The sequence below is a fragment of the Natronobeatus ordinarius genome (assembly GCF_024362485.1).
In the GTDB taxonomy this organism is placed as follows: Archaea; Halobacteriota; Halobacteria; order Halobacteriales; family Natrialbaceae; genus Natronobeatus; species Natronobeatus ordinarius.
The window spans coordinates 3,677,097-3,902,411 of sequence record NZ_CP101456.1 but is presented as its reverse complement, the minus strand read 5'-3'; the positions used below and the strand labels follow the sequence as shown (position 1 = coordinate 3,902,411).

The window sequence follows — 225,315 nt, the reverse complement described above, 5'->3', positions numbered from 1 at the left end:
ACGGTTTCGACTCGACGGGGAGACAGTTAACCGGTCCGTTACCGTCGGTATTCCTGTGACCGACAGCCGCTCTGTGAAAAATCGACACGCTGGGCAAGTCCTCGCGCGCCTCGAGCGACCGATCGCCGCGGAGCCGACGCGGCTGGCCGTCTTCTCCGACGTTCACCTGGCGACGGACGCGACGGGGACGTGGAAGGTATTCCACCGGACGGAGCGACACCTCAGGGGTGCCGTCGACGCCGTCAACGAACGCAACGTCGACGGCGTGGTCGTCGCGGGCGACCTGACGAGAAACGGCAACCCCGCGGAGTTCGACCTGTTCGACGAACTGGCCGCGTTCGACCCACCGATGGTCGCGGTGCCTGGCAACCACGACTTCCCGACGACGTTCGACGAGCTCGAGTCGCTCCCGATCCCCGAGTTCGAGGCGCGGTACACGCCCGACGGGGCGGGACTGCCGTTTCGCGTCCGCGTCGGCGGACTCGAGGTGATCGGCCTCGACAGCCACGAGGCGACCCCCGGTTCGCCCGCCGAGACGTGGGACGGCCGGGTCGACGCCGAGACGCTGATGTGGCTCGACGAGACGCTCTCTGCGGCGGCCGTCGACGCGACGATCGTGGTCGTCCACCACAACCTCCCGGCGACGGGGGCGCTCTACGAGCGCTGGAGCGGCGAGCTCCCGATGGAAGGCGAGGTGCCGGGGTTCTCGAACCCCGAGCCGCTGGTCTCCCTGCTCGCCCGCCACGACGTGCCGCTGGTCGTCACCGGCCACCTCCACTTCCCCGCGATCGAACGCTCTGGCGGCGTTCGGGAACTCACCGTCCCCGCCGTCTCGTCGTTCCCCCACGCGTTACTCTTGCTCGAGGTCGACGACCAGGGGACGATCGTTCGCTTTCTCCCGCTCGCCGACGCCGACGGCATGGTCGAGTCGATCGCCCACGGCTACGAGAAAGATCGGGTGTTGCTCTCGGCGGCCCAGCTGGCGACGTTCCCGCTCGAGGACGACTTCGCGTAGCAGTAGCTATAGTACTCGTTTCAACGGTTGCTACCGGAGTCGGCCGACAATATCAACCGCACCGGGGTACGACCAGACAGATCCAAACACTGCCTTTAGCGTACCAACGACAGCGTACACGAACGTGGCGAGCACCGTAATCGCCATTGTGAGCGCAAGGATGATCGCAATGAACGTAAACACTGTCTCGAGCGATGAGGGAACTGATAACGGGTCAATTGGTTCCTCGTTCACCGTGATCTCATCGCCAGCGAAGAGGGCTGTCAAAAACATCCATCCGTCTTTAGTTAGGCGCAAAACCGCACGATAGCGGCGGCTTATCGGAGTTACTTTTCGGAAGGAATGAGGAGGTGTTAGCTGTGCACACCAAACCCTCCTCACACGATATTGAACGTCGTCTCACTAACTTCCTTCCATCTGAAGCGCTCGAAGACCACGCCGATGCCGTCGGCGTGGTCGAGCGCGACCGGAAGCTGCAGATTCCACCGCTCGTCTGGTCATTTGCGTTCGGCTTCGCCGGCGGCGCAAGCCGAACGCTCGCCAGCTTCAGACGGAGCTACAACTCGACTGCAGACAGGACATTGTCCGCAGGAGGCTTCTATCAGCGGTTGACGCCGACTCTCGCAGAGTACCTCCGCGACCTCGTCGAGTACGGGCTCGACGAGGTCGCTGTCCCCCACACCGTCTCAGAAGAGTTCAACCGATTCAGAGACGTGATGATCGCAGATGGAACGGTTCTCCGGCTCCACGAGTTGCTTTCTGAGGAGTACGAAGGTCGCCGCGAGGAGCAGGCTGGAGCACGGCTCCACCTGCTCCACAACGTCACTGAGCAGACGATCGACCGGTTCAGCGTCACAGACGAGAAACGACACGACAGTACGCAGTTCGAGACAGGATCGTGGCTCGAAGGTCGGCTAGCGATCCTTGATCTGGCCTATTTCAAGTACCGGCGGTTCGCGTTGATCGACGAGAACGACGGCTACTTCGTGAGTCGGCTGAAACGCAGCTCTAACCCGGTTGTAACCGACGAATTTCGGGAATGGCGCGGCCGCGCCATTCCCTTGGTAGGGAAGAAAATCTTCGACGTCGTGGACGATCTCTGTCGCAAGTACATCGATGTCGAAGTTGAGATCGAGTTTGACCGGAGAGAGAGAGTACGCGGGCACGCAGTCACGTGATACGAAACGGTTCCGCGTCGTCGGCGTCCGCAACGAGGACGCCGACGACTACCACTTGTACATCACGAACCTCTCGCGCGAAGAGTTCCTGCCGGAGGATCTAGCGACGATCTACCGATGCCGGTGGGAAGTAGAACTGCTGTTTCGGGAGCTGAAGACGCAGTACAGACTGGATGAGTTCGATACGACGAAGAAGCACGTCGTAGAGATTCTGCTGTACGCGGCGCTGTTGTCCTTGGTCGTGAGCCGTGAGTTGCTCAGTCTGGTCATCGAACACGCAGATGATGACCTCGTGTTTCCGCCGGAACGCTGGGCGGCGACCTTCCGGTCGCACGCCCAGCTCATTCTCTACAGGTTGAGTGGTTATCTTGGGTATTCTCCACCGCCACTGCTCGATCGGCTGATCGCCGATGCACAGAAAATCCACAAATAACGGCCAGTTCTCCAGGAACAGCTCGCTACCGCCATCAAACCGACTGCTGAGGCCTAACTAAAGACCAATGGTGCCTACGACATCCTTGACTGGCACGACTTCCTGCTTCAAGCAGAAACCGTGCCGATCGCCCCGTACAATCCACGAAACACCACTGATCCGCTCGATATCGACTACCGAATCGAAGATCGAATCAGCGAATTTACCGAGGATGTGACGCTCAAGCGTTCGATCCTCGCTGAGACCTACAAGCGTCGAACGCAAGTTGAGCGAACGTTTGGAGCGTGTTCAGACTGCGGCCTCGGGACGCTTCGCGCCCGAGGCCGCGTCCATGCGCGGGTACAAGCGTATCTTGGACTGTGTCTTCGAGTCATCGTCGCCATCACGAACTACGAACAGGGTAAAAATCCGGGCCGAACCAAGCTCGCGCCATGAGATGAATTGTATGACACCCTCGAAGAAGAAGCAGGACCACAGTTCCTCGAGGATCGCGGCCTCGAGGTCGAATACCTCGACGAGCTCCCCGACGATCATCCCGAGTATTTCGGCGCACTGTGGCATGCCCTGACCGGGATCGTCGACCGCGACGAACAGGCGTTCGAGGACGGAATCGCGCAGTTCCTCGAGTGGCACGACGACAACGTCGACTTCGAGAACAAAACCAGTGCGGACGATCTCGTCTGTCTGCCAGTCCTAACGCTGGTGGTGCTCGCTCGCCGCGACGGGATGGACGTCAGCGTCGACAGCCCGTACGTTCCCGACTGCGTCGACGACCTCGTCTGAGCCGGTCGATGGGCACAGTTCGCCGATCGCCGAGGGGATGCAATCGTGGCTCGGCCGTCGCGACCCGTGAAACGACAGCGGTACCCGTCGTCGTCCGCCAGCAGGATTCAGAGGGCAGCTTCATGCCGCGTCCACGGCCTCAGGGACGTGCTCTTCGAGGAACGTCACCACGTCGTCCCCGCCCTGGAAGCCCTCGGCGAGGCGGGCGACTTCCTCGCCGTCGACGAAGAGCACGAGCGTGGGGACCGACTGGATGGCGAAGCGGTCGGCGAGCGCGAGATCGTCGCCGGGGTTGACCATTCCGATCGAGACGGCAGTCGCGCGGGCGACGTTGCCGAGCACCGGCTCCATGGCCTGACACTTCGCACAGCCTTTGGTGTAGAATTCGACGAGTGCCACGTCTTCGTCGGCGACGAAGGCGTCGAGGTCGTCGCCGTCTGCGAGCCGGACCGGTTTCGTTGCGTCGTCCATGCGATCCGTACTCGATGAGCCCTGAAAGCGGTGTCGGCGCTCGACCTCGGACTGCTCAAGTGGACGATCTCACTCGAGGCGCATCGGCTGTCGCTCGCCGTAGGTGAGCGTCCGCCAGAGCCACTCGACGGGGCCAAAGCGGTATCGCTCGAGCCAGGCGACCGATAGCGGGATCTGGATCGCCCAGATCAGGACGACGACGCCGAGGAGTTCGGCCCTGCTCAACTGTCCGAACAGGCCGAGGCCGTGGCCGTAGAAGATCGTCGTGGCGAGCACCGTCTGGAGCAGGTAGTTCGAGAAGGCGGTTCGGCCGACGGCCGAGAGTGCGGTGGTCACCCGTCCGCCAGCCGCGGCCCGACAGAGGAGCATAATCCCCGAGACGTACGCCAGCGCCAGCAACAGCGACCCCCAGTAGTTGAACTGGCTGGCCAGCAAGAGCACGTGGCCGGTCTGCCAGTCGACCAGTTCGCGGTACCAGACGCCGGCGAGGATCAGCGCGAGGCCTGCGGTCCCGGCGCCGAGGAACGCCCGTCGGTACCATCGCGTACTTCGCTCGTTGGAGAGGACCCCCCACTTGTAGAGCGCCATGCCGACGATCATCAGCCCGCCGAGCATCCAGAACGATTCGAAGACGAAGCCGACCGTCTGGATCATGAAGACGGCGGCGACCCGATACTCCAGCTGGTCGGCCCAGCTTCCCTGGTAGGCCGCGATCTCCTCGTCGATCGCCCCCTGCTCCGCACCGAAGCCGGCGAGGATGTCCGCCTCGATGTCGGCTTGCACGCCCGGCTCCGCCATCGCGTATCCGACACCTCCCAGCAGGTAGAGCAGCGACGGAAGCGAGAACAGGAGGAGGCCAAGGACGAGCAGTCGGCTCGGTCGCCAGTTGCGGACGAAGACGACGACGAACCCACAGAGCGCGTACGCGACGAGGATGTCGCCGTACCACAGCAGGTAGGCGTGACCGAGTCCGATCACGAGCAGCCAGAACCCGCGCCGAAAGTGCAGCCGACGTGCGGGCTGGTTCTTTCGTTCTTTCGACTCCACGAACAGGACGATTCCGGCCCCGAAGAGGAACGTAAACAGCGTGACGAACTTCTGCTCGAAGAAGACGTGACTGACGAACCAGGCCGCGTAGTCAATCCCCGAGAACCCGCCGTAGCGCGTCGGATCGAGCCACCCGGCCGTCGGCAGGGCGAACAGCCAGATGTTGATCACGAGGATGCCGAGCAAGGCGAATCCCCTGAGGACGTCGAGGCTCAGAATCCGGTCGCCGGGATCGGTCGGACCGGGGTCGCTATCCGAGCGCTCGTCGGTCGTCGCCGTCGCGGCCCCGTCGGTTGGGGCAGAGTCCGTCGCTGTCATACTGAACGAGAGAGTGGTGGCCCTTTCTCCGAGACGCACATATGAGTTAGGAATCGATCACGTCACCGAACAGACGACTCCGGGAACGATTCGACGTCCGTGTCGGCGAGTCGTCCGACCGCCGGCCCGTCTGAGCGACGAACCGCTCGGCCGCAATGCCAACGTTGACACTCCCTCGAGTGGGATACTCGAGTAATGACGGCTGTCGAGGTCGAGGTTTCACGGACGAAGGCGTGGCTGATGGCCGCCCGGCCCCAGACGCTGCCGGCGGCGGCCGCGCCCGTGATCGTGGGGACGGGACTCGCCGTCCACGAGGGCGTGTTCGCACCGCTTGCGGCCCTGTTCGCGTTCGTCGGAGCGGCGCTGATCCAGATCGGGACGAACTTCGCGAACGACTACTACGACGCGGTGAAAGGCGCCGACACGGACGACAGGGAAGGGTTCACCCGCGTCACGCAGTCGGGGCTGATCGCTCCCGAACAGGTGAAACTCGCGACGATCGTCACCTTCGGGCTCGCCATCCTCTCTGGCACCTACCTCGTCTACGTCGGCGGCCTCCCGATCCTCGTGATCGGCCTCGTGAGCGTCCTCTGTGGGTGGGCCTACACCGGCGGCCCCTATCCGCTCGGCTACCACGGCCTCGGCGACCTGTTCGTCTTCGTCTTCTTCGGGGTGGTCGCCGTGATGGGTACCTTCTACGTCCAGGCCGCGGCCGTTGCCCCCGTAGGCCCGTTCCCGACGTCGATCCCGCCGGGGAGCGTAACCTGGGAGGCCCTCGCCGCGAGCCTCCCCATCGCGGGAATCTCGACGGCCATCCTCGTCGTCAACAACGTCCGCGATACGGAAACCGACGCCGAGGCCGGGAAGAACACGCTGGCCGTTCGGTTCGGTTACCGGGTCAGCCGCCTCGAGTACGTCTCGCTCCTCGGGCTCGCCTACGTCGTTCCCCCGTGGTTCGTCCTCGTCTGGGGCTACTCACCGGCAGTCCTCGCGCCCCTGCTCTCGCTGCCGTACGCCGTTCTCGTCGCCCGGACGGTCTGCACCCGGACCGACGGCGAGGCGCTCAACCCGGCCCTAGAGCAGACCGGCAAACTGCTCGCGCTGTACGCCGTCCTGTTCGCGGCGGGGTTCGTGCTATGAAACTCGAGTACAGACGGTTCTCGCTCCCGCTTTCCCGCCCCCTCGAGACCGCTGGGGGAACGATCGAGTCTCGCAAAGGCTTTCTCGTCCGGGCGACCGAGGATGGCGTGGTCGGGCTGGGCGAGGCGACGCCGCTTCCGGGGTGGACCGAATCGCTCGAGGAGTGCGAACGGGCGCTCGGGCGGGCGGCCGAGGCCGTCGAGGTAGGAAACGTCGGGGATGCGGTACGCGCGCTCGACGAGACGTCGGCGGCCCGACACGGCGTCACGCTCGCGCTCGCGGACGCCCAGGGAGAGGAGATGGCTATGCCGCTCTACCAGTTTCTGTGTGCAGAGTCGCGGGTCGCCCGCGTGCCCGTGAACGCGACGATCGGCGACGGCGCTCCGGAGGCGTCCGCCGAGGCGGCGAGTGAGGCCGTCGACCGGGGCTTTTCGTGCTGTAAGCTGAAAGTTGGCCTCCGGAGCGTCGCCGAGGACGTCGAACGGCTGCGTCGAGTTCGCGAGGCGGTCGGCCCCGACGTCGAACTCCGCGCGGACGCCAACGGGGGGTGGACCTTCGAGGAGGCCCGGGAGGCGATCGAGGCGTTCGACGACCTCGACGTCTCCATCGTCGAGCAACCGCTCCCGGCGGGCGCGCTCGAGGGCCACGCGGAGCTGCGCGGCCGGGGTGTCGCCATCGCGCTCGACGAGGGGGTGCTCGAGCACGGAATCGACGCCGTGAGCGAGGCGAAGGCGGCCGACGCCATCGTCCTGAAGCCGATGGCGCTCGGGGGCGTCGGCGTCGCCCGCGAACTCGCGGCGTGGGCATCGGAGCTCGGGATCGGGGCCTACGTGACGACGACGGTCGACGGCGTCGTGGCCCGGACGGCGGCGGTCCACCTCGCGGCGTCGATCCCCGACGTCCCGGCCTGCGGGCTGGCGACGGGCGAACTGCTCGCAGAAGACCTCGGGCCCGACCCGGTTCTCATCGCCGATGGAGCCGCCGTCGTCCCGCAGGCGAAGGGACTCGGCGTCTCGGGGGTGTGGGACGAGTAATGTCGGCGCCAGTCGACTGGCCGACGAGAGACCTAGTGACTCACCGGGCGAAAACGACGCCCGGCGACGTGGCGCTGATCGACGCCGACGCGGCGACGGACGCGGACGATCGCTGGAGCTTCCGGGAGTACAGCCGCCACGTCGATCACACCGCAGCCGGGCTCGCCGACCACCACGGCGGGCGAATCGGCGTCCTGATCGACACCCGGCCCGCCTTCGCGAGTCTCTTTTTCGCCGCGATGCGAACCGGATCGACGCTCGTCCCCCTGAATCTCCGCGAGACGCCGTCAGAACTCGCCGCGAAGGTCGACCGAACGGCCCTCGAGGCGGTGGTCTGCGAGTCGAGCACCGAACGAGCGGCGCTCGAGCTCACCGATCGACCGGTGTACTCGGTCGACGAGCCCGAGTGCGACGGCGTGCGCGCGCTCTACCGATCGTCGTCGACCACAACCGTCGAGCCGGCGCTGCTCGAGCGAACCCGAACGCAACTGCTCATGTTCACCTCCGGCACCTCGGGGACGCCGAAGATCGTCCGGCTTTCGGTCGGGAACCTCGTCTCGAGCGCGACCGCCTCGGCGTTCCGCCTCGGCGTCTCCCCCGACGATCGGTGGCTGTGCTGTCTCCCGATGTACCACATGGGCGGGCTGGCCCCCGTCGTCCGCTCGGCGCTGTACGGCACGGCCGTCGTCGTCCAGCGGGCGTTCGACCCCGAGGAGACGGCTCGCGCGATGGACGAGCACGCGATCACGGGCGTCTCGCTCGTCCCGACGACCCTCGAGCGGCTGCTCGAGGCGGGCTGGAGCCCACCCGACACGCTTCGATTCGTCCTGCTCGGCGGGGCGCCGGCCACCGAGGCGTTACTCGAGCGCGCCCGCGAGCGCGGCGTCCCGGTCTGTCCGACCTACGGGATGACCGAGGCGGCCTCCCAGATCGCCACGGCGACGCCCGGGGAGGCGGCCGACCATCCGGGGACCGTGGGCCGGCCGCTCGCGTTCACTGACGTCACGATCGTCGACGAGACGGGTGAGCCGGTCGGTCCCGGCGAGACGGGCGAACTCGTCGTCTCGGGGCCGACGGTGACCCCGGGCTACCTCGACGACGAGCACACTACGGCCGCCTTCGGTGAGCACGGCCTCCACACGGGCGACGCGGGCTACCGCGACGAGGCGGGCCGGCTGTGGGTGGGAAGTCGGCTGAGCGACCGGATCGTCACCGGCGGGGAGAACGTCGACCCCGACGAGGTCGTCGAGGCGCTGTGCGCCCATCCCGGGATCGAGACGGCGGCCGTCGTCGGTCTCCCCGACCCGGAGTGGGGCGAACGCGTGTCGGCGCTCGTCGTTCCCACTGACAGGGTGCCGTCGCTCGAGGTCCTGCTCGCCCACTGTGACGACCGGCTCGCGGGGTTCAAACGGCCGAAGACGGTCGGGTTCGCCGACGAGCTTCCCCGGACGCCCTCGGGAACGGTCGATCGCGAGGCGGTGAAAGCGCGACTCGAGGCCGACGGGATCGACGCGACGAATCGGGCGTGATTGGCGGTCGCGGGCGTGATCGCGGATCGAAGGCGGGCTACGCCTCGTGAACGGTCACGTCGATCGCCCCGTCGTCTACGTCGACGGTCATCATGGTCGCGACGTCGACCGGGTCCGCTCCCGTCGCGGAGCCGGGGTTGAGCACGCGGACGCCCTCGTGAGTCGCGTCCTCGACCCGGTGGGTGTGACCGCCGATCCCGATGATCCCCTCGCCGTCCCACGCTCGAGTGCGTGCGCGGGCGACGTCGGCGATCGCGTTCAGCCAGTCCTCGCGGCGCATGACCATCCCGTCGTGACCGTAGACGGCCGCGTCCACCAGGTTGATCGTCCCGTGGGTGACGACGAAGGTGACGCCCTCGAGGGCGACGTCCGCGACGGCGGGAAGCCCGATGCGGGCGGGGTCGGCGTTGCCGTGGACGGCGGTCAGCTCCGACGACAGCTCTCGAAGCTCGGCGAGCACGTCCGGGGTCTCGAAGTCGCCGGCGTGGATCGTGTGGTCGGCGGCCGCGATTCGCTCCCGAAACGAGTCGGGGATCGCCTCCTCGCGCTCCGGGACGTGGGTGTCGGAAACGATTGCGAGTTGCACGGTCGTAGCTGGCGGGCGTGACAAAAGAACGTATCGGTGAAACTGAACGTACGGCGGCCCGACGGGCGGCCGGTCACTCCGCCCCCTCGCGGAGCTTGAACTTCTGGACCTTCCCGCTGGGGTTCTTCGGCAGCTCGTCGACGAAGGAGTACGCCCGGGGGCGCTTGAAGTCCGCGAGCTGGTCGCTCTCGCGGAGGAACGAATCGAGTTCCTCGTCGGTGGCGTCGCCGACGACGTAGGCGACCACGCGCTCGCCCCACTCCTCGTCCGGCTCGCCGACGACCGCCGCCTCGACCACGTCCGGGTGAGAGAACAGCGCGTCCTCGACCTCCGCCGGGTAGACGTTCTCCCCGCCGGAGACGATCATGTCGTCTTTCCGGTCGACGACGTAGAGGTAGCCGTCCTCGTCCAGGTAGCCCAGGTCGCCGGTGTAGTACCACTCCGCCCCGTCGGCCTCGCGCAGCGATCGAGCGGTCGCCTCCGGCCGGTTCCAGTACTCGCGCATCGTACACGGGCCGGCGATGAGGATCTCGCCAACTTCTCCCTGCTCGAGCGTCTCGTCGGGATCGGCGTCGGGCTCGACGATCCGCAGGTCGTGGTTGAGCGCCGGCAGGCCCGCACAGCCGAGCTTCGGGAGCTGATCTTCGGGCGGCTGGAACACCCCACAGGGACCGATCTCGGTCATGCCGTAGGCCTGGACGTACTCCTCACAGAGGTGGTCCATGCACTCCTCGAGCACTCGCTCGGGCATCGGCGCGGCGCCGTAGAGGCCGATGCGCAGCGAAGCGGTGTCGACGTCCAGTTCGGCGGCGGTCTTCGCGAGGGCGTTCCAGGCCGTCGGGGCGGCGAAGAGGATCGTCACGCCGTAGGCCTCGATCACCTCGAGGGCGGCGGCCGGGTCGAACTCGTGCTGGATCACGGTCGTCGCTCCGCGGTGGACGCGGGTGAACAGCATGGCGTGGAGTTCGGCGCAGTGGTACAGCGGGAGGATCGAGAGCCCGACGTCGTGGCGGGTGATGTCCATCTCGGCGATGCAGAGCAGGCTGTGCTCGATCATGTTCCGGTGCTCGTGGACGACGCCCTTCGGTCGGCCCGTCGTGCCGGAGGTGTAGATGAACGCGTAGGCGTCGCCCTCGCGTACGTCCACGTTGGGCCGAGAGGGATCGGCCGACTCGAGGGCGTCGTAGAAGTCCACCGCGTACTCGGGCACGTCGTCGTCGACGTAGAGGTAGGTCTCGACCGTCGACAGCTCGGGGCGGGCCCCCTCGACAGCCTCGCGGGTGTCGGCCTCGAAGACGAGCGCGGACGCCCCGGCGTCGTTGACGATGTACTCGATCTCGCCGGCGGGCAGCCGAAAGTTCAGCGGCGTGAAGACGGCGCCGAGTTTGGCGCAGGCGTAGACGGTCAGCGCCATCTCCGAGCCGTTGTAGAGCACCGTCGCCACGCGATCGCCCTTCTCGATTCCGGCCTCGCTGAGGGCGTTCGCCAGCCGATTGACCTTCTCGTCGAACTCGGCGTACGTCCAGTGCTGGTCGCGTCGCGGGTAGACGATCGCCTCTCGGTCCGGATACGTCTTGGCGGTCAACTCGAGCGTGTCCCCGATCGTGGGATGCATACTCGAATCAATGTCGATAATCAAGTATAATCGTACGGGCCCCGGAACCAGTGGGCATGATCGACGACGATCGATTCGACCAGCTCGAGTGCGAACGCGACGGCGACGTCGTTCGCGCGACGATCGAAAGCGAGAGCAAGCTCAACGCACTGAATCAGGGGCTCGCTGACGAGCTACACGCCTTCGCCATCGCCTGCACCGAGGACGAGACGCTTCGATGTGTCACCCTCGTCGGCTCAGGTGGGGCGTTCTGCGCCGGGGCCGACATCGCCCCGTGGGCGGGCGACGAACGCGACGGCGCCACCGTCCGACGGCTCGCGACGACGCTGCACGACGCCATCCTCGAGTTCCACACGATGGACGCGCCGCTCGTCGTCGGGGTCAACGGCGTGGCCGCCGGCGCGGGCTTCAGCCTCACCCTCTCCGGCGACGTGGTGTGCTGTCACGAGGACGCCCGCCTCGAGTACGCCTACTCCCGGCTCGGGCTCACCGGCGACGGCGGCTCGACCTTCTACCTCCCCCGGATCGTCGGCGTCCGCCGGGCCAGAGAGATCGCCCTGCTCGACGAGCCGATTGCGCCCGAACGCGCGGTGGAACTCGGACTGGCGACGGAGGTCGTCCCCGACGACTCGTTTGAGGATCGGCTCGAGGCAGTCTCGAGCCAGCTCGCGAGCGGGCCGACCCGGGCCTACGGAGCGACGAAGCGCCTCATCAACCGGAGCCTCGAGCGCGGGCTCGCCGACCAGCTGGCCGCCGAGACCGACGCCATCGCGACCGCGACCCACGGCGAGGACTACCGGCGAGGGTACGAGGCGTTCTTCACGGGTGAGAAACCAGAGTTCGTCGGCGAGTGACCCGACGACGGGGGCTCGACGGGGCGTCGTGAGCGACGCGCGACGATCAGCCGACAGCCGCCCGGAGCTCCTCGAGCGTCTCGAGCACGAGTTTCCGCATGACCGCCCCGCGTCGCTCCCGCTCCGCCGGGCCGACTGGCCGCTGGAGGTACAGCGACTCGAGGAAGGCGACCAGGTTCACGACGCGATAGATCGGCTTCCGGCGCCCGAGGCCGTCGGGAAGCGGACGGACGGCTTCGTATCCGTCGCGGAACGCCCGTGAAACGGTGTCGTCGACGTCGTCGGGCGCCTCGAGGTACGGCATCGCCGTCCGCCAGTAGTCGTACTCGGCCGGCGCGACGAGGGCGTGTTCGAAGTCGATCGCCGACGCGCGCCCGCCGTCGGACCCGGCGAGGTGTTCGGGGTGGACGTCCCCGTGACAGAGGACGGGCTCGCCGGCCCCGTCGAGGACACCCGGGTGGCACTCGAGGAAGCGATCGACGGCGTCGGCGACGTCGGCGTGCCCGACCCGCTCGAGGAACTCGCGATGGGATGCAATGCGCTCTCGGGCCGCGTCGATCCACTCGTCGTGGGCGTCGACTGCGAGGGCGTCGCCATCGTCTCGGGGCCGGCCGAATCCCCCGAACTCGCCGGCCGTGTCGGCGTGGAGCGTGGCGAGCCAGTCACCCGCGACTCGCGCCCACCTCGAGTCGGTCGTCGCCGGCGTCGTCGCGAGGGCGTCGTCCCACGCCGTCAGGTAGTGGTCGGCGCCGACGGCGAGCACGTCCGGGACAGGCGCCGACGTGTGGGTCGCAACGTACTCGTGGACGCGCCCCTCGTCGGCGGCGTGTCCTCGTGGGTGGTCGTCGACTTTCAGCACGGCTCGACGACCGTCGAGCCGAACCTCGTAAACGCGATACGGTGGGACGTCGTGGAGGTCGCGGACGAATCGGCGTCTCGCGCGAGTCTCCGTTCGATCTCGTCTCTCATGGGTAGTCGCCCGCTGACGGGGGGTGGCCGGCCGGCACAGCCGCTCCGGCCACAGAAGGACATCCGGTGTTCAGCGTCGGATCCAATAACGCTATCGGCTGCGGTCGTCGCACCTCGAGCGGCCACGCGCTGCGATCGAAAGACGGACTTAAGCGACCGGCGTCCCTCTCTCGAGTCGTGTGCACGCTCACCCTCGCGTGGCGGATGTTCGACGAGTATCCGGTCGTCGTCGCCGCCAACCGTGACGAAGCGCTCGAGCGTTCGTCCGAGCCGCCGGGCGTCTACCGCGACGAGCCGCTGGTGATCGCACCACGGGACGCCGAGGCCGGCGGGACGTGGATCGGCACCAACGAGCACGGCGTCTTCGCCGGGATCACGAACCGCTGGAACGACGCGGACCTGGCGGGGGAACGCTCCCGCGGGCTGCTCGTCGCCGACGTCCTCGCCTGCGAGACGGCGCGGGAGGCCGTCGATCTGATCGAACGGACGACGAGCGAGTACGAGTACGCCGGTTTCAACCTCGCGGTCGCCGACGCCGACGACGCCGTCTGGCTCGAGTGGGACGGCACACTCGAGCGCGTCGCCCTCGAGCCGGGCGTCCACGTCGCGGTCAACGTCGGGCTCGACGGCCGGTTCACGATCCCCGAGGGCCGGCAGGAGGCCGGCGAACGACAGGCGGAGAACGCCCAGGCGGTGCGCCGCGAACTCGAGGTCGAACCCGGCGAGGGGACCCGGGAGTGGCTCGACCGGGCGGGCTCGGTGCTCGGCGACCACGAGTACGGCGTCTGCATCCATGGCGACGGCTTCGGCACGCGCTCCTCGTCGCTGATCGCCCTCGGGAACGACTCGATGTATGAGTTCGCTGCCGGCCCGCCGTGTCGGACGAGCTACGAACCGATCGCCCTCGAGCAGGTGGACGAAATCGACGTCGAAAGGCAGTTTTAAGCGCCTCGCCCCCATTCTGGGGGACATGGACGCACTCCTTCAGGTAGCGACGCGCACCGACGAGAGGTGGTCGGCGTGAGCGTCACCGCAGCCGAAGAAGCACTCTCGGAGGACGAACGCGCCGGGCTCGAGCTGGTTCGTGAGACCGGCGGGATCCACCAGAGCGACTTCTGGAAAGAGCTCGACGTCTCCTCACGCAAGGGGAGCCGGATCGTCGAGTCGCTCGTCGAACAGGAGCTCGTCGACCGCGAGGAGACGGTCTACAAGGGCCACAACACCTACTTCATCACGCCCACCGCGCGGGACCTCGATTTCACGCTGCTGATGGCGGGGGACATGCTCTCGCCGTTTATCGGTGAGGAGGAGGTCGATCCCAACAGCGACGCCTTCTCGCAGTGGATCATGAACCTCGCCTACCAGTAGCGGTCGGAAATCCGATTTCTACGGACTTTCGCGAGTTGACTCTGTAGCGGCGAGTACCTGTCGTCTGACGGAACGAGGGTGGCCACCTGGATGAATTAGGGGGCAAATTATTTTCGTGTGACGGTCGTAGGGGGGGTATGTCGCGAGTCGAAGACGAAACGACGATCAACGAGAGCCATTCGGTGACGGTGCCGGCAGCCGTTCGGCGCGAGGCCGGCATCGAGGCTGGAGACAAGGTTCGCTGGCGCGTAGAGGACGATGGAACGCTGGCGGTCGAACTCGTCAAACAACGACACGGTGCGTTCTCCGAACTCGAACCGGTCGACATCGGCGAGGAGACGAACGCCGCCGACGATCACGATCTCGTCACCGGTGAGCAGTGATGGCTACCGCCCGGGTTCTCGTCGATTCGAACGTACTCATCGCGGCTCGACTGAAACGAGATCAGAACCACGACCGTGGAGTCTCCATTTCACGAGCGTTCGACCAGGGAGATCTCCCGCCCGCCCTCGTGATCGACGACGTTCTCGGCGAAGTCCTGAATTATCTCACGGCGAGAGCGTCCCACAACGTCGCCGTGGAGACGCTCGACGCACTCGTCGAGAGTAGCGGCTTCGAGACCGTTCACACGCCAAAAAGCGACTTCGACGCCGGCCGATCGGTGTTCAGAACGTACGAACGCCTCTCGCTGACGGACGCGATCATCGTCGCCTCGATGCAGCGACAGAACGTCAAATACCTCTACTCGTTCGACGACGGATTCGACGCCGTCGATGGGATCACCCGGCTCACGACGGCCGACGATCCGTTCGAGTGAACGGTTTACTCGAGCGCGCTCGCCGCGCGAACGATCGCCCGCTCGCCAAAAGCCGGCCCGACGAACTGGCAGCCAACGGGGAGGCCGTCGGTCTCGCCCGCGGGCACGGAGATCGCCGGCAGGTTCGCGAGGTTGACGGGGACGGTGTTGGCGTCGGCGAGGTACAGCTGCAGGGGGTCGTCGAGGCTCTCGCCGAGCTCGAACGGCGGGACGGGCATCGTCGGCGAGGCGAGGACGTCGGCGTCCTCGAGTGCGGAATCGAAGTCCTGTTTCACCCACGCCCGGGCGTCCTGAGCCTTCTTGTAGTACTTGTCGTGGTAGCCCGCCGAGAGGGCATAGGTGCCGAGCAAGATGCGGCGTTTGACCTCGTCGCCGAATCCTTCCTTGCGCGCTTTCGAGAAGGCCTCGTTCCAGTTGCCGTCGTACCCCCCCGAATGGCCGTAGCGGACGCCGTCGAACCGGGCGAGGTTCGAGGAGGCTTCCGACATCGCGATCACGTAGTAGGCCTCGACGGCGTGTTCGACCGACGGGAGACTGACCTCGTGGTACTCGGCTCCCTGGTCTTCGAGCGTCGCGATGGCGTCCCAGAACGTCTCGAGGACGCCCTCGTCGGCGCCCTCGAGCAACTCGGTGGGAACGCCGATTTGCAGCCCGTCGACGTCGCCGTCGGCCGCGTCGGCGTAACTCGCGTCGGCGCCTTCGTCTCTGGTGGTCGCGTCGCGCTCGTCCGGTCCGGCGATCACCTCGAGCAACTCGGCGGCCTCGGCGACGGTCGGGGCGAACGGGCCGATCTGCTCTAAACTGTTCCCGTAGGCGACCAGTCCGTAGCGGGAGACGAGCCCGTAGGTGGGTTTGATGCCGACGACGCCACAGAAGGCGGCCGGACAGCGGATCGAGCCGCCGGTGTCGGTGCCGAGTGCGAGGTCGGCCTCGCCGGCGGCGACGGCCGCGGCGGAGCCGCCGGAGGAGCCGCCGGGGACGTGGCCCGGGGCAGCAGGGTTGTCCGTCGGACCGAAGTAGGAGGTTTCGGTGGTCGACCCCATCCCGAACTCGTCCATGTTGGCCTTGCCGACGATCGTCGCCCCCGCTTCCTTCAGGCGCTCGATGACGGTGGCGTCGTACGGCGGGACGTACTCCTCGAGCATCCGCGATCCGCAGGTGGTCCGGACGTCTTTCGTCGAGATGTTGTCCTTGACGGCGACGGTTCGGCCGGCGAGCGGTCCCTCGTCGGCGCCCTCGATCTCGGCGTCCGTGATGAATGCGTTCGTGGACATGATCAGGAGACGTTGGGTCCTTTGAAGTAGCAGTCCTCGGACTCGGGGGCGTTTCGAAGCGCGCGCTCGCTGTCGAGCGGTTCGCGTTCCTCGTCGGGGCGCATCACGTTCGTCAGGTCGGCGTCGTGGTCGACCTCGGGCACCTGATCGAGCGTCTCGAAGTACGCGAGGATGTCCGCGAACTGGTCGGCGAAGCGGTCGACCTCCTCTTCCTCGAGGTCGACCCGTGCCAGCGCCGCCACGTGGCGGACGTCCTCGGGACTGACGGCGTCGTCGCTCATACGTTCGACCACCGGTCTGGGGGGAGTAAGGGTTTCGATACCGGTGGCCGACGACGATCGTTCCCGCCGGGAGAAACTCTTGTTTCCCCGTTCGGAATCTGAGTTAGCAATTCAACCAAAGTATTTAAGTAACGTTCGTCCGTAACTAGGTCTACTTCACTGACCCCCGAGCGTTTTCGGTCGATACCCGCCACGACAGGTACAATATACGACACAATGACAGAATCCCCCATACGGACTCGAACCGGTGAGCGAGAAGCGACAGAAGTTGACGAATCGACGAGTGTGTCCGACGAGCGCACGAACTGTCCGGAGTGTGGCGGTCGACTCGTTTCGGACAGCGAACACGGTGAGACGGTCTGCTCGGAGTGTGGGCTGGTCGTCGACGAAGGCGAGATCGATCGCGGGCCCGAGTGGCGGGCGTTCGATTCGGCCGAGAAAGACCAGAAGAGCCGCGTCGGCGCGCCGACGACGAAGATGATGCACGACCAGGGGCTCTCGACGAACATCGGCTGGCAGGACAAAGACGCCTACGGACGGGCGTTATCCTCGAGGCAGCGCCAGAAGATGCAGCGGCTGCGCACCTGGAACGAGCGCTTTCGCACCCGTGACAGCAAAGAGCGCAACCTCAAACAGGCCCTCGGCGAGATCGATCGGATGGCCTCCGCACTCGGCCTCCCCGAGAACGTCCGCGAGACCGCGAGCGTGATCTACCGCCGTGCACTCGACGAGAAGCTGCTTCCCGGTCGCTCGATCGAGGGCGTCGCCACGGCGTCGTTGTACGCCGCCGCTCGCCAGGCCGGCACCCCCCGCAGCCTCGATGAGATCGCCGCCGTGAGCCGTGTCGGAAAAGACGAGATCGCCCGCACCTACCGCTACGTGGCCCGCGAACTCGGCCTCGAGATCAAGCCCGCCGACCCCACGAGCTACGTCCCACGCTTCGCGAGCGAACTCGAACTCTCCGACGAGACCGAACGCCGCGCCCGTTCCTTGCTCAACACGGCGAAGGAAGCGGGCATCCACTCGGGCAAGTCGCCAGTCGGTCTCGCCGCCGCCGCGGTGTACGCCGCCGCCTTGCTCACCAACGAGAAGGTCACCCAGAACGAGGTCAGCGAGGTCGCCAACATCTCCGAAGTGACGATCCGCAACCGGTACCACGAGTTACTCGAGGCCGAAGAAGGCGCCCTCGCTTAACGATCGGGAGTCACGTCGGATCGGCACAGGTGACTGCCGAGACGCTCGAAACGAGAAACCGAGGTGCTCGAAACGAGAGACGAAGTCGGCCTCGAGTCGACGATGTCCTCCGATTAGAGAGGATGTTCGACCGACTCGAAGAGCGTCGCAAGGTCGTCGGCCTCGTCCTCGAGCACGGCGGGATGGCCACCGAGGAGGACGAGGAGATCGTCCTCGTGCGTGAACGAGGTGATCGACAGGTCGAGCTCGACGGCTTCGCCCTCGACCTCAGTGGTCGCCTCGAAGCGGTCGACGTCCCGGTCCGCACCCAGGATCGGTAGCGAGATACTCCCGGCAGGCTCGACCTGCCCTACGTCATCTTCGTCCCCAGACTGAGAGAGGAGTTCATCGATGAGTTCCTCGCTGCCCAGCTCCTCGAGTGGATTGAACGACCGTCCCAGAACCTCGATTCCTGGCATCGAGACCGCCACGAAGAACGCCGCCTCCTGTGACTCGAACGCCTCGAGGTCGACGTCGTCGAGTTCCGCTTCGCCGAGGTCGACATCGTCAGCTTCCTCGAGATCGACGTCGTCAGTTTCCTCGAGGTCGACGTCGTCGGCTTCCTCGAGTCCCGTCTCGTCGAGTTCTGCTTCGTCGAGGCGCTCTTCGACCGCGTCCTGGAGATCGACCTCCTTCGAGTGCGTGACGAGCCAGTACGACGCGCGGATTTCCCGGCTGACGCCGACGTCGACCGTCTCCTCGAGGAGTTCCTCGTTCGACTGCGTTTCGGTGTAGCCAGTCGACTCGAGGGAGGCGGTCGACGGTGCGGCCCGGCTCGCGGTGAACTCGATCGGCTCAGTTCCGAGGACGACCCCGAGACAGCCCGCCGAGAGTGCGAGCGTGCCGGTTGCGCCGGCTGCGAGAAACGATCGCCGTGATTGCATACGGACCTCAAAGCGCGGGAGTCGATAAATTCGTTCCGGTCGAACAATCGTGAGCAGAATACTGTCACTTTGGCAGACAGTACGGCCGCAGTCGGTGTCCGGTGGCGAGAGACATCAAGAGTTATCCGGGTTGCCCTCCCCGAGTCAGACATGACGGAGTTCTCCGACCGAATCGAGCAGGTGTCGATCAGCGGCATTCGTGAAGTGTTCGAGGCCGCAGGCGAGGACGCGATCAACCTCGGGATCGGCCAGCCCGACTTCCCGACGCCCGAGCACGCCCGACGAGCGGCGATCGAGGCAATCGAGGCGGAGAAGACCGACGCCTACACCTCGAACAAGGGGATCCTCGAACTTCGCGAGGCGATCTCGACGCGGTACGACCGCGACTACGGGCTCGCGATCGACCCGGCAGACGTCATCGCCACCGCGGGCGGGAGCGAGGCGCTGCACCTCGTCCTCGAGGCGCACGTCGATCCGGGCGAAGAGGTGATCTTCCCGGATCCAGGCTTCGTCGCCTACGACGCCCTGACGCGCATCGCCGGGGGGACGCCCAGACCCGTCCCGCTGCGCGAAGACCTCACCCTCGATCCGGCGACCGTGGAGGAGGCGATCACCGACGAGACGGCCGTCTTCGTGGTCAACAGCCCGGGGAACCCGACCGGCGCCGTCCAGGACGAAGCCGACATGCGCGAGTTCGCCCGCATCGCCGACGAGCACGACGTGCTCTGTCTCTCCGACGAGGTGTACGAACGGATCGTCTTCGAGGGCACCCACCGCTCGCCGATGGCGTTCGCCGAGACGGACAACGTCGTCGTCGTTAGCGCCTGTTCGAAGACGTACTCGATGACCGGCTGGCGGCTGGGCTGGGTCACCGGCTCGAACCGCCGGATCGAACGGATGCTGCGGGTGCACCAGTACGCCCAGGCCTGTGCGTCCGCGCCCGCACAGTACGCTGCCGAGGCGGCTCTCTCTGGCCCACAGGACTGCGTCGAGGAGATGGTCGAGGCGTTCGAGCACCGCCGGGACGTCGTCCTCGACGGCCTCGAGGACGCCGGCCTCGAGGTGCCGACCCCACAGGGGGCGTTCTACGTGATGCCGAAGGTGCCCGAGGGCTGGTGTGAGGAGGTCCTCTCCCGGGACGTCGTCGTCGTCCCCGGCGAGGCGTTCGGGGAACACGGTGCGGGCTACGCCCGCCTCTCGTATGCGACCGGGACCGAGGAGTTGAAGGAGGCGCTCGAGATCATCCACGACGCGACGCGGGCGGTCCAGTAGGACGGACTCGAGGGCAAAATAGCCGTTTCGGTGGTGTCAATTCTTTCGCCGGAAAGTATCGATTTCAGCCGCGAGAGGGCGATTCGGCTGGGGGTGTGACGTGATGTCGCTCGCCGCGTTTCGACAGTACTAACTCGGCCTTCGCCAAATATCAGCCCGAGTCTACGATGAAGCTACACGAGTATCAGGCGAAGGGAGTCTTCGCCGACGCCGGGATTCCGACGCCGGAGTCGACACTCGCCTCCGACGTCGACGGCGTCCTGGAGGCGGCCGAGGAGATCGGCTACCCGGTCGCGATCAAAGCGCAGGTACAGGTCGGCGGCCGTGGCAAGGCCGGCGGGATCAAACTCGCCGACGACGAGGAAGAGGCCCGCGAGGCGGCCGACGCCATCCTCGGGATGGACCTCAAGGGCTACCACGTCGAACAGGTGCTAGTCGAGCAGGCTGTCGACTTCACCGACGAACTCTACGTCGGGGTCACGATGGACCGTGGCGAGGGCAAGCCCGTTGCGATGGTCTCGACCAAAGGTGGCGTCGACATCGAGGCCGTCGCCGAGGAGACGCCCGAGGCGATCGCCTCCGAGCACGTCGACCCTGCCTTCGGCATGCACCCCTACCAGGCGCGCAAGGCCGTCTACGACGCGGGCGTCGACCCCGAACTCGCTCGCGACGTCGCTTCCGTCCTGACGACGCTCTACCAGCTCTGGGACGACAAAGACGGCGCCGACGCCGAGATCAACCCGCTGATGGTCACCGCAGACGACGAGATCATCGCCGCGGACGCCGTGATGAACGTCGACGAAGACGCCCTCTTCCGCCAGCCCGAGCTAGCGGAAATGGAAGCGGAGGCCGCAAGCGGCGACGAACTCGAGCGCAAAGCTGACGAGTACGACTTCGACTACGTCCGCCTCGAGGGTAACACGGGGATCATCGGCAACGGTGCCGGCCTCGTGATGACGACGCTCGACCTCGTCGACTACTACGGCGGCGAGCCAGCGAACTTCCTCGACGTCGGCGGTGGCGCGAAGGCCTCGCGCATCGCCAACGCCCTGGACATGGTGTTCTCCGACGACAACGTCGACAGCGTCGTGTTCAACATCTTCGGCGGCATCACCCGCGGCGACGAAGTGGCGAAAGGGATCAACGAGGCGCTCGAGCAGTTCGACGAGATCCCGAAGCCGGTCGTCGTCCGCCTGGCAGGAACGAACTGGGAGGAAGGCATGGAAATTCTCAACGAGGAGCTCGTGACGGTCGAAGAAACCCTCGAAGAGGCGGTTCAGCGTGCCGTTGCCTACGCTGAGGAGGTGAACCAATGAGCGTACTCGTCGACGAGGACACCCGCGTCGTGGTACAGGGCATCACCGGTGGCGAGGGGAAGTTCCACGCCCGACAGATGATGAAGTACGGCACCAACGTGGTCGCTGGCGCGGTGCCAGGCAAGGGCGGCCAGGACGTCGACGGCATCCCCGTCTACGACACCGTTGCCCAGGCCGTCGAGGAGGAAAACGCCGACACCTCCGTGATCTTCGTTCCGCCCGCCTTCGCCGGTGACGCGATCTTCGAGGCGCTCGACACCGACCTCGATCTCGCCGTCGCCATCACCGAAGGCGTCCCGACCCAGGACATGTCCCGCGTGAAAAAGCGCCTTTCGGAGACGGACACCCGTCTCATCGGCCCGAACTGTCCCGGCCTGATCACCCCCGGCGAGGCCAAACTCGGCATCCTCCCCGGAAACATCTTCTCCGAGGGTGACGTCGGTCTCGTCTCCCGTTCTGGCACCCTGACCTACCAGGTCGTCGACAACCTCACCAACCGCGGCATCGGTCAGACCACCGCCATCGGTATCGGCGGCGACCCGATCATCGGCACGAGCTTCATCGACGCCTTAGAGCTGTTCGAGAACGACCCCGACACGAAGGCCATCGCCATGTGCGGTGAGATCGGTGGCGAGGACGAAGAGGAGGCCGCAGCGTACATCGACGAGCACGTCGACACACCCGTCGCCGGCTTCATCGCCGGCCGCACCGCGCCGCCGGGCAAACGCATGGGCCACGCCGGTGCGATCGTCTCCGGCTCCGGTACGGGGACGGCAGAGAGCAAGATCAACGCGCTGAACGACGCGGGCGTCCCCGTCGGTGACACCCCCGAGGAAGTCGCCGACCACATCGAGAGCTTCCTCTAGCGGGAGCCAGTAGTCTCATTTCTTTCGTTCAGGGAGTGCAGAACGCACACTGAGTCCAGGATCCACCAACCGCACCACGATCACCAACCGCAGCAGTACGCCGAGTGGGTGTCGACAGAGCGGTCGAGCCGGATCCACGGTCGGTTCGGCGACCGCCTCGAGGCCAAAAGCGCCGCTAGAGGATCACGACGATCGAGGCGATCGCCCCACCGACGAGCAAGAGCCCACTCGAGACGGCCACGCGGCGACGGAATTGGGCGTTCGTCGACGTCGAGGCCAACAGCGCCTTGACGACGATGCTCGAGACCGTCGCCAGCAGGATGGCGATCGTCGCCTCGGGGCCGTCGAGCTGGCCCCCACGGTAGAGGACGACGGCCGAAGTGGTCGCGCCGGCGCTCGAGACCAGGCCGCTGGCGGCGGCGGTCGCGTAGAAGCCGAGGGTGCCGAACCAGGTCTCGGCGAGCGAGCCGAAGACGAGGACGACGAGAAAGATCGCGCCGAAGCCCAAGGCGTTTTTCATCGAGAACGGGCTCTCGAGATCCATCGGCATCGATTCGCCCCACTCGGCGGTGAGCCCGGCGATGACGAACGCGAGGACGATCACTGCGCCGAGGGGGACGATCGCCTCGAGCAGCGTCGGGACGCCGGTGCCGACGGTGAACGCGACGGCGATGGCGAGGTTGCGCGTGGCCATCGCCGCGTCGGCGAGCAGGATCGCGGCGACGGCGTAGGAGGCGGCTTCGGGCCGCTGGCGGACGTGATCGAGCATCGTCCCGACGACGGCCGTCGAGGAAGCGAGCCCACCGAAAAAGCCCGTGATGGCGATGCCCCGGCCGCCGTAGCTCGAGACGATCGCGTAGTTGACGATGCCGATACCCGCGACGGCGACGACCATCAGCCAGATGATCTGGGGCTCGATCGGAATCGACAGCTCGCCGACCTCGAGCGTCCATTCCGCCGGCAGCAGCGGATAGATGACGAACGCGAGGATGGCAAACTCCGTGCTCGCGCGCATCTCCTCGCGGGAGAGCCCCCACGCGAACGCGTGCAGTTCCCGCTTGAGGACGAGCAACAGCGACGAGAGCACGGCGACGGTGACGCCCTCGAGGATGAAGCCAGCGGCGACCAGCGCGCCGACGCCGTAGGCGACGAGCATCGAAACCGACGTCGTCAGCGAGAGGCCGGCGTCCTCGTCCTCGTCGGTCAGCCCCTGGACGGCGAGCAGGACGCCCTGGACGATGACGAGCAGGCCACCGAGAACGAGCAGCGCCTCGCCCAGCGCTGTCTCGAGCGCCATAATCGTAAAGACCGCGCCGATGAGGCTGATCAGCGAGAACGTCCGGATGCCGGCGGACTTCTGTGACCACTCGCGCTCTAAGCCGAGGAACATTCCCAGCGCGCCGGCCAGCGCGATTCGGACGACCGTCTGGTCGAGCGGGGCGTCCGCGAGCTGCAGGACGAGCTCGTTCACCTCCGACGGTATTTCGCTCGAGTATATAAGCGACGCGCCGGGGACAGCCCGGATTCGCCGCGACGTGCCCCGAACCGACGAAAAGACATTACTACTCCGAGGCTGTCGGTCCGAGTATGCCGCTTCAGACGCCGCCGTTGCGCGGGATACACGACGAGCGTGGTGCGAAGTTCACGGAGTTTGGCGGCTGGGACATGCCCGTCGAGTTCGACTCGATCCGGGAGGAGCACGCGGCCGTCCGCGAGGACGCCGGCATCTTCGACGTCTCGCACATGGGCGAGATCCACGTCACGGGGCCGGACGCGACGACGCTGATGAACCGGCTCACGACGAACGACGTGAGCGCGCTCGAGGTCGGCGACTCCCAGTACGCCGCGATCACCGACGAGGAGGGCGTGATCATCGACGACACCGTGATCTACCGCCTGCCGGACGAAGACGGCGAGGCCACGTACCTGTTCGTGCCGAACGCGGGCACCGACGAGGCGACGCACGAACGCTGGGTCGAGCACCGCAACGAGTGGGGCCTCGAGGCCACCGTCGACAACCGGACCGACGAGTACGCGATGTTCGCGGTGCAGGGTCCCGATTCCGGGAACCTGGTCACCGAGGCCGTTGAGGAGTCGATCGCCGACGTCGGCCGGTTCGAGGCGACGGACGTCACCGTCGAGGGCGTCGAGTGCTGGATGGGTCGGACCGGCTACACCGGCGAGGACGGCTACGAGTTCGTCCTCCCGTGGAGCGAGGCCGAGACCGTCTGGTCGGCGTTCGACTGCCAGCCCTGCGGCCTCGGCGCCCGGGACACGCTCCGGCTCGAGGCCGGCTTCGTGCTGGCCGGGCAGGACTTCGACTACGAGTCCGATCCGCGGACGCCCTACGAGGCCGGCATCGGCTTCACGGTCAAACTCGACACCGAGTTCGTCGGTCGCGACGCCCTCGAACGCGTCGAGGCGGAAGGCGTCGAGGAGAAACTCGTCGGCTTCCGACTGATCGACCGCGGCATCCCCCGTCACGGCTACGACATCACGAACACCGAGAGCCGGGTCATCGGCACCGTCACGAGCGGCACGATGAGCCCGACCCTCGAGGCACCGATCGGCCTGGGGTACGTCCCCGTCGAGTACGCCGAACCCGGCACGACGTTCCGGGTCGTCGTCCGCGGCCGATCCAAAAAGGCAAGAGTTGAAACCACCCCCTTCATCGACACGAAATAATGAGCTTCGAAACTCCCGAGGAACGACGGTACTTAGAATCGCACGAGTGGGCACTCGAGACGGACGGCACGGTTCGCGTCGGCATCACCGACTTCGCACAGGACGAACTGGGAGACGTCGTCTTCGTCGAACTACCCGACGAGGGCGACGACCTCACCCAGGAAGACGCCTTCGGCGTCGTCGAGTCGATCAAAGCGGTCTCTGACCTTTACGCGCCCGTCAGTGGCGAAGTCACGGCCATCAACGAAGACCTGTTCGACGCCCCGGAACTCGTCAACGACGACCCCTACGGCGACGGCTGGATGCTCGAGATCGAGGCGAGCGATACGGACGAACTCGACGAACTACTCACCGCCGAGGAGTACGAAGACCAGATCGCCTAGTGCGGCGCTGACTCCTTCTCGACGCGAACCGGCCGGAGCCGATGTGAACGAGATGAGTTAGCACGGCTCAACACGAGAACTTCCACTCCACCGTGCCGCCCTCGGGTTCGTGCTCGACGTCGTCGTTCATGTGGCTCGACGGCTCGAGTTCGAGGCTGCCCGACGTCCGGCTGTCGAGTTCGAACTCGATCTCATCGATCGTCGTCTGACCCGTGTAGGCCTCGATCTCATCGATCGTCGTCTGACCCGTGTAGGCCTCGATCTCGCCGATCTGCTGTGAGCTCTCGCTCGGAAAGCCGAGGTGGACCTTGACGACGTCCGACTCGTCGGGGTCGTACCGTTCGACCCAGAACTCGAACTCCGAACCGTAGTCTCGGTAGTGGATCATTTCGTTCTCCGGTGGAAACGTCCGAGATCCCTCACACGACGCATCGTCGAAGGTGTAAGTCTCGCCCAGAAAGCTGATCTCGGCGGTTCCTAGACGTTCGCCGCCGCTTTCGCCACTGGCGTCGTCATCGTCGTCGGCACCATCGGTGCCGGTGCCGTCGTCACCGCCGAGACAGCCGGCGACGCCGACGAACCCCGCGACGCCCAGTGCTCGAAGGGCCTGCCGCCGTCTGACCCGGTGACGCTGGGGCACGGCGCCTCCCATCCGGCGAGTCGTGGTCGGCCGTCCGCCCAACTTCGGTCGCTTCGTTCTGTCATCAGTTCCGCAACGACGGGTATGTCTCTGGGATTCCATTGATGTCCTCTTGCGAGTGGCGTTCGCGACTCGCGCCGCATCCGGGATGGAGGGAGTGGCAGGTCCGTTCGTCCACGACCTCTGTCCACTGTCGGGGATTTCGACACTTAACGTTTGAGTGAGTTTACCGTAACCGTGTACGTTACCTGGGCGTAACTGGATCGGTTGCAAGAGCCGGTCTTCGGATACTGCCGGCTCGAAGCTTCGGGCGAACACGTTATCGAACCCCCGCCCCTAGCTCCCCGCATGCACGCCACGCCGTCGACCATCCTCTTCGACCTCGACGGGACGCTCTGTACCTACGAGCGGCCGGGGTCGGTGATCCTCGAGGCGGCGTTCGACCGCCTCGGCCTCGAGCCCCGTTTCGAGATGGCGGACTTCCACGGTCGATACCTCGAGTTCCTCCCCGAGAGCGCGGACGGATACGAGCTTTACGAGCGGACGTTCACCGCCCTCTGTGCAGAACACGTCGACGATCCGTCGCTGGGCGAACGCCTCAACCGGGCGTTCCACGACGAACGCGATCCGGACGACCTGGTGGCGCTCGAGGGTGCACGCGAGGTCGTGATCACGCTCGAGGAGGAGTATCGCCTCGGGCTGATCACGAACGGCCACCCCGAGTTACAGCGCCGAAAGCTCCGCGCGATCGACCTCCCCGACGTCTTCGAGACGATGGTGTTCGCCGGCTACGAGACCCCGGCGAAGCCCGATCCCGAACCGTTTCGTCGGGCGCTGTCGGCCGTCGACGCGGCTCCCGAGGAAGCGGTGTACGTCGGGAACGTCCCCGCAGTCGACGTCGCCGGGGCACAGGCGGCGGGGCTCCGGGCCGCGTGGCTGGCCGACGCAGATCGCCGTCCCGACCCCCGGCCGGAGTACGTCCTCGAGTCACTCCACGAGCTCCGGGGCCAGCTCTGGTGAGAACGGTCGCCCGGGACGCCCTCACTCGAGTTCGACGAGCTCCTCGAGCATCTCCTCGAGCGCCATCGTCGTGACGGCCAGCGAGTAGCCGTCGATCCGGGCGAGGTCGGCCGCGTGGTCCCAGAGGGCGTCTTCGTCGATGCCGTGGAGGACGACGGCGTTGGGCGTGGGGTTGACGACCCGAAGGGCCACCAGCGGTGACTCACCGCGGGTGACGCCGGTGAACACCAGCGCGCGGTTCGTGCTCTGGCCGTAGAGGCGGAAGAACTCCTCGCTCGAGAGGCGCGTGATCGCCTGAATGCTGTCGATGACGGTGTGACCGCTGATCCGATCGGTTCCGCCCGGTGCGACCTCTGTGGCGTCGATGGTGTCGTAAAAGCGAACGAGGGGCATCGTCGTGGCGTACTCGCGCAGGTCGTAGACGACGTCGCTCTCGAAACCCGCCGAGAGGACGCGGCCGTACTGGCGGATACGGCCGCCACCCCGGCGTTCGTCGATCGCGAGCAGACCGTCGACGAGCCGCTTGACGACGCCGATGCCGGGGCTCTGCCGGCGGCCGCTCTCGTAGTCCGAGATCACCGACGAGGAGACCTCGAGCTCGGCCGCCAGGTCGGTCTGGGAGACGTCGAAGTCGGTCCGCCACTTGCGTAACGTCGCCCCCGGATCGTCGCTCAGCGTAATCTCCCCGGCGATTTTCTCTGCGAGTTCGCGTTTCGGCCCACGTCCGCCCATGCACGTTGGCTCGAACGGTCGGGACAAGTAGCTACCGGAGCGGACGCCTGCCGACTGGCGACGGCTGCGAACCGACACACACAGGCCCGCTCGAGCGAATCGAGCGACATGGACGCGAACGCCGACGTTCGACCGTACGATCCGGACGCAGACCGTGAGGCGATGTGGGAACTCAAGCGCTCGTTCGAGCTCACCCTCGCGAGCGGCACCGGCGGCGAGGAGAAAGAACGAACCTACGAGGAAAAACTCACCGACGCCTACCGCGAGCGCTACCTCGAGTGGGTCGACCGCTGTGTCGACGAGCAGCCCCGATCGGTGACGGTCGCCGCCGTCGACGGCGAGCTCGTCGGCTACGTCTTCGTGCTCCCCGAGTCGCTGTCGATGATCTGGGACGCCGCCGTCCTCAACGAACTGTTTCTCGACGAGGGCTACCGCGGGACCGGGATCGCCGACGAGCTGATGGCCGCCGCGCTCGCCTTCGCCGACGACCAGGACCTCCCGCTCGAGCGGATCGTCCTCGACGTCGACCGGGACAACGAGCGGGCGCGGGCGTTCTACGCCCGCCACGGCTACGAACACTGGGGCGAGCTGGTGGCCCGGCCGGTCGAGGGCGGGACCGAGGTCGAAGACGAGGACTGATCGAACTCGATCACCGGCGGCCGGCGGCCAGCCGGACGAGGAGGCCGCCGAGCGCGCCGAACAGCGCTGGATAGAAGATCCCCGCGAGGAAGACGGCGGTGACGGGATCCGGGCGGAGCTGCTCGCCGCCGACGGTGACGGTGACCGCGGCGACCCCGGCGATCGCGAGCGGGAGGTAGCCGACGAGGACCGTTGCGCCGCTCACGAGCGCGTCGGCGCCGCTCCGGAGCTCGGTGCGCCGCTGCCAGGTGACGAGCGCGCCGGCGGCGAGCAACAGCAGGGGCGGCACGGCGAAGAGGACCGAGAGGTGGCCGTCGTTGGCGTCGACGACGTTCACGCTGAAGGGAGTGAACGGACCGCGCGGAATCCGGACGGCGACCCCGTGGGCGTTGTAGAACAGCCACCCAACCAGTCGCCACTCGGCGGCGTCGTCGGTGAGTAACTGGAGTCCCTGGGCGGCGAAGCTCGCCTCGAGTTCCTCGAGCGAGAGGACGTAAGTGACGAGGTAGCCGACGACCCACGCGAGGGCGCCGGCGAGTGCGCCGGCGGTGACGGGGATCCGGAACCGATCGGGCTCGGTCATAGCCTGTAGAGGGGCGCCGGGCGGATAAGCCGTTCTGGCTCGACGGCTCATACTGACCGGCGAGGGTCTGCGTCCTCGAGCCATCGGCCGTTCGTGAATGCAGAGACAAACTCCGACAAGCGAACACAGAATGGGTATCTTCCATATATCGGGGAACGTTTTTACTCTTGCCCACCATACACCGAGGTATGTCAGACGTGGCGCTTGACGACCGCGGTCGCCTCACGCTCCCGAAGGAGGTCCGAGAGCGATACGGGGACCGATATCACGTCGTTCAGCTTCCCGACGGGGTCAAACTGGTTCCGGTCGCCGACGACCCGCTCGAGGCACTCAGGGACGAGTTCGCGGATGTCGAGAAGTCGGCTGACGTACTTCGTGACGAAGCACGTAACGCAGCGCTCGACGAGGCCGGACGATAGATGTATGCAGAAACCGATTTTCTCCTCGCACTAATTAAGGACGATGACTGGCTCGGCGAGGCCGCCGAGTTTGTGTACCGGGAACACCGTGACGAGTTGTGGACGTCACAGTTCACCCTCATCGAACTCCTGATGGTCGCCTACCGGGAAGAACGTGATACCGAACGTGTCGTTTCGAACGCCGCCAACCTCGTCGAGGTACGCGGTGACGTGGAGACGGTCGTGACGGCGGCGACGTACGTTGAAGACCACGGGTTCACACCGTTCGATGCGCTTCACCTCGTCGAATCGAACGGCGATACCATCGTCTCGAGCGACGAGACGTATGCGGACGTCACGTCCCGTCTGGACCTGAAGGGAATCGACGACGAGGGACTCCGCAACCACTAAACGCGCCTTTCACCTACCACCGACAATGAGTGACTGGACCGAGAAGTACCGGCCGTCGACGCTGTCGGAGGTCCGGGGGAACAACAAGGCCCGCGATCAGCTGAAAGCGTGGGCCGAGAGCTGGGACGACCACCGGAAGGCGGCGATCGTCCACGGCAGCCCCGGCGTCGGCAAGACCTCGGCCGCCCACGCGCTCGCGAACGACCTGGGCTGGCCCGTGATGGAGCTCAACGCGAGCGACGACCGCCAGGCCGACGTCATCAAGCGCGTCGCAGGCGAGGCCGCAAAGAGCGGCACGCTGACCGGCGGCGAGGCGGGGCGGCGGCTCGTCGTTCTGGACGAGGCGGACAACTTCCACGGCTCGGCGGACTACGGCGGCTCGAGGGAGGTCACGACGCTCGTCAAGAGCGCGAGCCAGCCGATGGTGCTCGTCGCTAACGAGTTCTACGACATGAGCCAGTCGCTCCGGAAGGCGTGTGAGACGATCGAGTTCCGCGACGTCTCCGCGCGTTCGATCGTCCCCGTCCTGCGGGACATCTGCCGACGCGAGGGAATCGAGTTCGACGAGGAGGCCTTACGGAAGATCGCCGAGTCGACCTCGGGCGACCTCCGATCGGCCGTCAACGACCTGCAGGCGATCGCCGAGCAGGCGGAGAAACTGACCGTCGAAGACGTCGTCACGGGCGAGCGCGACCGGACGGCGGGGATCTTCGACTTCCTCGACGCGCTGATCAAGGAAGAGGACGCCGAAGGGGCGCTGCGAGCCTCCTACGACGTCGACGAGACGCCCGACGAGTTGCTCAACTGGATCGAGGACAACGTCCCCAAAGATTACGAGGGCGGCGAACTGGCCGACGCCTACGAGTTCCTCGCGAACGCCGACCGCTGGCTCGGCCGCGTTCGCGCCACGCAAAACTACTCCTACTGGCGCTACGCCTCCGACAACATGACCGCCGGCGTCGCCGCCTCTCGCCGCGAGCCGAAAGGCGGCTGGACGCGCTACGGCCCGCCGAGTTACTGGTCGAAGCTCGGTCGTACGCGAGGGACCCGCGACACCCGCGACTCGATCGCCGAACGGATCGCCGAACGCGAAGGGACGAGCGTCGCGACCGCCCGGCAGGAACTCATGCCGTTTCTCGCGGAGATGAGCCACCACTGCCGGAACCGCGACCTCACGGTTCGGATGGCCGCCGCCTACGACCTCGACGCGAAGGAGGTCTCGTTCGTCACTGGCAGCGGCGCGGACACGAAGAAGGTCCAGTCGATCGTCGAGGACGCCGAAGAACGGACGGCCGAACAGGTCGTCGAGCACGCCGGAGACGCCTTCCTCGAGGGTTCGAGCTCGAGGGCGGACGACGCGGACGACGGTGACGTCGGCGATGCGGCGGACGGTCAGGTGACGCTCGCGTCCTCGAGCGACGCAGAAACTGATGCAAGCGCCGAAACCGGTGGACGGGGCGACGGCGAGGGCGAAGAACACTCCGACGACGGGGGCGACGACTCCGAGGACGGACAGGCAGGGCTGTCCGACTTCTTCTGAGTTCGACGAACGACGTTTCACGTCAACTATTCGATTGATCGACACCGTTAGGTCGATGCGTGGTGACACTACTCGTGGTGGTCGCCGATGACTGGCTCTCACAGCTGTCCGCTCTGCACCGACACGTACGAGGAGATGGGCGATCTGCGCGTGCACCTCGAGGTCGAGCACCGAAAGTCCGAACTCACGCGATACATCCTCGAGGGGCTCGACGCCAGAACGGATCCGACGGTCGAACGACACGAGCCCCCGTCGACAGTGTGAACGGTCGACTTCGAAGCGGCGGTTAGATAGGCGAGCGGAGAGCGCGCCGAACGTCCTGTTCGAACGATAGCTCACAGATGGGTTTAGGTAGGTACGTGATGACTGTACACACGATGATCAACCGTGGCATCGAGTAACAACTGTCCCCTCTGTGAACACGTGTACGCCGACGAACGAACCCTGCAGGTCCACCTCGAAGTGAACCATCGGAAATCAGAGCTCGCGACGTTCGTCGTCGCCCACCACGACCAGCGGGCGACGCCACCGGCCAGTCTGCCGTCGTAGCCCGTGAGTCAGCCACGACGCTCGAGCGGGCCCGTTACAGCAACCCGAGTTCTTCGCCAGCGGTCTGGAACGCCTCGAGGCAGGCGACGACGTCGTCCCGATCGTGGCTCGCCATCGGGGCGACCCGGACCCGGCCCGCGCCCGCCGGAGCCGTTGGCGGGCAAAGCGGGTGGACGACGACGCCCCGTTCCCGGACGCCGTCGACGAGCGCGAGTGCGTCGCGACGGTCACAGACGCACACTGCCAGGAGCTGTGAGTCGCCGAGGACCGGATACCCCATCGCCTCGAGGCCGTCGCGGAGGTGGGCGACGTTGTCCCAGAGGCGTTCGCGAACGTCGCTGTGGCGGGCGACGTGGAGCGCCTCGCTCGCCGTCGCAGCCGCAGCGGGGGCGAGACCCGCCGAGCAGGCGAACGACCGGGCGTCGGTGACCAGCGTCTCGATGAGGGCGTCATCCCCCGCGACGTAGCCGCCCTGGCTCGCGAGCGCCGTCGAGAGCGACCCCAGCTGGACGTGGATCCGATCCTCGAGTCCTTCGGCCTGGACGACCCCGCCGCCGTCGACGTAGAGGCCGGTGGCGTGGGTCTCGTTGACCAGCACCCACGCGCCGAACTCGTCGGCGACGTCACAGATCGCCGAGAGCGGCGCGACGGTACCGTCCACGTCGAACACGGAGTCGGTACCGACCAGCCACGACTCTCCATCCGAAATTCGTTCGGCTCGCTCCGCCATCGACGCGTGCAGGTCGGCCGCGTCACAGTGATCGTAGCGTACCACCTCCGCGCTGGAAAACCGGCACCCGTCGGTGATGCTCGAACGAGTCGACTCGTCTACGAAGATCACGTCCGGCTCGAGGGCGGTGATCGTCCCGACGGCCGCCGCGTACCCCGAGGCGAAGGCGAGCGCCCGGTCGGTCCCCAGCGTCTCGGCGAGCAGTCGCTCCAGGTCGTGGTGGACGAGCGTGTCGCCGGTGACGAGTCGACTCGAACCGGCACCGGTGCCGACGACGGCCGTCGCCCGCCGGGCGGCGTTCTGTACCCGCTGGTCCGCCGTCAGCCCGAGGTAGTTGCTCGAGGCGAAGACGAGTTCCTCCTCGCTTCCGAGAACCGGAAGGTCGCCGCTGGCGGGTGCGGCGAAGTAGCTCCGCTCGGCGACGCGATCGACGGGCGAAAGCGTCCGCCTCGTTTCCGCGTCCTCGAGTGTGGCGACGCGCTCGTCGAGGTCGAACCCACGGTCTTCCATCCGATTTCACGGAGACAGGCCCACGGTTTCACTCTCACGGTTCGATTCGGTCACGGGTGGTGACCGGTCACAACCTGGCAGCGATCCGACGGGCTCGCTGCCGTCGGACGCACCCCCGCAGGGTGAGTCGGCCGCCGACTGCGCGGGGCTGGTGCGACGCCGTCGTTCGTCGTCGCTCGGGCGCCTCGCTGGTGAACGCCCGCTCGAGGGCGGCGCTCACGTTCCGGCCCCGACGGTGGGCACCGCTACCGCGGCGTCTCGGCGCCCCACTTCTCGAGCGCCGTCGCCAGTTCCGCGTGATCGTCGGCGTACGCCTCGAGGCTCGTCCCTGCGACCGAGGCGTCGACGGCCTGGCGGAGCGCCTTTGCGCCCGCGTGGGTGCCGTCGGGATGGCCGTGGATGCCGCCGCCGGCCTGGACGATGAGGGTCGTCCCGAGCGTCTCGAGCAGCTGGTCGACGACGCCGGGGTGGAGGCCGCCGGAGGCGACGGGGAGGACCGGCTTCACCCCGTAGAGGTCCGAGGTGAGCCACTCGTTGATCCCCGGGGTGTCCTCGTTCTCGAGTTTGCCCAGGCCCGCGGTGCCGGTGTGGATGTGATCGACGCCGCAGAGCCGCGAGATCTGGGCGAGCACGCGCATCGAGACGCCGTGGTGGGGCAAACGGTCGAAGGCGGCGTGCATCGCGCGGTGGGCGTGAATCGCCAGGTCGTGTTTCTCCGCCCGTTCGCGCACCGACTGGACGGCCGACCAGCCACACGTGACGACGTCGACCATGACGAAGCCGCCGCCGTGCTCGGCCACGAGGTCGACGCGCTCGAGCATCACGTTCGTCTCGGCGGTGACGTTGACGAGGTAGTCCTTGCGTTCGCCCGTCTCCTCCTGAGCGCGGTCGCGGGCGGCTAAGCTCTCGGTCAGGCGCGCTTCGAACGGGTTGAACCCCTGGTCGGTGAGGTTCTCGTCGTCCTTGAGGAGGTCGACGCCGCCGAGCCAGGCCTCCTCGCCGACGCGGGCGTGAGCGGCCGTCGAGAGACCGACTTTGGGTTTCGGCACGGTCGCCAGCACGGGTCGATCCCCGGCGTCGAGTTTCTCGGTCGCGACGCTCGTCCCGAAACGCGGCCCCGGGAAGCCCTCGACGATCGACTCGGGCCAGTGACAGTCCTCGAGTCGGATCGTGTCCACGGCCTTCATCCCCAAAATATTCCCCGCGATACACGAGAGGATCTGGGCCATGCTCCCGGCCTCGAACAGGTCGGCGGGGTAGGCCACGGTGACCTCGCCCCCGTCGATCTCGCAGGCGACGGCACCGAGGTGGGTGAGTTCGTCCTCGTCGACGTGGAGGGCCGCCCACGTGCCGTTCGACGATTCGGAGGCGACGCGACTCGCGGCCGCCTCCATCGACATCCCGTCGGCGGGGTCGATCGTGAACGCACAGACGAGGTCGGTCTCTGACGGTTCGTACTCGAGGTCGAGGAAGTCGTCGTATTCGATTCCAGTCATCGTAACGTCGCCGATTCACCCGCCGACGTAATAGGAGTTGTGCAGGGTCCTCGAGCGACGAGAATCGACCGCAGAAGGTGGACCTCGAGCGACGAGAATCGACGTCGGCAAGTGAGTTCTACACCAGTGCAGGGACTCACTGATGCAGTCGGAGTCGTCACCCTCGATCGAGGTCGTCGTCACCGTGCACTCGCTCACCGCATTCGTGTTGATCCTCGCGTTCTCGCTCGCTCCCGCGCTCGCGTTCCTCGGGCTCTGGAAGTGCCTCGAGTATCTCCGGGACGATGCGCTCGTCACGGAGCTCCAGACGGTCCACGGGTTCGACCTGTCGACCGGCGTCGGCCTGGCTGCGTTCGTCCCGTCTCGCCGGTCATCGTCGGCCACGTCGACGCTCGTCTCCTGCCCGGCCTGTACGGAGCCGATCGTAGCGGGAGAGCCGTGTCACAGCTGTGGCAGCCAGCTCGAGGGCGACTCTCACGCCAGGTGTGAGGAGCGTTCCAGCTCGAGGCCCGTCTCGGCCCGAAAGGGTACTGATAGCGCGGAGTGACTTTCCCGAAATTTAAAGGTTTTGGCCGATAAAGGAAAGAGAGAGAACATGACCGACAGCACGACCGACGGCGAGACGACCGGGGTCGACGTCGGACCCAGCATGGACGAGCTCTTCGGGGCCGTCGAGGAGGAGCCGCTGGAACGGGAATCGGTCGACCGGAGCGTGGACGAGCACGAGGGGATCGAAGACCAGACGGCGAGCGACGTGTTCGAGCAGTTCCGACGCGAGGCAGACGGCCAGTCAGCCGTCGACGACGTCCTGGGCGAGGAGAGCCCCGACGACATCATCACCGGTGTGGCCGACGAGGAGCCGACGTCGACAGCAGACGAGCTCCTCGACGAGGACGCACTCGAGGACCTGCTGCTCACCGGCCGACGAAAAGCAGACGAGTTCCTCTGGGTCGACACCGGCAGCGGCACGGACGCGGACGAGCCCGAGCCGACCGCCGACGAGCCGGCACCGGCGGACGCCCCGGAGGCCGACTCCACAGGAGACGACCCGGTAGACCGCGGCGAGCCCGGTTCCGACGAGCGCGACCTCGAGAGTGAGGACACAACTGGCGACGAAGCCGACGCTGCCGAGGCGAGCGCCAGCGACGCCGACGACCCGGCCGGCACAGCCGACTCCGCCTCCAACGAGGACGAAGACGAACCCGAGGACGGCTCGAGCAGCCTGGTCGGTCGGGTCCGTTCCTCACTCGGTCTCTGATCGGTCCACGTCGCAACCGTTTTTTCTGCGCCCGGACTACGACGAGTATGGACGAACCGGACGAACTCGAGCGAATTCGCGAGAAAAAGCGCGAACAGCTCCGCGAGCGTGCCGAACGGGAACAGCAGCTGTCGGCCACGCCCGACGCTCCGATCCCCGTCCAGGGACCGGCGCACTTCGAGGAAGTCCTCGAGGAGTACCCGACCGTCCTCGTCGACTTCTACGCCGACTGGTGTGGCCCCTGTCAGATGCTCGCACCGATCCTCGATCGGCTCGCCGCGGACACGGCAGCGGCGGTCGCGAAAGTCGACACCGACGCCCACCAGCTCCTCGCCCAGCAACACGGCGTCCGGGGGCTGCCGACGCTCGTGCTGTTCGTCGACGGCGAGCCGGCCGAGCGACTCGTCGGGATGCAAGACGAGGCGCGACTCAGGCAGGTGCTCGATACGCACACCGACTAGGCGCTGGTGTCGGCAACAGGGCTCGCCCGGCGAGTTACTAGAAATTGCCACGACCGAAACGAATATTTTAACCGACGGGTCGCTAACTGGCCACATGGACCGAGACACGGTCGAACCACAGGTATCGAACATTCCCGGAGCGCGAGCCGAGCAGTGGGCGTCTTACCACCACGAGTTCGCCGCTCCCAGTACCTACGTTTACGAGTTCGTCTGGGACACGCAGGCGCCCGCCGAAGGGCCCTTCTGCACCGACGTCGACGGCAACGTCCTCCTCGATTTCACGAGCCACGTCGCCGCTGCCCCGCTCGGCTACAACAATCCGTTGATTCGCGACCGGCTTCGCGAGTTCGACCTCGTCGACCCGACGAAGATCGCCGGCCAGGACTTCTACGTCAGCGGCGGCTTCCCGCCCGAGGATAGCGAGTTCCCGGGGCCGACGGAGCTCATGGAGCGACTGGTGGATCTCACGAGCCACTACGACATGGACCGCGTCTTCCTCTCGAACTCCGGCGCAGAGGCCGTCGAGAACGCCATCAAGATCTGTTACACCAGCGGCGGCCACCGTGGATTTACGACCGACGGCGCGTTCCACGGCCGGACCCTGGGCGCACTCTCGCTCAACCGATCGAAGATGGTCCACCGGAAAGGCTACCCCGAAGTTCCGGGGATCGTGAGCGTACCCTACCCGTCGACCGACGAGGAGTACGAGGGCAGCTGGTGCACCGACGGCCCCGGCGGCAACGTGATCGCCGACAAGCTGGACCCCAATCAGGGCGTCATCGACCCCGCGGAGGTCGCGTACCTGATCCTCGAGCCCATCCAGGGCGAGGGCGGCTACCGCCCCGCCCACCCCGAGTTCGCCCGCGACGTCGAGGACCTGCGCGAGCGCTTCGACCTGAACGTGATCGTCGACGAGATCCAGACCGGTCTCGGCCGCACGGGAGAGCTGTGGGGCGTCGACCACCTCGAGCTCACCCCGGACGTGATCACGAGCGCGAAGGGGCTGCGCGTCGGCGCGACGATCTCTCGCTCGGACGTCTTCCCCGAGGAGGAGGGTCGGATCTCCTCGACCTGGGGAGCCGGCGACCTCCTCGCCTCCCTGCAGGGCGTGCTCACCATCGACGCGATCCGCGAGGAGAACCTGCTCGTGAACGTTCGCGACCGCGGCCAGCAGCTCCGTGATCGCCTCGAGGAGGCCGACGCCGACGGGCTGATCGACGTCCGCGGCCGTGGCCTCATGCTCGCCGTCGAGTTCGACACGAAAGAACGCCGGGAAGCGGTCGTCGAGGCCGCGTTCCGCCGCGGCTTGCTCGTCCTCGGCTGTGGCTACAAGTCGCTCCGATTCCTCCCGCCGCTCGACGTCACCGCACGCGAGATCGACCTCGCTGCGGAGCTCTTCCTCGAATCGGTCGACGAGGTCGCCACGGAGCTGACGCCGACGGCCTGAGAACCGACTCAGAACCCGCCGGGGCCACCGCGACCAGGCCCACCCATACACACCGGACAGGTGCAGAGTAGCTCGTGGACGACCACGGACTCGTCCGGCTCGCGTTCCTCGACTGGTCCGTCGGACCGCTCGGACTCGCTCGACGGCTCGGACTCTGCTCGCTTCTCACGTCCGGCTGCGTTCGAATCTGGAGCGCGGCCCGCGCCGATCGTCACCGCCAGCCCACCGGCGCCGAAGAGGCTGGCGATAATCGTTCGTCTCGTGTACGTCCGGTCGGACATCGTGAAGTCGTCCGACCGGTTCGGGCTGGTCGAATAAAAAGTTCGGTCTCGGTTCACCTCGCGACGAGGCGTCGATGCCGTCTGCCGTCGCCTCAGAACTGGTAACGTCGCTCGTCGTCGAGTTTCGGATATCGGTTCTCGCCGGTCATCTCCGCGTAGGTCATCCCCGTGAGGTACTCGTCGTAGGTGACGTCGTACCCCGAGCGCAGGTGGAAGTCGAGGCTGCCGGTGTCGACCGTCGTCTGAAAGAGCATGTGGATCGCCCGGCGGACGAGTTCGTCCGTCTCCTCGGGCTCGAGGACGGTCTCGAGCAGTGCGAGTTCGTTGCGAGTCTCCCGGTCGAGCGAGACGGTGAGTTCCTCCCCGAGAGCGGAGTAGGTCGAGTGCAGCTCCTCGTTCAGGTCGTCGAGGCTCATGCCCGGGAGAAACGGGGCCCGCCGCTTAGCCCTTTCGTGCCGGCCCGGGAATCCGTCGGGTCGACGGGCAAAGCATAATACTGCGGGAGAGACACCCGTACCCAATGAGCGACGAATCAGGAGACGGATCCGACGGTGGACGGGACAGCGGCGGCATCGACACCCCCGGCGGCGGCCCGCGTCGCGTCGTCTCCGAGAGGAGCGTCGACGACATCCTCGAGTCGCTGAACGACGCGAGCGAGGAGAAAGCGGACGAAGACGAATGCGAACCGGCGACCGGCGCATCGGTTCGCCTGGAATACGACGAGCCCCAGTCGACACGGGACGACGCTCGAGTCGACGAGCGTGACGCCGACGGTGCCGACAGTGATGACACCGATGACACCAGCGAAGAATCCGGAGCGGACTCGAGCGACGACGAGGTCCTCCAGGCAACTGATCTCGATGCTCCGGCGGTCGACGACGACGGCGACTCGTCTGTGCTCGAGGAAGGCGACGACGGCGACTCGACAGTGGTCGAGGAAGGCGGCGACTCGTCGGTGGTCGAGAAGGTCGACGGTGAGGCGCAGGAGTCGGAGGACGACGCGTCACAGTCAGACGCGGCTCTCGCCGCCCGCATCGAAACCGGTGCCGTGACTGGCGCGGACGTCCGCGCGGCCGAGGCCGGCGAAGGCCGCGAAGCGACGCCCGACATCGACGAGATCGACCTCTCACTGGACGACCTCGAGGAGTCGCCGACGAGCGCGAGCACTCCGTCGGGGACCGGTGGATCGGCCGACGGTCCGCTCGCCGGTTCGCTCGAGCGCGACGAGGGGACCACGGACGACGGTGACGGCTCCCGCGACGACGACGGTGCCGACGGCGGACTGTTCGGTCGGCTTCGAACCCTGTTCTCGCGGTAGTGCGCGCGGAGAAATCGGGGCGTCTCGAGTCGAGTGAAAGGCGAAATCAGTACTCGAGCGCGCCGATCCACCGCTCGCTTCCGTTCACCTGGCAGAACGGGGCGTGATTCCGCTCGCAGTTCGGATCCATACACCACCCACACCGGCACCAGCGCTGGAGCGATTCGTCGTGGATCGGTCGTCGGCACAGCGTACATCTGGTGACCATATGTTAGTCCATGCCATGGTGTAGCATAACAATGCCCCGTCGTTCCGCTCGAGGTGACTGTGAGTCCCGAGGGAAAGACGGTGGTGACTGTGAACACGGAAAATCGACCGGTCACCGAAACGGATCCGAGCAGTCGTAGACGACGCCGTGTTGCGGACAGACGTACTTACAGTGGCGCTTGTACAGGGATGACTCACAGAGGGGGCAGGGAGGTCCCGCCGTCCGTCCTCGTTCGTCGTCGGTGTGGGTCGTCATCAGTGTCCGCTCACCCGTTCGTCTCCCGAACCGGGTCGAGAGCTGTTTCGAGAACGACCCCGTGACCCTATCAACGTGACGACCCGGCTTCCCGGACGGCGCCGTCGACCAGGGCCACACCCTCGAGCCCCCCGACGGCCGCGAGGGTCGCCTCGAGGTGGTCGGGGCTGCTCCCCGACACCGTGAGTTCGACCGGCGTTCGGTTGGGGTCGTCGCCGTCGGCCCGACGCGGCGCGTGAACGGCCTCCAGACCGGCACCGTGGTCGGTCAGGACGTCGACGATCGCGGTCAACGCCGCGGGCCAGCCGGCGACGGCGAGTCGGACCGTTGCCCGTCGGCCGAGTTCGGCTAGCCCCGTTTCGACGAGGTCGACGTGATCGCTCATATCGACGTTTCCGCCGGAGACGACCGCGACGACGTGCTCGTCGGTGACGTCGACGGCGCCGCTCAGGAGGGCGGCGACGGGTGTAGCACCCGCAGGTTCGGCGACCGTCTTCGCGCGCTCAGCCAGGAACGCGACGGCCGCGGCGATTTCCCGGTCGGTGACCGTCACGACGTCGTCGACGCGTTCGCGCGCGAGGGCGAACGTCTTCTCGAGCAGCCGGGTGTCGGCGATGCCGTCGGCGACGGTGTCGACCGTCTCGAGTTCGTGGATCTCGCCGCGCTCGAGCGACGGCCCGGCGTGGGCGGCTCCGGTCGGCTGGACGCCGATCACGCGGACGTCGTGCTCGAGTGAGTCGAGGCCGGTGGCGACGCCGCCGATCAGCCCGCCGCCGCCGATGGCGACGAGGACCGTCTCGATCTCGGGGCACTCCTCGGCGAGCTCGAGGCCGACGGTTCCCTGGCCGGCGACGATCCGCTCGTCGTTGAAGGGATGGACGAACGCGAGACCTTCCTCGTCGGCGAGCTCGAGCGCACGTGCGTAGGCGTCCTCGTAGATCTCCCCCTCGACGAGTACCTCGGCGCCGTAGCCGCGGGTGGCCGCGATCTTCGCCGCCGGCGTGATCTCGGGGACGACGATCGTGGTCTGGATCCCGAGCAACTGGCCCGCGAGGGCGACCCCCTGGGCGTGGTTTCCCGCACTGGCAGCGATCACGCCGCGGTCGCGACCGTCCGCGGGAAGCTGGCTTATGTGGTTGTACGCGCCGCGAATCTTGAACGAACCCGTTCGCTGGGTGTTCTCGAGTTTGAGTCCGACCGAGGCCGCCCCACACCGCGCTGTGAGCGTCGTCGATCGATCGAGCGGCGTCCGATGGACGACGGGATCGATTCGCTCGCGGGCTGCCTCGACGTCGGCGACGGTAACGAGTGACATACTCGAGCTAGTGTGAGACGATAGCTTAAACGGATTGTGTATTCGTCGAGATCGAATACTGATCGAGATGCTTCCGTTCGTCGATCAGCTGTCGACGATGCCGACTCGGAGCGTCGCCGTTTGTTCCGGTTCGTAAACGATTACTGATAGATACAAGTCAGGAACTGTTAACAAGCTATTTGTGAACGGTCCCCCTTGTGCCCGTCATGGTTGCTGGACCACCGATTACGGAACTCCACTACGAGATCGCACCCGACGTCGAAACGGTACCCGGACCGAAAACGCGCCGGTTACTCGAGAAACAACGCGAGATCGACAGCAGTGCGGTCGCGTACCCGAACGACATCCCGATCGCCTTCGAGGAGGGAAAGGGGGCGACGGTCCGGGACGTCGACGGTAACACGTACATCGACATGTTCGCCGGCATCGGCGTCCTCAACGTCGGCCACGCCAACCCGTACGTGCTCGAGGCCGTCGAAGAACAGTCGAAGAAACTCGTCCACACGGTGGACTTCCCGACGGAGGCCCGCCTCGAGTTAATCGAGAAGCTCGACGAGATCGCCCCGAGCGGCCTCCGTGGACAGAACCGGGTCGTCTTCGGCGGGCCGACCGGCAGCGACGCCGTCGAAGCGTCGATCAAACTGGCGAAGTACAACACCGGCGGCGACGGGCTCATCGCGTTCCGGGGCTCCTATCACGGTGCAACGCCGGGGGCGATGACGCTCACCTCGAACAAGAAGTTCAAGGGTCACTACACGCCGCTGGTTCCGGAGGTGACCCACGTCCGGTATCCGACGCCGACTGCCGACGCGGGGACGGGCGACGCGGAAGCGATCTGTTCTCGGCCCGCCGCGGAGTGCTGTGGCTCGTTCTCCTGTGCGCGCGCCTTAGAGGAGGTCCAGGCGGTTCTCGAGGATCCCTACGGCGGCCTCGCGAACCCCGCCGGCATCTTCGTCGAACCGATCCAGGGCGAAGGTGGCATCATCGTTCCGCCGGAGGGGTTCCTTCAGGGGCTGCGCGATCTCGCCGACGACAACGACGTCCCGCTGATGTTCGACGAGATCCAGAGCGGGCTCGGCCGGACCGGCCAGTGGTGGGCCAGCGACTGGCACGGCGTCAGCCCGGACATCATGACCTCGGCGAAGGCGCTCGGGGGCGTCGGCTTTCCGCTCTCGGCGACGATGTACCACGAGGAGCTCGACACCTGGGGACCGGGCGACCACGCCGGCACCTACCGCGGCCACGTCGTCGGGATGCGCGCGGGCACCCGAGCCATCGAGTACATCCAGGAACACGATCTGCTGGCCCACGCCCGGGAGCTGGGCGAGCACATCCGCGGGCGGCTCCGCGAGGCCGGTGAGGACTCCGAGCGCGTCCTCGACGTCCGCGGCAAGGGGCTGTTCATCGGCGTCGAGTTCGTCGACGAAGACGGCCAACCCGACGGCGACGCCGTCGACGACATCCAGCAGTACTGTTTCGAACACGGCGTCCTCGTCTGGACGGCCGGCCGCCACAGTAACGTCCTGCGGCTCATCCCGCCGCTCGTCCTCACCCGGGAGCTAGCCGACATCGCTCTCGACGTGCTCGTCGACGCGATCGAGCACGCCACGAACTGATCTCCCGGTTCGACCGCGGACGCCGACGAGCCGCCGATCAGCCCAGGTACGCGATCGCGTCCATCTCGACGACCACATCGCCGGGAAGTCGCGAGACTTCCACGCAGACTCGCGTCGGCAACGGCTCCGAAAAAGCGGCGGCGTACGCCTCGTTCATCCGATCGTACGCTTCGAGATCGGTCAGGTAGACGGTCACCTTCACGACGTCGTCCATCGAGCCGCCGGCTTCCTCGACGACGCCGCGGACGTTCTCGAGAACGCGCGTCGTCTGTGCCTCGATGTCGCCCTCGAGTTCCTCGCCGCTCTCGGGGTCGACGGGTCCGAAACCGGAGACGTAGAGGTGGTCCCCGACGCGGCGTCCCTGGGAGTACGGGTTGTCGTTTTGCGGTGCATCGCTCGTCGAAATCTCCGTTCGCTCGCTCATGTCGATCACGGCCGAGTGGGTCGAGTGCTCGACGACTCGGCTCGAGCACGACATCGAGGAACCGACAGTTAGCGTTTCCGTATTTCACATACACAGAATCCGTGTACCATCCTGTCAGTGGCCCCTCGTATCACTGACCGACAGGAAGTTCCAAAACCGCAAGACTGCGTGGTGCTTACTCGACGTCACCGAGGAGATTGTACCAGTCCGTTCGGTCGATGGATGGTTCTACTGGGCGTGGCGTCGTCGCCGTCTGGCGATTTACTGGTGGTGACGAAGAACGAACGTCGGCATCCAGTTTCTGTATACAGAATCCGTTTTCGACGACTACAGTTATAGCAACTCTTAATATACTCCTGAGCGTGGTCCTGCCGTGTGGTGACTCCCAACATGGGGAACAATAGCTGGCAACTCGGGATAGACCGGGCGAATCGATCGGGTGGTCGTGGTACGGGTTCGAACACGGGCACGTACGAGACAGTTATCTGTAACCGTCGCCGGAACCGACACGTAGGAGGTGAGATCGATGGCTGAGTCGGACGATCTCGGGGCGGTCGGACGGTTCACCGAGGAGATCGACTGGGTGGTCTTCCTCGTCGGTGCGGGGCTGACGCTCACCTTCATCGCAGCCTACCTGCTCGCTCCCGAAATGGTCGTCGGAGAAGACGGAGAAGGGGGAGCCATCGGCTTCGCAAACACGCTGTTTCTGGAGTACATCAACTGGGCGATCCTGTTGATCGTCTTCCTGATCGTCCTCTTCTTGCTCTTCCTGATCGTCGGGCCCTGGGGAAGCATCAGGTTCGGCGACGATCCGCCGGAGTTCAGCTTCCTCTCGTTTTTCGCGATGCTGTACTCGGCAGGGTTCGCCGCTGGGGTCGTCTTCTGGGGACCTACCGAGGCGTTGTTCTACTACGATAGCCCCTCGCCGCTGTTCGGGGCCGAGGGCGGTACCAGCGAGGCGATGACCCTCGCCGTCCAGCAGACGATTTTCCACTGGGCGCTCCCGCAGCTGGCCGTCTTCACGATCATGGGGATCGCGATCGGCTACTTCGCGTACAACTACGAGAACGTGCCGCTGCGCGTCTCCTCGATCCTCACGCCCTTCATCGGTGCCGACCGGCTCGACGGGCCGCTCGCGAAGGTCGTCGACATCTTCGCCGTCTTCGCGACCATCGGCGGCGTCGCCACCTCGCTCGGCTTCATCGGCAGCCAGTTTGTCACGGGGCTCGACTATCAGTGGGGCATCAATCTCGGTGACACCGGGATCATCCTCGTGGTCATCGGAATGACGCTGCTGTTTACCCTCTCGATGGTACTCGGGGTAAATCGCGGCATCCGTCGACTCTCGAACTTCAACATGATCCTGTTCGTCGCACTCATGCTGGCAACGTTCATCGTCGGGCCGACGATGTTCCTGGTGTTGCTCGGCACGCAGGCGTTCGGCGGGATGCTCACCGACTTCGTCTCGATGAGCCTGTTCACCGGCTCGGGCGTCGAGGGCGGCACGGAGTGGTCCAACACCTGGACGGTGTTCTACTGGGCATGGGCGCTCTCGTGGGCCCCGTTCGCTGGCCTGTTCATCGCGCGCATCTCGCGCGGTCGGTCCGTCCGCGAGGTCGCGTTCACCGGCATCGCCGCCACCTCTGCCGCGACGATCCCGTGGTTCACCTTCGTCGGCGGCACGGCCGTCTGGGCCGAGCACAACGGCGTCGCAACGTTCCTCGGTGACCCCGAGTTCAGCGCCGACGTCGCGGGCTTCATCCTCTTCGAGACGTTCCCGTTCGGAACCGTCTTTATGCTCGCGTTCATGATCCTCGTGACCTCCTTTTTCGTCACGTCGGCCGACTCCTCGACGCTCGCCGTCTCGATGATGACAACGGGCGGGAAGGCGAAACCGTCGAACATCAACCGTATCTTCTGGGGCGTGATGCTCGGCGCGACCGCCGGGATCCTCATGGTCCTCAGCGTCGAGGGTGTCGAGGCGCTCCAGTCCGCCGCGGTCATCACCGGCGGGCCGTTCGCCTTCGTCTGTCTGATCGCCCTGATCGGCCTCGTCAAGGAGTTCAGCTCGAGTCACGGCCGCGTGTTGCTTCAGGACGAGACACGGATCATCGGCAGTCAGACCGAGGACACGCCACAGCGTGACGTCGTCCCCGGCGACGACGACTGACCGCCTCGACGTTCAGCCCGGCCGACAGAATCGGCCGTATCCGGAACTATTATTCGGTATCGTATACAGTTTCTGTGTATGACTATGGACGACGACGAGACCGAGGACCTGCTCGCGTACGATCCCGACCGCGAACGTGGGATCCTCACCCCGAGCGACCGGGAGTTCCTGCTCGGCCGGAAGACCGACTACACGGAGCACTCGAAGAAACAGAAACGAAACCGGATCCGCCGGCGCATCCGGAACGCGATTCTCGATTTCACCATCATCTTCGAACACTTAGACGACCGCGACCGCGAGACGGTGTTCGACCCCGAAGACGCAGAGCGAGAAGCCTACACCCGAGGGATCACCGACATGCTCGCGCTGCTCCACCTCGGGACGATGGGCTACTCCACCCCGTTCAAGGACATGCTCGCCCGCGGCGTCTACAAGGCCGAACAGGAACTCGCCGGTTCGGACTACCGGATGGTGAACGTCTACTTCAACGTCGATCCCGTCGGCCAGATCGACGTCGACGACGTCATCGACAAACTCGAGCGCGGCCAGTTCGAGGAGGTCACCGACGAGGAACTGCGGGCGTTCGTCCGCCTGCTCGCCGAGTCAGACGAGTTCTCCGCCGGCCCGATGCGCGAGGACATCAAAGGGCAGATGGCCGAGTTCGCCGAGAAGGCCACCCAGGCCGCCCTCGAGCGCGAGCAGCGACTCGAGGAACTCACGGACTAGGGGGTTCACCGGTCGAGACGCCGACCGGACGCGCTCGATCGCTGCTCGGTAGGAGCCCACGGTCCGCTCGAGTCGGCGCCTACACGACGCGGTCTCGGCCGAGCAGGAAGTACAGCACGAGCCCGAGCAACGGGGCGAGGAAGACGACGAGCGCCCAGAGGAACGACGGATGGCTGCTGTTTTTCTCGGCGTCCCCGTACGTCCACACGACCAGGACGAGGTAGACGATCAGGAAGAACAGGGCGAACAGCGCAGCACCGCCGGAGCCGGATTGCAAGACGATGGTGGAGGGCATGGTCGTCCAGTTGTGACCGTCGTGACAAATATCTTGGGATACCACCTGATCGCGTCAGACGATGACGCGAGAGCGGGCAGTCACGGCCGCGTCGCTGCGATCCGCTCGATCGAGTCGGCGAGCGTCTCGACGGCGAGCTCGAGGCTGCGCTCGTCGACGTCGAACCCCGGCGTGTGGTGGCTGTCTGGGTGGTCGGTGCCGACGATCAGGTACGAAGCGAGGCCACCCTCGTCCTGGACGCGCTGCATGAGGAACGTCGCGTCCTCGCTCGCGCCGAACGACGCCGTCGGAACGACCCGTTCGACGCCGTCGACGTCGGCGGCGACGTCGGCGATCACGTCGACCAGTTCTCCGTCGCTGTCCGCACGCGGTGACTCGCTCTCGATCTCGAACTCGAGCTCACAGCCGTGCATGGCGGCTGCCGCCTCGAACGTCCGTCGGAGCTCACCTTTCACGTACGCCATGAGTTCGGTCGTCTCGCCGCGAGCCTCGGCGGCCACCCGCGCCCGCTCGGCGATCACGTTGCTCGAGGTACCCGCGTCGATCCGGCCGACGTTGACGCGGGTCATTCCAGCCGAGTGGCGTGGGATCCCGTAGGCGTTCTGGACCGCCGTGGCGACCGCCTGGATCGCGTTGTCGCCCTCGTTCGGGGCCTTGCCCGCGTGGGCCGACTGTCCCACGAAAGTCGCGTCGACGTGGCACATCGCCAGCGGCTCGACGATGCCGGCGACGACCTCGCCCGTCGGGTGGTCGAGCCCGACGTGGACCGCGAGGAGGTACTCGAGTCCCTCGGCGTAGGGGCCCTCGGCCATCGGCTTGCCGCCGCCGCCCAGTTCCTCGGCGGGCTGGAAGAAGACCGTGAACGTCCCTTCGAACTCGCCCTCGAGCACCGCCTCGAGCGTCCCGAGCCCGATAGTCACGTGGGCGTCGTGGCCGCAGGCGTGCATCAGTCCCTCGTGTTCGGAGCGAAAGCCCTCGGCGGCCGGCCGGTGATCCTCGTCGTCAGGCTCCTCGATGAACAGCGCGTCGACGTCCACCCGGAGGCCAATCGACGGCCCGTCGCCCCGCGAAAACCGAGCGACCGCGCCCGTGTAACCGCCCTCGGTGGCCTCGAGGACGTCCGGTCGCGCGCCGCGCTCGCGCGCTCGCTCGAACCACGGCTCGAGGTCGGCCGCGTCGGGCACGGCCATCCGTTCTTCCGGATCCATCGCCTCGCGACCGACGGCGAGCTCGAGGTCGACGTCCGTCGCGTCGGCGATCCGTTCGAGTTCGTCGACGAGCAGGCTGGTCGTGTAGAACTCCCGCCAGCCCGGTTCCGGGTAGCGGTGGAACGTTCGTCTGCGCTCGACCAGCCGATCGCGGCTCGCACGTGACATGACTGCACGGGGCTAGCCCTCGAATCGACTTAAGTGTACACAGATTCCGTTGAAGGCGAATACAAACGCTTTATTCGTCGGAGGCGCTGGCGGTACCCATGAGCGAGACACCAGATATCGTCGTCCTCCGTGAAGGAACCGAAGGACTGCCGACCGAACCGTACGCCGAGGCACTGCGCGAGCGCCTTCCCGACCACGAGGTCGTCCACGCCCCGACGCCGCGGGCCGAGCGCGAACTCGTCGCCGAGGCGCCGATCGTCACCGGGGTCCGCATCGACGAGGAGCTGCTCGCGCGCGCCGAGAACCTCGAGCTGTTCGCCTGCGCGTTCTCGGGGACGGGTCACCTCCCGATGGACGAGCTGGCCGACCGCGAGGTAGTCGTCACGAACGCCGGCGGCATCCACGCGCCGGGACTCGCCGAAGGAGTGCTCGGCAACATGCTCGTCTTCGCCCGGCGGCTCCACGAGGGGTGGCGTCGGAAGCAGACGCCGGAGTGGCGCCACTTCCAGTCGTACGAACTCACGGGCTCGACGGTGACGGTCGTCGGCCTCGGCTCGATCGGCCAGGAACTCGTGAAACGACTCGAGGGCTTCGACGTCGAGACGATCGGCGTCCGCTACACGCCCGAGAAGGGCGGCCCGACCGACGAGGTGATCGGCTTCGACGAGGACGACCTCCACGACGCCCTCGCTCGGACCGACTACCTCGCGATCGCCTGCCCGCTGACGGAGACGACCCGCGGACTGATCGACGAGGCGGCGTTCGCCACCCTCCCGCCGCACGCCGTCGTGGTCAACACCGCTCGCGGTCCGATCGTCGACACCGACGCGCTCGTCTCGGCGATCCAGACCAACAGCATTCGCGGCGCCGCCCTCGACGTCACCGACCCCGAGCCGCTGCCACACGACCACCCGCTGTGGGACTTCGAGAACGTCCTCATCACGCCCCACACCGGCGGCCACACCCCGAAACACTGGGACCGGCTCGCCGACATCGTCGCGGCCAACGTCCACCGCCTCGAGGAGACGGGCTCCACCGACGACCTCGAGAACGTCGTCTTCGCGCCGAACTGACCGGCTCGCCGGCGGGCCGTTGATGAGGCCAGAGCCCGTCCGTCCCACCATGACCGTCGTGGCCCTCGTCGACCGATCCAGGGGCGAGGAGGTCGTCCTCGAGGCTGCCCGTCAGGCCGAGGAGCTCGAGACGGAGCTCCACGTCGTCTTCGTGCTCGGGCTCGGCAAACTCGCGAACATGGAGCTCGGCTTTTCCGAACGGCTGGGGATCCCGACCGGCACGGACGTCATCGAAGACCAGTGCACCAGGATCGCCGACGAGGTCGCGGGAACGGTCCTCGAAGAGGAGGCCTACGAGGCGGTCGGCCTCGTCGGCGTCGAGGCGGACGAACTCCTCGAGTACGCCGAGGCGGTTGAGGCCGACTGTATCGTCGTCGACGGTCGACCGGGAGTACGGACCGACACCTTCAGCCCGTTCCAGAACACGATGAAAGCGCTCGAGGAGAGCGAATTCCCGATCGTCCCCGTCTACTGAGGGTAGCCGGGACAGGAACGTGGCTAGACGGAGAACAGTTTCTGCGGGAACGAAGCTTAGACCGAGAACAGTTTCTGCGGGAACGAGGAGAAGCGCTCTGCCCCCGTGCTCGTGACGCGGAACGACTCGCTGATCTCGACGCCGAACTCGTCGAGCCAGATACCGGGGATCAGGTGAAACGTCATGTTCTCCTCGAGCACCGTCTCGTCGCCCGGGCGCAGGCTCGCCGTGTGCTCGCCCCAGTCCGGCGGGTAGCCACAGCCCATCGAGTAGCCGATGCGCGATTCCTTCTCGATGCCGTGTTCGGCGATCGTCTCCCGCCAGGCCAGCTCGACCGCCTCGCAGGTGACGCCCGGCTCGGCGGTCTCGAGTGCGGCGTTCAGTCCCTCGACGACGACGTCCGCGACGTGAGCCATCTCGTCTGGGATCTCGCCGACGACGGCTGTTCGCGCCAGTGGGGAGTGATAGCGGTGGCGACAGCCCGAGAGTTCGATGATGACGGGATCGCCCGCCGAGAACGGCTCGTCGGTCCACGTCAGGTGTGGCGTCCCGGTGTGCTCGCCCGACGGCATCAACGGGACGATCGCGGGGTAGTCACCGCCGAACGGGAGCTCGTCGGTGCCGCCGACGAGCGTCTGGTAGATCTCGGCGGCGACCTCGGATTCGGGGACGCCGTCGCCGATGGCGTCGATCCCCGCCTCCATCGCCGCCTCCGAGAGCCTGACGGCCTCCTCGATGTACTCGATCTCGCGATCGGACTTCACGATGCGAACCTCGTTCACCAACAGGTCGGCGTCGACGAGCGTCGCCTCCGGGAGCTCACGCTGGAGCCGTTCGTGGGTTCGAGCCGTGTAGTAGGCGGCGTCCATCTCGACGCCGAGAGCCGCGTTCTCGAGGCCCAGCTCCTCGAGCACGGTCGCGACGTAATCCATCGGATGCTTGCCGACCGGTGAGTGGACGTGGTCGTCGCTGTACGAACGGATGTGCTCGTGGTCGATCCAGACGGTCGCTTTCGCCCCGTTGGCGTCCATCTCCCGGCCGACCCAGACCGGCTGGTCGTGCTCGAGCGAGACGATCACGCCCTGATGGACGTAAAAGGACCAGCCATCGTACCCCGTCAGGTAGTTCATGTTCGCGGGGTCGGTGACGAACAGTGCATCGAGTCCCGCCTCGCGCATCCGTGTTTTCGTCCGGTCGATCCGATCCTCGTACTCGCGTCGGTCGAATGGAGTGGCCGTCATTGTCTGCCACACGCTACATCGCGGGGACGTCGCTTAACTTTTTTTGTACCCGCCGTATACAGCAATCGTTTACTGTTCGAGGGCGGTCAGGCCGCGGCGTCGATCGACTCGAGGAGCAGGTCGGCGCCGAGGTCGATCTCGCGTGCGGTGACGTCGAGCGGGGGGAGCAAACGGATCGCCTTCTTCCCGCAGCCGAGGGTGAGCATTCCCCGCTCGATGGCGTTCTCGACGACCGCGTTCCGGCGGTCGGCCGTGTCGAACTCGACGGCGAGCATGAGCCCCAGTCCGCGCACGTCGACGACGCCTTCGGGTTCGGCGTCGCGCAGGCGCTCTTTCATGTGTTCGCCCCGTTCCACGGCGTTCTCGAGCAGGTCGTACTCCTCGATCGCGTCGAGCGTGAGCACGCCCTGCATCGCCGCTAAGATGTCGCCGCCGCCCCAGGTCGAGCCGATCCGATTTTTCTCCTGTGGGAAGACGTCCGAGCGGGAGATCGTCGCCGCCGAGCGAAGCGCCTTGGCGCTCGCGATCACGTCCGGTTCGATCGGGTAGTGATCGGAGGCCCACATCTTCCCCGTCCGGCCGACGCCCGACTGGATCTCGTCGACGATCAGCGGGATGTCGTACTCCTCGTTGATCCGGGCTACCTCCGTCATGAACGACTCGCTCGGGAAGTTGTAGCCGCCGACCCCCTGCACCGGCTCGAGCACCATGAACGAGACCTCGTCGGGGTCGACGTAGCCGCCCTCGGGCTCGAGCAACCGCTCGAGCTGTGAGCGCTCGCCGGCGAAAAAGCCACAGGAGCAGCTCTCGGCGTCACAGCTCCGATCCTCACAGAAGGGGACGGTGCGCGTGCCCGCAACCTCGGGGTACGAGCGGGTGTAGACGGACTTGGTTCGGGTCATCGAGAGCGTTCCCAGCGTCCGGCCGTGGAAGCCACCGACGAACGTCACGCCGTACTTCGGCGTCCCAGCCTGGGCGTAGGTGATCTTCATCGCGTTCTCGATCGCCTCCGCGCCGCTGTTACAGAGAAACACCGTGTCCATCCCGTAGTGGTCGGTGACGTCGATCAGCCGCTCCATGAGCTGGCTCGCCATCGAGTGGGTCGGCTCCGTCGGTGACGAACCCGCCCCGGCGTAGAAGTCCTGGCCAGCGATCTTCATCGGGTCGACGAGGTCGAACTCCTCCATCCGGTCGAGAATCTTCGGGTTGTTGTAGCCCAGCGGGGCTGCACCGATGTGACAGGTGAAATCGAGCAACACGTTCCCATCGACGTCGGTACAGAACGGTCCTTCAGCGTCGGCCGTCACGTCCCAGACGAACTCGTGGGAGTACTCACTCGGGGCGGCGTACTCGTGGTGATACTCGATCCACGCCTCCGCGGCATCCCCGGGCAGCCCGCGAACCGACGGCTCCGCAGTATCGCGATCCATATACAGAAATCGTATATGGCGTTATTAAACGTTGGTATTCGATCGGACAGAGGCTACGGGCTCAGCGACCGTTCAGCACTCACTCCAGCCACAGGACTCACAGGTCTTACAGCCCTCCGAGTAGTACAGCGAGAGCGATCCACAGGAGGGACACTCCGGCGACTCGCCGGCGTCGATGAGGTCCTGGGTCACGTCGTCGCTTTCTGCACCGGCCGCCCCGCCGTCAGTCTCTGGGCCGTCGTATTCGATCCCCTCGGCGTCAGCGTCGGCGGATTCCTCGAGCGTCTGCTGTTTGGGGTAGGGCTTGTCGATCTCGTCCTCGAGATAGCGGCGCATCGCCGTCCCGATGGCGTCCGGGATCGACTGGATCTGCTCGCCTTTGTCCCAGGCGACCTTCGGGCTGCGGGTGCCACAGAGTTCGTCGACGATCTCCTCGGGGTCGACGCCCGAACGCAGCGCCGTCGAGATGACCTTCGCGAGCGCCTCCGTGAAGGAGTTGGTGAAGCCACCGGAGTGGCCGATGTTCGCGAACAGTTCGAACGGCTGGCCCGTCTCGGGATCCTCGTTGATCGTCACGTAGATCTTCCCGTAGCCGGTGTCGACACGCTGGCTGACGCCTTGCAGGGCATCCGGCCGGGAGCGCTTCTCGGCGTACTCGTGGTTCACCTCGATCCCGCCGAGGAGGCCGTCGAGTTCCTCCTGGGCGACGGCCTGGACGTCCTCGCTCTCGAAGAACTGCTCGAGGCCACCGAAGACCTCCCGGATCTGCTCGACGATCGCCTCTGCGGCCTCGGTCTCGTCGGCGAACTCGGCGTTGTCCGCACGCGTCGTCAGCACCTGCTTGCTTCGGGTGCCGTCCCGATAGTAGGTGACGCCCTTGCCGCCGTGTTCGTACACCCACTCGAAGACCTCCTTGGCGTCCTCGAGCGTGGAGTCGTTGGGCGCGTTGACCGTCTTCGAGATCGCCGAGTCGACGCCTTCCTGGCAGGCACACTGCACCGCGGCGTGGTCTTTCGCCGAGAGGTCGGCGGTGATGACGAACAGCTCGCCGATAGCGTCGGGCACCGTCTCGAGGCCCTCGACGCCGTCGAACTCGTTGTTCGCCATCTGCTCCTGGGCCTCACGTTTGGCGGCTTCGACGTCGATGCCGTTGGCCTCGAGCGTCCGCAGGAAGTAGTCGTCGAACTCGACGAGCATCTCGTCGCCCTGGACGTCGTCGGTGACGTTCTTGTAGTAGGCGACGTTGTAGATGGGCTCACAGCCACCCGTGGTGTTGCCCACCATCGACGTCGTGCCTGTCGGGGCGATAGTCGTCACGTTGTGGTTGCGGATAGAGAAGCCGTCGGCCCACTCGTCGGCGTCGAGACCGGTCTGGTGTTCGAACCAGTCACGGTACTCGACGGGGTCGGCGTACTTCGAGTCGTCCCAGTCGTTGAAGACACCGCGTTCCTCGGCGAGCTCGTGGCTCGTCCACTTCGCCTCGTGGTTGATGTGGGTCATCAGCTGGCGGGCGACCTCGTTGCCCTCCTCACTGCCGTACCTGATGCCGAGCTGGATGTACAGCTGGGCCAGGCCCATGATCCCGAGCCCGATCTTTCGCATGTTCCGGACCGTCTCCTCGATCTCCTCGACCGGGAAATCAGACATCGTGACGACGTTCTCGAGGAAGCGCGTCCCGTACTGGATGCGCTCGTCGAACTCCTCCCAGTCGATCGCCTCCTCGAGGAACGCCGCCATTGCCTCCTCTTGCGTGTCGTACTCGTCGGCGTGCTCCTCGCTCCAGACGCGCCAGTCGGGCGCCTCGAGGTCGACGAGCGTCGAGAGGTTGATGTGACCGAGGTTGCAGGCCTCGAACTCCTCGAGGGGCTGTTCGCCACAGGGGTTAGTCGCGAGGATGCGGTGGTCGGGGTGTTTCTCGACGTCGAAGGAGTGTTCCTTGTTCACCCGCTCTAAGTAGATCACGCCGGGTTCGCCGTTCTCGTGGGCTCCGTCGACGATGCGCTCCCAGATGAGTTCGGCGGGGATCGACAGCGGTTCGCCGACCTCGACGTACTCACCGAGGTCGTACCGACTGTACATCTCTTTGGTCTCCTCGGTCGCGACGTGGGGCGCTTCCGTCCGCGGGTTGGTGAACGTGTACTCCTCGCCGTTTTGCAGCGCCTCCATGAAGGCGTCGGTGACGCCGACAGAGATGTTGAAGTTCGAGAGATGCCCCTCGACGGCGTTGCGCAGGTGTTTGGGGACGTGACCGTCCTCGTCGATGAGCTCGCGGGCCTCCTCGAGCGCCTCGGCGAACGTCGTGTAGGTGTAGTCGTCGGGGTCGTTCAGGCGCAGGGTGTGTGCGAGCGAGACGTCCTTGTTCTTGGCGTGGATGAACTCGATGACGTCGGGGTGGGAGACGCGCATGATGCCCATCTGGGCGCCACGACGGGTCCCGCCCTGGGCGATCGTCTCACAGAGCTGGTCGTAGGTGCGCATGAAGGTGATCGGGCCCGACGCGATGCCACCCGTAGAGCCGACCGAATCACCGAACGGCCGGAGCTGCCAGAAGCCGTAGCCGACGCCGCCGCCGGACTGGAACACTTCGGCGGCCTTCTTGGCCGTCTCGTGGATGTCAGAGAGGTCGTCGTCGGGGCTCATGACGAAACAGGCCGAGAGCTGCTGGAGTTCGTCGCCGGCGTTCATCAGGGTCGGCGAGTTCGGCATAAAGGAGAGCTCCTCCATCCCCTCGATGAACGTCTCCGCGACGTCCTCGACGTGCTCGCGTACCTCCTCGGGCAGCTCGGGGACGATCGTGTCGTAGGCGAACTTGTTGACGTTGTACTCCGTCAGCGTCGTCTCGACGTCGTCGTCGACGGTCGTCCCTGCGCCGAAGACCTCCGCGGCGAGTTCGTCCCGACGCGGGTGGCCGGGCTTGAGCTGTTCGGGCGTGGCGGTGACCTCGAGGTCGCGCTTCTGGGCCTCGTACACCGCCTCCGCGAGGGCGATATTCTTTCCGATGCGCTCGAAGAGCTCCTCCTGGGTCTCCGTGAGATTGCCATCGGCGTCCTTGCGCAGGTAGCGCGCGGGAAGGATGTTGTGATAGGCGTTCGCCGTCATCCGCTCCTCGAGCGTCTCGCCCTCGGTGCGTTTGATCGGGAGTGTGATCTCGTCCGCGGAAAGGTCAGCGCCGCTCATGCGCGGGCCACCTCCCAGGCGTTCGCGCTCCGTCCGGCGATTCCGTCGTGGGTCCGGGTTGTGAGTCGCATCATTCGTGACGAGGGTTCGGTATTCAGCCAATCACAATAAGCGTGGTGTTTTTCTGAAAGTCATATGTTCCTAGTACAACCCGATTTTCATAGATGGGTCTGGGCGAACTCGGCGTCGGCCACACTGACAGTGCCACCAGGCTGCTGCCGCGTCTGTACACAGATACGACGGCAACGCTCTTAACGATTATCAGAGGGAGGTGAAAGTGATCTCGACCGCCTGAATCCCGAGACTGCAAGGGGTTCACCGGCTCACGAGCCGCCGTACTCCTGCACATCCGTTCCAGCGCAGGCCGCAGCCGGTTCGCAGTTGTGCCGGTCACTCGGTGCCGCCCTCCCTCCCACCGTTTGTCACCGGACGAACGTTATCGGATCAAAGACCGATCTGTGTTCATCTCTGTCACAACACCCGGAAAGATTACGTTCTCGGAGTGCACGCTCATCAGATATGTTCGAGATAGCCCTGCTCGTCCTCGCGGCGATCGCCGCGATCGTCGTCGTGGTGACGGCCGTTCGGATCGCCGTCAAACTCGCCATCAGACTCGCTATCGTCGCCGCAATCGTGCTCGCTGCCCTCTACGCAACCGGCTTCATCATGTGACTGCCGAGATCGGCACGTGACCACCAGCACCGGAAACGACACCGGCCGACCCACCCCGGTCGACCGCCGTTTACACGTTCTCGAGGAAGTTCTCGATCACGTCGTGGCCGACGGCCGTGAGCACGCTCTCGGGGTGGAACTGGACGGCCTCGATCGGGTGCTCGCGGTGACGAACGCCCATCACGAGGCGTTCTCCATCGTGGTCGGCCGTCGCCGTCACGTCGAAACAGTCCGGCACCGCCGTCGCGACCAGCGAGTGGTATCGGCCTGCCCGGAACCCCTGTTCGAGTCCGTCGAAGACGCCCTCGCCGTCGTGGTCGACGGCCGAGGCCTTGCCGTGGACCGGCTCCGGTGCCCGGCCGACGCGCCCGCCGTAGGCGTAGACGGCCGCCTCGAGACCGAGACAGATGCCGAGCGTCGGCACGTCGGGGCTCACCTCGTGGAGGACGTCCATCGTCACGCCGACGTCCCGGTCGTTTTTCGGATGGCCGGGGCCGGGGCTGATGACGATAGCGTCCGGCTCGACGGCCCGGACGTCCTCGAGGGTGGCCGTGTTCCGGAGCACCACCGTTTCGATCCCGGGTTGCTGGCTGACGTACTCGACGACGTTGTACGTAAAGGAGTCGAAGTTATCGATAAACAGCACCGTCCGGGGCGGGGTCGAGGCGTCCGAGTCGGCGGTCGACCGCCGCTCTGTGCTCATCGACTCACCTCCGGCGTCGACTCGAGCGTCGGCGCTTCGATCCGCTCTAATGCGGCGAGGACGCCGTTCATCTTCTTCTCGGTCTCCTCGTACTCGGCTGCGGGGTCGCTGTCGGCGACGAGCCCCGCGCCCGCCTGGACGGTGATCCGCTGGTCGTCACCGTCCTGCTCGACCGTCGCCGTCCGGATCACGATCGCGAAGTCGGCGTCGCCCGAGAAGGAGTAGTAGCCGACGCCGCCGCCGTACAGGCCTCGAGGCTCGGTCTCGAGGTCGTCGATGATCTCCATCGCACGCACCTTGGGGGCGCCAGAGAGCGTCCCGGCGGGGAAGGCCGCCCGCGTCGCGTCGAAGGCGTCGGGAGACGACGGCTCCCGGGCAGCCGAACGTGGTTCGGCGACGTCCGCCTCGGCCGCCAGTTGCCCCGTCACGGTCGACTCGATGTGCTGGACGTGGCTGTACTTGAGGACGTTCATGAACTCCTCGACGCGGACCGTCCCCGGCGCCGACACCTGGCGAACGTCATTTCGCGCCAAGTCGACCAGCATCGTGTGCTCGGCGCGCTCTTTCCCGTCGGCGAGCATCTCGCCCGCGAGCCGGCGATCCTCGACGGGACTCGAGCCGCGGTCGCAGGTGCCCGCGATCGGGTTCGACATCACCTCGCGTCCGCGAACGGAGACGAGCGTCTCGGGGCTCGCCCCCACGACGGCGAGCTCGTCGTGCTCGAGGACGTACATGTACGGCGAGGGGTTCACCTCGCGCAGGGACTCATAGAAGCCGAGCGTGTCGACCTCGCCGCGGAGTTCGCGCGTTCGCGAGATGACGCCCTGGTAGATGTCGCCGTCGAGGACGTGTTCTTTCGCCCGCCGGACGCACTCCTCGTAGTCGGCTCTCGAGCCCGCCGTCTCCTCGTGGCGAGTGAAGCCGCCGGTCTCGAGTTCGTCGGCCGACGCGAGCGTCCGTTGGACCGTGGCGGCTTCCTCGCGGAGTTCGTCGTAGACGGCCTCCGGGTCGGCGCCGTCGTCGAGGATCGGCGTGAAGACGAGCGAGACGGTCCCCTCGAGGTCGTCGAAGACGAGCGTCTTCGTCGTCAGGACGAACTCGGCGTCCGGGAACCGCGAGTCGGGTCGCTCGAGGCCGACCTCTGCCAGGTGGAGGTCGTAGACGGCGTCGTACGCTAAAAATCCGACCAGCCCACCCTCGAGGTACTGGCGGTCGCGGTCGGGGACGTTTACCAGGTCGACGTCCGGTAGCGCCGCACGCAGGGCGTCGACGACGTCGCCGTCGGCGTCGGTCTCGATCGCCTCGAGCGGCGCGTCGTCGGCGAGCGCCTCGACAGTCGTCCCGTCGGGGCCGACCGTGACGACGGCCTCGGGGTCGTAGCCGACGAACGAGAAGCGGGCGTGGCGGTCGGCCCCCGCGGCGTTCGAGGAGAACGCCCCGTCGGGATCGCTCGAGGCGACCTTCTCCGCGCTCTCGAGCAGGAAGGCGTAGGGCGATCGCTCCCGGTCGCTCGTCCGGCCGGTGAGCGCCGCGTACGCCGACAGCGGCGTGGTGTCGACTGCGAGGGAGGCGACCGTCCTGACGACGACCGGCCGATCAGTCGCGCCGGTTGCGTACTCACGAAACGCCTCCCGGGTGAGGTCGAGGTCGGGGGCCGTCGTCGCGTCGGTCACGGCGACACCTCCTCGATCCGCCGCGCGGTCGTCGCCCGGTCGACGAACGCTTCGACGGCCCCGGCGTCTTTCACGCCGCCGCGGGCCTCCACGCCGCTGGCGACGTCGACGGCGAACGGCTCGACCGTCCACACGGCGTCGGCGACGTTCCCCGGCGTGAGCCCGCCGGCGAGGATCACCGGCGACTCGAGGTCGGCGGCCGCCTCGCGAGTCCGCTCCCAGTCGTGGGTCTCGCCGGTCCCGCCGCCGCCGTCTTCGTCGACGGAGTCGACGACCAGTCCGTCGGCGACCGCGTCGAACGAGTCTGCCCTCGAGACGTCGTCGGCGTCGACGGCGACCAGCACGTCCGCGCCGACCGCCGCTCGAAGCGACGCCACGCCGTCGGGCTCGAGCCCGCCATGGACCTGGATCGCGTCCGGTCCGACGGTCTCGACGAGCTCGATCGCTGCGTCCGGACTTGACGGCATCGTCACGAGGACGGTCGTCAGAAACGGGGGGGCCGCGGCGACGAGGTCGACTGCCCGCTCGAGTGAGACCTCCCGCGGCGTCTCGACCGGGACGTCACAGATGACGCCGACCGCGTCGGCTCCCGCGTCGGCGACCGCCCGGAGGTCCGCCTCGCGGGTGACGCCACAGACTTTCACCCGCGTCATCGTGCCTCCGGGGCGCTCGCGCGAAGCCGTTCGAGCTTCGCCGCCGCCTCGCCGTCGGCGATCGCGTCGCGTGCGCGTTCGGCTCCCTCCTCGAGCGAGTGGACCGCGCCGGCGACGTAGATCGCCGCCCCCGCGTTCGCGAGGATGACGTCGCGTTTCGCGCCCTCGACGTCGCCCTCGACGATGCCACGCAGGTCGGCCGCGTTCGCCGCAGGCGAGCCGCCCGCGATAGCGTCGATCGACCGGCGCTCGAGGCCGAGATCGGCGGGCTCGAGGGTGTACGTCTCGACGTCGTCCCTCGTTACCTCGGCGACGACCGTCTCCCCGTGGATGGCGATCTCGTCGGTGCCGTCGCCGTGGACGACGAGCGCGCGCTCGACGGCCATCCGCGAGAGCGCCCGCGCGACGACGGGCACGAGGTCGGGGTCGTAGACGCCGACGACCTGTGCGTCCGCACCCGCCGGGTTGGTCAGCGGCCCGAGGACGTTGAAGATCGTCCGCATCCCGAGTTCCTTGCGCGGGCCGATCACTGCGGCCATCGCAGGGTGGAACACCGGCGCGAGCATGAAGCCGATGCCGTCGTCCTCGATCGCCTGCTCGACCGCCGGCGGTTCGGCCTCGACCTCGACGCCGACTTCCTCGAGGACGTCCGCGCTTCCCGAGGACGACGACACCGAGTAGTTGCCGTGTTTGGCGATCGGAACACCCGCCCCGGCGGCGACGATCGCGCTCGTCGTCGAGACGTTGATCGTGTCGTGGTCGTCCCCACCCGTCCCACACGTATCGACCAGCGGCTCCCGGTCTGGGTCGATGCGCCGGGCGACCGCCCGCATCCCTTCGCCGAAGCCGGCGATCTCGGCTTCCGTCTCACCTTTCGCGCGCAACGCCGTCAGCAGTGCGCCGATCTGTGCCTCCGTCGCGTCCTCGAACACCGCTCTCGAGGCCGCTCGAGCCTCCGTCTGCGTCAGGTCCTGGCCGTCCGTGACGCGTTCGACGTATTCCTTCATAGGGACACCAATGTACGCTATTGTCTTACGATGCCCAAATCCGTACATCAACTTAAACGTATCGTCGTCGTTTCCGTGCGGACGATTCGCGCACGGCCCCCGATTCGAAACCTTCAATTACGGTGGCGGGCAACGATTGATTGCAGACGAAAAGCAAGCCAGGCGGGTTGGTGGTCTAGTCTGGTTATGACACCTCCTTGACATGGAGGAGGCCGGCAGTTCAAATCTGCCCCAACCCATTTCTGACGGAACAACAGACGACGAGCGAAGCGAGTCGTCCGTTCCGTCAGAAATTGTTTTCGCAGTTTGAACCCTGGAAGTCGCAGCTCGCGCAGCGAACGAAGTGAGCGAGCAAGAACGTCTTCCTTCGGTTCAAATCTGCCCCAACCCACTACTTTTGCGCCGAACAAATTCGTGAGGCGCAACTTCGTGACGTTGTGCAGATTCGAACTAGACCGAGGTTCTGCGCCATAGGCGCAGGTTCTCGGGCGGAGTTCAAATCTGCCCCAACCCAATTTCAGGAACCAAAACGCAGCCTCGAGCCCGACTACCCCGACTGCGGCCGGACGAGACGACCGCGTGCCAGCCGATAGGCCGGGCCCGCGAGCAAGATCGCGGCGGCGAACAGACACGCGACCGTCAGTGCGACACCGAGTTCGCCGAGGCCGGCGGTCGCGATGGTCGCCGCCGAGGCGCCGACGACGACGCCGGCGACCGTCCACGGGAGTTCGCCGACCGCCGTCCCGACGACGAGGTGCCGGAGCCGCACGCCGCTGGCCGCTGCCGCTGCCGTCGAGACGTCCGAGGGGATCGGCGCGAGTCGAGAGACCGTCACGCCCCGGACCGGCCCGGTCGTCTCGTAGTACCGGGTCACGGCCTCGCCCGTCAGCTCGAGCGTGGTGCCGAGGGGACCACTCCCGAACGTCGTCGCGCCGTCGGTGACCCAGCGAACCGCGAGAAAGACCGGAATCACCGTGAAGACGACGCCCACGAGTGCGACCGGGACGCCGAGGGTGATGCCGTAGCCGTAGCCGACGACGACCGCGAGCGGAGTGGTCGGCCACGCCAGCAACGGCCGGACGAGGTAGAGCCCCGCGACCACGAGCCCGAACAGGTACGGATCGTCCGCGACCACCTCGAGCGTCGAAAGCGTCCCCGACGGCGAACCGACCACGCCCGCCGCGACGACGACGCCGAGGACGACCGCACCGGCGAGCGCTCGAGTCGGCAGCGACGAAGCCATCGACCGCGGTTCGGTCCCGACCGTTGAAGCTTTTGTGACTCTCGTGAGGCCGTGACCGACGACACAACGTTTAACTCGCTCGCTCCAACACACCCACCGATGGACGAGCGCGTCGAACGCGGGCTCGAGCTCCTCGAGCACCTCGAACACGAGGAGCTGTCGCTCGCGGCCGTCGTCGATCGGATCGAACTCGTGACGAACGATCCGGCGGTGACGCGAACGATCCTCGACGAGGCCGAGTTGCGAGGGATCGTCGAGCGCGAGGACGGCATTATCCGTCCGAAGAGCCGAGCCTACGTCCGGTTCGGACAGGACGTGATCACGCGCGAGGGCGAGTTCACGTGCGAACGCTGTGGCTCGAGCCTCTCGACCGGCCACTTCATCAAACTCGAGTCCGGAGAACTCGGCCCGTTCGGCTCCTCGTGCATTCGAAAGGTCACGGGACGTGAATGAGCGGCCGCAGACGGCTGCCGCCGCGACCGAACGCGTCACCTGCCGGTGTCGCCACGCTCAGCGACCGAGTCTGAGCTCCTCGATTAGCTGTTCGATCGTCTCCTGTTGGCGCTCGAGGAGGTCGGTCTGGCTGGCGACGGTCTCCTCGAGCGACTCGAGTCGCTCGAGCAACTCGGGATCCGTCCGCGGACTGGCGGGCTCGAACCCACTGTTTTCGAACTCCTCGCCGGAGGAAACCGTGGTGGCCGTCTCGGACGCGTCGCCGGCTGTACCGACCCCGCTACTGCCCGCGAGGGCCGCCGATCCTGCGTCGACGTCGCTCGAGTCGGCAGCGCCGCCGGTGGTCGACGTTCCGGTGAGCGGGTCGTCTGGCAGAACGGCATCGGTCGCGTCGGTTCCGTCCTCCGCCTCGGCGGCGCTCGACCCGAGCGGCTCGACGCCGTCGCCGAACGCCATGGCTGGATCCTCACGGGAGTCGGCCTCGCTCTCCGCTTCGGCCCCGAGGTGGTCGTTCAGTTCCTCGAGCGAGTGGACGTCGTGGTACTCGAACAGCGCGTACTCGAGCCGGTTGCGCACGTCCGTCGCCTGTTCGTTCGGCGCTTTGATCCGCTGCTGGCGGCCGCCGACCTCGAGGACGATCTGGGTAGCGACGCTGCCCTCTTCGAACGAGAGGTTCGTCACGTCGTCGAAGTGGTACTCCTCGTAATCGTCGTCCCAGACGGCCTCACCGATATGCTTGACCAGCCGTTCGCTGGTGACGATCAGCGTCAGCTCACTGAACTGATAGGTCTGCTGGACCGTCTCCCCCGCTTCCGTGATGCCGTTGCCACTCAGCACGCCCGCGAGGACAGGGTGGAGCACTGCGTCAGTCCGGCTCGACGGGATCGTGAACTCGCGCGTCCCCTCGAGTGGGTACTCGAGTGAAAGGCGCGTCTTTCGCCGCCCCTCAGAGAGGGTGAGCCGATCAGCCTCGTGGGGGAATTCGTCGATAGACTCGTCGCTGAGTAATCCTTCGGCGCGGTAGATGATCGACCGCGATGGGGTGATGAAGAGTTCGTCTTCGCCGCCGAGGGAGACGCTGCTCGCGACCTCCTCGCCGTCGAGAGTAGACTGTACGATACCGGGAACACTCATAGAGCGACGTTGGGAAGACTCTGTGATAAATCCGTGGGTGCTCGCCGCACGCGCGAGGCGAATGAGAAGCTTAAAGAAAGCCACCCGACAACGAACGAATGAGCCCGGGTGGCTTAGCTGGACATAGCGCCGCACTCATAGGGTTCAGAGATTCGGTGCGGTTTCGCCTTGGAAGCCTCCGTGTCCCCTCGAGGACTCTGCCGAGCCTCGGACCTGGGACATGCGGAGATCGAGGGTTCGGAGCCCTCCCCGGGCATTTTCGACGACGCCACGACTCGAAGAGGAGTGGCAACGCCGAAAATGCCCGGGAGGCGGAGAACCCGGTAGGTCTCACGCGAGCGCCAGCGAGCGTGAGGCAGGAAATTCCGAAGGAATTTCCGTGGTTCGGGGCCCTGAGCCCTCCCCGGGCATGCTTCTCAAAGACGTCACGAACGGAGTGACGACGCTTTTTCTCCTCCCGGTACGCGACCCCGAGAGCAACGCATCCACGAGCCCGTACCGTCACCAACTCGAGTCGAGACGGCGGCGCGATTCGACTCGAGCGGGCCGGAGTCGGGCCGAATCGAACGACCGGGTCGGCTACTCGCCGATCTCCTCGAGGGCGAGCTGGGACTCCGGAAGCGTCTGGCCGCCGTCGACGACGATCGAGGTCCCGGTGACGTAGCCAGCCTCCTCGGAGGCGAGGTACGCCACTGCGTGGCCGATGTCCTCGGGGGTGCCGAGTTCGCCCTTCGGGATCGAGTTGCGCATCTTCTCGAGATACTCCTCACCGAGGTCGTCGAGCCCGCCGGTCTCGATGTTGCCAGGGAGGACGGCGTTGACGGTGATGTCGGACGCAGCGACCTCGAGGGCGGCCGTCCGCATGAATCCGAGGACGCCCGCCTTGGTCGCGGCGTAGTGGGTCCAGCCGGGGTAGCCGACCATCGGCCCAGTAATCGAGGACGTGATCACGATCCGGCCGTAGTCCTGCGCTCGCATCTCAGGGAGACACGCCTTCACCGAGAGGAACACCCCTTTCGCGTTGACGTCGAAGACCTCGTCCCAGTCGTCGACGGTCAGTTCCTCGATGGTTGCCGACGGGAAGATGCCGGCGTTGGCACACAGCACGTCGATTCGTCCGTACTCGTCGACGACGGTTTCGGCCAGCGCCGCCGTCTCGGCGGGATCGGTCACGTCGACGCCGACCGCCATCGCCTCGCCGGGTAGCTCTGCGGCCGCACGCTCGGCTGCCGCCTCGTCGACGTCGGCGATGACAACCGTCGCGCCGGCGCTCGAGAGGACGGCTGCGATTCCTTCGCCGATGCCGCTGGCACCGCCGGTGACGATCGCGATTCGATTTTCAAAGCGCATGAGAATCGTCCGCCAGTTCTACCGACAGGAGGGTAACTGTTACCCTGGTGTGCAGTCACGTACGCAGCGCAACCTCACTTCTCAGTGGCGAGTAACGGCCTCTCGGTGCGAGTCACGAAGCCATCCACCCTCTCTCCGACGAAGCGTTCGTGAACGAAAACCGACCAGACTCAGCCCGCGAGGACGACACCGGGCGACGTGATCGAAGCGGTGTCGTCGGTTTCGTCGTCCTCGGCCGTGTCGTCGTCAGCTTCGTCTTCATCAGTCTCGTCGGCCGCTGCGTCTTCGTCGGTGTCGTCAACATCACCGTCGGCCTCGTCGGCGACCTCGTCTTCGTCTTCGGCTTCGTCGATGGTCTCCTCCGGCGGCGAGACCAACTCGTCGATCGACGTGAAGTCGTCGACGTCGACGGTCTCGCCGTCGACGACCGCCGTCTCGGGCACTTCGATCTCGGCGACGTACTGTTCGCCGTCCTCGGTCGTGACGATGACCGCGTACGGCTCGGGCGCCTCGACGCTACTGGCTGTGTAGCCGTCTTCCGGCCCGAGTTCGTCGTTCGTCGCGTACGAGACGGTGAGTTCGAACGTTCCGTCCTCGACGACGCCGTCTTGCTCGTAGACGAACGTTCGACCGGGTTCGGTCTCGAACTGGGCGCGTGCGGTGACCGCCGCGCCCTCGAGATCGACGTCTCCCTCGAGATCCTCGAGGGAGCCGGTGAGCGTCGCTCCCTCGACCCGTTCGAACGTCTTCACCGTCGAGACTACCTCTCCCTGCCAGATCGGGGTGCCGAGTTCCTGATAGATGTCGCCGTTGGCCTCCGCCTGAGCGAGTTGCTGTTGCCAGTACATGGTCTCGTTACCCCAGGTCGATTCGAGGCCGTACTCGCGCAACGCCAGTGAGTACTGTGGACGGGGGATCTGCGTCCCTGGTTCAGCCATCGCGCCGACGATCGCGTAGTCGTCGTTCTCGTGGACCAGCCGGTAGTGTTCCATTCCGGTGGCGTCGTCGAGATACAGCGACGCGAGCGTGGTGTCGTAGTAATCGTCACTCGACACCCAGAGCGGCTGTTCCTGGCCCTGAATCACGTACGGCCGCTGTTCGATGTAGGAGTCGTACTCCGGGCCGGTCCACTGCGTGATCGCGTTGAACTTCCCGCCGGCCATCTCGTGATCGATCATCACGTACCGGATCTCCTCGTGGGAGTCGTCGGCGTCGGCGACGATCGACTCGAGTTCCGCGGTGGACTCGTCGGTGGGCGACTCGCCCGCTGCGATGGCGTCGAGGATCAACTCGGCGCGCGCTTCGTCCTGGGCGGTGAGGAACGCCGAGGAGGGGCGAGCGTTCTGCTGGAACGGGTTCGAGTGTGGGATGCGTTCACCCTGGACCGTTACCAGGTGGCCGTAATCCCACCACGACATGACGCCGTAGGCCCCCACGGGATACTCGTAGTTCCCGTCCTCGGGGTACTCATAGACGCCGTAGTACTCGAGTTCGGACGCGTTGTCCGCTCCGCCCCAGGCGCCGGGTTCGGGGGTGTTACCCTGGAGCCACTCGTTGGCCTCTTCCCAGGTCATCGCATCGCCGCTGGGGCCGGTCATCTCAGCACGATCCCACGCGGTGTTTCCGGCGGCGATCGGCGGCAACAGCGGCGCGAACAGGAGCATGACGACCATTACCAGGGCGATGATCTGGTACGTCTCGAGGTTGCGGATCGAGTGGACGCTTCCAGAGACGTTGAGCAACCGGATCCCGTCCGCGATGAAGACCGCGTTGACGACCGCGACCGCGAGCACGAGGTAGTACGCGAAGCGGATCTGAGTCATCGACATGCTGATCAGGAATAGCGTCCAGACAGCGATTAGCGTGTACTCAGCGCGGTGCTCACGGCCGATCACGGAGCGGGCCCCGAGGAAGAGGAGGCCCACTACCATAGTGTAAAAGGCCGCACCAAACTCGTCAAAGACGTGTTGTGGGTAGTTCGGCGGCGGTTGAGCTTCAGCGATGGTAAGATCTGCGCCACGTTCACCGATCGGAAGCACGCGGCCCTGGAGATTCGACACGAACGTGCTGAAGAAGTCCGGCAGGACGATCGCCATCGCACCGAACGCGACGAATATGAGCCCCGCGATCGCACCTGGATAGTATCGACGATCAACGTCCAGACCGTCCCACTGGCGAGCAAACCAGGCCATGAAGACACAACCAATAGCGACGAGGGCTGCCGAAACCGGTTGGAGGTAACCGAAACTCGTGACACTCGTCCCCGGCTCTTCGATCAGTATCGCCGTGGAGATCGCCGTCAATCCGAGGCTGACCGCGCCGACGAACGCCACGTGATCTGGTGACACACCACGAACGTAGTCGATGCAGAGTTGAACGGCAAAGAACGCGCCAAAGATACCGATCAGGACGACTCCGGGCGGCCAGACCCAGATGTACAGCGTCAGTGCGAACCCTGCGAGAACGCTGTACAATGCAGGTTTCTGGAGTGTGTCCCAATCTCCGTCGACCAGCAGTTCATAGATCGGCCGTTTCTGTTCGGCCACCCGCAGGGCGACCATCATGGCCAGCACCGCGATCGCCATGAACAGCACTTCGGCGACGTGGTGCTGGAGTTGTCCCACGGTCGACCGGTAGAGGAACGTCCCGGGCGCGAGCGCGAGAACGACGACGGAGACGATCCCGCCAATAGTCCCGCCGAGTCGCCGTCCCATGTAGAAGACGGGAATCGCGACCAGTGCGGCCATGACGGGGACGGCGAGCAACGAAACGGTGTAGAGGGTCTCGGTGGACGGATCGCCGAGGCCGACGATCATCGCGGCCGTGACGATGAGTTGGTCGAACAGCGTACCGAACTGACCGACGTATCGGCCGTCCGGGAACCCCGTCCAGACGTCATACGGCATCGTGTAGGGATAGTTTTCAGCGGTCCACTGGACCGTCCGCCAATGATACCACGAGTCGACCGCAGCCAGAGCGGGGGACCCATCGTCGGTGACGAATCGATCGTACGCCTGGGTCCGCACCCAGAACATGAACAGCATCACGGCACCGAGAACGGGCACGTGATACCACTCTTCCCACGTTTCGATGAGGGACGCCTCGGTGCCCTCCTCGACGTGTTCGGTGTCGGTACTCATTAGCTCTCACCAGAGGGATGTAGCGAATAAATGTTGTCATCTATTCGCGGCGCTTTCATGTTTCGGGTGCCAGCACTCGCACGTCATCAGCGTCGGTGAAAGACAAGGCTTATTGACCGATCACGGCAACCCGAAGCCGATGAACGTCTCCGTCGTCATCTGTACCTACGCGATGGAGCGCTACGACGTCTTTTCGGAGTGCGTCGAGAGCGTCCTCGCTCAGACGTACGAACCGCTCGAGGTCGTCATCGTCGTCGACGGAAACGAACCCGTCTTCGAACGCGTCCGCGAGGATTTCGGCGGCCTCGAGGGCGTCGTCCTCCACTGTAACGAGGCAAACCAGGGCATCTCTTACAGCCGGACGAGGGGGGCGGAGATCGCGACCGGCGAGGTCGTGGCCTTCATCGACGACGACGCCGTCGCCGAGGCCGACTGGATCGAGGAGCTGGCTCGAGTGTACGAGGAGAGCGATGCGATCGCCGTCGGTGGCCACGCGAAGCCGGACTGGGTGACCGAGAAACCCGACTTCTTTCCCGCGGAGTTCTACTGGCTGGTCGGCTGTGACGAACGCGGGATGGGCGAGCACATGGAAGAGTTGCGAAATACCTATGGCTCGAACATCTCCTTCCGTCGGGACGTGTTCCTCAACGTCGGTGGCTACGACGAGAACACCGGCCGAAAGGGTGATCGTCACATCCAGGCCCACGAAGCGCCCGTCTGTATTCGAATGGCCAACAAGTACGGCAAGGGTGTGATATACAACACCGACGCCGTGGTTCACCACAAGTTATTCGACTACCGTGGCGACTTCCGATGGCTGGTGTTCCGGTCGTTCTGGCAGGGGTACTCCAAACGGATCATGGACATCCTGTTGCCCGAGGCTTCCGGAGACAAAAACGACTATCTGAAGCAGCTGATGCTCGAGTTCGTCCCATCGCGGGTGCAAGACCTCGTGTCTGAGCCGTCGTCGGCGAAGGCGAAACAGCTCGTGACGATCTTCATCTTTACCGCGGCTGTCGGCTTTGGGTATCTGTACGGATTGATCGACGTCGATCGCTCGAAGCTGGTCGCCGACCGTGAGGCCGCGGCGGGTAACTGACGCTCGGTTTTTCCGGTCGTTGTACTGTGTCCTCGAGCGGTCGCTCACGACTCGAGTCGTGGAACGCCCTCGAGGTTCTCGCGTCGGCCTCCGGCAAGGAAGCCAGCGTTGACCGCAGTCCCACGCTCTGCGAGGAGATCGGTGAATCCCGCACCCGTGAGCGTGGTGGGTTCGATGGCACAGTTACGGCTCACTGGTCCCTCGCGGTGTCTCGCGAACGCGATATTATTCGTCAGTCTCCAGTGTCCCCTCGAAATAGCCAACGAGATGGTTCGTCGCGTCGTCCAGAACCGATCGTTTTAGACAGCCTTGATAGCCGTCCGAACGTCCAGCACCGTCTGAGGGCCCTCCATCGATCTCTGCGACGAGTTCGCCGGTCGTATCGAGAAGGTCGTGCTTGATCGTCGAGACGGACCACGGGAGGATCGCGCTCGTTTCGGGTGCCCCGCCCTCGAGCCAATCGTCTTCGTCGATCGGAATCGAACGCTCGTGCCAGGTTCGGCTGGTGAGTGTCACATAGAGGTACTGCTCCGGATGGAACGGAACCGGCTCGTCGCTCAACACTACCCACGGCGTGGGACGATTCCGCTTCCGCCGTCGTTGCTTTTGAACGGATCGATCCCCCAGACAACGTCACCACGGTCGAACGCGACGATTTCGTCGCCGTCCCGTTTCATGAACCGTCGCTCGCTCGACCGTCGTCATCGGGCATGTACTCGATCCACTCCGCGGGGTCCTCTTCGCCATAGAGTACGTTGAGGCTTCGTGTTACCAGTTCGTAGGTCGTCGCAGACTGGAGACGCTCTTCGTCGTCGGTGATCGCCCAGTACTCCCCACGGTGACGGACCAGACCGCGGTCTTTGAGCCTCGAGAGGACGGGACCGACCGAATTGCGCGCGACCCCAGTCTCCGCAGCGATCTCCGACCGCGTGAACGCCTCGTCGTCGCGTTCGAGCAGAAATCGGAGGATACGCTCCGCGTTCGTCGGACCCTCGAGGTCGGCCTCGTCGTCCTCGAACCGGTCGATACTGATCGGCATACTCGGGGTTAGTCCCAGCAGGTACTAATATGTACTGTCGTACTGGTGTACTGCACTGACGGCGACCGTCCGCCGACGATTCCCGAGGAACATCCGAGAGTGCAAGCTATCCCTCGAGTCGCGGAACGTCCTCGAGGTATCGTGTCTCAGTACGTTCGAACGCGAAGCTCCGGTACGCGGTCAAAATCAGAATCTCCGGTGACGAGTTCCTGCCCACGCTCGATCGCTGTCGCGGCAATCAGACAATCGTTGAACCCGAGTTCCGAACCCGACTCGATCAATTCGGCCTGGATCCGCCTGCCCGACGCGCAACCGAGCGGTCGACCTCGAGCCACAGCAGCGACTCGAGCAACTCCTCGGTTCGGCGAAACTCTCGTGCTGATCCGAGGTTCGCACCGATCCAGAGCTCGGCCGCCGCTACTGGGGTGACGCCGTGTCGTTCGCCCTCTCGATCGAGTTCTTCCATCGTCTCTCGGGCGGCCTCCGCTCCGTCGAGGACGTCGATCAGGAACGGCGTGTCCAGACAGGCCATCAGTCGTACAGCCGCTCGAGTCGGTCACTCGTCGGGAGGTCCCGCTCGGGGCGGTTGACCCCGCTGGGTCTCGGTGGAACGCCGGACGTACCGTAGCGGTCGGGGTTCGTAAGGTGGATCGACTACCATCCAGTTTCGCACCACAACGGATTTGCCCATTGCAACACAATCAATCGGTATGAGCAATGCGCGAGACGACGTCGGATCGCTCGGACGACTCGCGATACAGGGATCACGACTTGAGCAACTTCGCGATCGGATGGCAGCGTTCGTCGCTGATCACGAGGAACCCGACGATCTGAAAACTCTCCGTGAACGAACGGCCGGGGAGACGACGCTAACCGAACTCGTCGACGAGGAACGAAACGGCCGTTTCGAGTGATGACTCGACTGTTCTTCGACACGTCTGCTCTCGCAAAACGGTACGCCGAAGAGCCGGGGACCGAGACCGTCGATCGATTGATCGAGTCCGACGAGTCGACCGTGATCATCACGTCGCTCACGATCATCGAACTCGCTTCGGCACTCCGTCGGAAACAGAACCGCGGCTCGCTCTCGAATTCCGACGTCGACGGACTTCTCACCGCATTCTTTCGGGAATCACTCGAGAACTTCACGATCGTCGCTCTCGACGAAACCCGGTTCGAACGTGCACTCGAGCTCGTACTCGGTGACGACCTCAGAACGCTGGATAGTCTTCAACTGGCAGCTGCACTCGACGTCGCCACCGACCTCGAGTGTACCTTCGTCTGTGCCGATCGTGAACTCGTCGCCGTCGCTGACTCACACGGACTCGAGGCGGTCGACCCGACGGACGGCGATCCACTATCGGACCTCGAAGACCTCGAGTAGCTGATCATGTCTCGACTCGCGGAACGACCTCGAGGTCCTCGCGCCGATCTCCGGTAAGATACTCCTCGTAGTAGCCCAGCCCGCGGACGGCGGTGAGCAGCCTCGAGAGCGCACCGAAGGCGAGTCGATCCTTCGTGGGGAGGTCTCGCTCGGGTCGTTTGATCCCGCTGGGTCTCGGTGGAACGCCGGGCGTGCCATAGCGGTCGGGGTGGTAGCGTTGCAGCTGACAGAGTCCGCGGCCGACGCGGCGATCCTTTTTGATGTGGGCGCGGAGGCTGTTTCTCGTTGGGTGGTACATCGTCACATCTTCGGCGAAGTGGAGGTCGTACCCGGCCTCGTAGACCCGATTGCCGAACTCCTTGTCCCCGCCGGACTCGAGGCGATGGTCGAACAGGCCCACGTCCTCGAAGACGGCTCGTCGGACGAACAGACAGCATGTCGGGGCGAAGTGTTGGGACTCGAGGTAGCCTTCGACGGGAAAGCCCGTGTGGTGATCGTAGCGAGCCGGGAGGGGTGGGTTCTCGGGGAGGGTGAGCTCGACGTTACAGCCCACGTAGTCGGCGTCTGTGGACTGGAGGGTCTGGAGGGCGGACTCGAGCCAGTCCTCGGGGACGGTCATGTCTGCATCGACGAACGCGAGGATTTCGCTGTCGGTGTTTCGGATCCCGGTGTTGCGGGCGGCGTAGGAGGACTGGATCTCGCGTTCGTGGCAGAGTGTGAGGTGGTCGTGGTCTTTTTCGTAGGCGCGGACGACATTCGGGGTGCGGTCGGTGGAGTCGTTGTCGACGACGACTATCTGGTGGGTGGTGGTTTGGGTGAGGAGGGACTCGAGGGTAGTCTGGATGCCCTCGGGGTCGTTGTAGACGGGGACGACTATTTCGACAGTCGGTCGGCTCATTCGAACTCTTCAATCAGCTCTCGCGTGGCCGTCCGCACCGCCTGATCGCTGGTCAAGGACGGTGACCAGCCGAGCGCAGAGGCCTTCTCAATCGAGAGGCGCATTTTCGGCACGTCACCTGTCCATCCTCGGTCTCCCCCTGTATATTGATACTCGGGATCACAATCCAGTTCCTCACTGACGATATCGGCGATTCTGTTTACAGAAGTCGTCGTTCGCGTCCCGAGGTTATATATATTCATCGGCTCGTCCGCTTGTTCAAAGACAGTGAGCATTCCCTCAATACAGTCGTCGATGTGCAAATACGACTTTTTCTGTCGACCGTTCCCAAGTATCTCTAGTTGCTCGGGGTCCCGTGTGAGTTTCTCGATAAAGTCTGGGATGACCGCGCCACGAAGCCGAGGGCCGACGACGTTAGCGAACCGGAATGCGTAGACGGATAGGCCGTGGGAGTGGCCATACGCCGAACACAGTCCCTCGTTAGCCAGCTTCGAGGAACCGTACAAACTGATCGGTTCGAGCGGGGCATAATCTTCGGGCGTCGGTCGAGGCGCTTCGCCGTATACCGTCGAAGAAGAAGTATAAACGAGTTCACCGACGTCATGTTCCCGCATAGCTTCGAGGATGTTGTGCGTGATCTTCGTGTTGAATTCGAATTGTTTACGCGGCTGATCCGAATTGACTGCCTTCGATGCGGCCAGGTGGAAGACGACGTCGAATCCCGACGAGAGGACATCCGACACAACAGTTTGATCACGGAGATCACCCCGGACCAGAGTCGCGTCGTCGGAAACCCAGTTCGCCTGTCCAGACGAGCAGTCATCGACGACAGTGACCTCGTTCGATTTGACCAGCCGTTCAACGAGGTGTGAGCCGACGAACCCCGCCCCACCGGTTACAAGTATGCGTTTATGTTTCATACGATCTTTCTCACCACTACGATAGCAAAGCGAACTATTGCGATTGAGAAAACAGTTATTATATCCCTGGGGTCAAATCGGTAACCCAGAGTGGAGAGAACGAAGCCGTGAACGTATTGTACTATCTCGACTGGTTTCCCAAGCTCTCGCAGAGTTTTGTCCTCAACGAGATCCACTACCTCGTCCAGAATGGACACAACGTCGCCGTATTCTCGCTAAACGAACCCGACACAGACGTCGAACACGACGAGTTGAACGACATTGATATCGAGGTTGCGTACGCTGACGAACCGTCGGTAACGTCCGTTCCCAAGACGCTCTCCCGGAGCATCGTCGACGATCGCGTCTCGTACGAACCGTTCTTTCGCCGTCCGCGGCGACGGTTCGGAACCCGATATCTCACGAAGCAGTGTCTGGACTTCATCGAGACACTTCCGTACGACATCGATCACGTCCACTCGCACTTCGCTCGGTGGAACAAGATTCCTGCCGCACTGGTTGCCGACGCCGGCGGCGCAACCTCGAGTCTTACGACGCACGCGTACGACCTTTACGCCTCGCCGGACGAGGAGGCATTGAAGATTACGTGTGACGTGTTCGACTCAGTTTTCACGATCTCCGAATACAATAAACGGTTTATTGATGCCGAGATTGACCCAGACGCCACTGTCGAAGTCGTCCGAATGGGGATTCGAACCGAAAAGTTCCAGCCGACAGAGACGCCGGACGAACCTCGACTCCTGACAATCGCACGGTTCGTGGAAAAGAAGGGAATCGAGTACGCGCTCAACGCGGTCGCCGCTGTCGTTGACGACTATCCGGAACTAGACTACCGAATCATCGGCTCGGGACCTCGAAAGCAGCGATACGAGGAGGTTATCGCGGAAGAGGGGATTGAGGACAACGTAACGTTTCTCGGCTCGGTGAGTGATGACCAGTTAATTGACGAGCTCGACCGGGCAAAGGCGTTCCTCCTCCCCTGTGTCGTCGCCAAGGACGGTGACCGGGATGGAATCCCCGTCGTGCTTATGGAGGCGATGGCAATGGAGACACCAGTTGTCTCGACGCCTGTCTCCGGTATACCCGAACTGATCAAACACGAAGAGGACGGATTACTCTGTTTCGAGCGATCGATATCTGATATTGAAGGAGCGATCAAACGGTGTTTCGAGAAACCCGACGAACGAACCAGGATGGGGCAAAACGCACGTGACACAGTCATGGATAAGCACGCTACTGACGTGGTTGCAGCCTCGCTAGAGGATTTCTTTGATCGATAACAATGGCTTTCGACGTACTACAGACGACGGTGGAAATCACTGGATCGAACCCGGTTGCGGAGTATCTACGTTCCGAGTTCTCGAGGATGCCGCAGTCCTCGGACCCACCCGACGTGATCATCGGGGTTAAGCCAGGGTTCACATCGCCCCCGGATGTTGGTGCAACAACCAATGGGAATGTGTATGCGAGTGATGGCGCTGTCTTTATTGACCGACGCATCTCCGTTCCGATCCGCAGCCCAAAGGACCTCGTCCACAACTACGTCGGAACGCTTGGACGCCAGATCCGGGTCGTACCTCTCAAGGACGAGTTACGTGTAACAATACGATACGATCCCCGAATAACGGCGCGCAATGTTGTCGTCCGCGAAGGATTACGGTGCGTAAGCCGGAGCTATATATACCGTTCTCTGAATCTCGCTAAGGTCATTCTTTACAACGATATCGAACCGTTACTTCACCAGTTGCTCCTCGATACTGACGCGGCGTTTATTCATGCGAGTGGCATTACATTTGATCAGGGTACGATCGTATTTTCCGGTTGGGGAGGGGCTGGAAAGACGAGCGTCGCCACGCAGCTCCTTGAAAATGGTTCCAGAAAATTGATCGCTGACGATCTTTGTCTGGTTTGCGCCGATGGAACAGCACAGCCGTACCACAAGCGTGTTCAGGTGTACCCGTATAATCTTGACGAGAGTGGAACGAAGCGGACGATGGCCGGTCGATCTCTGCCGGATCAGATCAACTGGACTTTGCGGCGCAGTCTTTTTGGGGAGTCGGCTGTTCGTCGGCGTCTGTTACCGGACCGGCTACACCCGGTATCCGATAAAACCCGACTCGATATTTCAGCGCTCGTTTACCTTACGAGAGAAAACCGTCAAGAGATCATTCACGAACGAGCCACAATAGAGAACGTTACATCCCGCGCCGTCTCGACGATCGCTCACGAGTTTGATACCCACGTGCAGACGCTTAGGGCGCTCTGTGCGGCGGAACCCGACGTATGGCCTTCAATCGTATCATATCTCTCGAGTACGCGGAACGTGTACGAACAAGCATTCAGCGACACCGATCGCATGCTCGTTCGGATACCGAGAGAAACGGCACCCGCCGAATTGGCTGAGTATATCGAAAAAAACGTTTTAGGTGGTGCGTAGACATCTGGAACGCGAAAATCAGAATCGGATATCGTAATCAGAGAGGTCGACGGCGTACGAGATTGCTGCCGCCTGAAAAATAGAGTCCTCCGTTCCTACCGACAGAAAACCTGAAGTCGGGTCGAACTTCTCCTGAAAGTCCCGCTCGAGCCACTGCTGTACTCGCTTAGTATCGGCATCACATAGGGCATGAAGCGCAAGGGCAATGTCTATCCCTGGTGTCATAGCACCATAACGCCCACCGTATTCGGCTACCTTCGAAATAGTATCTGTTGCACAAATCTCCTCAATGGGAAGTTCTGTGCCTATATCTGACCATAATCCTATCGCAGTCAGATTCGACTTGAGTTGTGCTAACCCGAGTAGATTCACAGGGTGATAGCCGATTTCCTTTTGCTTTCGACTAGATGAGTAGGAATAGAGACGGGAAAGCACCTCATTAGCCAATAGACGCCAGTGACGGGGTTCCTGAAGAACTGCCCCAATCGTTCGACCAAGTGGAGGGCAAATATAATGCTTGATGATACCGTCACGGTGGAGACATATATTCGACTCGAGTTGTGCAGTAAACCCAGTGACCGTGTTCTCGACCTCTTCGTACTCCTCCGCAAGGTGAGATGCCGCACCAGCAAACAGAATCTGATGGTTTAACGTTCGATCGAATGATAACACCGAACCGTCGATTTCGACCCGTTCCCAGAGGCCGAGACCCTCGTCGAAAGGGTGGAGCAAAACCGCGTCTTTTGCCGTCTCGAGTAATTCCGGCCGGCCGAGTGTCGGTCCAGCGTGCGCTAATCCACGGACTGGAGCTGCCTGTCCGACCAAGCCATCGCAGTGATCTTTTCCCTCGACCGTTCTCGAGTGAAACGTATACCCATACGGCCGTGCCTCGTCGCTGAGCAAATAGTCGGCCGCGTCGTTGGCCGCCTCGGCGAACACCTCGTCGCCGGTGATCTCGTACACCTTCGACAGCGTCGTCAGCCAGTGCGAGGTCGTCCGCACGGGCGTCTCCGGCTCGTCGTAGACCCCGTTTCGCCCCGGTGGAAACGATCCGTCCTCGCGCTGGAGATCGAGCGCCGCGCGCGCGCTCTGTTCCAGCAGTTCGTGGAGCGTGATCGTCTCCCCCTCCGTATCCGAATCGGGCTCTGACATCCGTCGTGGTACTACACTGGAGGCGACGCCGATATAAGTTCCTCGGGAGCGATCTCGAGGCCGTCTCTGAACCCAGACCCCGCGGCTGCGAGTCACCCGTCGTCGACGTACTCCCGGTGACGAACCACGACCAGCACCGGAATCTCCTCGACGCCACACACCTTGGCGATGAACAGCCGGTGTTGTCCGTCGATCAGCAGCGGTTCGCCGTCACGTCCCCGATCAGTCATCACCTCGCCGATCGCTTCGTAACATATAGGCGAGTCCCACTTCGATTTCACGCTAACTAATGCAAAAGCTCCTCCGTCGGGCACTACATGTCTACCGAAACGAGGGGCTCATTTCGACCATCGAAAAGTCGGCGCGTTTCGTTCCCCGCTACGTTCGACACGTACTCGGCACCAAGGGTCTCTACGGAAGTCCACGCTACCGAAAGCTACTTTGCTGGTGGAACTCCCGTCCCTACTCCGCCGTCGCCGACCCCTTCAAAATCGTCCGCGTCGATCCGACCGAGATCACCCACGTCACCGGTCGTGGACCGAACCCGGGACGATTCCAGTGGCAGGATCTCGGAACCGTCCAGGGTGGCGACTGGGATCAAAGCGACGAGCGCGTCGAAGACCTGCCCGTCGTCCAGGCACTCCGGCAGCGTTTCGAGGACGGCAAAGAGTGGGAGGACATCGAGTTCATCCAGCACGTCCTCGAGCAAGCAGAGCGCGGACACGTCATCTGGCGAGGCTGTGCGAGCGAGGAAGACGTGTGGGAGGCCTGTACTCGAGTCGACCGCCTCTACGAACGCATCCGGGATCAGGGATACCGAAGCAAGCAGGAACTCGTCCAGCAGGGGGAGCTGTTCCCGGACAAATACGTCGAAGGTGATCGGTTCAACTGTTACGACGAGGTCATCGTCGACGTCGGTCGCGACGGCCAATTTCTCTTCGTCGACGGTCGGCATCGGCTCGGGATCGCGAAGATACTCGAGCTCGAGGAAATTCCGGTTCGGATTTCGGCACGACACGCGCAATGGCAACAACTTCGCGAACCCCTTCACGAGACGCCGGTCGAAGAAGTTCCTTCGACAGTCGAGCAGCACATCGACCATCCGGACCTGCAAGAGCTTATAGAGTCTGGAGAGAAGATATAGAAGAGTTATAGTTGCGGACTCGTCTACTCACAGTTTAGATGACTGATCAGGTCGATGGTCCCTTCTCAGACGAGGCCGTTTCATCTCTTCGGTCGGATTTAAAGCGGTTTCTAGAGGAGAACGATCTCGATCCCACGGACTGCTGTCTCGTCGGTAGTGTTTGTCTCTCGATCCGCGACCTGAGAGAGCACGGCGACATCGACGTCTGTGTTGCGCCGTCTCACCGTGATGGAGTCGGAGAAATTGGAGACCTGATCGAACTTGCGTCGAACAAGTACGAGCACATTGGAATTTCCGACGAGACGATCATCTATGACGGGACGTATCACGATGACGTCGGAGGGATCAAGATCGTTCGACCCGAGATCGAGTACTCGCACAAACTGTACCGTCAGTGGGAAAAAGACCGCGAAGACATCGCACTACTCGACGAGTACAGTCAAGAGACGGACGAGTGGGAACCTGACCTCGTAGTCGATGACTATACACCGAGTATCTCACACGTTGCTACTCGCGGAATCCGATCCCTTCGAAGAGACGGGTTCAAGAGAACGATCGAACACGGGATCGAATTCACACGACGCCACGGACCGCTCAGTCGACGATCGCAGGACGATTACGAGACGAAACCGACGTCGATCCCGGCCAGGGCAGTGCAATCGTATAGGCAAGCCGGGTTAAAGAAGACGGTACAACGCGGAATTCGGCTCGTGAAGCTCGCAGACCCGACGGGACTTCTACAGAGATACACGAAGCCACGACGCAAAATCAAAGTAGGAACTCTGGCCGAAGATGAGCTGAAACTGAAGTACGATCCCGCGGACTTTATCGCCGCTCAGTATTCCGGAGCGGAATTCACCAGGTACGATCTGGTCGTGTACCTACTAGCGATCAAAGAACACAGAGGTGACACGAGGGGAGGCTTCGATCTTTACGAGAATTTTGAAGACCACGCTGATGTCCAACCTCTCGGCGAGTTCCTCGATGCCGTCGACGAGTATTTTGAACAGCAGGACCGTCCTCCCGTTCCGATCGGATATTCGTCCGAAATACTCGATCCGGAAATTGCAGCGTGCGCGCTCTACGACTCCCAACAGGAAGTCGAAGTAACGGTTGAGAAGCCGGACGTAGGGGTCAAACGGTGTCCGATCGCGTGGTTCGAAAGTCGCGATTTTACCGATGCAGAACTCGCCGCCCTCCGAACCGAGTTTAGCGCTCTCCTTGACGAGCACGGTGTCCTGTTCGAAGCGATCATTTGGCCGCCGGCGAGCGACTACTTCGAAGAGATAGTCGAGAGTCTGGTCGAAGAAGAAAGAGTCCATTCCTGTACGCGTTTAACCTTCGACCGGGAGACGTTCGGCGAATTCGTCCACGACCTCTACGCGACACAGACGGACGTTCGTTGGGAGTATATAGAGAAGAAAATCGAACGGATCGGCGAAGAGCCATCGAATATACTCTCAGTCCAGATCGAAGTACCCGACCCGCGGATCAGGGAGCGGAACTCTCACGAAATGAAAGAGATAAAAGAACGATACAGAGCACGGTACAATCCGCAAATAGCCCCCGACGATCCGAACACGAGGCGGACAATTCATGCAACCGATGACTACGCACATAACAGAGAAACGAGGGACGTTCTTGAGGAGTACGAAGAAAAAGCACTGAGCACACACGAAATCATTTCACGCGATAAAGACGCCCTTGAGGAGTGGGAAGGAATGGCAGTAGGCGAGTGTAAGATCCTCTCATACGAGAAGGGTTGAAAAGTGCATACGTACAGGTGACTTAAGAGTAGGTGTCGAAAATGAGTGTATCTAAGTACGGACGTTATTTTGGAGTAGTTGGATAGCGACTTGCTGCCAGACCGATTTCGTAGCAGTCTCATGAATGGTCTCTCAATGGTAAATCAAGTGTGTCGCTGGGGATTGGCGGATCGCCGGAATCGACAGATTCCGCGATCCGCGCTGAGGACAGTACGCATCTCCGCCAGCAGCTCGTAGTCAAAGAGTTCGAGAACCGTCTTCTCCGTCGTCAACTCACAGCACAGCAACAGCAGATCGAGAATCTGCAAGCACGCCTCAAGTGGTACGAAAACCCAAACACACCACCCAGTAAGCAGGGTGGCGCGGCTGGATCACCTGGCAACGATGACAGCGACGAGGAAGAGAACGAAGACCAAGGGGACGACGCTGGCGGCGACGCTGACGCCGCCAGCGACTCCTCTCCAGGACGTGACGAAGGTCACGAGGGAACAACTCGACCGCCTCCGGAACCAGAGGAGACTATTCGAGTTGATCGGGGATATTGCCCAGACTGTGAGCAGACACTCTCTAACCCGGACAGCTACGTCTCACGGACGATTATCGATATACCACTCCCCATTCCAACCACTGTCACCGAGTACGAACTCGGCAAACACCACTGTTCCTGTGGAAACGAGGTCGTTGCTGAACATCCTGACTGCCCGGAAACCGGGCGGTTTGGGCCAAATATCATGGCCCAAACCGCCCTTGGAAGGTTCCATCAGCGACTTCCAAACCGAAAGCAGGCAGAGTTGTTTGAGTGGGAGCTCGATCTCCCCATCTCCCACCGGACAATCTACAACCTGACCAAGCGGGTCGCAGACCGGCTGCGACCCGCGTATGAAGACGTCAAAGCCAGTGTTCGGGAGAGTGACGTCGTCTATTGTGATGAGACGGGCTTTCCTGTTGATGGAGAGCAACACTGGGCGTGGACGTTTGTTACTGACGAAGAGGTGCTGTTCTGGGTTGATGAGAGTCGTGGAAGCCAGGTGTTAGAGGACGTCCTCGGCGAGGAATTCGCCGAGGACTCGACGCTCAGCTGTGACGGCTGGTCGGCGTACCGGAGCTACCACACGAAACTCCAGCGATGCTGGGCGCATCTGTTACGGGAGGCAGAGTACGTTGCTGAGCGGTATGAGGAAGCAGAGTGGCTTTCTGCGGAGTTGCACGATCTCCACGATGACTTAACGGCGTTCGACGAAGAGGACCCGTCTGCCTCCGCCCGCGAGCAGATGCGGGCGGAGGCGTCGTTACACTTGGAAGGGCTGATCAGGGAGGAGTATGAGTCACAGGAGGTTCAGAAACTGATCGAGAAGATCAGGAACGGGTTAGGCCACTGGCTGACGTTCGTGACAGAGCCAGACGTCGATTCGACGAATAATCGCGCAGAGCGCGCTCTGCGCGAGCAAGTGGTGCTGCGGAAGATGTTCCGGACCCTCCGCTCAGCCGAAGGGGTCCAGATTCACGAGACGATCACGACCATGTTAGCCACGTGGAAACGACGAGGACTTGATCCACCTGAACAGCTCCAGTCCATCCTCGGTGGGCAAGAACTCAGATTAGGATGAGAGGCATCACTAACCGGTGAGTCCTGATCACGCTATCCAACTACATTTTGGATACGCTGATAAACGTCGAGGCTGAACAACGGAATCGTACATGCGTCTCGGCCAGACATCGGTCATCTATTTCATTTCCAAAGTCGGCGGATCCGCTTTTGGATTCGTTGCTACGATTTATTTCGCTCGAGTTCTCGGTGAAGAGGTGCTTGGATTCTATGCCCTCGTACTCGCACTGGTTACGTGGCTTACGTTAGTCGGAAGTATTGGATGGACAGGTGCAGTGACGAAGCGAGTCAGCGAAGGGAACGAGCGGGAGGCGTATGCTACTGCGGGCGCCATCATTATCGCTGCGCTGGGAGTTTCCGTCGGAATCGGCGTGTTCCTGTTCCGTGAGCAAGTTAACGTGTACGTCGGCAGACCAGTCGCCGGGTTTGTTGCATTGATCGTTCTGACCGTATTGTTCAGGTCGCTTTTGTTCTCTACCCTCAAAGGGTATCATTTGGTCCATATCTACGCCCCACTGTCGACAATAAAACTCGGCGTGAGAAGCGTCGCCCAGATAGCGCTCGTGTTTCTCGGATTCGGGCTCACCGGACTACTCGTCGGATACATCGCAGGCGGGATATTTGCGATCGTTGTTAGCGTCATCGTTCTTCGATTCCGACCAGCCATCCCGGACCGGGAACACTTCAGTAGTCTCTTCGATTACGCGAAGTTTTCCTGGCTCGGCAGTATACGAGGCCGAACGTTCGATCAGGTAGATATCGTCGTGCTTGGATTTTTCGTTTCGGCAGGGCTCGTCGGTATTTACTCGGTTGCGTGGACACTCTCGAAGTTCCTCGACATCTTCGGAAGTGCGGTCAGTAATACGCTCTTTCCCGAAATGAGCGAAATAGCCGCGAAAAACGAGCCTGAATCCGTCTCGGGACTCGTGGAGGACGGGCTCGCATTTGGCGGCCTCATCATCATCCCAGGTCTCGTAGGTGGTACGTTGTTAGCTGATCGACTAATGGCGATTTACGGCGAAGGGTTTGTCGACGGGCAAGTTGTTCTTCCAATACTCATCGCGTCCCTTCTCGTCTATACGTACAACAAACAGCTGCTCAATACTCTCAATGCGATCGACAGACCAGACCTCGCGTTCCGAGCGAACGCCGTCTTCATCGTCTCGAACCTCGTTTTGAATGTCGCACTCGTATACACTATCGGCTGGGTCGGCGCAGCGATCGCCACGGCCAGCTCTGCCGCCATCGGTCTCGTCTTCGGGTTCTATTACACTCGTCGTCACGTCGGGTTCAGCGTCCCACTCGAGGAAATTTCGAAGCAATGTGTCGCCGCCCTGCTCATGGGCGTCGTCGTCTATGCCGCTCGAGTAATCGGCGAACCCCACCCGATCGCCGCCTACAACGAGATTTTCGTCGTCGCACTCGTCGGCCTCGGTGCGCTGGTCTACTTCCTCGTGCTGCTCACGATCTCGAGTGCGTTCAGAACCACGGTCTCGAGGAACCTCCCGTTCGACGTCCCGCTGGCGCGAAACTGACGCGCGTCGACTCGAGCGAATCGATGACGACGGACGGCGACAGCGATCAGAGCGGCGTGACTCTCGCGGCTGATGATAACCGGCGGACCTATCGCTCACAAAGTATATAATAACCCGCCGTCGATGACTCGAGATATGCAAGCTGTCGTGCTGGCCGCGGGCAAGGGGACCCGCCTCCGGCCGCTCACCGAGGACAAGCCGAAGGCGCTCGTCGAGGTCGACGGCAAGCCGTTGCTCGAGGACGTCTTCGACAACCTCCTCGAGATCGGCGTCACCGAGTTGATCGTCGTCGTCGGCTACCTCAAAGAGAAGATCATCGAACGCTACGGGGACGCCTACGAGGGTGTGCCGATCACGTACACCCACCAGCGGAAACAGCTGGGATTGGCCCACGCAATCTTGCAGGCGGAGCCACACGTCGAGGACGATTTCGTCCTCATGCTCGGCGACAACGTCTTCCGGGCGAACCTCGGGGACGTGATCAACCGGCAGAACGAGGAGCGAGCCGACGCCGCCTTCCTCGTCGAACAGGTTCCCTACGAGGAAGCGTCCCGGTACGGCGTGCTCGATACGAACGAGTACGGCGAGATCGTCGAGGTGGTCGAGAAGCCCGACGAGCCGCCGTCGAACCTCGTGATGACGGGCTTTTACACGTTCACCCCGGCCATCTTTCACGCCTGTCACCTCGTCCAGCCGTCCGATCGCGGCGAGTACGAACTCCCGGACGCCATCGACCTGTTGATCCAGTCGGGGCGGACGATCGACGCCATCCGGATGGACGGCTGGCGGATCGACGTCGGCTATCCCGAGGACCGCGAGCGAGCCGAAAGCCTGCTGGCCGACGAGTCGAGCGTCGCCGCCGAGCAGTAACGAGTCCACGCCTCCGGGCTGTGCCCTTCTCGAGGGGCTGGGTTTACGGCGAGCGGCGGCTCCGACGCTGGGGTGGTGACCGACGCGCCCCGTTCGAACTGGTGACGCGGTCGACGGAACCGAGCCGAGAAGCGACGACCGCTCGGCTACGGAACGGCCGCGAACCCGAAAAGCCACTATCTCCTGTAACCTCTGTCGACCCACATGCACGTCTCCATCGTCGGCAGCGGCTACGTCGGCACGACGATCGCGGCCTGTCTCGCGGAGCTCGGCCACGACGTCGTCAACGTCGAGATCGACGAGGCCGTCGTCGAGACGATCAACGCGGGCGAGGCCCCGATCCACGAGGCCGGCCTCGCCGACCGAATCGCAGAACACGCAGGCACTCGCTTGCGGGCGACGACCGACTACGCGGCGGTCGTCGACACCGACCTCACGCTGCTCTGTCTCCCGACGCCCCAGCACGACGACGGCAGCCTCGACCTCGAGATCATGCGCGCCGGCGCCGAATCGCTGGGTGACGCCCTCGCCGGGAAAGACGGCGAGCACCTCGTCGTGGTCAAGAGCACCGTCCTCCCGGGGACCACAGAGGAGGTCGTCGGCCCGATCGTCGCCGAAGGCTCCGGAAAACGCGTCGGCGAGGATCTCCACCTCGCGATGAACCCCGAGTTCCTCCGGATGAGCACGGCCGTCGAGGACTTCCTCTACCCGGACAAGGTCGTCCTCGGAACGGCGAGCGAAGAGGCGGCGGCGACGCTCCGCGAACTCTACGCGCCGATCCTCGAGCACGACGACACCCACCTCGTCGAGACCGGGATCCGCGAGGCCGAACTGATCAAGTACGCGAACAACGCCTTCCTCGCGGCGAAGGTCTCGCTGGTGAACGAACTCGGGAATATCTCGAAGGCGTACGGGGCGGACGCCTACGAGGTGCTCGAGGCGGTCGGCCTCGACGAGCGCATCTCCGCGCAGTTTCTGCGCTCCGGCCTCGGCTGGGGTGGCTCCTGTTTCCCGAAAGACGTCAACGCGCTTCGGGCCGGCGCGCGCGAGCAGGGCTACGAGCCGGCGTTGCTCGACGCCGTCGTTGCAGTCAACGACGAACAGCCCCGGCGACTGGTCGCGCTCCTCGCCGACCACGTCGCCCTCGAGGGTGCCCGGATCGCCGTCCTCGGGCTCTCGTTCAAGCCGGGGACGGACGACGTCCGGAAGTCCCGCGCGCTCGACGTGATCGATCACCTCGAGGCCCGCGGCGCGACCGTCGTCGCCTACGATCCCGTCGCGGTCGAGAACGTCCGGCCCGACTATCCCGACCTCGAGTACGCCGAGTCGGCGGCCGACGCGCTCGAGGGGGCCGACGGCGCGGTCGTCGCGACCGACTGGCCCGAGTTCGACGAGCTCGCGTTCGATGGGATGGCCCGCTCCGTCGTCGTCGACGGCCGACGGATCGACGTCGCCGAGGACGACCTCGAGGTGTACGAGGGGCTGACGTGGTGAGGCCGCCACGAACAGCAGCCGTTCGACAGTCGATCAGTAGTCTTTTCCAATCTGGGCATCGAGTGACCCTCGATGGAGGACGATGCGGCAGGCGTGGACTCGAGCAGTCGGAGCGGTGAGGTGCTCACCATGACCGAAGCGCCGCGAGACATTTCGCCCGAGGACGTCTGCGTCCTGATTCCGACGCTCGACGAGGAGGCGACGATCGGCGAGGTGATCGACGGCTTCCGCGAGCACGGCTTCACCAGCGTCCTCGTCGTCGATGGCGATTCCGACGACGACACCCGCGAGATCGCCCGCGAGCACGGCGCGAGCGTTCTGGTCCAGTCCGGATCGGGGAAAGGGCAGGCCGTCCGGGAAGCGATGGCGTACGTCGAACTGCCGTACGTCCTGATGGTCGACGGCGACGCCACCTACGATCCGGCCGACGCCGAGACGATGCTCGAGCCCCTCGCACGCGGCTACGAGCACGTGATCGGCAACCGCTTCGCGAAGATGGACGACGACGCCATGCGCGCGCTCAACGGCTTCGGCAACCGGATGATCAACCGGGCGTTCCGGTTCGTCCACGGTGCCGACTTCGAGGACATCCTCTCCGGATATCGGGCCTTTACCACCGACTCCTTTCACCGGCTCTCGCTCGAGGCCGACGGCTTCACGATCGAGACCGAACTCGCCGTCGAGTGCGTGAAAAACGGCGTCGAGACGGCAGTCGTGCCGATCAGTTACCGGGCCCGTCCGGAGGACTCGGACACGAACCTCCACCCGATCTGGGACGGCGGGACGATCGTCCTCACGCTGTACTCGCTCGCGAAGACGAACAACCCGCTGCTCTACTTCGGGAGCGTCGGCGCGAGTTCGGTTCTCGCCGGCTGTGCAGTCGCGGCCTACGTGCTGTACCGGTACCTCCAGTACGGGATCAGCCACGAGGTGCTCGCGGTCGTTTCGGCGGCGGGCATCTTACTCGGCGTCCAGCTGATCATGTTCGGCGTCCTCTCGGACATGATCGTCACGCTCCACCGCGAACAGCGCCAGCGCCTCGAGCGAATCGCCCGCGAGGCAGGCCGCGACGAAGAGTGAATTGCGACGGGACTAGAAGGGAAAGAGCGAGCGGACCTGTGCGACGACGCCGCCGGAGCGATTCTTCCGATACTCCTCGAACACCGGGTGGAGTGCGTTCAGCAGCTCTTGCCGGCTCTCGAATCGGGCCCGGTCGACCTCGGCGAGGGCTTCGCCCAGCGAGACGTCGCTGCCGTGGACGTCGTACGGAACGCGTTCGTGGCCGAGTGCCGCCGCGACGTCGTCGTCCGTGGCGGGAAAGGAGAGGTCGACCCGCCGAAGGTGGGCGTCGACGGCGGCGATGCCGAACTCGATGCTGTCGGGTTCGTCGTCGTCCCCCTGCGATGGTGGTCTGACACCCATACCCGAGGATACGACTCGACCCACTAAAATCGCGGTGGACGATAGTGGGCGTCGAAACGGTTTCCACCCGATCGCAGCCGAGCGGCCGTTCTCGGTCTCGTCGCCGAGGCTGGCCGCAGACGTTCGTGACTGGGTGTGGACTGACGTTCAACGACTACTGTAGCGCGGACGAATCGCCGTGGTGAACACCGACCCCGTCGACAGCCCTTTATCCCCGCCGACGAACCGCTCGAGTATGACCGAGTACACCACCGTCTCGATCCCGAAGGACCTCGCCGAACGGGTCGAGGAGACGATCGAAGGGACCAGCTTCTCGAGTACGAGCGACCTCGTTCGCTTCCTGCTTCGCAGCATCGTCATCCAGCACCAGCGGTCGGGGCAACTCACCGAGGCCGAGTTCGAAGAGATCGCCGAGCAGCTCCGGAGCCTGGGCTATCTCGAGTGACTCGGCCACCGGGCTCGACGACGAGCTCGCTGGAGACGGATCGCTACAGACGTCCGTAGCACCGGTTGCGAGCACGAACTATTCGTCTGCGCGTACCGTCCGTCGACCAAGACGTATCTGATTGCCAGCAAGACCATGTAGGTGTCGCTCCAAAGAGCACACATGGCCGCGATCGAACTCGAGGGGCTCACGAAGGACTACGGGGAGGTCCTCGCCAACGACGGCGTCACGTTCGACGTAGCGGAGGGCGAGATCTTCGGCTATCTCGGGCCCAACGGGGCCGGAAAAACGACGACGATCCGGATGCTGCTCGGTTTCATCTCGCCGACGGCGGGGGAGGGTCGCGTCCTCGGGCGAGACGTTACAGACGAGCGAGAACTCATCGAAGCCAAACGACGGATCGGCTACCTCCCCGACGATCCGCAGTTCGACGAGTCCTCGACCGGCCGGGAGATCCTCGAGTTACACGCCGGGATCAAAGGCGACGAGCGGAGCGCGGAGCTGCTCGAGCTGTTCGATCCGCCGCTCGACCGGCCCGTCCGGGAGTACTCCCACGGGAACGTCAGGAAACTCGGTCTGGTGACGACGTTCATGCACGACCCCGACCTGGTGATCCTCGACGAGCCCACGAGCGGGCTGGACCCGCTGATGAAACAGCGCTTCGCCGAGTTCGTCAGGAACGAGCGAGACCGGGGCCGAACGCTCTTTTTCTCGTCTCACATCCTCGGCGAGGTGCGTCGGCTCTGTGACCGCGTCGGGATTATCCGATCCGGGAAGCTCGTGACAGTCGAGCCTATCGACGCACTCCTCGGCCGCAGCGGAAAGGTCGTCCGCGTCGTCGCCGCCGACCCGATCCCGCGGACGGTCTTCGAACGCGACCTCGAGGGGGTCCACGATCTCGAGGCGGGCTTCGAAAACGAGCGTGACGTCACGGCGATCGGCGGTGGCGGACGCGACGAGTCGGCCGGTACCGACGGGATCGGTGCACAGGTCGGTGCCGGGAAAACCGACGGAACCCAGGATGGCACCTACCGCGAGTACACCTTTACGTTCACCGGCAACGTCGACGAGTTGCTCGCGGTCGTTTCGAACTACTCCTACCACGATCTCACGATCGAGGAAGCCCCGCTCGAGTCGGTCTTCCTGCGGTTTTACGGGGGCGAGGACGATGCTTGAACTCGCCCGGTACGAGGGTCGAAACCGACTTCGTGGGAGCGTCTACCTCGGAATCGCGATGTCGCTTTTGGCCGTGATCGTGATCTGGATCTACCCCTCGTTCGCCGACTCCTTCGACGACGTGGACGAGGAATTGCTGACTGCGTACCCCGACGAGGTCATCCAGCTGTTCGACGTGCAGACGATGGCCTCCCTCGAGGGCTTTCTCGCCTTCGAGCTCTACGTCTTCGGCTGGACGATCCTGCTCGGGCTCTACCTCGCCTACCTCGCGGCCGGCACGGTCGCCGACGACGTCGAGCGCGGCCGGATGGACGTCCTGCTCGCGATGCCGATCTCGCGGGCCCGGACCGTCACCGAAAAGTTCGCCGCGCTCGCCGTCCCGATCGTCGTCGTCAACGTCGTCACGCCCGTCGTCGTCTACGTGGCAGCCGAGCTGGTCGGTGAGCCCATCCCCGCCGCTGACGTGGCGGCCGTTCACCTGCTGTCGATCCCCTACCTCTTCGCTTGCGCCGGCATCGGGCTGCTCGCCTCGGTCGTCGCCGATCGGACGAGCATCGCACAACGAGCCGCGCTCGGGGTCACCTTCGGGCTGTTCATGCTCGAGTCGCTGCTCGTCGGCACCGACTACGAGGCCGTCGGGGTGATCGCCCCGATGCGCTACTACGATCCGAACGGGATCCTGCTCGAGAGCACGTACGACCTCGTCAGCGCGGGCGTTCTGGTCGCGATGACGCTGGCGTTGCTCGCGGCCAGCGTCGGCTGGTTCCGGCGGCGCGACGTCTGACCGGCAGTCGATCACTCGACGGCGGACGACCGTGTGACGCTTCGCTCACACCACGTCGCCTCGAACCGTCACACCCTCCTGGTCCTCGCGCCAGGCGTGGACCGCCGTTGCGGCCTCCCGCGCTTCCTCCTCGTCCATCCCCAGCATCTCGAGGGCCGCCGAGAGCGTCGGGAGCGCGAACGCGCTCTCTCGAAGCTTTCGAACCGCCTCCTCGCTCCTGACGCCATCGACCCACAGGCAGACGCCACGGGGATCGAGCAGCTGGGTGTAGTCCTCGCGCAGCTGCGCGCCCCGCAGGCGCTGGGTGACGTTGTCCTCGAAGGAGGCGTTACAGACCTCGAGGTGAATCGGCTCGTCGGGCTCGAGGAGGTGGGCGGCGAGACACTGCTCGGGGGCGGCGTGGCCGTTCGCGTTCGCCCGGAGGTACTCGGGATGCTCGGCGGCCCAGTCCGCCCGGACGGACGTGCCGACACCCTCGATCCCGTAGCGCTCGCGGAACGTCTCGCTGTCGAGGCCGTCCCGGCTGTCGTCGCGCAGCAAGATGTCTTTCGTGAGATAGACGTCGAGGCGGTCTACGGGGTCGAGTCCGAGCGCGAGGTCGCCGTAGACCCACACCTCGCGAACGGGGACGGGCATCCGTTCGGTCTCGACGACCTCGAGGAGCTTCTCGAGTCGGTCGACGGCCGCCTCGCGTTCGAATCCGCTCATCGACGGCGATTGGGCCGGCATGGAGAAAACGGTTTCCCGAGCCAGGCGGGCCGTCGTGCGGCCGGGTTTCTCGCCCAGCCCCCGAATGGTTCACGTTCGCACACGTCAATCATCCACGTTTTTGTCGGCTCGCGGTGAACGTAACGATATGAGACACCGACTCTTCAACGAGGACGGCGAGAAAGAGCTCGTCTTCGTCATGGGCTGGGGCAACCGCTGGACCCACGAGAACGTCAGCTGGCTCATCGGCCAGCTCGCCGACGCTGGCTACCGGGTGCACGCGTTCGAGCTCCCCACCGACGTCGACGACTTCAAGGCCGACTGGCTCGAGCCGATCGCCGAGTACGTCGTCGACCTCGACGGCTACCAGCTGCTGGCACACAGCCTGGGGGCGCTGGTCGGGCAGGCGCTCGACGGCGCGGAGAACCACGTCTACCTGAGCCCGTGCTGGGGGTACGGCGTCGCCTACCCGCGCCGCCAGATGGCGCTGCTCGGACGGATTCCGACCGCCTTCCCCTTCGTCCCCGCCGGCGAGCCGACGCGCGACGTCATCGGCGAACTCGCGACGGACCACGAGCTCGCGACCACGCCGCGGTGGGTCTCCCCCGCCTTCCTCCGTGAGACCCTCGAGGCACAGGACGAGCTGCTACTGATCGACCACGACGCCGTCGTCTTCTGTTCGTTGCGAGATCCCCTGATCGACCTGCACGCGATCGGCGAGCGCGTCCCGCCCGAACACGTCGTCCTCTACGACGGCGGCCACGAGCTGTTCGCCTCGGCGGTCAGGGAAGCGTACGTCGACGCGATCCTCGCCTCGCTCGAGGACGGGGCCGCGGCCGTCGAGGACCGGCCGACGGTCACCGTCTGATCAGCCGAGCGACGCGAGCAACGAACACTTCCGACAGCGGTCCCGGGTGGTCGTCGCCCCACACTCGACGCACTCGCGCAGATCGGCCCGCTCGCCGTCGTCGTCCTCGTACCGCTGTGCGACGATGCTCGCGAGCTCTTCGTAGCCCGAGAGAATCGAGTGACGCGTCCCGGGGTGGTTCTCCTCGAGCCCGTACAGCAGCTGCTGGATCTCCCCGCGGTAGGCCTCGCTCGAGTGGGGACACTCGGCCATGTGGACGGGCAGTTCCTCGAGGTGGGCGTAGAGGGCGACTTCCTTCTCGGGGACGTCGCGAAGCGGTTTGGCGCGAGGGACGAACGCCTCCTGGTCGCGGCGCTCGGAGAGCGGGCCGAGGCTCGCGTCGAAGTGTTTCGCCATCTGGGCGACGTCGCCTTCCAGAAAGTTCATCAGCGCCGTCTGGGCCTCGTCGTCCAGATTGTGTCCGGTCAACAGGAGGTCCGCGCCGAACTCCGCGGCGTACCGCGAGAGGACGTCCCGTCGGAAGACCCCACAGTAGGCACAGGCGGCCATATTCTCGGGGTCGTCCTCGACGACGTCGTCCATCCGGACGCCGAACTCCGCCTCGTAGCTCACGACCTCGTGGCGGATGCCGAGGTCGGCCGCGAGCTCGACGCAGGCCTCGAGGCTCGCGTCGCGATAGCCCTCGATCCCCTCGTGGATCGTCAGGCCGATCAGCTCGATGCGGGGGTCCTCGGCGAACGTCTCGTGGAGGATCCGCGTGAGCACGACGCTGTCTTTCCCACCCGAGAGGCCGATCACCCACGTCTGTGGGTTCTCCGGCGTCGCCTCCCGCGGGACGAGGTCGTCGCGCCGCACCCGCCGACGGACCCGCTTCTCGACGGACTCGCGGAAGTGATCCGCACAGAGGTGTGCGCCGGAGTAAGCCGCGTGCATGACCGCCTCCGCGTCACACCGGTTGCACTCCATTACGTCGGGCTAGCGGTCTCGAGTGGAAACCCGTTTCGCTCTCGATCGTCCGACGCGTATGACACAGCTGGTCGGTTCCCGCCCCTCGCGTAAACGCACTCGAGGATCCGTCATTCAGCCGAATCCGAGACGTACTGTCGCGCCCGCTCGAGATCCGCGGGCGTGTTGACGTTCAGGTGCCAGCCATCGAGTTCGACGCCCACGTATCGCCGCCCGCGGTCGACCAGGTGCTGGAGGGCGTCGACCAGTTCGTACTCGCCGCTGTCGGCGCGCTCGATCGCCCGGCAGGCGTCGAACAGCGCTGGCGGGTGCGTTTGCGCGCCAGCGGCGATGTGCCCGGCGTCGGGTGACTCGAGCGACGATTCCACCTCGCGGATCGTCCCGTCGGGGGCGACGTCACACAGCCCCGTCGTCTCGGCCTCGTTGCGCGCGGCGCGATCGAGGAGCACAGTTCCATCGACGTCGGACTCGCGGTGGCGATCGACCAGCGCCGAGAGGTCGCCGTCGAAGACGTTGTCGCCGTTTACGGCCAGGACGTCGCCCTCGACGTGTGCCTCGGCCGCGAGGACGGCGTGGGCCAGCCCCTCGCGCTCGCGCTGGTGGGCGTAGGTGATCGACACGCCCTCGAAGTCGTCGCCGAAGTGGTCGACGATCTCCCCGCCTCGGTAGCCGACGACGATCGTGATCGCCTCGACGCCGGCGTCGACGACGGCGCGTACACACCGCGCCAGCAGCGGCTGGCCCCCGACCTCGAGCAACGGCTTCGGCGTCCCGTCGGTGTACGGCCGCAGGCGCGTCCCGCGCCCGGCGGCGAAAACGAGCCCGTGCATACGAACTAAGTGGACACGGTAGCCCATAGTCGTTGGCGTGGCCGGGTGTTCCGTCGCCGGAGCTCCCGTCACGAGGCGTCACCCCGACTACGGGAGCAACCGAAGCAGAACCCCGACTCCCGCTTCGACGTACCACGGCACGCGGGCGAGCGTCAACCCGGCCGCGAACAGCAAGAGGCCGACCAGGACGAGCCCGACCGTCATCACGAACGACTCACCAACCACGCCTGCGAGGAAGACGACGACGCCGACGACGGCGATCAGGTAGCCGCCAACTCGAGCCACGGACCCTCGCCGTCCACTCGAGTCCGAGCGTCGGCTGTGCCGTACCATCGTTCATCGAGACTATCACGGCGTCAGATAAATGTGTGCCGACTGCTGGCGGAAACGAGGTCGGATCCGGGCCGGGGTCACGGAGACGCCGGCCGAAAAACGCGGTCCACCTGTGGTGTGTCGTCGGTGCGAGCCGCGGATCCGAGGTGGCAACTCGCGTCCGAGAACGGGAGACAGAATCCGGTTCGTTACCGGATGACGTCCACGCCGTTATGCTTTTCCAGTTCGCTTCGGCCGCCGTCGCTCTGGGCACCGAAGCGGCCGCTGACGTTGTTGCTGGCGTCGAAGTCCGTCTCGTTCAGCCCCTCGAGGCTGGCGCGGGACTTGTCGGCCTGCTTCTGCGTCGTCGGACCGAGTACCTGGGCGCTCTGGACGCCGGTCATGATCGCCATCACCCGGACTTTGCCCTTGTACTCTTCCTGGATGCGCGCGCCCCAGATGACGTTTGCGCTCGCCTCGAGCCGTTCGGTGATGTTGTCCGCGATGCCCTCGGCCTCCTTCAGCGTCAGGTCTGGTCCACCCGTGATGTGAACGAGGCCGCCCGAGGCTCCACGGTAGTCGACGTCGAGCAGCGGGTGGTTCATCGCGTCGCGCACCACCTCTTCGGTCTTGTTCTTGTCCTGGGTCTCGCCGACGAGCATCACCGCGACGCCGCCCTGATTCATGATCGTGGACATGTCCGCATAATCCAGGTTGATCAGGCTCGGCTGGGTGATCGTCTCTGAAATCCCTTTGACGGTCTCGGCGATGATCTGGTCCATCACCGAGAACGCCTTGCCGATCGGGAGGTTCGGGACGTACTCGAGCAGTCGGTTGTTGTCGAGAACGATGATCGAGTCTGCCTGCTCGCGCAGGCGCTCGAGCCCTTCTTCGGCTTTGACCGTCCGGGCGCGCTCGACGTTAAACGGCGTCGAAACCATGCCGACGACGATCGCACCCTGCTCTTTCGCGATCTTCGCGGCGACGGGGGCGGCACCCGTGCCGGTGCCACCACCCATCCCCGCGGTCACGAAGACGAGGTCTGCATCCCCGAGGACCTCTTTGATCGTGCCCTGGGCCATCTCCGTGGCCCGCTCGCCCATCGAGGGGTCGCCACCGGCACCGAGGCCGTTCGTGAGCGACTTGCCAACGAGGATCTTCGTGTCGGCTTCGATCATCTTGAGGTGCTGTTTGTCGGTGTTGATCGCGATCGTGTCGGCTCCTTCGACACCGATGTTGTACAGCCGGTTGATCGTGTTGTTCCCCGCGCCGCCACAGCCGATGATGACGATTCGGGGGTCGCCGAACTCGTCGTCGTCGAACGACGCGTCCATTTCGCGAGCCTCTTCCTCCGCGTTCTCGAGGGCGTCCTGAACGATGTCCTGCATCGTTACACCTTCGCCCAGCCGCGTTTGTTCGTGTTCGTACCCGTGCTGGACCGGTCGCGGCGGCCCTCGTTCTGTTCGTTGATCATCTCTCGAACGGCCGACCGGATCGCCTCGCTCCGGTTCGGGAACTCGCCCGAGTCGACCAGCTGTTCAACCTCCTCGATCTGCTGTTCCGGGATTCGCAGTGTCACACGCTCCATGGTTGTATTCCCCTGTTGAGTAAGACGGCGTGCGCCCCTGTAAGACGCACGGCGTCATACACGAAAACCGCAGTACGGCGGCACGACGTGCCACCGCAACCGGGCCGTGTAAGACAACCGTCTTACGCGACCTAGGCAACTTCGTCTTACAATATAAACCTTCTGGAGCCGGTGACTGTTTCCGTATGACGACTGTACACTGAACTAGAGCGTCTCGGGATCGAGCACGTCAGCGGCAGGCGTCCGACGCCCACAGCTCGGACAGAACGCCCAGTCAGATCTGATCTCGTCGCCACACTCACAGAAGAGCCGTCTCGTGGCCTTTTCACCGCAGTTTGGACAGTAAACGTGGGACGAATCGAGCGCCTCCCCACACTGGTCACAGCCCCGGTCTGGGTCACCACCAACCGGCTCAGCCGATCGCTCCGGCCGCTCGGTGACGTGTTCGACGGACGTCTTACGACTGTCGTCTCCCTCGAGTGCGATCGTGACGTTTACCTCGGGCATCTCGCGGGAGTCGTGTGCCAGCCGGTCGTCCGCTCGCCGCGTGAGCAACTCGTCCACCCGCTCGCGAACGAGTTCGTCGACGAGTTCCCCGACCAGTTCGTCGGCGGCAGATCCACGGCGATCAGAACCGGTCGACCGATGGGAACGCCCCGCTCGAGACGGACTCCCCGCGTGTGCGTCTAGATACGACCGAAGCGCCTCGCGCATCACCTCGCTCTTGGAGGCGTCGAGCGCCTCGAGTTCGTCGACGAGGGCGTCGTCCGCACGGAACGTTATTTTCCCCATGGTCGGTTCGATAGGTGCGCTGTTAGATCTACACATACATTAATCATTCTCCCCGTATGACGTCTGTCACACACCGAGCCTGGTCCGAATAATAACCCTTATGTCACCCTCACCTGCTACGTAAGAGTGACCGCCCTTAGCTCAGCCTGGTAGAGCAGCCGACTGTAGATCGGCTTGTCCCCCGTTCGAATCGGGGAGGGCGGACTTTTGCTGCGAACAACGTGAGCAGCCAAACGTTCAACCGACACGATTCGGACACGAGAGTCGCAGCGCCGAGCGGAGCGAGGCGACCGTCTCTCATCTGTTCGAATCGGGGAGGGCGGATCCCGATTCTCGCCGTTTTGTAGCAGTGGCCGAAAACCGGTTACTCACAAGCTTCAGGGCTTCTATCCCAGATTCTCGCGCACGAAATTCGCGAGTAAATTTGAAGTGGAACTTGGTTCCAGTTGGGGACCGACGCCGTCATGCGAATTTCGTAGTCGATCGGCGGGGTGGTTGGGGTGAGCGTCCACACCTGGCAGTCGGCCAGTACCTCGAGGTGTCTCCACTGTGGCGCCCACGTCACCGACCAGTTCTGTCGAGTGTTCGGTGACGATCGCGACCGCGCCCACCGCTGTGGCGAGTGCGACACCTACGCCCGACTGAGCCGCGGGTCCGCCGCTGGCGTCGACGTACCGATTCCCGATCCGGAGACGTCCGAAGGTCGTCACGGAGGTGAGCCGCGGTGACGCCGTTCGTTCCGGCGAACCGGCTGTACGACGTCGAGCGTCGCGAGCGACGTGACGAGTACTGGGTGGTGGGCACGCGGTCGCTGACCGAGAGCCTCGAGGACGGTGGTTCTCGATGAGCCGCCTCGTCGAGTCCGACGAGTGCGCCCGGTGTGAGGCCACTGTGGACGTCTCCCGGCGGCTCTGTCCGGACTGTGCTCGAGGAACGTTCCAGGTCGTTCCATCCGCCCCAGTCGAGCACGAGCATCGGGTCGACGTCGGCCGAGGCGAGCGACGTCGCCCAGGTCCGCCGGAGGTCGTGAAAGCCGAGGTGTAACCAGCCGTCGTCGCCAGTCTCCTGGTGCAGCTCGCGAGCGGTCCCGGTGAGCCACCGACGAAGTGACCGTGTACTCGAGATCTCGAGCAGCGGGGAACTGGCGGGAGCGTCGCGAACGTCGCTCACCGTGCGGATCGTCGTCGCGAGGTCACGCGGAACGGGCGTCTCGCGGTACTTCTCGCCCTTTCCGGCACGAACGCGCAGGACCGTTCCGGCGTCGGTGGCGACGACGTCCTTTGGTGTGACGTCCAGGACCTCGTGGGATCAGGCCACAGCGCGCGCCGAGGGCGAACGCGAGGCGTTTCTGGGTGTCGGGAGCAACCTCGAGCAGCGGCTCCACTTCGGTCTGACTGAGCCAGACCTTCATGTCGTCTCGTTTCTCGTGTTGTTGAAGATTCATGGTGTCCGACTTGCGAGCAAGCCGGACGGCAACCCGGGGTGACGTCAGTGTTTCGACGGGGGTGGGCGGGGCGATCGGGGCGGATTCCGTCCGACTTCCTGCTGTTCTCGGACGTCAACGTTGATAGTCAGTTGCCGTGAATGTCTAATGAAGTGAGAGTGTCGGATTCGGCGTGCGACTGTAGTTATTGGGTGTCAGTCAGTGACGTCAAAAATGGGTGTGCTTCAATCCGATGAATCGCTGAACGGTCAGCGATCAGTCAGTGAAGTTGAAGTCCTCAGACGTCAGCGCCGTCTCGGTTCCGTCCTCGGTGACGCCAACGACGGTGATGGTGCCATTGTCTGGAGCGGTATATTCGAGCGTAATCGAGTCTCCGACTCTCTCAAGTCGGTGATCGTCTGGATTATAGGAGGTCCCACTAACGTTCCCCACATCTCCACGGAAGACGATGTACTCGGTGTTCCCCATCGAAGTCGCGGAGATGGTGGTAGTGTTATCCGTCTGACTCTGGGTAATCTCGACACCGGCCTGTGCTTCACTGTCGACGCCACCGCCGAGGTCAAGCACAAACGCGGCGATCACGGCCGCCAGAATGACCGTAATGGCGACCATGAGAATCACACCGATGACGGGGCTCACGGCGCGTTCCTCCTCGTTTCCTACGAGTTTTTTTGTCCAGTTCATGATTATCTACCTATTATTAGTTGTCCGAGAAGTCGAAGTCTTCAGACGAGATCGAAGTCTCGGTTCCGGCTTCGGTGACTGCAACGATGCTAATCGTTCCCGATTCATTGTTTAGCCCAGCGTTGGGTCCGATCGTCACGGAATCGCCAACTTGCTCTAACGGATAGTCACCACTAGTAGAATTAGTCTCGAGATCGTCCGCTGCATCACCACGGATCTCGATGCGCTCGGAGTTACCCATCGACGTCACGGACACGGTGATGTTCCCGTCGCCCGACTGACTCTGGCTAATGTCCACACCTGCCTGTGCCTCACTCTCGACGCCGCCGCCGAGGTCGAGCACGAACGCGGCGATCACGGCCGCCAGGATAACCGTAATGGCGACCATCAGGATTACACCGATGACGGGCGAGACAGCCCGCTCGTCTTCATTTCCGACTAGCTTTTTTGTCCATTGCATATTGTATCACCACACCAAAACGTCAGGAAGGGTTATTAGTTTGGCACGTGTATGCCAACCTGACGTCCGAGGGGGATTACCCATGCCCCGGCCGTCATTCCTCCTGCGGTTTTGGGTGTTGGTCACCAGTCGTCACTACCAGTATATAAACCCCCAAGACTATCCTATTCTCGTGAGTATCAGGGTTGATATTTGTGCGTTCACGGGGGTCTCAGCACCTGGAATTACCATTCAATATTCTGCTGAACCGCTCTCAAGCGGCTCTTGTACCGCCAGAATCCCGAAAGTCCTATTCAAAGCACTCGAAAATACCAGGTAATGAGTCAGCGAACCGACGACCACTATCTCGAGGCGCTGCGCGAGCTCGCCGACGAGTTAGGCCGTTCACCGAGAAAAAGAGATATGATTAAACACGGCCCGTACTCCGAGGGTCCGTACTACGCTCGCTGGGGATCCTGGTCGAGGGCACTCGAGACGGCGGGCTTTGAGCCGAACTGGAAACGTGCGACCGACGAGGAGTTGATCCACGCGCTCCGAGAGTTCACCTCTGAACTCGGGCACCCACCAACGCAACGGGAGATGATCGAGGACGGCCCGTACTCGCATAGTCAGTACACCGACCGATTTGGGGGCTGGCTCGACGCACTCGAAGCCGCCGGGCTAGATCCCGACGAGCGCGAAACCAAGAGAGGAGGTGCAGGGGGAACGCTCTCACGGGAGCACCTACTCGAGGCGCTTCGGGCGTACGCCGACGACCTCGGACACACACCGACGGTCGCAGAAATGCGAGCCGACGGCCCGTACACCGAAAAGCCCTACGTCAGTCGGTGGGGCACCTGGACGGACGCGCTCGAAACCGCTGGCCTCGAGCCGAACGTCAGCCGCCCCTCTGACTGGGAGCTGCTCAACGAGCTTCGAGCGTTCGCCGACGTGCTGGGCCGGAGGCCGACCTCGACCGACGTCGAATCCGACGGTCCGTACACGCTACGAACCTACCTCCACCGCTGGGACTCGTGGGAGGAAACGCTCGAGGCTGCTGGGCTGGAGTCGCTCGAGTAACTGCCGGTCGCTCACTGCTCGTCGGGCTCGAGGTCGTCGGCGTCGAGATCTCCCTCGAGGGAGGCCCGACCCCGGGCGGTGCGGTGGGATCGAGCGCATCGATCGGGCCGCGGCCCACAGCCCACGGCCTGGACTACTTTCACTCGCACGGACAGTCCCGAAAATCCGGTTTCTTACGGTTATGACCGGGGAAGCGGCCTCGAGACGGCTTCACTGATTAACGTTCACTTTCACCGTGCATCCAAGGATGTGGCCTTTTACCAGCAGGGCCGTCAGCCTCGACCGATGTCGAAGACGACGATTGACTTGGACGATGAGATCGATCGGTGGAAGTGGGTGTGTCCCCGCGGCCACCGCAGCTGGGAAGCGACGAATCACCACTTCTGGTGTGCCGAGTGCGCGCGCACCTACGCCGGCGACGACTACGACCCCGATTTCGAGGCGCTGCACAACCTGGCGACCGACGAGACCGTCCACCGCGACGATCTCCGGTTGCTCACGCGCGTCGGACCGTACGACACGCTCCGGGAGGGATCTGCATGAGCGACCTCGAGCCGATCACGCCCTCGGAAGTCGTGAACCTCTACCTCGAAGCACGCGATGACATCGCCGCGAACACGACGGAAGCACAGGATTACCGCCTACGAGCGTTCGTCGCGTGGTGCGATGAGGAGGGATCGCGAACCTGAACGACCTCTCAGGTCGCGACATGTACGCGTACCGCGTCTGGCGTCGCGAGGGCGGTTACTCGGGTGAGGAACTCAAGACGGTCACTCTCCGGGGAGAAATGGCGACGATGCGCGCATTTCTCCGGTTCTGTGGGGAGATCGACGCCGTTCGCGAAGACCTGTTCGATCAGGTTCCGCTTCCGCGAACCGATGGGAATGACGTCAGCGACTCCACGCTCGACCCCGATCGGGCCGTCGAGATCGTCGATTGGCTGGAACGCTACGAGTACGCGAGTCGTCGACACGTCATTGTGCTCATGCTCTGGCACACTGGATGCCGTGTCGGCGAACTTCGTGCACTCGACCTCGGTGATCTCGACCTGGAAGGGGATCGTCCTCGAGCGGATGGGCCTGCGGTACACTTCGTCCACCGGCCGGAGGCCGACACACCGCTGAAGAACGGTGAAAAGGGCGAGCGGTGGAACGCGATTAGCAGTCACGTCGCTCAGACGTTGCAAGAGTTCATCGACGGTCCTCGACCCGACGTCGTGGATGAACACGGTCGTCGGCCGCTCGTGACGACTCGCTACGGCCGTGTATCCATCTCGGCCTGCCGGGATACCCTCTACCGGGTGACCCGACCTTGCTGGAGGAGAATGGCCTGCCCGCACGACCGTGACCCGGTGAGCTGTGAGGCAACTCACTACTCGAAGATGAGCCAGTGCCCGTCGTCCCGATCGCCCCACGACGTTCGTAGCGGTCGGGTGACGGCGCATCGTCTCGCCGACGAGGATCGGTCCCTGGTGGCCGATCGGATGAACGCGAGTGAAGAGATTCTGGACAAGCATTACGACCGGCGCAGTGAGCGCCAGAAAGCGGAGCAACGACGGAGGTTCTTCGAACTATGAACACCACGACAAGACAGTTAGCGAAAGGTAACGACGGGCGAGTTCCCTCATACGGGGAGGGCGGATACTGGAAATTTCCGCTGCGAGCAGTTCGGAAACCGTTTCGGTTGGTACTATCGCCTCGAGGTCGCCCGAATAGACAGTCGCCGGTCGTGACTGCAACGTCCTGACCGGTCGTCACGTGGCCTCCTCGGTGGGGCGGACCGTCACGACGGGGACAGTCGAGTTGCGAACGACCTGTTCGGCGACGCTGCCCATCAGGACGTGATCGAGGCCGGTGCGGCCGTGGGTCGCCATCACGATCATGTCGACGTCGTTCTCGGAAGCGTAGGCGAGGATCTCCTCCGCTGGAACGCCCTCGCGGATCGTACTCGTCACCTCGAGGTCGGCCCCGTCGGCGGCCTCCGTGACCGGCTCGAGCGCGTCTCTGGCCTCCGCTTCGGGGTCCGCCCGCAGCTGATCGCGTTTCGTCGCGCCCGTGCTCTCGACGACCGAGAGGGCGTGGACGGTCGCCTCGAGCTCGAGAGCGAGTGCGACGGCGTGTTTGATCGCTCGCTGTGTCCCCTCGCTCCCGTCGGTCGGGATGAGAACGTGCTGGTACATTACCGTGGGGCACTTCGACGACTGGCGGGATAAACTGCCGACCTGCTGGTGCCTGATTCGGTCGGCGTTGTGGGAGAACGCTGGCGGGGTGCTGACTCGAGCGTCGGCGACGGACCTGCGTCAGGCCTCTTCGCGTCGGCGGACGACGTTGTGTGAGACGATCGAGAGCAGTTCCTCGCCCGCTTCGTTCCAGACGCTTCGCCTGAAGTCGACGTAGCCGCGGTCGGCTCGGCTTTCGGAGGGCGATTTCTCGAGCACCTCGATGCGGAGGGTCAGCGTCTCACCCGGCGTCACCGGCTGGTGCCAGCGCAGGTCGTCCATCCCGAGACCGCCCATGTTGGCGAGGCCGTCGTCGGTGGTGACGAACTCGGTGACGAACAGTCGGACGGAGAGACACAGCGTGTGCAGCCCGCTGGCGACGAGTTCGCCGAACATCGACTCCTGGGCCGCCGCCTCGTCGAGGTGAAACGGCTGCGGATCGAACTGTTCGGCGAACTCGACGATTTCGTCTTTCGTCACCGTGTAGCTGCCGACCTCGAACGTGTCCCCGACCGCGAGATCCTCGAAGTATCGCGTCATGGGAATCTAATGCAGGGTGTGATGAATAAGGGTTCTGGCGAGGGTCGACGATCCGGCCGTCTGCGAGTCCGGCTCCGTCGCTCGAGCGGTCACCGGTCGGCGAACGTCCGGAGGGCGATGCCGGCGAGGATGACGAGTGCGCCGAGGATCGTCGCGATCGGCGGGATCGGGACGAACAGCAATCCGACGCCGACGAGGATCACGATCGTCGAGAGTCTGACCATACGAGGGATACCACGACCGACGGGGAAGTTCCGTTGCCGGCAGTTCCCACCCGATGAAGGGGCCGTCGGACCACGCGCACGGTGCGGTCGCGGGCCCGCGCTCGCCGGCCGGCTGCTTTTCCCGCCGCTGGCAGTACCCCGGAACGCATGAGTGACGAGGGCCGAAGCCGCGACCGCGTCCAGGACCGGGCCGAAGAACGCAAGGCGAGCCGGGCCGAAACGACCGAGTCGATCCTCGAGGACGTCGAGTCCCACCTCGGGGAGCTCGAGTATCCCGTCACGGGAGAGGAGCTCGCGATCGAGTACGGCTCGGAGCCGATCGACTTGCCGAACGAGACCGAGTCGCTCGGGAGCGTCTTCGACCGGCTGGCGAACGAGGAGTTCGACTCGCCCGGGGAAGCGCGCGAGGCCATCTACGGCGAGCTCACGGGCGAGGCGGGTGACGTCCACGAGGCCAACCCGGAACGCGACCTCAAGGCGCTCGACGACGAGGCGGGCGGCTCGCCCAGCGAGGGCGAAAGCGACTCGCGCTGATCGCCTCGGTGGGGACGGACCGCAGCCCGGCGGGCCGGAGAGTAATAGCAGAACCGATTTACGTCGCGGGCGGCTTTCCACGCGTATGGATTACGAGTCGAGTCTCGACCGAGCGATGGAGGAGGTTCCCGACATCGGCGGCAGCGAAGAACGACTGCAGATTCCGGACGCACAGGCGCAGAAAGACGGTGCGTTCACCCGATTCACCAATCTCGGGGAGATCGCCGACGTCCTCTCCCGGGAGGCAGAGCACCTCCACCGGTTCGTCCAGCGCGAACTGGGGACCAGCGGGAAGTTCGCCGACGGCCGCGGTCGGTACAACGGCAACTTCGCCGGGAGTGACTTCGACGCCACCGTCGACGCCTACGTCGAGGAGTACGTCCGCTGTTCGGAGTGTGGCCTGCCGGACACCCGCCTCGTTCGTGAGGACCGCACGCCGATGCTGCGCTGTGACGCCTGTGGGGCGTTCCGACCGGTGACCAAGCGCAGTTCGAGCCAGCAACAGCAACAACAGCGCGAAGCGGTCGAGGAGGGCAAGACCTACACCGTCGAGATCACCGGCACCGGCCGCAAGGGCGACGGGGTCGCCGAGAAGGGCAAGTACACCATCTTCGTCCCCGGCGCGCAGAAAGGCGACGTGGTCGAGATCTACATCGAGAACATCTCCGGCAACCTCGCGTTCGCCCGGCTGGCCTAACGCTCCTCGAGAACGACTGACCTTTTCTCTCAGCTCGTCCCCGTGGCGGTACTCGCAACTTGCACCGGCTTACTGGCGCTCGCGTCTCCCACACCGGCCCCGCTCACGACGTGGCGTTCGATCCCGCCCGGTCCCGGGCGAGCAACCACAGCGAGCAGCAAAAGGAGACCGCCACGGCGCCAGCGACGATAGCGAACGCGACGCGGTAGCCGAACTCCGTGTAGGCGACGGTCCCGCCGACGACGTCGCCCGTCCGGTAGGTGTCGAGCGCCAGGCCCATCAGCGCCGGAAAAATGGCGGCGCCGACGAAGCCGGCCGTGTTGACGGTCGCCGTCGCCACGCCGCTGGCCGCCGGCGGGTAGCGCTCCTTGACGACGGTGAGCGAGAGCACGGCGGCGCCGACGAGGAAACCGCTCGCGAAGTACGCGACGGCGACGACGGGCAGCGGCGGCCGGCCGAAGACCGGGACCACCGCGAGCGAAACGGTGAACAGCGCGAGGCCGACGGCCATCGGGGCCAGTCGTCGCTCGAGTCGGTCCGACAGCCAGCCGATCGTGGGCGGGCCGACGAGCAGCCCGACGGAGCCGAGCAGGGTGAAGTAGGAGGCCGTCGTCACGTCGAGGTCGTAGACGACGACGAGGTAGGGAACCCCCCACAGCCCGAGCAGCGTCAGCAGCGCCCCCATGCCGGCGAAGAAGACGATCGAGAGGAGCCACTGCTCGAGGTCGCCCGCGAGCGTTCGGAGGTGGCCGGCGGTTTCCGCGAACGTCACCGAGGGTTGTTCGGGAACGCCCTCGATCGGCTCGAGGCCGGCGTCCGCGGGAGAGCTCCGCGCGAGGACGGCGACGCCGACGGCGGCGACGAGGCCAACGGCGGCCAGCCCGAGAACGGTCGGTCGCCAGCCGACGGCCGCGACGGTGAGCGCGAGCGGCGTCGTGGCGAGGATGGCCCCGAGGCCAGCGACGCCGGCGGTCAGCCCGGTCATCGTTCCGAACTCGTCGGCCCGGTACCAGTTCGCGCAGAATCGAAGGATGGAGATGAAGATGACGCCGCTGCCCAGTCCGATGAGGCCTCGCGAGAGGAACGCACCCAGGTAGCCGTCGCTGAGGGCGAACCCGACGGCGCCGACGCTGAGGACGACGGCGCCGGCCGAGCCGACGTGACGGGGGCCGATCCGGTCGGCGACCACCCCGGTCGGAATCTGGACGAGTGCGTAGACGACGAAGAAGGCGGCATGGAGCGTTCCGAGCTGGGCGGCCGACGTGTCGAACGCCGCCGTGAGCCGCTCTGAGAGGACGGCCGTCGAGAGACGGTGGACGTTGACGAGCAGGAAGACGAGCGCCAGCGCGCCCCACGCCAGCCACCGCCGTTTCCGCGGGTTCGACAGAAGTGTCACGTGGAGTGGTTTCTCGCATCCCACGGTAAACGTTGTGACGAACGGCGGGGACCGCGTGACCGGCACTCCGACCCAGGCCACGGAATACCGTACCACTGCGCGGTCGGACAGTAACCCGTTTAGGCGGGCCGCTCCAGGCACGGATAATGAGCGTGAGTCACCGGATCGGACTCGTCGGCAAACCCTCCGTCGGCAAGTCCTCCTTTTTCAACGCCGCGACGATGAACGACGTGCCCGAGGGCGCCTACCCCTTCACCACCATCGACCCGAGCGTGGGCGAGGCCTACGTCCGCGTCGAGGACGCCGCCCCCGAGTTCGACGAGGTGTCGACCCCGAGCGTCGGCTATCTCGAGGGCGACACGCGATTCGTCCCCACCAAACTCGTCGACGTGGCTGGGCTGATCCCCGGCGCACACGAGGGGAAGGGCCTTGGCAACCAGTTTCTCACCGATTTGAACGAGACCGACGTGCTGGTCCACGTCGTCGACTTCTCCGGGACGACCGACATCGAGGGCGAACCCACCGAGGGCCACGACCCCCGCGAGGACATCGCCTTCCTCGAGGAAGAACTCGACCAGTGGTACCTCGGCGTGCTCGAGAAGGGGATCAATCGTTACGAGTCGGGTTACACGACCGAAGACGACGCCATCGAGGAGGAGCTGGCCGAACAGATGAGCGCGTTCAAGACGAACGAAGACGAGATCAAGCTCCTCATCCGGCGGACCGACGTCGGCTTCGACCCGGCCGAGTGGGACGACGACGACAAGCTCGAGCTCGCCCGCGAGATCCGCAAGGAAACGAAGCCGATGGTGATCGCGGCGAACAAGATGGACACGCCGCAAGCCCAGGAAAACTACGCTGAGATCACGAACGATCCGGCGTACGAGCACCTGACGATCGTTCCCTGCAGCGCTCACGCCGAGAAGGCGCTGAAATCCGCTGACAAGGCCGGCGTCGTCGACTACCGCCCCGGCGACGACGACTTCGAGATCACCGGCGACCTCTCGAGCGAGCAGGAGGAGGGCCTCGAGCAGATTCGCGAGTTCCTCGACGCCTACGGCGCGACGGGCGTCCAGGCGGCGCTCGAGACGGCGCTGTTCGACGTCCTGGGCGTCGTTCCGGTGTTCCCCGGCGGGGCGAACGGCCTCGGAAACGAACGCGGCGAGGTGCTCCCCGACTGTTACCTGCTCCCGGAGGGGTCGACCGCGGAGGATTTCGCCTACAGCCTCCACTCCGACATCGGCGACGGCTTCCTCTATGCGATCGACTGTCGCACGAACCGTCAGCTGGGGAAGGAGTACGAGATCCAGTCCCGGGACGTGGTGGAGATCGTCACGACGAACTGAGCTGCCCGTCCTGATCGGCACAGGCCCGATTAGTAGAGGGGTCATTCGTCTTTAGCTAAGACTGCTGGTTATACTCCGTGGCAGAATTATGCTTAATGGTATTAGTCGAACGAATCTAGCGGCTGAACCGCTGATGCGGCTGAGAGTCAACAGTACAGATAATGCAGAGACTGCTTTTTCGCCCCGCAGCGGTCGTATACTGACGAAACCCACCTCCAAAACGGTGTTATTCGGTATTACTCTGAGTATTAGCTAAAGACGGATGGTAGAGGGGTAAATCGTCTTGTACTGGACATCGATTTCGAGCTGAAGCTGGCGAAGACTCGTGTTAAACCGGAGGAACGCGTAAGTCGAGAATAATAGGTATTATCGCTCTTGTGTAGCACTTTGTTGATCTCACAGCGTCGCTTTGATAGCGTGTTTGAGTGCTTCCCTTCCCGGTTTTCGCAGTAATTCTCGTCGAAGCTGAAACGCTCGGAGATACTGTGTAAGTTTATCTTTCGAGATGCCTCGATGTGGCGAGAGCCACGGTCGCAGCAGCGATCCGTGGCTCTCGCAGGTGTTGACGTGAACGTCGTCATCGGCGTATTCGCCGTCGCCGTGGACGACGTATTCGCGTTCGAAAGCGTCGTCCTTCTCCAGTGGTTCGTACGCTCGAGATCCGTGTCAGTATAGACGGTCAGTGGCTCCTTCTCGCAGTTTGCGAGAAGGAGCCGAATCGTCGATTCGTCGGCGGATTTCGCAGGGATCACGTACCGGTTGCCGGTGCCACGACCGACGATCGTGAACACCGGCGGTTTGTCCTGTTCGTACGATTCTCGGCCGCGCGTGGGCAGGCCACGCGAGCGCGACGGCTGATCGCGCTCGCGGCCTTTCTCCTACAGAGACGTAGACCATTCGTCTTTAGTTAGGCCTCACACCTGGATACTCTCCGAAGGCCTTGTTTGAACGCTCAACCGTTAGCAGTGTAGGATACATACGAGAAAGGGTAGTGAGGGTCGCTCTCCTCACCGATGAGAGACGCATCTGAGACAGTCCGGCCAATCGAAATCAGTAGTCTTCGTAGGTACATTGTACTGGCGATATAATATAAGACAAGAATGTAACTCCAAATAGAAAGATTAATATCCCAATACTTCGATCTTTGAATCATGCGGAGAAGAAAAATCCTGAAGTCAGTTGGAACCGCTTCATCACTGCCCATTGCCCTTTCGTCCGCCAAAGTTGCACAGGCGGATGATGTGACAAAGAGTCAGAATACTCTAGATGCGGGGGACGCGTGTAATGATGACGACATAGACATTAATTGTAAGGACCCTGTTGATCAATGGACATTTGATGCTTACAGCTGGCCTCTGGACAAGGTAGTCGAAAAGCTCGGAGTATGTGTCTCATACTATGGATCGATATTTCAGGAGTCAACGGATTACTGGATACACGATGTCTGCTTCGCCGGCAGCGTTGGACGCGATGAAGAGGATAGCTATTTAGGTAGAGATACCAGAGTAAATCATATAGGACATGAACTTAATCCTATTGACGATGGGGTTGGATTCGCTGAACTAACTTTGGATGAATTTTACGGTGGGTTACCTGAAGGTGATACAGGGAACTTCGAAGGTGCAGACATGAGCAGTGCGACACTCACTGCATTTTCGACTGCTGTAGGTTTAGTCAATAAACCGCTAGGCTTGGGATTGTCGGCAGCTAGCATTGTTAACGACGTGGTTAGAACAGATGTACACGAGGATGATGGACTTAAGTTTGAATTTGAACCCGAAAAGTGTGACTGGTCGGGATTTCTTTGTGGTCCGCCTCGGGGCTGGGAGGAAGGAGTTCACCATTACCAACGCTGTCAAGTGCTGACTGATCGTACGTCTTCTAGGCCCAAATTTGAACTTGAGATGTGGGGTGGAGGTAGTCAGGTTGAACCCACTGAGTTCGATTTCGTTTTTGAGACGTTCCAAAGCGAGGACGACGGTATCTCCCCATTTGGTCAACCAGAGGAGATCTCTTCAAAACATCCTGAAGATATGTCTGAGGATGTGAAAGAATTCCTAAACTTGAGAGAGGTATCGCCCATGTCTGCTCAAAATAATATTCTTGATGAGTCAAAGTCCCGAGCACTCTCCAATCACATCGATCTTGATGAAAAATTCTACATGGCAGATATCCCGATGAAAGTGTCGGAGAAATAAGTACTAGGGTATATTGCATTAGATTAATAGTAAAATTTTAATCTACTTTTGTTATACAATTATAGATAGTGTATGACTATCAAGACTGTTTATTCACCCTGCCGGCTTTATTGACGGGCTGCTATAATCATCTAATATGTAGTTGAAACTGGCCCTTATAACGGTTAAATACGGAGCGGCGGTATTTGGATGTCTCACGAAGAACGTACTCAGTTATTGACATCAGAGTTATGATTCAAACGATTCGGAACGGAACTTAGAACTCTGTCAAGTGCATCTCAGAATGAAACAATAATTATTTGCTAAGAATTATATGCCACTAACCACGTGACAATTGAAAACATCTGAACATCATAAGTGATGAAAACTTATTTATATTACGGCCTCAAATGTTAAAATGATGGGGCCATCTAGCAGGCGTTTATTCGTACAAAGTATTATCACAGGGATTTTGTTTTTACCAGGGTGTTTGAATAATAATGATGATGAAGGTGGTTACTTATCTGAGTTGCATCTGGGAAACTATACTGAAGAAGAACAAGTAATAAAGTTGGATATTATTGATGATGGCGAAAAAGTCCATAGCGAGAATTATACAATAGGACCAAAACATGATTCTAGAATAGGAAGTAAAAAAATAGATAAGGTATGGCCTAACGAGGCAGATTCGTTGGTCGTCCAAGGATACTCAGAAAGGTATGATGAAGAGGATACGATAGAGTTAGCGTCATTAGATGGCGGAGAATACATAATCAATTTTTTTGTACATCCAGAACATGGCGTTTATTTCATGTACCATAGAGATTAGTGCCATATATCTATTTAATCACCTTATCGGCGGAAACCACACCATCTAACGAGGGTGCCACAGAAAACTTGACACGGCAAGTGTTAATAATTCATCCTATTCGTCTTTAGCTAAGACTCACACCTCGGTTGCGTAGCGGTAGCGAGCGTCTCTTGTAACACTGGCCGTTGCTGGTGGGTCTTCTGTGCGTCGTCGATCAGTCGCTTGAGCAGCGGTGGCGGCGAGTAGCCGAGATATTCGCCAAGTTCCTGGAGGATGAGCTGGGCGTGCGACCGGAAGGTCGCCGCCCAGCGTTCCGGCGGAAACACGATCTCATCGTCCGCCTGTTCGGTGACCAGATCAAGCAATTCACGACTCACCAGCAGTGACAGCAACGCCGCGTACAGCAGAATTTCGACAACATGCTTCTTCGTCGTGTCGAACTCGTCCAGTTCGTACTGCGTCTTCAACTCACGGAATAGCAACTCCACCTCCCACCGACACCGATAGATCGTCCCTAGATCCGACGGCAAGAACTCTTCTCTCGGGAGATTCGTGATGTACAGGTGGTAGTCGTCGGCGTCCTCCTTGCGGACGCCGACGACGCGAAACCGCTTCGTATCGCGTGAGTGCGTCCCTCCGTACGGTCTTCGGTCGAACTCGGCTTCGACTTCCACGTCGATGTACTCGCGGTGCAGATCCTCCACAACATCGTGGATCTGCTCGCCTTCTAAGGGAATGGCGCGGCCGCGCCATTCCCGTAATTCCTCCGTTACGACCGGATTTGCGCTCTCTTTCAGCCGACTCACAAAGTAGCCGTCGTTCTCATCGATCAACGCGAAGCGGCGGTACTTGAAGTAGGCTCGATCGAACAGAACGAGTCGTTCTTCGAGCCACGATCCTGTGTTAAACAACGTGCTGTCGTGCGTTTTCTCATCAGTCACGTCAAGCCATTCTATCGTCTGCTCGGTGGCATTATGGAGCAGGTGGAGCTTCGCTCCAGCCTGCTCCTCCTTGCGAGCTTCGTACTCATCGGCAAGGAACTCGTGCAACCGCAGGACGGTTCCATCAGCGATCATCACGTCCCTGAATCGGTCGATATCGGCGTCAACAGTGCCAGGGACAGCGACCTCGTCGAGGCCACGCTCGACGAGGTCGCGGAAGTACTCTGCGAGAGACGGCGTCAACCGCTGATAGAAGCCGCCGGGGGAGATCGTCTCATCAGCTGTCGAGTTGTAGCTGCGCCTGAAGCCAGCGAGTGTTCGGCTTTCGCCTGCGGCGAAGCCGAACACGAATGCCCAGACGAAGGCGGGAATCTGGAGCTTGCGGTCACGTTCGACCACGCCGAGTTCCTCGGCGTGCTCTTTGAGGAACTCGGAGGGAAACAATGTAGTGAGCCGACGCATAATCCGAGATGAGGAGGTTTTTTGTGCACACTCGACACCTCCTCATTCCTTCCGAAAAGTATCCACGATAAGCCGTCGCTGCCACGTGGTTTCTCGCTTAGCTAAAGACGGATAGAGACGTAGACTTCGTCGATTTCGACGGGACCGACGAGATTGAGCGAAGGCGCGTCGAGCGCCTTCATGAAGCGCTCGGCGCGCTGGTGGATCGTTTTGTACTGGACGTCGATTTCGAGCTGAAGCTGGCGGAGACTCGTGTTAAACCGGAGAAACGCGTAAATCGAGAACAACCACTTTCTGAGTGCGACTTTCGAATGGGCGAAGATCGTGCCGGTCTTGTCGTTGAATGTGCGGCCGCAATTCTTACACAGGTAGCGCTGAAAGTGTCCATAGCTGCCGTTCTGACCGAACGGGCAAGAACGGCAGCGAGGACAGGAAATTCCGTTACGCCAGCGAACCTGCTGTAACAGGTCCGTTGCGATCGATTCCGAACCAAACACATCGAGCGGAATCATACGTATCGGACACCGCTGACGCGGTGTCCTTGCTCTCTTCGATTCGAGAGCGACAGCAAAACAGCATCAACAATCTCCTACAGAAGAGCGGGTATTATTGTGGAGACAGAAGGAAGAAGTCGAGTTCATCATCACCTATTCTGGCAGTCACATTAACCAGATTGTCGCCTTCCTCAATCTCCCAAGCGTGTGTTTTTTCCAAATCACCCGATTGTACGTTGACTTCATACGCTATCTCTCTCGATAGGACCCCCATAGCAAGAATCTCATCATCAGACTCCAGGTTTACCGAAATGTCGAGAATAGTGCCACCATTGGTTTTATTTTCAACATGTAAATCAATGTTCTGAGCCTCTTCAGAAAGATTTTGTATTTTCAAAGTCCCTGATCCTCCAAGCGGTATGTTTTCTCCCATGTCATTGCTTCTATTACTTTGTTCGGCATCATTTCTATTCGTAGTTGACTCGGTCATGTCTTCTTCATCTCCGTCGTCTGGGTCTGATGTCATTCCAAGGCAACCAAAAAGGGGCATCATAATCCCGACACTAGTCACACCAATTAGTCGTCGTCTGTTTATTTTACCCATGTAGGATAGTAGTGATGGTATGTCAAATACTTTCTGTGGGTTGAAATGTTTGTTTGAGGTTAGACGGTATCATTCCGATTCACAGTAGTAGCGAGAGTGGCGTCCGGTGGCGGTTTGGCGACGACGATGCCGCAACGGTGACCGGTACGCTAACGACTATGCCGATGTGTCGACCCTGAACGGACAGTGAGTCTTTCGTTCGCGTTACCCCGGAACGAGTGGCTGTTCGGACTGCTGATCGCGAGCGTCCACGCCGGCCAGCACCTGTTCTTGCGGCTGTTCCCGCCGCTGATCCCGGTGTTAGTCGTCGACCTCGAGGCGTCGCTGGCCCAGCTCGGCTTGCTCGTCAGCGTCTACATGTTCGCGGGCGGGCTGTTCCAGGCGCCGATCGGGGTCCTCGCGGATCGCGTCGACCGCCAGTACCTGCTCGTGCCGGCGTTCGGCCTGATGGGCGTCGGCTACCTCGTGTTCGTCCTCGCGCCGACCGTCGGGGCGAGCCTGCCCGCCCTCCAGCTCGCCGGCTCGACGTTCGACGGGCCGTACCAGGTGATGGCGCTCGGGATGTTCCTCGCCGGCGTCGGCTACAGCGTCGTCCACCCGGTCGGCTACCCGCTCATCTCGGCGAACGTCTCCCCGGAGAACAAAGGGAAGGTGCTTGGCATGTGGGGCAGCGCCTCGAAGATCGGCGACTCGGCCGCGCCGCTCGTGGTGGGCGTGCTCATCCTCGTGCTGGCCTGGGAGTGGATCCTCGTCGGGATCAGCCTCTTCGGATTCGTCTTCGCGGCCGTGCTGTTCGTCGTCTTTCGGTCGGGAAAGTACGAGACGCGCCCACCGACGTCGGAGAACGGGGACGGCGACTCGAGCGAGCCCGGGCTCAGAGAGAACCCGCGGCAGTTTCTGGTGCCGATCGCGACGATCGTCGTCTCGTTTTTCTTCATCTTATTCGCCACGAACGGCCTCCAGACGTACGCGCCGGTGTTCGTCGCCGACGTCTACGGCTTCTCGCTCTCGCTCGGCGGCCTCGAGGTCGGACGCGAATCGATCGCCAACTTCTACTTCGCCGTGTTGTTGATCAGCGGCGCCGTCGCCCAGCTGGTCGTCGGCTCGCTGACCGACACGTACGATCACCGGACGGTGCTCGTCGCGATGCTCGGCGTCTCCGCGGTCGCGCTGACGACCCTGGCGTTCGTCTCGCTCACCCCGCTCACGCTGTTCGCGCTGTTCGTCCTCCTGGGCTGTACGATCTTCGGGCTCAACCCCGCTCGAGACGCGCTCATCAGCGACATCACGCCGGCGGCGTACGAGGGGCGAACGTTCGGCTACATCTGGACGATCGCACTCGTCGGGAGTTCGGGCTACCCCGCCATCATCGGCTACCTGGCCGATACGATGGGGCTGCGGGCCAGTTTCTCGGTGCTGGCGATCGGCGCGCTCGGCGCGCTCGGCTGTATCGCCGCGCTCTACAGCCCGCTGGTCTACCGGGAGCGGCCGACGTCGGCGGCTGCCGACTGATCAGCCCAGCTCGTCGAACGACTGGACGCGATAATCCCCGAGGACGCACTGGCCCCGCCGCTCGTGGCCGACGCGTTCGACGTGGATCGCCTCGAGGCCGGCGTTCCAGGCCGCGCCGACGTCGCAGGCGCCGTCGCCCGCGAGCACGCCCCGGTGGCCGTTGTGGCCGACGCCGAGGTCGGCCAACACGTGCTCGACGGGGTCGGGGTCGGGTTTCCACCCCGTCTCGTCGGTACAGCAGAGGGTCACGTCGAACCAGTCGCGGATGCCGACATTGTCGAGGACGGGTTGACAGAGGAAGTCCTGGCAGTGGGTGACGAGGGCGACGGGAACCTCGAGGTCGGCGACGAATTCAGCGTCGTCGTGGAGGTAAGTCTGTTCGGCGCGCACGAGGGGGTCTTCCTCGTCGTGGAACGCGTCCCAGAACCGGTCGGGGTCGACTCCCCACTCCCGGAGCTGGTGGTCACGCGAGCCGGTGAGCCCGTGCCAGATGATCTCGGCCTCGCGGTCGGTGAACCGCCGATCCAGCCGGTCGCCGACCCGGTCGAACACCTCGCGGGTGTAGGACCAGTCGACGTCGACGAGCGTGCCGTCGAGATCGAGCAGCCAGAAGTCGTACTCGAGGGCCATAGAGACCGGACGGTACGTGATTCGACGATATGTGTCTGTCGGCTGCAGGGTCCGGCATCGCTTGGGGGTGGCGCTGGGAACAGTTCGGAATGGGACACCACGAAAGCCCCTGGCGGCATCCAGTCGAGGGGCTCGTTGCGCGCGCTCGCGCTGCTCGCGTGCTTACGTCGCCCGTCTTCCCGGATGCCGCCAGCCCCTTTTACTCCCACCCGTGTCGGCTGGCCGGCCGGGCCACCGCGGGTGGAATAAAAGGGGCTGACGCGCTCGGTTCCTCCCGGGCGACGGAAAGACCGCAGGCCGAAGGCCGAGGACCGCACCGAGCCCCGGAGTCGAGCGCGTCAGGGGCTTTCGTGGTGTTCTCGTGCGGTCTGTCGTCGTTCGAGCCCGGTGATCGCCGCCCCGTTCGAGCGATCAGCGGTAACACAGCACCTCGATCCGTCTCGCTCGAGTCTGAGAAACACCACTGACGAGTCGAGCGGACAAGTATATATCTCGTCGTTCGGAACGATCGTACCAACGTACATGTTCCAGATCGGGTCGACAGCGCGTGCGAGGTGATCGTCGGTGTCGGGTCCCCGCCGAATCGCCGACGCCATCACGACCCACTCGAGGCTCGTCCTCGTCTCCCTGCTCGTCGCGACGGCCCTGGTCGGTGCCGGTGTGACGGCGCTCGAGACGGACACCTCCCTCGAACAGTTCGAGAGCGAGTCGACCGAGCGGGAGGCCCTCGAGTACGTCGAGCGAAACTTCGCGACGGCCGAAGGGAACACGACGGCCGCCCAGTTGCTCGTCGAGGACGAGAACGTCCTCACGCAGGAGTCGCTGGTGCAGTCGCTCGCGTTCCAGCAGGCGATCCGCGAGCACGACTCGGTCGGCCCGACGCTCGCCGACGACGAGCCGACCGTGGGCCTCGAGAACGTCGTCGCGACGGCGGTCATCCGCGAGGAACGGGGAGCGGAACTCGAGGTGGACGCAGCGGCCCTCGAGCGACGCGCGGAGGCGGTGAACGAGCGAGGCGAGCGCCTCGAGGAGGGGCTCGACCGGACGGTAGCGATCCAGGAGTCCTACGAGGAGTTGAACGCGTCGCGCGACGCCGGGGCGATCGACGACGAGACGTACGACCGGCGAGCCGCGGAACTCGAGGCGGCGTTCGACGAGGCGCTCGAGAACGCGACGATCGACCTCGACGGCGAGGACGCCGCGCGGTACGAACGGGCGGTGGCGCAGCTGCGGACGGTCACCGCCGAGATCGTCGCCATCGAGCGCGAGCACGAGGAGCCGAGGGGGAGCGTGGCGGCCCGCCTCGGCCGCCTCGAGACGGCGCGCGATCGGGCGTACGCCGACGGGACGGTCGGGATCCTCGGCGAGGAGTACCGGGCGATTCGGGCCGAACGCGAGCGCCTCGAAGCGGAGCGGGCGGCGCTCGAGTCGCGCGACCAGCCGCCGCTGTCCGAACAGCAGGCGGCGCTCGAGTCGCTCACCGAAGCGGAGTACGAGGCGACCCTCGAAGAGCTCCTCGACGGCGAGGGGCCGATCGGCGACCTGGCGCTGCGCTTTCTGCCCGCGTCGTACGAGCCGGGGTCGACGTCGGCCGAGGCGCGCTCGATCGTCGTCGTGCAGTCGACCGACGAGGGCGCATTCGAGGGGCCGGGGACGATCGAAGAACGCATCGTCGAGTCACAGCTCGAGTTGCGAGCGCTCGCGGCGGCGCACGAGGAGTCGTACCTGGTCTTCGGGTTCGGCGTCGTCGTCGACGAGATCGATCGGTCGATCGGCGACAGCCTCTGGATCGTCGGCCCGCTCGCGCTGGCGCTTGTCGTGCTCACGCTGTCGATCGCCTACCGCGATCCGCTCGACATCAGCCTCGGCGTGGCGGGGATCGCCGTCGTCCTGCTCTGGACGTTCGGCTTTATGGGCTGGGCAGGGATCGCGTTCAATCAGCTGTTCGTCGCCGTGCCCGTCCTGCTCGTCGGGCTCTCGATCGACTACGCGATCCACGTCTTCATGCGCCACCGCGAACGTCGGTCGGGAGACGACGCCGACGTCCGGGGATCGATGGCCGGTGCACTCGCGGGCGTCGGCGTCGCGCTCGTCTGGGTCACTGCGACGACGGCGGTCGGCTTTCTGGCGAACCTCGTCAGCCCGATCGACCCGGTCGGGGCGTTCGGCCTCGTCAGCGCCGTCGGCATCCTCGCCGCCTTGCTCGTCTTCGGGGCGCTCGTCCCCGCCGCGAAGGTCGAACTCGACGAGGCGCTCGAGGCCCGCGGGATCGATCGACGGAAGCGAGCGTTCGGCACGGGTGGCGGTCGAGCCGCCCGCGCGCTCTCCGCCGGGTCGACCGCCGCCCGCCGCGCCCCGTTCGTCGTCCTCGCCTGTGCCCTCCTGGTGACCGCCGGGGGCGTTTACGGCGCGACCGGTGTCGACACGAGCTTCGACCAGGAGGAGTTCCTCGCCACGGAGCCGCCGGCGTGGACCGAGAAGCTGCCGGCGCCCTTTGCCCCCGGCGAGTACCGCAGCGGGGCGGACCTCGCGTACGTCACCGCGAACTTCCAGCGCGAGGACGCCCGGGCACAGCTGTTGGTGACCGGTGACGTCACCGACGGTGAAACCCTGTCACGGATCGCCGAAGCCGAGGCGGCGGCCGCCGAGAGCGAGCACGTTTACGTCCTCCCCAACGGCGAGGCCGACGTCCGCAGTCCGCTGTCGCTGATGGAGGAAGTCGCGGCCGAGGACGAGTCGTTCAACGCCTCGTTCCAGCTGGCCGATCGAACGGGCGACGGCGTCCCCGACCAGAATCACGCCGGGCTGTACGACCGACTGTTCGAGCTCGACCCCGACGCCGCGGCTGACGTAATCGCCCGAACCGAGGACGGCGAGTACGAGGCCGTCCGGCTGGTCGTCTCGGTCCGCGGCGACGCAGACCGTGCCGCGACGGCCGCCGAAATTCGTTCGCTCGAGGCGGCGTTCGACGAGGACGGGGCGGCGGACGGGAGGACCGACGGCAGCGTCGGCACCGCCGATGGGGCCGGGTTCGATCCCACGCCCGACGGCCGCTGGAGTGGCACCGCGACGGGGACGCCACTCATCAACGACGTCGTCGAGAAGGACCTGTTCGAGACGGTGTTCTGGAGCCTGCTGGTCACGCTCGTCGTCGTCGTCGGCGTCCTCTCGCTGGCGTACCGGCTGACGGGACACGGCGCGAGCCTCGGCGCGGTGACGCTGCTCCCGGTGGCGTTCGCCGTCGCCTGGATCCTCGCCACGATGGCGCTGCTCGAGATCCCTTTCAACGTGCTGACTGGCATGATCACGAGCCTCACGATCGGCCTCGGCGTCGCCTACAGCATCCACGTGAGTGCTCGCTACACCGCCGAACTCGAGCGTCAGGGATGTATTCGGGACGCTCTCGAGACCACTGTCACTGGCACCGGCGGTGCCCTGCTCGGCAGCGCCGCGACCACCGTCCTCGGCTTCGGCACGCTCGCGCTCGCAATCTTGCCCGTCCTCCGGCAGTTCGGCCTCGTCACCGCCCTGACGATCCTCTATGCCTTCCTCGCGAGCGTCCTCGTCCTGCCGAGCCTGCTCGTCTGCTGGACCCGCTGGCTCGGCCCCGACGTCCCGCTCGAGGCGACGCCGTCGGAGCGACCGCCCCGACCCGCGACCGACGGGGACGGGAGTCGGCTCGAGAAGGAAGGATGACGATGGGGCGAACCAGACGCGTCGGCCGTCCCTAGAGCAACCCGTCAGACTTCGCCAGCAACAGCGCCGAGAGCGTCGAGTCGTTCGCCGGCGGCTCGCGGGCGACCGCGAGCGCCTCGTCGACGGGCACGGTCCGAACCTCGAGGAACTCGTTCCCGTCGAGGTCGCGCTCGCCCGGCTCGAGCCCCTCGGCGTAGACGACCGCGCGGTCGTGTCTGAGGACGCCGGTCGCGACGGCGTACTCCTGGAGCACCGAGAGGCTCGAGGGTTTGAATCCGGTCTCCTCCTCGAGTTCGCGGGCGGCCGCCATCGTGTAGGACTCGCCGTCCTCGACGATGCCGGCAGGCAACTCGAGGTGGGTCTCACGGATCGTCGGGCGGTACTGCTCGACGAATAGCAGTTCGTCCTCGAGTCGGGCGACGATTACCACGGCGTCGGGCAACTCGGCCCAGTAGTAGCGCTTCTCGGTGCCGTCGGGCTGCTCGAGCAGGTCGTAGCCGCCGTCGTACCAGCCCGTCTCGTACTCGGTCGCCGATTCGATCAGCCGCCAGTTGTCGAGGTCGCTCATTGTGCGTCGCTGCGGGCTCGAGTGGATTGTACCTGGCGTTTCGTCGACGAATACCGATGCGATCGGCGACTTCGAGCCCGCCCCGTCCACAGGCGGGGCGTGAACCGACCCCTTCTTGTGCGTTCAGCCGAGTGTGACGGTCGTCACATGCGGGGGAGACGACTGGCCACCATCGAGGAACTGCTCGCGATCGTCAGTCCGGCAGACCGGAGCCGAGCGGTCGTCGAGCGACTGCGGACGTGGACGGCCGAGCGCGGCCTCGGGCTGGAGACGGTCGCCGTGGGCGAGAGCGTCGCCGAAGTCTACGATCCCGACGCCGAAACCCTCGGCATCACCGTCGGCGGGGACGGCACCTTCCTCGAGGGCATCCAGCAGTTCGTCCCCCGGGGCGTTCCGGTCCTCGGGATCAACACCGGCACGCTCGCCTTCCTCGTCCGAGTCGACGTCGACGACCTCGAGGCGGCGCTGTCGGAGGTGGTCGAGGGGCGAGCGACGATCGACCACCGCCAACAACTCGCCGTCGAGGCTGACGGCCTCGAGGCGACCGGGATCAACGACGTCACGATCCAGCACGTCCCGCCGGAAGAGCCATTCGGCCGGAAGATCACGACGCTCGACGTCTTCGCTGACGAGGGCTACGTCGGTGCGTACGAAGGAACCGGCCTCGCGATCGCCACCCCGACGGGCTCGACCGGCATCTCGCTCTCCGCGAACGGGCCGATCCACAACCCCACCAACAACACTTCGCTCCAGATCGTCCCCTTACACACCCATCGGATGGGTGTCCGGCCGCTGATCGTCAGCGCGCGGACGACGATCCGGGTCGTCCCCACCGACGCAGCCGACCTGCTCGTCGACGGCGGTCGTCATCACGTTCGCCTCGACGCCGACGACATCGTCACCATCACGGGTGCCACTCGCCCCGCCTACGTCGTCCGCACGAGCTACGACGACGACTTCTTCACCGCGATCGGCGAGCACCTCGGCTGGGGCGCCCGCGGAACGGAGAGCAAAACGCTCCCCGCCGAGGCGACGGTCGAGCAGGGGCCGCGACAGCTGAAAGACCGCGCCCTTCGGGTTGCCGAGGAGGCCGCCGAGAGCGTCGGCGGCCCGCTCAGAGACCTCCACGGCCGGGTCGAGGTCGAACGGAAGACCGACGTTTCGGACGTCATCACCGAGGCCGACCACCGCTCTGAGAACATCATCACGACGGCCATCGAAAACGAGTATCCCAACCACGCCATCCGGACCGAAGAAGGCGTCCATCAGGAGTCGGAGACGCCCTACACCTGGCTCATCGACCCGCTCGACGGGACGGGAAACTACGCCAACGGGAACCCAAACTACGCGGTCTCGATCGCCCTCCTCGAGCGATCCGAGCCGATCGTCGGCGTCGTCTACGCCCCCGAAACCGACGAATGCTGGAGCGCAACCGCCGGCGGCGGCGCGTTCAAAAACGACGCGCCGATCGCGACGACCGACCGGACCCAGCTGAACGAAAGTATGCTGATGTCGGGCTACGATCCAGACGGAAGCTTCCTGGCTCACTTCTACGAACACACCCGGGGCGTCCGCCGACTCGGCTCCGCCGCACTCCACCTCTGTTATCTGGCCAGCGGCAGCGCCGACGCCGTCTGGGAGTACGACACCCGCCCCTGGGACGTCGCGGCGGGCGTCCTCATCGCCCGCGAGGCCGGCGCGACGGTCACCGACTCGAGCGGGGCGCCGTTCGACGCTTACGCAGAGAAAGTACGACGGGAGCTCGTCGGCTCGAACGGACACATCCACGGAGAACTCATGGCCCGGCTCGAGGGCCACGAGCAACTCTACAACGCGGACGACTGATGATAGTCGTGTGACCGGGCACGGGTAAACAACCTCGGGCGCGGTGGCCCGAGGCTGTTAGAACCGAGCCCGGTAGATCCGCCCGAACGCCTGTCGACGAAGCGTGGCGACCGCGGCCTCCTCCTGGTCGTTGAACGTCGCCGCCACCGCCTCGTCCTCGGGGCCAGCGTGCCAGACGACGTTCGCGGCGTGGTCGTGACCCACTTCGGTCACATCGCCGTCGTAGCCCTCGATCCAGTCGTCGTACTCCTCGCGCGTGCTGACGGTGACCGCGAGCAGGCTCGCGAACAGGGCGTCGTGGGCGGTCTCGATCACGTCCTCGGTGACGCGGTCGCCGAACTCCTCGCGGTCGAATTCCATCGCGCGGGCGACCTCACGGACGACCGTTCCCGCGGCGGGGGCGACCGACTCGTACTGCTCGCGGGCCTCCTCGAGCGACTCGGGATCGAACGTTCCGACGGTGTGCATGTCCGGGGCCTCGAGCCGCGAGGGGTTACGCGTTTTCGTCTTCGTCCGAACCCGCCGCCGACTCGTGCATCCGCCGCGTCAGCTCGCGGGCTTCCTCGAGGACGCGCTCGGTCTCGGCGGTCGACGCCTCCGGGGTCGTCAGTTCGCCCCGTCCCGGTAACCTCGTCTGTCGGGCGAGTTCGGCTTCGAGCGGCGGCGCGTCCGCGTGTCCGTCCTCGTCCTCGAGCTCGGGGGTGTCGACCTCGGGCGCGTGCTCGACGACCTGCGCGGCCAGCTCATCGGGGCCGCAGTCGGCCCAGTCGGGAGCGTACTCGGCGAGCCACTCGAGGTGGTCCTCCCGGCCGAGCGAAGCCGTGACGCCGAGGTGGTTCGCGAGGTGGACCTCGTCGGCCTGTGCTGCGCCGCAGACCGGACAGGCGTATCCCATGGGTGCGGGTACGGTCGCCGGTCGTATAACGGCCACGACCGGCGTTCTCGGCCGCTCCGGGCTCGCTGCCTATCCACGTCGGGCCAACGTCTTTGTCACTCTGTAGCGTGATTCGAGTTATGGATATTCGACCCGCAACCGAGGCCGACCGCGAGGCGATCCGGGAGGTCGCCCGTGCGGCCTGGCACGACGCCTACGACGACCTCGAGGCGGTGACGATCGACGAGACCGTCGAGGAGTGGTACGCCGACGACGCGCTCGAGCGGGCGATCGACAAGCCGGGCACCGCGGTGCTCGTCGCCGAGCGTGACGGCGAGGTCGTGGGGTTCACCCACGGCGTCGTCTCCGAGGAGGAGGGCGACGTCCTCCGGATGTACGTCCACCCCGACCACCAGCGACAGGGGGTCGGCGCGGCGTTACACGAGCGCCTGCGCGAGGACTTAGCGGACTTCAACATGCGCCGGATGCGCGCGATGGATCTCGCGTCGAACGAGGCGAGCCGCGAGTTCTACGAGGGCCTGGGATTCGAGCGAACCGACGAGGCCGAAGTCGAACTCGGCGGCGAGGAGTACACCGAAGCCGTCTACACGCTCGAGCTCTGATCCATGACTCGATACGCTCCGGACGACGGTCGATCGGCAATGGTCGACGAACCGTTTCGCTGTAACGAGTCGGCCTCGACGCTGGAACGGTCGCCGGGCTACTCGAGCTCCTCGAGCACGTCGAAGCGGAGCCCGCTCGCGAGTTCGCCCGCGCCGTTGGTGGTCCGGCGGCCGGACCAGAGGTGGGTCGTGCCGTCCGTCCAGCGCGCCAGCTGGTACGTTCGGGTGATGGTTACGCCGCTACGAGTGACCTCCTCCTCGTAGATCCAGTACGGGCGGTCTGTCCCGACCCAGGTGGCGTCGTCGTCGAGTTCGTCGCCGTCGTCTCCGGTCTCATCCTCCGCGGGGAGCGTCGCCGGATCGGGCGCGAGGATCAGTCCCTCGGGTCGTGGAATCTCGGTCAGCGGCGCGTCGAGGGAGTCGGCGTCGAGCAACAGGGCCTGTGTGAGCCGGTAGGCCGCGTCGGGGTCGGTCCACGTCGGCGGATCGTCCGGATCGTAGTCCATCGTGAACGGGAACCAGTACGGCGGGACGGCCGTCGAGAGCCGGTAGCCGCCGTCGGCGTCCGGGCGGGTGAGGAGCTTCCGAACGGCGAGCGCTTCCGTGGTCGACGCACCGCCCGACCCACCCGCGACGCCGGGCGCATCGGGGTCGGTGTCGTAGACGTCGACGGCGTCCGCCTCGTGCCAGACCGACAGCGCCAGTCCGGCACCGAAGTCGTCCTCGCTCGGTGCGGTGCCCGTGTAGAGCGTGATCGACTCACCGGGCCCGAGCTCCGGCGGCTCGGGTTCGACGGCGTCGAACGAGAAGATCGGCTCGATCGTCTCGTGGACGGTCGGGGCCCCGTCGCCGGGCTCGCCCTCGGTCTCGACGAAGACCGCCCGGACCTCGTGATTCCGCAGGTCGTAGCTGTCTTCGCCCGGGTTGGTGAACGTGACGTACTCCCGGTCCGGATCCTCAGCCATGTGGACGGTCTCCACCTCGAGCGTCGGCACCTGAAACTCCGTCCGGTCGACGGGCTCGTCTGCCGGTCCCTCGACGACGCGCTCGAGCGCGAAGACGAGGTTCGCCAGCTCGTCTCGCCCCATGACGACCTCCTCGATCGGGTCGCCACGGGTCACGTCGGCCAGCGTCGGCGGGAGCAACAGCCCCGGTTCGTCGTGCGCTTCCGTCTCCGATCGGTAGAGCCACCAGTCGTCGGTCACCGGCTCGGCGGGCAGCTCGACGCCGAAGACGTCGGTGACCGTACACTCGGTGATCCGAACGAACGAGCCGATCGGCGCCTCGACCGGGATCGTGAACCAGTCGGCACCGAACTCGACGGCGTACTCGAGCAGGAGGAGCTTCGCGAGGCCGACGCCGTCGGCCGAGAGCTCGGAGAGCGCGAGGCTGGCGTCGGTGAACTCCCACCACCGGCGGTCGGGCATCCCGGGGAAATTCACCATCGTGGGAAGCCCGTGGCACTCGTCAGTCGTGGTCGCCGGACTGCCGTCGGGACCGCCCGCCTCGTAGGGATCGAGCTCGACGGGCGGCTCGTCACTGCCGTCGTCCGCGCCCTCGGCCAGCGCGTCGGCACCGGGGACGAACGCGTCGCGGTCCAGTCGACCGCCGGGGTACGCCGAGACGTCGAACGAAGCTGCGGTCTCGCCCGCCCCGGTCCGGATCGCCGCGTCGTACTCGAGGCGGGTGGGTCGCCAGGCCGTCCCGGTCTCGGCGTCCGGCTCGTCGTACAGCGTCAGGTACCACTCCGCGTACGCGAGCGCCGCATCGCGATACTCGTCGGTGGGCGAGGCCCCCGCGGGCAGTGGCAGCGCCGACGTCGTCACCCCGTTCCAGGCGTCGACGGGGTCGTCGACCTCGACCACCGTCGCCAGATCCTCGACGGCGTCCGCCAGCGCGGCGTAGATCGCTGCCCCGTCGAGCGCTCGACCGTCCATCACGCGGAAGTAGCGTCGGTCCGCGGCCTCCATGGGTTCCTCGGGCGTCTCGAGGTGGAACTCCTCGGGGAAGTCCGCGACCGGGTACTCACCGACGCCCGTCGAGGCGAGCAGCCGGCGGAACTGGCTCCCCGCCTCCGCGGCGAGCCGACCGGTCGGGACGCGCTCGCCCGTCATCACCGGTTCCCGCTCGATGAGCGGTTCCAGGGGGCCGCCGTCGTAGGCGACCGCGTCGGCCGCGCCGGCCTCGCCGTCGCCGCGGAGTTCGACCGCGGTGAGCGCGTCCCGCTCGGTCCGCACCGCGACGTCGACCGGCGTCCCGGCGTCCGCGCCACGGAGTTCGGCGAGCTGCCACTGGCGGCTCAACAGCCAGAGCGGATCGTGAACCCGTCCGGCTAGCCCTTCCTCCAGATCCGTACTCCGTGAGATCGGCGCGAGGCGACTCCAGTGGGGCCAGTCGGCGCTCATCGCGAATCACCCGCGTCGTCGGCCTCGAGGGAGTCGGCGATGAACTGGACCTCCTCGAGCACCGTCGTCGTCTCGTAGACGTGCCTCGGGAGCAACAGCGGGTCGGTGGACCGATCGTACCAGTCGATCACGTCGAAATTCACCGACGGCGTGACGGGTCGCTCCTGGCCGTCGTTCGGGAAGTAGAGGCCGGGAAGCAGCGAGCGCGCACCCTCGACCGCCGCGAGGTCGTCGAGGTCCACCGACCGGTACTGCGCGTAGGCCATCGTCTCCGTCACCGCGCCGAACAGCGCCCCGAGGGACCACTCTTCGTCCTCGGGCGGTACCGCGAGCAGGATCGACTGCGGCGGCCGGTTGCCCGGATCGTCACACTGGATCGCCAGCCCCGTCCGCTCGGTCTCGGCGGGCACCGTCTCCACCCACTCGTCGACGAACAGCGCGGTCACCCGGCCGCCGACGTCGGCCGGTTCGACGCCGGGGCCGAACTGCGCGACCAGCGAGAGCCGTCCTCGCTCGACCTCGACGCCGTCGGCGCCCATCCAGTCGTCCTCGGACCGGAAGGGGAGCTGGCCGACCGTCAACTCCCGGGCGAACTCGCCGGTCAGCGCCTCGGCGTAGCTGAGCGCGTCGCGCAGCTTCGCCGGCCGCGACCGGACGCGCGAGACGCGCTGGAACCAGCGTTCCACCGCGAGCGGGCCGGCCGACGCCGGCGGCGCCGTCTCCGCGAACGTTCGCGCCAGTTCCCCACCGTTGGGCGGCCCGAACGGCACCAGGATCGGAACCTCGTCGTCGAGCAAGATCGCCAGTCGCTCGCGCCCGTCCTCGACGCGCTGTGGGAGAGGCCGGTCGGTCGGGTACGACGGGTGCGTCGGGTCGAGCCCGGCTGCATCGGTCAGGCGCTCGTCGAGCTCGACCAGCAGTGTCGTCGCCTGGGTACGGAGGGTGCGCTCGTCCTCCCGCGCGTCGCCGACGGGTGCCGCCGGCACCGACCCGTAGAAGCCGGCGAACGAGGCCGCGAGCAGTGGCTCACGGAGCCCCTCGAGGACCGCCCGGCGCAGGGCGGTCGCACCGTCGGCGTCCCTGGCGGCCTCGAGCAGCGCGCGGTCGGCCGAAACCGCCTCGGTCGCGACGGCCGCGTCGTCGGTGATCGTCTCGGTGGCGTCGATCGGATTCGGTCCCGTTCCGGCCCCCCAGTCGGCGAGGTCGGACGGGTCGTCGAGCGACGCCGCCAGCTCGTCGAGTTCGTCGGCCAGTTCGATCAGGGCGTCGCCGGCCGCCGCCGTCGGCTCCGTCTCGGCCACGCCGGCGAACAACGTCTCGAGGTCGTCGACCGCGCCCGCAATCGACGCGAGGTCGTCGGCGAGGGCCGCCAGGTGGTTCGGCTCTCCACCGCTCGCTGCCCCACCCTCGTCGCCGTCGGCCTCGAACCCGCTCGCGGCGAGCGACGCGAAACCGTCGGCGTCGAACACCCACGCCTGGAGCCGCGCCAGCGTCAGGGTCGGTCGGTCGACGACGTCGGCGAGCGCCCCGACGAGCCACGGCGGCGCGTTGACGAGCGCGTCGATCGTTCGGGCCGTGACGGTCGGCTCGACCGTCTCGGCCACCAGGTGGCCGACCGGCTGGTCGAACGCGAGCGCACGCGGCGGCGCCGACGACCGGAGGACGGCCGCGTCGGCCGCCACCCGTCGGAGCCGGCGGCGCACGTCGCCGACACCCTCGAACCCGGGTACCGGCTCGATCCGGGCACTGGCGTGCCCCCCGCTCGAGCCGAACACGTCGAACGCCGCGTCGAGGCCGAGGGCCACCGCCACGTCGATCAGGTCCCAGCAGGCGTCGACGACGGCCGCGAGCTCCACCGCGTCGAGGGCGGCGAGCGCCCCGACGGCGTCCCGGTCGGCGTCGGTGAGCACCGGCGAGTTCGTCTCGATCACCGCGGCCTCGGCCGCGACGGCCTCGAGGTCGAGCGCCTCGATGGCGGCCTCGAGCTCCGCGAGCGTCGGCGCGTCGTCCTCGAGCGAAAGTGACTCGCGGACGGCGGCCAGCCAGCAGAGGGCGCCGAGGCTGTCGCGTGCGTCGTCCACCGCGCCAGCCGGATCCGGTGCCGGCTCGTCTCCGGTCGCCAGCACCCGACCGGCCGCGCTGTAGACGATCGTCCCGCCCGCCACGGCGACGACCGAGAACGGGGCACCGGGCTCGAGGTCGTCGAAGTCGACGGTGGTCGCGAACCGGCCGGCGTCGACGTCGGCCGTGGTGACGCGTGCGAACGGCGTCGTGCCCGAGACGCCCCAGACGTAGACGTCGACCGTCGGAATCACTGGGTCGACCGAGTCGTCCGTTCCGTCGTCGGGGTCCTCGTCCTCGGCGTCGTCGGCCGCGTCTGCGTCGTCAGCACTGTCGGCGTCGTCCACGCCCTCGTCGTCGCCGGAGCCACCCGTCGGATCGATGGGCCTCCCCGCGAGTGCATCAGGGTCGATCGAGGGCCGCGCGACGGCGTCCAGTTCGAACAGGGAACCCTCCAGGGCATCCGACTCGTCTGCCTCGGCCGCCTCCGAGAGCACCCACTCCGGAACGCCAATCCCCGGATCGAGCAGCTCGACGGTCCGGTACCGGACTCCGCCGTCACCGTCACCGCCGTCATCATCGCTACTGCCGTCGCCACCGTCGCTACCGCCGTTACCGTCGTCACCGCCGTCACCGCTGTCGCCCCCGACGTCGCCACTGCCGCCGCCATCGCCACTGCCGTCACCACCATCGGACTCGCTCCCGTCACCTGCTTCGGCAGCGTCATCGTCGCCACGGCTACCCTTCGGCGGACGGGGGACGTGGCCGATCGCGCCGACCAGCTCCTGATCCGCCTCGGCGACCACGAGGTGCGTCTCACGCGCGTTGGCTGCGTCGGTCACGCCAGCGGGGAGCTCGTCGGCGAGCGCCTCGAGCGCACCGGAGACGTCGGCGGTTTCGAGCGCCGTCGTCGCCTCCTCGACGGCTGCAAGCACCCCGTCGTCGGCGACCGAATCGAGGGCCTCGCCGACGGCGTCGGCGCGGGTCGTCAGCGCCGCCTCTTCGTCGATCGGGTCGACGTCGCCGGCGTCCGTCGACTCGTCACCGGTTTCGGTCCCCGTCTCGCCCGCAGGCTCTTCACTCGAGCCCGCCAGGAGCGTCTCCGCGTCCACGCCGAGGGGCGTCACCCGATCGATCAGCGTCGCCTCGAGCGCCGTCAGCGTCGTTTCGACTGCCGTCGCCCGCGCCTCGATCGCGTCGACCGAGGTCTCGTCGAAGCCGGGGTCCGCGGGATCGGCGGGGTGGACCAGGTCGACGCCGTCGGCGGGCCGGCCGGCGTCGATCAGACTGGCCAGGCTCCGTGCGGCCTCGATCAGCGCGGCGACGCTGATCGCCGCGTCACCGGGATCGGTGAGCGTGAGCGAAACCGACGCGTCTGGCGGGACGTCCGCGGGCCGGTCCCGGCGCAGCCGGTAGGCGAACCGTCGCTCGAGTTCAGACTGTCCCTCCCGTTCGGCGTCCTGGGCGAGGGCGAGCACGTCCAGGGCCGACAGGTCCAGGACGGCCATCGTCGTCGTCGTTTCGTGGAAGACCGGTTCGCCCGCCGGGTCGGATCCGTCCTCGCCCTCGGTCCACTCGTAGACGACGCGACAGCCGACGTCCTCGGATTCCGGCAACAGGGACGACGCCCACGACTCGAGTGCGGGCTCGGCGACCGCCCGCAGGTGCGGCTCAGCGCCGTCCGGATCGGACTCGTCGGCCTCGAGCACGACCAGCCCGCGGTGGGTCAGACCCGTCTCGCTCCGGGGCAGGGCCGTGACCTCGGGCTCCGGCAGGTGGGCGCCCGTCGAGAGCGCCTCGAGCGAGAGCCCCGCCCTGTCGGCATCGCCCTTGCCCAGCTGGTGGACGCTCTCGGCGATCAGCAGGTCGCTCACGGCGTCGACGTCGTCTCGAAGCTCCTCGACGATCGCCTCGAGGGCGACGTACGCCGGGTCGGCGTCGTCGTCACCGTCGTCCGGGAGCGCCGAGCCGTAGCCGAACGGATACGCCTCGTGCCAGTGTCGAACGAGCTGGTAGCCGTCGACGACGTCGCTTTTCGCGAGTTCGGCTCGCCGAGCTGCCTCCTCGGGGTCGATCGGCGAGTCGGTGTACTCGAGCGAGCCGAGGACGGCCGGGAACGCCTCCCGAAGGGGTTTCCGGTACTGCATCAGGTTCTCCCCCGTCGCACTCACCGTCTCCTCGTGGAGGCGACGCTCGAACCGGTATCCCAGTAGCTCTCCCAGAGATTGGCCGCGCCTGACGCCCTGGAGGAGCCATCGGGCGTCCTGGACGCGCTCGGCCGAGAGGTCTACGTCGAGGAGGTTCGCCCCCTCGTCGTCCTCGCCGGCCAGGTAGCCGCTTCGAAGGAGCGCCGCGGTCTCGGCCTGCTGGACGGACGGGGCGTGGACGTACGTCGGCGTCTCCTCGGGCGTCGGGCACAGATCGTGGACGACGCCGTAGCCGCCGACGTAGATGCCGGGTTCGGCCCCCTCGGCCAGTTCGGCGCCGAAGCCGTCGATCTCGCTCGGGTCGTCCGCGTCACTTCCGTCCCCTTCGTCGCCACCGGCGTCGACCTCGAGCTCGAGCGCCCCCGCGAGCGACGGGTCGAGCCCCGCCAGGATCTCGTCCGGGTCGTACCCCTCGACGTCCCAGGCGTCGAACGCCTCGGTGCCGAGTCGCTGGTGCTCGCGCAGCTCGAACAGCCGCTTGGTCGCGAGCGACGTCCACCACGCGTCGAGGCGGTGGCTCGCCAGGTCGAGGGTCTCGCCGATCAGCGTCGCGAGGGACGCCGGCTCGACCGTCTGTACGTGCGCGAGGCTGTCGGTGAACTCGCTGAGTCGGGGATCGAGCCCGGTCGTGGTCGCGTCGTCGGCCGCGATCGTCCGCAGGACGTCGGCGTAGCTGGGATCGCGGTAGGAGAGGTCCGCCAGCAGGGGCTCGGCGGGGACGTGCTCGCCGTAGGTCAACTCCTCCGATCCAGCCGGCCAGGCCGACTGGGTGGCGGTGTGCCGGGCCGTGTCGTCGGCCTTGATTGCATCGTCGGTATCGCCAGTGGCGTCGACGGATTTGGCTGCATCGGCGAGCGCGCCCGTCTTCGCCAGCGAGTGCGAACTCGCCTTCGTGTCGACGGCCGCCGCGTCCAGTTCCGGGACGCCGAACGAAACGGTCATCCCGGAGCGATCGGTTCCCCCGCCGTCGGCGGAATCGTTACCCCCGCCCTCGGATCCGCCGTCCGTTCGTCGGTCACCCTCCGGTTCCTCGTCCGCGTCGACGTCGTCGTAGGTGAACGTCACCTCGTCGAGGTCCGTCCTGTCGATCGATTCCGCGTTCGTCAGGTCGCGCTCGCCCACGTCGACCGTGGGGATATCGTCGTCGCCGTCGTCACCGGACTGAGTGAAACTCGTCCCGTAAACGGCGTCGACGATGGGGTCCGGGACGGTCGGCTGGATCAGGTCGTCGTAGGCCGTCACGTACGTCGTGAGAGCTGGATTCGAGAAGTGCAGGAAGTCGAACGGCCTCGCCGGCGGGTCGTCGAACGCGATTCCCAGGCGAGCGCGCGCCTCGAGGTACTCGCGCACCAGCCCGTGCTGTAACAGGACGCGTGCGAGCGACCGGTGAACGCCGGCGTCGCCGTAGGACGCGGCGAAGTCCGCCGCGGTCTCCAGCTTCTCGCCGGCCGGTCCCGCGCCAGCCGGGTCGGTCAACACGGCGTCGAGCAACCCGACCGGATCGTCCGCCTCCTCGAGGGCAGCGTACAGCGCCGCCCGGCGTGATCCCGGGAGCAGCGTTCCCCACGCGTCGGCCAGCGAACCGGAGAAGCCGGACGAGTCGATCGTGGTCGAGCCGGTCCCGTTCGTCGACGACCTCCGGAACAGCGACAGGTCAGCCTCGTACGAGAGCGTCCACAGGTCTTCGATGGACTCTGCCCGGAGGATCGAGAGGAAGACGTCGACGTCGGCGTCGACGATCTCGTGCGGCTCTAACAGCGGGCCGTCATCGACCTGCTGGAGCGGCAGGTGGGCGAGTCGGGGATCGAACTGGTGGAGGTCGCGCTCGGTCAGGAACGCCCTGAGCGCCCCGGCGTTATCAGCCGAGTGCTGCGGGGCGACGCGAGCGTCGACGCGGGCCGCCCGGGAAACCGCCTCTCGCTCCAGGGCGTCCAGGACGGACCAGTCGTCCGCGCCCGACGCGAACGAGAGGTCGTCGGCGGCCTCGCTCCACAGCGGCCGCAGCGACGTCACGAGCGACTCGATCCGGTCGGCGACCCGATCGTCGGTCGGCGTGGGCCGCCGGACGACGAGGTCGCCGTCGATCACGCCCTGCGGGACGTCGACGATCGTCTCGCCGCCAATCGATCCGGCCATCGTCGACTCTCCCACAGCCGACTCCAGCTCGTCGGCGGACCGGGCGGCGTCGACGATGGCCGGATCGATCTCGTCCCGATCGTGGACGTGGTCGCCGTCGAGGAGACCGTCCGGATCGACGGTCGGCTCGACCGGGTCCGTCTCGTCGGCGAGCGTCTTCGTGCCGGTCGTCTGCGCGCCGGTGGGCTCGCGACCGGTGTGCAGCAGGTAGTTCGCGCCGCCAGCCTCCCCGACGCCGCCAAGCGTGAGCGTCCGCGAGGTCGCGGGATCGAACCCGAACGCGTAGAGGTCGCGCTCGGCCTTCCCGACCGGTTCGGTCACCTCGACCGTCCGCACCGACGGAACGTCGGCTGCGTCCGCCTCGGCGTCTGCTTCCGGTCGGGCCGGTTCGGCGGGGAGACCGGCCGCCTCGAGTTCCGCCGGCGTGTAGCCGGCGTCGGCCAGTTCCTCGGGCTCGAGGCCCGTCTCGGCGAGTTCCATAGCACCCGTCCCCGCCTCGCGAAGCGTCTCGAGGTCGGCGCCGGCGTCGACCAGCGCCGCCACCGACACGTCCGCCGCCTTCAGCGCGCCGAGGTCCGCACCAGCGTCGACCAGCGCGTCGACCGACTCCTCGGCGTCGAGCAACTCGCCGACGGTGTAGCCTGCCTCGAGCAGCGCGTCCGGGCCGTACCCCGATTCGAGGAGGGCGTCCGGACCGAAGCCGCGCTCGCGCAGGCCGTCGACGGTGACGCCCTCGTTCGCAAGCTCGGCGACCGATCGTCCGACGTCGGCGACGTCAGCGAGCGAGATGCCGGTGTTCGCGAGTTCCTCCTCGGCGAAGCCGCCGTTGAGCAACTCGGAGGCGGTGTAGCCCGCCTCGAGCAGGTCCGCCGCCGAAACGCCGGCGACACGCAGGCTCCCCGCCGGGGCCTCGAGCCGGCGGAGCGTGTCTCGGTCGAGCCCGACGTCGGCGAGCGCGCTCGGCGGGGCCCCGCCGCGCAGGACGTCGGCGACGGTGAAGCCGGCCGACACCACGTCTCGGGCGGTGAAGCCGGCTCTGACGAGTTCCTCGGCGGGAATGTCGACGCCGGCGAGCTGGGCCACGGTCGCGCCCGCCCGGGCAATTTGTTGGGGCTTCGCCCCGGCCTCGATGACCTCCCGGATGGTCGCGCCGACCGACTCGAGTTCCACCACTTCGAACCCCGCGGTCACGAGCTGGGAGAGCTCTGCACCCCGGTCGGCCAGCTCCTCGACGTTCTCGCCCAGCTCGCGCATCGTCGTCGCTTCCACGCCGCCCTCGAGGAGCTCGACCGGGTCGACGTCGTGTTCGTACAGGGCTTCGGGCTCGGCGTCGGCCTCGAGCAACTCCTCGGTCGACAGCTCCTGGGCCTGGACCAGCGAGGCCATTCGGACGCCCTGGTCGGTCGCCTCGGGGACCGTCAGCGCTCGGTTCTTGATCGCAGACACCACGTTCGGGTCCGGCGCCGGAACCGCCGTCTCGGTGTCGTGGGTCGCCGTCACCGGGAGGAGGCCGTACGGCTGGGACCCCACCCGGAGAGTCGGGAACGGGCCGCGCGCCCGGACGTACCGGATGAAGTGGCGTCGGTAGGCGTCGAGCCAGGCCAGCGCCTCGGCGGGGTCGGTCTCCCCGTCGTCGAATCCCGGAACCGGATTCGACGCCCCGTCCCAGATGCTCTCGAGGCCGATCAGCTCGTTCGGCGTCAGGACGTTCGTGAGCGTGTAGCCGAGCGTCGCGGGCCAGAGCGCGGAGTTGGCGTGGCGGGCGTCGAGCTGGTCGGTCGAGTCCGCCCCGGGGACGTGGGCGAAGGGGTGGCCGTCGCTCGTGTCGAGCGCGAGCGCCCGGGCGAGGAGGTCGCCGTCGCTCAAGTCCATCTCGGCGACTCGCGGCGGGCCGATCGCCTCGGGATCCTCGTCGAGGGCACCCACCGGATCGGCCGACTCGACGTTCGTCTCCGTCCCCGGCGAGAGTAGCGAGAGTCCGCTCGTGTACTGGTGGCTCCGGAGTTGGTCGGTCAGCGCTTCGGCGGTCGAACCCGGCGCCATCGACGCTTTCGCCCCGACGACGACGAGCCGGTCGATCCCGCGGGCATCGTCGTAGCCGGGCAGGGCCGCGAGCGGAACGCGAAGCGCCATCCCCACCTCGAACGCCGCCTCGATCTCCTCGGTCCACTCCGAGCCGTCGGGGTCGTCCGGACCGCCGCCGTCGCCCTCGAGCTCCGCCCGCGGGCCGATCGGGAGGAGGTCCTCGATCGGCTCGCCAGCGATCGTCTTCCGGCCCGTCTCGCCGTCGGGACGCTCCCACTCGAGCAGGGCCACCCAGCGGTCGGGCAACAACTTCGCGATCGGTTGTTTCGTCCAGGGCTGGCTCCGCAACGGCGTCTCCGGGAAGGCGAGCCCGGGATACTCGCCGTCGGTCTCGGGGGGTGAGCGGTCGACCTCATCGGGGACGGCCGATTTCGCGTCGAGGTCGGGTAGCCCCAGCTCGGGTGGGGTCAGGAGGGCGTACTCGAGGTCGGTGCCGTCGTGGTCGGTCGGTGCGAGCGCGTGGACGACGTAGTCGGCCCGGTCCTCGCCGAGTCGGTCGACAAGCGTCCCCCAGGCGCGGGACTTGAGCTCGTCGTAGCGTGCGTCGTGTGTACTGGAAAACCGATCGAGGTCGATTCCGGCGAGCATCTCGCGGAGGCCGGGGTCGTTCGGGAACCGCTCGGTGAGGTACGTCCCCTCGGCGTCGAACTCGATCTCGTCGGGGTCGGGGTGGGCGGCGAGCCACATCGTCGCCCAGAAGCGTTTTCCTGACCGACGTTCCTCGGTCGTCAGCTCGAACTCGTGGGTGTGGGCGTGGACGTCGTCGTGGTAGAGACGGATCCAGAGTTCGTCCTCCTCGGCGGACGTGGTATCCGCGGGGCCGACGAAGCGCGTCTCGATCCCGACCGGAAACAGCGCGATCGGCTGCTCCTCGAGGGTCGTCACGGGGTCGTAGACCGCCTCGGTCGCCGCGTCGATCGCGTCCTGCACGCGCGAACGCTGGGCGACCCGGTCGTGCAACGCCGCGACGGCGACCGCCTCGAACAGCTCGGCCGCGTCCCGAACCGGTTCAGGGCCGGCCGGAACGGCCGCGAGCGCCGCCGGTACCGCGTCCCACGGGCCGCCGTCGGCGTAGGTTTCGAGGGCGTCGACGAGGGCGCCGACGGTCGCGTCGACCGTGTGTTCGGTCGAAAACGCGGTTAGCGGCGCCGGCTCGCTGTCCTCGCCCGACTCCACGAGGAACGCGAGCGCGTCGCGGGGCTCGTCGGACTCGAGCTGGAACCGCTCGAGGGCGTCCTCGACGGCCTCCCAGGCGGCCCGCTCCGTCGAATCGAGGTCGGCGAGGATCGACGATCCCGCCGAGAGGTCGTCGACGCCGTGGCCGATCCAGTCGACCGCGTCGCCGAACGCGAGCAGTTCCTCCCGGACGAGCCGGGCCCGGTTGAGCAGGTCGTCGCTCCGGCGCCACCGCTCCCGTGCGGCCGCCGCCTCGGCGTACAGGTCCTCGCTGGCGTCGCCACCAGCGTCCGTTCCCGCGTTCATTCGTCGACACCTCCGTCAGTCGAGGTCGATCCGGGTGACGTCAGGAACGAGAGGTCGTCGGCGAGTTCGAACGACTCGGGCATCTCCCCGATCACGAACGGACTGTCGTCGTCGGGATCGGGCAACAGCTCGCTCGCGTGAATCGCGACGCGGCTCGGCCGACGCCAGGTGAGGTGGGCCATGTGCGCGCTGTTCTTGCCCCACTCGACGGACTGGTTCACGCCCGATCCGTCGTCGTCGCTCATCCCGTCGTACCAGCCGGGCTCGTTGGCGACGGCCACGTGCTCGCCCGTCTCGGCGATCGGGTCGATCGACTCGTCGTCGTCCCCGCCGAGCATGCCGAACCGGACGTCGGCGGCCGGCTCCTCGATGACGAAGAACCAGCCCTCGTCGTCGTGGTCGTCCGGCGCCGGCTCCTCCGGCAGGTGGTACGGATCGGCTCGCGCTTCGGGCACGGTCAGGTCGAAGCCGAAGAACGTGACGTCGTCTCCGAGTGAGCCGCTGAACTCGGGAAACCGCACGTTCTCGTCGTCGAGGGCATCGCCCTCCTCGACGTTCTCGTAGAGGTTGGGCAACGCGGGGATTCGGTCTGAGTCGTCTATCGCTCCGGTCGCGTCCTCGGTCGCTTTTGCCGCGTAGATCATCGTATTCGGGTACCGACGGAGTAACTCACCGCGAACGAGGAGGACGGCCGTCGGTTGCTCGTCCCCCTCGAGGTCGTTCGATCCCAGTGCACCGGACCAGCGGTGCAGCTCCTCGATATCCTCGAGGGTGTCCACGTCGGGACTCGCCCGGTGGTCCCAGAACTGCCTGAAGTACGTCCCGCGCTTGTCGGTCGGGTACCGACGCCAGCGCAGCAGCCGGGCCATCTCGTGGTTCAAGCCGGCCATGAACGCCTCGACGAACGCCGGGTTCGTCTGCACGAGCCCGACGCTGTCGTCTGGTACCTCGCCTACGCCGGGTAGCAAGTGTTCGGGGTCGAGGTCGACGAGCGACTCGGACATCGGCCGGTCGAACGACGGCGCTGCCATGATCTGCTCGAGCGGGTCGAGCCGGTCCGGGATGGCGGGGAGGTTCAGCCGATCGGCCACGACGGCCGGGAGGCCCCGGTCGGGATCCAGCTCGGTCAGGATGGCGTCGGTGACCGCCTCGAGGTCGGCCTGGGCCAGCTCTGCGCCCGGCGCGGGGCCGAACTGTTGGCTCTTGAGCATCGACGTCGAGAACCCGGCACCCATCCCGTCGGCGTCGGTTGGACCTTCGGCGCCCGCCATCGTCGGGTCTGCGTCGGCCTCGATGGCGACCATGCTCCGGATTCGGTCGACGACGCCGATCATCCGCGAGATCGTCGTCGTGGCGGACGACAGCGGCGGGCTCGCCGCGTCGAGCGGCGCCTCCGGATCGGAGAGTCCCTCGACGGCCGCCTCGAGGGCCGCCTCGACGGCGGCTTCGAGCCGGTCGCCCGACTCGCGCAGCCGGTCACACAGGTCGGCCGCCACGTCGCTCGTCAGCTCGGCGGCCACCGTCGGCGGCCGCGGCTCGATCAGCAGCTTCGAGAGCGCCCGTGAGAGTGGCTCGACCGTGTTCGGAACGATGCTCGCGGCCCGACGGTAGGGATCGGGGTCGGCCCGGACGAGGTCGACCACCTGCGCGTGCTCTTGCCGGTCGACGGCTCGCTCGAGCCGGGAGAGGACCGAGCGTGCCGAGAGGCAGTGGCGTTCGACGCTCTCACACAGCGCGAGCACGCGGTGGCGAGCGACGCGCGACTCGTAGCGCTCGTCGGCCGGATCGGCGTCGGGATCGGCCGAGCGGACCCCTGGCGGGAGTTGTGGCCCCTCGCTGCCGGCCGTCACCGCCAGCACGTTCGCCCCACCCGGGCCGCCGGCGCCCGTTGCGCCGACGTCGCCGAAGCTCGGCGCACTCCAGCCGACCGGCCCCGTCGCGAGATCCTGGTCGAGTGACGTATCGACGCCGCCGAATTCGGCACCGACGCCCGCCTCGGGGTCGAGTTCGTGAACCCCGTCGTGATCGGTTACGGTGTCGGTCTCGGATCCTACGGCCTTCGATTCGGCATCCAGCGTCTGCCCGGGGACCAACCCCTCCTCGATTCGTGTGGCGATCGCCATCGCCTCCAACGTGGCGCCGTCGCGCCGGGCGAGCGGTCCGTGGGAGTTCGTGAGTCCGCGGAATTTCGGGTTCGTCATCCCGACGGGCGTCGTCGTCCCCACGACGTGTGAGTGGACGGTCCCCTCGAGCCGGTCGTCGAAGACGTGTCGGTGGATCGGTCCGGAGAGCTGGAGGAGTCGGCCGGGGGACTTCGTCCGGATTCGGTCGTAGGTCGTCCGGAGCGACTCCCGGACGAGCTGGCTCCGACAGAGGTAGCCGTTGGCCTCCCGGAGGTCGCCGAACTGCTCCCACGCGGCGGCCATCAGGTGTTCCTGTTCGGCCTGCACGACGGTCGTCCCGAAGCCGGCGGCCATCCGGTAGCGCGGGTCGGCGTTGAGCTGGTCGAACCAGTCGGCGTTGGACGCGTCGGCCGCGCCGACGACCGATCGGCTCGCGTGCCACTGCCCGTACAGCGGCGGGGCGACGACGTCCTCCGGGAGCGCCTCGTCGAGCGATTCCGACCGGTTGAGCAGCGACCGGAGCCGGTCGGCCAGGTCGGGATCGTAGGGATCTGAGAGCGCCGCGGCCGCGGGCGACTCGAGGGCGCCCTCGAGACCGACCGTGCTCTCTGCGCCCTCGCCCGGGCGCTTGAGCGCCGTCGGCCCGGGTTTGCTGACGTCGACGGTCCGCCGGCCGACGTCCTGGCCGAGCACGACCGGTTCGAGATCGGTCGCGAGCGAGACGAAGTCTCCCTCGGGCGAGGTGATGAACGTCCAGGAGTCATAGACTGGAAGTTCGACCGTTCCAGACTCGGCGTCCCAGGCGAACGCGTTCGTCGGGTCGGGGTCGCGACCCAGCCCCGCCTGTCGACCCGGCTCGAACACCGGAACGACCGCCGCGCGATAGCGGGTGTTCGCCTCGAGGTTCCGCGGACAGAGCAACCGCGAGCGCGAGTGGGTCGACTCGGCAGCGATCGCCGGGACGTCAGCGCCGTCGCCGGGTGTGCCGAGGTGCTGGGCGTGCGCCCAGAGGTAAGATTCGGCCGGATCAGGTAGCTCGGAGACCGGCGCCTCGAGCGCCGGAAGCGACCCGGGACCGACGGCCGCGTAGGAGACGTCCGGGTGATCGCGGTCGACGACGACGAGACACAGCCAGGGGTGGACCCGACCCGCGACGTCCGCGCGCTGGGGGCTGAACAGCCAGGGCAGGTCCGGTCGGTCGAACTCGACGACGGGGAACTGCCGGGGCGGGAAGGCGTCCGTCCGGGGTGTCGGCTCGCGCCTGACGATCTGGCGCTCGTCGAGGCCGGTCACGTCGCCCGGTCCGTAGACGTGGACGGCGACCGCGGCCTCCTCGGTGGTCTCCCGATCATCGTCGTCGTAGCCGGTGACCGAAAGCGTCACCGCCGTCTCCCCGCTATCGGGAATCGACCCCTCGTCCCCGTCGAACTCGCTACCTGGTCGATGCCCCGCTCTGACCACCGGATAGAACGTGTAGGTTGCGTCGTCGCTCATCGAATCCCCTCCGTCGTGGCGCGAACGCGACGGCGCTCGACCACCTGGTACCGACCCTTCTCGGCCGGATTCGCCCGGACGTGTCGGGCGATGGCCCGCCTGGCAGCGGTCTTGCTGACCGGCCCCTCGGCGAAGGGCGCCGGCGTCATGTCGGCCGAATCGACGGGGACGTACCTCCCCTCCTCCACCGAGAGCGTCGATCCGCCAGTCACGGATTCGAACGACACCTCGCCAGTCTGTGAGATCGAGCGTTCGTCGAACTCGAGGCGCCCGGAACCGGCGTCGCCATCGCCCGGTCCGTCGACCACTGCATCGCCCGACCCGACGTCACCCGACTCGACGACCGGTCCGGCCGTCACGGTCAGCGTGTCCGTCTCGGCGTCGACGTCGACCGTCGCCGTCATCGGTTCCGCCTCGGCGTCGACGGTCGTCGCCTCGGCCGTCACGACCGGCGAGACGTACTTGCGCTTCCCGACGGCCCGTGACTTCGCGGTCGCGACCGCGCCCACGTCGTCGAACGCCTGCGCCAGTCGGACGGGTTCGGTCAGATACGATTCCGCGTCGGGCAACTGCTTGAAACGGCCGAGGTCGGCCAGCGGCGTCGCCCAGTGGCCCTTCCGCCGGTCCTCGACGAACGTCTCGTAACACAGCGTCGCCTCCCGGGCGTTTCGCAGGCGTTCTTCCGCGGAGTCGCCGCCTCTGAAGACGCCGGCCGATTCGACCGTCCGCCCGGCCGGCAACGACTCGAACGACGGACTGTCGAGCTTCTCCTCCTCGGTTAGATCGAGGTACTGACCCGGGGCGAACTGCTCCTCGAGGACACCTTCGAGTTCGAGCGCGTCGGCTTCGCCCTCGGCGGCGGCCCCTTCGATCGTGAACTTCGTCTCCGTCGCCGGCCGGGCGTTGCCGAACACCTCGATGCGGAAGTCGAGCGGGACGACGGTCTGGCGGACCGAGATCGTTCCGAGCGGGTGAACGAGCACGCGCTCGGCAGCGTCGTCGTCCGCGTCCGGACCCGTGCTGGGGGCGGTCAGCTCGTCGAGTTCGCGGACGGTGACCAGCGAGCCGGCGTCGGCGGGGCGCTGGGCGCTCCAGTTGCCCGGGCGCTCGAGCTCCTCGAGGAGCTTCGACATGACGTCCGCCGGCGGCAGGCCGTCGTCGTCGCTTTCCGAGCCGATCGACCCGCTGAAGCTCTTTCCGATCGTCTTGAGCTTGAGATCGATCTCGACGCGGCCCTCGACGTACCACGGCGACGGTCCCTCGAGTTTTCCCTTCGCCGTCAGGCTGAATCCCTTCCCCTTGTACGTGACCGAGAACTTCACGCCGAAGGTGATCGTGAAGAAAAACGGGTCGAACTCGAACAGGGCGTCGAACCAGATGGTGCCGGCGGCCTCGAGCGAACCGGCGGTGGCCGCGGCGTCGACCTTGCCACCGACCTGGGCGGTGTTCGTCGTCAGCGCGAAGTACCCCGAGAGCTCGACGTAGATGCGGTCGTCGGGCTTGCCCATGCTCGCTTTCACCCGGTCGAGTTCGGGGAACGTCCCCGGCGGCTCGTACTCGGGGTGGAAGCCACCCGCCGAGAGGATAAATCGCGGGTTCTGGCCCCAGCCGCTTCGGAGGGCGAAGTCGCCGCTCAGACTCCACTGGAGAACCCGTGAATCGAAGAGAGAGGCGTCGATCGAGACCTCCTGGGCCTCCTGGTCGACGAAGCCGAGTACGTCCATGTTGAGCTCGATCAGCGGCGCGACGTCGTCGGGCAGCAGTGCCGACAGCCGCCCCAGGATGGCGATATTGAGCGAGGGTACCTCGAGGACCACCCCGAGGTCGGCCGTGATCAGCGTCGGCGTCCCCCAGCCCAGTCGCACCATCGGGCCGAAGACGTGCGTGTCCCGCGTCGGCGGGAAGATGGCGCGCAGGTCGGTGATGATCCGCTGGGCGTTGGCGACCGGGTCCTCCGGGAAGAGCACGGAGTCGAGCGAGCCGCTCGCGACCGCCTCCTGGAGCGGCTTCTTCTTCATCGACCGGTGGATGCCGACCAGCCCGCCGACACCGTTGAGCGTGAAGCCGAAGCCCAGTTGCACCGGCGTGAACTCCCCCGCGACGATCACCAGCAGCGAGAAGCCGTCGCCGCCGTCGGGTAGCTCCGTCGTCAGCAACCCGACCGCGTTGAGCGTCAGGTCGCCGACGTGGAGCTGGACCGCGCCCGCGTACCGGTTGTTCTCGTGGTCGAACTCGAGGAAGCCGCCGCCGGAGACCGGCCCGGAGTCGATCGCGAGGCCGATGCCGTCCGGTGGCTTGAAACCGACGTCGAGGTCCGGCGGGAACGGGGCGTCCTCCGGGAAGCTGAGCGTCGCGTCCATTCCCATTCGCGTGATGGTCCCCGTCGCCGGGCCGAGCTCGACCGTCGCCGAGGCGGCCCCGGTCAGCCGGATCGTCCGAGAATCCTCGTCGATCTCGGCACCCGACCCGTCGTCGGCGTCGGGTCGGACTGCGAGGTGTATCTCCTCGAAGGTGACGGGGCCGATCGAGGCGTTCTGCGGGATCGAGGTCTCCAACGTGCCTCCGCGTTCGAAGTACAGCCCCTCGCTCGAGGACCAGCCGACGGTCACGTCGAAGTCGTGATCGATGCCGTCTCCGGGGAGGACGTTCGCCAGAAAGCCGTCGAACGCGTCGGGCTGGAGGACGATCGATCCCGTCGTCGGCGTCTCGAACGCCATCGAGAGCTCGTCACCGTCGTACCGGATGCTCGCGCGAACTGACACCTGGCCGATCGCCAGTCGATTGCCGTCGGAGTCACCGATGAGCGTTCGTTTCGTTTCGTCTTCATGAGAATCGATCGTGACGCCCGCCTCGCCATGAACCGTCGTCGGCGCTTCCCCGTCGCCGATCGATTCCAGTTCGGCTCGAATCCCGTCCTCAGCGTCGGGACGGATCGTCAGCCCCCAGTTGGCCTGCTCGGCGCTGAACCCGGCGTCGAACGTCACGGTGTCGGTGAGCGGAATCGTCTCGTTCAAGCTAGCGTTCCCGAGTGGAACGACGGCGACGCCCGGGAGCAAACCGTCGTTGGTTGGCGGTAACGGGACGAGCGCGAGCGAGAGCGCGACGCCGCCAGTCTCCGTTACCTCGTGAACGATCGGAATGCGAAGTTCCTGCTCGACGGCGATCGGGAATTCGTCGTCTCCCTCGCTCACGCTGGCCAGGGCGGCAACCGCCGGGTTGGACTCCGAGAGCGAGGCCGGGATTCCCAAGTTCCAGAGGATTTCCCTGAGGTAGTACAAAAGCACGTAGACGTCGAAGTCGTCTGACCCCCACGCTACGAGGTCAGCCACGACAGAATTGGGATCCTCGAGGACGTCCGGAAGGGCGGTGAAATCCACCGTTCCAGGGGCCCCCTCGATGACGACGCCGACCATCGCGAGCCCGTTGTACACGCTGGCGTGGTATCGCCGCAGGTAGGTGAGCAACAGGTAATCGAGCAGTCGCGAACCGACGTCCGCCCCATCGATCTCGGGTACGGTGACGTTGTCGAGGTCACGAACCGACACGACGGCGGCCCTGACGTCGTCGAAGAGGGATCGAAGCTCGGACACCGGCGGCAACTCACCACCCTCGACGACCTGATCGATCGTCTCCCAGGTGGCCGCGACAGCCTCTGCGTTCGCAGCGATTACGTCGAACGTATCCTCGAGATTGTCAGCGGGAACACCGACCGACTCGAGCAGCCGTTCGAGTGGTTCGTATTCGCCATTGGCGGCCGCTTCCCCGGCTTCGACGAGCGGTTCGAAGACGCGCGATACAGCGATGAACAACTGTTGGTCGGTCGATCCGTTGGATAGGTCCGGTGTGTCTGTCATGGCTCACTCAACGTTTAACGTCACGGGGACGCGCTCACGACGAATGTACGGAAACTTCGTCAGGAGGAACTCCTCGAGAACCTCGTTGGCCTCATCGTAGCCCTCTTGCTCTATCAGTCTGGAAACCTCGAGTTCGACCTGTCGATCGAGGACGAGCAATTCGAGGTAGTGGTCGCGATTCGGACCGAAATACGCTTCCGGGATACCGAACGTCATGTCGATCGTATTGGCGTAGAACTCCAGGGTACACCCCCAGTCGTCACCCTGATCGATATCGTAGGTCAGCGAGCGGCAGTTCAACTTGACGCTCGGGTCGCCGGAGGGAACGTTTTCCGAGATGTCGTGTTCGGGATTTCTGAGGATGATCATGTGGATCCAGTTTTCCGAGATGTCCGCCTGTTCTAACGGGTATCCAACGAAGTAATTCTTCGACGGCAGCTCAATGACGGGATACAGCATCATCCATCGGCCGTGTGGAAGCGGAATGGTGGTCTTCAGCGTCCCTTTGAACGATCCTTTCGGGTCGTCTATCTGCGTGATGGTCGCTTCGTTTTCCGTAAACCCCAGTGGATTGGTCAACGAAACGTACTCTGAGATCATCCGAGGTTTGTTCGTCCCCGCATACTCCTCGTCACGTTTCTTTCCGGCCGGCGTGGCATCGTTGACGCGAAACGTCGGCTCTTCGGGGTCGTTGTAGACCCGGTCCTCTTCGTAATTATCGCCAAAGATAGTGTTTCGCAGCCAGATCTCAATCGGATGGTCTCCCGTGAACGTAATCAGTGCCCAGGAGACGAGTCCCACGGCGATCAAACCGGCCGTGGCCACCCAGCCAACCGGGTTCGAACTCGCGAGGGCGACGAGGAACGGTGCCGACGAGGCCATCGCCGCGCCGATAGAGTACATCGAGATCGCAATCGCCGAAATCGCCCCCGCACCGGCGAGCGCGTGACCGAGGAAGACACTGGATTCCCCGGTGTCACTCGCAGATTGCATCCCGGAGTAGGCTTGCACGAGGTCGAAGACCGCAAATACGGGTTCGGCCAATTTCGACGCGACTTGAATCTTCTGTGCTCCGCTCAAAGATTTGGGACCAGAATCGGTGTCGGTGTCCACGAATAGCGGTTTCGACTCCGCCGAGGAATCGATTGCACCTTCCTGGATCAGCTCCTTCATCTCATCGACCGCACTGTAGTCGATGACTGACTGAATGTTATCACAGAGGTCGACCCAATCATCGACGTCCCACTCTTGTTGCAGTTCGATCTCGAATCTGTCGTTGGTTTCGATCACGCTCCCGAGAAGCGCCGTGAGCGAGAACGCGTAGACGATCGCGCTCGTTATCCTGTGTGAGTGGAACCCGCCACCGGTGGTGATCTTATCGACAAACGACGCAACATCCGAGCCAGCCTTGTGGGCGTTTCCGAGCGGGTTCCCATCGTCGTCTACCTCGATTTCCTCGGGAATCGACGTCGTGATCACGGTCCGGATCCGTTGGACGGTTCGCAACAGTCCCCGAAGATCCTCCGAGGCCGCATCGAGGTCCTGCTTTCGAAGGCCGTCGTCTTCGAAATACGCAGCGAGGTCGAAGTCGACGAACGTTCCCAGGCCGTCTACATCTTCTAACTCCTGCTCGGGGCCGAAAAACAGCGCGAAAAAGCGCGATAGAAAGTTGTTGACGATGTTGGCGATCTCCGTGTCGTTGAACACTTGCCCCTGACCCTGAAATACATAGACGGACTCCATTTCGTCGTATTCCATCAGTAGAACGAGACCGGACATCATCTGATTGAAGAAAAAGCAAATATGCCCAAGAGTCTCCCGCGAGACGGCCGATACCGACGCGACGCCGCGTGTCGGGTCCTCCATCGCCTCGGTGACGGGTGTGAAATTGTATGGCGGATCGACGAGTTCGTATGGCTGTGGACTCAGCATCTCGAATGGGTCGAAAACCGGGTCGTGGCCCCTGTACGCTCTCGCGAGCTGCTCGGCCACGAAGCCTTCGCCGGGACTGCTGAATCCGATTCCGGCGAGCACCTGGTTCAGAACCCGGAGTCGCCTCGTATAGTTCGAATCTTCGGCGAACGTCTCGGGAAAGTTCACCTCGTCGTCTTTGTACGTCGTCGGCCCCGAGAGCGAATCGACGAGTTCACTGGCGGAGTTCATCAGCGGTAATCGATCCTCGCTCAGCGAGGTGCCGAACTCGATGAAATCGCTTGGCCCCTCGTACTCCGTTTCGAGCATGAGATACTCCGTGAGTTCATCTACGGTAATATCGGATGTCCCAGAGGGTTCACCTAGCTCTTCCATGAGATCAGGAAAACTGGGCATCTCAGTTCGATAATCGTCCGGTCCATGAGTGAGCCCCCAGTCCTCTCGAGCGCTCGTGTAAACAACGTCCCGAAGTACCGTCCAGAGAGCGATCTTGTGTGGCTCGGAGGCTTGCCGCTGTCTCCAGCCCATCAAGTGCCCCCGATAGTCCCCGTTTCGGTCGATAACACACTCGTAGGCCTTGGGAAGCGTACCAGTCATCGCACACCCCCTTCGGTGGCATCGCGGTGTTCCGGTCGGTTCTCCTCGGTCTCGTTTGATACTTTGCTCATAGCTGAATCGAATTCTCGTGTTCCCGCCCCCGTTGTCGGCCACGCCCGGTACCAGACGTACGGCCGTGCCTCGGCCGAGCGATCGTGATCAGTGACGCGCAGACCCTCAACGGCGAGTGCGAATCCGCTCGAGTCGACGGACGCGACGCGAACCGTGTCCCGACCGACGATCTCGCCGTCGTCGTCGACCGCGAGCGTCGAAGCGACGTGGCCATCACCCGGCGGCGTCGGCGCCGCCGAATCGAATTCGTCGGTCCCGTCGTCGGCGGTCCGGTCGCCGAGGTCTGGACCAGGGTCGATCGACGGATCGAGTCCCGGGCCGGTGTCGGGTTCGAGCCGATCCCTGGCGTCGTCCGATAACTCGAGCCCGTCGCCGACGGCAGGTTCGATCGCCTCGTCGGTTCCGCCGTCGGTCAGCTCCACGTCGGAGGGGTCCTCGAGGACGTCGCCGATCGCCTCCGCCGAGTCCTCGTCGTCATCGGTTCCCGGTCCCGCAGCGGTCGGCTCGAATCCCTCCGGCAGGCGATCTGCGATCGCGTCCGGATCGACGTCGACCGCTCCGGACGCCACGCCCGGCGTCGCCACGACCGGGCCGACCTCGCCGGCCGTCGACGCACCGCCGGCATCGGCGGGTTCGGCGACGTCGAACGAGTCGAGGTCGATATCGGGATCGGGAACGCTCCCGGCCCCGGAGAGCGCGTACTGGGCCAGGACGCCGTCGCGGACGATCGCGGTTCCCGTCGCCCAGCCAAAGGGGACGTCGCCGGTGTGACGGGCGTGGTCGAGCGCCGCCGACCGGCTCGTCGTCACCTCGATCAGGCCGGGTTCGAACCCGCAGTCGACCGCCAGCGTCTCGTCGGGTGCCGGCAGCCGGACCGCGCCGACGGCGGGCGTCAGCTCACCCGCGTCGATTGCGAGGTACTGCACCGGGTGGGCACCGGTCGGGTCGATCTTGTGGGGGCCGCTGTAGGTCCGATCGAACTGGAGCTCGAGGCGCTCGCCCAGTCCGGTAACCGTCGCGGTCGTCCGGCCGGCGATCCGGTCGCCGTCCTGGTAACACAGGGCGAGCGCGCCGTCGGTCCCACACCGGGCGGCGGCGTCGTTCGATCGGCCGGGCCAGACGCTCGCGCTCCAGACGGCCTGCTCGAGGAGGCCACCATCCGTCTCGGCCGCACGAGCGTCCGTCGGACCACCGTCGGCGGCCGCGCCGGGACTCGCCGCCGCCCCCATCGAGACGCCGATCGACCGATCGGTGGTCCAGGTCTCCCCGAGCCCCCCGACGGCGGTCGACGTCGCGAGCGTCACGACGCTGGCGTCGATGTCCAGCGGGACGTGCTGGCGCCCGGGTTCCGTCGGCGTCAGGAACGTGCCGGCGTCGACGTCGAGTGCTGTCCCCGTGGCGAACGCCTGGTAGAGGAGCCGGACCTGCCCGTCGATCGCGGCGTCGGATCCAGTCGTCCGCACCGTGAGGTCGAATCCGTCGTCGGTCATCGCCGTAACCGAACCCTGGAGCGTCCCCAGCGAACGGTCGCCGTGAACGGCGAGTTCGAACGCGTCACCGGTACTCGTTCCGCAGGTCCCTCGCTCGGTGCTCCGGGCGTCGTCGGCGACGGTGACGGCGTGCTGTTCGAGGGTATCTTCCCCTTGCACCGCGATCCCCTGGGTCCAGCCGACCGTTCGATCGGACGCGACGTCGCCGTCGGTCGCATCCGCGGTCGTCGCCGTGAACACGAGCAGGTCCGGTTCGAATCCGACGTCGGTGACGGAGACGGGGCCGCCGGCCGTCGGGAGCGTGACCACGCCGGTTTCGTACCGTGCCGGTTCGTCGCCGCCACCTGGCGATTTCGGCATCGGCGTCGGCCGGCCGCCCGAACCGCTCGAGCCGCCGCCACCGAGCGGGCCGCTGATCGCGGCCCATCCGAGTCCGAGAAGCGTCAGTAAGCCAATCGCGACGAGGCCCAGATTGTCCCGGATCGGTGGTGGGACGATCGACTCCGCTTCGTCGTCTGACGGCGGGTCCTCAGCGTCGTCCGCCGGTGGGTCCTCAGCGTCGTCCACCGGAGAGTCCTCAGCGTCGTCCACCGGAGAGTCCTCAGCGTCGTCACCTTCCTCAGTTCCCGGGCGGTCGTCCGACGGCTCGTCAGTATCTTCCCCAGTTCCAGGAAAGTCGTCAGCCGGCTCGTCCTCGACCGTCACGGTGGGACACGTGACGTCGTCGTGGCGTTCCAGTTCGCCCCACGCGCGCACGACCGGCTCGTACGTCCCGGGCTCGTCGAAACTCGTCTCGTGGACGAACGCGTCGGCCCACCTCACGTCCCACTGCCCGTCGCCCTGGAAGTCGACGCTGATCGCGTCCGCGTCCGCCGAGGCGCTCGCGTCGACGACGACTGTCTCGCCGACGCCGACGGTCGTCGGTTCGATCGTACAGCGGGCGATCGGTTCGTCGGGCTCTGGAGGTGGGGTTTCCGCAGGCGCCACGGAGAACTCGGCACCGGTGTCTGCCGTCTGACCGACCTCGTCTTCGACCTCGAGCCCGATCACAACGCCGCCCTCCTCGTCGTAGGTGTGGCTGATCGTCGGCTCGGTCGTCACGTCGTCGAGCGAACCGTCTCCGGTTACGTCCCATCGGTACTCGACGATCTCGCCGTTCGGCGACGTCGAGTCGCTCGCGTCGAAGCTCACCGTCTCGCCGACGATCGGCTGATCGGGTTCCCAGTCGACCACGGCGGTCGGCGACTGTGGCTCCCCGACCTGGAACGCTTCCGTCGCGTACGAATCTCGCTGGCCAGCCTCGTCTTCGACCTCGAGTCCGACGACGTGCATTCCGGCCGTTTCGAACGTGTGGGTGGTCGTCGACTCCGTCTGCCAGTCGCCGTATCCACCGCCTTCGAAGAGCCACCGGTAGCGTTCGATCTCGCCGTTGGGCGACGTCGAGTCGCTCGCGTCGAAGGTTACCGCCTGGCCGGCGATCGGTTGTGGTGGCGTCCACTCGAACGCCGCAGTTGGCGACTGTGGCTCTTCGATCTGGAACGCTTCCGTCGCGTACGAATCTCGCTGATCAGCCTCGTCTTCGACCTCGAGTCCGACGACGTGCATCCCGGCCGTTTCGAACGTGTAGGTGGTCGTCGACTCCGTCTGCCAGTCGCCGTATCCACCGCCTTCGAAGAGCCACCGGTAGCGTTCGATCTCGCCGTTGGGCGACGTCGAGTCGCTCGCGTCGAAGGTTACCGTCTGGCCGGCGGTCGGCTGATCGGGTTCCCAGTCGAACGCGGCGGTCGGTGACTGCGGCTCCGAGACGACGATCTCGGTGTAGTCGCGCGCGCCATCCGTTGCGAACGAAACGGTGTACGTGCCGGCCTCCTCGTAGGTGTGCTGGACGGACGGGCCGTCGGTCTCGGCGGTTTCGCCGTCGCCGAACCACCACCTGTACTGGTCGCCGTCGGCGTCGTAGCCGCTCACGTCGAAGGTCACCGGCTCGCCGACTGTCGGCTCCGTCGGCGCCCACCTGAAGTCGTCCGTCTGGGTCGACACGCCGCCGACGAAGCCGACCGCGAGCGCTACGCACACGATCAGGGCGACTGCCGCGATCGCGGTTCGCGTGGCCCGACCGTGACCGTACCATCCGCTCGTCCGATGGGGCGCATCCTCGTTCTGTGGCCCTGCAGTCATCCTGTGACCTCGAGATCGCCCCGTTTCTCTCCGAAAGAAACAGTGCGAACGAGGTCACGATTCGGGCAAGGACAAATATATTTTTGCTGTATAATAGTACATAAGTTCGAGTCGGAACTCATCGGGAAGCCGTCCGACCGATCACGGGCCGCGTTTTTCAGGCCCGTCGAACCCACCCATGGCGTACGTTTCCACCCGCTCGAGCGAGCGGCGTGACCTGGTCGTCCCGACTGTTCGACGGTTCGTGCGTTCGTGTTCGTTTCGCCCGATGGCTCTCGATTTCTCGGTGGTGGGTTGGACTGCCGTGAATAGCCGCGTGCGTTGATGTGATGTGCGTTCATCTTCCCTCTGAACGTGCGTCAATTCCAGGACGGTTCTGCAGATACTGTGGATGGGAAAGGAGATTACTAATAACCAAAACTTACCGCAACGTCACCGGCAAGGTTACCTGAAAGTAACCTCGAGCTACAGACTCGGTGGTCGGTTTCTCCACGAACGAGGCCGACGACCGTGTTCGGGTGGCGCTGTCGTCGGCCGGCGGGAATCGTCGACCGCTCACCATCTCGGCGATTCGACGACGACCGTCGATCCTGGGTCGAAGGGGGTGGTCAGGTATAGTAACAACTGAAACGGGTTACACACTGCTCGCAGTGAGGCGGCCAGAACTGGCTTACGCTGCCAGTTCTGGCCGCTTGATCGCGAGCAGGTGTGCAATGACTTTCAGTGGCTACTATAGCAGGAACGACGACGAACTCTCGAGCGTGCGCTGCGTCGGCTACCAGCAACGCGGTGCCGGGCTGCGCCAGAGAATGAACCCGCCACCGGCTTCGATCGCCACCCTCAGAATTCCTCGGTCGGCGGGGCGACGCCCTCGTCCTCCTCACCCTCGAGGTCGAACTCCTCGCGCACCTCGCGGATCCGGTCGCGGATGTCCGCCGCGAGTTCGAACTCGAGGTTGTTCGCCGCCTCCCGCATCCGCGTCTCGAGTTCGGCGACGTAGCGGGCGGCCTCGCTCTCGTCTTCGAGGTCCCGGCCGGAGACGCTCGAGGTGTCGGTCTTGCTCCCCGGGAGGTTCGTCTCGCCGACCTCCTTCTGGATCGTGGTGGGTTCGTAGCCGTGTTCTGCGTTGAACTCCTGCTGGATACGCCGACGACGCTGGGTCTCCTCGATCGCCGACTCCATGGCGTTCGAGGGGTCGTCGGCGTAGAGGATCACCTCGCCGTTGACGTTTCGCGCCGCGCGACCCATCGTCTGGACCAGAGTGGTCTCCGAGCGGAGGAACCCCTCCTGGTCGGCGTCGAGGATCGCTACGAGCGAGACCTCGGGGATGTCCAGTCCCTCCCGGAGCAGGTTGATCCCCACGAGCACGTCGATCTCTCCTAACCGAAGCGAGCGGATGATCTCGTGGCGTTCTAAGGTATCCGTCTCGTCGTGCATATACGCGACGTCGACGCCGGCTTCCTCGAGGTACTCCGTGAGGTCCTCGGCCATCCGCTTGGTGAGCGTCGTGACGAGGGTGCGCTCGTCGCGGTCGATCCGCTCGTCGATGCGCTCGAGTAAGTCCTCGATCTGTCCCGTCGCGGGCGCGACATCGACAGCGGGGTCGACGAGGTGGGTCGGGCGAACGATCTGCTCGACGATCTGCTCGCTCTCCTCGCGCTCGTACGCTGCCGGCGTCGCGCTCACGTACAGCGTCCGGTCGGTCTTCTCCTCGAACTCTTCGAAGGTGAGCGGCCGGTTGTCGTACGCCGTCGGGAGCCGGAAGCCGTTCTCGACCAGCGAGTCCTTGCGGGACTTATCGCCCGCGTGCTGGCCGCGGATCTGGGGGAGGGTGACGTGGGACTCGTCGACGACGGTGAGAAAGTCCTCGGGGAAGTAATCGAGCAGGGTGTAGGGCGTGTCGCCGGGTTCGCGGTCGTCGAGGTAGACCGAGTAGTTCTCGATGCCCGAACAGTAGCCCGTCTCCTCGATCATCTCGAGGTCGAACGTCGTTCGTTCTTCGATACGTTGAGCGGCGATCAGATCGCCTTTGCGCTCGAAGTAGCTGATCCGGGAGTCGAGATCCGACCGGATCTCCGCGGCCGCGCGCTCGAGTCGCTCTTCCGGAAGCGAGTAGTGTTCTGCCGGGTGGACGAGCACGGCGGGTTCGGTGCTTTTCACCTCACCCTCGAGGGGGTCGACCTTGAGCATCCGATCGATTTCGTCGCCCCAGAACTCGACGCGGACGGCGTAGCGGCCATACATCGGGAAGATTTCGATGGTGTCGCCGCGTACCCGGAACGTCCCCTGAGAGAAGTCGACGTCGTTGCGCTCGTAATTGAGGTTCACGAGCCGTTTCAGCAGTTCTTCACGGCCGACCTCTTCGCCGACCTCGAGTCGCATCGCCATCCCCTCGTAGTTGCGCGGGTCACCGAGGCCGTAGATGGCGGAGACGGAGGCGACGACGATGACGTCGTCGCGGGTCAGCAGCGAGCGGGTCGCGGAGTGGCGCAGCCGATCGATCTCGTCGTTGATCGAGGCGTCCTTGTCGATGTAGGTGTCCGTCTGCTCGACGTAGGCCTCGGGCTGGTAGTAGTCGTAATAAGAGACGAAGTACTCGACGGCGTTTTCCGGAAAGAGGTTCCGGAACTCCTCGTACAGTTGCGCAGCCAGCGTCTTGTTGTGGGCGATGACGAGCGTCGGTTGCTGGACCTCCTCGATCAGCCACGAGACGGTGTTGGTCTTGCCCGAACCCGTCACGCCGAGCAGCGTCTGTGCTTCCATGCCCGACTCGAACCCCGCCGCGAGCTGCTCGATCGCTTCGGGCTGGTCGCCCGCGGGCTCGAAGGGCGCGTCGACCTCGAACGGCGTGGCGGCGTCTGGACGGTCCGGCTGCAGGGGGCCTCGAGTGTCGCTCACGGTGGAGTCCGTATGCAGTGGAGGCACTTGATGGCCTCGGTGTCTCTTTTTCTGTGACGTCGGCCTCGCCCTTATTAAAGAATTTCCAACAGTATCGGCGTACAGAAAACGTTCATTAGTCCGCTCTGATAGATTCTTCGATCACGGTGCCCACTGAGAACCAGTTCGAACGGACAGGAGATGGAGAAAAGAGAGACGGACGAGGGAGCCCGAACACCGGCTCCGTCGACCGTCGGCAGCTCCTCGGCATCGTCGCGACGACGGGTGCCACGGCGCTCGCCGGGTGTACCTTCGAGCTCGACGACGACGGTTTCGAGGTCGGTTTCGGCTCGGACGACGATCCCGAAGGCGACGCCACCGAGGAGGTGAGGGGCGAAGGTAACGGTGCAGCCGACCCGGAGGGGCCCGAAGGCGAGGACGACGATCTCGACGACGAGGGCGAGACAGCTGAAGGCAAGATGGACGACCCTGACGACGAGGGAGACGATCCGGACGACGAGACGGACGAAAGCGGGGAGGAAGAAGACGATCCGGACGGTGAGACGGACGAAAACGAGGACGAAGAAGACGATCCGGACGATGAGACGGACGAAAACGGGGACGAAGAAGACGATCCAGAACCACCGTTCAGCGAGGACTGCATCGGCATTGACCCAACGGACCTGGCCATCGAGGAGATCAGCGGCGGCCGCTGGCGGGTCAATTCGGGGCGCAGTGGACTACTCGTCTTCGACGAGAAGGACGACGCCGAGACCGCCAAAGCGATCCTCGAGCACTACGAGTTCACGAGCTTCTGCTTCGTGGCCCGACCGGACCCGCCGATGACCTACTGGCTCACCGACGGGGACGCACCGTCCGCGTCGAGTGCTCCAGCCGGCGGTGAGGACTGCATCGGCGTCGACCCAACGGACCTGGCCATCGAGGAGATCAGCGGCGGCCGCTGGCGGGTCAATTCGGGGCGCAGGGCACTCCTCATCTTCGACGAGAAGGACGACGCCGAGACCGCCAAAGCGATCATCGAGCACTACGAGTTCACGAGCTTCTGCTTCGTGGCCCGGCCGGACCCGCCGATGACTTACTGGACTCGCTGATCGCCGTCTCGAGCCGGCGCCGACAACGATTTTATCGTCCGGCGAGAACGTATCGACGATGATCGCCGTCGTCAGAAACGAGGTCAACCTCGACTGTGCATACCATTGCGACGCACTCGCGAGCTACTTTTCTGGACCCGAGGTCGACTACGTTCGGGACGAACGTCCCGACCTCGAGGCCGTCGACGGCGTCGTGCTCAGTGGCTCGACGGCGGGCGTCTACGAGGCCGACGACCGGCCGTGGATCGAGGTGCAAGAGGCGTTCGTCCGCGAACTCATCGAGCGTGAGGTGCCGACCCTCGGCGTCTGCTTCGGCCACCAGGTCGTCAGTACGGCCCTCGGCGGGACGGTCGAGCACGTCGGGCTCCGCAGTCAGCTCGTCGAGGTCGAGTTCGCCGACGACCCGCTGTTCGAGGGCGTCTCACCCGTCGTCCCGGTGGCCCACGGCGACGTCGTCACCGAGCCCGGCGACGACCTCGAGGTGATCGCCTCGACGGACTACTACCACGCGTTCGGGACCCGTCACCGGGAGGCCCCGCTGTGGACGATTCAGTTCCATCCCGAGTTCACGCCGGACGTCCGTGATCGGGTCGCCGAAGACTTCGGCTGGACCGAGACCGGCCACACCTACGACGACGTGAACGCCCCTCGGGTCTTCGAGAACTTCGAACGAATCGTCGCTGCGTCGACCGACGATTGAACAGCCCGCTCGATCGGTAGTGGGTTCGACATCGCTCAAGCGAGATCCGTAACGGCGCTCGAAAGCCTGTACGCTAACCGGTACCGTTGGTCACCAGGTGACCATCCGTCACCACCTGCACGGATATCACAAGCTGCATACATGACACTGGCGCGCGTCTCTCACACGCGGGAGAGACACCATGACCACTACTGACGAACCCACGAGCGAGGAGCGAATCGTACAGTGTATCGGACGAATCCACCCGGAGACGCCCGGCGGTGACCGACGATGAGTGAGTCACTCGACGTCGAGAAACTCGAGCGAGAGGTCAAGGAGGTCTACCGGGACGTCGCCGAGTCGCCCGACGAGGAGTTCCACTTCGAGACGGGCCGTGAGCTGGCCGAACGCCTCGGCTACGACCCCGAGGATCTCGACCGGGTCCCACAGGCGGCGGTCGACTCGTTCGCCGGCGTCGGCTACCACTTCGACCTCGCCGGCCTGCAACCGGGCGAGGCCGTCCTCGACCTCGGCAGCGGCTCGGGGATGGATGCCTTCGTCGCCGCGCTCCACGTCGGCGACACGGGGAGCGTGACGGGCCTCGACATGACCGACGAGCAACTCGAGAACGGCCGTCGGCTCCGCGACGAGCGGGGATTCGAGAACGTCTCCTTCGAGCATGGGTACATCGAGGAGCTGCCCGTTTCGGACGGCTCGTTCGACGTCGTCATCTCGAACGGCGTAATCAACCTCTCCCCCGAGAAAGGTCGCGTCTTCGAGGAGACGATGCGCGTCCTCAAACCGGGCGGACGACTGGCGATGTCGGACATCGTCAGCGAGGCGCGTATGCCAGGAAGCATCAAGAACGACGCGGACCTCTGGGCGGCCTGCATCGGCGGGGCCGAACAGGTCGACGAGTACACGTCGATGATCGAGTCAGTCGGCCTCGAGGTCGAGGAGGTCCGGGAGAACGACTACGAATTTACCTCAGAGCAGGCACAGGGCGCCTGCCAGAAGTACGGCGTAAAGAGCATCGAACTCGGCGCACGCAAGCGGTGAGCGTCCGATGAACGAGGAGTCGACTCCGAACGACGTCTCGCGACGGACCGTGTTGCGAGCGGGAGCGGCCGGCGTAGGGACGCTGGGTGTCGTCGGCTCGGCAGCCGGTGATGGGGACGAGTACGACGACGAGCCGGCGGACGACCGTGAACCCGACCCCGAACCCGCGGTCGTCACGGAGACGGCCGACGTCGTCGGCCAGGGGCCGGACGGCCCCGTCGTGGCCGAGAACGGGGCGACGATCCACCGCACCGAACACGATCTCCTGATTTCGCTCTCGATGCCGACGCCGGAGCCCGGTTCATACACCTACCCGAGCGAGCCGCCCGAGCGCGAGGGCGAGTGGTGGACCGACGAGGTGGGCGACCTCGAGGCGTTCTCGCTGTGGGCGTTCGTCTTCGATTACCCCGACGAGTGCGTCGACGGCTGTGACAGCGAGGATCTCGGCGAGCCGGCCGGCGGCGGCGTCTTCGCCGTCGCGGGCCACGTCTTCGACGGCCCCGACCTCACGCTGAACGGTATCGTCTCGCGGGAGACCGGCGTCTACGAGGAAGACGGTGAGCCGATGGGACTGGTGCTCGAGCGGCCGATGGAGGCGGAGGTCCACCTGGCCGTGGCGCCACACGGCGCGTTCGACCCCGCGATGATGCCCGAGATCCTGCAGACGCCGACGGGGCCCGGACCGGACGTCTGGTGGAGTGCGATCTTCGACTGATGGGGCGGGGAGATCGGCCTCTCGGTCGGGCTCGAGGCGTTCTACGCCTCGACGTTCGCCGAGACCGCGATGGAGCACGGGTCCCGTAGCGTCCGCGGGCGCGGGTCCCGTAGCGTCCGCGGGCGCGGGTCCCGTAGCGTCCGTCGGCGCGGGTCCCGGCTGTAGCAACCTGACCGTCCGCTCGAACGGAACGCAGTGTGGACGATGCGTTCGACGAGTGCGTTCGATGCAGGGGCTGCAGTAGCGGCAGGCGCTGCAACAGCGCCGGCCGTTGCACGATCGTCACCAGGTGCCTACATCCATCAGTTCACTGTATAGACGGTGGCCAGTAGCTGGCCGGAACACCATGACCGAACCTCACTCCCAGGGCGGGGACGAGCACCCGTACTTGCGTCTCCGTCGAACCGAGAACGAAGCGCTGTTCTACCGATTCGTCGACGACGTCGTGAACGAGGGACGCCTCGAGGTGGTCGACGACCTCGTCAGCCACGACGTCGTGATGCACGTCGCCGGGGATCCGGTTCCGATCCGCGGACCCGAGGCGGTGAAGGCGTCCGTTCGGCGGGACCGAACCGCATTCTCAGACCTCACCCTCGAGGTCGACGACCTCGTCGTCGACGGCCCGCAGGTCGTCGGTCGCCTGACGATGACCGGAACCCACGAGGGGCCGTTCGCGGGCATCGAACCGACGGGTGCTCGCATCGACGTCCAGCGCGTCGTGATCGACCGCATCGAGAACGGAGCCATCGTCGAACGATGGGAACTCCTCGATACGCACCACCTCCGACGACAGCTCGGCGAGACCGAATCGCCCGTTGACCACCGACCCGTCGAGTGAACGGACGTCGACCGACCAGCGGATCGACCCACAGCCGGAACGGACGCGTCGTGTGCCAGCCACCAGTTTTTCAGGCGGGCCGTGGTAGGTCGCGACGTGTCCCGAGACCGACTGCAGCGAGCCAGGACCGAACTCGAGCGCGCCGTCGAGACGGCGGCCGACGACGTCCGCGACGACCTCCGTGAGACGGCCGGTGCGTTCGCCGAACTGACGGCGGCGGACCGCGAGCCGGACCACGCCGTCCTGGACGGTCACCTGAACACCCTCCGGCAGGCGCGCGACCGAGCCGAGGGGGAGACGGAAACGGAGATCGACCGGGCGCTCGAGCACGCCGAGTCCTACCGCGAGGAGCTCGCCGGCGCCTGAGCCTCGAGGCCGGGTGCAGCCGGAGCGGTCCCGTCTCGAACGCGGCGTTCGATGCGACCGGTATCTCGTTGGGACGCTACTGGCTGACCGTCGGCACGTACGAAATAGGTGAGATAAGACACAATTCCCTCAAATGATTACAAATTTTATATTCAGGTGTTCGCTAGAAGACGCTCGAGGCCGGAGAGTCGGGACACTCGAGTCGACGCCAGCCAACAGCGTTGCGACTCGCTCGAGGGGTGACGCGTCGGCGTTCGGGCGCCTCAAGCCGGTAGCGCCACCTGAGCCGAGCGCACCGTTCAACGTCCGACCCGATCCGCCAGCCAGGGTGGTGTTTCGAACGGCACCATCGCGTCACCAGCACTGAGACACCCGCCGACGGCTACCGACGGTGTTCACCACCAGTCTTACCAGTATCATATACAGTGCTGCTAATAGTAAAGTATGCCACGACGCCGTCGGCGAACGCTCGTGGTCGGCTAGCTCGTGAACAGGCGAACGTCGGCGCGTTCGTGACGCATGCCCATGACGTCGGCCAGCGGCGCGAACGAGCCCATCGTCTCGAGGTCGGCGTCGACGTAGCGGTCGCAGACGGCCTCGACGACGGGGAGCAGCGCCGAGAGGACGTGCTGGATCTCGGTGTGGCCGAACCGGCCGAGCCGCTGGGCGGCCCCCAGCGTTTCGGTGACGAACGTGTACGCGCCGAGCAGGCAGGCGTCCGTTCGAGGGATACCGGCTGCGGCGGTCGAGAGTCCAAGCACGACGGGATAGCTGCCCGGCGTCTCGCCCGCCTCGACGGCCGCGGCGTACGCCGCCGGCAGGGTCGCCCCGTCGTCCGTGGTGTCCGGTTCGGCCGCCCCGACGACCGAGTCGAACAGCGCGAGCAGTCCCTCACCCGCCAGCGTCGCGCTCCGGCGAAACTCCGCCGGGAGCGTCACCGCGTGCAGCCGTTCGTCGGTCGCGAGCAGGTGCTCGAGGTCACCCGCCGCGCTCGCGGCGTGGGCGTTGGACAGCGCGACGACGTCGACGGGGCCGACGATTCGCCGGAGGTAGCCCTCGAGGAGGTCACACAGGGCGTCGGCGTCCTCGAGACGACCCTCGTTGACGTACTGTTCGATCCCGTAGGACGCCGTGTACGTGCCGACGGGCAGGAAGGAGTCCGCGAGCCGGAGGGCGGTGAGGAACGACGCGGGGTCAGTGGCCATGGTCGTGGTGCGTGTGGTCGCGTTCGGGCTGGTCGCCGTGGCCGTGACTGTGCTGGGTGTCGTTGCCGTGACTGTGCTGGGTGTCGTTACCGTGGCTGTGCTGAGTGTCATGGTCGTGGTTATGACCGTGCCCGTGCTGGTGGCCCGCGTCGAGTTCGCCCTCGCCGCCGTCGGCGAGGAACAGCTCGGCGTCCACCCGCTCGACCCAGTGGTGTGCGTCCGGGAAGTCGTCGTCGACGACCCGCTCGACGATGTGGCGATCAGCCTCGAGCGGTACGTAGACGACGCCGTCCTCGACCGCGAGGTCCCAGTGCTGGTTGCCGACGCGATGGCCCAGCTCGACGGCGGCGGCGAGGGCGTTAGGTGAGGGGTTGGGCAACTCGAGCGCCAGCACCTCGCGTGGCTCGAACGCGACGACGACCATCCGCTCGTCCTCACACAGGAGGACGTCGCCGGCCTCGAGCGCCGGCCTGTCGACGAGGACGCCGAGATCCGTGCCGGCGTCCGTGCTCGTCCGCAGGCGGGACTTCTTGCGCTCGCCCGCGGCGAGGACGACGCGCTCGAGCGTGCCGCGCTCTTCGTGCTCCTCGCGCCGTTTTGCGAGTTTGGAATCCTCACGAACGTTCCCGAGGACGCCGTCGACGCGTCTCACGGCACCCTCCGGTCGGCCGGCGTGCCGACGCCCAGTACCTCGAGTCGCGTCTCGTCCCAGGCGGCCCTGACGGCGGCCTCGACGTCCGTCGCGCGAGTTCCGAGGACGCGGACGCTGGCGCCCGCACCGTGGGGGAGCCTCGATGCGCCGGCGAGGACGTCCTCCCGGCTGGCGACCCGCTCGTGGAGCCGGTCGGCCAGCACCTCGGCGTCGACCGACGGCGAAAGGGCGTACAGCGTCCCGACGACGCCGTACTCGCCGACGCTGGCCGGGTCCCTGGGATCGCGCTCGGCCGGGCGCAGGTCGACGGCGTCGGCACAGACGAGGTCGCCCTCCACCCGGGCTTCGAGGCTCGCGTGGTAGTGGTCGAACGAGAACGGCTCGTGCTCGCTCAGCCCGTCGGGGACGAGCACGTCGCTCACGATCACCGTGGCGTCCGCGGCGAGGTCGACGCGGGTCGTGCCGAGACAGCGGGCGTCCTCGTTGACGATCGTCGGCCCCGGCAGGTACTCGAGGTGGGCCCCCGGCCCGGCGCGCAACCGCGCCTCGAGGTGGGCGTAGTTGGCGGTCATGCTGTGGACTTTCGTCGCGCTCTGGGTCGTGACGTGGACGCGGGCGCGATCGCGGGCGTCGACGGCGAGGCGGTGGCGGTCGCCCTGGGCAACCCCACCCGTCGGCTCCTGGGCACAGAGGGTCGTCATCCCCGGGGCGGGGTCGGTCTCGAGCGTCCCCGTGAGGTGGTAGGGAACCTCGACGCGGTCCCGAACGAGCCGGGTCCGGCCGCCGGGTTCGCGGGCGAGGGTGGCCTCGAGGACGCCCCGTTTGCCGGGGCCCGCCGCGGGGGCCTGGGGCAAAGTCTCCTCGCCGTAGGTCCGAAAGGCCGAAGGTATCTGCGCTGCGCTCACGCGAACAGCACCTCCCGTTCGACGTGTTCGAGCACCTCCTCGACCCCCTCGCCGCTCTTGCAGTTCGTGAAGGTGAACGGATCGTCGCCGCGGACGGCGGCGGCGTCGCGCTCGAGCACCTCGAGGTCGGCGTCGACGTAGGGAGCGAGGTCGGTCTTGTTGATCACGAGCAGGTCGGCCTGGGTGACGCCGGGACCCCGTTTGCGGGGAATGTCCTCGCCTTCGGCGACCGAGATGACGAACAGGAAGTAGTCGGCGAGTTCGGGATTAAACGTCGCCGCGAGGTTGTCACCGCCGCTCTCGATCACGACGACGTCGAGGTCGGGGTGCCACGCGGTGAACTCGTCGATGGCCGCGAGGTTCATCGAGGGGTCCTCGCGGATGCCCGTGTGGGGGCAGGCGCCGGTTTCGACGCCGCGGACCAGGTCCTCGGGCAGGACGTCCGCGAACGACTTCCGGAGGACGTCGGCGTCCTCCTGGGTCATGATGTCGTTGGCGATCACGCCGACCTCGTAGCCGCGGTCGACGAGTTCGGGGACGAGTCGTTTCACGAGCGCCGTCTTCCCGGAGCCCACCGGGCCGCCGAGGCCGACCTTGGCGACGTCGCGGTAGCCCATCAGTCGGTCACCTCGTCGGCGTCGGCAGTCGTTCCCGGCCTCGTCGGCGGTTCTTCGAGGGCGTCCTCGAGCTGTTCGCGGCTGTCAGCCCGGATGGGGTCGTGGACGGTCACGAGCTTCGTCCCGTCGGGGAAGACGGGCTCGACCTGGACCATGTCGACCAGCTCGGGGACACCATCCATCACGTCTTCGCGGGTGAGCAGTCGCGTGGCTTCCTCGCGAAGCTGGGAGACGGACGTGCCCTCGCGTGCGCCCTCACAGACCCAGTCGGCAATGTAGGCGACCGATTCGGGGTGGTTCAGCTTCACGCCACGTTCTTTGCGGCGTCTCGCGAGCTCTGCGGCCATGAAGATCGTGAGTCGTTCTCGTTCTTTGGGGGTGAGATTCATCGTTACAGGAGGTATCGCTGGGCGAGGGGGACTTCCTCGACCGGATCGCAGGTTACCGGTTCGCCGTCGTTATCGGACGATGTCCGATCGCTCGAGGAGCTTTGCTCCTCGCTGATCGAGACCTCGAACGTCTGGGCATCGATCTCGATGTCGTCGGGACAGGCGTCGTTCGCGACCATGTCGGCCTTGCTGACCTCACGGGTCCCGCGAACCGGGCGGACGGGCGTTTTCAGGTCGTAGGCCTCGCCGACGTCGGCCTCGTGGGCTGCCTCGCTGACGAACGTGATCGAGAGGTCGTGGCGGGCCCGTCCCTGGGCCCCGGCGCGTTCGCGCTGCATGATCGGCTCGCAGGTCATCAGCGAACCGTTGGCCTCGCCCATCTCGCTCCAGACGGGGAAGCCGCCCTTGATGACGACCTTCGGTTTGACCCCGAAGAAGGCGGGGTCCCACAGCACGAGGTCGGCGAGTTTGCCGGCCTCGAGCGAGCCAACGTAGTCGTCGATCCCCGCCGTGATCGCGGGGTTGATCGTGTACTTGGCGACGTACCGTCGGATGCGGGCGTTGTCCGCGCCCGTGCCCTCGTCTTCCGGCAGCGGGCCGCGCTGGGCCTTCATCTTGTGGGCGGTCTGCCAGGTCCGCGAGACGACCTCGGCTTGCCGACCCATCGCCTGGGAGTCGGAGGTCATCATCGAGATGGCGCCGGTGTCGTGGAGGACGTCCTCGGCGGCGATCGTTTCGGCGCGGATACGTGACTCAGCGAAGGCGACGTCCTCGGGGACGTCGGGGTTGAGGTGGTGACAAACCATCACCATATCGAGGTGCTCGTCGAAGGTGTTGACGGTGTAGGGCATCGACGGGTTCGTCGAGGAGGGCAGCATGTGCTCGTGGCCGACGAGCTCGAGGACGTCCGGGGCGTGGCCGCCGCCGGCGCCCTCGATGTGGAAGGTGTGGATCGTCCGGCCGTCGATGGCGTCGAAGGTGTGTTCGACGAAGCCCGACTCGTTGAGGGTGTCCGTGTGGATACAGACCTGGACGTCCTCTTCGTCGGCGACCTCGAGGCAGGTGTCGATCGCCGCGGGCGTCGAGCCCCAGTCCTCGTGGAGTTTCAGGCCGCAGACGCCGGCCTCGACCTGTTCGGAGAGGGCGTCGGGTTTGCTGGCGTTGCCCTTGCCGTAAAAACCGACGTTGACGGGCCAGGCCTCGGCAGCCTGGAGGAACCGTTTTACGTTGGTCGGGCCGGGCGTGCACGTGGTGGCGCCGCCGCCGAAGCCGCCGCCGAACATCGTCGTGATTCCGCCCGCGAGCGCGTGTTCGACGAGCTGTGGGCTGTTGAAATGGACGTGGATGTCGAACCCCCCGGGCGTGGCGATCAGCCCGTCGGCCGGGATCGTGTCGGTGCTCGGGCCGATCACCATGTCGACGTCGTCCATCGTGTCGGGGTTTCCGGCCTTCCCGACGCCGACGATTTCGCCGTTGCGGACGCCGACGTCGCCCTTCCGAACGCCGAGGATCGGGTCGATCACCACGACGTTCGTAAACGCCCAGTCGAGTGCTCCCTCGGCCTGGGTGACGCCCGACTGCATTCCGAGCCCGTCGCGCATCGTCTTCCCGCCGCCGAAGACGGCCTCCTCGCCGGGAACACCGTGGTCGACCTCGATTTTCGCGAGGAGGTTCGTATCACCCAGCCGAACCCGATCGCCCTCGGTCGGCCCGTAGAGGTCCGTGTACGTCCGCCGGGGAACGTCACGCGTCATCGGTCGTCCTCCGCGTGGTCGGCCCCCAGATAGCCACCTGTTCGGGCTCGCTCGAGCGCCCGCGCCTTCGCGTCCGGGTCGTCGAGCGGGCCGTTCACCAGCCCGCCCATCCCGTAAACGATCCGGTCGCCGCCGATGGCGACCAGTTCGACGTCGCGCTCGATGCCGGGTTCGAACCGGGCCGAGGTTCCCGCAGGGACGTTCAGGCGCATCCCGTAGGCGGCCTCGCGGTCGAACGCGAGGCCCGGATTCACCTCGAAGAAGTGGACGTGCGAGCCGACCTGGACCGGCCTGTCGCCCGTGTTTTCGACGGTGACGGACGCCGTCTCGCGCCCCGCGTTGATCCGGACGTCGTCGCTCGCCCGGAACAGTTCGCCGGGAACGACGTCGTCAGCCACGGATCGCCTCCGCCAGCGGGAATCGTTCGTGTGCACCGTGCTCGAGTGTCGGCATGACGACCGTCCGTTTGGCGAACGACGACAAAAGGATTTGTAACAGTGAAATATCTGCAATCTCTGATCCATAAAACACTCATTCGTCAATTAATTCGATTCAGAAATGGCCAGCCAACTCGTTTCTATCGGCGTCGTGGCCGACGAGCGTGGATGTGTCCGATTCGACGGCGTACCGATGATCGCGAGCACCTCGATCGTCGGGCGATCGAAGGCCGTCGCGCGACGACCGGACGTCGAACCGGACGGTCGCTATCGGTTCAACACACCCATCAGGTGTGAGGCACCCTCAGTCGCGAGGATCGGCCCGAACGAGCCGCGGACCGTCAGTCGACGGATCGCCGTCCCGGAGGACGGCCGAATCGCCGAACTCGACTGCGTCACCCGCTTCGGTCGAGTCGTCTGCGAGCTGGGCGATGAGGGTGACGTCGTCGAAGCGGACGAGCCCCAGCGAGTTCGGCGTTCTCACGTCGGGCGGCGTCGCGTGGACGGTCGTCGTCGCCAGCACGCGACCAGTCCGGAGCCGTTCGGTCGCCACGTCGTCGGCGCCGCAGTCGGGACACCGTTCGCGGGTGTAGTACCACCGGCTCGCACACGCCTCACAGACGAACGCGTGATCGACGGGGACGGCCGGATCGTCTCGAGCGGTCATGCCGCCTCCACGATCGTACAGATTGCGTTGTTTCCGAAGCCCGCGACGTTGAGCGCGAGCCCCACTCGAGCGCCCTCGACCGGCGATCGGTCGCCGGGGACGTCACCCCGAAGCTGCCAGACGAGTTCGATCACCTGTGAGACGCCGGTCGCACCGAGGGGGTGACCCCGCGCCTTGAGCCCGCCACCGGGGTTGACCGGAAGCTCGCCGTCGAGGTCGGTTCGCCCCTCGAGCGTCGCGTTCCAGGCCTCCCCGCGCTCGTAGAAGCCCAGCTCCTCGAGTTCGAGCAGCTCGAGGATCGTGAACGCGTCGTGGATGCAGGCGACGTCGACGTCGTCCTGCGTGACGTCGGCGGCGGCCATCGCTCGCGCGCCTGCGCGAGAGACGCTTTCTATCTCGAGTGGATCCGGCCGTTCGGCGACCGCGTGCGTCCCGGTCGCACCGGCGACGGCGGCGACCTGAACGGGACCGTCCGCACCAGAGAGGACGATCGCGGCGGCACCGTCGCCCGTGGGGCAACAGTCGTACAGTCGCAACGGCTCGGCGACGGGCGGCGAGGCTCGCGCCTCCTCCACCGTGATCGTCCGCTGGAATTGCGCGTACGGGTTCGCGGCGGCGTTCCGGTGGTTCTTGACCGCGACGGCCGCGAGCGCGTCCGGATCGGCGTCGAAGGTCCGGAGGTAGTGATCGGCGGTCAGGCCGGCGAACGACGGGAGCGTGAGTCCCTGGTCGTACTCCCGGCCGTGGACGAGTCGGCTGATGACCTCCGTCGCGACGTCGGTGTCGGCTTTCGACATCGTTTCGACGCCGACGACGAGGGCCGTCTCCGAGCGTCCAGCCCGGATCGCGTCGACCGCCCGGAGCAGCGCGCTCGCCCCGCTTGCACTCGTGTTCTCGACGCGGTCGGCCGTCACGCCCTCGAGCCCCAGCGCGCCACAGAGTGCGTTTTCGATCCCGGTTCGTTCCGCGAACGCCTCGGCCGCCATGTTGCCGACGTGGACCGACTCGAGCGACGCCGGCGACAGCCCCGCATCGGAAAGCGCGCGCCAGGCCGCCCGTTCGGCCAGTTCGACGGCGCTCGCGTCGTGCTCGCGGGCGAACCTGGTCATCCCAACGCCGGCGACGGAGACCTCAGTCCTCACGCGTGTGCTCCTCGCCGAAGGCACCGCGCTCGGCGAGTTCGTCGAGTTCGTCTTCGGTGTAGCCGAGCGCCCGGAAGACGCTCCGGTTGTGCTCGCCGAGCGCCGGCGGTGGCCCCTGGAAGCCGCTGTCCGAACGGCCGTACTTGAGCGGGTGTTCGACGACGGGGATCTCGCCCCACTCGGGGTGATCCATCGACGTCACAGCCTCGCGGGCGTCGGTCTGTTCGTTGTAGAGGGCGTCCTCGGGCTCGAGCACCGGTCCGGCCGGGATTCCGGCGTCCTCGAGGAGGAGGTCGATCCACTCGTCGGTCGTTCGCTCCCGGAACGTCGTCTCGAGTTCGGCCCCGAGTTCGTCCATGTGCTCGACCCGATCAGCGTTGGTCTCGAATCGCTCGTCCTCGATGAGTTCGGCGCGGCCAATTGCCGTGCACATCCCCCGCCAGAGCTTCTGGTTGAGGCAGGCGACGTTGAGGTAGCCGTCGGCGGTCTCGAACGTCTGGTACGGCGCGAGGACGGGGTCTTTGGTGCCCATGCGCGAGGGGGACTCGCCGGCGAACACCTTGCCGGCCTGCTTGGTGAGCCACGGGAGCGCCGACTCGAGCATGCCGAGGTCGATGTACTCGCCCTCACCCGTGCGTTCGCGACGGTAGAGCGCGTTCGAGATGCCGAAGGCAGCCCACATGGCGGTGATGAGGTCCGTCATCGGCAGACCGACTTTGACCGGCCGGCCGTCGGCCTCGCCGGTCACGCTCATGATGCCGCTCATCCCCTGGATCATCAGGTCGTAGCCAGGACGTTCGCGCCACGGGCCGGTCTGGCCGAACGCCGAAATGGCACAGTAGACGATCTCTTCGTTGTGCGATCGGATCGTCTCCTCGTCGACGTCGAGCCGTGCTGCGGTTCCCGGCCGGTAGTTCTGGAGGAAGACGTCCGCCTCGCTCACCAGGTCGTAGAGCGCCTCGCGTCCGGCCGCACTCTTGAGGTCGAGTTCGACGCTTTTCTTGCCGTAGTTGACCGTCCAGAAGTACGGCGACTGGCCCTCAACGAACGGCGGGCCGGAGTGACGGTTGTCGTCACCCGCACCGGGTCGCTCGACTTTGATCACCTCTGCCCCCTGATTCGCGAGCATCAGTGAACAGAAGCCGCCAGTCACGAACGTCGTCAGATCGACGACTCTCACGCCGTCGAGGATGTGGTCTCCGCTGTCCATGGAGTGTGGTGACAATTACGGCACCCAGTCAAAAACCTTGCTATCGGTGGAGTCGCCGACCCCGGAGACGGCCTCGAGCGAACCGGGTGAACGCCGGAGCGATTCGATCGCGCGGCTCTCACTCGCGCTCTTCGTCGCCCGCTTCGTCGCCGACCGGCCCCTCCTCGTCGCGCTCCTCTCGAACCGCGTCGAGAGCCGACTCGAGTTCGTCGTACAGCGTCTCGACGTCTTCGGGGAAGACCTCGACTGGTTTCGCCTGGCTGTGCGTGTGGATGCGGACCCGGTCCCGGTGGCGGTAGGTTCGATGGATGCTCCAGAGACCGGCGAGGATGAATCCGATGCCGATGAGTGGATTCTGCCCCAGTCCGTAGAGTCCAAAGAGCACGAGCGCGCCGCTGAGGATGGTGAGAAACCAGTCGAACGACTCGTTGGTGACTTCGCTGACGTTCGTGTAGGGAACGCTCGTGAGCTGATCGTCTGAGCGAACGAGCAGACGGTACTCGGTGATGGCGATCTCTCTCCCGTCTCGGAGCGATCCACGGTAGTGGAGCCGCTCGCCGCGGTCGAGCTCTAGCCCCTGTCTGCTCGGCATGCCCGCCACTGGGTGCGGGCGGCTCTTGAACGTTTCTGCCTCTCTCGAAAAAATACCGCGGTGGTCAGTCAGTCGGCGCGGCCGGCTGCGGGTTTGTCACCGCCGGAGCCCATCCGCTCGAAGAACGTCTGGAACTCGTCTTCGTCCTCGGTGATGTGCTCCCACTGGGCGAGACCGCGTTCTTCGCGGGTCCCGCGGATGGTGTTGTCGAGGACGAACGCGACGATCCCACCGACGGCCATCGTCGTCGAACCGATGACGAAGATGGTGTCAGAGACGAGTTCGATACCGAGGACCGGACCGATGAGCGCCGCGCCTTCGGCGATGTCCTGGAACTGGGCTGCACCGCCGACGTTGTCCATGTAGATCGGCATCGCCAGGCCGAGGAAGAGCGCGATCCCGATGATGAAGACGTTACGGGAGGCGTCGAGGTCGACGTACTTGAGGTTCGAGAGGCCGATCGCCGCGATCTGGCCGAACATGGCGATGTACAGCGCACCGACGATCGGTCCCGGGATCGACGTGATCAGCGCACCGAACGGGCCGAAGAAGCCGACGATGAGCATGACGATCGCGCCGATCTGTACCACGTATCGGGAGGCGACGCCGGTGATCCCGATCGCACCGATGTTCTCACCGTAGGACGTCGACCCGTTGCCGGTACCCATGATGCCGGCGATGATGTTCCCGATACCCTCCATGCCGATACCGTGGTTGATGCGTTTCTCGCTCGGCGCACCGAGCCCGGAGATGCGAGCGACGGCGTAGTAGTCACCGAGACTCTCGATCATCGAGGCGACGACGCCGGCGAACATCCCCACGGCGAACGCGAGCGTGAACTCGGGGATGCCCCACTGGAACGGCGTGATCGGCTGGATCAGCGGTGCCTCGGTCATGAGCGACGTGTCGATGTAGCCGAGACCTTCGTGCGATTCCTGGGTGTACACGCCAGCGAACGTCAGCGCTGCAGCGATGAGCCACGCGCTGGCGAGCCCGAGCAGAACCGGAAACAGCCTGGCGTACCGGTTGTACTGGTCGAGGTACTGCGAGAACAGGATGATGAGAAAGAGCGTCAGCCCGAGGAGCCACCAGTTCTGGTCCGGACGGGTGACGTCGCCGACGCCGACCAGCGACAGGCCGATGAGGACGATCACCGGCGCGATGACGACCGGCGAGAGGTAGTACTTCAGCTTCCCCAGCAGGCCGACGTAGCCGATTACGACCTGTATGGCCGCAGCCGCGATGATCGCCCCCTGAAGTTCGAGGATCGTCGCCTCCCAGGATGCACCCATCGCGACGATGACGGCGATCGCCGGCGCGAGCAGGGCGAACGTCCCACCCTGGACGATCGGATACCGGTTCCCGGCCGTCGTCTGTAAGAGCGTAGCGATCCCGGAGACGACGAAGAACGTCCCGACGAGCCGTGCGGTTTCGGCGGGAGGCATCTCCATGATTCCCGCCAGAATCAGCGGAATCGCGACGGTCGCGCCGATCATCGTCAGGTAGTGCTGTACTCCGAGGAAGATCGACTCGCCGAGTGGTGGTTTGTCGTCGATGCCGTACTCGACGAAAGAGGCCTCCTCCCGGGAAGGCGTTCCCCCGTCGGTCTCGAGTGAATCCGTGGTATCGCGTTTATCAGTCATGGTATCAGTTTGGTGTGCCCAGTCCTTCGCCGGGCGTGCTGTGCGTGAATGTGGTCACATTTCGCACAGACATGAACACAAAAACCAATACCACCCACATAAATGTACCGCTCAGAATGAGTTCAGTCGGCGAGATTTTCGACCGCGTGTACACCCAGTGAGAGGTTCGGATACGAAAATCGTTACCGATTCAGACGGTAACCGGCCACTGTCCTCTGGGACTGCTCACTGATACTCGACGAGTTCGACCACGTACCCCGCGGGGTCTTCGAGGAACGCCACCCGGGCGTTCGCCGCCTCGACTGTCGTCGGCTCGAGAACGACCGGCGGGTCCGTGGCCTCGAGCACCCGGTCGAACTCGGCGTCGACGTCGTCGACCGCGAGTGCGACGTGGTCGATGCCGGCGGGCGGGCCGGCCGACTTGCCGTCCGGATCGTACTTGAACTGGAGGTCGGCCCCGTCCTCGGTGCCGACGTAGTAGTTGACGACGCCGTCGTCGCCGGTGAACTCAGACTGGAACTCGAGTCCCAGCACGTCCTCGTAAAAGGCAGCCGTCTCCTCGAGGTCCGATACCCAGATGGCGGTGTGAATAACGTCCATACGAGGTTCTCCGTCCGTCAGTATAAATACGTTCGTTCGGACCGGCCGCTCCCGACCGACGATGCGGTTCTCGAGTGAGCACCCGGGTAACACTTAAGAAAATTCCGTGGGAGGGAGACGTATGTCACTGACTCTCGAGCGCGACCGCTTCGTCGAGACGATGACCGAACAGGCCGAGATCGGCGCGACCGACGGCGGCGGGCTCCACCGACTCGCGCTCTCTGAGGAGGACAGAGAGATTCGCGACTGGTTTCGCGACCAGCTCGAGGCGCTCGAGATTCCGGTTCGCGTCGACGAGTTCGGGAATATGTTCGGTCGGCGTGAAGGAACGAACCCGGACGCCGCGCCGGTGCTGGTCGGCTCACACCTCGACTCCCAGCCCTTCGGCGGCATCTACGACGGCGCGCTGGGCGTGATCGCGCCGCTCGAGCTCCTCCGGACACTCGAGGAAGAGGGCATCGAGACCGACCACCCGATCGAGATCGTCAACTGGACCAACGAGGAGGGCTCGCGCTTCCAGCCGGCGATGCAAGGCAGTGGCGTCTGGGTCGGCGCACACGACCTCGAGACCGAGTACGAGCGGACCGACGCCGACGGTGTCCGGCTGGTCGACGAACTCGAGCGCATCGGCTACCGGGGCGACCTCCCCGCCGAACCACAGGAGGAATACGAGGCCTACCTCGAGCTCCACGTCGAGCAGGGACCGTACCTCGAGTTGAACGAGACGGACGTCGGCGTCGTCACGGGCGTCGTGGGCTTTTTCTGGGGGGCGATCACCTTCTACGGCGAGGCCGATCACTCCGGGCCGACGCCGATGCACTTCCGAAACGACGCGCTCGTCGCCGCCGCCGACGTGATCACCCAGGTGCGCCGGATTCCGGGCACGCTCGGCGAGCGCACGGTCGGCACGGTCGGCTACGTGGACGTCGAGCCGAACTCGATCAACATCATCCCCGACGAGGTGACGATCACGTTCGGCTTCCGGGACCCGGACGACGAGATCGTCGAGGAGGCGAAAGCACGGGTTCTCGCCGAAGCGGCGGCCGCCGCCGAGCGCGAAGGCGTCGACTGGGAGTGGGAAGAGCGCCACCGGTCGGCCAGCGTCGACTTTTCGGACGCGTGTATCGACGCCGTCCAGAGCTCCGCCGACGACCTCGAACTCGACAGCATGCGCCTTTACAGCGGAGCCGGCCACGACGCCGTCCACATGACCGACGTGTGTGACACGAGCATGGTATTCACGGTCAGCGAGGACGGGAAGAGCCACAACGAGGACGAGTACACCAGCTGGGAGGACTGTTACAGCGGGGCGAACACCCTCGCGAACGCGGTTTGCCGGCTCGCCGGCGCAGAGTTCGACCCGTAGGCGGCGGATCGGCCGCGGCCGCTCAGCAGTCCCAGTCGGTCGATTCGCGCTCGAGGAACTGGCCGTGTCCCTCCTCGGCGACGATCTCGCCGTCGTCGGCGACGAGTTCGCCGCGGACGAACGTCTGTTTCACCCGGCCAGTTACCTCCCGACCCTCGTAGATCGAGAAGTCAGCAGCAGAGGCGTTCTCCTCGGCCGTGATGGTGTACGTCTCGGTCGGATCGAAGACGACGACGTCGGCGTCCGTGCCGGGGTCGAGCGTTCCCTTGTCCTGCAGCCCGAAGATCCGGGCCGGGTTGCGACAGAGGACCCGGACGAGGAACGGATAGGAGAAGCCCCGCCGGTTGACCGCCTCGTCGTGGAACACCGGGAGGTTCGTCTGGAGTGCGTTCGCGCCGAACTTGCTGTCCCACCAGTTCGTGACCTGTTTGCTCTCTTCGGTGTAGCCACAGTGGTCCGTCGAGACGACGTCGAGCGTTCCCCGTTTCAGGTGTTCGAACATGGCCTCGACGTCGTCCGGTTTCCGGATCGGCGGCGCGATCATCGGGAGGTGGCCGAGTTCTTCGAAGATCGAATCGTCGAGCGTCGTGTAGTGGGTGCACGTTTCAGCGCGCAGCCGCTCTTCGCCGTACTGTTCGCGATACCGGGCGAGCACCTCCGCCGACTTCCGACAGGAGGTGTGGATGCCGTAGTACCGACAGCCCGCCTCCATCGCCATCCGCGCCGCCGCCTCGGCCGCGATCGCCTCGGCGTAATCCGGCCGCGACCGGGGGTACCACTCCGGATCGCCCTTGCCCTCGCGCTGGAAGCGTTCGGTCCGTTCGTCACAGATCGTTCCCTCTTCGGTGTGGAGCACGGCGAACGCGTCCAGGTCGGCTAACCGGTTGAACACCCGATCCATGAACCCGTTCTCGAGGCCGATCTCGTAGGCGGTGAACAGCTTGATCGACGGCACCCCAGCCTCGACGACGGCCTCGAGTTCCTCGAGCACCGCCTCGTCCGCGCGCGTGATTGCACCATGGAGGCCGTAGTCGACGACCGCGCCGGCTCCTTTCTCCCGTTTTCGCTCGATTCCCTCGAGCAGCGTCCCCTCTTCGTCCCACGGGCTGAGGTCGCCGATCCAGGCCTGCCAGGCGAAATCGATGTACGTCGTCGTTCCCCCGAGCGCCGCCGCCCTGGTGGCCGTCTCGTAGGTGTCGATCGAGAACATGTCGTCGATGTGGACGTGTGGGTCCACGACGCCGGGCAGCACGAGTTTTCCAGTGGCGTCGACGACGCGGTCGGCGTCGGGCATCGAGTCAGGGTCGCCGACCGCAGCGATCCGTTCGCCGTCGATGGCGACGTCGGCCTCGACGGTCTCCGTCGGCGTCACGACGGCCCCGCCGTGTATAACAGTGTCAACCATGCGGCCGACAACGAGTGAGGGAACGATAAACGTTTGTCCCAGCCGAAGGGTACGGCAGTCGACGACGCCTTCGAAACCGCTCACCCGGCCGCCCTCACGGGATGTGTGATACCAGGGTACACAAGATTGATTGTACCGAACCGACTACTCGAACCACCATGACGGACCGATCCGGTTCGGGCGACGAAGGGAATCAACTCGAGCGGCTGGATAAGAAACACGTGTTCGGGACGTGGTCGTATCAAAAGCAGGTGCAGCCGACGCAGGTGGTCGGCGCCGACGGGAACCGGTTCGAGACGGCGGACGGAACCGAGTACCTCGACGTTTCGGGACAGTTGATGTGTTCGAACCTGGGCCACTCGGCGGACCGGGTCGCCGACGCCATCGCCGACCAGGCTCGTGAGACCGCCTACATCGCGCCGGGCTACACGACCGAGGCGCGGGCGCGACTCGGCGAGAAACTCGCCGAAGTCACCCCCGGATCGCTCTCGAAGACGTTCTTCTCGACCAGCGGCACCGAGGCCGTCGAGGCCGCGATCAAGATCGCCCGCATGTACACGGGCAAACAGAAGATCGTCTCCCGGTACCGCTCCTACCACGGCGCGACCTACGGCTCGATCAGCGTCACCGGCGATCCACGCCGACTCGAAGCGGAGCCGGGCATTCCGGGGACGATCAAGGCACCGGACCCCTACGCCTACGGCTCGACGCTCGAGCCGATGGAGAGCCTCGAGTACATAGACGAGATGCTGATGCTCGAGGGCGACACCGTCGCCGCGGTGCTGGTCGAGCCGGTCGTCGGTTCGAACGGAATTCTCGTGCCACCAGCGGAGTATCTTCCGCGGCTGAAAGAGATCGCCCACGATCACGGGGCGTTGCTCATCTGCGACGAGGTGATGAGCGGCTTCGGCCGAACCGGCGAGTGGTTCGGCTGTGACCTGTTCGACGTCACGCCGGACATCATGACGATGGCCAAGGGGTTGACGGGCGCGTACGCCCCGCTCGGAGGGACGATCGTCACCCCGGAGATCGCCGACCACTTCGAGGAACACATGTTCTGTCACGGCCACACCTACGCCGGCCATCCGGTGGCCTGCGCGGCGGGGCTGGCCGCCGTCGAAACCTACCAGGAAGAGAACCTGATCGAGCACGCGGCCGAAATCGGTGCGTATCTCGGCGACCGACTCGAGGAACTTTCGGCCGCCCACCCGAGCGTCGGCGAGGTCCGCGGCGTCGGGCTGTTCAGGGGAATCGAGCTGACGAAACGCAGCGACCGTCGCGAACCCTTCGGCGTGCGCTCGGACAAGCTCTCCCCGGAGACCACGGTCGTCGACGAGGTGGCCGCTCGCGCCGGCGAAAACGGCGTCTACCTCGCGAACATGATCAACACGTTGATCATCGCGCCGCCGTTGACGATCACCCGCGAGGACGTCGACGAGGCGATCGACGCGATCGACGACGCCCTCGAGCACGCCGACGCGGCGATGGAGGCGTGATCGGATGAGCGAGCTCCCACCAGTCTACGGCGGCGAGATCCTCCACGTTCACCTCGACTCGGGGGAGGCGGAGCGCGAGCTGATTGACCCCGGTCGCGCCAGAGCCTTGCTCGGTGGCAACGGCTTCGCGGCGGCACAGGTTGCCGAACACGTCCCGCCGTCGGCCGACCCGTTCGACCCCGAGAACGTCGTCGTCTTCGCCGTCGGGCCGATGAACGCGACGGCGTTTCAGAGTACGAGTCGCGGAATCGTCGGCTTCGTCAGCCCGATGACGAACGGCTTCTTCGACAGTACCTTCGGCGGGACGTTCCCGCGAGCCCAGAAGACCACCGGCTTCGAGACGATCGTCCTCCACGGCGCGGCCGAGGAGTGCTCGTACGTCCTGGTCGACGAGGACGGCGCGTCGGTCGTTCCCGCGCCCGACCTCGAGGGGATGGACACCTACGAGAGCTGCGAGGCCGTCCGCGAGCGCGAGGAAGACGGCGACGACGACGTCCACGTGATCGCGGCCGGCCCCGCCGGGGAGAACCTGGTTCGCTACGCCTGCCTCGTGCACAAAGGCCGAGACCGCGAGGGCGTCGCCGGCAGGGGCGGTGCCGGCGCCGTCCTCGGCTCGAAGGGCGTCAAGGCGGTCGCGGTGCGGGAGGGCTCGTTCGAGCCGACCGTCGCCCGCGAGGATGCGTTCCGGGAACTGACCATCAGTCGGATGCGGCCGCTGATGGCTGAGACGGAGATGCTCCAGGAGTACGGCACGGCCGGCCTCGTGAACCCGATCAACGAGATGGGGAAACTCGGCTGGCGAAACAACCAGTACGAGCAGACCGACCCCGAGCTCGCCGAGCGGATCAGTGGCGAGACCCTCGAGGCCGAGTACGTCACCGAGCACACGACCTGTGCCAACTGCGCAGTCCGCTGTGGGAAACACGTCACCGTCGAATCCGAGGGCATCACCGACGCGAAGATCCCCGAGTTCGAGAGCCTCTTCGGGACGGCGACGATGCAGGAGGTCCACGACGTCAAGCGGGTGATGAAGGCGAACGACCGCTGTGACCGGCTGGGGATGGACACGATCAGCTGGGGCGTCACCGTCGCCTTCGCGCGCGAGTGTTACGAGAAGGGACTGCTCGAAGCCGACGCCTCGCCTCACCTCGAGTTCGGCGACGCCGAGGGCCTGGTCGACCTCGCTTGCGAGACGGCCGCCCGCGAGGGGATCGGCGACGCCCTCGCCGAGGGCTCGTTCCGCTTCGCCGCGGAGCTCGACGAGGACGCCAAGCGTTACCTCCACGGAGCGAAAGGCCTCGAGTTCGCCGCCCACTCCCCGCGCGGGCTGAAGGGGATGAGCATCGGCTACGCGACGTCGACCCGCGGGGGCTCTCACCACGATACGCGGCCGACGCGCCAGTACGGCGGCGAGTACGACGAGACGACCGACGGCACGGCCGTCTTCGCCGCTCGCTCCCAGCACTTCACCGCCCTCGGCGATTCGCTGACCCAGTGTCGGTTCGTCAGCGAAGGGGGCTGGGGGAAAGCGATCACCGAGCGCTACCGCGACGCCATCGCCGCGGCGACGGGCTGGGAGCTGACGACAGACGAGGTCGAAGCGATCGGCGAGCGGATCTACAACCTGGAACGGCTGATCAACGTCGAGCGCGGCGTCGCCGATCGCGAGTCCGACACCCTCCCCCACCGGGTGCTGCACGAACCGATCCCCGACGGTCCCGCCGAAGGGATGCACTGCCCGCCCGAAGAACTCGAGTCGATGCTCGAGGAGTACTACGACTTCAGAGGCTGGGGCGACGACGGTGCCCCGACGAGCGAGACGCTCGAGCGGCTGGGGCTGACGGCGTTCCAGTAGCGGTCGTCGAACTCACGGTTCGGTCGCGGTTCGCATTTTGGAACCGGTGTTCGGGAGTAAACTATTACCCCTTCGACCTCCCTCTTGGAGACGATGACTGCAGATCCAGCGTACGCCGTCCACGCGGAGTTGAACGTGATGGTGGAGATGCGAGACGGCGTTCGACTCGCGACGGACGTCTACCGACCCGCGGACCCGGATACCGGCGAACCGATCGACGAACCGAAACCCGCGCTCCTCGATCGGACGCCGTACGATCGGACTGGCGGCCGCCTCCGTCACGGCGAGTGGTACGCCTCCCGCGGTTACGTCATCGCCATCCAGGACGTCCGCGGACGGTTCGGCAGCGAGGGCGAGTTCTACATCCACGCCAACGAGGCCGAAGACGGCGCGGACACCGTCGAGTGGCTCGCCGAGCAGCCCTACTGCGACGGCCAGGTCGCGACGCTCGGGACGTCCTACGGCGCCTGGGTGCAGAACGCGCTGGCGACGCAGGATCCCGACGGCCTCGCCGGCATGTTCGTCAACATGGGAGCCGCGAACGGCCGGAAGAAGACGTTCCGGCACAACGGCGCCTTCGAGCAGCGGTGGCTCTCCTGGGCGTTCACCCTCGGGGCGGGCTTCGCCCACGAGTCGCTCGCTGACCCCGACGTCCAGCAGCACTTCGCCGACGTCGACGTCCGCGAGGTGTTCGCCGACGGCCCCATACAGCGCGGGGAGACTGCCCTCGCCGAACTCCCCGGCTACGAGGAGTGGGCGTTCGACATCATGGAGACCGGGAGCGCGAGCGACGAACTCTGGCAGAATCCGGGGCTCAACTTCGAACGCTACTACGACGAGTCGGCGGACGTCCCCACCGTGTACGCTGGTGGGCTCTACGACTCGTACACCGGCGCGACCTGCGACAACTTCCGGGGGCTGGGAGATCGCAAGGAGTCTGACCACTACCTCCTGCTGGGGCCGTGGACCCACCTCGCGCGGCTGCCCGGCGGCCACGACCACAGCGAGGCCTTGCTGTTCCCGCCGCTGACCTGGGAGCACCCCACGGCCGGCGACCTCGCGTTCGGCGAGGACGCTGTCAGAAAGTACCGCGAGACGCGCCTGGCCTTCTTCGATCACTACCTGAAAGGAGAAGACACCTGGGACCGCCCGCGCGTGGAGTACTTCCTGATGGGGACCGGCGACGGCCACCGGACCGACGACGGCCGGCTGTTCCACGGCGGCGAGTGGCGCAGCGCCGAGGCGTGGCCACCCGAGGGGACCGAGATGACGTCGTTCTACGCTCACGGCGACGGCACGCTCTCGCGCGAGGAACCCGAAGCCGACGACGACGCGACCAGCTTCGAGTTCGACCCCAGCGATCCGGTGCCGACGATCGGCGGGAACACCTCCTCGTACCTGACCTACGAGCCCCGCGACGAGCCCGTCGGTGCCTACCCGCTCGGCGATCGGAACATCATCGACTTCGCCGGCCGCGGCGGCTACGACCAGCGCACCGACGAGGACACCTACGGCGCCTCGCCGCCGTACGGCCCACTCGCCGATCGGGACGACGTGCTCGTCTTCCGGACGCCGCCGCTCGAGGAACCCGTCGAGATCGCCGGCCCGATTCGGGTGCGCGTCTACGGCTCGACCGACGGCGAGGACACCGACTTCACGGCGAAGCTGATCGACGAGTACCCACAGAGCGAGGAGTCCCCCGACGGCTACGCGCTGAACCTCTCGGACTCGATCTGCCGGGGCCGTTACCGGGGCTACCGCGACGAACCCGACCTGCTCGAGTCCGGGGAGGTCTACGAGTTCTACATGGAGCCCTACGACACCGCGAACCACTTCAAGGCGGGCCACCGCATCCGCCTCGACATCTCCTCGTCGAACTGGCCGCGCTTCGACGTCAACCCGAACACCGGCGGTCCGCTGTACGGCGACGACGAGTTCCGGGTGGCGACCAACACCGTCCACCACGACGCGACGCACCCGACGCACGTCGAACTGCCGATCCAGCCGCGCTGAGAGCGTAGTCGCTCGTTTCGACGAGCACTATCCTTCGAGTCCCCCTACGCAGTTTTCTCACCCCCGGTCGTCGGTCGGTCACCGACCGATCGCCAGCAGCCAGAGCAGCCAGATCGCCGCGACGGTGGCCGCCATTGCCGCGAAACCGGCGGCGTACCCGGCCGTCGCCGCCAGCAGCCACCCGACGAGCCACGGGTAAGCGAGCGCGCCGCCGTTGCCGACGAGCAACATCCCCGAGAGCGTCACGCCCGGGTCGTCGGCGAGTTCGGAGAAGGCGAGGCTGAACAGCGGGCCGAACGGAATGCCGAACCCGAAACCCGTCGCGACGAGGGCGAGTCCGATGCCGATCGCGGAGTCGACCGAAATCGCCGCTGCGAGCCCACCGAGGACGATCGACAGCCCGAGGAGCGTCCCCGCCACGGTCGCCCGTTCGCCGTAGCCCCGCGAGAGCCAGCCACCCAGTCCGCGACCGAGAACGGTCGCCAGCGCGAACCCGACGAGCACGGCCGTCGCCGGCATCGCCGCGCCCTCGAGTAGCTCCGCGTACCACGTCGCGGCCACCATCAGGAAACCGAAGGTGGCCATGTTTCCGAGGCCGAGCGCGAGGCCGCCTGCGGTGGTAAAGGGCTCGAGGTAGGTTCGGAGTGGCGGCCTCGCACTCGCCGAGACCGGCGCCAGCCGGACCGTCAGCGCACCACCGACGACGGCGACGGCGCTCGAGAGCCCCGCCGGAATCGCGGGTCCGAGCGTCGAGACCGCGACCGGCGCGGCCGCCAGGCCGATCGCGAGTCCGAGGGTAAAAAGCGCCCCGAGCATCCCCTGTGCAGTCGCGGTATCGGCCCCGCTCGTTCGCTGGCCGACGTACTTCATCCCCGCCACGAACGCTGCTCCCTGTCCGAGGCCGAGCACGAACCGGGAGACGTAGGTGGGCTCGAGCGCCGGGACGGCGCCGATGGCGATGCCGACGCCGGCGAGGACGAGTCCGAGGCCGGCGACCCGTTCGACCGACCGCGTGCGCGTCAGTCGATCCGCCGGGACGACCGCGAGCAACTGACCGAGCAAGAACAGCGACATGCCAAAGCCCGCGGCGTCGGGGGAGACGCCGCGAGCGATGAGCAACGAGACGTACGCGCCGTAGCCGCCGACGGCCAGCCCGAGCCCGAACAGGCCGACGCCGACGGACCCCACCGCCAGCCACGGAATCGCCGTCGGTTCTCGAGTCGTCGACGTCGTACCAGCCATTGTGACGACTAGTCCGGTAGACGGACATATGTGTTGCGACGAATCCACGAGCTAGGCGAATCGTGTAGCTCACCCGTGAGTTCCGGTAAAAACTAAATAGATGGGGTTTCACGGTATCATCCACCATATGAGTGATGCTGACAGTGCAGCGTCCGCCAGAGCGGATGCGCCGCTCATCGAATACGATATCGACGACGAACCACCCCTCTCCGAGGCGATTCCACTCGGGATTCAACACCTGCTGGCGATGTTCCTCTCGACGGTCGCCCTGCCGCTGGTGATCGCCGGCGCGATCGGCCTCGAGCCGGCCGAGACGACGTTCATCGTCCAGATGGCGCTGCTCGTCGCCGGTATCGCGACGATCGTACAGGTGTACTCGATCGGTCCGGTCGGTGCGCGCCTGCCGATCGTGATGGGGACGAGCGCCATCTTCGTCGCCCCGTTGATCGACATCGGGACGACGTTCGGGCTCGCCGCCATCTTCGGCGCGGTGATCGTCGCCGCGCCACTCGAGATCGTGATCGGCTACTTCTACGACGATCTCCGACGGTTCTTCCCGCCGCTGGTGACCGGAACCGTCGTGATGCTCGTCGGGCTGACGCTGATTCCTGTGGCGATCGACTACTCGGCCGGTGGCCCCGGCGCGCCGACGTACGGGAACTTCGAGAACCTCGCGCTGGCCGGACTCGTCTTCGCCGTCGCGATCGGCCTCAACCAGTACTTCGACGGGCTGTTGTCGATCTCGAGCGTATTGATCGCGGTCGTACTCGGCTACCTGGTCGCCGTTCCGCTCGGCCTGCTCGACCTCTCGGGTGTCGGCAACGCGGGCTGGATCGCGATCCCGATGCCCCTCGAGTACGGCGTCGAGTTCCACCCGAGCGCGATCCTGATCGCGGCGTTCGCCTACGTCGTCACGTCGATCGAGACGATCGGTGACGTCGAGGGGACGACCGGGACGGTCGGGCGACGGGCGACCACCGAGGAGATGCGCGGCGGCCTGTACGCCGACGGCTTCATGAGCATGTTCGCTGGACTGTTCAACGCCTTCCCGAACACCTCCTTCTCCCAGAACGTCGGGCTGATCGGCTTCACCGGCGTCGCGAGCAAGTTCGTCGTCGGCATCTGCGGCGTCTTTCTCGTCGTCCTCGGGCTGATCCCGAAAGTCGCCGCCCTCGTCGCGGCGATGCCCAATCCCGTCCTCGGCGGCGCGGCGGTCGTCCTCTTCGGCATGATCTTCTCGATCGGGCTCCGAATCGTCTCCGAATCGGTCGACCTGAACCGCCGCAACCTGACGATCGTCGCCGTCTCGGTCGTCCTCGGCGTCGGCGTCGAGGTCAGGCCCGCGGCGCTCGAGCAACTCCCCGGCGACCTGCAGGTCCTCGTCGGCTCCGGACTGCTCGTCGGTGGGGTCACCGCACTCGTCCTGAACGCGATCCTCCCACGCGAGGGCGGCGACCGACAGGGCGTCACGCAGGTCGAAGACACCGAGCGAACGTCGTAATCGTCCGAGCGATCCAGTCTTTTTGCAGCCCGGTTACGGCTCGAGGACGATCGTTCCGAACGTCTCTCCCGAGCGAATCCGCTCGTGGACGGCCGGGACGTCCGCGAGGCCGACGCGGTCGGTGACGATCGGCTCGATTCGACCGTCGCCGAGCAGTCGGGCGGCCCGGACGACCTCGTCTTTCGTCGCGTGTCGCGAGCCGAGCAGCGTCGCCTCTTTGACGACGAACTCCTTCAACAGCGGGGCGAACGCCCGGTCGTGGTGAGTGGTCAGCGAGACCACGCGACCACCCATTCCCAGCGCCTCCCAGGCGGCCCGGAGCGTCTCGAGGTCGCCGACGGTGTCGACGACGACGGTCGGCCCGTCGCCGTGGGGCGTCGCCTCCCGCAGCCGGTCGGCGAACCCGTCGCCACGGGCGTCGATCGGCTCGACGGCGCTTCCCGTCACCGAGTCGACGAACTCGAGGCGCTCGTCGTCGACGTCGGCAGCCAGGACCTGTGCCCCTCGGAGGGCGGCGAGCTGAGAGAGGTGGATGCCGATCCGGCCGGCGGCACCGATCACGAGGACTGTGTCGGCGTCGGTGACCGAGGCCCGCCGGCAGACGTGCAGCGGCGTCGCGAGCCCGTCGGTGGCGATGACGCCCGCGGCGAAACTCGTCCCGTCCGGCAGGGGAAGGACGTTCGACGCCGGGACCACGGCCCGCTCGGCGTACGCACCGTCGCAGTGGACGCCGTACCAGCCGCCGAAGTTCGTACACTGGTTCGTCTCCCCACGCCGACAGGCGTCACACTCGCCACAGGTCAGGTAGAAGTACGTCATCACCCGGTCGCCCGGACGAATCCCCTCCACGTTCTCGCCGACCGCATCGACGACCCCGGCAAACTCGTGGCCAGGGATGCGCGGTGTGAGCGCAGGGTCGTCCGCGAGACCGCCCTGGATCGCGTTCTCGATCGTCCGCGTTACCCCGCAGGCGCGGACGTCGACGCGGACCTCCTCCGGCCCCGGTTCGGGGTCCGGAACCGTCTCGACTGTCAGCTGGCCGCCCCACTCTTCGAGTACACAGGCTTCCATGTCGAACCGTTCTCGCTCCTGACTCAAAGCGTTGCTCCTCGGTCGGGCAGCCACCGGTCTCGTGGGGGAACGACCTCGAACGCGAGGATTCGTCCCCGTCTATCGGGAAAGCTATATTTCCCCCCTGTGCGTATCGTGTGCCATGCCAGAGCAAATCTTGGTACCGGTTGACGGTTCGGAGCGGTCGACTGAGGCGCTGACCTACGCGATCGAGAGCTTCCCAGACGCCACGATCACCGCGTTACACGTCCTCGAGTACGGGCTGGGCGACCTCGGGACGTTTTCCGGCATGACGGGCGACCTCCCGGACGACGAGGCAGCCGAAGCGCAGGCGAGTGAGGTACTCGAGGAGGCGAAGCGACTCGGTGACGAACACGGCGTCGACGTCAGGGGAGAGCGCGGCCAGGGTCGGCCCGAGCGGGTGATCACCAAGTACGTCGAGGACGACGGCTACGACCTGATCGTCATCGGGAGCCACGGGCGCGACGGCGTCGCCCGCGTGCTCCTCGGGAGCGTCGCGGAGAAGGTCGTCCGGCGGTCGCCCGTCCCGACGCTCGTCGTTCGGTGACGACGTAACCGGCGACGCCGTCGGTCCAGATGCGAGCGGACAGTTTTCGAGGGTGCCTCGAGAGCGGGCGACGCTCGCTATCGTCCACCGCTTTCTCGATTCCGTATATCGGTAGCTGGCTGGTTCGTCGGTATCTACGGAGCGTCTGGCCCGTCACCGTCGCAGCCGGCCAAAAACGGCGAGTCGATCGGTCGGCTTACTCGAACGCGACGCAGCGACAGACGCTCGATTCGCCGCCGCGGAAGCGCCACGGGAAGGTCCCGATCTGGACGCGCTCGTTCAGCAGCTCCTCGGGGACCTGCGCGTTCTCGACGTGGATGATGCCCTCCGGGAAGAGCTCGGTGTGCATGAGCTGGTAGCCTTCCGGGGGGAAGATCTCGTCTAAGTCGTTGACGCCGAGGTGGTCCGCGGCTTCCTCGGCGAGTTCGGGACGGACGTCACGGATGACCGTGTTCATCGGGTGGTCCGCGCTGCCACAGTCGAGGATGAGGTAGTTGATCTCCATCTCCTTGCACCACTCGGCGAACTCCGCGTTCGGGCCGGGATGCTTGCAGAAGTAGCGGTGGGGATCTGCGTTCTCCGTGTGCCAGGCGTACTCCTGGAAGCCCGTGTGGATGAAGAGGATGTCTCCCTTGCGGACGTCACAGACCTCCTCGATCATCTCACTCGTGTAGACGTCGTAGTCGCCGACGTGATCGGAGATGTCCGCGACGACGCCGTCGCCGACCAGTTCGTCCAGACCGACCTGTTCGATGTCCCGGCCGCTGGCGACGAAGTGTTTCTCGCCATCGAGGTGCGTGCCGGTGTGGTTCATGAACTCGATCTTCTGGCCGTTGACCTTCTCCGTGTCGAGGCTCTTCTCGTACCAGACTTTCGGGTTGTCGTACGTCGGCCACGCCGGTGTGTCCTGTGACCACGGCTGTGTCAGATCGTACATCTCGTAGCCGTCGAGCATGCCCAGAACATACCCGGCACCTCACTTAAACCTACGTAAAGGGGATCGATTGGCGCGAACTGACGACGGCACGGGAACGGCTGACTCGCCGTCACCCCTTGCCGTCCACCCTCGATCCGCTGTTCGCCGCCACCCCCTGCCGTCCACTCTCGAGCCTGCCGTCGTGTGCGTCAGGTCAGTCCCGTCGTGTGAGTCGAGTTAGACGTCACCGTGGCACGGGTCGACAATAGCGACGTCACCGTGGCACGGTTCAACAACAGCTATTAGTAGGATTGGAGAAAAGAGAGACTATCCGTGTAATCTATGAGCACGTGTACCAGTACCCGGCATCGCGGTGAGAGCGACCGACGCCCGTCAACTGCGCAGCGACCGGCGTCCCTCGACCGCGACAGCCCGGTGAGATCATGAAACCAGCACCGTTTACCTACCACCGACCGGAGACCGCCCAGGAGGCCGTCGAGCTGCTCGCAGAACTCGAGGACGCCGAACTCCTCGCGGGCAATCAGTCACTCGGCATCGTGATGGCGAACCGGCTCGCGACGCCCGATCACCTCGTGGACCTCGGGGGCGTCGACGAACTCGTCGGCATCGACGTGACCGACGACGCGGTCGAACTCGGCGCGATGACGACCCACCGGACCATCGAGCGCTCCGAGCGGCTCGCGACGACCCTGCCAATGCTTCCAGCGGCCGCCGAACAGATCGCCGGCCCGTCGGTCCGCAACCAGGGGACGATCGGGGGCAGCATCGGCGAGGCCGACCCGGCGGGGAACTACCCGGCGGCGCTGCTGGCGCTCGAGGGAACGCTGACGCTGCGCTCTGTCGAGGGAATCCGGACGGTTCCCGTGAGCGACTACTTCATCGCGTACATGTTCACGGACCTGCGCGAGGGCGAACTCATCGAACGCGTTTCGGTCCCGACGGAACCGTTCCCGACCGATCGGACCGGCATGACGTTCCTCGAGCTCAAGCGCGCCTCCCAGACGTTTCCGACGGTCAGCGCGGCGACGGCCGTTCGCGTCGACGATCCGTCCGCCGACGAGCCAGTCGTCGAGGACGCCCGGATCGCGCTCGCGAACGCCTCGGACGTTCCGTTGCGAGTCGAGGACGCAGAGTCGACCGTCGAGGGCGAACCGCTCTCGAGCGAACTGCTTACCGAGGTCGCGGCGACCGTCACGGACGCAGTCGATCCCGAAGGGGAGATGCACGCAGACCGCGAGTACAAAGAGGAAGTGGCCGGCGAGTACGCCAAGCGCTCGCTCGAAACGTCCTACGAACGCGCAACTACCGACCAATGTTAGAATTTACCGGCGAAAACGAGATGGAGCAGTCGAAAGAAGAGCTGTGGGCGTACTTCACGGACACCGACGTGCTGGCGTCGTGCGCCCCGGGGTGTAAGGAGATGACGCTGCAATCACCCCACGAGATCGAGGCCGTGATGGCCGTCGGCGTCGGCAGCGTCAAACCCGAGTTCGACGTCGACGTCGTCGTCACCGCCGCGGAGCACCCCGAACGGCTCGAGATGACGGCCGTCGGCCACGCGCCGCGAAACGAGTTCGAGACCACGGCCGAGATGGTCCTCGAGGACAACGGCGACGGCACGACGGTCGTCTGGTCGGCGACCGCCGACGTCTCCGGGACGATCGCCAGCTTCGGCGGCCGCGCACTCAAGAGCGTCACCAACCGCCTCGTCGGAAAATTCTTCGCCGACATGCAGGCGAAAGCAGACGAGGGCGTCGAGGCCGTCTCCGAACTCGAGGCCGCCCCCGACGACGAACCCGCCGTCGAGGACGAGAGCGCCGCGTCAGAGTCGGACGACTGAATTAACCACCTTTTCGCCCGGAAGCGGGCACCGCTGTAACACGAGCGAGCGGCTCCTGAGACGCGACGTCGGCACGCTCGAGCCGAACGGCCTCCCGGCAACGAATACAGTCGAGTGAAACGCCGAGAAAGTGTGTACGGCTGTGCCGATAGAGCGCTACTGAAGCGACGCTACTGGCGTTCCTCGCGAAGCTTCGACCGGAGGTGGGCCGGCGAGACCGGAATCTGGTCTGCGGGCGCGTCGACCTCGAGCGGTTCCAGCGCGGCGTTGATCGAGGTGGCGATGCTCGCGGGCGCGTCGATCATCCCCCCTTCACCGACGCCTTTCGCCCCGGTGACGGTGAACGGCGACGGCGTCACGGTGTGTTCCATCTCGATCTCCGGCACGTTCTCGATCGAGGGGAGCAGGTAGTCGAACAGCGTGATCGCCTGGGGCTGGCCGTTCTCCTCGTAGCCGAACTCCTCGAGTAAGGCCGCGCCGACGCCCTGGGCGATCCCGCCGTGGGCTTGCCCTTCGACGATCATCGGGTTGAGCATCGTGCCGCAGTCGCGGACGGTGTAGAACTTGAGAATGTCGACCTCGCCGGTGTTGACGTCGACCTCGACGATCGGCGCGTTCGCGCCGAAGGCGGCGGTCGGGTAGACCGGCAGCTTCTGGGAAAAGGCGTCGTCGAACTCTTCGAAGTCGGTCGCGGGGTGGTCGTAGTTGTAGCTCACGTGGGTCCGTCGTTTCTCGCCCTCAGCGTCGATCGCAGCCAGCTCGGTGAGAGAGAGCGTGTCGCTCCCGTCTGCTCGCTCGACCTGGCCGTCGCGGTAGGCGACCTCGTCGGTCGAGACCTCCCAGTGGTCGGCCGCGACCGCCTCGAGGGCCTCGATCAGCGCCTCGGCGACGCCGACGGTCGCTCCCGAGAGCATGACGGCCATCCGCGAGGCCGCACTGCCGTACTCGGTCGGCGCGTCGACGCTGTCGAGGTAGTCGACCTCGATGTCGCTCGGGAGGAGCTCGAGTTCGTCCGCGAGCAGCTGTGAGACGAGCGTCTGGTGGCCCTGCCCGGAGGAATCCGTCGCCAGGTAGGCGCGAACGGTGCCGTCTTCCCGGAGCTGTGCGCGCAGGTGCTCGGGTAACTCGTCGACGTCGTCGCGGGGACGGTCCGCGAGCGCCTCGCGGTCGGATCGCTGTCGGTCGGTCCAGTCCGAACCGCTGACGCCGGGTTCGATGATGACGCTGGGCTGGACGCCGCGGTACTTCCCTTCCTCGCGCTTCGCCGCGACGACCTCGGGGTCGAGGAGGCCGCCGTCGCGTTCGTCCTCGATGATCTCCTCGATGCGATCGAGCGTCGCCGGGTAGTCACCCGAGTCGTAGAGGTTCTTCGACGGCAGGGTGTAGGGCTGCTGGTCGGGCTCGATCAGGTTTTGCCGACGGAACTCGGTGGGATCCATCCCGAGTTCGCGGGCCGCCTGGTCGACGATCATCTCGAGGGCGTAGATGTGGGGGTCGACGCCGAAGCCGCGGTAGGCGGTCTGGGAGGTCTTGTTCGTCAGCACGAGGTCGTACTCGTAGACGGCGTCCTCGATCACGTAGGAGTTCGTCAGCACCGACAGGGGTTTGAGCACCTGGTTGATCGGGTATCGCGGGAACGCGCCGAAGTCGTCGACGAACCAGACGTCGAGCCCGCACATCGTTCCGTCGTCGTCGACGGCCAGGCGCATCCGGTACTCACGATCGGAGCAGTGCATGTCCCCGCCCTGGAGGTTCTCGATCCGGTCTTCTTCGAACTTCACGGGCCGGTCGAGTGCCTTGCTCGCCATCGCGGCCAGACAGCAGTAGCGGTGGATCGCGATCTTCGTCCCGTAGCTGCCGCCGACGTCCGCCGGAACGTTCACCCGCACGTCGTCGGCGTCGTAGCCGAGCGTCTCGTAGATCGTGTCGTCGACGAGCGTGTGCAGCTGGATGTTGCAGTCGATGTCGAAGGAGTCGGTGTCGTCGTCGTACTGTGCGACGACCCCTGCGGTCTCGAGGGGCACCCCCGAGATGCGCCCCCAGGAGAACTCGCCTTCGACGACGTGGTCGGCCTCCTCGAAGGCGGCCTCGGGGTCACCGAACTCGAGGCGCTCGTGGTCGACGACGTTCGTCCCGACCGACTCGTGGACGACGACCTCGTCTTCCCGGGCCGCTAGCCCGTCGGCGACGGCGTCTTTCGGGTCGTAGGTGACGTCGACCAGGTCGGCGATGTCCTCGGCGACGTACCGGTTCGTCGCGATGACGGCGGCGACCGGTTCGCCGACGAACCGCACGGTGTCGGCGGCCAGCGACCACTCCTCGATCGTCCCCTCCGTGCCGTCGTCGGTGGTGACCGTCTCGATGCCGGTCGGCATCGGGTTGTACTCCGCCCGGAGGTCCTCGCCGGTGAGCACGAGCTCACACTCTGGGTGGGCTTCGGCCTCGCTCGTGTCGATCTCGACGACGTCGGCGTGGGCGTGCATGCTCCGCACGAGCGCCATGTGCAGGCAGTTCTCCGGCGTGATGTCGTGGATGTACTCGGCTCGCCCGGTCAGGATCCGGTGGTCCTCGACGCGAGGGAGCCCCTGGCCGGTGAACGACTCGCGCTCGGTCTCGGCGGTGACGTCGGCGTCGGTCTCGGTCGGCTGTGATCGTGACATGGTCACTCCTCCATCCGCTCTGCGGCGCGTTCGACCGCCTCGTAGATGTTCTGATAGCCGGTGCAGCGACAGATGTTGTCGGCGAGTCCGGTCTCGATCTCCTCGCGGCTGGGATCGGGGTTCTCCTCGAGGAGTTCCTTCGCCGCCATGACGAAGCCGCTCGTGCAGAATCCACACTGGAGCGCGTGCGTCTCGTGGAACGCCTCCTGGATCGGATGGAGCGAGCCGTCCTCGGCTGCGAGCCCCTCGACAGTTTCGATCTCTGCGCCGTCGGCCTGCACCGCGTAGGAGAGACAGCTCTTCACCGTTCGGCCGTCCTGCTGGACGGTGCAGGCGCCACAGACGCCGTGTTCGCAGCCGACGCGAACGCCGTGTTGATCACACTCATAGCGGAGAAAGTCCGAGAGCTTCAGTCGAGGTTCGACCGCCGCAGTCACGTCGGTGCCGTTGACGGTGATCGTGATCTCCTCGGTCACGGGTCCGTCGTCGCTCCCTGTGCTATCTGTACTCATGAGGATGCGTAGAACATGGCTGGAGGAGCGTATAAATATTGTGTTAGGTGACCGATCGGCCGGCCGCTTCGAGTTACACTCAAGTACCCCGGGGTGAGTGTAAGCGTATGGTCGAAGAGACTGCAGACCTTCGAGTGGTCAATGCGCGAGTCATTACCCAGCACGGAACGATCAGCGGCGGCGTCGCAGCGAGAGACGGCGTCATCGTCGCCGTCGGCGACGAATCGAACCTTCCCGAGGCCGCAGAGGAGATCGACGCCGAGGGGAACTACCTGATTCCCGGCTTCATCGACCCCCACGTCCACTGGGGGCTCTCGCGATACGAGTTCGAGTACCACGAAGGACTCGAGCACGACTTCGAGACCGAGACGCGCGGAGCGGTCCACGGCGGCGTAACCTCCGTCGTGAACTTCCTCCTGCAGAAAGAGCGGTACCTGCCGGACATGGACTTCTTCAAACGCGCGGGCGAGGAAAACTCCTACATCGACTTCGCGTATCACGCGATCGTCCACCAGGACCACCACATCGAGGAGATCGAGGGGCTTGCCGAGGAGGGGATCCGCTCGTACAAGGTCTTCTTCAACTGGTACAAGCACGCCTCCCCGGAACTCGGCATCGATCACTCCGACGCCGGCCGGACGTACAAGGTGCTCAATCGCGTCGCCGACATCCCTGGCGGCGTCGTGATGTTCCACGCCGAGAACGAGGACCTTGCGATCGAGCGCCGCAAGGAGCTCCAGGCCGAGGGCCGAAACGACCTGCAGGCGTGGTCGGAGTCGGCGCCGAACATCTGTGAGGCCATGCAGATCGAGCAGATCGGCCGGCTCACCGAGTACACCGACTCGCGGGCGTACATCGTCCACATGAGCACGGGCGAGGGCGTCGACATCTGTGAACGCTTCCAGAAGAAAGGTGTCAACCTGCACGCGGAGACGCTGCCCGCGTTCCTCAGCCATACCTACGAGCGGGACGACCTTGGCGTCTGGGGGAAGATCTCGCCGCCGCTCCGCGGCGAGGCGAGCAAAAAACGGCTCTGGGAGGGGCTTCGAACGGGCGTCGTCGACACCGTCGGCACCGACCACTGTCCGCACAAGATCGAGTTCAAGGAGAAAGGCGAGGGCAAACACGGCGACATCTGGGAGGCGATTCCGGGCGACAGCAACGGCATCGAGTACTTCCTGCCCGTGATGATGAGCGAAGGCGTGAACAAGAATCGCCTGAGTATGGAGCGCGTCGTCGAGGTCTGTTCGACCAACAACGCGAAACGCTTCGGCCTCTATCCCCGCAAGGGCGTCATCGCCGAGGGGTCGGACGCCGACATGGTCATCGTCGACCTCGAGAAGAGCGCCGTCGTCGACGACGACTTCTACCACACGATGGAGCCGCGGTACTCGACGTTCCACGGCCAGGAGCTGACGGGACTGCCGACGCACACCATCGTCGGCGGCGAGGTCGTCGTCGAGGACGGCGAACTCCTCGTCGAGCCCGGCGACCGGAACTACCTGGGACGCGGCCCGGAAGGCGTCGACCTCGAGTAACGACGACCGCACTCGCCCGTCGATAGCGGTCGACCCATCCCGTTACGGCCGTCCGTCGCATTCCGAACCGAACAGCGCGGTGTTTTTCCCAGCGGCTGTCACCCGAACGGCGTCGCCGACTCGAGCCGTCCGACTCGAGCGAGCAGAGTGCCACGAGCCAATCGAGACACTAGTTATCAACCACCACATAGTGTCCCACGATGCTGAACGTCAGACACCGACTAGAAATTTTGGAATCAGTTACTTCAACCTACAGACGAGGATCGACAACGGCCAACCGCACCGTGGAGGCAGTATTATGCCCATTCGGGCACTTTCGCGCCCAAAATACGTTTCTCGACGACGCTCTCCAGTCCGAACGTCGTCCCACGATACTGAACACTTATACTGCTTCGGGGTATACCGAGACTCAATGACGAAGCCACAGTCGGGCGGAATCCAGGCGATCGACCGAACGTTCGAGATCGTCGAAGCCCTGAACGAACTCGAGGGTGCAGGCGTCTCGGAACTGGCGAGGTACGTCGAGTTACCGAAGAGCACAGTGTACAATCACCTCGCCACGCTCGAGCGGACGGGGTACGTGGTTCGTCGTGACGGCGAGTACCGAACCGGGTTGAAGTTCCTCGAGGCCGGCGAGCTCGCCCGCGATCAACACAAGCTGTACACGATCGGCCGCTCCGAGGTCGACAAGCTCGCCGAAAAAACCGGCGAGATCTCCGGGCTCATGACCGAAGAACACGGGACGGGCGTCGTCATCTACCGTAGTCGAGGGTCGGAGGCGGCGCTCATCGACACCCACATCGGCGACCGGATTCCGCTCCACTGCACGGCCCTGGGGAAGGCCATCCTGGCGTTCCTGCCCGAATCGCAGTGTTCGTCGATCGTCGACGACGGCGATCTGGAGACGTTCACTCCCAGTACGATCACGGACCCGACGACGCTCCACGACGAACTCGAGGACGTCAGAGCGAACAAAATCGCCTTCGACGACGAGGAGCGTCTGAACGGGCTGCGAAGCGTCGCCGCACCGATCCTCGACGGTTCGGGCTCCGTAATCGGCGCCATCAGCGTCGCCGGCCCGACCCACCGGATGCGAGGTGAGCGCTTCCGCACCGAGTTCCCGGAACTCGCACTCGGCGTGGCTAACGTGATCGAACTGAACCTCCAACACTCCTGAACGTCCCACGATGTGGGACGGATGCGGCCATATTCGCGCCACTCGGTCGACGAACGCGCCCAATCGAATCAACAGCGACGCTAGAATTACAGCCATACGGTTGTAATTTAGATGCGTATACGCGGGACGTTCGAAGAGTGAACGCACCGATCGGATCACTCGAACGATCGAGATGCGTTCCGACGAAACTCGTTCCAGCAGCGTGGTTGTACCCACCGACTTAAGACTATAATACAAATATCACTTCCACGTTAGTGTCTCTTTTATGGTGATTAGGTAGTCCATTCGAAGGACCTGGCTCCGAACTCGAGACGCACTCGAGCGGGTCCGACGCGATGGCACGGCTGGCGACCCGGATCGAGGCCGACGAGAGTCCCACGACGGAAGGAGACGCTCCCTGCTCGAGAGAGTCGGCGATGGGTGAGCGAACGGCAGCTGTGGAGTCGACAGATCGGCAATTCGACCCAGCTATTCGGCCGGTCAGGGCTGGAATCGAGTCGAGAACTGCGTCGAACAGCCACCTCTGCTGGAATCTTCGAGCGTGACCGGCTACCCGGATGATCTCGCAGTCGGAGCAGGTAGTGAGTGTGAACTCCTGCAGTAGTACCAGACTAGCAAATAGTAAATATTCTAAATAGTAGTTGCTCGAGCTCGGACAGCGACGAGCGGTCGCTCACGAATCGGGAGGTGATCGGCCAGCGCCGCCTGGAAGGCTCCGCCGACGGTCGAGGACATCGAGTTCAGTGGACACACCGCCGTTCGTCGAGGCCGAGGCTGGCTGCTCGGCTGTGACCGGTGTAACTCGTTTCAACGAGCACTATAGCTGTGGAGGTCGGAGTGCCGATCAGACTGCGTCTAGCAGGGCCAGCGGTCCGTCGGGGACGACCTGGACGTCGAACGCCCGGTCTTCGAGACCCTCGGGTGGCTCGAGGTAGCCGACCGCGTACGCCGTCGCGACCGTTCCGCGCTCGAGGGTGGCCTCGAAGGAGAAGACGGTCGTCTCCGGATCGCCTGCGGGACGCACGTCGACCGTGTACGTGCCGGCCGGGAGCGATACGTAGTCGGTCGCCTGACCGAAGGAGACGTTCTCGATGATCGGCGTCTCGCCGTCGTTGACGTAGATGTCGACCGCCGGAGCATCGGGCGAGGCGTGGACGAGTCGGACGAGTACCGCGCTCGCGTCGACGAGCACGAGCGGCCGGAACGTCTCCGCGCCGAGTTCGCCGATCGCCGCGACGGTGTAAAACGCCCGGCCGAACCAGACGTCGCCCTCGAAGGCGACCGTGTCGGGGTCGCCAGCGGCCGTGATCGTCACCGTGTACGTTCCCGGTTCGATCTCGAGATAGGGCGAGACCTCCTCGTAGGCGAACTCCGAGAGGACGAGCTCGCCGTCGAGGTAGACGTCCACGTCGGGCGCGTCGGGCGAGAAGTGCGCGACTCTGACGGCCGACTCCGGAATCCGGTCGAGTGCGTCCTCGTACTCGTCGCGTTCGTCGGGAACGTCTTTCGGCTCCCGTTCGTCGTCTTCGTACTCACCGGTCGCCAGTACGGTGCTACTCATCGCAGCCAACCCGCCGGCTGCACCCAGCGCCTTGAGCGTCGATCGCCGTGATGGGGGCATGATACGCCTGCATCAGCGAGCCCCGGACTGAAAAACCGGTCAGTCAGTTCGGCTGGTTGTCGATTCATTTCTTCGAGCGTCCGCTCCGTATGGACGGCATGCGGTGAGAAACGCGTTGCTAGCCACGACCGTCTCGGCGCGTGATCAAAACTCGAAACGCCGGCGACGAAGCCGATATCGGCAGCGTACGATCTCGTAGGGGCAGCCGAACGCGACCTGACGAGGTCACTCGAGTCGATCGAGGACGGCGTCTCGCTCGTAGGTGAGCGAGAGCGATCGCGACCGGCCACGCCCGTCGATCTCGGCGTACTCGGCCTCGATGAGGCCGAGCTGGTCGAGCTTGTTGACGAGTTCGGAGTACCGGGTGTAGCCGAGGTCGGTCTCCTCGGCGAACACCTCGTAGATGTCGCCGGCTTGCTCGCCATCGTGTTCGGCGACGACCCGGAGGAGGGTTCGTTCGTTCTCGCTCAGCGCGGAGAGACTCCGCGAGAGGTTGACGTACTTCGAGGTCTCGTAGGCTTTCTCGACGTCTTTGCGTTCGACGACGCGGCTCGCGCGCATCTCGGCGTTCAGCCCCGCCCGGCGCAGCAGGTCGATCCCAACCCGGAGGTCGCCGCTCTCGGCCGTCAGGTCGGCGACGTACTCGAGGGTCGACCGCGAGATGACGCCGTCGTGGAAGCCGCGCTCGACCCGCTCGGCGAGTATGTCGACGACCTCCGGGCTGTCGTACACCGGGAAGTAGACGTCCTCGGGTCTGAAGACGCTCTGGACGCGCGTGTCGAGTTCGTCGATGACCTCGAGGGTCGGATCGGAGGAGACGACGATGACGCCGATCTTCGCACCGGGATACTCCTCGTGAGCTCGCAACAGCGAGTAGAGCGTGTCGGAAGCCTCGTTCTCGTAGAAGAGGTAGTTGACGTCGTCGAGGGCGACGACGAGCACCCGATCCTCGTCGACGAGTTTCTCGGCGATCTGGCCGAACAGCTTCTTAAAGGAGATGCCAGAGGAGGGTGGTTCGTAGTCGAACGTCCCCTCGAACAGCCGCGAGAACACCGAGTAGCGCGTCGCGTTGACCTGGCAGTTGACGCGGATCGTGCGAACGTCGCTCGTCTGCGCACCGATTTCGTCGAACAGTTTCTGGATGGAGGTCGTCTTGCCAGTCCCGGGCGGCCCCCGAATCAACACGTTGAGCGGCCGCGATCCGCGAACCGCCGGCCGGAGCGCGTAGGTGAGACTCTCCACCTGCGTCTCGCGATGTTTGAACGTCTCGGGGACGAAATCGATCTCGAAGACGTGTTCGTTCCGGAACACGGATTCGTCCCACGACAACATCCCCTCCTCGGGGTCGTCGACCATCACTTTCACCACGCTCACGCAACGTCTTAAGCGTTCGGTAAGTGCTACCACGCGCGTACGGAGCCTCGGTGGCGCCACGCTCCCGGCGGCCAATTGTGTCACAACCATACGTGTTAATACCAAGCAGCCAGCTCATAGAGTAATAGATGCCTCCGGAGCCCGCAGCCGACGTGCCCGACTTTCTCGTCGACCGATTCGAGGACAGTTCATCCGAAACGCTCCGTAGCACGGCACGGTACGCGCGAGGCGAGACACATCACAGACCCAGAACCGCGCCCGATGGCACGCTCGAGGCGTTCGCAATGCAAGACGAGGAGACGCTCGAGTCTCTCGCAGCGTACCTCGAGGCGGTGGCCGACTATCTCGACCAGCACGGTCTCGAGTCACTCGCCGCAGCGGCGGAGTCGGACGACGACAGCGAGGAGTGGGGTCGAAAAAAGCTCAAAGAGTGGCACGGGCTCTGATCGGGTGGTGTGACGATGTGCCGCTGATCGCTCGCGACGGGGTCGACAATCGGTGGCACGTGGCGACAACGGGCCCGACGAGAGACGGACTGACGGTCACGCGAACTTCTCGAGTAAAGCGTCGTAGAATTCGTCGCCGTGTTCGTCGGCCAGTTTCTCGACGATGAGCTCGGGCGTCGAGCGCGCTAAGCGATTTTTCACCGGCGAGCGCTCGACGACGAGCTTACCGTTTTCGAGCCCGACGGCCTCGATGCCGTCGACCGTCACGTCGAAGCCAGCCATCTCGCGGATCTCGCCCGCCAGGTGGGAGACGAACACCGCCGTCGCGCCGTTCGCCTCGAGCGCCTCGAGGATGCCAGCGATGATCTTCGCCGACGCGCCGGGTTCGGTGATGCTCTCGAGTTCGTCCACCAGCACGAGCGAGCCGTCCCCGCCCGCGGCGAGGTCGGCGAACTGCCGGACGGTCGTCTCGAACGCCCCGGCGTCGAGGGTTCCCTGGCTCTTGGCGTGGTAGTGCAGATCGTCGAACCGTTCGATCCGGACCGACTCGGCCGGGACGGGCAGCCCCATGTGCGCGAGCACGACCACGCTCGCCACGAGATCGAGCGTCGAGGTCTTCCCGCCGCTGTTGACCCCCGAGAGCAACGCGACGCCCGACACCGCGTAGTCGACCGGGTCGATCTCCTCGAGCGGTTCCTCGAGCAGCGGTGACCGCCCGCCACGAATCTCGAAGCCGAATCCCTCCTCGTCGACGACTGTCGGCATCGTACAGCCGAAGTCGCGGGCGAACCGGGTGATCGCGTACTCGACGTCGAGCTCTAAGGCCTCCCTGACGAGCCGTTCGGCCCCCTCTCGCTGGGCCGCGAGGTCGGCCCCCAGTTCGCGCTTGAGCCGGGCGGCCCGTCGTTCTCGCGCCGCCGTCAGCTCCTCGCGCAGCCGCGAGATCGCGTCCTCGTCGCGCTCGACCGGGAACGTCGGCTCGTCGCGGAAGGCCCGCCGGGCGAGTTCCGCTTCCCCGGGATCGAGGTCGAGCGCGTCGATCAGGTGCTCGCGGGCGGCGTCGACCGCCACAGCGTACTCGTCGGCGAGCTCACGGGAGAGCAGCGAGTCGACGCCCGCCCCGCGCTCGACCAGCGAGAGCAGGTCCGCGCCCTCGATGGTGACGTCCTGCTCGCGGATCGCCTCCCGCAGCCGGTCGTTCGCGACGCGCTCGGCCGTCCCCGCGGCCGCGTCGAGGTCGTCGACCGCCGTCGTGAGGCGATCGAGCTCCTCGTCGCCCGCGACCGTCCCGTCGGGGCCGAGGCGTTCGAGTCCCGCCTCGAGCGCCTCGAGGTCGCAGTCGGCCTCGAGCCCCGCCGCACGGTGGACCGCGGCGGCCGCGCGAAGCGACTCCCGATTGCGGGCGAAAAAGGCCAGCGGGCGCTCGGGGACGATCTCCGCCGGGTGCTCGAGGGCATCGGGTCGAACCTGGACGTCACCCTCGACGTCGACGCCGGCGAACGACTCGTCCAGCGCGATCACGGTCGCGTAGCCGCGGGCGAGCTCCGCGAGGTCGCGGGCGTCTTCGACCACCTCCACGGAGAGCTCGGGAATCGCCTCTCGCGCCTCGCTGTACCGTTCGGCGTCCGTCGTCGCCAGGCAGCGATCCCTGACGCGCACGTCGCCCGCGTCGTCGAGCGGCTCGACGCCCGACAGCGCCTCGAGGACGTCCGGCTGCGGATCGTGCTCGAGGGCCTCCCGGGCAAAGGCCTGTACCTCCTCGATGCGCGACCGGCGAGCACTCGGGTACAGCGTCTCGAGTCGGCAGGCGGCGTAGCGGGTGACCGTCCGCTCCTCGAGCAACTCGAGGACCGCGCGGTAGACCTCCCGCGCGCGGTCGGTCGCGAGGAAGCCCCCGGGATCGTCGTGCTCCCGCCGGATCGCCCCGCGCGCGATCCGCGCGGCCCGTCCCTGCGTGAGTCCCGGTGCCTCCGCGAGCGTCGCCACGTCCCCCGTCCGGAGGGCGCGCTCGGGATCGTCGAGGTCGGCGAGTGCGCGGGCGGTCTTCTCGCCGACGCCCGGAATCGACTCGAGGTCCATCGACTGGCGCATTCCGTCGAGACGAGAAAAAGCTCCCGCCCGCGGTGTGTCAATTGCTACCAACTGGTTTTTCCAGAAGGCCACGCGGTGTCCTCCTCACACAGGGGGTTGAGCGCCGGAGGCGCGACGAATACCGGTTCGGGACTGATCGAAGCGCTCGACGAACTCGAGCGAAACGGCTGGGAGAACCGCTCGTCGACGATCACGACAACGCGACGGCACTGATGACTGCCGTTCTCGATCCCGACGACGACGCCGATCCCGCACAGTTATTCGAAACCCGGACGGTCGGTGCGAACCCACTGGTAACCGACACGAGCGGTGACGGCCTCTCGGATGAAGCGGAACGCGAGCTCGGAACGGATCCGCGGACCACGGATACGACCGATGATGGCATCGCCGACGCCGACGCGCTCAGCCTCGACAGTGAGGATCCGACGGTGTTCACCACGACGCCGCCAGACGCGAGGCTGGTCGACTATCAGCAGTGGTCCGAACTCCCGAGCGCCACCTGGGACCCCGGCCTCGAGTTCCCCGACGTCGACGGCCCAAAGTGGTACTTCCAGTACACGTTCGTCGTCGAGGACGAGGCCGGCGTCGCCGAGTACGAAGTCGTACGCGAGGGGACGACGATCGCCAGCGGGCATCCCTACGACACGCACCACTTCGACACCGCGACCTACGAGTCGCTCTGGGAAGGATCGATGACGGCCCTGCGCGGATCGGAGTCGACCATCTACGTCGAGGACGTCCACGAAAACGGACAGCAGCAACTCCTCTACGCCCAGACGTCGTTCTACGGCGAACTCACTGCATACGGCTTCCCAGCACAAGATGCCGGCCAGCTCTCCGGATTCACCCACGGCGCGTCCGAGCTGCCAGAGTTCGTCCACCTGGTCGTCACCGAACCGGTCGAAACGTACGAGGCGTTCGAGGCGTTCCTCGAGGAGGTCGACGACGAGCTCCTCGCGGAGCTGATCGCGAACATGCCCGAGAGCGTCCGCGAGCAACAGCGCCTCGATAATCCCTACACCGACGGGAGCGAGCCCTGTGACGCGGGCGATACTCGATGTGCGGAGTACGCGCAGGGCTGGTACGAGGGCTACGTCGCCCACTTCGCGGCGTCGATGGCCTACGGTGGGACGATCACGAAGGGCGTCTCCGAGTCGACTGGCCTCGCGAACCGACTCGAGACGGCCCGACACGGACTGGACGACGTGACGCCGACGCTACGAATCAGTGACGGGACGAAAACGGGCCAGGTGACCCACCGACTCGTCGCCGACGGCGGGAGCCCGGATATCGACGCTCCAGCCGTGACTCGACACCTCCGTGAAGATCACGGCTTCGAGACAGCCGGCGGAGTCAACGGTGCCCTCGACACTATCACCGAACTTCGTCACGTCGGTGACCTCACCTCGAGCGAGCAGGCCGCACTCGCGGCACGCCTCTCGAAAAGCTCGGACCCGAGCGCGGCACGGGCGTTCGTCGATGACTTGGACGACGTGGGCGACGTTCGAGTTCTCCTCGATCAGGACCAGACGACAGTAAACCGGCTCGTCGACTGGCATGCGAATCCGGGTTCGTATCGACACATCGATCCGGATCTCGAGGCGAGTGACTTCGTTCACGTCTCGAGACATGGTGAGATTCCTGAGACACAATTGATTGTTAAGAGGTCGGACACAGACCAAGTTCGATGGCTCGAAGAGGGTACCTTGGACGAAGGATGGACACATATTACAAATCGTCATGTCACTGGAAGTCAACTCTCTGACGATGACATAACGTCATTATTCCCGACTGGAAAATCAGTTCAGGGTCGTGAGTTGCCGGATACACTTACAACACCTGAAGTACAAGACCTTGTGTACGACTCGATCAAATATGGAAAACATTCCGGTGGTAGTGGAAATAGACGGGAGTACATGTTGCAGCCAGCAACTGAAGGATACCCTGAGTCAGGAATCAGTCAAATGAGAGTCGTCGTGAAGGAAGATGGTGCAGTGAAAACAGCGTTCCCTGAAAAAGGCTCTGCTGTTACGAAATGGCATCCTGATCACGGTTGGATCCAATAATACGACATGACTAAATTCGAGATAGAAATTAACTACGGTGACGAGTTCTGCACGGCTGTCACCGATGGAACTGCAGATCCGTACACCGGGATCAGAATACACGTCGATGATAGCTATCTCTACGGGGCCTCCGATCGGGTACCGAAAAATTGGGTTACGTATATTGTCAATAGTCTCCTAGAATCGGTTCCGGAAATAGTGAATGGCAAGAAAGCTGTGATCACTAATCACAATGGACCTTCGTATTTCGTCCTAGAACCGGAGGATAATACCAAAACACGGATAACGAACGTTCTCCAGTACGAAGGAATCGACGATCCGGACCAGCGACTCCCTGAAGCAAAGAGTGCCGTCGTCGAAACGCGTTCAGTCATCGAGGAGAGCATCCGAACTGGCGAAGAACTGGTAGATCAAATCATGAAATACAACCCCGATTTGACCGATCACACCGATATTCAACTACTACGTTCAAATCTCGACGACGCTAGAACAGCCGCAGAAGGAATCTGACGAGGAATCCGACCGTCGACTGGTACGCTGCCCAAGACCTCATCGAAACAGTATGCTGACCTCGAGGCAGTGACTTCGTTTACGTCTTGGCGGTGGTGCAGAAGTCTTCATAGAGTCTGCACTTGCCGATCACGGTTCTACAGACGAGATAATCTTCCACATTCAGACTGTTGAAAGTATCAGGTTGTCCCTTCCTGTTTATACGACCAATTCAACCTATGATCCGCCAAATGAGGCCTTGGGACTTATTATTCTCGACTAATTCATGGGAAATAATGACAGTCCTGCCGAAACGCGACTTGTGACGAAGGATCCGGAAAGCAATCTGGTTTGGTTAGAGAACGGCGATAGCGGTTCCGGCTGGGTGCATATCAGAGATGGTCACCGAGATGATTTCCGAAGCGAGTTCCCTAGTGTGAGAGATGGAGAACTCACGATTCACGATCTCATCTACGAGGCGGCTAAAAACCCTCATCGCACAGAACCAAATCCCGGTGGTGGGATTCGGTACTATGACGTTGTAGATGGTTCGGAGATTCGCGTTGCGACCGGTGACAATGGTTACATCATTAGCGCACACCCAGACACATAATCATGAGCATCAAAGCAACTATCGACGAGGTAATTCCAGTTACGGTGTATCAGGAGACGGTCTACGAGCACCGTGTGGTTCTGTGTCTTGAAGACGGCACCCGATTTGGTGTCTTCGATCCGAACTTGATCGCCCGTCCCTCACTTGTCGGTAGTGAACGATCGGTCGTTGTTCGTGCGTGGATTCTCGGAGAAATCTGCGCATGTTCCGATCCCTGCATGAGAATCTTCCCAAATGATTCAGATTGTACCGAATGGAACGATCACCGGTACGAAGGTAACATACAATCCATGGAAGACAGTGACGGAAAGGTCAGGATGCAGGTAGGTATCCATTCGGGGACGATCAAAGTAGTGGCGGATCCAGACGAAGTTTCGGAATTCGAACCTGGTGATGGCATCTCGGTTACTGCTGGCAGAACCGATCTCGTCGGGATCGAGGGTATCACTTCGCTGTCGGAACCACTAATGCGACAACGGTACTAACGCCCGGACAGGCGTGTCGGGGACGAAGACGACGCGGATCGTGCTCTCGATACCCTCGAGGACCTCCGTCATCTCGAGGACCTCCGTCATCTCGAGGACCTGTCCTCGAGCGAGCAGGCCGCACTCGCGGCACGCCTCTCGAAAAGTTCGGACCCGAGCGCGGCACGGGCGTTCGTCGATGACTTGGACGACGTGGGCGACGTTCGCTATTTGCTCGACGAGGACGCCGCGACGACGAATCGACTGGTGGACTGGCACGCGAATCCTGGCGCGCATCGCCACGTCGATCCGGATCTCGAGGCGAACGATTTAGTCCACGTCGCGCGAAATGGCGACGTGAACGAGGTCCGCGCGATCGTGAAAGGTTCCGACGAGTTCCAGGATCGCGGGAGCGTGCAGTGGCTCGAGAGCGGTGACGCGTCGAGCGGGCTTGAACATGTCCTGCAACGACATGCTGATGACTTTTACGGGAACTCTCGACTCGATGTCTCCAACGCGGATGATATCAGGGATAGAATCTACCAAACAATACAGGACGGTGATGCTCACCGAATTCCTGAAAGTGAGGGAGGAGGGACTGTATACATCAACGAGATTAACGAACAAGCTGTAACAGTCATAGTTGGCGACAATGGTTATACCATTACGTCCCATCCTGGCACGCCAGCGAATATAGACACCTAATTCGATTCAACAGAGGTTACTTTATAATGATCTGTGAAATAGTTGCTGTGAATCCGGATGCACAGTATTCTGGCACGACGTACACCCAGACCGTCTGTTGCCAGGTAGAAAACGGGACCGAGATTTCCGTTTTCGATTCTACACCGCCAATAGTCGATGACGCGATGCGAGGCAACCGCATCGACGCAATGCTGCTGGCAAGAGCTCGGGATATCACGATCTCTAGTGAGGTGAGCAGAACGATCAACCCTGGTAACGGAACCGATTGTGTATACGTAGGAGAAGTCGTAGGAGTAGCCTCAGTAGGTACGTCACAGATACAGGCACTTGAGGTGAACGTCGACATCGGAACCGTCTACGTTGAGCCGGACGCCGATTTCGTGGATACCGTCGGTGCAGTAGAATCAACGATAGGGGAACTCGTTACGGTGGATGCGTATCGGACGGACATCGTCGACTTCGACGCCGCGTGAGCGTCGGCGATCAGTTGCCCGCCAATGCGGAGAGTAAAAGCCCATACGACGTGAACGCGGTAATCCCGATCCGGTGAACGTAAGCCAGCCGACAGATTCTCCAGCTTGTCGGCGAGAACCCCGACGGCGTTCGCCTGGTCAACGAACTCGGACCGGGCGAGCCGCGCGCGCTACTCGCGAGCGACGCCAACGTCGCCCGAGTCTTCTGAGCACACGACCAGCTGCCACAACACCAACAGAACCGCTTTGCGAACCTGCTACGCGACGAAGAAGTCGGCCAGTCGTGGCTCCGCGTGGTGGGCGACGAGCGGATCTCGCCCAGTGAAGTCGGCACGGCCATCGAACGATCGAACCGCATCTCCAGCGACAGTCGAGTCACGGAGATCAGAACTGGCAAAGAGGCGAACGCGTCCCTCCGTGAACGGTACGGGGATGACTTCCAGCCCGGCTAACACACATTGGTCAGAACGCTGAATATATACTACACATTCCCGTGGCAGCGAGAGCGGAAAGTACAGGTGACGTGATGTGGCTTGAGCGAGGAACGGAAGAGTATGAAAAAGAACACATCATCAAGCGTCATGCAACCGGCGAGGTTACAGCAGATACGAACACGGATATGTACCCGGTTGGTGGCCAAGTTACAAAAGATAGTACGACGTACGATATCTCAAATAGAATGGGTGGGCCTTGTTTGAACGCGTGATTTCACGGGTGAGCCCTCGATGGCGCGTTCGATGTTGCGGACCGCCGGTTTCATGACAAGTTCACGGAATTGTCCGAACCAGGTTCTTGGAGAAATCTCGAAACGGTGTAAAATCAGTGGGTGCGATGGACAGAATCCGGGTTAGAATCGCTCCTCTGGCTCAATTTCGTGAGATATGCCGATCCTGAGCAGTTCGCGGCGTTCGCCGACGAACTGCTCGAGCGATCAGCCAAAACAGCCATCACAAGAGGGTGTCATACAATTCATCTCATGCCACGAGCTTGGTTCGACCCGGATTTTCACCCTGTTCGTAGTTCGTGATGGCAACGATCACTCGGAGACACAGTCCAAGATACACTTCTACCCGCGCATGGGCGCGGCCTCGGGCGCGCAGCGTCCCGAGGCCGCAGTCTGAACACGCTCCAAACGTTCGCTCAACTTGCGTTCGTCGCTTGTATGTCTCAGCGACATCCGTCTTTAGCTAATACTCAGAGTAATACCGAATAACACCGTTTTGGAGGTGGGTTTCGTCAGTATACGACCGCTGCGGGGCGAAAAAGCAGTCTCTGCATTATCTGTACTGTTGACTCTCAGCCGCATCAGCGGTTCAGCCGCTAGATTCGTTCGACTAATACCATTAAGCATAATTCTGCCACGGAGTATAACCAGCAGTCTTAGCTAAAGACGAATGGTCTCAGCGAGGATCGAACGCTTGAGCGTCACATCTTCGGTGAATTCGCTGATTCGGTTTTCGACGCGGTATTCGATATCGAGCGGTTCGCTGGTGTTTCGTGGGTTGTACGGGGCGATCGGCACGACTCCTGCTTCCAGCAGGAAGTCGTGCCAATCGAGGATGTCGTAGCCACTGTCTCCAAGCATCCAGATCGGCTGTTTGACGGCGAGCGCGTCACGTGTGACGCGCATCGCCGTCTCCTTCGAGGCCTGTTTCGCCTGCGTAAACTCCGCTGCAATCGGAATCTTTGGCCCTGCCGAAACAATCGTGAGACCGAACCCGTAGTAGTAGGCTTCGGCCGTTGGATCGTAGTTCCACGACGCGTCATCGTTCCACGCAAGGGCTTCGAGATCGGTTGAATCGATCCGGAAGGTAGAGTCGAGCAGGCCGCAGGTAGCGGCCTGCTCGACGAGGCAACTGAACACGTCGTCAACGACCAGTCCGAGGTCAGTGAGGAAGCGATCGACCGCGTCTCTCGACGGCAGTCGATCGAACCCACAGCTGAGCCAGACGGCCGTGTTTTGGAGTTCTCGGGTGACAGGACGAGGCCCGTAGATTCCCTTGTAGTAGCAGTGAAGAAAGCCTTTGAACAGTTCTGGCGGGTGATGATCTCGTGTTCGCCCCCGACGAGCGGGGGCGAACACGTCATACTCGCTGAGAAAGTCAAAGTCGAGGTACTCAAAGAGCGGAAGTGTCTCGACAGCCACGAGATTAAAGAACTCGTCTATCCAAGGCTCATCTTGCAGGGTTTGAGTGCTGCTGGACACGGCTTCTCAACCCTGCCCTTTCGTGTGCGACGTATTCTATGACACCCTCTAAAGACGGATGCTACTTCGTTGTAGTGAACACTGAACTGATCTTCTTTGAACCCATACTCTGGGAGTCCAGTGTGTGACCGAGAGCCACCGATACGACCGGCTTGTGTTCACAGGAACCTGGCTGCGGACCCGTGAGTAGAACATCCGTCCGAACGGACACGACCGTGCCAATACCTGGTCTGTACTCACTCGTTCTATCCGTCGTACTTCTCGAGCACCTCGAGAACGTGTCCTCTTTCGCGGGTGTCGCGCGCTGGACACCCTCGCGTTCGGTCGCGACCGGCGTTTCGGTCCCCGCAACACGGACCGAAAGCGGTTCCCGCGAGTCCAGAGCCTGTTGCAGAAGTGAGGTTTTTAAGGCTCACGAACGAAACTGGGACAACATGGGCATCCTCTCTCGGACGTCGTACGTTATCCGGTCGAAGATCAACTCGCTGCTCAATCGGGCGGAGGACCCGACCCAGACGCTCGACTACTCCTACGAGCAGATGCGCGATCAGCTCCAGCAGGTCAAACGGGGCATCGCCGACCTGACGACGCAGAAAAAGCGCCTCGAGATGCAGAAACGCCGCCTCGAGGAGAACGTCGAGAAACACAACGGCCAGGCCCGCACCGCGGTCCAGCAAGGTCGTGAGGACCTCGCCCGACGGGCGCTCGAGAAGAAGAAGACGAAGATGAACCAGATCGAGGAACTCGAGCGCCAGATCTCGGACCTGCAGAGCCAACAAGATCGGCTGATCGAACAGAAGAACGAACTCCAGAGCCGGATCGAGGAGTTCCGCACCAAAAAGGAGACGATGAAAGCCCGCTACGAGGCCGCAGAAGCCAGCACGACGGTCTCGGAGGCGATGACCGCCACGGGCGAGGAGTTCGAGGACGTCGGTCGCGCCATCGAACGCGCCGAGGAGCGGACCGAGGACATGGAAGCTCGCGCCGCCGCCCTCGACGAACTGCACGAGTCGGGCGCGTTCGAGGACGTCCTCTCCGACAAGGACAGTATCGACCGCGAACTCGAACAGCTGTCGACCGACAGCGGCGTCGAGGGCGAACTCGAGACGCTCAAAGCTGAACTCGGCGAGGACGAGGCGCCCGCGGCGGACGTCGAAGAGGAGGTCGATCTCGAGGACGTCGACGTCGACGAGGACGTCGAAGCCGAGCTCGCAGAGCTCCAGGAAGAGGAGAATCGATAACGCCTGCCGGCCGTCGGTAGTCGCCACAAAGCGGACCGATGACGACGCCCTCGCGCTCACTTCTCCCCCGACGCCGTTGAGGCGTCCGGGGCGTTTGTTTTCCGCTCGATTCGCCCCATCGTTCGGAGGAACACCTAATGCACAGTATCACAAATTATCGTGTATGACAAATGGCGCCGACCTCGATGGGACGTCCAGAACCGAGTGTCTCGTCCTCCTGGGACTCGTCGAACTCGAGTGTCACGACCGGACGCCAGCACAGACGCACGAACTGCGAAGCACCTGTCGGGACGGAACGGTCGGCGAGGCGGTCGTCGGCAGCGTCTCCGAAGCGGACGTGATGCGATCGCTGTACCGGCTCGAGGCGAGCGACGTCGTCGAGGAGGTCACGCCCGAGACGACGTCGCCCACGGGGAAGGGGCGACCGAGCTACGAACTGGCCGTCGACCCCGAGGAGGTCGTCGACCACGTCGCAACGGAGCCGCCGTTCGACGAGGTCGCCGACGAACTCCGCGAGTCGACGCTGTAGCCGTCGCACACGGTCGACGGTCCTCGAGCGAGACTGCTCGCGGAGGCGAGACCACAGACGAGTAACCGCCCACCTCATACGGATCGTTGTACCGTTTTACCGGTCATCGCTCGAACGGGGCAGCGATCACCGGCACCGAGTCACAACAGACCGTATCACGCGCTGCCGGCACCGATCTTTTGTCTTCCGGCGTCGTTCGTGCCAGCCGATGGGCGATTCGAACTCGAACGACCCGATGCACGAACGAGTCGAGGGGAGCAGGATCCGGCTGTGGTTCCTGCTCGCGGTGAACCGGTGGCTCCTGACGGCGGCGATCCTCGGGACGACGTTCGTCGTGCTCGTCGCCCTTAGCCAGCTCGGGCTCAGCCCGCTCCGGCGGATCGTCGAGAACCAGGACGGCCTCGAGTTCCTCTTCTCGGCGTTCATCGGGGCGATCATCACCGGGACGTCGATCGTCGTTACGATCAACCAGCTCGTCCTCTCCCAGGAGCTCGGCGCGGTCGGCGACCAGCGCGAGCGCATGACCGCGTCGATGGACTTCAGACGGGACGTCGAGGCGGAACTCGAGGAAGGGGTGTCGCCGCCCGAACCGTCGGGCTTTCTGTACGAACTGCTCGACGGAATCGAGGCGAAAGCCGAGCAACTCGTGGAGACGATGGAGGACGAACGCGACGAGGAACTCCGCGAGGCGATCGAACAGTACGTCGACGAGCTGACGGACAACGCGCGGCGAGTGATGGACGAGCTCGAAGACGCCCAGTTCGGCACGTTCGAGGTAATCTGGTACGCGCTCGACTTCAACTACTCCCGGAAGATCTACGAGGCGCGCCAGCTCCGCCACGACCACGCCGACTCGCTCTCTGCGGACGCGAGCGAGGCGATCGACGACCTGATCGAGGTCCTGAAGTTCTTCGGACCGGCCCGCGAGCACTTCAAGACGCTGTACTTCCAGTGGGCGCTGATCGACCTCTCGCGGGCCCTGCTCTACATCTCCGTGCCCGCACTGGTGGTCATGGGTGGGATGGTCATGTACGTCGACGCGACCGCCCTTCCGGGGACGACGCTGGGCGTCGACAACCTCGTCTGGGTGACCAGCGCCGGCTTCGTCGTCGGCGTCGCCCCCTTCGTCGTCTTCACCGTCTACATCCTCCGGGTCGCCTCCGTCGCGAAGCGGACGCTCGCGATGGGACCGTTCATTTTGCGGGAGTCAGAGCGCGAACAGGATCTCGGCTGAGCAAGCTCGAGCGCCGTCGATCCGTCTGATCACTCGATCGAGATCGTCTGGAGGTCCTCGGCGAACCGGACGTCGCCGTCGTAGTGCTCGGCGATCGAGTCGCGCATCTCCGTGTGTCGGCCGTTCGTGTGCGGATAGAGGTGGGTGAGGTAGACACGGCCGATCTCGCAGTCGGCGAGTTCCCGGCCCAGTTTCGCTGGCGTCGGGTGGTTCGAGACGTCGACGTCGTCGGGGAACGAACAGTCGTGAGCGAGGATCGCCGAGCCGTCCGCGAAGTTCGCCAGCCCGGCGAACGCCTCGCTGTCGCCGCTGAACGTAAAGCGGTCGTCGAACCGGTAAGCGAGACACGGCAGCGAGTGGCGGGTCTCGTACGCCGAGACGTCGAAGCCGGCCACCGAGAACTCGCCGGGGACGACCTCGCGAACCTGCAGGTCGAGTCGTCCGTCCATGTACTCGTGAACGGAGAGCAGGCCGTCGACGAGCGCCTTCGTCCCCTGGGGGCCGACGACCTCGAGGTGCTCCTCGCCGGCGAGCCAGCGGGCTTTCATCAACGGAAGCAGATCCGCCACGTGGTCCAGATGGTGGTGCGTCAGGAGGACGCTCGAGACGTTCTCGTAGCCGACGCCGGACTGCTGGAGGCGGTGGAGGACGCCACAGCCACAGTCGACGAGGAGTGTGCGGCCGTCCTCCTGGACGAGGATCCCGGTCTGAAAGCGCTCGCCGGTCGGCATCGCCGCACCCGTGCCGAGAAACGTGACGCGCATGTGAGATCGTGCGACGGCGAGGCGGTTAAGAGTGCTGGCTTCCCGAACGATTGCCTGAGCCAGCGCGAGCGTGCACCGATACATCGCCGACCGATTCACTTTCACTGCGGTGACCAAACCCTCTTACTCGCGCCGACCAACCTTCGGACGATGGATGGGAGCGAGTTGCCGGTACCCGACGAGGAGCTGCCGTTCGACCCCGACGCCGTCGAGATCGACGACCGGGACGTCCTCGAGGTGCTCGAGCCGGCAGTCCGGGAGTGGTGGCTACGGGAGTTCGGCGCGTACGTTCCCGAAAATGGTGGGTTTTTCACCCCGCCGCAGAAGGCGGCCATCCCGAAGATTCACGCGGGGACGAACACGCTGATCTGTGCGCCCACGGGGTCGGGGAAGACGCTCTCGAGCTTCCTCGCGATCATCGACGAACTCTTCAAGCGTGACCAGCTCCAGGACGAGGGCCTCGAAAACTCGGTCTACTGCCTCTACGTCTCCCCGTTGAAGTCACTGGCCAACGACATCCACCGCAACCTCGAGGTGCCCCTCTCCGGCATCGAGTCGATCCTCGAGGCTCGCGGCGAGGACGTCGGCGAGATCCGCCACGCGATCCGCCACGGCGACACGGACTCGAGCGCGCGTCAGCGGATGCTCGAGGAAACTCCCCACATCCTGAATACGACGCCGGAAACGCTGGCTATCCTGCTCAACGCCCCCAAATTTCGGGAGAAGCTTCGCACCGTCGAGTACGTCGTCGTCGACGAGATCCACTCGCTGGCGGCGGGAAAGCGGGGCACGCACCTCGCGGTGAGCCTCGAGCGACTCGCGGCGCTGGCCGACGGGCCGATTACACGGATCGGCTGTTCGGCGACGATCGAGCCGCTCGAGCGCGTGGCGGAGTTCCTGGTCGGTCGGGACGCGCCGGGTGGTCCTCCTCGCCCGTACGAGATCGTCGACGCCCGCTTCGCCCGCGAGTTCGACCTGAAACTCGAGTGTCCGACCGACGACCTGATCAACACGCCACGGGAGCTCGTCCAGGATCGATTCTACCGGCGACTCCACGAGCACGTCCAGGCTCACACCAACACGATCGTGTTCACGAACACGCGCTCGGGGGCCGAACGCGTGTTGCACACCCTCCGGGAACGCTTTTCGGCCTACGACGAGGAGAACTCGGCCTGTCACCACGGGAGCCTCTCGAAGGGCGTCCGCCAGGAGGTCGAAGACGGGCTGAAGGCGGGCGATTTCGACGTGGTGACCTCCTCGACGTCGCTCGAGCTGGGCATCGACATGCCCCACGTCGACCTCGTGGTGCAGGTCGGCTCACCCAAGAGCGTCGCCGCCTTGCTCCAGCGCGTCGGACGGGCGGGCCACCGCGTTGGCCAGACCGTGACGGGCCGGGTGATCGCCCTCGACAGAGACGAGGTGCTCGAGTGTGCGGTCATGCTGAAGCGGGCCGAGGAAGGATTCGTCGACTCGGTGTCGATCCCCGAGAACGCCCACGACGTCGCCGCCCAGCACGTCTACGGGATGGCGATCGCCGCCGTCCGGCCGGAGTCGGCGGTGACGGCGATTCTCCGGCGAGCCTATCCGTACCGGAACTACGACGACGAGGCGTACGAGGGGCTATTGCGCTACCTGACGGCGGAGTACGCCGGGATGGAGGATCGGAACGTCTACGCGAAAGTCTGGCGCGACGAGAACGATCCGCCCGACGGCGACTACCACTACCCCGATTTCCCCGTCGGCGAGTCCCTGATCGGGAAACGCGGTCGGCTGGCGCGGGTGATCTACCTGACCAACGTCGGGACCATCCCGGACTCCTTCTCCTGTGACGTTCACACCCGCGCGAGCGACGAGTGGGTCGGCCAGCTCGACGAGGACTACCTCGACACCCTCGAGAAAGGTGACGTCTTCGTCCTCGGAGGCCAGCACTTCGAGTACCGCTACCGCCGGGGCTCGAAGGTGTACGTCGACCGCACGAGCGCCCGGCCTACGGTGCCGTCGTGGTACTCCGAACGCCTGCCGCTCTCGACCGACCTCGGCCGTGAGATCCTCGCCTTCCAGCGCGAACTGCTCGCCCGCTACGACGAGGACGGCCCGCCGGCCGTCCGGGCCTGGCTCCGGACGTTTCCCCTCGACGACCACGCCGTACGGGCGATCGCCCGGCTGTTCGACTATCAACTCAGGTACGCCGGCCCCGGGAGCGTGAGCACCGACCGACGACTCGCGATCGAGGTCGAACGCGACCGCGAGGAGTACGTTCGCCGCTACTACGTCCACTCGGTCTACGGCCGCGAGGTCAACGACGGCCTCTCGCGGCTGCTGGCACACCGCTGCGCTCAGGAAGCCACGGCGAACGTGACGGTGGCCGTCGCCGACAACGGCTTCACCCTCTCGATGCCGCTCAATCGGAAGGTCGACCTCGTGGGGGTCCTCGAGGACCTCGAGCCCGACCGCGTTCGCGAGGAGCTCCGGCGGGCGCTGTCGGGGACCGACCTCGTAAAGCGGTACTTCCGGATCAACGCCACGCGCTCGCTGATGATCCTCAAACGCTACAAGGGCTACGAGAAATCCGCGAGCGAGCAGCAGGTCTCGAGCGAGATGCTGCTTGGTTTCGCCGAGGGACTCGAGGAGTTCGCCGTGATAGAAGAGACCTACCGGGAGCTCCTCGAGGACAAGCTCGCGGTCGCGGCGATCGAAGGCATCGTCGACGCGATCGAGGCGGGCGAACTCGAGGTCGACCGCCAGTTGCTCGACTCGCCGACCCCGCGGGCGTTCGGCCTGGCGACGCTCTCGGCGAGCGACGTCGTCCTGGCCGAAGACGAGTCCGCGGCGCTCCAGGCGTTCCACGAACACGTCCTCGAGGAGATCGGCGAGGCGTCGCTCTCGGGACTCACGGGCGAGGAGTGACGAGCGGGGTGTGGTCGGCGTGGAGTGACGAGCGTAGAGGGACAGGCGCGGAGTGACGGGCGCGGAGTGACAGGCGCGGAGTGACGGCGCTCGAGCGGGCGGCTCAGTCCCGGTGAGGGTCGACGAACGCGGCGTTGAACTCGTCGATCAGGTTCTGCAGCCGGTCCGTGTTCCGGTAGGCGAACGTCACGGGGGCACAGTCGGCCGCCGGGCGGTCGCCAGCAGGGGTCGGTTCGGTCGTGGTCGATTCCAGCGTCGGTTCGGGCGTCAGGGGCACGTTTCGGGTACTCATATCGGTCGTGTTCAGCGGCGGTCGGGAGTCGGTACTCGTCGGAGAAGAGCTCACGATACTACGTGTACGACCGACATTGCTACTCCCCTCTTTCGCCCAATACATAATAAATGTTCATGATCGACAGGCAGTGTGAGCGACGGGCACACGCCACAACCATCGTCGACCACCACCGGCCGAACGGACGAGGAGTTCAGGCGCCTCGAGCGTTCAGAACCCCGAAATCGGCGACTCGACTCGAGCCGACCGCAGTATGTCGAACGTTATCACTCGTCTCCAATCACTTAACCGTCCACCCCACGTACTGCAGGTATGAGTGAAGAATCCGGGCGTCGGAACCTCCGCATGCCCTCGGACGGCGAACTCTTTGGCATCGTGACAGAGCACAACGGCGGCAACCACGTCCGCGTGCGCTGTGAGGACGGCAAGAACCGAATGGGCCGGATCCCCGGCCGAATGAAGTACCGAACCTGGATCAACGAGGACGACGTCGTGCTCGTCGAGCCGTGGGACTTCCAGGACGAGAAGGCCAACATCGAGTGGCGCTACACCGGCCAGGACGCCGCCCAGCTCCGGCGCGAAGGACACATCGACTGATTCGGGGATTTTCCCGCGACCACCAGCGTTTTCTCGAGCGATTGCCTCATCCCGCCTATGACAGCCAGCGAACGCGTCGTCGTCGTCGGCGCGGGAATCTCGGGACTCGCCATCGCCAGCGAACTCGCCCCCGACCACGAGGTGATCGTCCTCGAGGCGGGTGGCGTCGCCGCGGACACCACCTCCCGCGCCTCGGGCATGATCTCGCTCGCCCTCGAGCCGTTCCCCGAGGCGTGGATCCGGTTCGCGCTCGAGCGACTGCGCGACCTCGATGGACAGGGAACGTTCTCGTTTACCGAACGGGAGACCGTCCGGCTCGTGCCGGGGACCGACAGCCACGGCTGGACCGACCGCGCGCCCGACGGCGGGACGTACTTCACGCAGGCCGAACTGCTCGAGCGCTACGACGCGTTCGACGATCTCTCGGCGTACGCCGGCGGCATCGTCTACGACGGCACCGGATTTTTGAACGTCGCCGACTACGCCGCGACGCTGAAGTGGCTCGCCGAGCGCGAGGGCGCCGGCATCTACCGCGACCACGCGGTCACCGGCCTGCGCGTCGAGGACGGCGTGGTCGTCGGCGTCGAGACCGAGTACGGACCCCTGGACGCCGACCACGTCGTCTACGCGACTGGCTGGCGCGCCCGCGAACAGCTCGCGCCGTACGTCGAACTCCCGGTGCGCCCGCTGCGCTGGAACGCAGTCGTCCTCGAGCCCGACGCCTCCCTCGCCGACGCCCCGCTCGGCTCCGAGCCGACGATGCGCGTCTACTGGCGGCCGACCCCCCGCGGCGACGTCCTGATCGGCGGGAACGAACACCTGCTCGAGGCACCCGAGGAAACGCCGATGGGCGTCCAGGAGTCGTTCCGCGAACTGGTGTGCGAGGAGGTCGCGCCGTTGCTCACAGGGCTCGAGGACGGCCGCATCCGCCGGGAGGACTGCTGTCCGACCGCAGACACCGCCTCGCCCGACGGCCTGCCGATCGTCGACGCCCCCGAGGCGGCCCCCGACGGCCTCACCGTGGTAACGGGACTGCACGGCCGCGGCGTCATGCTGTCGCCGATCACCGGCCGGGCGGTCCGGTCGCTCGTCACCGGCGAGGACGCACCGTTCCCGCTCGAGGGACTTCGGCTCGAGCGCTTCGACGATCGGTCGGCCGACTTCGAGTACCGAAGTCACTGGGAGTGACGGGACTCGAGAGGGCGGACAGGTGGGCCCACTCCAAAGACGATTGGTGAGCCTATTCACGTTCCCTGGATAACATTTTTGTAGTGACTGTTCGTTGGACCGCCATATGGTATGGGATAACCGGAGGGGTCACTGACGGTGCGGATCATGGCACACCTGTCCGCTCGAGCGGACGCCGCCTACGACAACACGTATCACCACAAGTTACGCGGACGACTCTGGCGGGCCCTCGGGGGGACCGACTACGACGAACTCCACGACTCCGGCGAGCCGCCAGGGTTCGTGATGTCGAACCCGTTCCCGCCCGGGGACATGCGCGAGGGAGACGACCGAACGTTGCTCGTCGCCTCCCACGACGAGGAACTCCTCGCGCACGTGGCCGCGGACTTGCTCGAGGATCGGGAGCTGAACGTCGGCGAGATGCCGTTTCACGTCGACGACGTCCGCGCACTCGCACCTGACGTCGGCGAGCCGGGGACGCGAGGGACGCTTGAGACCGGCACCGGACTACTGGTGCGAATTCCGCCGTGGCAATGTGAGGAGTACGAAATCGACCACCCTGGAGGAGATACAGCCGTCTTCTGGAGGCCTGAACATACGACCGAGCCACTGGTGGCACAACTCGAGGCGAACCTCGACAAGAAACATCGGCTGTTCGCACCCGAGTATCTGCCGGGGCCGAGCGACGTCGACGGCGACCTCTTCGACGGCTACGAACTGATCAAGACGTTCGCCGTGCCCGTGACGGTGACTGAAGGCCAGGAGATGACCTACGTGTTGAGCAAGTGGCGGTTCGAATACACCGTCCGGAACGACCACCATCGCAGGCATCTCAACCTCGCGCTGGACGTTGGTCTCGGAGAACGAAACTCGCTCGGGCTGGGATTCGTAAACGTCACGGATCGAACCCGGCCGAGTGAGACCGAACTCGAGGGGGAGGATGCTTTCGCCTAAAGCGTTCCGCGACGCCTACGACGACGAGGAGTTAGCCGAGGAGTTGCCGGACTCCCCAATCGGCTCGCTTCGGGACATCCAGTACCTCTACGGGAAGCTCTACACGCTTGCGACCACCGGTGGCGGAGAGTACGCACCCTACCTGACGCCCGATGCCGCGGACGATCTGATCGACACCGACGACAGCCTGCTCGTCGTTCGCGTCGATGTCTCGGGTTCGGAGCCACGGCTCGCCGATGACCAACTCGGAGCAGTCTGGTCGACTAGATACACGGAGGGTCTCATCGAAAAGGTAGGTCATTGCTACTTCCAAAACAGGGGTGCAGGAATAGACCACAGCATTACACACAAATCAGGTAAAAATAAATCGCCAGAGAGGCTTGGAGAGTACGCAAAACACCGCTTTACACGGTGGCCATCTGAAGATGCTGTACAACACCTCATCAAGGAGCATCCTGATGGATGGATAATTGACCGGTTAGCCGAAGTAGCCGACAACGAGGCACTACTCACGGAAATAAAAGAGGAAGTTCAGCGCCAAATTAGTGGTGATCAAACAGCATTAATCACGGTCCAAGTGAAGACAGAAAGTAATGAAGGGTATCAGTGGCCGGCTGATGTGGATGTCCTCATGGAGGGAATGCGAGCACAGCGTCTCTCCAAACTTGTTACAAAAAACAAGGCAAGTGATTCTTCTGGTGAGGCATACGATCTAGTTACTAGGGAACGATCACGTACTGTTGGAACAGCACAGGACCCAATCAATTATTATCTTGGGAAGCAACGGGAAAAATTCCCAGGACTGGACATTGAGGAGGCGTGGAGATCCCATCCTATCTCCGAGGACGCTGCCGTAACGGTGATGAACGCCGAGGAGTTCGTCGAGGCCTGTACGTATCGAACCTTCGGTACAAAGGTGTACTACCTGCCGTACTTCTTCGGACAGCCAACTCCTGAGAAAGCACGTAAACTGTACGGGCTTCTCTATCGGACGGCAGTCGATGACGAAGATATGACGCCAGTGGAAAAGGCGTACGAAGAGTACAAGCAACACCGATTCGACGAAACGGCTCTCCGATTCTACGTCTCGGCAGTGATGCCCCACCAGATGTCCCGCTACGATGTCTTTGGTGAGACGCTGAACGGCCGACTTCATTATCCCAGACAGCTCGCAATTGCGCATAATCACCTAGTCAAGAACACCTCGGCGTTCGTCTCCGAGGAGAGAGACGACTGGACGGCACCGATGCCAACGAACGAGAAGTGGGAACTGCTCGCGAGCGGTAACAACAGACTCCGCGCGATCTCGACGGGCTGGTACTTCTACCAGACGTTCGCCGAGCGCGACGATACCGACGCCGACGCGGACGACCCGCGCATTCAGGCTCTGGTCAACGTCCTGAGCGGCGAGCCGATCGCCGTCGACGTTCTACTCGAGGAATTCGTCTCCCGTATCAGCAGCGAGGAAACCGACGACGAGTACGACGGCTTCCCGTCGTTTCTGGTCGCGAGCCAGTTCGCCCAGCTGTGTGCACTCGCCGATGGCGACCTCGAGTTACTCACCACGTTCGACCCAGGAAAGGAACCGATCACGCACGAACCGACCTACGAGGAATACACGATGGAAATACCGGACATACTAGCCACTGACGGGGGCCACCCCGCCGACGCGAAACTCGAATCGTTCATCGAAGAAACCCCAGCACTCGCCCCCGATCCCGACGGGCCGTCGATCACCGACGAGCGCCGCGGGGCGTTCTTACTCGGTGCGCTCGTCGGCGATATCGGGAGCTACCAGGAGTACAGCGAGAATCGATCGACGACACTGGTCGATCAGTATCCCGTGAAATCGATCACTCGCTCGCGGATCAAGAAGGTGACCCAGGAGACGATCGCGAAGACGCTCACCTACACGCGCCAGGAAAAGAAAGAGGGCAAGTCCTATCCTGGCACCAAGGCGGACTACATCGTCGATCGGCTCCGAGAGACAATCCTCGATCCCGACCCCGACGAGTGGGAGATCGACACCGACGATCTCCGATTCTACTACGCGCTCGGGATCACCTACGGTATGAACGACCACCCAGACTGGGACAAGGTAGAGACTGACGACCAACCAGACCTCGAGGAGGAATACTGAGATGACAGACGCATCCGACACTGTAGAGAACCGCTCCGAAATCGTCTTCCTGTACGACGCCGTCGACGCGAACCCGAACGGCAACCCCCTTAGCGGTGCGAACCGCCCGCGGATCGACCCCCAGACCCAGCAGGCAATCGTCACCGACGTCCGCCTGAAACGGTACCTCCGTGACCAGCTCGACGACGACGGCCACGGCGTCTACATCCGGAACGTCAACGAACAGGGAACACAGTACACCCGCGGAGACCTCCTCGAAAACCGGCTAAAATCCGTCGAACCGGACGACTACGATCTCGATGAGGAGGAGGAAGCCGACCGGTTCCGCGAGGCCGTCTTCGGGGAGTTCCTCGAGAACAGCGTCGACGTTCGCTACTTCGGCGCCACGATGGCAGTCGATGCGAAGGAAACGTACGCGAAACATCTACCCGACCACTTCACTGGTCCAGTTCAGTTCTCGCCGGGGAAGTCGATCCACGCCGTTAACGAGAATGAGGAGTACAACAGCTTAACGAGCGTTATCGCGACGCAGGAGGGGAAAGAACAGGGCGGGTTCGACCTCGATGACCATCGAATTCAGTACGCCCTCATCCGATTTCACGGCCTCGTGGACGAACACGGAGCCGAGGATACGAAACTCACCATAGGGGACGTCGAGCGACTCGACACACTCTGCTGGCGGGCGATCAAGAACCAGACGATATCCCGGAGCAAGGTCGGCCAGGAACCACGGCTGTACTGTCGCGTCGAGTACGCAGAGGAGAGTTTCCACCTCGGCGGGCTCGATCGAGACCTCGAACTTGACGAGGAACGCTCGGAACCCGAAGAGGAACTCCGGACGGTCCGGGACCTGACCCTCAAGGTCGACGGCTTCGTCGACCGGCTGGCGAACGCGAGCGGACGGATCGAGCACGTGCGTGTGGTTGCGAGTGATGTCCTCGAGGTGTCCTACGGCGACGAGGTCGGCGGTCCCGAGGTGTTGTACGACGCACTCGAGGACGTACTCGGTTCCGAGGCCGTCGACGTCGTCGACGTCTACGAGGAACACACTACGACGCTGCCGGACGCCGCCGAGTGACGATGGGACAGGAATCGCTCGAGCAGTGGGCGGAAAACGACGAGGGTGACACAGACAGTGGTGACACTGCGACACCCGAACGCTGTCTCTCCGTTACCGTTCGTGGCCCATGGGGTCACTTCAGGCGGATCGAGGGGAACGTCGTCAAGCAGACCTACCGGATCATCCCACGGACTACTGTCGCAGGACTGTTCGCAGCCGTTCTCGGCATCGAACGCGATGGCTACTACGACCTATTCGCAGCCGGCGAGTCCGCGGTGGCGATCCAGCCCGTCAGCGAGATCCGGACGATCAACATGCCGATGAACACGCTCTCGACGGCCGACGGGAACCTCCAGTCGCTGAACGGTCGCGGAAAGCTTAGTGTGAAGCTCCCCGACCCAACGACGCTTCGTCAACAGCACAACTACGAGGTTCTCGTCGACCCTGCCTATCGGATCGATATCTGGCTCGCTGATAACGACCGCTACCGGGAACTCCGGGACATGCTCGAGGCCGGAAAGAGCCACTACGTCCCCAGTCTCGGCCTCTCGGAACACCTTGCTGAGATCGAGTATCACGGCGAGTTTGATGTCGAACCCGGACCGAGGGGTGACTCTGTGGATGTGGATTCAGCGGTCCCCGACGCCGTCGAGGATATCGTCTTGGAGCCCGGAACGCGCTGTCAGGTCGAGGAGTCGCCCGCGTTCATGACCGCCGACGCCGGAGGCCGGACGACTGCCGGCTTTACGGCCTACACGTATAATCCCGACGCCGGTTGTCTCAAGGTCAAAGATGTCGAGCCGTCACGCGTCGACGGTCGAACCGTGGTATTCGTCTGAGATGACGATTCGGTACTCCCATCCACCCGAGGATGGCCACGACGGCGTCCTCCTCCGTGACCATCTCGAGGACGTGGCCGAACGCGTCCGATACGTGGTGCCGGCGGACGCCCGGACGCCAGCGGGAGAGTCCATTAGAGACGTCGTCGAGACGCTCGCGTACGTCCACGACTTCGGGAAGGCAACGACATACTTCCAGCAATACCTCGGGGAACTGCAGGGAACACCGTCGGACACCCGGCGTCGGTACCACTCCCCGGTCGGAGCGTTCGCCGCTTACTATGCACTGGACGCGCAGGGGTACCACACCGAGACCTGCCTCGCGGGTTTCGTCGCCGTCGGGAAACATCACGGAACTCTGCCGGACGTTGCAGAGTACGTCTTCGAACGGTCGCACCGACGTGACGGGGTTTCAGGTGGAAACCAGAACGCTGCCGAACGACAACAGGCAGCGATCGGTCATCAACTACAGGACGTCGATAAAAACGCCCCCGAACTCGCACGGGAAATATTCGAGAAGGCGACCGATGGCAACGGCTCATGGGACGAATTCCACGACGGGTTCGGCGGGTTGCTCGGCGAGATTGAGTCGACCGTTACAGCCTCTGGCACCGGCGTTGGCGTCGACCGGGAGTCGCTGCCGGAGTCGTGTTACGCCCTCGTCCTTGAGTGCTGGGGCTCGCTCGTGCTCGCAGACAAGACGAGCGCTGCCTCGGCCTCGAAGGGGTCGGAACTCTCCGAGAACACCTATGGCGCCGAGCCACCGAGCCTCGAGCGACTGGACGAGTACATCGGCGACCTCGAGGCCGACGCGTGCGCTGATCCAGAGGGAACACGGAGCGAACGGCTGAACCACTACCGTTCGCGGGCACAGTCGATCGTCCTCGAGAACGCGGAGTCGTTCGCCGACGACGGCGGCGGCGTCGCAACGATCACGTTGCCAACGGGGATGGGCAAGACGCTCGCAGGGCTATCGGCGGCACTCACGATCCGGGACCGGATCGGTGGGGAACGGATCGTCTACGCGCTCCCGTTTACCAGTATCATCGATCAGGTGGTCGACGAAGCACAGGACATCTACGAGACTAATACTGCGGGTCGTCTGCTCACTGCTCACCATCATCTCGCGGAGACGACGATCCAAGACGTAGACGAGGGTGACGTCGACGACGCGGACTTGAACGACGACGTCGCCGGAATGCTCGCCGAGAGCTGGCGGGCAGGGATGACTGTAACGACGTTCGTCCAGCTGTTCGAAAGTTTGGCAGGTCCGGCGAACAAGCAATCGATGAAGGTTCCCGCGCTCCGAAACAGCGTTGTCGTCCTCGACGAGCCACAGAGCCTTCCGCTCGACTGGTGGAAACTCGTTCCCCGTCTCGTGACGATGCTAACGGAACGCTACGGGGCAACGGTCATCGCGATGACCGCGACACAACCACACCTGTTCGAGGACGCGGTCGAACTCGTCGACGACCGGACTGCGTACTTCGAGGCGACTGAACGCGTCCGCTACCGCCTCGACCCATCGACGGAACGATACATCGACGAACAAGACGGCCCGAAATCCTACGACGACGCGGCCACGGAACTGCTCAAGGGGCTTGACAGTGGCGACGCCACACTCGCGGTCTGTAACACGATCGACAGCGCGAGAAAGCTGACCGAACTCGTGGCGCAACGGTCTCCAGGGCTGGTAGACATCGGAGAGGTCTACGCCGACGAACTCGAGGCCGTTGGCGATCCGGAGGCTGTCGACCCAACGGCAGTTGCCAAGCGAGCTGAAGCCGCCGGAGATCGGTCCCTGCTTCATCTCTCAACCCGGCTTCGTCCCGTCGATCGGCTCACCCTGATCGAGACAGCGAAGGAACTGACCGGACGCGGACACCCGCTGCTCACGATCTCGACCCAGCTCGTCGAAGCCGGCGTGGACATCAGTTTCGACCGCGTCTACCGCGATCTCGCGCCGATCGACAGTATCGTCCAGGCCGCCGGGAGGTGTAACCGGTCGTTCGAACGGGATCGGGGCGAGGTCACCGTCTGGTGGCTCGACACGCCCGAAGCACAGGATAAGACCCCTGCAGAAGCGGTGTACAATCGCGGCGTCTCTCTCTTGCCGGTCGCTGCGCGGACCCTCGAGTCCGTTCGTGGCGACGGGAAGTTCCTCGAGGAAACGGCGGTCGCAAAGGACGCTGTCGAAAAATACTACGAGGCCCTTCACCGGGAGAAAAACGTCGGAAAAGAGACGTACGCGAGCTACGTCGACGAAGCACGAGGCGACGAGCTCAAGAACCTCTCGCTGATTGACCAGCGCAACGCCATCGACGTCGTCGTCTGCCGAACGGACGAGGAACGGGCGGCTGTGGACGCTATCGAGGAGGCAATGGATCGCTACGAGTTCGACGAGGTCAACCGCCGAATGGATGACCTCCGGACAAGACAGGTGTCGGTTCCGTTCTACAGTGCCGATTCGAAGGAAGCGCGAGAACTCGGTGACCTCCCACCAGTTCATCCCGAAGCGGACGTTCGATTCGTCGATCCCTCGAGACCCGAGTTTGCGGATTTCTTCGATCCGACAACCGGCTTCGTCGTTCCAGACAACACTGTCGAACGGAGGTTCCTGTGACCGACGTCGACCCCGTCATCCGCCTTCTCGAGACCGCCCGCGGAAACCCGGTCGACGAGCCGTTTCGCGTCACTGGCGTGATGATGCAGTACTACCACGTCTGTGAGCGCGAGCTCTGGTTCGAGTCGCGAAACCTCGAGATCGACCGCGAAAACCCCACCGTCGTCCGTGGCACACGCGTCGACGACACCGCGTACGGCGAAAAGCGGCGCAACCTTCACATGGGGATGATCTCGCTCGATCTACTCGAGGACGGCCGCGTCGTCGAGGTCAAACCGTCCTCGAGACTCACCGAACCGGCGCGGATGCAGCTGTCGTACTACCTCTGGTATCTCGAGCGCGTCGCAGGCATCGAAAAAGACGGCGTGCTCGCCCATCCTCGCGAACGCAAGCGAGAACCAGTCGAACTCACCGACGAACGGAGGGCGACCGTCGAGGCCGCGGTTCGGGGGATTCACGAGACCGTGACCCGGGAGACGCCGCCGCCCGCAGAGGAGAAGCCGTTCTGTGACTCCTGTGCGTACCACGACTTTTGCTGGTGTTGATCATGGACAGAAACTACCACGTGTTTTCCGACGGTCGCATCGAACGCACCGACGACACCGTTCGGGTCGTCACCGACGACGGCGAGAAGAAGTACGTGCCGATCGAGAACGCCGAGGCGCTGTTCCTCCACGGCCAGATCGACTTCAATACGCGTCTGGTGTCGTTTCTGAACAAGCAGGGCGTCGCCATGCACGTCTTCGGTTGGGAGGACTACTACGCCGGTTCGATCATGCCCAAACGGGGCCAGACCTCGGGACGAACGGTCGTCTCACAGGTTCGAGCTTACGACGACACCGACCACAGACGCCAACTCGCCGCCGCCATCGTCTCCGGAAGCATCCACAACATGCGAACGAACGCCGTCTACTACGACGGCCGTGGCCGCAATCTCGAGACGGAAATCACTGACCTCGAGGCGGCTACCGAGCGCGTCGCCGACGACCTCCCCGTCGACGAACTGATGGGGATCGAGGCGACCGCACGAAAAGCCTACTACCGGACGTTCAACGAGATTCTCCCCGACGAGTTCCGGCTGTCGAGACGGGAGTACAACCCACCACCCAACGAGATCAACAGCCTGATCTCGTTTGGCAACTCGCTGGTCTACGCCAACTGCGTCTCCGCGATTCGGGCGACCGCACTCGACCCGACGATCAGCTACCTCCATGAGCCCGGCGAACGACGATACTCGCTGTCGCTCGACCTCGCCGACCTGTTCAAACCGGTGCTCGCTGATCGCGTCCTGTTTCGACTCGTCAACCGCGGCCAACTCACTCGAGACGACTTCGAAACCGAACTCGGCTCGTGTCTCCTGAACGAGCGCGGGCGACAGACGTACTCGAAAGCGTTCGAGGAAACGCTCGAACGTACCGTCGATCACCCACAGCTGAATCGAAACGTCAGCTACCAGTACTTGCTGCGACTCGAGGCGTACAAACTCAAAAAACATCTCCTGACGGGAGAGCCGTACGAGCCGTTCAAACGGTGGTGGTGAGATGTACGTCATCATGGTCTACGACCTCCAGGCCGACCGAACGCACAAAGCACTGAAGATCGGCCGACGATACCTGACCCACGTCCAGAACTCCGTTCTCGAAGGTGAAATTTCGGAAGGCGATCTTCAAAAACTACGGGGCGAGATCGAAGACCTACTCGAGCCCGGTGAGTCGACGATCATCTACGAACTCTCATCAGATTCTCTCCTCAACAGATCCGTCTACGGTGAGGATCCGACTGAAGATCGACGGTTCTTGTAACGACCGGCTGTCCGTCGACCCCCGGTGGTTGCTCGAGTATTGACGGTCGACGGAAGTTCTTTGTCGTGAGATCACGATACGTACTCTGTAGCCCGAGAATTGGGCATGGTTTCAGACGAACCCTCGTGGGGTTGAAGCGTCGCGTAGTCGGTGTGCTCGGTCACGAGCCGCTCGGTTTCAGACGAACCCTCGTGGGGTTGAAGCGAAAACGAGGTCCACGAGGCCATCGCCGAGGTGCAGGTTTCAGACGAACCCTCGTGGGGTTGAAGCGGCCTCTGTTCCGGGCTGCTCGCTGCGCTGCGCTGGTTTCAGACGAACCCTCGTGGGGTTGAAGCTAACTCGTCGCCCTCGATGCCACCCGCAGCGTAGTTGGTTTCAGACGAACCCTCGTGGGGTTGAAGCCGGTACTCACGCGTGGGTCGGCTCTCGCTGCGAGTTTCAGACGAACCCTCGTGGGGTTGAAGCGCACTGGTCACACTCGAGGCTCTCTGTCGGGTCTGGGTTTCAGACGAACCCTCGTGGGGTTGAAGCATCACGCTTGCGTGCCTCGAGATACTCGGTAATGCTTGTTTCAGACGAACCCTCGTGGGGTTGAAGCGTCGAGGAGGTCAGCGTCTCCGGCTTACCGGAGTCGCGTTTCAGACGAACCCTCGTGGGGTTGAAGCTGTCCTCGAACACGAACGGCTCGAAGTGACTCCGCGTTTCAGACGAACCCTCGTGGGGTTGAAGCCTCGAGATCATGGACGAGCTCGAGGAGTTCGACGTCGTTTCAGACGAACCCTCGTGGGGTTGAAGCATACGCGTTTACTACCGGTGTTCGCCACCGATCGCGTTTCAGACGAACCCTCGTGGGGTTGAAGCTGTCGCTTCCTGCCATGGCGTTCGCGGGCGGATTCGGGTTTCAGACGAACCCTCGTGGGGTTGAAGCACTACACACGGGCAGTGACCGCGAGGAGGTCTGATTGTTTCAGACGAACCCTCGTGGGGTTGAAGCTCGCCAACCACAACCGCCGCGATCGCGGCAGTCGTGGTTTCAGACGAACCCTCGTGGGGTTGAAGCCTAACGTTCATCACGTCGATGTGGCGGCTGGATACCGGTTTCAGACGAACCCTCGTGGGGTTGAAGCCTCCGCCCATCCGAGGATGGTGTGTGGCCCGTTGAGGGTTTCAGACGAACCCTCGTGGGGTTGAAGCTCGTCGTCGTCGTAGGCGTCCCACGCGGGCTTCCATCGTTTCAGACGAACCCTCGTGGGGTTGAAGCTCGACGAAGCGACGGGCAGGCGAATACTGGAACGTCGTTTCAGACGAACCCTCGTGGGGTTGAAGCATCGTTGACCACCCGTGCTGTCTTCACACGAAATGCCGTTTCAGACGAACCCTCGTGGGGTTGAAGCCCCAAATGCATCCGGCATTTATCCTCGCCACGAACGGTTTCAGACGAACCCTCGTGGGGTTGAAGCCAACTCGGCGAGGCCGCCTTCGAGATCAGTCGGACGCGTTTCAGACGAACCCTCGTGGGGTTGAAGCGTCTGTGGCTGCCCAACGGCCGCCAACGAAAGACTCGTTTCAGACGAACCCTCGTGGGGTTGAAGCCTCAATTAACCGACAGCAAGCCGCCTACGGCCGACGAGTTTCAGACGAACCCTCGTGGGGTTGAAGCGGGACGACGTCCTCCTCGGCGAGGTCGGTCTCCGGCAGGTTTCAGACGAACCCTCGTGGGGTTGAAGCCTGGCGGATCGACTCGGGGTCGATCAGCGCGAGCGTGGTTTCAGACGAACCCTCGTGGGGTTGAAGCCGCGTCTCGTCGGCCATGGCGGACGATCTCGAGAACGTTTCAGACGAACCCTCGTGGGGTTGAAGCGAAGGGTGAACGTCCCTCGTCGGTCCATCTCCTCGAGTTTCAGACGAACCCTCGTGGGGTTGAAGCAACGACGACGACCTCATGCAGTCGGCGACTGGACAGTTTCAGGCGAACCCTCGTGGGGTTGAAGCGACACCTCCGTCGGCGTCGGTGAATCGATCGGTCGCCGTTTCAGACGAACCCTCGTGGGGTTGAAGCTCACGCCGAACCACCCGCCAGGTCGGCGACACTGGTTTCAGACGAACCCTCGTGGGGTTGAAGCTTCGTAGTAACCTCCGTCTGCCCTGGTGGCTGCCTCAGGTTTCAGACGAACCCTCGTGGGGTTGAAGCGCCAGCGGTGCGGACGTCGGCGAGGTCTTCAGCGAGGGTTTCAGACGAACCCTCGTGGGGTTGAAGCCGTGGGTGTGGACGACCTTCCCGTCGACGTCAACGGTTTCAGACGAACCCTCGTGGGGTTGAAGCGACGAAGGAACGTGGGGAGAATCCGGCCCTACGTACGTTTCAGACGAACCCTCGTGGGGTTGAAGCGCTTTGGCGATCGCGGCGTTCGGCATCGTCGACGACGGTTTCAGACGAACCCTCGTGGGGTTGAAGCTCGCATGAGCTTCCGCGCGATAGTCGACGTCGACACGGTTTCAGACGAACCCTCGTGGGGTTGAAGCCGCCAAGGTCTAAAACGTCGATCACGCCACCGGGAGTTTCAGACGAACCCTCGTGGGGTTGAAGCGCCGTTGTATTACTAAAGCATTGCCTTACCATGACTGTTTCAGACGAACCCTCGTGGGGTTGAAGCACCGCCGTTCGAGGATACGACGACTACGAGCGACTGTTTCAGACGAACCCTCGTGGGGTTGAAGCTACTCGGATACGACGGAAGATGGTGGAGGGATTACCGTTTCAGACGAACCCTCGTGGGGTTGAAGCGGATTCCCGTTTGTTCGCGCACGCGGAGCGGGTTGTTTCAGACGAACCCTCGTGGGGTTGAAGCTCGACGATCCTCTTTTGGCCCGGACTCGCCACCGGTTTCAGACGAACCCTCGTGGGGTTGAAGCGAGGAGCAGATGGCGGGCATCGAGCGCGTCACGGGTTTCAGACGAACCCTCGTGGGGTTGAAGCCCGAAAATCTCCTCAATCATCCCATCACGGGCGACGTTTCAGACGAACCCTCGTGGGGTTGAAGCGACCACAAACCTCAGCACGCGAAAAAGAAGACGCACGGTTTCAGACGAACCCTCGTGGGGTTGAAGCGACCTCATCCTGATCAAGGAAGAACGTCGCCCCGTGTTTCAGACGAACCCTCGTGGGGTTGAAGCCCGCCACGGAGCGCCAACATCGTCGTACGCGACTGGTTTCAGACGAACCCTCGTGGGGTTGAAGCACCGGTTCGCACCGAGTCACTTCGATCCTCACCACCTGTTTCAGACGAACCCTCGTGGGGTTGAAGCGGCCGGTAGTTCGTGCGTCGTCTCGTCACTGCAGTGTTTCAGACGAACCCTCGTGGGGTTGAAGCTCCTCAAAGAGCCGCTGGACTGTGTCAACGAGAGTGTTTCAGACGAACCCTCGTGGGGTTGAAGCGACGAGTGGGATAGCTACCCGCACAGCCAGACGTCGTTTCAGACGAACCCTCGTGGGGTTGAAGCGAACGCTCGAGGACGATGAGGCGTGGGACTTCGGGTTTCAGACGAACCCTCGTGGGGTTGAAGCTCTCGACAGCCAAGGCTGACGGATGTGGATTGCGTGGTTTCAGACGAACCCTCGTGGGGTTGAAGCTTCTACGTCTTCGACGAGTACGGGTTCGCCGTGTTCGTTTCAGACGAACCCTCGTGGGGTTGAAGCCCACGTCGGCGACGGGAACGGCAGCAGCGACAGAGGTTTCAGACGAACCCTCGTGGGGTTGAAGCATCTGGGCGGCGGTCGACCTGCTCTGGCAGCTCATCGTTTCAGACGAACCCTCGTGGGGTTGAAGCAACCGCGGCACCGACGACGAACGAATTGTTTGCACAGTTTCAGACGAACCCTCGTGGGGTTGAAGCGCCGACGTCGGCGATCCGGGCCAGTTCGTCGCCGGTTTCAGACGAACCCTCGTGGGGTTGAAGCCCCTTCTCCGTCTTCCGTCCGTTGTTTGATTTCGTCGTTTCAGACGAACCCTCGTGGGGTTGAAGCGATGAGTTTACAATACCAGTCTATCACGCGACAACAGGCGTTTCAGACGAACCCTCGTGGGGTTGAAGCTTTGGCTGGGAGAACCCGATGCACTCCCCCGGCGACGGTTTCAGACGAACCCTCGTGGGGTTGAAGCTCCGGACCGGTCCGGCGGAGACGATGACTCCGGAGGTTTCAGACGAACCCTCGTGGGGTTGAAGCTCTGGAACGCCGGCGGGGGCCCGCCTCGCCGACGACGGTTTCAGACGAACCCTCGTGGGGTTGAAGCAAGCTCATGGAGATCGACATCGAGCGAGATCGACGGGTTTCAGACGAACCCTCGTGGGGTTGAAGCTCGTCCTCGACCATGTCCTCGGCCATGTCGCGGGCGTTTCAGACGAACCCTCGTGGGGTTGAAGCGACTACGTCGTGACGAAGTACGAGTATCTCGAGGGTTTCAGACGAACCCTCGTGGGGTTGAAGCTCGGCGAACGGACCGAGACGGCAGTCGCTCGGCGCCAGTTTCAGACGAACCCTCGTGGGGTTGAAGCACGGCGTGGGAAATGGTCTACGGCGACCCCGAGTTTCAGACGAACCCTCGTGGGGTTGAAGCCTCGCAGGCGTAAACGCTGACGCCGTCCTCGAGCCGGTTTCAGACGAACCCTCGTGGGGTTGAAGCGATCTTGCCGTTGGGATCGGGAATAGGTCCTCGTGGTGTTTCAGACGAACCCTCGTGGGGTTGAAGCGACCGGCCGACGTCGAGTACCTCGCCGATCGGCTCGCGTTTCAGACGAACCCTCGTGGGGTTGAAGCCACAACTGAGCGAGCAGGAGCGCGAAGTTCGTCTTGTTTCAGACGAACCCTCGTGGGGTTGAAGCGTCACGCGGCACTGTCCGAAGTGCTCGAACCCGTGGTTTCAGACGAACCCTCGTGGGGTTGAAGCTCGAGGACCTTACCGACGCCGATCCAAAAGACCAGGTTTCAGACGAACCCTCGTGGGGTTGAAGCGGTCGGGAACGTCTCGGATCCGTCGGCCGGGACGACAGTTTCAGACGAACCCTCGTGGGGTTGAAGCGAAACGAGCCGGGGAATGAAAGTGCATCATCACAGAGTTTCAGACGAACCCTCGTGGGGTTGAAGCGCCGCCGGTCGATCGCAGGGCCGTGAACGCCTCGAGGTTTCAGACGAACCCTCGTGGGGTTGAAGCTGAACGAACAAGCGGAGACTCGAGCGATGAAACGGGTTTCAGACGAACCCTCGTGGGGTTGAAGCAATCTGTTCCCACGGGTTCGAGCACTTCGGACAGTGGTTTCAGACGAACCCTCGTGGGGTTGAAGCGATCACCAGACTTCGATCAGGTTGTGCAGACATTGAGTTTCAGACGAACCCTCGTGGGGTTGAAGCCTTCAGAGGTGACCTCCAGCTCGCCGTACTCGAAAGTTTCAGACGAACCCTCGTGGGGTTGAAGCGTAATAAACACGTTGGCAACCGCTGTAGAACGCTAGTTTCAGACGAACCCTCGTGGGGTTGAAGCGCCGAACTCAGGACGCCAGAGGTGATAGTCACGAAAGTATTTCAGATAGGTCCCGAAGATCAGACACACCGTTGGCGTTGTCAGCCAGTATCGCCAACGGTATCCAACACGTCCGTGAGACACTCTTGCCAGAGACACGGCCGCGCGAGGATATCGTATCCCGTCGTGTCGTAAACGTTGTGGAGGCTGTTTCGAAGTCGCTCCCACTCGTGGTCCATCAGCGTCGCTGACTCGCTGCGCCCCATCACGCCCGTGTTCCGGGGATCGTCGTCGTGACAGAGCCCGTAGTGGGCGACCTCGTGGAGCACCAGGCGGAGCTCGTGCTCGAGGTCGTCGCGGTCGGTGACGAGGGCCCGGTTGCCGACGCTGAAGCCGTAGACGTGCCCGTCCCGTCCGCCACCGAGGGCGTTCATCGTCGGGCTATAGACCAGCCCGTCGTACGGCTGCGTCGATCGACCCGGGATAACGAACAGCTGGATCGCGAGGTTCTTGAGGTCGGGTTCGACCTCGGTCTGGTAGAAACTGTTACGTCCCCACAGCAGCCTGCGAGTGCTCCAGCCGTACCGACGTTCCATCCACGTCCGGTCGTACGTCTCGGGGTACTCGAGCCACTGGGCGTAGATGCCACGGGTCCGGAACTGGTCGACGATCACCCGTTTCGTCGTGGGGTGGATGCTCGTCCCCCGAACGTAGCGAACGTCGAGCAGGAGGTCCCGTCGCCCGGGGTCGAAGCCCTCGAACTGGTCCGCGCCGAACAGCGACTCGAGGCGACCGTGGACCGCTTTCGAGCGCGTTTTCCGGTCGGGAATGCCGTTGCCCGACTGATCGACGTACGATCGGCTTCCGGTCCCGCCGAGCGTCCACACGCCCCCGACCGCACCGACCGATTGCAACATCGTTCGGCGAGAGAGTCCAGTCTCGCCATCGGACCGGTCGCAAGGGGAGGTCATCACCGCGACTCTTCCGAGGAACCCCCATGATGGTATGCATGTATTACGTCAGGCTTTAACTTTCGTCGACCCGTTTCACTCACCGATTCGTGAGTGTCCCGTTACCGTGTGCATCCAGCCAGCGGGAACAGTTATTACAACTGGCGTCTACGATTTCACTATTGACTACGTCGGATGACACAACCGTGCTGATCGTCGACGACGAGCCGCTGTACGCGGACGCCCACGCCAGACTGCTCGAGGAGCGCTACCGCGTGCTGACCGCCTACGACGGCCGCGTTGCCCTCGACGTCATCGACGACTCCGTCGACGTGCTGCTCATCGATCGACGGATGCCCGCCCTCTCCGGTGACGAGGTGATCGAGACGCTCGAGGAGCGAGGGATCAACTGCCGTCGAATCATGATTTCGGCGGTTGACCCCGACGACGATGCTGTCGAGGTCGGGGTCGACGGCTACCTCACCAAACCGGTCTCGGGGTCGGAACTCGAAGAGTGCATCGAGAGCGCCCTCGGGTGAGTCGTCGCGACGGCCGTCGTCCGCCCCCGGAGAGGACGGTGCGGCTGTTAGCGAGTATCGCCCCGCTGCCGTCGCCCGATCGGAGCTGGCCAGCACTGCCGGGTTCGGCAGCCGCCAGTCGGACAGAATACTTTTCCCGGCGGTTCACGTTCGAGCGCGTGTGAGTCAGGAATTCACGACGATTCACGCAGTCTCGCTCGTAGCGATTGGACTGCTGAATCTCGTCCTCGGCGCGTTGATCCTCCGGACGCGCTCGAGAGGGGACGTACTCCCGCTGGTGACGTTCCTTTCGGGGATCGCCCTGTGGACGATTCCGCAGGGTGTTCTCCTCGTCGAAACCGATCCGGTCGTTGGATTCGTCCTGGCGAAAACCATCGACTCCGGTGCGGTCGTCATGTCGACCGGGCTGTTTCACTTCGCCATGGCGTACACCGGGCGCGAAGACTGGCTCCGCGTCCGTCGCCTCGGGGTCGTCTACCTCGTCACTGGCGGCTGGATCGTCCTGACGTGGACGAACGGCCTCCACGGGTTGATGCACGAGCCGATGCAGTTCACCGAGGTGCTCCTCCCCGTCGAGGAGTACCAGAAC

At 64.7% G+C, this 225,315-nt stretch carries 202 protein-coding genes, 3 tRNA genes, 9 pseudogenes and 1 CRISPR repeat array (1 of these 215 cut by a window edge); of the genes and pseudogenes, 112 read left to right on the top strand and 102 right to left on the bottom strand.

Translation table 11 applies throughout. From position 1 onward, the window contains the following. Positions 1–55 precede the first annotated feature (55 nt). Positions 56–1,015 carry a metallophosphoesterase family protein gene (locus tag NMQ09_RS19605; RefSeq protein ID WP_425607248.1) on the top strand — a complete coding sequence of 320 codons (960 nt, stop codon included), beginning with the start codon at positions 56–58 and terminating at the stop codon, positions 1,013–1,015. Between the two features lie 30 nt (positions 1,016–1,045). On the opposite strand, the gene NMQ09_RS19600 is transcribed toward NMQ09_RS19605, so the two are convergent. Continuing rightward, entirely contained in the window at positions 1,046–1,282 is a 237-nt protein-coding gene (locus NMQ09_RS19600; RefSeq protein WP_255192250.1) for a hypothetical protein, read from the bottom strand. Positions 1,283–1,401: 119 nt separating this feature from the next. Between NMQ09_RS19600 and NMQ09_RS19595 the strand changes: the two are divergent. The 3 genes and pseudogenes from NMQ09_RS19595 to NMQ09_RS19585 all read left to right on the top strand — a co-directional run bounded on the left by NMQ09_RS19595 (position 1,402) and on the right by NMQ09_RS19585 (position 3,409). Beyond that, a pseudogene (locus tag NMQ09_RS19595) lies at positions 1,402–2,626 on the top strand (IS4 family transposase). A 66-nt stretch (positions 2,627–2,692) separates the two neighbouring features. Then, positions 2,693–3,061, top strand: a pseudogene (locus NMQ09_RS19590) (transposase); the annotation flags it as partial. Positions 3,062–3,067: 6 nt separating this feature from the next. Next, positions 3,068–3,409: an Imm49 family immunity protein gene (locus tag NMQ09_RS19585; RefSeq protein ID WP_255192249.1), complete on the top strand. Its 342-nt coding sequence runs from the start codon at positions 3,068–3,070 to the stop codon at positions 3,407–3,409. Positions 3,410–3,529: 120 nt separating this feature from the next. On the opposite strand, the gene NMQ09_RS19580 is transcribed toward NMQ09_RS19585, so the two are convergent. Continuing rightward, complete coding sequence (locus NMQ09_RS19580) at positions 3,530–3,880, bottom strand: thioredoxin family protein (protein WP_255192248.1); 351 nt, start codon at positions 3,878–3,880, stop codon at positions 3,530–3,532. A gap of 69 nt (positions 3,881–3,949) precedes the next feature. Then, positions 3,950–5,245, bottom strand: coding sequence for a DUF418 domain-containing protein (locus NMQ09_RS19575; RefSeq protein WP_255192247.1), 1,296 nt, complete (start codon positions 5,243–5,245; stop codon positions 3,950–3,952). 195 nt (positions 5,246–5,440) lie between these two features. Here NMQ09_RS19575 and NMQ09_RS19570 point away from each other — a divergent pair, with 195 nt between their 5' ends. The 3 genes from NMQ09_RS19570 to NMQ09_RS19560 are packed head-to-tail and all read left to right on the top strand — an operon-like array spanning position 5,441 to position 8,948. Continuing rightward, positions 5,441–6,385 (top strand): 1,4-dihydroxy-2-naphthoate polyprenyltransferase, encoded by a 945-nt coding sequence (locus NMQ09_RS19570; RefSeq protein ID WP_255192246.1) that lies wholly within the window; start codon positions 5,441–5,443, stop codon positions 6,383–6,385. After that, entirely contained in the window at positions 6,382–7,419 is a 1,038-nt protein-coding gene (gene menC / locus NMQ09_RS19565; protein ID WP_255192245.1) for an o-succinylbenzoate synthase, read from the top strand. Before NMQ09_RS19570 ends, menC begins: the two co-directional genes overlap by 4 nt. Continuing rightward, positions 7,419–8,948: a class I adenylate-forming enzyme family protein gene (locus tag NMQ09_RS19560; RefSeq protein WP_255192244.1), complete on the top strand. Its 1,530-nt coding sequence runs from the start codon at positions 7,419–7,421 to the stop codon at positions 8,946–8,948. Before menC ends, NMQ09_RS19560 begins: the two co-directional genes overlap by 1 nt. 37 nt (positions 8,949–8,985) lie before the next feature. On the opposite strand, the gene NMQ09_RS19555 is transcribed toward NMQ09_RS19560, so the two are convergent. Together NMQ09_RS19555 and NMQ09_RS19550 are read right to left on the bottom strand one after the other, a co-directional pair. Then, positions 8,986–9,534: a metallophosphoesterase family protein gene (locus NMQ09_RS19555; RefSeq protein WP_255192243.1), complete on the bottom strand. Its 549-nt coding sequence runs from the start codon at positions 9,532–9,534 to the stop codon at positions 8,986–8,988. A 73-nt stretch (positions 9,535–9,607) separates the two neighbouring features. Beyond that, positions 9,608–11,149, bottom strand: a complete 1,542-nt coding sequence (locus NMQ09_RS19550; RefSeq protein ID WP_255192242.1) for a fatty acid--CoA ligase — start codon at positions 11,147–11,149, stop codon at positions 9,608–9,610. A 56-nt stretch (positions 11,150–11,205) separates the two neighbouring features. On the opposite strand from NMQ09_RS19550, the gene NMQ09_RS19545 reads away from it, so the two are divergent. Continuing rightward, on the top strand, positions 11,206–12,003 hold the full coding sequence (locus NMQ09_RS19545; RefSeq protein ID WP_255192241.1) for an enoyl-CoA hydratase/isomerase family protein: 798 nt from the start codon (positions 11,206–11,208) through the stop codon (positions 12,001–12,003). A gap of 46 nt (positions 12,004–12,049) precedes the next feature. On the opposite strand, the gene NMQ09_RS19540 is transcribed toward NMQ09_RS19545, so the two are convergent. Beyond that, positions 12,050–13,012 carry a phosphotransferase family protein gene (locus NMQ09_RS19540; RefSeq protein ID WP_425607274.1) on the bottom strand — a complete coding sequence of 321 codons (963 nt, stop codon included), beginning with the start codon at positions 13,010–13,012 and terminating at the stop codon, positions 12,050–12,052. 137 nt (positions 13,013–13,149) lie between these two features. Between NMQ09_RS19540 and NMQ09_RS19535 the strand changes: the two genes are divergently transcribed. From NMQ09_RS19535 to NMQ09_RS19520, 4 genes are all read left to right on the top strand, one after another. Further along, positions 13,150–13,917 carry an NRDE family protein gene (locus tag NMQ09_RS19535; protein WP_255192239.1) on the top strand — a complete coding sequence of 256 codons (768 nt, stop codon included), beginning with the start codon at positions 13,150–13,152 and terminating at the stop codon, positions 13,915–13,917. Positions 13,918–13,992: 75 nt separating this feature from the next. Beyond that, positions 13,993–14,340, top strand: a complete 348-nt coding sequence (locus NMQ09_RS19530; protein WP_255192238.1) for a helix-turn-helix transcriptional regulator — start codon at positions 13,993–13,995, stop codon at positions 14,338–14,340. 137 nt (positions 14,341–14,477) lie between these two features. After that, a complete protein-coding gene (locus NMQ09_RS19525) occupies positions 14,478–14,723 on the top strand; it encodes an AbrB/MazE/SpoVT family DNA-binding domain-containing protein (protein WP_255192237.1) in 246 nt (81 codons plus the stop codon). Continuing rightward, entirely contained in the window at positions 14,723–15,157 is a 435-nt protein-coding gene (locus NMQ09_RS19520; RefSeq protein WP_255192236.1) for a type II toxin-antitoxin system VapC family toxin, read from the top strand. Before NMQ09_RS19525 ends, NMQ09_RS19520 begins: the two co-directional genes overlap by 1 nt. 5 nt (positions 15,158–15,162) lie before the next feature. On the opposite strand, the gene gatA is transcribed toward NMQ09_RS19520, so the two are convergent. Then, entirely contained in the window at positions 15,163–16,431 is a 1,269-nt protein-coding gene (gene gatA, locus NMQ09_RS19515) for an Asp-tRNA(Asn)/Glu-tRNA(Gln) amidotransferase subunit GatA (RefSeq protein WP_255192235.1), read from the bottom strand. A 2-nt stretch (positions 16,432–16,433) separates the two neighbouring features. Beyond that, positions 16,434–16,712, bottom strand: a complete 279-nt coding sequence (gene gatC / locus NMQ09_RS19510; protein ID WP_255192234.1) for an Asp-tRNA(Asn)/Glu-tRNA(Gln) amidotransferase subunit GatC — start codon at positions 16,710–16,712, stop codon at positions 16,434–16,436. Between the two features lie 216 nt (positions 16,713–16,928). Between gatC and NMQ09_RS19505 the strand changes: the two genes are divergently transcribed. Continuing rightward, entirely contained in the window at positions 16,929–17,906 is a 978-nt protein-coding gene (locus NMQ09_RS19505) for a transcription initiation factor IIB (RefSeq protein WP_255192233.1), read from the top strand. Positions 17,907–18,019: 113 nt separating this feature from the next. Here NMQ09_RS19505 and NMQ09_RS19500 read toward each other — a convergent pair whose 3' ends face one another. Then, a complete protein-coding gene (locus NMQ09_RS19500) occupies positions 18,020–18,829 on the bottom strand; it encodes a DUF6517 family protein (protein WP_255192232.1) in 810 nt (269 codons plus the stop codon). A 150-nt stretch (positions 18,830–18,979) separates the two neighbouring features. Here NMQ09_RS19500 and NMQ09_RS19495 point away from each other — a divergent pair, with 150 nt between their 5' ends. The 3 genes from NMQ09_RS19495 (at position 18,980) to sucD (ending at position 22,283) form a co-directional block, all read left to right on the top strand. Continuing rightward, positions 18,980–20,101, top strand: a complete 1,122-nt coding sequence (locus NMQ09_RS19495) for a pyridoxal phosphate-dependent aminotransferase (RefSeq protein WP_255192231.1) — start codon at positions 18,980–18,982, stop codon at positions 20,099–20,101. Positions 20,102–20,268: 167 nt separating this feature from the next. Next, entirely contained in the window at positions 20,269–21,417 is a 1,149-nt protein-coding gene (gene sucC, locus NMQ09_RS19490; RefSeq protein WP_255192230.1) for an ADP-forming succinate--CoA ligase subunit beta, read from the top strand. Then, complete coding sequence (sucD, locus tag NMQ09_RS19485) at positions 21,414–22,283, top strand: succinate--CoA ligase subunit alpha (protein WP_255192229.1); 870 nt, start codon at positions 21,414–21,416, stop codon at positions 22,281–22,283. Before sucC ends, sucD begins: the two co-directional genes overlap by 4 nt. A 175-nt stretch (positions 22,284–22,458) precedes the next feature. On the opposite strand, the gene NMQ09_RS19480 is transcribed toward sucD, so the two are convergent. Beyond that, positions 22,459–23,754 carry an MgtC/SapB family protein gene (locus tag NMQ09_RS19480; RefSeq protein ID WP_255192228.1) on the bottom strand — a complete coding sequence of 432 codons (1,296 nt, stop codon included), beginning with the start codon at positions 23,752–23,754 and terminating at the stop codon, positions 22,459–22,461. A 116-nt stretch (positions 23,755–23,870) separates the two neighbouring features. Here NMQ09_RS19480 and gcvT point away from each other — a divergent pair, with 116 nt between their 5' ends. Together gcvT and gcvH are read left to right on the top strand one after the other, a co-directional pair. Further along, entirely contained in the window at positions 23,871–24,968 is a 1,098-nt protein-coding gene (gene gcvT, locus NMQ09_RS19475; RefSeq protein ID WP_255192227.1) for a glycine cleavage system aminomethyltransferase GcvT, read from the top strand. Further along, positions 24,968–25,351 carry a glycine cleavage system protein GcvH gene (gcvH, locus tag NMQ09_RS19470; protein WP_255192226.1) on the top strand — a complete coding sequence of 128 codons (384 nt, stop codon included), beginning with the start codon at positions 24,968–24,970 and terminating at the stop codon, positions 25,349–25,351. The genes gcvT and gcvH overlap by 1 nt, the downstream gene beginning before the upstream one ends. Before the next feature lie 67 nt (positions 25,352–25,418). On the opposite strand, the gene NMQ09_RS19465 is transcribed toward gcvH, so the two are convergent. Next, positions 25,419–26,003 (bottom strand): hypothetical protein, encoded by a 585-nt coding sequence (locus NMQ09_RS19465; protein WP_255192225.1) that lies wholly within the window; start codon positions 26,001–26,003, stop codon positions 25,419–25,421. A 336-nt stretch (positions 26,004–26,339) separates the two neighbouring features. On the opposite strand from NMQ09_RS19465, the gene NMQ09_RS19460 reads away from it, so the two are divergent. Continuing rightward, positions 26,340–27,011, top strand: coding sequence for an HAD family hydrolase (locus NMQ09_RS19460; RefSeq protein ID WP_255192224.1), 672 nt, complete (start codon positions 26,340–26,342; stop codon positions 27,009–27,011). Between the two features lie 21 nt (positions 27,012–27,032). Here the strand turns inward: NMQ09_RS19460 and NMQ09_RS19455 are convergent, their stop codons facing one another. Continuing rightward, positions 27,033–27,743 (bottom strand): helix-turn-helix domain-containing protein, encoded by a 711-nt coding sequence (locus NMQ09_RS19455; protein WP_255192223.1) that lies wholly within the window; start codon positions 27,741–27,743, stop codon positions 27,033–27,035. A 108-nt stretch (positions 27,744–27,851) separates the two neighbouring features. Here NMQ09_RS19455 and NMQ09_RS19450 point away from each other — a divergent pair, with 108 nt between their 5' ends. Further along, the gene (locus tag NMQ09_RS19450; protein WP_255192222.1) at positions 27,852–28,382 is read left to right on the top strand and encodes a GNAT family N-acetyltransferase; all 531 of its coding nucleotides are present in this window, start codon (positions 27,852–27,854) and stop codon (positions 28,380–28,382) included. Positions 28,383–28,392: 10 nt separating this feature from the next. On the opposite strand, the gene NMQ09_RS19445 is transcribed toward NMQ09_RS19450, so the two are convergent. Then, positions 28,393–28,965: a DUF7978 family protein gene (locus tag NMQ09_RS19445; protein WP_255192221.1), complete on the bottom strand. Its 573-nt coding sequence runs from the start codon at positions 28,963–28,965 to the stop codon at positions 28,393–28,395. Positions 28,966–29,153: 188 nt separating this feature from the next. Between NMQ09_RS19445 and NMQ09_RS19440 the strand changes: the two genes are divergently transcribed. The 5 genes from NMQ09_RS19440 to NMQ09_RS19420 all read left to right on the top strand — a co-directional run bounded on the left by NMQ09_RS19440 (position 29,154) and on the right by NMQ09_RS19420 (position 31,863). Further along, positions 29,154–29,384: an AbrB/MazE/SpoVT family DNA-binding domain-containing protein gene (locus NMQ09_RS19440; protein WP_255192220.1), complete on the top strand. Its 231-nt coding sequence runs from the start codon at positions 29,154–29,156 to the stop codon at positions 29,382–29,384. Then, on the top strand, positions 29,385–29,774 hold the full coding sequence (locus NMQ09_RS19435) for a type II toxin-antitoxin system VapC family toxin (RefSeq protein WP_255192219.1): 390 nt from the start codon (positions 29,385–29,387) through the stop codon (positions 29,772–29,774). A gap of 25 nt (positions 29,775–29,799) precedes the next feature. Then, positions 29,800–31,314 carry a replication factor C large subunit gene (locus NMQ09_RS19430; RefSeq protein ID WP_255192218.1) on the top strand — a complete coding sequence of 505 codons (1,515 nt, stop codon included), beginning with the start codon at positions 29,800–29,802 and terminating at the stop codon, positions 31,312–31,314. Positions 31,315–31,401: 87 nt separating this feature from the next. Continuing rightward, entirely contained in the window at positions 31,402–31,578 is a 177-nt protein-coding gene (locus tag NMQ09_RS19425) for a hypothetical protein (protein ID WP_255192217.1), read from the top strand. A 123-nt stretch (positions 31,579–31,701) separates the two neighbouring features. After that, on the top strand, positions 31,702–31,863 hold the full coding sequence (locus NMQ09_RS19420) for a hypothetical protein (protein WP_255192216.1): 162 nt from the start codon (positions 31,702–31,704) through the stop codon (positions 31,861–31,863). 34 nt (positions 31,864–31,897) lie between these two features. Here NMQ09_RS19420 and NMQ09_RS19415 read toward each other — a convergent pair whose 3' ends face one another. Both NMQ09_RS19415 and rbcL read right to left on the bottom strand, forming a co-directional pair. Further along, positions 31,898–33,103, bottom strand: coding sequence for an aminotransferase class I/II-fold pyridoxal phosphate-dependent enzyme (locus NMQ09_RS19415; RefSeq protein ID WP_255192215.1), 1,206 nt, complete (start codon positions 33,101–33,103; stop codon positions 31,898–31,900). Positions 33,104–33,348: 245 nt separating this feature from the next. Further along, entirely contained in the window at positions 33,349–34,599 is a 1,251-nt protein-coding gene (gene rbcL, locus NMQ09_RS19410) for a type III ribulose-bisphosphate carboxylase (protein ID WP_255192214.1), read from the bottom strand. A 142-nt stretch (positions 34,600–34,741) separates the two neighbouring features. On the opposite strand from rbcL, the gene NMQ09_RS19405 reads away from it, so the two are divergent. From NMQ09_RS19405 to NMQ09_RS19390, 4 genes are all read left to right on the top strand, one after another. Continuing rightward, positions 34,742–35,146: a hypothetical protein gene (locus NMQ09_RS19405; protein ID WP_255192213.1), complete on the top strand. Its 405-nt coding sequence runs from the start codon at positions 34,742–34,744 to the stop codon at positions 35,144–35,146. A gap of 48 nt (positions 35,147–35,194) precedes the next feature. Continuing rightward, complete coding sequence (locus tag NMQ09_RS19400) at positions 35,195–35,857, top strand: hypothetical protein (RefSeq protein WP_255192212.1); 663 nt, start codon at positions 35,195–35,197, stop codon at positions 35,855–35,857. Between the two features lie 47 nt (positions 35,858–35,904). Further along, entirely contained in the window at positions 35,905–36,318 is a 414-nt protein-coding gene (gene trxA, locus NMQ09_RS19395; protein WP_255192211.1) for a thioredoxin, read from the top strand. Between the two features lie 94 nt (positions 36,319–36,412). Continuing rightward, positions 36,413–37,765 carry a class-III pyridoxal-phosphate-dependent aminotransferase gene (locus NMQ09_RS19390; protein ID WP_255192210.1) on the top strand — a complete coding sequence of 451 codons (1,353 nt, stop codon included), beginning with the start codon at positions 36,413–36,415 and terminating at the stop codon, positions 37,763–37,765. Between the two features lie 8 nt (positions 37,766–37,773). On the opposite strand, the gene NMQ09_RS19385 is transcribed toward NMQ09_RS19390, so the two are convergent. Next, positions 37,774–38,046 (bottom strand): hypothetical protein, encoded by a 273-nt coding sequence (locus NMQ09_RS19385; protein ID WP_255192209.1) that lies wholly within the window; start codon positions 38,044–38,046, stop codon positions 37,774–37,776. Positions 38,047–38,138: 92 nt separating this feature from the next. Beyond that, entirely contained in the window at positions 38,139–38,462 is a 324-nt protein-coding gene (locus tag NMQ09_RS19380) for a ribbon-helix-helix protein (RefSeq protein ID WP_255192208.1), read from the bottom strand. Positions 38,463–38,566: 104 nt separating this feature from the next. Between NMQ09_RS19380 and NMQ09_RS19375 the strand changes: the two genes are divergently transcribed. After that, positions 38,567–39,364, top strand: coding sequence for a hypothetical protein (locus tag NMQ09_RS19375; protein ID WP_255192207.1), 798 nt, complete (start codon positions 38,567–38,569; stop codon positions 39,362–39,364). A gap of 46 nt (positions 39,365–39,410) precedes the next feature. Here the strand turns inward: NMQ09_RS19375 and NMQ09_RS19370 are convergent, their stop codons facing one another. The 3 genes from NMQ09_RS19370 to ilvA all read right to left on the bottom strand — a co-directional run bounded on the left by NMQ09_RS19370 (position 39,411) and on the right by ilvA (position 41,142). Further along, positions 39,411–39,572 carry a hypothetical protein gene (locus NMQ09_RS19370; protein ID WP_255192206.1) on the bottom strand — a complete coding sequence of 54 codons (162 nt, stop codon included), beginning with the start codon at positions 39,570–39,572 and terminating at the stop codon, positions 39,411–39,413. 111 nt (positions 39,573–39,683) lie between these two features. Further along, positions 39,684–39,827, bottom strand: coding sequence for an HVO_2523 family zinc finger protein (locus tag NMQ09_RS19365; protein WP_255192205.1), 144 nt, complete (start codon positions 39,825–39,827; stop codon positions 39,684–39,686). A 70-nt stretch (positions 39,828–39,897) separates the two neighbouring features. Next, the gene (gene ilvA, locus NMQ09_RS19360) at positions 39,898–41,142 is read right to left on the bottom strand and encodes a threonine ammonia-lyase (protein ID WP_255192204.1); all 1,245 of its coding nucleotides are present in this window, start codon (positions 41,140–41,142) and stop codon (positions 39,898–39,900) included. A gap of 206 nt (positions 41,143–41,348) precedes the next feature. Here ilvA and NMQ09_RS19355 point away from each other — a divergent pair, with 206 nt between their 5' ends. Then, the gene (locus NMQ09_RS19355; RefSeq protein ID WP_255192203.1) at positions 41,349–42,758 is read left to right on the top strand and encodes an aspartate aminotransferase family protein; all 1,410 of its coding nucleotides are present in this window, start codon (positions 41,349–41,351) and stop codon (positions 42,756–42,758) included. A gap of 37 nt (positions 42,759–42,795) precedes the next feature. Here the strand turns inward: NMQ09_RS19355 and NMQ09_RS19350 are convergent, their stop codons facing one another. Then, a complete protein-coding gene (locus tag NMQ09_RS19350) occupies positions 42,796–43,182 on the bottom strand; it encodes a Rid family detoxifying hydrolase (RefSeq protein WP_255192202.1) in 387 nt (128 codons plus the stop codon). Between the two features lie 526 nt (positions 43,183–43,708). Between NMQ09_RS19350 and NMQ09_RS19345 the strand changes: the two genes are divergently transcribed. Beyond that, complete coding sequence (locus NMQ09_RS19345; protein WP_255192201.1) at positions 43,709–45,352, top strand: BCCT family transporter; 1,644 nt, start codon at positions 43,709–43,711, stop codon at positions 45,350–45,352. A gap of 78 nt (positions 45,353–45,430) precedes the next feature. Beyond that, positions 45,431–46,078, top strand: a complete 648-nt coding sequence (locus NMQ09_RS19340) for a DUF8102 family protein (RefSeq protein WP_255192200.1) — start codon at positions 45,431–45,433, stop codon at positions 46,076–46,078. A 79-nt stretch (positions 46,079–46,157) separates the two neighbouring features. Here NMQ09_RS19340 and NMQ09_RS19335 read toward each other — a convergent pair whose 3' ends face one another. Both NMQ09_RS19335 and NMQ09_RS19330 read right to left on the bottom strand, forming a co-directional pair. Next, positions 46,158–46,373: a PLDc N-terminal domain-containing protein gene (locus NMQ09_RS19335; RefSeq protein ID WP_255192199.1), complete on the bottom strand. Its 216-nt coding sequence runs from the start codon at positions 46,371–46,373 to the stop codon at positions 46,158–46,160. Positions 46,374–46,453: 80 nt separating this feature from the next. Continuing rightward, positions 46,454–47,749, bottom strand: a complete 1,296-nt coding sequence (locus NMQ09_RS19330; protein ID WP_255192198.1) for an amidohydrolase — start codon at positions 47,747–47,749, stop codon at positions 46,454–46,456. A 98-nt stretch (positions 47,750–47,847) separates the two neighbouring features. Between NMQ09_RS19330 and NMQ09_RS19325 the strand changes: the two genes are divergently transcribed. Next, positions 47,848–48,822 carry an NAD(P)-dependent oxidoreductase gene (locus NMQ09_RS19325; RefSeq protein WP_255192197.1) on the top strand — a complete coding sequence of 325 codons (975 nt, stop codon included), beginning with the start codon at positions 47,848–47,850 and terminating at the stop codon, positions 48,820–48,822. A 49-nt stretch (positions 48,823–48,871) separates the two neighbouring features. Beyond that, the gene (locus tag NMQ09_RS19320; protein ID WP_255192196.1) at positions 48,872–49,297 is read left to right on the top strand and encodes an adenine nucleotide alpha hydrolase family protein; all 426 of its coding nucleotides are present in this window, start codon (positions 48,872–48,874) and stop codon (positions 49,295–49,297) included. Positions 49,298–49,353: 56 nt separating this feature from the next. Here the strand turns inward: NMQ09_RS19320 and NMQ09_RS19315 are convergent, their stop codons facing one another. The 3 genes from NMQ09_RS19315 to NMQ09_RS19305 form a co-directional block, all read right to left on the bottom strand. Further along, positions 49,354–50,538, bottom strand: a complete 1,185-nt coding sequence (locus NMQ09_RS19315; RefSeq protein WP_255192195.1) for a M24 family metallopeptidase — start codon at positions 50,536–50,538, stop codon at positions 49,354–49,356. An 86-nt stretch (positions 50,539–50,624) separates the two neighbouring features. Further along, positions 50,625–51,968: an aminotransferase class III-fold pyridoxal phosphate-dependent enzyme gene (locus NMQ09_RS19310; protein WP_255192194.1), complete on the bottom strand. Its 1,344-nt coding sequence runs from the start codon at positions 51,966–51,968 to the stop codon at positions 50,625–50,627. Positions 51,969–52,040: 72 nt separating this feature from the next. Then, positions 52,041–55,145: an adenosylcobalamin-dependent ribonucleoside-diphosphate reductase gene (locus NMQ09_RS19305; RefSeq protein WP_255192193.1), complete on the bottom strand. Its 3,105-nt coding sequence runs from the start codon at positions 55,143–55,145 to the stop codon at positions 52,041–52,043. A 519-nt stretch (positions 55,146–55,664) separates the two neighbouring features. Here NMQ09_RS19305 and NMQ09_RS19300 point away from each other — a divergent pair. After that, the gene (locus NMQ09_RS19300; protein WP_255192192.1) at positions 55,665–55,817 is read left to right on the top strand and encodes a hypothetical protein; all 153 of its coding nucleotides are present in this window, start codon (positions 55,665–55,667) and stop codon (positions 55,815–55,817) included. Positions 55,818–55,887: 70 nt separating this feature from the next. On the opposite strand, the gene trpG is transcribed toward NMQ09_RS19300, so the two are convergent. The 4 genes from trpG to trpD are packed head-to-tail and all read right to left on the bottom strand — an operon-like array spanning position 55,888 to position 59,853. After that, entirely contained in the window at positions 55,888–56,520 is a 633-nt protein-coding gene (gene trpG, locus NMQ09_RS19295) for an anthranilate synthase component II (RefSeq protein WP_255192191.1), read from the bottom strand. Then, positions 56,517–58,193 (bottom strand): anthranilate synthase component I, encoded by a 1,677-nt coding sequence (trpE, locus tag NMQ09_RS19290; RefSeq protein WP_255192190.1) that lies wholly within the window; start codon positions 58,191–58,193, stop codon positions 56,517–56,519. Before trpE ends, trpG begins: the two co-directional genes overlap by 4 nt. Further along, a complete protein-coding gene (locus tag NMQ09_RS19285) occupies positions 58,190–58,846 on the bottom strand; it encodes a phosphoribosylanthranilate isomerase (protein WP_255192189.1) in 657 nt (218 codons plus the stop codon). Before NMQ09_RS19285 ends, trpE begins: the two co-directional genes overlap by 4 nt. Next, positions 58,843–59,853: an anthranilate phosphoribosyltransferase gene (gene trpD / locus NMQ09_RS19280; RefSeq protein ID WP_255192188.1), complete on the bottom strand. Its 1,011-nt coding sequence runs from the start codon at positions 59,851–59,853 to the stop codon at positions 58,843–58,845. Before trpD ends, NMQ09_RS19285 begins: the two co-directional genes overlap by 4 nt. A gap of 164 nt (positions 59,854–60,017) precedes the next feature. On the opposite strand from trpD, the gene NMQ09_RS19275 reads away from it, so the two are divergent. Continuing rightward, a tRNA-Val gene (locus tag NMQ09_RS19275) sits at positions 60,018–60,092 on the top strand. 308 nt (positions 60,093–60,400) lie between these two features. Here NMQ09_RS19275 and NMQ09_RS19270 read toward each other — a convergent pair. Then, the gene (locus NMQ09_RS19270) at positions 60,401–61,096 is read right to left on the bottom strand and encodes a TVP38/TMEM64 family protein (RefSeq protein ID WP_255192187.1); all 696 of its coding nucleotides are present in this window, start codon (positions 61,094–61,096) and stop codon (positions 60,401–60,403) included. A gap of 99 nt (positions 61,097–61,195) precedes the next feature. On the opposite strand from NMQ09_RS19270, the gene NMQ09_RS19265 reads away from it, so the two are divergent. Continuing rightward, a complete protein-coding gene (locus tag NMQ09_RS19265) occupies positions 61,196–61,549 on the top strand; it encodes a DUF5830 family protein (protein WP_255192186.1) in 354 nt (117 codons plus the stop codon). Positions 61,550–61,606: 57 nt separating this feature from the next. Here NMQ09_RS19265 and NMQ09_RS19260 read toward each other — a convergent pair whose 3' ends face one another. Then, on the bottom strand, positions 61,607–62,683 hold the full coding sequence (locus tag NMQ09_RS19260) for a DUF7115 domain-containing protein (RefSeq protein ID WP_255192185.1): 1,077 nt from the start codon (positions 62,681–62,683) through the stop codon (positions 61,607–61,609). Positions 62,684–62,785: 102 nt separating this feature from the next. On the opposite strand from NMQ09_RS19260, the gene NMQ09_RS19255 reads away from it, so the two are divergent. After that, positions 62,786–62,939, top strand: a tRNA-Met gene (locus tag NMQ09_RS19255). A 323-nt stretch (positions 62,940–63,262) separates the two neighbouring features. On the opposite strand, the gene fabG is transcribed toward NMQ09_RS19255, so the two are convergent. After that, positions 63,263–64,033, bottom strand: coding sequence for a 3-oxoacyl-ACP reductase FabG (fabG, locus tag NMQ09_RS19250; RefSeq protein ID WP_255192184.1), 771 nt, complete (start codon positions 64,031–64,033; stop codon positions 63,263–63,265). Between the two features lie 170 nt (positions 64,034–64,203). Continuing rightward, positions 64,204–67,173 carry an oligosaccharyl transferase, archaeosortase A system-associated gene (locus NMQ09_RS19245; RefSeq protein WP_255192183.1) on the bottom strand — a complete coding sequence of 990 codons (2,970 nt, stop codon included), beginning with the start codon at positions 67,171–67,173 and terminating at the stop codon, positions 64,204–64,206. A 139-nt stretch (positions 67,174–67,312) separates the two neighbouring features. Between NMQ09_RS19245 and aglG the strand changes: the two genes are divergently transcribed. Then, positions 67,313–68,272, top strand: coding sequence for a glucosyl-dolichyl phosphate glucuronosyltransferase (gene aglG, locus NMQ09_RS19240; protein ID WP_255192182.1), 960 nt, complete (start codon positions 67,313–67,315; stop codon positions 68,270–68,272). 44 nt (positions 68,273–68,316) lie between these two features. On the opposite strand, the gene NMQ09_RS19235 is transcribed toward aglG, so the two are convergent. From NMQ09_RS19235 to NMQ09_RS19220, 5 genes are all read right to left on the bottom strand, one after another. Further along, a complete protein-coding gene (locus tag NMQ09_RS19235; RefSeq protein ID WP_255192181.1) occupies positions 68,317–68,466 on the bottom strand; it encodes a hypothetical protein in 150 nt (49 codons plus the stop codon). A 31-nt stretch (positions 68,467–68,497) separates the two neighbouring features. Beyond that, on the bottom strand, positions 68,498–68,833 hold the full coding sequence (locus NMQ09_RS19230) for a hypothetical protein (RefSeq protein WP_255192180.1): 336 nt from the start codon (positions 68,831–68,833) through the stop codon (positions 68,498–68,500). Between the two features lie 112 nt (positions 68,834–68,945). Beyond that, positions 68,946–69,311, bottom strand: a complete 366-nt coding sequence (locus tag NMQ09_RS19225) for a helix-turn-helix domain-containing protein (protein ID WP_255192179.1) — start codon at positions 69,309–69,311, stop codon at positions 68,946–68,948. A 146-nt stretch (positions 69,312–69,457) separates the two neighbouring features. Beyond that, positions 69,458–69,646 (bottom strand): type II toxin-antitoxin system VapC family toxin, encoded by a 189-nt coding sequence (locus NMQ09_RS21200; RefSeq protein WP_425607247.1) that lies wholly within the window; start codon positions 69,644–69,646, stop codon positions 69,458–69,460. Then, positions 69,589–69,843 carry a PIN domain-containing protein gene (locus NMQ09_RS19220; protein WP_255192178.1) on the bottom strand — a complete coding sequence of 85 codons (255 nt, stop codon included), beginning with the start codon at positions 69,841–69,843 and terminating at the stop codon, positions 69,589–69,591. Before NMQ09_RS19220 ends, NMQ09_RS21200 begins: the two co-directional genes overlap by 58 nt. Before the next feature lie 178 nt (positions 69,844–70,021). On the opposite strand from NMQ09_RS19220, the gene NMQ09_RS19215 reads away from it, so the two are divergent. Together NMQ09_RS19215 and NMQ09_RS19210 are read left to right on the top strand one after the other, a co-directional pair. Further along, a complete protein-coding gene (locus tag NMQ09_RS19215; RefSeq protein WP_255192177.1) occupies positions 70,022–70,225 on the top strand; it encodes a hypothetical protein in 204 nt (67 codons plus the stop codon). After that, positions 70,225–70,695 (top strand): type II toxin-antitoxin system VapC family toxin, encoded by a 471-nt coding sequence (locus tag NMQ09_RS19210; protein ID WP_255192176.1) that lies wholly within the window; start codon positions 70,225–70,227, stop codon positions 70,693–70,695. Before NMQ09_RS19215 ends, NMQ09_RS19210 begins: the two co-directional genes overlap by 1 nt. A gap of 4 nt (positions 70,696–70,699) precedes the next feature. Here NMQ09_RS19210 and NMQ09_RS19205 read toward each other — a convergent pair whose 3' ends face one another. Together NMQ09_RS19205 and NMQ09_RS19200 are read right to left on the bottom strand one after the other, a co-directional pair. Beyond that, positions 70,700–71,593 carry a glycosyltransferase family 2 protein gene (locus NMQ09_RS19205; RefSeq protein ID WP_255192175.1) on the bottom strand — a complete coding sequence of 298 codons (894 nt, stop codon included), beginning with the start codon at positions 71,591–71,593 and terminating at the stop codon, positions 70,700–70,702. Then, positions 71,590–72,513 carry an NAD-dependent epimerase/dehydratase family protein gene (locus NMQ09_RS19200; RefSeq protein WP_255192174.1) on the bottom strand — a complete coding sequence of 308 codons (924 nt, stop codon included), beginning with the start codon at positions 72,511–72,513 and terminating at the stop codon, positions 71,590–71,592. Before NMQ09_RS19200 ends, NMQ09_RS19205 begins: the two co-directional genes overlap by 4 nt. 107 nt (positions 72,514–72,620) lie before the next feature. On the opposite strand from NMQ09_RS19200, the gene NMQ09_RS19195 reads away from it, so the two are divergent. Further along, positions 72,621–73,793: a glycosyltransferase gene (locus NMQ09_RS19195; protein ID WP_255192173.1), complete on the top strand. Its 1,173-nt coding sequence runs from the start codon at positions 72,621–72,623 to the stop codon at positions 73,791–73,793. 2 nt (positions 73,794–73,795) lie between these two features. Next, on the top strand, positions 73,796–74,950 hold the full coding sequence (locus NMQ09_RS19190) for a hypothetical protein (protein WP_255192172.1): 1,155 nt from the start codon (positions 73,796–73,798) through the stop codon (positions 74,948–74,950). Between the two features lie 18 nt (positions 74,951–74,968). Here NMQ09_RS19190 and NMQ09_RS19185 read toward each other — a convergent pair whose 3' ends face one another. Together NMQ09_RS19185 and NMQ09_RS19180 are read right to left on the bottom strand one after the other, a co-directional pair. Continuing rightward, on the bottom strand, positions 74,969–76,102 hold the full coding sequence (locus tag NMQ09_RS19185; protein WP_255192171.1) for a glycoside hydrolase family protein: 1,134 nt from the start codon (positions 76,100–76,102) through the stop codon (positions 74,969–74,971). A 92-nt stretch (positions 76,103–76,194) separates the two neighbouring features. Continuing rightward, positions 76,195–76,332: a ParB N-terminal domain-containing protein gene (locus tag NMQ09_RS19180; protein WP_255192170.1), complete on the bottom strand. Its 138-nt coding sequence runs from the start codon at positions 76,330–76,332 to the stop codon at positions 76,195–76,197. 59 nt (positions 76,333–76,391) lie between these two features. On the opposite strand from NMQ09_RS19180, the gene NMQ09_RS19175 reads away from it, so the two are divergent. From NMQ09_RS19175 to aglJ, 7 genes are all read left to right on the top strand, one after another. Then, positions 76,392–77,246 carry a ParB/RepB/Spo0J family partition protein gene (locus tag NMQ09_RS19175; protein WP_255192169.1) on the top strand — a complete coding sequence of 285 codons (855 nt, stop codon included), beginning with the start codon at positions 76,392–76,394 and terminating at the stop codon, positions 77,244–77,246. A gap of 38 nt (positions 77,247–77,284) precedes the next feature. After that, positions 77,285–79,012 (top strand): hypothetical protein, encoded by a 1,728-nt coding sequence (locus tag NMQ09_RS19170; RefSeq protein WP_255192168.1) that lies wholly within the window; start codon positions 77,285–77,287, stop codon positions 79,010–79,012. A gap of 149 nt (positions 79,013–79,161) precedes the next feature. Then, positions 79,162–80,619 carry an IS66 family transposase gene (gene tnpC / locus NMQ09_RS19165; protein WP_255191006.1) on the top strand — a complete coding sequence of 486 codons (1,458 nt, stop codon included), beginning with the start codon at positions 79,162–79,164 and terminating at the stop codon, positions 80,617–80,619. 91 nt (positions 80,620–80,710) lie between these two features. Next, complete coding sequence (locus tag NMQ09_RS19160; protein ID WP_255192167.1) at positions 80,711–82,153, top strand: oligosaccharide flippase family protein; 1,443 nt, start codon at positions 80,711–80,713, stop codon at positions 82,151–82,153. 135 nt (positions 82,154–82,288) lie between these two features. Continuing rightward, entirely contained in the window at positions 82,289–83,023 is a 735-nt protein-coding gene (aglF, locus tag NMQ09_RS19155) for a UTP--glucose-1-phosphate uridylyltransferase AglF (RefSeq protein ID WP_255192166.1), read from the top strand. Positions 83,024–83,227: 204 nt separating this feature from the next. After that, on the top strand, positions 83,228–84,517 hold the full coding sequence (gene aglM / locus NMQ09_RS19150) for a UDP-glucose 6-dehydrogenase AglM (RefSeq protein ID WP_255192165.1): 1,290 nt from the start codon (positions 83,228–83,230) through the stop codon (positions 84,515–84,517). Positions 84,518–84,589: 72 nt separating this feature from the next. Next, on the top strand, positions 84,590–85,597 hold the full coding sequence (gene aglJ, locus NMQ09_RS19145) for an S-layer glycoprotein N-glycosyltransferase AglJ (RefSeq protein ID WP_255192164.1): 1,008 nt from the start codon (positions 84,590–84,592) through the stop codon (positions 85,595–85,597). Between the two features lie 12 nt (positions 85,598–85,609). Here the strand turns inward: aglJ and NMQ09_RS19140 are convergent, their stop codons facing one another. Continuing rightward, a complete protein-coding gene (locus NMQ09_RS19140; RefSeq protein ID WP_255192163.1) occupies positions 85,610–85,939 on the bottom strand; it encodes a DUF5789 family protein in 330 nt (109 codons plus the stop codon). 235 nt (positions 85,940–86,174) lie between these two features. Between NMQ09_RS19140 and NMQ09_RS19135 the strand changes: the two genes are divergently transcribed. The 3 genes from NMQ09_RS19135 (at position 86,175) to NMQ09_RS19125 (ending at position 88,344) form a co-directional block, all read left to right on the top strand. Beyond that, entirely contained in the window at positions 86,175–86,384 is a 210-nt protein-coding gene (locus NMQ09_RS19135) for a ribbon-helix-helix domain-containing protein (protein ID WP_255192162.1), read from the top strand. Positions 86,385–86,546: 162 nt separating this feature from the next. Then, complete coding sequence (locus NMQ09_RS19130; RefSeq protein ID WP_255194616.1) at positions 86,547–87,560, top strand: ABC transporter ATP-binding protein; 1,014 nt, start codon at positions 86,547–86,549, stop codon at positions 87,558–87,560. Beyond that, entirely contained in the window at positions 87,553–88,344 is a 792-nt protein-coding gene (locus NMQ09_RS19125; protein ID WP_255192161.1) for an ABC transporter permease subunit, read from the top strand. The genes NMQ09_RS19130 and NMQ09_RS19125 overlap by 8 nt, the downstream gene beginning before the upstream one ends. 45 nt (positions 88,345–88,389) lie before the next feature. On the opposite strand, the gene NMQ09_RS19120 is transcribed toward NMQ09_RS19125, so the two are convergent. Then, the gene (locus NMQ09_RS19120; protein ID WP_255192160.1) at positions 88,390–89,052 is read right to left on the bottom strand and encodes a DUF7095 family protein; all 663 of its coding nucleotides are present in this window, start codon (positions 89,050–89,052) and stop codon (positions 88,390–88,392) included. 148 nt (positions 89,053–89,200) lie between these two features. Here NMQ09_RS19120 and NMQ09_RS19115 point away from each other — a divergent pair, with 148 nt between their 5' ends. Next, on the top strand, positions 89,201–89,920 hold the full coding sequence (locus tag NMQ09_RS19115) for an alpha/beta fold hydrolase (protein WP_255192159.1): 720 nt from the start codon (positions 89,201–89,203) through the stop codon (positions 89,918–89,920). Here the strand turns inward: NMQ09_RS19115 and ncsA are convergent, their stop codons facing one another. The 6 genes from ncsA to NMQ09_RS19085 form a co-directional block, all read right to left on the bottom strand. Further along, on the bottom strand, positions 89,921–90,886 hold the full coding sequence (gene ncsA, locus NMQ09_RS19110; RefSeq protein ID WP_255192158.1) for a tRNA 2-thiolation protein NcsA: 966 nt from the start codon (positions 90,884–90,886) through the stop codon (positions 89,921–89,923). A gap of 110 nt (positions 90,887–90,996) precedes the next feature. Beyond that, entirely contained in the window at positions 90,997–91,716 is a 720-nt protein-coding gene (locus tag NMQ09_RS19105; RefSeq protein ID WP_255192157.1) for a sugar phosphate nucleotidyltransferase, read from the bottom strand. Positions 91,717–91,803: 87 nt separating this feature from the next. Continuing rightward, positions 91,804–92,049 carry a hypothetical protein gene (locus NMQ09_RS19100; RefSeq protein ID WP_255192156.1) on the bottom strand — a complete coding sequence of 82 codons (246 nt, stop codon included), beginning with the start codon at positions 92,047–92,049 and terminating at the stop codon, positions 91,804–91,806. Between the two features lie 188 nt (positions 92,050–92,237). Continuing rightward, positions 92,238–93,416: a cell division protein FtsZ gene (ftsZ, locus tag NMQ09_RS19095; RefSeq protein WP_255192155.1), complete on the bottom strand. Its 1,179-nt coding sequence runs from the start codon at positions 93,414–93,416 to the stop codon at positions 92,238–92,240. 2 nt (positions 93,417–93,418) lie between these two features. After that, positions 93,419–93,616 carry a ribbon-helix-helix domain-containing protein gene (locus NMQ09_RS19090; RefSeq protein ID WP_255192154.1) on the bottom strand — a complete coding sequence of 66 codons (198 nt, stop codon included), beginning with the start codon at positions 93,614–93,616 and terminating at the stop codon, positions 93,419–93,421. Positions 93,617–93,820: 204 nt separating this feature from the next. Beyond that, complete coding sequence (locus tag NMQ09_RS19085) at positions 93,821–94,408, bottom strand: double zinc ribbon domain-containing protein (protein WP_255192153.1); 588 nt, start codon at positions 94,406–94,408, stop codon at positions 93,821–93,823. Between the two features lie 130 nt (positions 94,409–94,538). On the opposite strand from NMQ09_RS19085, the gene NMQ09_RS19080 reads away from it, so the two are divergent. The 4 genes from NMQ09_RS19080 (at position 94,539) to NMQ09_RS19065 (ending at position 95,452) form a co-directional block, all read left to right on the top strand. Then, positions 94,539–94,612 (top strand) — tRNA-Tyr (locus NMQ09_RS19080). 287 nt (positions 94,613–94,899) lie between these two features. Then, positions 94,900–95,136 (top strand): DUF7563 family protein, encoded by a 237-nt coding sequence (locus NMQ09_RS19075; protein WP_255192152.1) that lies wholly within the window; start codon positions 94,900–94,902, stop codon positions 95,134–95,136. Further along, entirely contained in the window at positions 95,133–95,255 is a 123-nt protein-coding gene (locus NMQ09_RS19070; protein WP_255192151.1) for a hypothetical protein, read from the top strand. The genes NMQ09_RS19075 and NMQ09_RS19070 overlap by 4 nt, the downstream gene beginning before the upstream one ends. Beyond that, the gene (locus NMQ09_RS19065; protein ID WP_255194628.1) at positions 95,252–95,452 is read left to right on the top strand and encodes a hypothetical protein; all 201 of its coding nucleotides are present in this window, start codon (positions 95,252–95,254) and stop codon (positions 95,450–95,452) included. Before NMQ09_RS19070 ends, NMQ09_RS19065 begins: the two co-directional genes overlap by 4 nt. On the opposite strand, the pseudogene NMQ09_RS19060 reads toward NMQ09_RS19065, so the two are convergent. Then, positions 95,405–95,656 (bottom strand): annotated as a pseudogene (locus NMQ09_RS19060) (tyrosine-type recombinase/integrase); the annotation flags it as partial. The gene NMQ09_RS19065 and the pseudogene NMQ09_RS19060 overlap by 48 nt on opposite strands. Between NMQ09_RS19060 and NMQ09_RS19055 the strand changes: the two are divergent. Further along, positions 95,580–95,894, top strand: coding sequence for a hypothetical protein (locus NMQ09_RS19055; protein WP_255192150.1), 315 nt, complete (start codon positions 95,580–95,582; stop codon positions 95,892–95,894). The pseudogene NMQ09_RS19060 and the gene NMQ09_RS19055 sit on opposite strands and share 77 nt — an antisense overlap. Before the next feature lie 213 nt (positions 95,895–96,107). Here NMQ09_RS19055 and NMQ09_RS19050 read toward each other — a convergent pair whose 3' ends face one another. Both NMQ09_RS19050 and NMQ09_RS19045 read right to left on the bottom strand, forming a co-directional pair. Continuing rightward, a complete protein-coding gene (locus tag NMQ09_RS19050) occupies positions 96,108–96,536 on the bottom strand; it encodes a type IV pilin domain-containing protein (protein ID WP_255192149.1) in 429 nt (142 codons plus the stop codon). A gap of 16 nt (positions 96,537–96,552) precedes the next feature. After that, positions 96,553–96,996, bottom strand: coding sequence for a type IV pilin domain-containing protein (locus NMQ09_RS19045; RefSeq protein WP_255192148.1), 444 nt, complete (start codon positions 96,994–96,996; stop codon positions 96,553–96,555). A gap of 318 nt (positions 96,997–97,314) precedes the next feature. Here NMQ09_RS19045 and NMQ09_RS19040 point away from each other — a divergent pair, with 318 nt between their 5' ends. Then, the gene (locus NMQ09_RS19040; RefSeq protein ID WP_255192147.1) at positions 97,315–98,055 is read left to right on the top strand and encodes a homing endonuclease associated repeat-containing protein; all 741 of its coding nucleotides are present in this window, start codon (positions 97,315–97,317) and stop codon (positions 98,053–98,055) included. A gap of 11 nt (positions 98,056–98,066) precedes the next feature. Here the strand turns inward: NMQ09_RS19040 and NMQ09_RS19035 are convergent, their stop codons facing one another. Continuing rightward, on the bottom strand, positions 98,067–98,204 hold the full coding sequence (locus tag NMQ09_RS19035; protein WP_255192146.1) for a hypothetical protein: 138 nt from the start codon (positions 98,202–98,204) through the stop codon (positions 98,067–98,069). 157 nt (positions 98,205–98,361) lie between these two features. Here NMQ09_RS19035 and NMQ09_RS19030 point away from each other — a divergent pair, with 157 nt between their 5' ends. Together NMQ09_RS19030 and NMQ09_RS19025 are read left to right on the top strand one after the other, a co-directional pair. Next, positions 98,362–98,598: a hypothetical protein gene (locus NMQ09_RS19030; RefSeq protein ID WP_255192145.1), complete on the top strand. Its 237-nt coding sequence runs from the start codon at positions 98,362–98,364 to the stop codon at positions 98,596–98,598. Then, positions 98,595–99,631: pseudogene (locus NMQ09_RS19025) on the top strand (tyrosine-type recombinase/integrase). Before NMQ09_RS19030 ends, NMQ09_RS19025 begins: the two are co-directional and overlap by 4 nt. Before the next feature lie 177 nt (positions 99,632–99,808). Here the strand turns inward: NMQ09_RS19025 and NMQ09_RS19020 are convergent. The 3 genes from NMQ09_RS19020 to NMQ09_RS19010 form a co-directional block, all read right to left on the bottom strand. Then, positions 99,809–100,234 (bottom strand): universal stress protein, encoded by a 426-nt coding sequence (locus NMQ09_RS19020; RefSeq protein WP_255192144.1) that lies wholly within the window; start codon positions 100,232–100,234, stop codon positions 99,809–99,811. A gap of 120 nt (positions 100,235–100,354) precedes the next feature. Beyond that, positions 100,355–100,813: a MaoC family dehydratase gene (locus NMQ09_RS19015; RefSeq protein ID WP_255192143.1), complete on the bottom strand. Its 459-nt coding sequence runs from the start codon at positions 100,811–100,813 to the stop codon at positions 100,355–100,357. An 89-nt stretch (positions 100,814–100,902) separates the two neighbouring features. Beyond that, positions 100,903–101,037, bottom strand: a complete 135-nt coding sequence (locus tag NMQ09_RS19010; RefSeq protein ID WP_255192142.1) for a transporter — start codon at positions 101,035–101,037, stop codon at positions 100,903–100,905. A gap of 147 nt (positions 101,038–101,184) precedes the next feature. On the opposite strand from NMQ09_RS19010, the gene NMQ09_RS19005 reads away from it, so the two are divergent. Further along, entirely contained in the window at positions 101,185–101,571 is a 387-nt protein-coding gene (locus NMQ09_RS19005) for a DUF5789 family protein (RefSeq protein WP_255192141.1), read from the top strand. Positions 101,572–101,656: 85 nt separating this feature from the next. Next, positions 101,657–102,268, top strand: coding sequence for a translation initiation factor IF-2 subunit beta (locus NMQ09_RS19000; RefSeq protein WP_255192140.1), 612 nt, complete (start codon positions 101,657–101,659; stop codon positions 102,266–102,268). A 103-nt stretch (positions 102,269–102,371) separates the two neighbouring features. On the opposite strand, the gene NMQ09_RS18995 is transcribed toward NMQ09_RS19000, so the two are convergent. Beyond that, the gene (locus tag NMQ09_RS18995; protein WP_255192139.1) at positions 102,372–103,664 is read right to left on the bottom strand and encodes an MFS transporter; all 1,293 of its coding nucleotides are present in this window, start codon (positions 103,662–103,664) and stop codon (positions 102,372–102,374) included. A 146-nt stretch (positions 103,665–103,810) separates the two neighbouring features. Here NMQ09_RS18995 and NMQ09_RS18990 point away from each other — a divergent pair, with 146 nt between their 5' ends. Beyond that, positions 103,811–105,010, top strand: coding sequence for a redox-regulated ATPase YchF (locus NMQ09_RS18990; protein WP_255192138.1), 1,200 nt, complete (start codon positions 103,811–103,813; stop codon positions 105,008–105,010). A 396-nt stretch (positions 105,011–105,406) separates the two neighbouring features. Here the strand turns inward: NMQ09_RS18990 and NMQ09_RS18980 are convergent. Continuing rightward, positions 105,407–105,904 (bottom strand): annotated as a pseudogene (locus NMQ09_RS18980) (IS1595 family transposase); the annotation flags it as partial. A gap of 257 nt (positions 105,905–106,161) precedes the next feature. Between NMQ09_RS18980 and NMQ09_RS18975 the strand changes: the two are divergent. Continuing rightward, positions 106,162–107,208 carry a hypothetical protein gene (locus NMQ09_RS18975; RefSeq protein ID WP_255192137.1) on the top strand — a complete coding sequence of 349 codons (1,047 nt, stop codon included), beginning with the start codon at positions 106,162–106,164 and terminating at the stop codon, positions 107,206–107,208. 397 nt (positions 107,209–107,605) lie between these two features. Beyond that, positions 107,606–108,016: a hypothetical protein gene (locus tag NMQ09_RS18970; protein WP_255192136.1), complete on the top strand. Its 411-nt coding sequence runs from the start codon at positions 107,606–107,608 to the stop codon at positions 108,014–108,016. Positions 108,017–108,126: 110 nt separating this feature from the next. Here the strand turns inward: NMQ09_RS18970 and NMQ09_RS18965 are convergent, their stop codons facing one another. From NMQ09_RS18965 to NMQ09_RS18955, 3 genes and pseudogenes are all read right to left on the bottom strand, one after another. Continuing rightward, positions 108,127–109,401 (bottom strand): IS4 family transposase, encoded by a 1,275-nt coding sequence (locus NMQ09_RS18965; RefSeq protein WP_255192135.1) that lies wholly within the window; start codon positions 109,399–109,401, stop codon positions 108,127–108,129. Between the two features lie 104 nt (positions 109,402–109,505). Beyond that, a pseudogene (locus NMQ09_RS18960) lies at positions 109,506–109,913 on the bottom strand (transposase); the annotation flags it as partial. A gap of 94 nt (positions 109,914–110,007) precedes the next feature. After that, positions 110,008–110,499 carry a hypothetical protein gene (locus tag NMQ09_RS18955; protein ID WP_255192134.1) on the bottom strand — a complete coding sequence of 164 codons (492 nt, stop codon included), beginning with the start codon at positions 110,497–110,499 and terminating at the stop codon, positions 110,008–110,010. A 186-nt stretch (positions 110,500–110,685) separates the two neighbouring features. On the opposite strand from NMQ09_RS18955, the gene NMQ09_RS18950 reads away from it, so the two are divergent. Then, entirely contained in the window at positions 110,686–112,011 is a 1,326-nt protein-coding gene (locus NMQ09_RS18950) for an MFS transporter (protein ID WP_255192133.1), read from the top strand. Here the strand turns inward: NMQ09_RS18950 and NMQ09_RS18945 are convergent, their stop codons facing one another. Beyond that, positions 112,012–112,641, bottom strand: coding sequence for an HAD family hydrolase (locus NMQ09_RS18945; RefSeq protein WP_255192132.1), 630 nt, complete (start codon positions 112,639–112,641; stop codon positions 112,012–112,014). A 564-nt stretch (positions 112,642–113,205) separates the two neighbouring features. Here NMQ09_RS18945 and NMQ09_RS18940 point away from each other — a divergent pair. Further along, positions 113,206–116,337 carry an MMPL family transporter gene (locus tag NMQ09_RS18940; RefSeq protein ID WP_255192131.1) on the top strand — a complete coding sequence of 1,044 codons (3,132 nt, stop codon included), beginning with the start codon at positions 113,206–113,208 and terminating at the stop codon, positions 116,335–116,337. 31 nt (positions 116,338–116,368) lie between these two features. Here NMQ09_RS18940 and NMQ09_RS18935 read toward each other — a convergent pair whose 3' ends face one another. Beyond that, positions 116,369–116,905, bottom strand: a complete 537-nt coding sequence (locus NMQ09_RS18935; RefSeq protein WP_255192130.1) for an NUDIX hydrolase — start codon at positions 116,903–116,905, stop codon at positions 116,369–116,371. Positions 116,906–117,052: 147 nt separating this feature from the next. On the opposite strand from NMQ09_RS18935, the gene NMQ09_RS18930 reads away from it, so the two are divergent. Continuing rightward, positions 117,053–118,750, top strand: coding sequence for an NAD(+)/NADH kinase (locus tag NMQ09_RS18930; RefSeq protein WP_255192129.1), 1,698 nt, complete (start codon positions 117,053–117,055; stop codon positions 118,748–118,750). Positions 118,751–118,807: 57 nt separating this feature from the next. Here NMQ09_RS18930 and NMQ09_RS18925 read toward each other — a convergent pair whose 3' ends face one another. Together NMQ09_RS18925 and NMQ09_RS18920 are read right to left on the bottom strand one after the other, a co-directional pair. Next, complete coding sequence (locus NMQ09_RS18925) at positions 118,808–119,218, bottom strand: DUF5809 family protein (protein ID WP_255192128.1); 411 nt, start codon at positions 119,216–119,218, stop codon at positions 118,808–118,810. A gap of 25 nt (positions 119,219–119,243) precedes the next feature. Then, positions 119,244–119,645 (bottom strand): DUF5810 domain-containing protein, encoded by a 402-nt coding sequence (locus NMQ09_RS18920; RefSeq protein WP_255192127.1) that lies wholly within the window; start codon positions 119,643–119,645, stop codon positions 119,244–119,246. Positions 119,646–119,764: 119 nt separating this feature from the next. On the opposite strand from NMQ09_RS18920, the gene NMQ09_RS18915 reads away from it, so the two are divergent. After that, complete coding sequence (locus tag NMQ09_RS18915) at positions 119,765–120,247, top strand: GNAT family N-acetyltransferase (RefSeq protein ID WP_255192126.1); 483 nt, start codon at positions 119,765–119,767, stop codon at positions 120,245–120,247. Positions 120,248–120,345: 98 nt separating this feature from the next. On the opposite strand, the gene NMQ09_RS18910 is transcribed toward NMQ09_RS18915, so the two are convergent. The 7 genes from NMQ09_RS18910 to uvrB form a co-directional block, all read right to left on the bottom strand. Beyond that, entirely contained in the window at positions 120,346–122,652 is a 2,307-nt protein-coding gene (locus tag NMQ09_RS18910; protein ID WP_255192125.1) for a hypothetical protein, read from the bottom strand. Further along, positions 122,649–132,623 carry a hypothetical protein gene (locus tag NMQ09_RS18905; protein WP_255192124.1) on the bottom strand — a complete coding sequence of 3,325 codons (9,975 nt, stop codon included), beginning with the start codon at positions 132,621–132,623 and terminating at the stop codon, positions 122,649–122,651. Before NMQ09_RS18905 ends, NMQ09_RS18910 begins: the two co-directional genes overlap by 4 nt. Then, positions 132,620–136,240: a hypothetical protein gene (locus tag NMQ09_RS18900; RefSeq protein WP_255192123.1), complete on the bottom strand. Its 3,621-nt coding sequence runs from the start codon at positions 136,238–136,240 to the stop codon at positions 132,620–132,622. The genes NMQ09_RS18905 and NMQ09_RS18900 overlap by 4 nt, the downstream gene beginning before the upstream one ends. Further along, positions 136,237–140,094 (bottom strand): DUF6603 domain-containing protein, encoded by a 3,858-nt coding sequence (locus NMQ09_RS18895; protein ID WP_255192122.1) that lies wholly within the window; start codon positions 140,092–140,094, stop codon positions 136,237–136,239. Before NMQ09_RS18895 ends, NMQ09_RS18900 begins: the two co-directional genes overlap by 4 nt. 3 nt (positions 140,095–140,097) lie before the next feature. Continuing rightward, positions 140,098–142,737 carry a hypothetical protein gene (locus NMQ09_RS18890; protein WP_255192121.1) on the bottom strand — a complete coding sequence of 880 codons (2,640 nt, stop codon included), beginning with the start codon at positions 142,735–142,737 and terminating at the stop codon, positions 140,098–140,100. Continuing rightward, positions 142,620–146,363 (bottom strand): PKD domain-containing protein, encoded by a 3,744-nt coding sequence (locus NMQ09_RS18885; RefSeq protein ID WP_255192120.1) that lies wholly within the window; start codon positions 146,361–146,363, stop codon positions 142,620–142,622. The genes NMQ09_RS18890 and NMQ09_RS18885 overlap by 118 nt, the downstream gene beginning before the upstream one ends. 840 nt (positions 146,364–147,203) lie before the next feature. Continuing rightward, entirely contained in the window at positions 147,204–149,261 is a 2,058-nt protein-coding gene (gene uvrB / locus NMQ09_RS18880; RefSeq protein ID WP_255192119.1) for an excinuclease ABC subunit UvrB, read from the bottom strand. A 146-nt stretch (positions 149,262–149,407) separates the two neighbouring features. On the opposite strand from uvrB, the gene NMQ09_RS18875 reads away from it, so the two are divergent. The 6 genes from NMQ09_RS18875 (at position 149,408) to NMQ09_RS18850 (ending at position 154,009) form a co-directional block, all read left to right on the top strand. Beyond that, the gene (locus tag NMQ09_RS18875; RefSeq protein WP_255192118.1) at positions 149,408–150,352 is read left to right on the top strand and encodes a hypothetical protein; all 945 of its coding nucleotides are present in this window, start codon (positions 149,408–149,410) and stop codon (positions 150,350–150,352) included. A gap of 58 nt (positions 150,353–150,410) precedes the next feature. Continuing rightward, complete coding sequence (locus tag NMQ09_RS18870; RefSeq protein ID WP_255192117.1) at positions 150,411–151,052, top strand: type 1 glutamine amidotransferase; 642 nt, start codon at positions 150,411–150,413, stop codon at positions 151,050–151,052. A 270-nt stretch (positions 151,053–151,322) separates the two neighbouring features. Beyond that, positions 151,323–152,090 carry a methyltransferase domain-containing protein gene (locus NMQ09_RS18865; RefSeq protein ID WP_255192116.1) on the top strand — a complete coding sequence of 256 codons (768 nt, stop codon included), beginning with the start codon at positions 151,323–151,325 and terminating at the stop codon, positions 152,088–152,090. A 7-nt stretch (positions 152,091–152,097) separates the two neighbouring features. Beyond that, a complete protein-coding gene (locus tag NMQ09_RS18860) occupies positions 152,098–152,805 on the top strand; it encodes a hypothetical protein (RefSeq protein WP_255192115.1) in 708 nt (235 codons plus the stop codon). A 346-nt stretch (positions 152,806–153,151) separates the two neighbouring features. After that, on the top strand, positions 153,152–153,643 hold the full coding sequence (locus NMQ09_RS18855) for an ester cyclase (RefSeq protein WP_255192114.1): 492 nt from the start codon (positions 153,152–153,154) through the stop codon (positions 153,641–153,643). Between the two features lie 96 nt (positions 153,644–153,739). Then, positions 153,740–154,009 carry a DUF7553 family protein gene (locus NMQ09_RS18850; protein ID WP_255192113.1) on the top strand — a complete coding sequence of 90 codons (270 nt, stop codon included), beginning with the start codon at positions 153,740–153,742 and terminating at the stop codon, positions 154,007–154,009. A 479-nt stretch (positions 154,010–154,488) separates the two neighbouring features. Here the strand turns inward: NMQ09_RS18850 and NMQ09_RS18845 are convergent, their stop codons facing one another. From NMQ09_RS18845 to NMQ09_RS18785, 13 genes are all read right to left on the bottom strand, one after another. Beyond that, complete coding sequence (locus tag NMQ09_RS18845) at positions 154,489–155,214, bottom strand: urease accessory protein UreF (protein ID WP_255192112.1); 726 nt, start codon at positions 155,212–155,214, stop codon at positions 154,489–154,491. Next, the gene (gene ureE / locus NMQ09_RS18840) at positions 155,204–155,866 is read right to left on the bottom strand and encodes an urease accessory protein UreE (RefSeq protein ID WP_255192111.1); all 663 of its coding nucleotides are present in this window, start codon (positions 155,864–155,866) and stop codon (positions 155,204–155,206) included. Before ureE ends, NMQ09_RS18845 begins: the two co-directional genes overlap by 11 nt. Beyond that, complete coding sequence (locus NMQ09_RS18835) at positions 155,863–156,771, bottom strand: urease accessory protein UreD (protein WP_255192110.1); 909 nt, start codon at positions 156,769–156,771, stop codon at positions 155,863–155,865. The genes ureE and NMQ09_RS18835 overlap by 4 nt, the downstream gene beginning before the upstream one ends. After that, the gene (gene ureG, locus NMQ09_RS18830) at positions 156,768–157,388 is read right to left on the bottom strand and encodes an urease accessory protein UreG (RefSeq protein ID WP_255192109.1); all 621 of its coding nucleotides are present in this window, start codon (positions 157,386–157,388) and stop codon (positions 156,768–156,770) included. Before ureG ends, NMQ09_RS18835 begins: the two co-directional genes overlap by 4 nt. After that, the gene (locus tag NMQ09_RS18825; protein ID WP_255192108.1) at positions 157,388–157,777 is read right to left on the bottom strand and encodes an urease subunit gamma; all 390 of its coding nucleotides are present in this window, start codon (positions 157,775–157,777) and stop codon (positions 157,388–157,390) included. Before NMQ09_RS18825 ends, ureG begins: the two co-directional genes overlap by 1 nt. A 2-nt stretch (positions 157,778–157,779) precedes the next feature. After that, the gene (ureC, locus tag NMQ09_RS18820) at positions 157,780–159,531 is read right to left on the bottom strand and encodes an urease subunit alpha (protein ID WP_255192107.1); all 1,752 of its coding nucleotides are present in this window, start codon (positions 159,529–159,531) and stop codon (positions 157,780–157,782) included. Continuing rightward, positions 159,528–159,929 carry an urease subunit beta gene (locus NMQ09_RS18815; RefSeq protein WP_255192106.1) on the bottom strand — a complete coding sequence of 134 codons (402 nt, stop codon included), beginning with the start codon at positions 159,927–159,929 and terminating at the stop codon, positions 159,528–159,530. The genes ureC and NMQ09_RS18815 overlap by 4 nt, the downstream gene beginning before the upstream one ends. Positions 159,930–160,272: 343 nt before the next feature. Continuing rightward, complete coding sequence (locus tag NMQ09_RS18810; RefSeq protein ID WP_255192105.1) at positions 160,273–160,635, bottom strand: Zn-ribbon domain-containing OB-fold protein; 363 nt, start codon at positions 160,633–160,635, stop codon at positions 160,273–160,275. Continuing rightward, positions 160,632–161,777 (bottom strand): thiolase family protein, encoded by a 1,146-nt coding sequence (locus NMQ09_RS18805; RefSeq protein ID WP_255192104.1) that lies wholly within the window; start codon positions 161,775–161,777, stop codon positions 160,632–160,634. The genes NMQ09_RS18810 and NMQ09_RS18805 overlap by 4 nt, the downstream gene beginning before the upstream one ends. Further along, positions 161,767–162,987, bottom strand: a complete 1,221-nt coding sequence (locus NMQ09_RS18800; protein WP_255192103.1) for a CaiB/BaiF CoA transferase family protein — start codon at positions 162,985–162,987, stop codon at positions 161,767–161,769. Before NMQ09_RS18800 ends, NMQ09_RS18805 begins: the two co-directional genes overlap by 11 nt. Before the next feature lie 118 nt (positions 162,988–163,105). Beyond that, positions 163,106–163,579, bottom strand: coding sequence for a hypothetical protein (locus NMQ09_RS18795; protein WP_255192102.1), 474 nt, complete (start codon positions 163,577–163,579; stop codon positions 163,106–163,108). A 68-nt stretch (positions 163,580–163,647) separates the two neighbouring features. Next, positions 163,648–165,222 (bottom strand): uracil-xanthine permease family protein, encoded by a 1,575-nt coding sequence (locus NMQ09_RS18790; protein WP_255192101.1) that lies wholly within the window; start codon positions 165,220–165,222, stop codon positions 163,648–163,650. Positions 165,223–165,447: 225 nt separating this feature from the next. Continuing rightward, positions 165,448–165,822, bottom strand: a complete 375-nt coding sequence (locus tag NMQ09_RS18785) for a VOC family protein (protein ID WP_255192100.1) — start codon at positions 165,820–165,822, stop codon at positions 165,448–165,450. Positions 165,823–165,943: 121 nt separating this feature from the next. Between NMQ09_RS18785 and NMQ09_RS18780 the strand changes: the two genes are divergently transcribed. Beyond that, positions 165,944–167,188: a Zn-dependent hydrolase gene (locus tag NMQ09_RS18780; RefSeq protein ID WP_255192099.1), complete on the top strand. Its 1,245-nt coding sequence runs from the start codon at positions 165,944–165,946 to the stop codon at positions 167,186–167,188. Positions 167,189–167,210: 22 nt separating this feature from the next. Here the strand turns inward: NMQ09_RS18780 and NMQ09_RS18775 are convergent, their stop codons facing one another. Continuing rightward, complete coding sequence (locus tag NMQ09_RS18775; protein WP_255192098.1) at positions 167,211–168,593, bottom strand: dihydroorotase; 1,383 nt, start codon at positions 168,591–168,593, stop codon at positions 167,211–167,213. Between the two features lie 158 nt (positions 168,594–168,751). Here NMQ09_RS18775 and NMQ09_RS18770 point away from each other — a divergent pair, with 158 nt between their 5' ends. From NMQ09_RS18770 to NMQ09_RS18760, 3 genes are all read left to right on the top strand, one after another. Further along, on the top strand, positions 168,752–170,089 hold the full coding sequence (locus NMQ09_RS18770) for an aminotransferase family protein (protein WP_255192097.1): 1,338 nt from the start codon (positions 168,752–168,754) through the stop codon (positions 170,087–170,089). 4 nt (positions 170,090–170,093) lie between these two features. Continuing rightward, the gene (locus NMQ09_RS18765) at positions 170,094–171,944 is read left to right on the top strand and encodes an aldehyde ferredoxin oxidoreductase family protein (protein ID WP_255192096.1); all 1,851 of its coding nucleotides are present in this window, start codon (positions 170,094–170,096) and stop codon (positions 171,942–171,944) included. A gap of 93 nt (positions 171,945–172,037) precedes the next feature. Further along, positions 172,038–173,957: a CocE/NonD family hydrolase gene (locus NMQ09_RS18760; RefSeq protein WP_255192095.1), complete on the top strand. Its 1,920-nt coding sequence runs from the start codon at positions 172,038–172,040 to the stop codon at positions 173,955–173,957. Between the two features lie 78 nt (positions 173,958–174,035). Here NMQ09_RS18760 and NMQ09_RS18755 read toward each other — a convergent pair whose 3' ends face one another. Continuing rightward, complete coding sequence (locus tag NMQ09_RS18755) at positions 174,036–175,199, bottom strand: MFS transporter (protein ID WP_255192094.1); 1,164 nt, start codon at positions 175,197–175,199, stop codon at positions 174,036–174,038. A gap of 127 nt (positions 175,200–175,326) precedes the next feature. Between NMQ09_RS18755 and NMQ09_RS18750 the strand changes: the two genes are divergently transcribed. After that, complete coding sequence (locus NMQ09_RS18750; protein ID WP_255192093.1) at positions 175,327–176,700, top strand: uracil-xanthine permease family protein; 1,374 nt, start codon at positions 175,327–175,329, stop codon at positions 176,698–176,700. A 33-nt stretch (positions 176,701–176,733) separates the two neighbouring features. Here NMQ09_RS18750 and NMQ09_RS18745 read toward each other — a convergent pair whose 3' ends face one another. Continuing rightward, entirely contained in the window at positions 176,734–177,798 is a 1,065-nt protein-coding gene (locus NMQ09_RS18745; protein ID WP_255192092.1) for an alcohol dehydrogenase catalytic domain-containing protein, read from the bottom strand. Positions 177,799–177,913: 115 nt separating this feature from the next. Between NMQ09_RS18745 and NMQ09_RS18740 the strand changes: the two genes are divergently transcribed. Next, positions 177,914–178,339, top strand: a complete 426-nt coding sequence (locus NMQ09_RS18740) for a universal stress protein (protein WP_255192091.1) — start codon at positions 177,914–177,916, stop codon at positions 178,337–178,339. Positions 178,340–178,535: 196 nt separating this feature from the next. Here the strand turns inward: NMQ09_RS18740 and NMQ09_RS18735 are convergent, their stop codons facing one another. After that, positions 178,536–179,294, bottom strand: coding sequence for a cyclase family protein (locus NMQ09_RS18735; protein ID WP_255192090.1), 759 nt, complete (start codon positions 179,292–179,294; stop codon positions 178,536–178,538). Between the two features lie 404 nt (positions 179,295–179,698). Here NMQ09_RS18735 and NMQ09_RS18730 point away from each other — a divergent pair, with 404 nt between their 5' ends. Then, complete coding sequence (locus tag NMQ09_RS18730; protein ID WP_255192089.1) at positions 179,699–180,595, top strand: FAD binding domain-containing protein; 897 nt, start codon at positions 179,699–179,701, stop codon at positions 180,593–180,595. Then, positions 180,589–181,116 (top strand): SRPBCC family protein, encoded by a 528-nt coding sequence (locus NMQ09_RS18725; RefSeq protein WP_255192088.1) that lies wholly within the window; start codon positions 180,589–180,591, stop codon positions 181,114–181,116. Before NMQ09_RS18730 ends, NMQ09_RS18725 begins: the two co-directional genes overlap by 7 nt. Positions 181,117–181,286: 170 nt before the next feature. On the opposite strand, the gene NMQ09_RS18720 is transcribed toward NMQ09_RS18725, so the two are convergent. Continuing rightward, complete coding sequence (locus tag NMQ09_RS18720; protein ID WP_255192087.1) at positions 181,287–183,776, bottom strand: xanthine dehydrogenase family protein molybdopterin-binding subunit; 2,490 nt, start codon at positions 183,774–183,776, stop codon at positions 181,287–181,289. Positions 183,777–183,778: 2 nt separating this feature from the next. Beyond that, positions 183,779–184,288: a (2Fe-2S)-binding protein gene (locus tag NMQ09_RS18715; protein ID WP_255192086.1), complete on the bottom strand. Its 510-nt coding sequence runs from the start codon at positions 184,286–184,288 to the stop codon at positions 183,779–183,781. Positions 184,289–184,395: 107 nt separating this feature from the next. Between NMQ09_RS18715 and NMQ09_RS18710 the strand changes: the two genes are divergently transcribed. Both NMQ09_RS18710 and NMQ09_RS18705 read left to right on the top strand, forming a co-directional pair. Then, positions 184,396–185,826: a dihydroorotase gene (locus NMQ09_RS18710; protein ID WP_255192085.1), complete on the top strand. Its 1,431-nt coding sequence runs from the start codon at positions 184,396–184,398 to the stop codon at positions 185,824–185,826. Between the two features lie 412 nt (positions 185,827–186,238). Then, positions 186,239–187,003 carry an IclR family transcriptional regulator gene (locus NMQ09_RS18705; protein WP_255192084.1) on the top strand — a complete coding sequence of 255 codons (765 nt, stop codon included), beginning with the start codon at positions 186,239–186,241 and terminating at the stop codon, positions 187,001–187,003. 844 nt (positions 187,004–187,847) lie between these two features. Here NMQ09_RS18705 and NMQ09_RS18700 read toward each other — a convergent pair. Then, positions 187,848–188,624: a DUF4397 domain-containing protein gene (locus NMQ09_RS18700; protein WP_255192083.1), complete on the bottom strand. Its 777-nt coding sequence runs from the start codon at positions 188,622–188,624 to the stop codon at positions 187,848–187,850. A 225-nt stretch (positions 188,625–188,849) separates the two neighbouring features. Beyond that, positions 188,850–189,980 carry an ORC1-type DNA replication protein gene (locus tag NMQ09_RS18695; RefSeq protein ID WP_255192082.1) on the bottom strand — a complete coding sequence of 377 codons (1,131 nt, stop codon included), beginning with the start codon at positions 189,978–189,980 and terminating at the stop codon, positions 188,850–188,852. A 146-nt stretch (positions 189,981–190,126) separates the two neighbouring features. Here NMQ09_RS18695 and NMQ09_RS18690 point away from each other — a divergent pair, with 146 nt between their 5' ends. After that, positions 190,127–190,444 carry a hypothetical protein gene (locus tag NMQ09_RS18690; protein WP_255192081.1) on the top strand — a complete coding sequence of 106 codons (318 nt, stop codon included), beginning with the start codon at positions 190,127–190,129 and terminating at the stop codon, positions 190,442–190,444. Between the two features lie 96 nt (positions 190,445–190,540). On the opposite strand, the gene NMQ09_RS18685 is transcribed toward NMQ09_RS18690, so the two are convergent. Beyond that, positions 190,541–192,523: a MutS-related protein gene (locus NMQ09_RS18685; protein ID WP_255192080.1), complete on the bottom strand. Its 1,983-nt coding sequence runs from the start codon at positions 192,521–192,523 to the stop codon at positions 190,541–190,543. A gap of 224 nt (positions 192,524–192,747) precedes the next feature. On the opposite strand from NMQ09_RS18685, the gene NMQ09_RS18680 reads away from it, so the two are divergent. From NMQ09_RS18680 to NMQ09_RS18670, 3 genes are all read left to right on the top strand, one after another. Beyond that, positions 192,748–194,601 carry a hypothetical protein gene (locus NMQ09_RS18680; RefSeq protein WP_255192079.1) on the top strand — a complete coding sequence of 618 codons (1,854 nt, stop codon included), beginning with the start codon at positions 192,748–192,750 and terminating at the stop codon, positions 194,599–194,601. Between the two features lie 6 nt (positions 194,602–194,607). Then, on the top strand, positions 194,608–195,111 hold the full coding sequence (locus NMQ09_RS18675) for a hypothetical protein (RefSeq protein ID WP_255192078.1): 504 nt from the start codon (positions 194,608–194,610) through the stop codon (positions 195,109–195,111). 594 nt (positions 195,112–195,705) lie between these two features. Beyond that, positions 195,706–196,188 (top strand): hypothetical protein, encoded by a 483-nt coding sequence (locus NMQ09_RS18670; protein ID WP_255192077.1) that lies wholly within the window; start codon positions 195,706–195,708, stop codon positions 196,186–196,188. Here the strand turns inward: NMQ09_RS18670 and NMQ09_RS18665 are convergent. Then, complete coding sequence (locus NMQ09_RS18665; protein ID WP_255192076.1) at positions 196,168–196,470, bottom strand: hypothetical protein; 303 nt, start codon at positions 196,468–196,470, stop codon at positions 196,168–196,170. The two genes, NMQ09_RS18670 and NMQ09_RS18665, sit on opposite strands and share 21 nt — an antisense overlap. 54 nt (positions 196,471–196,524) lie before the next feature. Between NMQ09_RS18665 and NMQ09_RS18660 the strand changes: the two genes are divergently transcribed. From NMQ09_RS18660 to NMQ09_RS18645, 4 genes and pseudogenes are all read left to right on the top strand, one after another. Beyond that, entirely contained in the window at positions 196,525–196,872 is a 348-nt protein-coding gene (locus NMQ09_RS18660) for a hypothetical protein (protein WP_255192075.1), read from the top strand. 26 nt (positions 196,873–196,898) lie between these two features. Next, positions 196,899–197,345 carry a hypothetical protein gene (locus NMQ09_RS18655; RefSeq protein ID WP_255192074.1) on the top strand — a complete coding sequence of 149 codons (447 nt, stop codon included), beginning with the start codon at positions 196,899–196,901 and terminating at the stop codon, positions 197,343–197,345. A 293-nt stretch (positions 197,346–197,638) separates the two neighbouring features. After that, positions 197,639–197,797, top strand: a complete 159-nt coding sequence (locus NMQ09_RS18650; protein WP_255192073.1) for a hypothetical protein — start codon at positions 197,639–197,641, stop codon at positions 197,795–197,797. Between the two features lie 342 nt (positions 197,798–198,139). Next, a pseudogene (locus NMQ09_RS18645) lies at positions 198,140–198,372 on the top strand (hypothetical protein); the annotation flags it as partial. Here NMQ09_RS18645 and NMQ09_RS18640 read toward each other — a convergent pair. Together NMQ09_RS18640 and NMQ09_RS18635 are read right to left on the bottom strand one after the other, a co-directional pair. Then, positions 198,320–198,514: pseudogene (locus NMQ09_RS18640) on the bottom strand (transposase); the annotation flags it as partial. The pseudogenes NMQ09_RS18645 and NMQ09_RS18640 sit on opposite strands and share 53 nt — an antisense overlap. 227 nt (positions 198,515–198,741) lie before the next feature. After that, positions 198,742–199,551, bottom strand: a pseudogene (locus tag NMQ09_RS18635) (transposase); the annotation flags it as partial. A 434-nt stretch (positions 199,552–199,985) separates the two neighbouring features. Here NMQ09_RS18635 and NMQ09_RS18630 point away from each other — a divergent pair. The 3 genes from NMQ09_RS18630 (at position 199,986) to NMQ09_RS18620 (ending at position 202,555) form a co-directional block, all read left to right on the top strand. After that, complete coding sequence (locus NMQ09_RS18630) at positions 199,986–200,792, top strand: PspA/IM30 family protein (RefSeq protein ID WP_255192072.1); 807 nt, start codon at positions 199,986–199,988, stop codon at positions 200,790–200,792. 163 nt (positions 200,793–200,955) lie between these two features. Further along, positions 200,956–201,321 carry a hypothetical protein gene (locus tag NMQ09_RS18625; protein WP_255192071.1) on the top strand — a complete coding sequence of 122 codons (366 nt, stop codon included), beginning with the start codon at positions 200,956–200,958 and terminating at the stop codon, positions 201,319–201,321. Between the two features lie 208 nt (positions 201,322–201,529). Then, entirely contained in the window at positions 201,530–202,555 is a 1,026-nt protein-coding gene (locus NMQ09_RS18620; RefSeq protein WP_255192070.1) for a DUF7972 family membrane protein, read from the top strand. A gap of 29 nt (positions 202,556–202,584) precedes the next feature. On the opposite strand, the gene NMQ09_RS18615 is transcribed toward NMQ09_RS18620, so the two are convergent. Next, on the bottom strand, positions 202,585–203,319 hold the full coding sequence (locus tag NMQ09_RS18615) for an MBL fold metallo-hydrolase (RefSeq protein ID WP_255192069.1): 735 nt from the start codon (positions 203,317–203,319) through the stop codon (positions 202,585–202,587). A 150-nt stretch (positions 203,320–203,469) separates the two neighbouring features. Here NMQ09_RS18615 and NMQ09_RS18610 point away from each other — a divergent pair, with 150 nt between their 5' ends. Continuing rightward, positions 203,470–206,226 (top strand): ATP-dependent helicase, encoded by a 2,757-nt coding sequence (locus NMQ09_RS18610; RefSeq protein ID WP_255192068.1) that lies wholly within the window; start codon positions 203,470–203,472, stop codon positions 206,224–206,226. A gap of 103 nt (positions 206,227–206,329) precedes the next feature. Here the strand turns inward: NMQ09_RS18610 and NMQ09_RS18605 are convergent, their stop codons facing one another. After that, on the bottom strand, positions 206,330–206,518 hold the full coding sequence (locus NMQ09_RS18605) for a hypothetical protein (RefSeq protein ID WP_255192067.1): 189 nt from the start codon (positions 206,516–206,518) through the stop codon (positions 206,330–206,332). 312 nt (positions 206,519–206,830) lie between these two features. Here NMQ09_RS18605 and eif1A point away from each other — a divergent pair, with 312 nt between their 5' ends. The 10 genes from eif1A to cas2 all read left to right on the top strand — a co-directional run bounded on the left by eif1A (position 206,831) and on the right by cas2 (position 217,721). Beyond that, positions 206,831–207,115 carry a translation initiation factor eIF-1A gene (gene eif1A, locus NMQ09_RS18600; RefSeq protein ID WP_255192066.1) on the top strand — a complete coding sequence of 95 codons (285 nt, stop codon included), beginning with the start codon at positions 206,831–206,833 and terminating at the stop codon, positions 207,113–207,115. A gap of 57 nt (positions 207,116–207,172) precedes the next feature. Further along, on the top strand, positions 207,173–208,303 hold the full coding sequence (locus NMQ09_RS18595; protein ID WP_255192065.1) for an NAD(P)/FAD-dependent oxidoreductase: 1,131 nt from the start codon (positions 207,173–207,175) through the stop codon (positions 208,301–208,303). Between the two features lie 147 nt (positions 208,304–208,450). Beyond that, on the top strand, positions 208,451–209,257 hold the full coding sequence (cas6, locus tag NMQ09_RS18590; protein ID WP_255192064.1) for a CRISPR-associated endoribonuclease Cas6: 807 nt from the start codon (positions 208,451–208,453) through the stop codon (positions 209,255–209,257). Further along, positions 209,244–211,397, top strand: coding sequence for a type I-B CRISPR-associated protein Cas8b/Csh1 (cas8b, locus tag NMQ09_RS18585; protein WP_255192063.1), 2,154 nt, complete (start codon positions 209,244–209,246; stop codon positions 211,395–211,397). The genes cas6 and cas8b overlap by 14 nt, the downstream gene beginning before the upstream one ends. 1 nt (position 211,398) lies before the next feature. Next, positions 211,399–212,475, top strand: coding sequence for a type I-B CRISPR-associated protein Cas7/Csh2 (cas7b, locus tag NMQ09_RS18580; protein ID WP_255192062.1), 1,077 nt, complete (start codon positions 211,399–211,401; stop codon positions 212,473–212,475). Between the two features lie 2 nt (positions 212,476–212,477). Beyond that, positions 212,478–213,296, top strand: a complete 819-nt coding sequence (gene cas5b, locus NMQ09_RS18575; RefSeq protein WP_255192061.1) for a type I-B CRISPR-associated protein Cas5b — start codon at positions 212,478–212,480, stop codon at positions 213,294–213,296. Position 213,297: 1 nt separating this feature from the next. Then, positions 213,298–215,919 (top strand): CRISPR-associated endonuclease Cas3'', encoded by a 2,622-nt coding sequence (locus tag NMQ09_RS18570; RefSeq protein WP_255192060.1) that lies wholly within the window; start codon positions 213,298–213,300, stop codon positions 215,917–215,919. Continuing rightward, complete coding sequence (gene cas4 / locus NMQ09_RS18565; RefSeq protein ID WP_255192059.1) at positions 215,916–216,464, top strand: CRISPR-associated protein Cas4; 549 nt, start codon at positions 215,916–215,918, stop codon at positions 216,462–216,464. The genes NMQ09_RS18570 and cas4 overlap by 4 nt, the downstream gene beginning before the upstream one ends. Before the next feature lie 2 nt (positions 216,465–216,466). Next, positions 216,467–217,459, top strand: a complete 993-nt coding sequence (gene cas1b, locus NMQ09_RS18560; RefSeq protein WP_255192058.1) for a type I-B CRISPR-associated endonuclease Cas1b — start codon at positions 216,467–216,469, stop codon at positions 217,457–217,459. 1 nt (position 217,460) lies between these two features. Beyond that, positions 217,461–217,721 carry a CRISPR-associated endonuclease Cas2 gene (gene cas2 / locus NMQ09_RS18555; protein ID WP_255192057.1) on the top strand — a complete coding sequence of 87 codons (261 nt, stop codon included), beginning with the start codon at positions 217,461–217,463 and terminating at the stop codon, positions 217,719–217,721. Positions 217,722–217,829: 108 nt separating this feature from the next. Further along, positions 217,830–223,258: direct repeats of the CRISPR family, unit length 30 nt; unit sequence GTTTCAGACGAACCCTCGTGGGGTTGAAGC. An 80-nt stretch (positions 223,259–223,338) separates the two neighbouring features. Here cas2 and NMQ09_RS18550 read toward each other — a convergent pair. Beyond that, the gene (locus NMQ09_RS18550) at positions 223,339–224,124 is read right to left on the bottom strand and encodes a hypothetical protein (RefSeq protein ID WP_255192056.1); all 786 of its coding nucleotides are present in this window, start codon (positions 224,122–224,124) and stop codon (positions 223,339–223,341) included. 245 nt (positions 224,125–224,369) lie between these two features. Between NMQ09_RS18550 and NMQ09_RS18545 the strand changes: the two genes are divergently transcribed. After that, the gene (locus tag NMQ09_RS18545; protein WP_255192055.1) at positions 224,370–224,726 is read left to right on the top strand and encodes a response regulator; all 357 of its coding nucleotides are present in this window, start codon (positions 224,370–224,372) and stop codon (positions 224,724–224,726) included. Between the two features lie 160 nt (positions 224,727–224,886). After that, positions 224,887–225,315, top strand: the start of a protein-coding gene (locus NMQ09_RS18540; RefSeq protein ID WP_255192054.1) for a histidine kinase N-terminal 7TM domain-containing protein. It continues 1,800 nt past the right edge of the window; 429 of the gene's 2,229 nt are visible here — the first part of the coding sequence; its start codon is at positions 224,887–224,889; the stop codon falls past the right edge of the window.

What these genes read in the sequence shown, in the direction of transcription:
- NMQ09_RS18930 (WP_255192129.1), top strand. Translation starts at nt 117,053, where the DNA reads ATGCGGGGGAGACGACTGGCCACCATCGAGGAACTGCTCGCGATCGTC.
- NMQ09_RS19310 (WP_255192194.1), bottom strand. Translation starts at nt 51,968, where the DNA reads ATGGATCGCGATACTGCGGAGCCGTCGGTTCGCGGGCTGCCCGGGGAT.
- gatC (WP_255192234.1), bottom strand. Translation starts at nt 16,712, where the DNA reads ATGAGCGACGACGCCGTCAGTCCCGAGGACGTCCGCCACGTGGCGGCG.
- NMQ09_RS18770 (WP_255192097.1), top strand. Translation starts at nt 168,752, where the DNA reads ATGACGGACCGATCCGGTTCGGGCGACGAAGGGAATCAACTCGAGCGG.
- NMQ09_RS19100 (WP_255192156.1), bottom strand. Translation starts at nt 92,049, where the DNA reads ATGGTACGGCACAGCCGACGCTCGGACTCGAGTGGACGGCGAGGGTCC.
- NMQ09_RS18655 (WP_255192074.1), top strand. Translation starts at nt 196,899, where the DNA reads ATGATCTGTGAAATAGTTGCTGTGAATCCGGATGCACAGTATTCTGGC.
- NMQ09_RS19270 (WP_255192187.1), bottom strand. Translation starts at nt 61,096, where the DNA reads ATGGCTTCGTCGCTGCCGACTCGAGCGCTCGCCGGTGCGGTCGTCCTC.
- NMQ09_RS18935 (WP_255192130.1), bottom strand. Translation starts at nt 116,905, where the DNA reads ATGAGCGACCTCGACAACTGGCGGCTGATCGAATCGGCGACCGAGTAC.
- NMQ09_RS19050 (WP_255192149.1), bottom strand. Translation starts at nt 96,536, where the DNA reads ATGAACTGGACAAAAAAACTCGTAGGAAACGAGGAGGAACGCGCCGTG.
- NMQ09_RS18740 (WP_255192091.1), top strand. Translation starts at nt 177,914, where the DNA reads ATGCCAGAGCAAATCTTGGTACCGGTTGACGGTTCGGAGCGGTCGACT.
- NMQ09_RS19000 (WP_255192140.1), top strand. Translation starts at nt 101,657, where the DNA reads ATGGATTACGAGTCGAGTCTCGACCGAGCGATGGAGGAGGTTCCCGAC.
- NMQ09_RS19345 (WP_255192201.1), top strand. Translation starts at nt 43,709, where the DNA reads ATGGCTGAGTCGGACGATCTCGGGGCGGTCGGACGGTTCACCGAGGAG.
- NMQ09_RS19430 (WP_255192218.1), top strand. Translation starts at nt 29,800, where the DNA reads ATGAGTGACTGGACCGAGAAGTACCGGCCGTCGACGCTGTCGGAGGTC.
- NMQ09_RS18625 (WP_255192071.1), top strand. Translation starts at nt 200,956, where the DNA reads ATGACAAATGGCGCCGACCTCGATGGGACGTCCAGAACCGAGTGTCTC.
- cas6 (WP_255192064.1), top strand. Translation starts at nt 208,451, where the DNA reads ATGGCACACCTGTCCGCTCGAGCGGACGCCGCCTACGACAACACGTAT.
- NMQ09_RS19440 (WP_255192220.1), top strand. Translation starts at nt 29,154, where the DNA reads ATGTCAGACGTGGCGCTTGACGACCGCGGTCGCCTCACGCTCCCGAAG.
- NMQ09_RS18955 (WP_255192134.1), bottom strand. Translation starts at nt 110,499, where the DNA reads ATGGGTAAAATAAACAGACGACGACTAATTGGTGTGACTAGTGTCGGG.
- NMQ09_RS19375 (WP_255192207.1), top strand. Translation starts at nt 38,567, where the DNA reads ATGAGCGACGAATCAGGAGACGGATCCGACGGTGGACGGGACAGCGGC.
- NMQ09_RS18780 (WP_255192099.1), top strand. Translation starts at nt 165,944, where the DNA reads ATGTCACTGACTCTCGAGCGCGACCGCTTCGTCGAGACGATGACCGAA.
- NMQ09_RS19405 (WP_255192213.1), top strand. Translation starts at nt 34,742, where the DNA reads ATGCAGTCGGAGTCGTCACCCTCGATCGAGGTCGTCGTCACCGTGCAC.
- NMQ09_RS19495 (WP_255192231.1), top strand. Translation starts at nt 18,980, where the DNA reads ATGACGGAGTTCTCCGACCGAATCGAGCAGGTGTCGATCAGCGGCATT.
- rbcL (WP_255192214.1), bottom strand. Translation starts at nt 34,599, where the DNA reads ATGACTGGAATCGAATACGACGACTTCCTCGACCTCGAGTACGAACCG.
- NMQ09_RS19350 (WP_255192202.1), bottom strand. Translation starts at nt 43,182, where the DNA reads ATGAGCGAGCGAACGGAGATTTCGACGAGCGATGCACCGCAAAACGAC.
- NMQ09_RS18755 (WP_255192094.1), bottom strand. Translation starts at nt 175,199, where the DNA reads ATGGCTGGTACGACGTCGACGACTCGAGAACCGACGGCGATTCCGTGG.
- NMQ09_RS19140 (WP_255192163.1), bottom strand. Translation starts at nt 85,939, where the DNA reads ATGGGTGTCAGACCACCATCGCAGGGGGACGACGACGAACCCGACAGC.
- NMQ09_RS18610 (WP_255192068.1), top strand. Translation starts at nt 203,470, where the DNA reads ATGGATGGGAGCGAGTTGCCGGTACCCGACGAGGAGCTGCCGTTCGAC.
- gatA (WP_255192235.1), bottom strand. Translation starts at nt 16,431, where the DNA reads ATGTCCACGAACGCATTCATCACGGACGCCGAGATCGAGGGCGCCGAC.
- NMQ09_RS19570 (WP_255192246.1), top strand. Translation starts at nt 5,441, where the DNA reads ATGACGGCTGTCGAGGTCGAGGTTTCACGGACGAAGGCGTGGCTGATG.
- NMQ09_RS19370 (WP_255192206.1), bottom strand. Translation starts at nt 39,572, where the DNA reads ATGGTCACCAGATGTACGCTGTGCCGACGACCGATCCACGACGAATCG.
- ftsZ (WP_255192155.1), bottom strand. Translation starts at nt 93,416, where the DNA reads ATGCAGGACATCGTTCAGGACGCCCTCGAGAACGCGGAGGAAGAGGCT.
- cas7b (WP_255192062.1), top strand. Translation starts at nt 211,399, where the DNA reads ATGACAGACGCATCCGACACTGTAGAGAACCGCTCCGAAATCGTCTTC.
- NMQ09_RS19125 (WP_255192161.1), top strand. Translation starts at nt 87,553, where the DNA reads ATGCTTGAACTCGCCCGGTACGAGGGTCGAAACCGACTTCGTGGGAGC.
- aglF (WP_255192166.1), top strand. Translation starts at nt 82,289, where the DNA reads ATGCAAGCTGTCGTGCTGGCCGCGGGCAAGGGGACCCGCCTCCGGCCG.
- NMQ09_RS19500 (WP_255192232.1), bottom strand. Translation starts at nt 18,829, where the DNA reads ATGCAATCACGGCGATCGTTTCTCGCAGCCGGCGCAACCGGCACGCTC.
- NMQ09_RS18615 (WP_255192069.1), bottom strand. Translation starts at nt 203,319, where the DNA reads ATGCGCGTCACGTTTCTCGGCACGGGTGCGGCGATGCCGACCGGCGAG.
- NMQ09_RS19210 (WP_255192176.1), top strand. Translation starts at nt 70,225, where the DNA reads ATGACTCGACTGTTCTTCGACACGTCTGCTCTCGCAAAACGGTACGCC.
- NMQ09_RS18790 (WP_255192101.1), bottom strand. Translation starts at nt 165,222, where the DNA reads ATGACTGATAAACGCGATACCACGGATTCACTCGAGACCGACGGGGGA.
- NMQ09_RS18915 (WP_255192126.1), top strand. Translation starts at nt 119,765, where the DNA reads ATGGATATTCGACCCGCAACCGAGGCCGACCGCGAGGCGATCCGGGAG.
- NMQ09_RS18865 (WP_255192116.1), top strand. Translation starts at nt 151,323, where the DNA reads ATGAGTGAGTCACTCGACGTCGAGAAACTCGAGCGAGAGGTCAAGGAG.
- NMQ09_RS18905 (WP_255192124.1), bottom strand. Translation starts at nt 132,623, where the DNA reads ATGAACGCGGGAACGGACGCTGGTGGCGACGCCAGCGAGGACCTGTAC.
- NMQ09_RS19205 (WP_255192175.1), bottom strand. Translation starts at nt 71,593, where the DNA reads ATGAGCCGACCGACTGTCGAAATAGTCGTCCCCGTCTACAACGACCCC.
- ncsA (WP_255192158.1), bottom strand. Translation starts at nt 90,886, where the DNA reads ATGGAGTGCAACCGGTGTGACGCGGAGGCGGTCATGCACGCGGCTTAC.
- NMQ09_RS19315 (WP_255192195.1), bottom strand. Translation starts at nt 50,538, where the DNA reads ATGACGGCCACTCCATTCGACCGACGCGAGTACGAGGATCGGATCGAC.
- NMQ09_RS19415 (WP_255192215.1), bottom strand. Translation starts at nt 33,103, where the DNA reads ATGGAAGACCGTGGGTTCGACCTCGACGAGCGCGTCGCCACACTCGAG.
- NMQ09_RS19385 (WP_255192209.1), bottom strand. Translation starts at nt 38,046, where the DNA reads ATGTCCGACCGGACGTACACGAGACGAACGATTATCGCCAGCCTCTTC.
- cas5b (WP_255192061.1), top strand. Translation starts at nt 212,478, where the DNA reads ATGGGACAGGAATCGCTCGAGCAGTGGGCGGAAAACGACGAGGGTGAC.
- NMQ09_RS19520 (WP_255192236.1), top strand. Translation starts at nt 14,723, where the DNA reads ATGGCTACCGCCCGGGTTCTCGTCGATTCGAACGTACTCATCGCGGCT.
- NMQ09_RS18775 (WP_255192098.1), bottom strand. Translation starts at nt 168,593, where the DNA reads ATGGTTGACACTGTTATACACGGCGGGGCCGTCGTGACGCCGACGGAG.
- NMQ09_RS19245 (WP_255192183.1), bottom strand. Translation starts at nt 67,173, where the DNA reads ATGAGTACCGACACCGAACACGTCGAGGAGGGCACCGAGGCGTCCCTC.
- NMQ09_RS18670 (WP_255192077.1), top strand. Translation starts at nt 195,706, where the DNA reads ATGAGCATCAAAGCAACTATCGACGAGGTAATTCCAGTTACGGTGTAT.
- NMQ09_RS19300 (WP_255192192.1), top strand. Translation starts at nt 55,665, where the DNA reads ATGTTCGAGATAGCCCTGCTCGTCCTCGCGGCGATCGCCGCGATCGTC.
- gcvT (WP_255192227.1), top strand. Translation starts at nt 23,871, where the DNA reads ATGCCGCTTCAGACGCCGCCGTTGCGCGGGATACACGACGAGCGTGGT.
- NMQ09_RS18735 (WP_255192090.1), bottom strand. Translation starts at nt 179,294, where the DNA reads ATGCTCGACGGCTACGAGATGTACGATCTGACACAGCCGTGGTCACAG.
- gcvH (WP_255192226.1), top strand. Translation starts at nt 24,968, where the DNA reads ATGAGCTTCGAAACTCCCGAGGAACGACGGTACTTAGAATCGCACGAG.
- sucC (WP_255192230.1), top strand. Translation starts at nt 20,269, where the DNA reads ATGAAGCTACACGAGTATCAGGCGAAGGGAGTCTTCGCCGACGCCGGG.
- NMQ09_RS19115 (WP_255192159.1), top strand. Translation starts at nt 89,201, where the DNA reads ATGAGACACCGACTCTTCAACGAGGACGGCGAGAAAGAGCTCGTCTTC.
- NMQ09_RS18895 (WP_255192122.1), bottom strand. Translation starts at nt 140,094, where the DNA reads ATGACAGACACACCGGACCTATCCAACGGATCGACCGACCAACAGTTG.
- cas1b (WP_255192058.1), top strand. Translation starts at nt 216,467, where the DNA reads ATGGACAGAAACTACCACGTGTTTTCCGACGGTCGCATCGAACGCACC.
- NMQ09_RS19305 (WP_255192193.1), bottom strand. Translation starts at nt 55,145, where the DNA reads ATGAGCGGCGCTGACCTTTCCGCGGACGAGATCACACTCCCGATCAAA.
- trpD (WP_255192188.1), bottom strand. Translation starts at nt 59,853, where the DNA reads ATGAAGGAATACGTCGAACGCGTCACGGACGGCCAGGACCTGACGCAG.
- menC (WP_255192245.1), top strand. Translation starts at nt 6,382, where the DNA reads ATGAAACTCGAGTACAGACGGTTCTCGCTCCCGCTTTCCCGCCCCCTC.
- NMQ09_RS19020 (WP_255192144.1), bottom strand. Translation starts at nt 100,234, where the DNA reads ATGTACCAGCACGTTCTCATCCCGACCGACGGGAGCGAGGGGACACAG.
- NMQ09_RS19180 (WP_255192170.1), bottom strand. Translation starts at nt 76,332, where the DNA reads ATGACTGATCGGGGACGTGACGGCGAACCGCTGCTGATCGACGGACAA.
- NMQ09_RS19425 (WP_255192217.1), top strand. Translation starts at nt 31,402, where the DNA reads ATGACTGGCTCTCACAGCTGTCCGCTCTGCACCGACACGTACGAGGAG.
- trpG (WP_255192191.1), bottom strand. Translation starts at nt 56,520, where the DNA reads ATGAGCACAGAGCGGCGGTCGACCGCCGACTCGGACGCCTCGACCCCG.
- NMQ09_RS19445 (WP_255192221.1), bottom strand. Translation starts at nt 28,965, where the DNA reads ATGACCGAGCCCGATCGGTTCCGGATCCCCGTCACCGCCGGCGCACTC.
- NMQ09_RS19065 (WP_255194628.1), top strand. Translation starts at nt 95,252, where the DNA reads ATGAGCCGCCTCGTCGAGTCCGACGAGTGCGCCCGGTGTGAGGCCACT.
- NMQ09_RS18975 (WP_255192137.1), top strand. Translation starts at nt 106,162, where the DNA reads ATGCGGAGAAGAAAAATCCTGAAGTCAGTTGGAACCGCTTCATCACTG.
- NMQ09_RS19260 (WP_255192185.1), bottom strand. Translation starts at nt 62,683, where the DNA reads ATGAGTGTTCCCGGTATCGTACAGTCTACTCTCGACGGCGAGGAGGTC.
- NMQ09_RS19455 (WP_255192223.1), bottom strand. Translation starts at nt 27,743, where the DNA reads ATGGGCGGACGTGGGCCGAAACGCGAACTCGCAGAGAAAATCGCCGGG.
- NMQ09_RS19545 (WP_255192241.1), top strand. Translation starts at nt 11,206, where the DNA reads ATGATCGACGACGATCGATTCGACCAGCTCGAGTGCGAACGCGACGGC.
- NMQ09_RS19330 (WP_255192198.1), bottom strand. Translation starts at nt 47,749, where the DNA reads ATGTCACGTGCGAGCCGCGATCGGCTGGTCGAGCGCAGACGAACGTTC.
- ureC (WP_255192107.1), bottom strand. Translation starts at nt 159,531, where the DNA reads ATGACGCGTGACGTTCCCCGGCGGACGTACACGGACCTCTACGGGCCG.
- NMQ09_RS19460 (WP_255192224.1), top strand. Translation starts at nt 26,340, where the DNA reads ATGCACGCCACGCCGTCGACCATCCTCTTCGACCTCGACGGGACGCTC.
- NMQ09_RS19160 (WP_255192167.1), top strand. Translation starts at nt 80,711, where the DNA reads ATGCGTCTCGGCCAGACATCGGTCATCTATTTCATTTCCAAAGTCGGC.
- NMQ09_RS18785 (WP_255192100.1), bottom strand. Translation starts at nt 165,822, where the DNA reads ATGGACGTTATTCACACCGCCATCTGGGTATCGGACCTCGAGGAGACG.
- aglJ (WP_255192164.1), top strand. Translation starts at nt 84,590, where the DNA reads ATGGAGGACGATGCGGCAGGCGTGGACTCGAGCAGTCGGAGCGGTGAG.
- NMQ09_RS18730 (WP_255192089.1), top strand. Translation starts at nt 179,699, where the DNA reads ATGAAACCAGCACCGTTTACCTACCACCGACCGGAGACCGCCCAGGAG.
- NMQ09_RS18885 (WP_255192120.1), bottom strand. Translation starts at nt 146,363, where the DNA reads ATGACTGCAGGGCCACAGAACGAGGATGCGCCCCATCGGACGAGCGGA.
- ureG (WP_255192109.1), bottom strand. Translation starts at nt 157,388, where the DNA reads ATGGGCTACCGCGACGTCGCCAAGGTCGGCCTCGGCGGCCCGGTGGGC.
- NMQ09_RS19550 (WP_255192242.1), bottom strand. Translation starts at nt 11,149, where the DNA reads ATGCATCCCACGATCGGGGACACGCTCGAGTTGACCGCCAAGACGTAT.
- ilvA (WP_255192204.1), bottom strand. Translation starts at nt 41,142, where the DNA reads ATGTCACTCGTTACCGTCGCCGACGTCGAGGCAGCCCGCGAGCGAATC.
- NMQ09_RS19090 (WP_255192154.1), bottom strand. Translation starts at nt 93,616, where the DNA reads ATGGAGCGTGTGACACTGCGAATCCCGGAACAGCAGATCGAGGAGGTT.
- NMQ09_RS19085 (WP_255192153.1), bottom strand. Translation starts at nt 94,408, where the DNA reads ATGGGGAAAATAACGTTCCGTGCGGACGACGCCCTCGTCGACGAACTC.
- NMQ09_RS19200 (WP_255192174.1), bottom strand. Translation starts at nt 72,513, where the DNA reads ATGAAACATAAACGCATACTTGTAACCGGTGGGGCGGGGTTCGTCGGC.
- NMQ09_RS18725 (WP_255192088.1), top strand. Translation starts at nt 180,589, where the DNA reads ATGTTAGAATTTACCGGCGAAAACGAGATGGAGCAGTCGAAAGAAGAG.
- NMQ09_RS18765 (WP_255192096.1), top strand. Translation starts at nt 170,094, where the DNA reads ATGAGCGAGCTCCCACCAGTCTACGGCGGCGAGATCCTCCACGTTCAC.
- NMQ09_RS19525 (WP_255192237.1), top strand. Translation starts at nt 14,478, where the DNA reads ATGTCGCGAGTCGAAGACGAAACGACGATCAACGAGAGCCATTCGGTG.
- NMQ09_RS19340 (WP_255192200.1), top strand. Translation starts at nt 45,431, where the DNA reads ATGACTATGGACGACGACGAGACCGAGGACCTGCTCGCGTACGATCCC.
- fabG (WP_255192184.1), bottom strand. Translation starts at nt 64,033, where the DNA reads ATGCGCTTTGAAAATCGAATCGCGATCGTCACCGGCGGTGCCAGCGGC.
- NMQ09_RS19170 (WP_255192168.1), top strand. Translation starts at nt 77,285, where the DNA reads ATGACTGATCAGGTCGATGGTCCCTTCTCAGACGAGGCCGTTTCATCT.
- NMQ09_RS18720 (WP_255192087.1), bottom strand. Translation starts at nt 183,776, where the DNA reads ATGTCACGATCACAGCCGACCGAGACCGACGCCGACGTCACCGCCGAG.
- NMQ09_RS18855 (WP_255192114.1), top strand. Translation starts at nt 153,152, where the DNA reads ATGACCGAACCTCACTCCCAGGGCGGGGACGAGCACCCGTACTTGCGT.
- NMQ09_RS18810 (WP_255192105.1), bottom strand. Translation starts at nt 160,635, where the DNA reads ATGACCGCTCGAGACGATCCGGCCGTCCCCGTCGATCACGCGTTCGTC.
- NMQ09_RS18675 (WP_255192078.1), top strand. Translation starts at nt 194,608, where the DNA reads ATGACTAAATTCGAGATAGAAATTAACTACGGTGACGAGTTCTGCACG.
- eif1A (WP_255192066.1), top strand. Translation starts at nt 206,831, where the DNA reads ATGAGTGAAGAATCCGGGCGTCGGAACCTCCGCATGCCCTCGGACGGC.
- NMQ09_RS19400 (WP_255192212.1), top strand. Translation starts at nt 35,195, where the DNA reads ATGACCGACAGCACGACCGACGGCGAGACGACCGGGGTCGACGTCGGA.
- NMQ09_RS19320 (WP_255192196.1), top strand. Translation starts at nt 48,872, where the DNA reads ATGACCGTCGTGGCCCTCGTCGACCGATCCAGGGGCGAGGAGGTCGTC.
- NMQ09_RS18715 (WP_255192086.1), bottom strand. Translation starts at nt 184,288, where the DNA reads ATGAGTACAGATAGCACAGGGAGCGACGACGGACCCGTGACCGAGGAG.
- NMQ09_RS19220 (WP_255192178.1), bottom strand. Translation starts at nt 69,843, where the DNA reads ATGGCCTGTCTGGACACGCCGTTCCTGATCGACGTCCTCGACGGAGCG.
- cas8b (WP_255192063.1), top strand. Translation starts at nt 209,244, where the DNA reads ATGCTTTCGCCTAAAGCGTTCCGCGACGCCTACGACGACGAGGAGTTA.
- NMQ09_RS19325 (WP_255192197.1), top strand. Translation starts at nt 47,848, where the DNA reads ATGAGCGAGACACCAGATATCGTCGTCCTCCGTGAAGGAACCGAAGGA.
- NMQ09_RS19355 (WP_255192203.1), top strand. Translation starts at nt 41,349, where the DNA reads ATGGTTGCTGGACCACCGATTACGGAACTCCACTACGAGATCGCACCC.
- NMQ09_RS19040 (WP_255192147.1), top strand. Translation starts at nt 97,315, where the DNA reads ATGAGTCAGCGAACCGACGACCACTATCTCGAGGCGCTGCGCGAGCTC.
- NMQ09_RS19580 (WP_255192248.1), bottom strand. Translation starts at nt 3,880, where the DNA reads ATGGACGACGCAACGAAACCGGTCCGGCTCGCAGACGGCGACGACCTC.
- NMQ09_RS18620 (WP_255192070.1), top strand. Translation starts at nt 201,530, where the DNA reads ATGGGCGATTCGAACTCGAACGACCCGATGCACGAACGAGTCGAGGGG.
- NMQ09_RS19285 (WP_255192189.1), bottom strand. Translation starts at nt 58,846, where the DNA reads ATGACGCGGGTGAAAGTCTGTGGCGTCACCCGCGAGGCGGACCTCCGG.
- NMQ09_RS19135 (WP_255192162.1), top strand. Translation starts at nt 86,175, where the DNA reads ATGACCGAGTACACCACCGTCTCGATCCCGAAGGACCTCGCCGAACGG.
- NMQ09_RS19010 (WP_255192142.1), bottom strand. Translation starts at nt 101,037, where the DNA reads ATGGTCAGACTCTCGACGATCGTGATCCTCGTCGGCGTCGGATTGCTG.
- NMQ09_RS18570 (WP_255192060.1), top strand. Translation starts at nt 213,298, where the DNA reads ATGACGATTCGGTACTCCCATCCACCCGAGGATGGCCACGACGGCGTC.
- NMQ09_RS18925 (WP_255192128.1), bottom strand. Translation starts at nt 119,218, where the DNA reads ATGCACACCGTCGGAACGTTCGATCCCGAGTCGCTCGAGGAGGCCCGC.
- NMQ09_RS19505 (WP_255192233.1), top strand. Translation starts at nt 16,929, where the DNA reads ATGACAGAATCCCCCATACGGACTCGAACCGGTGAGCGAGAAGCGACA.
- NMQ09_RS19185 (WP_255192171.1), bottom strand. Translation starts at nt 76,102, where the DNA reads ATGTCAGAGCCCGATTCGGATACGGAGGGGGAGACGATCACGCTCCAC.
- sucD (WP_255192229.1), top strand. Translation starts at nt 21,414, where the DNA reads ATGAGCGTACTCGTCGACGAGGACACCCGCGTCGTGGTACAGGGCATC.
- NMQ09_RS18680 (WP_255192079.1), top strand. Translation starts at nt 192,748, where the DNA reads ATGACTGCCGTTCTCGATCCCGACGACGACGCCGATCCCGCACAGTTA.
- NMQ09_RS19175 (WP_255192169.1), top strand. Translation starts at nt 76,392, where the DNA reads ATGCAAAAGCTCCTCCGTCGGGCACTACATGTCTACCGAAACGAGGGG.
- NMQ09_RS18595 (WP_255192065.1), top strand. Translation starts at nt 207,173, where the DNA reads ATGACAGCCAGCGAACGCGTCGTCGTCGTCGGCGCGGGAATCTCGGGA.
- NMQ09_RS19120 (WP_255192160.1), bottom strand. Translation starts at nt 89,052, where the DNA reads ATGAGCGGATTCGAACGCGAGGCGGCCGTCGACCGACTCGAGAAGCTC.
- NMQ09_RS19005 (WP_255192141.1), top strand. Translation starts at nt 101,185, where the DNA reads ATGAGTGACGAGGGCCGAAGCCGCGACCGCGTCCAGGACCGGGCCGAA.
- NMQ09_RS18630 (WP_255192072.1), top strand. Translation starts at nt 199,986, where the DNA reads ATGGGCATCCTCTCTCGGACGTCGTACGTTATCCGGTCGAAGATCAAC.
- NMQ09_RS19560 (WP_255192244.1), top strand. Translation starts at nt 7,419, where the DNA reads ATGTCGGCGCCAGTCGACTGGCCGACGAGAGACCTAGTGACTCACCGG.
- NMQ09_RS19575 (WP_255192247.1), bottom strand. Translation starts at nt 5,245, where the DNA reads ATGACAGCGACGGACTCTGCCCCAACCGACGGGGCCGCGACGGCGACG.
- aglG (WP_255192182.1), top strand. Translation starts at nt 67,313, where the DNA reads ATGAACGTCTCCGTCGTCATCTGTACCTACGCGATGGAGCGCTACGAC.
- NMQ09_RS18795 (WP_255192102.1), bottom strand. Translation starts at nt 163,579, where the DNA reads ATGCCGAGCAGACAGGGGCTAGAGCTCGACCGCGGCGAGCGGCTCCAC.
- NMQ09_RS18900 (WP_255192123.1), bottom strand. Translation starts at nt 136,240, where the DNA reads ATGAGCGACGACGCAACCTACACGTTCTATCCGGTGGTCAGAGCGGGG.
- NMQ09_RS19435 (WP_255192219.1), top strand. Translation starts at nt 29,385, where the DNA reads ATGTATGCAGAAACCGATTTTCTCCTCGCACTAATTAAGGACGATGAC.
- NMQ09_RS19045 (WP_255192148.1), bottom strand. Translation starts at nt 96,996, where the DNA reads ATGCAATGGACAAAAAAGCTAGTCGGAAATGAAGACGAGCGGGCTGTC.
- NMQ09_RS19335 (WP_255192199.1), bottom strand. Translation starts at nt 46,373, where the DNA reads ATGCCCTCCACCATCGTCTTGCAATCCGGCTCCGGCGGTGCTGCGCTG.
- trxA (WP_255192211.1), top strand. Translation starts at nt 35,905, where the DNA reads ATGGACGAACCGGACGAACTCGAGCGAATTCGCGAGAAAAAGCGCGAA.
- NMQ09_RS18990 (WP_255192138.1), top strand. Translation starts at nt 103,811, where the DNA reads ATGAGCGTGAGTCACCGGATCGGACTCGTCGGCAAACCCTCCGTCGGC.
- NMQ09_RS19450 (WP_255192222.1), top strand. Translation starts at nt 27,852, where the DNA reads ATGGACGCGAACGCCGACGTTCGACCGTACGATCCGGACGCAGACCGT.
- NMQ09_RS18605 (WP_255192067.1), bottom strand. Translation starts at nt 206,518, where the DNA reads ATGAGTACCCGAAACGTGCCCCTGACGCCCGAACCGACGCTGGAATCG.
- NMQ09_RS18860 (WP_255192115.1), top strand. Translation starts at nt 152,098, where the DNA reads ATGAACGAGGAGTCGACTCCGAACGACGTCTCGCGACGGACCGTGTTG.
- NMQ09_RS19190 (WP_255192172.1), top strand. Translation starts at nt 73,796, where the DNA reads ATGGCTTTCGACGTACTACAGACGACGGTGGAAATCACTGGATCGAAC.
- NMQ09_RS18760 (WP_255192095.1), top strand. Translation starts at nt 172,038, where the DNA reads ATGACTGCAGATCCAGCGTACGCCGTCCACGCGGAGTTGAACGTGATG.
- NMQ09_RS18750 (WP_255192093.1), top strand. Translation starts at nt 175,327, where the DNA reads ATGAGTGATGCTGACAGTGCAGCGTCCGCCAGAGCGGATGCGCCGCTC.
- NMQ09_RS18870 (WP_255192117.1), top strand. Translation starts at nt 150,411, where the DNA reads ATGATCGCCGTCGTCAGAAACGAGGTCAACCTCGACTGTGCATACCAT.
- NMQ09_RS19215 (WP_255192177.1), top strand. Translation starts at nt 70,022, where the DNA reads ATGAGCAATGCGCGAGACGACGTCGGATCGCTCGGACGACTCGCGATA.
- NMQ09_RS18685 (WP_255192080.1), bottom strand. Translation starts at nt 192,523, where the DNA reads ATGGACCTCGAGTCGATTCCGGGCGTCGGCGAGAAGACCGCCCGCGCA.
- NMQ09_RS18945 (WP_255192132.1), bottom strand. Translation starts at nt 112,641, where the DNA reads ATGGCCCTCGAGTACGACTTCTGGCTGCTCGATCTCGACGGCACGCTC.
- NMQ09_RS18690 (WP_255192081.1), top strand. Translation starts at nt 190,127, where the DNA reads ATGCCTCCGGAGCCCGCAGCCGACGTGCCCGACTTTCTCGTCGACCGA.
- NMQ09_RS18845 (WP_255192112.1), bottom strand. Translation starts at nt 155,214, where the DNA reads ATGGCCACTGACCCCGCGTCGTTCCTCACCGCCCTCCGGCTCGCGGAC.
- NMQ09_RS19015 (WP_255192143.1), bottom strand. Translation starts at nt 100,813, where the DNA reads ATGACGCGATACTTCGAGGATCTCGCGGTCGGGGACACGTTCGAGGTC.
- NMQ09_RS18800 (WP_255192103.1), bottom strand. Translation starts at nt 162,987, where the DNA reads ATGGACAGCGGAGACCACATCCTCGACGGCGTGAGAGTCGTCGATCTG.
- NMQ09_RS18825 (WP_255192108.1), bottom strand. Translation starts at nt 157,777, where the DNA reads ATGAATCTCACCCCCAAAGAACGAGAACGACTCACGATCTTCATGGCC.
- NMQ09_RS19225 (WP_255192179.1), bottom strand. Translation starts at nt 69,311, where the DNA reads ATGCCGATCAGTATCGACCGGTTCGAGGACGACGAGGCCGACCTCGAG.
- NMQ09_RS19105 (WP_255192157.1), bottom strand. Translation starts at nt 91,716, where the DNA reads ATGCACGGGCTCGTTTTCGCCGCCGGGCGCGGGACGCGCCTGCGGCCG.
- NMQ09_RS19265 (WP_255192186.1), top strand. Translation starts at nt 61,196, where the DNA reads ATGGACGAGCGCGTCGAACGCGGGCTCGAGCTCCTCGAGCACCTCGAA.
- NMQ09_RS18965 (WP_255192135.1), bottom strand. Translation starts at nt 109,401, where the DNA reads ATGCGTCGGCTCACTACATTGTTTCCCTCCGAGTTCCTCAAAGAGCAC.
- NMQ09_RS18920 (WP_255192127.1), bottom strand. Translation starts at nt 119,645, where the DNA reads ATGGGATACGCCTGTCCGGTCTGCGGCGCAGCACAGGCCGACGAGGTC.
- NMQ09_RS19365 (WP_255192205.1), bottom strand. Translation starts at nt 39,827, where the DNA reads ATGACGACCCACACCGACGACGAACGAGGACGGACGGCGGGACCTCCC.
- NMQ09_RS19380 (WP_255192208.1), bottom strand. Translation starts at nt 38,462, where the DNA reads ATGAGCCTCGACGACCTGAACGAGGAGCTGCACTCGACCTACTCCGCT.
- NMQ09_RS19130 (WP_255194616.1), top strand. Translation starts at nt 86,547, where the DNA reads ATGGCCGCGATCGAACTCGAGGGGCTCACGAAGGACTACGGGGAGGTC.
- aglM (WP_255192165.1), top strand. Translation starts at nt 83,228, where the DNA reads ATGCACGTCTCCATCGTCGGCAGCGGCTACGTCGGCACGACGATCGCG.
- NMQ09_RS18910 (WP_255192125.1), bottom strand. Translation starts at nt 122,652, where the DNA reads ATGAGCGCCGACTGGCCCCACTGGAGTCGCCTCGCGCCGATCTCACGG.
- cas2 (WP_255192057.1), top strand. Translation starts at nt 217,461, where the DNA reads ATGTACGTCATCATGGTCTACGACCTCCAGGCCGACCGAACGCACAAA.
- NMQ09_RS18700 (WP_255192083.1), bottom strand. Translation starts at nt 188,624, where the DNA reads ATGCCCCCATCACGGCGATCGACGCTCAAGGCGCTGGGTGCAGCCGGC.
- NMQ09_RS18705 (WP_255192084.1), top strand. Translation starts at nt 186,239, where the DNA reads ATGACGAAGCCACAGTCGGGCGGAATCCAGGCGATCGACCGAACGTTC.
- NMQ09_RS19465 (WP_255192225.1), bottom strand. Translation starts at nt 26,003, where the DNA reads ATGGGAGGCGCCGTGCCCCAGCGTCACCGGGTCAGACGGCGGCAGGCC.
- NMQ09_RS18710 (WP_255192085.1), top strand. Translation starts at nt 184,396, where the DNA reads ATGGTCGAAGAGACTGCAGACCTTCGAGTGGTCAATGCGCGAGTCATT.
- NMQ09_RS18695 (WP_255192082.1), bottom strand. Translation starts at nt 189,980, where the DNA reads ATGGTCGACGACCCCGAGGAGGGGATGTTGTCGTGGGACGAATCCGTG.
- NMQ09_RS18970 (WP_255192136.1), top strand. Translation starts at nt 107,606, where the DNA reads ATGATGGGGCCATCTAGCAGGCGTTTATTCGTACAAAGTATTATCACA.
- NMQ09_RS19390 (WP_255192210.1), top strand. Translation starts at nt 36,413, where the DNA reads ATGGACCGAGACACGGTCGAACCACAGGTATCGAACATTCCCGGAGCG.